Below are 178,354 nucleotides of genomic sequence, written 5' to 3'. Positions count from 1 at the left end.
TCGTCGAAGTCGATGTCGACATCGGGCATGGAGACGCGCTCGGGGTTGAGGAACCGCTCGAAGATCAGACCGTGCGGGATCGGGTCGAGGTCGGTAATGCCCAGGGCGTAGGCGACGATCGAGCCGGCCGCGGAGCCACGGCCGGGGCCCACCGCGATGCCGTTGTTCTTGGCCCACATGATGAAGTCGGCGACCACCAGGAAGTAGCCCGGGAACCCCATCTGGATGATGACGTCCAGCTCGTACTCGACCTGCTTCTGCCGGTCCTCGGGGACACCGCCCGGGAAGCGGCGCGCCATGCCCCGGCGGACCTCCTCCTTGAACCAGGAGACCTCGGTGTAGCCGTCCGGGATGTCGAACTTGGGCATGAGGTCGCGCTTCTCGAACATGCCCGTGGTGTCGACCATCTCGGCAATCAGCCTGGTGTTATCGCAGCCTTGGCGCCAGATTTCCGAGGATTCCACGGCGTACATCTCTTCCGTGGACTTCAGGTAGTAGCCGCCTCCGTCCAGCTTGAAACGGTTTGGGTCGGAGAGGTTCTTGCCGGTCTGGATGCACAGCAGGGCGTCGTGGGCGGCCGCCTCGTGCGCGTACGTGTAGTGCGAGTCGTTGGTCACCAGCGGCGGGATGCCAAGCTTCCTGCCCACTCGAAGCAGATCTTCTCGAACCCGCGTCTCGATCTCGATGCCATGGCTCATCAGCTCCAGGAAGTACCGGTCCTTGCCGAAGATGTCCTGGTAGTCAGCAGCCGCCTTGACAGCCTCATCAAACTGGCCGAGCCGCAGCCTGGTCTGAACCTCACCGGAGGGGCAGCCAGTCGCCCCAACTAGTCCCTCGGACCACTGGGAGATGGTCTCCTTGTCCATCCGGGGCCACTTCGTGAGCCAGCCCTCGGCGTAGGCGTCGGAGGAGAGCTTGAAGAGGTTGTGCAGGCCGGTCTTGTTCACCGACCACATCGTCATATGCGTGTACGAACCGCTGGCGGAGACGTCGTCCCGCTTCTGGTGCGGCTGACCCCACTGGATCTTGCGCTTGTTACGCCGGGACTCAGGAGCAACATACGGCTCGATCCCGATGATCGGGGTAACCCCGGCCTTCTTCGCGGAGTGGAAAAATTCGTACGCCCCGTGCAGGTTGCCGTGGTCGGACATGGCGATGTGCGTCATGCCCATCTCGTTGCAGGCGTTGAACATGTCCTTCAGCCGCGCGGCGCCGTCCAGCATCGAGTACTGGGTGTGGACGTGCAGGTGCGTGAACGGCGGCTTTGACACGGCTTCGGCCTCCAGGAGAGAGAGTTGGCTATAGAAGAGACAGTAGAGAAGAAAGGCTATCCCCAAGTGCTCGGTCACGAGCGGACCTTGGCCGCCGATCCGCGATGTACCGCACGACACCAATCTGCCAGCCCCACCCCGATCACGGTCCCTTCCCTGGTGCCTTACGAGGACAAGGCTGGCGCGTTCGCGTTCGGCAAGAAGATGCAGCCCAAGCTCTCCGGCTGGGCCCAGAAGGTCATCTCAGAGGGCGTTTCCGCCCGTTGTTTTATCCCGGAATCTGCTGTTTGGTCTTCGGTGTCGGGTCGCGCCAGGAGATGGGGTTCTCGCTGATGAGGCGGCGGGCCATGAGGTCTGCCATAGCGATATGGATCATGGCTTCGGAGCGGGCGGGGAGGGTTTCGTAGTCGCGGGCCAGTCGGCGGTTGAGCATGAGCCAGCCGTAGGTCCGCTCGACCACCCACCGCTTCGAGATCGGGGTAAACCCCCTGGTCCCGGGCTTGCGTTGACTGATTTCCATGTCGATGCCGAGACTGGCGGCGTGCTCAACGAGGTGTTGGCGGTAGCCGCCGTCGACCCACACCTTGCGGATGCGGGGATGTTCGGCGGCGACCTGGTCCACCAGCTGGGTGCCGGCGATGGAGTCCTGCACACTCGCCGCGGTGACCAGCACGGCAAGGAGAAGCCCGATCGTGTCGGTGACGATGCTCCGCTTCCTGCCGACGATCTTCTTCCCGGCATCGATGCCCTGACCCAAGACGAGCACGCTGGTGGAGGTCTTCACGCTCTGCGCGTCGATCACGCAGGCCGACGGTTCGGCCTCCCGTCCTTCCTTCTGCCGTAAGAGTTGCCTGAGCAGGCCATTGAGCTGGGCGAACACGCCTTCCTGCTGCCACCTGGCGAAGTAGCCGTAGACCGTGTTCCAGTGCGGGAAGTCGTGCGGAAGGTAGCGCCACTGCACCCCGGTACGGTCCACATACAAGATCGCGTCCATGATGTCGCGCAGGTCGCGTTCGGGCGGCCGGCCGAAGTCCAGGGCCCGGCCGCGGCGTTCGAAGCGCCAGGCCGCCAGGACCGGCTCGATCAACTCCCAGCGGGCATCGGACAGATCACTCGGATACGGGCGTCGCTTCGGCATGCTTCCGGCGTACTGCCGCGAACCAAGTGCGCCCAGTCGCACACCAACGGCGGTCGAAGCACACGGCCTCGAAGACCGGGCATCCTGGGATGAGACAGGACTGCGGCCTTTTCCGTCCCATCGGCAACCTCCCACGACTCACTGGCATCCACGGTCTCCACGACCTCGCCTGCACCGCCATCCACCGCTTAATAAATCACCTAATAAAGCGACGAGATAGATGAAAACGACCTCTAAAAGAGCGTTTTGTTCCACTGAGGTCGTTTGGTGATGCTTCGGGCGGCGAGTAGGTCTGTGCCTGCTGAGGTGAGAGTGCTCAATGCGGGCTGTGCGACAGGAGACATCGCACCTCTGTCCGTTTGATTCGAGTCGCTCCTGTCTGATCCCAATGCGACCCTGATTAACGCCATTTGCGCCCTGGGGACGCGCCATGCCCGACGGTACTACCGAAACATGCAGCGACATCGCCCATACCCCAGCGACCTCTCCGATGCCCGCTGGGAGTTGATCGGTCCCACGCTCACCGCCTGGCGGGCCGAACACAGAAGCAAGGGCTTGGAGATCGGACGCCCACCCGAGCACGACCTGCGGCGCATCATGGACGCCATCCTCTACGTCGACCGCACCGGGATCCCCTGGCGGTACCTGCCGCACGACTTCGCCCCCTGGGAGACGGTCTACGGCTACTTCGCCTCCTGGCAGAAGGAAGGCGTTTTCGACCAGCTCAACGGCCTGCTGCGGCGCCTGGTCCGGCAGACCGAAGGCCGGGAAGCAGAGCCAAGCGCCTGCGTGCTGGACGCACAGAGCATCAAGACCTCCGCCAACGTGCCCGCAGCTGGCCAAGGCATCGACGCGGGCAAGAAAATCGCAGGTCGCAAGCGCCACATCGGCGTCGACACCCTCGGCCTGCTGCTGGCTGTCTGGGTGACCGCGGCGAGCGTCTCCGACAACGCCGGCGGCATCCACCTGCTCACCCAGATCTCCGCCGCTACCCCTCGAGTGACCAAGGCGTGGGCCGACACCGGCTACCGAACGAAAGCCATCGACCACGGCGCCCGCCTCGGCATCGACGTCGAAGTCGTCCAACGCGACCCAGGCGTCAAAGGGTTCAACGTGATCCCCCGACGCTGGGTGGTCGAGCGGACCTTCGGCTGCCTAATGCACCACCGCCGACTCGCCCGCGACTACGAAACCCACCCCCACCGCTTCGAAGCCATAATCCACGTCGCGATGATCGACCTCATAAGCCGACCCCTGACCCGCGAATCCACCTGAACTGGCGCGATACCTGATCGACCTCGGAACCAGGGGTCTCTATCTACTGCCGCAAGCATTTGGCACGCAGCTCCAGCAGGTCTACGCAGTCACGGAGTTCAGGCTGCGGAAGGCCAGCGCGCTCGCGCATCACTGCGATGGCCTGAATGTGGCGGCCACCGGCGATCAGACCGTCCAACTCTGCTCGCGCCTCGACCGACAGCCTGCTCCACAACGAATTATCCACATTCACATTGAACCTGCGGAGCAGCCGTAGCCGCATGGCGCACCCTCGATTCCAAACACCCTACCGGGATAAAACCCTCTTTAAATAAGGTGCAATCGCCCCAAACTCCTGAACCGCACACCCTATGGATGTCCAGTTCAAGCTCGGCACGTCACAAGACGCCCGACAGAGCCGAATTACGCGACCGTCGACACACAGCATCGACCATCTGCGGGTGACAGTAGCTCTCCGGCCAGCCACCCCGCCTTGCAGCCTCGCTGGAACAGGCAGTGATTCCCGCCACTCTACCTCCGTCATGTCCGACCGTAGCAGGGGATGCGGTTCGGCCAGTCCGCCGCGTCCCCGAACCAGTGCGCGAGGGCCGCCACACGTCCGGGACGGCGAGTTGGACTCCATGGACGCGACCACGAAAGACTGCGGCAACAGGGCCTCCTGGGACCGCTCGGACGGGATCGCACCCCTGTGTCAACGATTCCTGAGTGTTCAGAGACTGGCGACCGAACTCTCTTGAAAATCACCTGCGGTGATACGCGTCAGCGCGGTTCACGCGGTCTGTTCGCGTGAGGTGATGGTGACGTCCATGCCGAGGGCGGCGAGTTGGGCGATCAGGCGTCGGGTCTGACGTTCTTTGCCGAGGCGGTTGGTGAAGTGATCGGGGCCGAGATCGCGGTATGGCACGAGGTCGTGGAGGATGTGCCAGGCGGCGACGAGGATGGAGTGTCCGACGGCGAGGGTCGCGCGCTTGGCTCCCCGGTGCGGGACCAGCCGCCGAAATTGCGCACCCAGGTAGGTCGTCTTGCTGTGGGCGGCGCTGGCGCCGGCGATGAACAGAGCGGTCTTGAGCCAGGTGTCGCCGTGGCGGGTGCGTCCGGACAGCCGTTTGCCGGCTGACTCCTTGTTTGCCCGGACACACTCCGGCCCAGGAGGCGAGGTGTCCGGCGGTGGCGAAACGGCTCATGTCGACACCGATCTCGGCGATCAGGACCTGGGCCAGAGTCAGGCTGATCCCGGGAATGGCGATCACCAGGTCGACCTGCTGCCGTAGGGGCTGCAGCTGGCGGTTAATCTCCTCGCTCAGGCAGGAGATCCGGTTGTCGGCCTCGTCGATGGCCCGCAGCATCGAAGCGACCATGAACGCATGGTGCTCGTTGAAGTCACCGGTCAGGGCGCGGGTCAGCAAGGGGACCTTGCTCTGCAGACTGCCCAGGGCGAGGGACGCCAGCACCTGCGCGTCCCGTTCGCCCGCCACCAAGGCATCCAGCATGGCCCGCGCCGAGCGGCCGGTGATGTCGGTGACGACCGAGGACAGCTTGATCCCGGTGTCCTCCAGCAACATCGCAAGGCGGTTCACGTCGCGGGCCCGGTCCCGGACCGTCTCGGTGCGATACCGGGTCAGGTCCCGCAGCTGACGGATGTCACGCGGCGGAACGAAAGAGGGGCGGACCAAGCCGTGTTCGACCAGCTTGCAGATCCACTGGCAGTCCTTCACGTCGGTCTTGCGGCCGGGAACGGTCTTGATGTGCCGGGCGTTGAGCAGCCACGGCTCGATCCCCTCAGTGGCCTCGAGCAGGTAGAACAGCGGTTTCCAGTACGACGCCGTCGCCTCCATGCCGATCCGGGCGATCCTGTTCTCCACCAGCCAGTCCCGCAGCTCCAGCAGGCCGTCGTTCATCGTGGAGAACGTACGGATCTCATAACGGGCGCGCCTGCCGGTGCCCGGAACCCGGATGCATACCTTGACATCTGCCTTGCCCAAGTCGGCGCCCCCGCACCGCTCCTCGATCACATCCATGCCCCACCCCGCCCTTCCTCGCGTGCACCAGTAGCGGTGCCCGCCCATCAGGGACCACAGGGTTCAAAGAAGGTCTCTTGCGTGCTCGCGGCAACATCACTGGACTCCTGCGTTCGGCCCCCGCGTCCGACTACCAAACGGGCTCAACGTTCGGCACCAAGCTCTATCGACGTCCTCCGGACGGGCACCAGCCCCGATTTTCCCGGCCACGGGGCGGGACCGACAGGGCCCAGGATGACTACCAAGAGGGCCGGCCCTCATGAACCGCTCCTGTCACGATCACCCGATCAGGAACCCTGTTCGACCAGACAAGCCCACTGATCGGTAAACAGAACTTCTGATCATCCTCCAGCGGGCCGACGAACGTGCGCTTGTCCCCCCACAGCCCAGTCACCATTCCCGCCCGGGCCAGATCCAGCACCGCGACGGGGTGTCTGCCGATCCACTGACGAACACGGCCTCCGCCTCACAGCGCCTCCACCCACTCGACGGGCTCACACGTGAGGTCCGAAACCGCCTCACCCACGGGCGCCCGCACATGGCCGCCGGGCGCGTCCTGCGGGGGTTCGGGGACGGTGGCGGCGCAAGGGATCGCGGCGGCGCACGCGGCGCAGGCATCCGCAAGGTGCCAGGTGAGGCCGCGGTCCGCCCGGATCAGCAGGAGTCGGAGCGGACCGGAACAGGGTGCCTGGCGCCCGTGCCACACACAGCCCCTTTCCCGACACTGACAGGTACGCAGGTACGCAGGCAGTCGGGACTCGACGACGTGGCCCGCAAGATGCCGGCGGACCTGCACGACCCCATCAGCACCCACGGCCACGAATGACTGCGGGCAGGCACTGCACGTCAGCACGGGCCGCCCCGCCGGACTGCTGATCGTGACGGTCCAGGCGCGTGCGGACAGGGCCATGGACATGGTTCCCTCCAAGCCGTGAGCAGTCAGCCGCCGACCCTGCGTCCGGGGGCTCCGGGCGCGGAACACCGTAGTGCAGACCCCTGCCCTATCGGCGCCAGTCCGTACCGACACAAATAGGGCAGAGGTCTGCACTGTCAGGGCAGGGGTCTGCACCGTCGGATGGATGCGTGACGATCATCCCGCCGCCGGAGCCCGACCCGACGGCACTCAGGCTCTCCCTCGCTCGCCTGCGTGCGCAGAGCGGGTGGAGCTATGACGAACTCGCCGCGCGCAGCGGTCTGTCCCGCCGGACTCTGATCGAGATCGAGCAGGGCCGCACGATCGGCACGCTGGCCACTTGGCACGCTCTCGCCCACACCTTCTCCATCCCGCTGGGCGAGCTCCTGGATCCACTATGCGCGGGGCACGAACCTCCGAAGTCCGACGCCTGAGCACAGCCACCCGTCGGCCACCCGAACGTGGTGGCACTCTCGTACGTGCGTCTTGGATTCGGATTCCTGTCGCCTTCTGGTCACCGCATCGGGCGGACCGGGCGGCGCGTACGTAAGACACGGGCGGATGCGTTGGCACTTTTTAACTCCGGCACCTGCCCAGGGTGCGGCCCTTTCCCTGCGCCCACGTGTCTGTGGCGCGGGCTTCGAGCTTCCGGAGAGATCTGTTCCATGCCCTTTTCCCCGACCGACGAACAGGCCGCCGCCCTGGAGGCATTCCGCAGCGGTGGCCATCTCGCCATCCAGGCAGGCGCGGGCACAGGCAAGACGTCCACGCTCGTCTTCCTCACGGAACAGATGCCGCTGCGGCGTGGGCGATACCTCGCCTTCAACCGGGCCATCGCCCTGGACGCCGCCGCTCGCTTTCCTTCGGCGGTCCAGTGCAAGACGGCTCACTCGCTGGCCTACGCCGCGCTCGGCCACCGCTTCCGCGGCCGCCTGAATGCTCCTAGGCGGCCTGGCTGGCGGGTCGGGCAGGACCTCGGCCTTAACGCCCCGGCCGGCATCGGCCGGGCGGGGCTGATGCCGGCCACGCTGTCCAACGCCACGCTGCGGACGGTGACTCGCTTTTGCCAGTCGGCCGACATGCAACTGGCCCACCATCACGTTCCGCGCCTGCGGGGCTTGGACGACGAGGAGCATGCGGAACTGGCCGAGCTGATCTTGCCGTACGCGGCGAAGGCGTGGGCCGATCTGCAGGACCCCTACGGCGGCGCGGTCCGTTTCGAGCACGACCATTACCTGAAGATGTGGGCCCTGACCGAGCCGGTCCTGCACGGCGACTTCCTCCTGCTGGACGAGGCTCAGGACACCAACCCGGTTCTCGAGCAGATCGTCTTGGCCCAGCAGGAGCGCACTCAGATCGTCATGGTCGGTGACTCGGCACAGGCCATCTACGGCTGGCGCGGCGCCCGGGATGTGATGGCGCGGTTCACCGGCCATCACCTCACGCTCACCCGCTCCTTCCGCTTCGGCCCCGCGCTCGCCACGGAGGCCAACCGCTGGCTCACACTCAGCAACGCTTCCATTCGGCTGACCGGGACACCCGACATTCGCACCACGATCGGATCCCGTGCCGGGCACTCGGATGCGGTCCTGTGCCGTACCAACATCGGCGCGATGACCGAGGTCCTCGCGCTCATCGCCGCCGGCATCGCAACGGCGCTGGTAGGAGGCGGTGACTCGCTGCGCGCCCTGGCATGGGCCGCCCGCGACCTCATCCAGGGACGCTGCGCCCAACACCCCGAACTCGTGCTGTTCACCACCTGGACGGCGCTGCGCGACTATGCCGAGCACGACCCCGCCGGCAGCGATCTGCAGCCCTTCGCCAACCTAGTCGACGAGCACGGGTCCGAGGCCATCCTGCAGGCCGTAAACCGACTCGTTCCGGAAGACGCGGCCGAGGTCACCGTCTCCACTGCCCACAAGGCCAAGGGCCGGGAATGGGCCCGGGTGCGCATCGCACCCGACTTCACGCCGCCCGCCGACACCGATGAGGTCGACGCCCAGGGCCATCCCGTCCCTCAGCCCGTCGATGAGGCAGAAGCCCGCCTTGCGTACGTCGCCGTTACCCGGGCCCGCCACCACCTGGACCCCATCGGCCTGGCCTGGATCAGCCAGCATCCCGACAACCCGGCCTGAACCCGAACACCCCGGTACTCGCCGCAGCGAGTTCTGGCACAACCTCCAAAAGGACCGAGCGTCGCTCAGTCGTCCCATAGCGCAAGACGCTTCGCTGGTTTGTCCGGAGGTTCCCCTATGATCGATCACAAGCTGGAAGCGCCCGGACCGTATGCCAAGTTGACCATTGTGGAGCCGTGAAGGCCCGCACTAAGGTCAGGGCTGTCAGTCTGCGGCAGTGCAGGATTGACCGCATTAGCCTGACCTAGTGACTGGGGCCAGAGCCCGTGACCCGGGCGGCAGCGCCCCAGTTGTGCAGTGCGGCCTGCCGCGATGGATACGACACTGAGCGCCTTCAGCGCTGGCGCAGAGCGCCGATTCCATGAAAGGTTTGCTACCGGTGGGTAAGTAGGCGGTCCTCAGTGAAGGGCTGGCTTCCTCGGGGCGAGGGTAGAGGTAACGGCATGGCTGTGGCGGCGCAGGGTCCGGCGGAAGTGATCTCCGGTGCGGCGCCTGGCACCCTGTTCCCTCGCGGCGCAGACTTGGGCGTGTTGAACATGTTCGGCGTCGATGCCGTAGTTGCCTATAGAGCAGACCGTCGGGAAATCGAACGGCGAGCCGCTGTGGGCGCAGCGGAGCTCTCCGATCGCCGGGCGCTTGACCTCTTGATGAACCTTCCTTTGGGAGTCGCGGTTCCTGTGGAATCGCTCAGCGAAGCGGAGCGACGCAGGTTGAGGCAGTTGCCACGAGGCTCTGTGTCACGCCCTGACGGTGTAGTCGTACGACAGGCAACCCAGCCGATCCAAATCGACCTGGCCGTCGTGCCTGGCCGAACCTGGACGGCGACCAAGGAGAGGGCGGAGTGGTTCACCCCATTCTGTGCTCGGGCCGTGTTGCTTGACGGGCCGCTACGGCGTCGAGAGGACGCCGCGATGGAGGCAGACTTTTACGGGATCGGTCTGCTGGTGACGACGGGTAACGACGTCGAGGTGGTAGTGCCCCCTCGCCCGTTCGTCCGGCGACGGTACACAGCAGCCAGTTGGCAGCTTGTTGAGAACGCATACCGGCAGCTTTCACCAAGTCGGTGACGCGAGGAGCTCATGGCGTTACGGGTAGCGTGGCCCAGGCTCTCAGCGGTGCAGGAACCTGGAAGCCGGCCTTGGCATTTGCGGACAACCCAAGACGTTGGTTCTCCAGTGCGTACTGATCGACGGCGGCAGCGCACCTATCCCGCCACCACGCCTTACGCTCCAGCCCCGGCTTGCGGTTAGCGATCTCAATCACCCAACTGCTCCACGAGCTGATGTTGTGATCCTCCGAATCGCGCCGGACCTCGCCGCTGGCATCGTAGAAGCGGTCCAGCCCCCGACCATCGCATACGTCGCAGGTACAGGTCATCGGTGGGTCATTCATGTAGATGCGGTCCAGCGACCGAGCTCCCTTGAAGCACATCAGGCTCGGCAGCAGCACTGAGGGATACTGAGGACCCCCCTGGTTCTCCTTGCTGACCTGCGGTTTTTCGCCTGGTGGGATGCTGTGCCGACGAGCGCTGTCGGCGCCAATCCCGGAGAACAGAGCACCGTGAGCCAGCGCGTCCAGCGCTGCCAGGTCGCTGCGTAGGACGGCTACGTCAGGCCGCTCGCTGACGACCCGACGCAAGTTCGCCGGCACGTCCTTCGCCTGCTCCATGGGATCAAACTGACGGATCGGTGTGAGCGCCTTCGGATGCGGAATGCGCTCACACGCGGCGATCAGCTGGCCGACGTACTCCTCGGTGAGCCAAACGGTGTCAATCGGCAGATGCACGATGGTGTCCGCCCGCTCGATGCGTTGCGACTGCTCCATCACGGCTTTGAGCGCCTTCGAGGCTCCGGGCGGGATGTATCCAGTCGGCGTAAGGGCAGCACTCACGCCACGGGCCTTCTGCATCTGCAACTCGGTGTCGACGGTGGCAAACAGATCATCGCCGTCGAGCAAGAAGGGCTCGTCCTGGGTCGCCGTGTGAGTTGTGTACGCCGCGATGTCGATCAGGAGCGGACCGTCGTAGCCAGACGCCCGAAGGTGAAAGGCACGCTCACCTGCCATCTCCCCTGTCATGACTATGCCGCCGAGGTCGCCGTTGAGCGGAGACCGCATCTGCGGGATGAAGTTCGCGTTCTCGTGCAGCAGTACACGCCCCTGCAGCAGAGGCGCAGCCGGCACCGACGCATCGAGAATCCGCAAAGCGGGCGTGCGGCCGGGGAACGGCGGGTTGGCCATTTTCACCTACCTGTTGGTGAGTCCAGCAACCCCATGGTCACCGGATAGAGGAAGGACACGAGTAGATCTCGGTGAACTCCCCGAGTTCCAGACCAGCAAGGTGAGCCGCCTGGGACAGGTCGAGGTGGTGCTGTTGCCTCAGCCGGGTCACGACCTCAGCAAGGTAATGCGGGGTCTCGCGTTCGAAGGGAACGGGCTCGTTGGTGCGGTAGCCCAGCCCGGACATCTCTACCATGAGCGAGCGGTATTGCCATTCGGAGAGAACGCCGAGCGACTTGGCTCGACGAGCCAAGGCTGCCATGGATACTCCCCACTTGGGCTTGAGCTCCATCAACCGCGCCAAGTCCAGGCCCGGTTGAAGATCAGCCAGGACTGTCTCGTGCGGCATGAGGAACTCGGCTGCAAATTGGTCTGCTTGCTGTTCTTGTGAGCGAGCATCCCCAGGCGTGGTGTGCATCACAGTGTGCCCGAGCTCATGAGCAAGGCTGAACCGGAATCGATCTCCAGGAGCTGTTGAGTTGAGTAGAAAAAGCGGTCGCTGACCTTGCGGCCAGTGACTGACGGCATCAAGATCGCGAGTTTGCAAGTCACGTACTACGAGCAGGGCACCCGCAGTCTCAAGTACCTCTACCACATTGGCAATTGGTCCCGACGGGAGTCCCCATTCAAGCCGCAGCGTCTCCGCAGCGTCAGCTGGCGTATCCAGGTCGTCGACGGCGATGTGCCGGAAGCCATGCTTATCACCCTCGTGGCCCGCACCCATGATGGCCTCTGCTTGAAGGCGCGTCACCGCCAAGGTCGCGTGCACGCGCCGAAGTGCCAACGCGCCCATGGAAGCGCGCTTTCGGTGATGCACGAGACCAACGCCCGCCCCGCCACTGTCAGTGGTGCGGCATAGCATCTGTGGTGTGTACCCAAGCGCAGACGCGAAGAGGGCGAGGCGATCGCCTTTCACGACGAGCCGCCCAGCTTCAGCCCGACTGACGTATCCCTGCGACACAGCTTCGCTGCCCGCGAGGCGTGTCATCTCGGCCGCCAGATCGGACTGTGTCCAGCCGCGGGACTCGCGGGCCAGCGTCAACATGGCAGGGTGCGCGACCAGGTCGTCGAAGCCCTCCATCTCACACACCTCCCCTGCCCCGGCATCGCGCCCCCCACACGGTACACCGCCACGGGCCATGCACAAAAACATACTCAAAAATATTCCACCTCTACCTAGGGCCAGACCAGCCAAGCGTGTGGTATTGCCTCTCATCTCTGACAATCCAACTCAGGCTGGAGACCGCGGCGTTGGTGCCTGGCGGTAGGCTCCGGCCGTGAAAGAGACCAGCTCGGGTGAGCGCCTCCACGTGGACTACCCGCCGGTTCCTAACGGGATGGACTACCTCGACAGCGTGGTGGACCACTTGTCTGGGGAGCCCAAGCCCCGCGACCTCAAGTACGCCGTTCTCCACCTTCAGGCCGCCGCTGAAGTTCTCCTCAAGGCCCGTCTACTCCAAGAGCATTGGAGTCTGGTCTTCAGGGACCCAGGGCGTGCTGACCGATCCCGGTTCGAGACGGGAGACTTCGAGAGTTGCGGTACAGCCGAGGCCATCACCCGGCTGCGCAACATCATCGGGATCGATCTTCCCAAGGGGCCCGTCGACGAGATCAATCAGCTCGCGAAGTGGCGTAACGCCCTGCAGCACTACGGGCTCACAGCGCCGGCCAGCGCTGTGGAGTCCCGCGCTGCGCGCATCCTGGACTTCCTCTTGCTGTTCATCAACGAGCACCTGCTACCGGGTCTCGGTGGAGAGGACGCGATGTACGCAGGGGAAGGCGAATACCACATCCGTGCTCGACTCACGGATATGCGTGCCGTCATCAAGGCTCGCTTGGATCGGATTCGCCCTCTCCTGGCAAGTGACGCCGAGCGGACGGTGAAGTGCCCCGAATGCGGCCAACTGGCAGTGGTGGTCGGCAGCCGCGGTCCCCTTCACTGCCGATTCTGCAGCGAGGTGTTCACCAGAGCTGTGAGCTTCGCCGAGTTCTATGTCGGAGTGGCCTTGGGTAAGGAGTGGGAGCCAGGGTACGAAGACCCTGCAACATGGCCCATTGAGCAATGCCCAACCTGCGGCGAGCCCGCTTTGGTCCTGGAAGCTGAGACGGGTGCAGCACCGGGAAGGCATACACCCTTGTGTTTCAGCTGCGGAACTGTGCTGGTCAACGACTGATGACGAAGACAAGCCGCGCCGTCACAGGGATACATGGTGTGCAAGGTGATGTTGCCGAAGTGGGCGGCGATCTCTGCAGGTCTCCACAGGCGGGTCGGGTCATCCTGCAGCATGGCGAGGATGCGGTGCCGTCGGCGCTGGGCTGGAGCGGTGCGGCAGTCGTCGTTGGAGGCCGTGGGCAGGGGCTGCTGTTCGGGGCCGGGTTCGCGCGGGATCGCGAAGCCGGCCGTCCTGTCCGAGCCGGGCATTGGGACCGTACGGCGCCGACCGGCCCGGCGCACGCGCGGCGCTCCGTGCAGGGAAGTGTTGGGCTCCGTACGGCTCAGGCCCGGCTGCGCCCCTCTACTTGCGAAGTCTGTCGTACCACCGGCGCTGCGGAGCGGACGGCTGCTGCGGTTTCACCGGCGCGGCAGATGACGCAGCGGCAATGACGTCGCCCAGTACGGCCGTACGGATCGCCGCCCAGTCACCGGCGCGCCACCAGTTGAACAACTGCACCGCGCTGACGACCGTCACCGGCAGGGAGGCCAGCGAGGCGACGTGTTCGGGCCGCGTGTAGACGTCCGCCGACCGTTCCGACGGGTGCAGCTTGTACTGGTGGTTGACGATCAGTACGCCCTCGGAGACCGGGACGGACGGCCGAAGCTGAGGCCAGGTATCCAGATGCTGCCGAAGTTGCCCGATGTAGCTCTCCTGCGCGGGCCCGGAGACCCCTTTGACCTCGACGAGACGCGCAGAGGTCCCCTCGGCACTGACGAGCAGGTCGGCGGACTTTGTGCCGCCGAGCTCCTCGTCCAAGTCGACGGCGCGCATCCCGGCCGCGGTCAGTACCTGCGCGACGGCCTTGGTTAGTTCGGTGCCGCTGCCGTATAGCAGGCCGTACCGCACGGGCTCCGCCTTCTCCTTGGCCTCCCGCAGCTCCTTCTCCAAACGCTGCTTCTCCTCGGCGTACCGCGCCTCCAGTTCCTCGAGCGACTGCCGGGCGCTCCGCTCGCCCGCCGTCTGAAGATCCGGGTCGACGAAGAATGGCGACCGGGCACGGCGCAGCGCCCCTGGTACGTACTCAGGCAGGGCCCGGTGCACCAGCCAGTCCAGCACGTTGTCCCATGGGGTGCCGTCCGGAATCACATACCAGCGCTGGTCGCCGGCGGGTGATGACCAGGCCGCGACCACCGGGTCTCCCAGGGCATCGACCAGGATGGGGTGCAGCTCACCCGCAGCCGGGTGGTCCTCGGAGCCGGACCCTGCGCCGTGTTCCAGATGCATGCCGCGGAGCTGCAGGCTCCACCACGGGTCATCCGCGGGGCGGGTGAGCAGCCGGATCGCGAGGTCCCTGTCGGCGCCGCTCAGGCCCGGCGCGATCGAGGGTCGCGTAGCGGCAGGCAGGCGGCGAGCGACCACGCTCGTGAACAGGTCGCTGAGGTGGACGGACGCGTCGGCGGAGCCGAACACATTGTGGGTCCGGTCCTCGTCAACTTGGCCAATCACCGTGAGTACGAGAGCGAGTTCGCCGCGCCGGCGGGCGCCGCCGAGGACCCGCTTCATCCCTTCGTCGCCCTGATTGTGGACGTGGCCCGGTGACAGAGCGGCAGCGCAGTCACTGCTCTCCATGCCCAGCCACCTCGGCTGAAGGCCGTGCCGCCGCCAGTCGAGAGCTTCGGGAATCCGCAGGGACGCGGGGCGGTCCGCCCGCAGCCGCAAGGCCTGATCGCGGTCGGATCCGGGCTCCGGCTGGCCGATGTGGACCGGCACGAGACCGGAGGCTGTGCTGCTCACCGCCGGAGGTTAGCACCCTGATGAGGGGCACCGGATTGGATACGACGGCGCCCGGTGGCACAGAGGGACATAATGCACGGCAGGAGCGGCGGGACTCGCTAGGAGGCCACCCGCCAACGCCTGTCAGCGGCGCCGACGGGAGAGTGCGCCAACCACGAACGGGGGGGGAGCCCATGGACGACGTTCGGGACCTGCTGGCCCAATACGGTCAGCTCACACGGCAGGACCGAGTCTCAGCGGAGACGATCGGACGGATGATCCAGTCGCTGCTGCACCAGTCCGTCCCCCGAACGCAAGCCATCCCGCACCTCATGCTCGGCGAGACGCTCTTCTTCATATTCGATGGCGGCCACTATCTCCTCACCTTCACTGACCCAGACCGACCACGGAAAGACTGGGCAGCCTATCTCCGCCGCGTCCATGGATACGTCACGGACGACTTGCGCACGATGCAGTCGCGTTGGGTCCACGTCCACTGGCACCAGGAGCACAGCACGCCCGATGAGCAGATGATCGCCGCAATGTCGGGGCTCGGCGTCCTGGTGGACCGCACGCATCTGGAAGCGGCCGCGACCGGACTGCTCCCGCTCGCTCAACTGGTGCACGACCTCTACAGCCGACGCCTGTCCCATGCACCGCTAGCCCAACTGCTGGCCAGCGAAACTGCGGCGCAGGCCTGGCACCTGAGCCCGCCCGCACGGCTGATCTCCCCGCCTGCCGTAGAGACCCGAACCTGGGCGGGAGTGGTGGCGGAGGTTCTCCTCATTGGGCAGCCTCAGCAGACCAGACCGACCGGACTGGCCTGGCTGAGCGACAACAAGCTGTTGATGACCTGCCAGGACGGCCTGCTAAGCATCGACCTCACCCGCGGGCACGCCCACTGGCACCTCCCACTGCCCGGCTGCTACGGCGCGCCGCTCGTATGCGACGACGGCGTCGTATGGGTGATGTGCGGCTCCGCGCTGGTGCGCTGGAATCACGGAGAACTGGACGCCGTCGCGGGGGGCTTCGAAGACGGTGCGGTCCTTCTGCCCGGACCGGACGGCGAACCCTGGATCCTGTCTGGATCCGGGGTCACCTTCGGATCTGATGACGGGACTCTCGCACTGACGCGCGCCGGTGAACGGACAGGTGAGCAGATGCGGTACCCGATCACCTTTGAGGCGGCGGTGCGCTCGGCCGTGTGGGTGGACCGACGCCGGTTCTTCCTCGCCGCCTCCGGGCACAGCGCAGTGATCAACCTGGCCCGCACCACCGACGCCGGGCAACGCGAGGAATGGATCCCCACCCCCGTGCACTTCCCCGCCCACGTGCTGCTCGCGGGCGCGGAAAGCGTACTGAGCGCGTCTTCCGACGGCAGCGGCAACACCGTCGCCGTGCATCGCACCGAGCTCACCGTCCGAGACAGCGAACCACTGGCAGAAGCCCGGCTCGGCGAAGTCTTGGGGCTCACCCAGCGACCCGGCGACGGGCCTGCCTACCTGCTCGCTTCTCTGCCCGACAACGACCACACCCACGTCCGGCCGATCCTGATGAGTCTCACCGGCTACCGCACTCCTGCGCCCAGGACATCCCCGGCCCGCGTCGCCCCCGCCGTCGGCTACGACGCGGTGAGCCAGTCAGCCCGGGGGGAGCGGCGGGACTACGGACTTGACAGACTGCCGCTGGCACGCGAGGGCCAAGCCGAGGTCTTCCGAGCCGTACACAAGGCGACCGACACCGTTGTGGCCTTCAAGCGGCGCACAAGCAAGGGCCAGAGGGCCGCACGGCGCATGAGCCGCGAGGTGGAGGCCGCACTACGATTCGGCGGCAACCCGCACGTCATGCCGATCCTCGACTTCAGCCCCGATCACGACTGGTTCGTCATGCCGCTCGCCGAGGCCACCGTCGAGGACAAGCGGACGGAACTGCAAGACCCCACCCAGCTGCGGACCCTTGTGAGCGCCGTTGCCGCTGGCCTGGCCGACGCACACCGCAGTAAATGGATTCACCGGGACATCAAACCGTCCAACATCCTCTTTCTCGACGGCCGCTGGACGGTCGCCGACTGGGGCATCGTGCGCCGCGCCCGCGGTGAGACCAGCACCGCCGGCCTCCTGACCCACGCCGGCATCGGCACCGAGGGCTTCGCCGCACCCGAACTGTCCGTCAACGGCCACAACATCACCCCCGCCAGTGACATCTACAGCCTAGGACAGCTCATCGGTTGGATCTTCACTGGTACGTGGCCCCAGGCGAACGTGCCCCTGCTGCCCCCGCCAGGTCCGTGGTACGGGGTCGTACGCCAGGCCACCCAACTCGACCCCGCCCAACGGCCCCAGGACGTCGACGCCTTCCTCGCCCTCGTCGAACGCATGACAGGCTCCCAGGACGAGTTCCCCTTCCAACGCGCCACCCGCCTCCTTGAGGACGCCAACGAGCGGGACGACACCACCGCAGCAGCCCAGCTCCTCACCCTCGCCGCCGACCAGCCCGACTCTTACGAGCTGTACCTGGACGTAGTCACCAAACTCGATGTCCGCGCGGCAGAGACGGCACTATTCGCCAACCCTCAGCAGACGACCGCCGTCCTGAATGCACTGACCGAACACTCATCTGCCTACTGGGCCGCCCAGACAGAGGCCACCCGAGCCATCTGGTGGCTTCTCAATGTTTCTCGCCTCGCCGCGCAAGAGGAGCAGTGGCGTCTGCTTGACGCCGCGGTCCAAGGGATGTGCGCCTGGGACGGCCGTTGGGACCGGTGGGACCCGCGCAACAGCATCCGGGACTGGCTGATCACCTTGACTGGGGACGCCGCCGCTACCGTCGCCTCCGCACTCCGCGCCCAGCCGGCAGGCGCCCACTTCTACCACGAAGTATTAGACGACCGTCGCGCCGACCTGGCCATCCGCAGCGCCATCCACGCAGCTCAGCGCACCTGAGCAGCGTGGCGCCTCACGCAAGCCCCCAAGCTATCCACAGGCCGAAACGCGGGCGGCAGCTCCCTCGTACGATGCTGCCGGAGTCTGTGGCCTGCGCCCGGTTGATCGGTAACTACTCGGCGATGACCATTGAGACCTCCGGACCAGCCGTTGCCGACCTGCTCCAGGTCGCCGGCCTCGATGCTCATTGCGTTCGTCCGCCGGGGAAGGCCGACCTCAAGCCGGGAGACGTCGTCATGGAGATCCATTACCAGGAGCAGCTCCGTGCCGTGCCCCTCCCCGGAGGCCTGCCGATGACTCCGGGCTGGACGTTGCAGATGGGCCGCTCCGAACTAGATCGCTACATGATCGAGCTTGTCCAGCCGGGCTCGTGGATTGCAAGCATGAAGCACCTGCTTTCCGCGCACCGGGTCGGGCAACCCTGGCCGCACTACCGCAACGAGCACGAGGGCTGGCTTTAGCCTTCATAGGCGAAGTCCAAGAACCCATGGTGAGGCGTACGCGACTCGCTCCAGAATTTGACGGGCCCTTCTGGCCTATCGCGGTGCCTGACATGAGTCAAGACCAGATGTTGCTTAGCGCGGGAAATCGCAACGAAGAACTCAGATATCGCTGCAGTGGCATCGCCCCAGAAGAGCTGCTCTTCGACCCCGAGCACAACGACCTTCTCGAACTCCAGGCCCTTGCACTTGTGGATGGTCAAGAACCGGATGGCGTCCATCTCCGAAAGGCGCCGGAGGGCTTGGACGGCATCTCCGTCAACGGCAAGCTCCCGGTCGAATGCATCAAGCGCCTGCTCGATCAGATCGTCGAGCCGGGTGCCCTGCTGGTACCCGGTTGACAACGCGGCCAACGTTGGCCGCGACACCAGCTGTAGGAACTCGTAGACAAGGGTCCTCCACGCCGCGGGCTCTGCCGCCTTAAACGTAGGGTCACGTACGACCGCTCGGGCCTCGCTGATCATCCGCTTCAACTGGCCGTCGAAGCGAGATGCCTCGTCGTCGGACGTGCTCGATCGGTTAGTGATCCTCATGAGTTCGGCGTACGCGTCGGGTTGCTTGCCGCCAGCGATCACCCGAATAAAGTTGAACACGAGCGCAGCTGCTGGTTCCGCGGTGAGGTCCTGGCTGTCTTGTTCGTTACGGAAGGGGATGCCGCGATCTGCGAGTTCACGGCCGAGGACGGCCGCGACCAGGTGCGGCTGCTGGCGTACGAGGATGGCGATCTCGCTTGGTGCCGTCCCTTCGTGGAGCCAGCTGTCAACGAGCTGCGCGACGGCTTGCGCCTCGTCCTGGCTGGTTTCGAAGGACAGCACTTCGATGACGCCCTCATCTCCGGTCAGCTCCTCGTCGGGGCTGACCGCTCCAGAGTCCATCTGAGCGATCATTCGGTTCTGCATCCGCCGCAGTCGGGGGGCGGAGCGGAAGTTCTGGTACAGCGGCAGTGGTTGGGCCGAAAAGTCGTCGGCGAAGGTTTGTAGCACTCCGTCCAGTGCGCCGGCCCAGGCCATGATTCGCTGCTTGGTGTCGCCGACTGCGGTCAGGACGGCCGTGCTCTCGCCGAATGCTGCCTTTATCAGTCGGTACTGCTGGCCGGTGCAGTCTTGAAACTCGTCGAGGAAGACGTGGCTGTACGTCTGGCGGATGCCTCCTCGGGCGTAGGTGTTGGTCTCGATGATCTCCAACGCCAGGGGGACGAGGTCGTTGAAGGTGATCTGCTCGCCCTGGATCCGGTTGGCAGGGTCGATCCGATATTCCGGGTTGAGCGCGTTGTATCCGGTCAGTGCGGGCCGGTAATTGTCGATCAAGCGCTTGGCGAAGGCATGGAAGGTGAAGCTGTCGAACCTGGCTGCGAGCCGCGTGCCAGAGCGACGGCGAACGCGCTCTCGCAAGTTGCGGGCGGCGTCGACCTTGAACGAAACCGCCAGGATCCTGCGCGGGTATGGGCACTGTCCAGTGCGCAATAGAAAGTCCGCCCGTTGGGCGAGCAGCTCCGTCTTCCCGGCTCCTGGTCCCGCGGAGACAACCGCGTTCCTGTCCGACGAGGTGACGGCCGACAACGCGTTGGGTTCGAGGACCAGACCGTCGACGGGGCGCCACTGGTTAGGGCGGATCATTCCGGCAGCTCCGCTAGTTTCGTGCGCACCTGCTCGACCAGCCGAACGAGCACGTCGGGGAGGTTCTTCAGCAACTGCTGGTCATTCAGGTCTGCGAGAGCGGACAGGTGGGCAGCGGGCTTGCTTCCGAGATCGAAAATGCTGTGGTAGTCAGCGAAGAGCGCGCTGATGTCCGCGGGGAGGCGGTCTTCGTTCGCGTGGCTCTTACCGAGTACAGCCACGATGGTGGTTTCGTCCGGCTCGGTAGGACTGACGCCGTAGGCGTCGGGGTAAGCCGCCATCAACATCAGGTCGAGGTCGACCGGGTGAGAGAAGAAGACCCCTTGCTCCTCCAGCGCTTCAACAGGGCTGCGCCCGTTGAAGCGAGCGTCTACCAGGGTTGGGAAATCGCAGTCATCATTCCACTTGGGGAGTTTGTCGATCTGCTCTTCTGTGTAGGTCTCCGGGCGAACTGCGTTGATCTGTTTCAGCGCGTAGCGCACCCGCCCCCAGCCGGCCTGGTAGCGGCCAGCGTCGAGGTCAAGTAGCGTCACGTGCGGGATCTGCAGTTCGTTGAGAAGGCGCCAGAAGTGATTCACGTGCCGACCGCCCAGGGGGACCACCGAAACGGATGCGTCGTCCTCCGTGAGCCCGAAGGCCGCTAGGACACGGGGCAAGACCACTTGCTCGCTGTCGCCTTCACCGAGCACGACCAGCCGGGAGAAGTACAGCTCGGGGTAGGCCTCCACTGCCTCCCGTACGTACTTAGCGGCTGCCTCCTGCTCCTCGGGCAGGACGATGCGGTGGATCGTCGTTTCCCGGGCAGTGTTCAACCTGAGGAAGCAGATTGTGCGGGGATCGACGCGACGCAGGAGGGTGGACGCATGCGTGGCGATGAGGGCCTGCATGTCTCCGTGCGCGCAGGCACCCCGTAGTTGGCGGATGATTCGACCGAGGTACTGCGGCGCGAGGCTGTTCTCGGGCTCCTCAAGCGCGATGACGGTGTGCACAGGCGGGCGCAGGCGGTCGGCGTCGATGGAGGGCTCCTCGCCGTTGAGAACGCGCCGGGTGAGGGACTGCCAGGCAAGCACGAGCGAGATGTACAGCAAGGACTTCTGTCCGTCACTCAGCCGCTCGTAAGGCAGTGGTGACCCGTTGGGCGTGGGCGAGAAGGTCACAGTGAGCAGGCGCAATACACTCTCTAGTTCGCCTCGCCCGAAAGCGATCGACGGCTCCCTGAAGTACGCGCCGCGGTGCAGCCCATGCCACTCGTCGGCTAGTCGAAGACCGATGCTCGCTACCGTGGCGTTCTCGCCCAGCGATGAGGTGATTTGAGCAGTAAGGCCGCTCAGCGTCTCGCGCTCGGCAGTCCAGTCAGTGGCCCGCAGAACCCGCCCGATGAGCGATGCCGTCGTGTACGAGACATGGTCGGCGGGGTCCCGACGAGCCGGAAGGTAGTGCACCTCAATGTGCCCACGGTCATACCGTGACATGTCTGATCGGCGAGTCGGCTCACCCGAATCATCCGACTCCAGCACGTACTCGATCTTCTCGTCGATGACACCGTCCGACGCCAGCGACGCAGTCAATCGGACACGGGTTCGCGGAACCCCGTCGGCGGTAGCGATTGCCATATGCGAGAAATTCGGTGGAACCGACGCATGATCCCCGTCGGCTCCTGCTTCCGGGAACTCGACATCCACCTCCAGCCACAACGTCGGATCCCCGGCTTGCAAATCGCCTGCGGATTGAACGGCGGGCACATGGAAATCCTCATGTCGGATCTTACGCTGAGCCTCCAGTGGGCTGAATAGCCGCGACAATGCCTCAAGTACAGTGGTTTTACCTGAGCCGTTGGGACCGAGGACATACGCCAGGTCATCAAGATCAATTTCCGTCGGTTCCGGACCAAAGGACTGGAAGTTACTCAGCCGCAACGTCGTAATCTTCATCGGCTCCGCTCCCCGTTAATTCACACATGTCATTTTACGCAAAAGCGACCACTGATGAGGGCTGGCGGCCTGATGCGTCGGCCTCGTCAGTCAGCCTCGGACGGGATCCACGCGGCGGGTACAAGTGCTTGTCCATCGCGCCGACGCCACCGATGCACGACGTGGTCACTGAAGGCCGGATCTTCAAGGTCTGCGTGCTCCATAACGATGACCTGCAGCTTCCCGTCGAGCCTGCGGAGCGTCCGGTGGATGGCGTTGAAGATGTTCAGAAGCAGGACCCGGTCATCACTCTCAAGCACTTCTTCGCCAACGTGATCGGGTGGGAAATACACCTGCGAAGGTTGGTCGAGAATGAGCACGCCTGGCACGGGGCTGGCGTTCTCGGCGAACCACTCGTGCAGGCTGAGGAGCGTGGCCACGTGGTACCCGAGATGGTTGTCGCCGCTGCCCATATCCCTCAGGGGCACCGGCCCCTCTACGGTGTCAGCCACCACGGTGAGGCGGTTGACATCGAGGCGAATGGGCGAGCTGGAGTGTTCCAGAGCGAGTTCGAGGGCCTTCTTCCTGATCTCCACGTTGATCAGTGACAGGAAGCTGGTCAGGCGGTCGCCTTGAACATCTTCGCTGAGAAGCGTCTCCAACTCGGCAATCCGCGTCCGAAGCTCTTCGGTTCGGTCTTCAATCCTAGGGCTGACAGCGAGTTGGGCCGCCGTGTCCAGATAGAGGCTGATACGGCCTTGCACTATGGCAGCACGTCGTACGTCGTCGGGCTCTTGGTCGAGGATCCGGGTCGCCGCGGTGACCTCGTTGATCTCTTCCTGATTGCGGGCGAGTTCCGAGCGGAGTTCCTGAAGCTGGCCCTCTTCGTGGCTGATCATCCGTTCGATGGCGGGCGTGTCGCTGCGGATGGCGTTCAGGTCACCTTGGAGATGGAGCAGGTCGGCGGTCAACGCCATGACGGTGGCATGGGCGGATCTGACCGGGCTGTCGCAGACCGGGCACTGTTCAGCAGTGGATGCCTCTGGATCGCGCTTCAGCAGGCCAAGGGTGGCCAGCCGTGCGCGCTGCTCGTTGGCTTGGTCGGTGAAGTCACTGTTCTCCGCCAGGGCGGCCTTGAGGTCGGCGATCCGGACCCGCGCTCTGCTGACCCGACCGCGCAGCTCGGCACGGTGGGCGCGCAGCTCGGTGAGAGGGTCGTCGGTCCCGTCTGGACCCGGCTGTGGGCCCCTTTGGAGGAGTGCCTCACGTAGGAGGCGCAGGATGCCTTCGGCGGTCGCCTCGTGGCCATGGGGAGGGTCCGCGAGACGGGCTTCGATGGCCTCGGTGAGCAGGGCCTGTGCCTGCCCGGTGGCAGGGGCGAGGTTACTCGCGGTGGCCAGCTTGGCTTCGTGGTCGAATAGATCCCGCCGGGCGAGGCGTAGTCGACTGCGGAGAAGTGCCTGCTCACGGTCCGTCGCGCCAAGGAAGTAGGGGATGACGCCCCGGATGGTGTTCGGCCTCCACTCTTCGCCTTGCGAGTGGAAGAGCACATCTTCGTTGGCGATCTCGTTCTGGGCCTGGAAGCAGAAGAACAGTGCATGTCGGACGGAGGGCGCGATGAGTGTTGCGCGGCCGACGGCGGGGACGCGGATATTGCGGTCGATGCCGCAGAAGTCGCTCAACAGACCCTTAGCGACGTCCCTCGGCGTGACGAAGCGAAGCTCGTTCAGAGGCGGCGGCAGCGAGCCGGGCGTCTGCGAGAGGATGCAGAGGACGGTGCTGACACCGCCCTTGGCTTCCGGGGCGCGGCGGGCGACAAAGAGCTGCTCTCCGGGCTTGACGAGGGTGATCGCGAATGTGCTGACGTATTCACGGACCTTGCCGGACTTCACTGGATAGCCGGCGCTGGCGAGGCAGTAGTCGATGATCGTCAACAGGGCGCTCTTCCCGCGGCGGGAGTCTCCGGTGACGATGTTGAGACTGCCCGGCTCGAAGGGCACGGTGTGCACCTGGCCCGGCTGCTTGCCGTAGATAGTGACCGCTTTGATCTGAAAGGTCACAGCTTGACTCCGAAGAGGGTCAGGACGGTGCCAAGACTGCCGGTGCTGGGAAGCCAGCGTCCGAGCATGAGGGCTGCCCGTTGGATGTCTACGGTCTGTGGTGTCCCACCACTAGGGGTCTTGGCCAGTGCGCGGGGCACGGGGATGAGGCCGGCGGCAGTGCAGTGCAAGACACGGGACTGAAGGGCGAACAGAAGACCTGGTCTAACCACGTCGGCGAGGAGCGCGGCGTTGCGAGACATCTCGACGCGCACATGCTCGTTCGCTTCGAGCCACCCCATCAGCCCAGTGCCAGTCGTTGCTGGCAGCGCTGCCCGGATGGCGGGCTGCAAAGCCATGACGCTGGCTGTCACAGCTACGGGAAGCGGGCATGCGGCGGCGTACTCCTTGTCGTAGCCCTGAACAGCGCGGGTGCACAGGACCCCGGTGAATGCAGGGTTATATAGGGCCCGTTCCTCACGGCTGAGCTGCATCAGCGGCCCCCGGTGGGCTCAAGGAGCTCCATGAGGCGCGCGGAGAAGTCCGGGTGCCATCCGACTTTCAGTTCGTCGGCGAGCATGTGATATGAGCCTTTGGTGACGAAGATTTCGTCACAATCTGCGCGAATCGGGAAGCGGGCCTGTCGATCGACCCAGCGGTAGATCAGCCTGGCTTCCTTCTTCTTCTCCTCCTCGGAAGCCTCGATCCCGAGGTCCTCCGCCATCTCGGCGAAACGCGACTGCCATTCCTCAACGAGCCTGCGCTCGTAGTTGCCAAGCTCACCCGCACGCAGCAAGTTCTCGGCGGACCAGCGGGACCGCTGGGTGAAGGCGCGGACGTAGTCCCTCACCGCGAGACCGATCCGCTCATCTCCGACACCAATCAGCGCGAGCTGGCGGACAAACTTCCTGTCGGCTGAGCGGGAGGCGTCGGAAGCCATGTCGGAGATGTCGGGGTCGATAGGCAGATTGTCGTAGCGGAACTGTCGCTGCAGGTCGGAGAGCCGCTCATCGAATTCGACGCCGGTGACCGGACTTCCTCCTGGGGTCTGCATCTGCTCGATCACACGGTCGTAGAACCAGCCTTCCAACCGGGCAAGGAAGGCCTTCGCCGCATCGTGGCCGACCGCGAAGGCCGCGAGGCCCTTCAACGCGTCTCGGACCTCGGTGATGTCCTGAGTGCCTCCAAGGACTTCGATGCGGGAGACCAAGGACTGCTGCAGCGGCCTATCCCCCAGATCCAGATCATCGAAGGCCTCGAAGCACTTTGGAAGGGACCCCTTCTTCGCCTTCGACGCCTTACGGGCCTCGCGGAGCAAGTGCAGAGCGCGGTCTTCATCGCGATGCTGGCTGCTTCGAGGCTGCAGGCAGAAGGCTGCACTGCCTTCAGGGAGCTCAGCTGTCGTCAGCAGGAACAGTTTCGTCTCAGTGAGCGCGATCCGGCTGGACTTGGCAGCCTCCGCCCAGATCCGCAACGTCTTCCAGAGGTCCTCGGACAGATCGGTCATGCGAACGCCCTCGGCGCGCTGCTTGAGCTGGACCAGGCTCCTATCCGGGCCCCGTTGGATTTCGATGTCGTCAGCTGCTTCGACCGCAACGTCCCAGTCCATGCCGCCGCTCATCCACTGCTCAATACAGATGTGCAGCGCCTTCGCGAACTGAAGAAGGTATCCGAGTGCCGACGCCGACGCCTCATACTGCTCACCCGTGTCTGTCATCGTCCACGCTCCCCCCAGACCGACCCGGCGATCATTCCACGGAGGTGAACGCCGCGCCCATAGAGATGCGCAAAGAGGAGCAGCGAAGTAAGGCGATGAGGACCACTTCCCCCTCCTGGGCACCCTCCGCATGTTGACCCCTCCTCGGGCTCCAGTTGCGGGGACCCAACCTGAACACACCCACTTGACAGGGAACACCACCGCCGCCCGTACCCGGTCCTTGCTCTCCGTCAGGCTCTTGTCCGGCAGCCCCACCAGCGTGAACGCCGCCACGCCGGGCTCCAGGTCGGCCTGGACCTCGACCACCACGCCCTCGACGCCCACCAGCGCCACCGAGCACGTCCGCGCGAACCCCATCTCACGCCACCCCCCGCGCGTGCTCGACCACGGGCGCCCCGCGCTGGGGCAGCAGCACGCCGACCACGTCGATGCGGACCCCGCCCGGCGGCGCTCCTCCGTGGACGTGGATCCAGTGTTCGGCGAGGCCGCGCAGGCGCTCCGCCTTCTCGCGGGTCACCCCGGCCATGGGGTGTTCGAAGAACCCCGCCCGCCGGGTCTTGACCTCGCAGACCACCAGGACGTCCCCGTCCCGCGCCACGATGTCGATCTCGCCCGACCTGCCGCAGCGCCAGTTGCGCTCCAGGATCGTGAGACCGGCTTCCGTCAGCCGCCGCGCGGCCAGCGTCTCGCCGTACCTGCCGAGTGCGCTGCGTGCCCGATTCGTGTTCATGTCGGCACCACCTCCGGCGCCAACCGTCACGCATCTCCCACCCAGAAGTGGATCTTGGTGGGTTCCTCAGCGATTGTGGACAACTCCGTCACTCACACGAGTGAGGCCACGTCACCCCCGAAGCCCGGGTCAGCCGCCCGGAAGCTCCAGGTCGGTCTTGTTCAGCTCCTCGATGTTCACGTCCTTGAACGTGAGTACGCGGACCTGTTTCACGAAGCGGGCGGGCCGGTACATGTCCCAGACCCAGGCGTCCGCCATGGACACCTCGAAGAACACCTCGCCCTGGACCGAGTGCACCTGCATCTCGTAGTCGTTGGTGAGGTAGAAGCGCCGCTCGGTCTCGATCACGTATTTGAACAGACCGACGACATCGCGGTACTCCCGGTAGAGCTTCAGCTCCATCTCGGTCTCGTACTTTTCGAGGTCCTCGGCGCTCATGGCATGTTCCCCTTCAGCCGTGCGATCCCACCATTGTGCGCCAGTACCGCGCGCCCCTAGACGATTTCCGTGTCAAGGGTGACGGGCCTGACGGGGGGACCTTCGTCGAGCAGCCTACGGAACAGCTCGGCGAGTCTGGTCGGATACACCGTCTCATGTGCCCGGGTCAGTTCCCGGCACGTCCACCAACGCGCTCCCACGACACTGCGCCGCTCCAGCTCGGTCAGGGCTCTGGCCTCGGGCATCACCTCAAACGTATGCGGCGTCCGGGCCAGGTAGTACCACTCGTCCTGGTCCCAGCGGCGGCCGGCGAACGGGAAGGAGCACATCCGCCGCCACAGCAGCGGGCCGAGTTCGACGTCCGTGATGCCCGTCTCCTCGGCGAGTTCCCGCAGCGCGGCCTGCTCACGGGTCTCGTCGCCCTCCAGTCCGCCGCCGGGCGTGAACCACCAGTCGTCGGCCGGGTCGTCCGGTTCATGGCCGTGCAGGAGCAGGATGCGGTCGTCGGGGTCCAGGAGAACGACCCTGGCCACCCTGCGCGGGGCGCTGTGGGCGCCCTCCGGCAGCGCCTCAGCGGCCACCGGCGGGCTCCGTACGGCCGCGGCCGCGGGAGCGGCCCAGCAGGCCGGCGATCGGGCCGTACGCGCCGCCGGCGAGGACCAGCACGGCACCGCCCACGATCATGAACTCGATGACACGCAGCGGACCCGGTTGGGAGAGGGCGCCGAGCGTCTCGAATCCGGTCGGCCGCTTGAGCAGGCCCTTCATGGGCCAGATGACGGAGTCCACACGGGCGCTCACGGCGCTGCGCGCCACCGTGCCCTTCGCCGCGTCCGTGAGGTGGGCGGTGGAGTCCAGGGAGCCCTGGCGCTCGTCACCGAGGAGGAAGAGCCGGCCCTTGGGGACGGTGACGGTCGGGAAGCCCTGGAGCTCGGCCAGACTGCCCGCCGGCAGATACGGCTCGTCGATCTGCTTGCCGTTGACGGTCAGCTTGCCGTTCGTGCAGCAGGCGACGGTGTCACCGCCGATCGCGACCACGCGCTTGACGACGTCCGCGTTGGTGACCCAGCTCGTGTCGTGGAAGACCACCACGTCACCCCGGCGCACCTCGCTGCCGTCGATGCGCTGGCCGAGGACCCGGTCCCCGGCGTCGATGGTCGGGGTCATCGAACCGGTGGGCACGGTGTACGGCCGGTAGACCACCGCTCCCCAGGCGAACCCGCCGAGGAACAGCACGATGCCCAGCGCGACGGCGATCCCGGACAAGCGATTTCCGAGCGTGCCGCCGGCCTGCGCCGTGCCGGTGCTGGTGCCTCCGCTGCGCGGGGCCGTACGTATCGTGCTCTCGCCACCCATGAGGCCGCACCCTACCCGGCGGTACCGGGCAGGGGCAGCCCTTCTTCCCCGCCCCTGGTCACAAGCTCCCCAAGGGTTTCACATGGGCCGGTCAGCACCGGCCGGCAGCGGCCGGGCTCGCTCCGGTCAGCGCTTGCCGGCGGCCGTCGGCCGCTTCTCGAACTTCGACTCGATCCGCTCGCCCCGCCGGCGGCGCCACACCGCGATCGGCAGGACGGCCGCGACGGCCACGCCCTCCGGGGCCACCGAGAGGGAGGCCGCGGCGGACGACTGCGTGTTGATGCCGCTCTGGTCGAAGGTGTCCGGGACGGGCAGGGTGCCCCAGCGGTTGATCGGCCAGGCCTTGACGATGGCGCGGCCGACGACGTCCTTGACCGGGACCATGCCGTGGTGCTTGTCGGACTGGTTGTAGCGCGAGTCGCGGGAGTTCTGGCGGTGGTCGCCCATCACCCAGATGTAGCCCTTGGGCACCTTCACCGTGAACTGGCCGCCCTGGTCGTCGACGCTGCACGGGGTGTTGCCCGGATACACATACGGCTCGTTCAGAGCATGGCCGTTGACCATGACCGGGCCGCTGTTCTTACAGGAGACGGTGTCGCCGCCGACACCGATGACCCGCTTGATGAGGTCCTTCTCCTCGGCGGACGGCATCAGGCCGATCCAGCTGAGGAACGTCTGGATCGCGTTCGGCTGGGCCGTGGGCTCGCCGGCCAGCCAGTCGTCCGGGTCGTGGAAGACGACGACCTCGCCGCGGTCCGGCTTGGAGCCGAACCACGGGGTGAGCTTGTCGACCAGGACCCGGTCACCCTGCTGGAGGGTGTTCTGCATCGAGTCCGACGGGATCGAGAACGCCTGCACCAGAAACGTCTTGATCAGCAGCGCCAGCACCAGCGCGATACCGATCAGGATCGGCAGCTCCTTCCAGAAGGAGCGGGGCTTCTTCGGTGCGGGCGCCGCCGAGTCGCCCGCACCCCCGTCCGTGTCCCCGCCGCCACCGCCGGGGTACGGGCCGTCCGCCGGACCGCCGTCCCCGGCCGGACCACCGTTATTCCCGGAGGTGGAACCACCGTCGACGGGGGGGACATTCTCCACGGGGCGCCCGCTGTGCTCCTCGCCGTCGTGTCCCGACCGTGCGCCAACCGCCACATCCCCCACGCCAACTCCTTACTCCGTGCCGCCGCCCGCGCCATCCCCGGCGCAGACCCACCACTCCCATAACGAGCGGGAGTTCCGCAGGGCTCGGGAGTTGGATGTATCCGTTCGGATCGTCGGAGGCAACCCTATGCGACAGGTGGGGAGCCGCGGTCGACCCCGACACGGAGTTCGAAACGCTTGCGAAGGTTTTAGGTTCGTTCAGCGAGGTCCAGTGCCCGAACGGCCAGCCGATCCACTTGGCCCGGCCCACCACCAGGCTCACCGGGACGGTGCCGCCGTAGTCGGTGTCCTGGTGCGCCCGGGAGTCGGCCGAGTTGCCGCGGTGGTCGCCCATCACCCACAGCCGCCCCTGCGGGACGGTGATGTCGAACTCGGTGGCGGACGGGACGTTCCCCGGATAGAGGTAGTCGCCCTCGGTCAGCGGTACGCCGTTGACGGTGACCCGGCCCTGCGCGTCGCAGCACTTGACGTGGTCGCCGCCGACACCGATGACCCGCTTGATGAGGTCCTTCTCGTTGGCGGAGGGCAGCAGACCGATGAAGGTGAGGCCTTCCTTGATCTGCTTGACGACGATCGGGTCGTTCGCCTTGGTGGTCTGCTCGCCGTCCAGCCAGCCGCCCGGGTCGTGGAAGACGACGACGTCACCGCGGTGCGGCTCGGAGCCGAACCACGGAGTGAACTTGTCGACCAGGACACGGTCGCCGATCCGGATCGTCTGCTCCATCGAACCCGAGGGGATCACGAAGGCCTGGACGAGGAAGGTCTTCAGCACGAGGGCTATCAGGACGGCCACACCGACCAGCAGCGGTATCTCCCGCATCGCGCCGCGCCGGCGCTTGCGCTTGACCTTGCGCTGCAGCTTGCGCCGCTCCGCGCGGGACCGGCCGCCGGACGGTCCGGAGGAGCGCCGGAGCCCGGTGGGCAGCAGGTTGGCGGTGGCGTCGCTGGGCACGCCGCGCGGTTTGCCGCGGTTACCCATGGGCCGCTCCCGCCCCCTTCGATCCCTGTGCCGCCGGCACGCGCGCGTAGGCGGCGGGACGGGTGAGGTGGGTCCAGTGCGCGTACGGCCAGACGATCCAGTCGGCCCGTCCGATCACGTCCCCGACGGGGATCATGCCGCCGCCGGGCGAGCCCAGATGGTCGCGGGAGTCGCTGGAGTCACTGCGGTGGTCACCCAGGACGAAGAGCGTGCCCTCGGGGACCTGGACGTAGAAGGGCACGGTGGACGGGGTGTCCCCGGGATAGAGGAACGCGGTCTCGTCGACCGGCCGGCCGTTCACCTTGATCCTCCCCTCCTTGTCGCAGCAGACCACACGGTCTCCTCCCACACCGACAACGCGTTTGATGTAGTCGGCGTCCCCGAAGTACCCGGTGCCGTCGAACACGACGACATCGCCTCGGCGCGGCTCGGCACCGAAACGGTACGCCAACTTATTTACGAGAACTCGGTCCCCGATCCTCAATCCCTGTTCCATGGATCCGCTGGGAATCTGGAATGGTTGCGCCACGAGAGTGTTCAGGACGAGCAAAAACGCCAGGCAGGCGAAGAGGGTCAGGGTGATCCAGCCGCCCGGCAGCCAGTCGGTGACCCGCGTCAGGAACGCGAAACGCGACCGGTCCTCCTTGGCCTCCGGTTCGGGGCTGGAGGAGCGGTCGCGCTCCGTCGGCTGTGCTTCGGTGTCCATCGGGGCCAGATGTTATCCGGCCTCGGTAAGGCACCTTGTTATCGGCTCGCTCGCCTACGGCTCACGAGCCTGGTGGCACGCGATCAGTTGTCGCGCTTCTCCTTGATCTTCGCGGCCTTGCCGCGCAGGTCGCGCAGGTAGTAGAGCTTGGCGCGACGCACGTCACCGCGGGTGACGAGCTCGATCTTCTCGACGATCGGGGTGTGCACCGGGAAGGTGCGCTCGACGCCGACGGAGAAGGAGACCTTGCGGACCGTGAAGGTCTCGCGGACACCGCTGCCCTGGCGGCGGATCACAACGCCCTTGAACTGCTGCACACGGGAGCGGTTGCCCTCGATGACGCGGACGTGGACGTTGACGGTGTCACCCGGGCGGAAGGCCGGGACGTCGCTGCGCAGCGACGCGGAGTCGACGGTGTCGAGCAGGTGAGACATTTTTCGTCTGCTTTCTTCGCTGATGCCACAGGTCATCAACGGGAACTAGATGTTCTTCGGAAGTGGGCCGTGCCGTCGGGGTGGGCGTCGTCTCCCCCTGTGGCAGGGGCGCACACCGGACGGTTCACAGCACAACAGCCGCCTATTCTTCCACGCCGGGGGCCCGGCGCCAAAATCGGCCGTGGGGCTCCCCCTCCGGGTCCGGTGCCCAGCCCAGGATGGAGAGCATCTCGCGGTCCTTCTTGTCGAACGCCTTGGGGTCGCAGCGCTCGATCAGGTCGGGCCGGTGCGCGGTCGTACGCTTCAGGGCCTCGTCACGGCGCCAGCGGGCGATCTTCCCGTGGTGGCCGCTGAGCAGCACCTCCGGGATCTCGCGCCCCCGCCACTCGGGCGGCTTGGTGTAGACGGGGCCTTCCAGGAGGCCGGCCATGGCGCCGGGCGCGAAGGAGTCGTCCCGGTGCGACTCGGCGTTGCCGAGGACGCCGGGCAGCAGCCTGGCCACGGCCTCGGTGACGACGAGTACGGCCGCCTCGCCGCCGGCCAGCACATAGTCGCCGATGGACACCTCGTGGACCGGCATCCGGGTGGCGTACTCGTCGATGACCCGCCGGTCGATGCCCTCGTAGCGGGCCGGTGTGAAGATCAGCCAGGGGCGCTCGGAGAGTTCGACCGCGAGTTCCTGGGTGAAGGGGCGGCCGCTGGGGGTGGGCACGATCAGCGCGGGGGCGTGCGCGCCGGTCTCGTAGCCGTCGGCGAGGACGGTGTCGAGGGCGTCCCCCCAGGGGTCGGTCTTCATGACCATGCCGGGACCGCCGCCGTACGGGGTGTCGTCGACCGTGTTGTGCCGGTCGTACGTCCAGGTCCGCAGATCGTGCACCCGCACGTCGAGCTGCCCACGCGCGCGTGCCTTGCCGACGAGCGAGACGTTCAGCGGTTCCAGGTACTCGGGGAAGATCGTGACGACGTCGAGGCGCATCAGGACTCGTCCCGGGAGGAGGCGCTGGGTCCATCAGCGGCTTCGTCGTGGAAGTCGTGGACCGCGTGGTCGTCGATCAGGCCCGGCGGGGGCGCGATGACGGCCTTCTGCTCCTCCAGGTCGATCTCGGTGACGATCTGCTCGACGAACGGGATCATCACCTCGCTGCCGTCGGGGCGCTCGACGATGAACAGGTCCTGGGAGGGCAGGTGCGAGATCTCGGTGATCCGGCCGACCTCGGTGCCGTCCTCGGTGACCACGTCCAGGTCGATCAGCTGGTGGTCGTAGTACTCGTCCTCGTCCTCGGGCAGTTCCTCCGGATCGACCTCGGCGATCAGGATGGTGTTGCGCAGGGCCTCGGCCCCGGTGCGGTCCTTGACGCCCTCGAAGCGCAGAAGCAGACGGCCGCTGTGCACCCGGCCCGTCTCGATGGTCAGCGGTCCCGTCGAGGCGGGATCGGTGGCGAGTACGGCGCCGGGCGCGAGCCTGAGCTCCGGCTCGTCGGTGCGTACCTCGACGGTGACCTCGCCCTTGATGCCGTGGGCGCGGCCGATCCGTGCGACTACCAGCTGCACTGTGCTTGCTCTCCTGTCATAGGACTCATACGACCCGCCATACGACTACGGGCCGGGGACGGCCCAGTGGGCCCTCCCCGGCCCGAGCCGGTTGCGATGAAGCGTCAGCGGACGTGATCCACGTCGACGAGGTCGACGCGGACTCCGCGACCGCCGATGGCGCCCACGACGGTACGCAGGGCGCGAGCGGTACGGCCATTGCGGCCGATCACCTTGCCGAGGTCGTCGGGGTGCACCCGGACCTCCAGCACGCGCCCGCGGCGCAGGTTGCGCGAGGCGACCTGCACATCGTCGGGGTTGTCGACGATGCCCTTCACGAGGTGCTCAAGCGCCTCTTCGAGCATGCTGCTCAGGCCTCGGTCGACTCGGACTCAGCCGCGGCCTCGTCCTTCTTCTCAGCCTTCTTCTTCTGGGTGATCGCCTCACCCTTGCCCTCGTCGTCACCGCCGAGCGCCTCGAACGTCGGGCGCGCGGCCTTCGGCGCGGCGACGAGCAGCGGCGCCGGGGCGGGCTCGCCCTTGAACTTCTGCCAGTCGCCGGTCTTCTTCAGGATGGCGAGCACGGGCTCGGTCGGCTGGGCGCCGACGCCGAGCCAGTAGGCGACGCGGTCGGCGTCGACCTCCATGACCGACGGGTTGTAGGTCGGGTGGTACTTGCCGATCTCCTCGATCGCACGGCCGTCACGGCGAGTGCGGGAGTCGGCGACGACGATGCGGTAGTGAGGCGAACGGATCTTGCCCAGACGCTTCAGCTTGATCTTGACTGCCACGGGAGTGGGTTCTCCTGGATTTGACGTGTTTGGGCACGGCGAGTCTGCCGCGTGGGGTTGCGGTACCCGAGTGCCCGATGGACGCGTCAGCCGGAGGAGAGAGGGGTCCTGTGCGGCTGTCGAGTACAGCTAGCCATTGTGCCACACCCTGCGGGCCGCTTTGGCCGACGACGAGGTGCGGGGCCCCGGGCATGCCGCAGCCGCACCCGGCGCGGAGGTGAGGTGCGTCGGGTGCGCTGCCCGCGGGGAGACCGGGGTGTGGCGATGAGCCATGGCTACGGCTGCCACGAGCAGCCGTCTGCTCAGCTCGCCGCCGCTCCCACGGCCTCCGGGATGCGGAACGGCTTGCCGCAGCCGCCGCACACGATGGGTGCCTGGGCCAGGACCGACGGCACCACCCGGACGTTGCGGCCGCAGTCGCACACCGCCTTGACCCGGACGCCGCCGCCGGACGAGCCGTGGCGGGCGGCCGGGCCGCGGAAGGTACGGGAGGTGTCGGCGGAGGTCGCCACCGTGTGGGCCTTGAGAGCGCGCTGCAGTCTCTCGATGGTCGGCCGGTAGCGGCGCTTGGCCTCGGGGTTGAGCGCGACCAGCGAGAAGCCGCTGCTGGGGTGCGGCTCGTCGGGGTGGTCCAGGCCCAGCTCCTCGGCGATCGCGAGGAATCTGCGGTTGTGGTAGCGGCCGGCCCGGGAGGTGTCGCGCACTCCACGCGCGGCGGCGATGCCGTGGACTGCCTCATGGAGCAGCCGTTCGAAGGAGAGCTCGTGTCCGCACGCGGACGACGACTCTCCGATCAGGGACTCTGGCGCGGCAAGGTCGGGCAGTTCGGGGTGGTACCGCTGAATGTCGGCCCACGCCTCTGCCAGCTCTGCGGCGAGAACAGGTGGTGTCTGTGTCGTGCTCACGTAATGAGAACGAGCGGGGGTGCCGCTGTGTTCCTATTCCGGGGCATCCCAAATAATTTGCACGTACCCGTCAGTTGGCACTGATGCGTGGAGACGAGTACGGGTGCGCTGATCTGCGGAGAAGCCTCACAGCTCGTACCAAGCCGGTGCGTAGTCTGACGTACGCCCCGACGCGTACTTCCGGCGTAGGGACCGCGGCGGCTGTGGTCGGCGGATGCGCAAGAGGCCTTTCGGTCGCTCTCGTGGCTTGGGACGCCCTGTCGTTCAGCGCCCGCGGCGGCCCCGACGTTACTCGGACCCCGTCGTCATCCGGCGCCGACCGCCTCCGGCGACCGGACCCCGGACGGTCACCGGGCCGGCCGACCATGGCCAGAACCGCCGTGTCGTGGGTCCGATGGTAGAGCCACAAGTTGCGGGGATGTGAAATCTCGCCACAGTCACATTCCACCTACAAGCCGGTACCCGCGACCTCTGGACGCCACCGCGAGCCCGGAGTTACCTGGCATACGTGGGAAGTGCGAGCGCACGACACGGGGACCACGGAATCGGTCAGTGCGTAACTCTCGGCGGATTGGGGCGCTTACCTATGACACCTACGCTCGTGCGGCATCACCCGTCTCACGCGGACTCCGCACCCCGCGTGAACCTGGGCGCACGCGCGCGTGACTGGTCAGAGATCCAGGAGCGGATGCTGGTCCCGCTCTACGAGACCGTCCACGAGCGACTCGAAGTGGGCCCCGCCACCCGGCTGCTCGGCCTGCGCTGCGGTTCCGGTCTCGCCCTGTTGATGGCGGCGGCCAGAGGGGCCGTGGTGACCGGTGTCGACTCCTCCCCCGAACGCCTCGCCCTCGCCCGTGAGCGCCTGCAGCCCGAGCCGGCCCTCGGGGCACGCGCGCGTGGCCGTGCCGCCCGGGTGGTCGAGGGCGGGCCGGCGGACGCGGCGGACGCGCAGGCACCGGCCTACAACCTGATCACTGCCTTCGACCCGATCGGCTGCCTGGCCGGCGACGCCGAAGGGCTCGGTGGACTGCTCACCGAGGCGACGCCGTCGGCGGAGCGCGGGGCGGCCGTGGTGCTGGTCGGCTGGGGGCCGCCGGAGCGCTGTGCGACCTCGTCCGTCCTGCGGGTGGCCGCGAAGTTGGCCGATCCTTTGCGCAGCGCGGGCAGTTGGCGGCCGGCGTGCCGCGACGACCTGGAGGAGGTCGCCCAGCGGGCCGGGCTGCGGATGGACGGGTCCGGTCGGGTCTCCTGCCCCTTCGGCTACGCCGACGCCGACAGCGCCGTACGCGGACTGCTGTCGACCGGGCTGTTCGACGCGGCGATCGCGGCGACCGACCAGGAGCAGGTCGACAAGGAGCTGACCGAGGCGCTCCATCCGCACCAGCGCCCCGACGGCACGGTGTGGATGCCGAACGTCTTCCGGTACCTGATCGCCCGCGTGCGCTGACGCTCTGCCGGTTCGCACCGCCGGTTCGCTCCGCCGGTTCGCTCCGCCGGTTCGCTCCGCCGGTTCGCTCCGCCGGTTCGCTCCGCTGGGCTGGCCGTCATTTGTCTGCGGCGCCGATGTGGCTGGTCGCGCCCGCGCGGCGGAGCCGCATACCGGTACAGCCCCGCGCCCCTTCGGGGCGCTCGGACTCGGGGCGGTCGGATTCGGGGCGCTCGGACTCGGGGTGGTCGGATTCGGGGCGGTCAGGTCTCGTCGAGGTCCTTGGTCAGGCGGGTGATCCCCGCGATCCGGTAGGCGTCCGCCTCCTCCAGTGTTTCGCGCTCGAGCAGGGCCTGGGCCAGTGCGTCCAGCTGGTCGCGGTGGTCGCGGAGTTGGCGGCGGGCCTCCTCGTAGCACTCGTCGACGATCCGGCGCATCTCGGTGTCGATCGCGTCCAGGGTCTGCGGCGCGGCGGCGAGTCCGTAGGCCTGCTGGGCGTCGTTCGGGAGCGCGGAGAGGCGGCCGACCTCCTCGCTCATGCCCCAGCGGGAGACCATCCCGCGCGCGATGTTGGTGACCTGCTCCAGGTCGCTCTCCGAACCGGTGGTGATCACGTCGTAGACGACCTGCTCGGCGGCCATTCCGCCGAGCGCGCCGATGATCCGGCCGCGCAGGTACTCCTCGGTGTACGCGTACTTGTCCGCGTCCGGCGTCGACAGGGTGACGCCGAGGGCGCGGCCGCGCGGCACGATGGTGATCTTGCGGACCGGGTCGGCGCCGGGCTGCAGCATGCCGAGCAGGGCGTGCCCGCTCTCGTGGTAGGCGGTGCGCCTGCGTTCCTCCTCGGGCATCACCAGTGGCCGTTCGGCGCCGAGCTGGACCTTTTCCAAGGCCTCCGAGAGGTCCGACTGGGTCACGCTGTCCTGCTGGCGCTTGACGGCGAGCAGAGCGGCCTCGTTGGCGAGGTTGGCCAGTTCGGCACCGGTCATGCCCGGGGTGGTACGGGCGACCTGGGCGAGGTCGACGTCCGGGGCGAGCGGGATCTCGCGGGTGTGGATCTCCAGGATGGCCTCGCGGCCGGTGCGGTCCGGGGGCGAGACCTGGACCACCCGGTCGAACCGGCCGGGGCGGGTGAGCGCGGGGTCGAGGATGTCGGCGCGGTTGGTGGCCGCGATGACGATGACGCCCTCGGAGCCGGAGAAGCCGTCCATCTCGGTGAGGATCTGGTTCAGGGTCTGCTCGCGCTCGTCGTGTCCGCCCATGGAGGCACCGCCGCCGCGGGCCCGGCCGATGGTGTCGATCTCGTCGATGAAGATGATGGAGGGGGCGACCTTGCGGGCCTCCGCGAACAGTTCGCGCACGCGTGACGCGCCGACGCCCACGATCATCTCGATGAACTCGGAGGCCGAGGCCGAGAAGAACGGCACCCCCGCCTCGCCGGCCACGGCCCGCGCGAGCAGGGTCTTGCCGGTGCCGGGCGGGCCGGCCAGCAGCACACCGCGCGGCATCTTGGCGCCCATCCGGCGGTAGGCGTCGGGATTCTTCAGGAAGTCGACGACGTCGTTGAGCTCGCCCTCGACCTCGTCGATGCCGGCCACGTCCTCGAAGGTGGTCCGCTGCTGTCCCGGCTCCAGTTCGACCGGCTTGGGCGGCGCCTTGCGGCCCAGCATGCCGCCCGCGCCGCCGAGACCCGCGCTCATCCGGCGGGCGATGAAGACCCACACCGCGACCAGGATGATGATCGGCGCCAGCGAGATCAGCAGGTTGGCGAGGAAACTGCGGTGCTGGACCACCGGAGCGGCGGTGACCGTGACGTTGTGCTTGGTCAGGTTCGCCCACAGGGCGTCGTCGGCGAAGGACGGCCGCTCGGTGTTGAACTTGGTGTAGTTCCCACCGCCCTCGGGGTTCTTCTGCTCCTTCTTGAGCTGCCCCTGGATCGAGTCGCCCTTGGCGTAGATCTTGTCGACGTTGCCGTCGTTGACCTGCTTGCTGAACTCGGTGTACGAGATCGTCGGCTCGTTGGCCTGGTCGAAGTACGACAGCACCAGGTTGGCCAGCAGGTAGACCACCAGAGCGGTCATGATCAACCGCCACCAGCCGCCGCGCATCCTCGGCCCGCCGGACGGCGGCTTCGGCGGCTCCTCGGGGGCACCCTCGGTACGCCAGGGCTGGTCGGGCGACTTGCGCGGCGGCGCGGGGTTGGTCATATGCGGAAGGTACGACACCGACCAACCCCTGGCACGCGCACAGGTGAACGCAGGTGAACTCGGCCCTTGAACTCCCATGAACTTCAGCCCATGAACTTCAGCCCATGAACTTCAGGCCATGAACTTCAGGCCATGGAACGTCAGCCCATGAACTTCTTGAACTCGTCCGGCAGCTCGAAGTCCTGGGCGCCCTGCTGCGGCACCCCGAAGGCGTTGCCGCCCTGAGCGGCCGCCTCGCGGCGCTGGGCATCCTCCAGCTCCTGCTGCTTGCGCTTCATCGGGTTGCCGGAGCGCTGCTTGCCCTTGGCCTTCTTCGGCTGCTTCTTGGCCCGGCCGGGGCCGCCGCCCATGCCCGGGATCCCCGGCATGCCCGGCATGCCGCCGCCCTGGGCCATGCGGGACATCATCTTGCGGGCCTCGAAGAACCGCTCGACGAGTCCCTTGACCGCGCTGACCTCGACACCGGAGCCCTTGGCGATACGGGCGCGGCGGGAGCCGTTGATGATCGTGGGGTCCTGGCGCTCGCCCGGGGTCATCGACTTGATGATCGCGGCGGTGCGGTCGACGTCCCGCTCGTCCAGGTTGTTGATCTGGTCCTTGATCTGGCCCATGCCGGGCAGCAGACCGAGCAGCTTGCTGATGCTGCCCATCTTCCTGACCTGCTCCATCTGGGCCAGGAAGTCGTCCAGGGTGAAGTCCTGGCCCTTCTTGGACGCCAGCTTGGAGGCCATCTTCTCGGCCTCTTCCTGGCTGAACGTCTTCTCCGCCTGCTCGATCAGGGTGAGCAGGTCACCCATGTCGAGGATGCGGGAAGCCATCCGGTCCGGGTGGAAGGCGTCGAAGTCGTCGAGCTTCTCGCCGTTCGAGGCGAACATGATCGGCTTGCCGGTGACCTGACGGATGGAGAGCGCGGCACCACCGCGGGCGTCACCGTCGAGCTTGGAGAGGACGACACCGTCGAAGCCGACGCCGTCGCGGAAGGCCTCGGCGGTGGTGACGGCGTCCTGGCCGATCATCGCGTCGACGACGAAGAGGATCTCGTCGGGGCTGACCGCGTCCCGGATGTCGGCCGCCTGCTGCATCAGCTCCTGGTCGATACCGAGCCGGCCGGCGGTGTCCACGATCACGATGTCGTGGACCTTGGACTTCGCGAAGTCGATGGAGTCCTTGGCGACCTTGACCGGGTCGCCGACGCCGTTGCCCGGCTCGGGCGCGTAGACGGCGGCACCGGCGCGCTCGGCGACCACGCTCAGCTGGTTGACGGCGTTGGGGCGCTGGAGGTCGGCGGCGACGAGCAGCGGGGAGTGGCCCTGCTCCTTGAGCCAGTGGGCGAGCTTGCCCGCGAGGGTGGTCTTACCGGCACCCTGGAGACCGGCCAGCATGATCACCGTGGGCGGCTGCTTGGCGAACCGCAGCCGGCGCGTCTCGCCGCCGAGGATCGTGACCAGCTCATCGTTGACGATCTTCAGGACCTGCTGGGCCGGGTTGAGCGCCTTGGAGACCTCGGCGCCGAGCGAGCGCTCCTTGACGTTCTTGATGAACGTGCGGACGACCGGGAGGGCCACGTCGGCTTCGAGAAGCGCGATGCGGATCTCGCGGGCCGTGGCGTCGATGTCCGCTTCGCTCAGACGCCCTTTGCCGCGCAGATTCTTGAAGGTCGCTGAAAGGCGATCGGAGAGAGTGTCGAACACGGCGGCGTCGGTCCTCGGAGTCGGGGGCGGTGAGCGTCTTCCAGGGTATCCGGCCGCGCAAGGAAGTGGTCCCCGCCTTGCACAACCGTCCGGTCAGGCCCTCAGCGTCTCCTCCAGCTTGCGCGCCACCGAGCTCGCCTCCTCCGCGGGCAGCGGCGCGTGGTCGGCGCCGGTCACGTAGAAGGCGTCGACGACGTTCGACCCGAGCGTACTGACATGCGCGCTGCGTACCCGTACCCCGGCGTCCTCCAGCGCCCGCCCGATCCGGAACAGCAGCCCGGGTGCGTCCTGGGCGCGTGCCTCGATCACCGTGGCGTGCCGGGAGGCCGCCGAGGCCACCGTCACGCGCGGCGGCGGGGCCACCCAGCCGCGGCGCCTCGGGTAGGCCGCGTCCCGCTCCGCGAGGCGTCCGGCGATGTCCAGGGAGCCGTCCAGGGCACGGACCAGGTCGGCGCGGAGGCGGGCCGCCTGGGGCAGCGAGCCGTACTCGGCGGCGACGCGCCAGTCCAGGAGCAGGACGGTGCCGTCGTCGACGTCGTCGGGCAGCTCGAGGGAGCGCAGCTCGGCGGTGCGGACGGCGAGGCGGTGCATGGCCAGGACGCCGGAGACGGCCGGGAGGACGCCGGGCTGGTCCGGTACGGCGATGATCAGTTCCACACCGAGCGGCTCGGGGTCGCCGGACGGCTCGTCCTCCGCCGCCGGTTCGGTCTGGGCCCGCAGCGACAGCACCGGGCCGCCGGTGCGGAAGGCCTCGATGGCCAGCCGCTCCTGTTCGGCCGTGGGCGCGCCGGGCTCGGGCTCGTCGGCGCTGTCCCCGGCGAGGACCGCCGAGACCCGCTTGACCAGGTCGGCGACGAGCGAGCCCCGCCAGGACGACCAGGCGGCCGGGCCGGTGGCCAGCGCGTCGGCCTCGGTGAGGGCGTGCAGCAGTTCCAGGGTGCCCTGGCTGCCGACCGCCTCGGCGACCAGCCGGACCGTGGCCGGGTCCTCCAGGTCGCGCCGGGTGGCGGTCTCGATGAGCAGCAGGTGGTGTCGTACGAGAGTCGACAGGACCGCCACGTCCGTGCGGTCGAAGCCGATCCTGGCCGCCACGTCCTTGGCGATGATCTCGCCGGCCACCGAGTGGTCCCCCGGCCAGCCCTTGCCGATGTCGTGCAGCAGCGCGGCGACCAGGAGCAGGTCGGGGCGGTGGACACGGCGGGCGAACTCGGAGGCGCGGACGGCGGTCTCGATGAGGTGCCGGTCGACGGTCCAGATGTGCACCGCGTTGCGCTGCGGCCGGCAGCGGACCCGCTCCCAGTCGGGCAGCAGCCGGGTGATCAGGCCCTCCGCCTCCAGCGCCTCCCAGACGTCGACGGTCGGGCGGCCGGAACCGAGGAGCGTGACCAGCTGCTCACGCGCCTCGGCGGGCCAGGGCGTGGGCAGGGGGCGCGCGGTGGCGGCCATGCGCCGGACGGCGTGCAGGGAGAGCGGGAGGCCGGCCTGCGCGGCGGCGGCCGCGGCGCGCAACGGGAGCACGGGGTCGCGTTCGGGGCGCGCGGCGCGGGCGAGCACCACCTCGCCGTCCTGCTCCACCACCCCTTCCGCGAGCGGGGAGCGCTCGGCGACCGGCTTGCCGCCGCCCAGCATGGCGCGCAGCCGCGGCCGCACGGCGCGCGAACGCAGCACGCGCCCCACTTCACGCCAGGTGACATCGCTGGCGTACGAGATGACCCGCGCGGACTCGTAGACCTGGCGCAGCAGGGTGTCGGCGTCGAGGAGGTCCAGCTCGGCCGCCACCTGGTCCTGCTCCTGGAGCGCGAGGCGGTCGGTCGCGCGCCCCGTCGTGAGGTGCAGGGCGTCACGGACGTCGAGCAGGCGCCGGCGGGCGTCGGCGAGGCCCTCGCGCGGGGCGTCGGCCAGCCAGGAGGCGGCGACGGCGCGCAGCGCGGTGGCGTCCCGCAGGCCGCCGCGTGCCTCCTTCAGGTCCGGCTCCAGGAGGTACTGCAGCTCGCCCTGGCGTTCGGCGCGCTCGACGCAGAGCTCCTGGAGTTCGGGCAGGCGCTTGGGCGCCTGGTTGCGCCAGTCGGCGAGGATCGCGGTGCGCAGTCCGGAGGTCAGGCCCAGGTCACCGGCGATGTGGCGGGCGTCGAGCAGGCCCAGCTGGACCTTGAGGTCCTCACCGGCGGTCTTGCGGGCCTCGGCGGGCGTGCGTACGGAGTGGTCGAGGGCCAGGCCCAGGTCCCAGACGGGGTACCAGAGCCGGTCGGCGACGGCGGCCACCGCGCCGGAGTCGGCGCCGTCGTGCAGCAGCAGGAGGTCCAGGTCGCTGCGTGGTGAGAGCTCGCCGCGGCCGTAGCCACCGACGGCGACCAGGGAGACGCCGCCCCTGATGCCCTCGGTGGCCGCCGCGAACAGGCCGGTCAGCCAGCCGTCCGTGAGTTCGGCGAGGGCGGTACGGCGCGACGGCCCGGACCGCGCCCCCTCGGTGAGGAGGCGCAGCCGGGCCGCCGCGTAGCCGCTGGGTCCCGTGTTCTCTGCGTCGTTCCGAACTTCCGTGCCCGTCACCCAGCGACTCCTGCCTGTATTCAGATGGTTCTGTTCTACAGTGCGTCCGGTCCGCGCTCACCCGTACGGACCCGAACGGCGGTCTCGACCGGGAGGGACCAGACCTTGCCGTCACCGATCTTGCCGGTGCGGGCGGCCTTGACGATGACGTCGATCAGCTGCTCGGCGTCCTCGTCCTCGGCCAGCACCTCGATGCGGATCTTGGGCACCAGGTCGACCGTGTACTCGGCACCACGGTAGACCTCGGTGTGGCCGCGCTGCCGACCGTAGCCGCTGGCCTCGGTGACCGTGAGGCCGTGGACGCCGAAGGCCTGCAGGGCTTCCTTGATCTCGTCGAGCCGGTGGGGCTTCACGACGGCGGTGATGAGCTTCATGCGTCCACCTTCTTGCTCGAGCCGGCCAGGGCCGCGGCGGAGACGGTGCCGACGACACCGCCGCCCGCCCCGCTGAAGTCGTATGCAGTCTCGGCGTGCTCCGCCTGGTCGATGCCGGAGACCTCGTCGTCCTCGGAGACCCGCATGCCGATGGTCTTGTCGAGGAGGAAGGCGAGGACCGCGGAGGCCACCAGGGAGTAGGCGAGGACCGCGCCGACACCGGCGAACTGCTTCCACAGCTGGGTGAAGGAGTGGTCGCCGTAGAAGACGCCGGTCGCGGCGGACTGGCCCTTGCCGGTGGCGAAGAAGCCGATGAGCAGGGAGCCGATGATGCCGCCGACCATGTGGACGCCGACGACGTCCAGGGAGTCGTCGTAGCCGAACTTGAACTTCAGTCCGACGGCCGCGGCACAGGCGACACCGGCGATGGCGCCGACGGCGATCGCGCCGAGCGGGGAGACCGCACCACCGGACGGGGTGATCGCGACCAGACCGGCGACCGCGCCGGAGGCGGCGCCCAGCGTGGTGAACGCGCCGTGGCGGATCTTCTCGTAGGCGAGCCAGGCCAGCATGGCGGCGGCGGTGGCGACCTGCGTGTTGACGAACATCAGCGCGCCGACGCCGTCGTCGTTGCCGAGCCACGAGCCCGCGTTGAAGCCGAACCAGCCGAACCACAGCAGACCGGCGCCGAGCATGACCAGCGGGAGGCTGTGCGGGCGCATCGGGTCCTTCTTGAAGCCGACCCGCTTGCCGATGACCAGGATCACGCCGAGGGCGCCGGCACCGGCGTTGATGTGGACCGCGGTACCACCGGCGAAGTCGATCACACCGAGCTTGTAGGCCCAGCCGTCGGCACCCCAGACCCAGTGGGCGACCGGGACGTAGACGATCGTGAGCCACAGGGCGACGAAGAGCGCCCAGGCCGAGAACTTGACGCGGTCCGCGATGGCGCCGCTTATCAGGGCCGGCGTGATGACCGCGAACATCATCTGGAAGACCATGAAGACGAAGATCGGGATCGTGTAGCCGTCCCAGAGCTCCGTCAGGCCGACGTTGCTCATGCCCAGCCAGTCGGAGTTGAAGCCGATGAAGCCGTTGCTGGAGCCGAAGGCAAGGGAGAAGCCGTAGAGGACCCACAGGATGGTGACGATCCCGATGCTGACGAAGCTCATCATCAGCATGTTCAGCGTGCTCTTGACGCGGACCATGCCTCCGTAGAAGAAGGCGAGTCCCGGCGTCATGAGCAGGACCAGGGCGGAACAGATGAGCATGAAGCCTGTGTTCGCGGAGGACAGCTTGGGTGCCTCCGCGGCAAGCATGATGGCTGGTGCCATCGGCGTCTCCTCGTCGATTGGTACGGCCCTGGGTGCGGGCGATGCCTGAGAGCGGTCCGGTCAAGCGGGGGGTGGGCCGGTTATGCGCCATGAGATTGGCGCAGCGCGGTTTCGGTCGTTGCCCCTCGTTGTTTCGCCGGAGTGACGAAGACGCCCTGCGTGTTACGCGTCGATGAACTGCGAGATGCCGGGCTGCGGGATCGTTATCGTGGCGCAACCTTCTCCCGGACGGAGAGAACCGGCCGCGGCGGCCTTCCGATGACCTGGCATGGGGGAGCCGAGTCGGGCAGTTCGGGAGGGCCGGCCGCGGCCGGGGTCTGGGGTGGGCCGGGGTTCAGACCGCCTCGGCGGTCTCCGGCAGGTCGACGGCGAGCTGTTCGGTGAGGTCGACGACCGCGGCGAGATCGCCGTGGTCACGGACGGCCGCGTCCACCGTCTTTCGAATACGAGTGTTCACGCGCTCCGAGCGGACCTTCTTGGCGATGCCCATGGCCTCGGAGGCCAGAACCGTGCTCTGCTCGGGCTCGCCCCGCAGCAGGTGCACGGTGGCCATGCCGATGAGGTTCAGTGCGTACGACCGCTGGTGCTCGGAGTCCTTGGCGAACAGCTCCACGGCCCGCTGCATCAGGGGCTCGGCCAGGGAGGCGTAGGTGGGGCTGCGGCCGGCGACGTAGGCCAGGTCGCGGAAGGAGTGGCTGTTCTCGCCGTAGAGCTCGGCCTCGGAGAAGAAGCGGATCCAGTCCGGGTCCGGCTCGTCCCACTCGTCGGCCTCGGCGAAGGTGTCCTCGGCCATCCGGACCGCGCGCTTGCACTTCCCGGGCTGGCCCATGTTGGCGTAGGCGCGGGCCTCCATCGCATACAGCATCGACTGGGTGCGCGGGCTCGCGCAGTCCCGGCTGCCGTACTGGGCGAGGTGGATCAGCTCCAGAGCGTCGTCGGGCCGGCCGAGGTGGATCATCTGGCGGCTCATGCTGGAGAGGATGTACGAGCCCAGCGGCTTGTCGCCGGCCTCCTTGGCCGCGTGCAGGGCGAGCACGAAGTACTTCTGGGCGGTGGGCTGGAGCCCGACGTCGTACGACATCCAGCCGGCCAGTTCGGCCAGTTCGGCGGCGACCTGGAAGAGCTTGCGGGTGGTGGTCTCGGGCTGGGGTTCCTGGAGCAGGTCGGTGACCTCGTGCAGCTGGCCGACGACCGCCTTGCGGCGCAGGCCGCCGCCGCACTGGGCGTCCCACTGACGGAACATCACCGTGGTGGACTCCAGGAGCTCGAGCTCGGGCCTGGAGAGGCGGCCCGGGCGCCGGGAGTCGGCCGCCGACTCGGAGGCCTGCGACAGGGCGGTGGGTGAGGGGACGAGCCAGCGCTGCATGGGCTCGATGAGGGACGGGCCCGCCGACAGGATCAGCGAGGTTCCGAGGAAGCCGCGCCGCGCCAGCATCAGGTCGCTGCGCGAGAACTCGCTGAGCAGGGCCACCGTCTGCGGGCCCGTCCAGGGCAGGTCGACGCCGGTCGCCGAGGGTGACTGGCGGGCGGCCCGCAGACCGAGGTCCTCGACCGAGACGACACAGCCGAAGCGCTCGGAGAACAGCTCGGAGAGGATCCTCGGGATCGGCTCGCGCGGGTTCTCCCCGTCGAGCCAGCGGCGCACCCTCGACGTGTCGGTCGAGATGTGGTTGGCCCCCAACTGGCGTGCCCTGCGGTTCACTTGCCGCGCCAGCTCGCCCTTGGACCAGCCACTGCGCACGAACCACGAGTTGAGCAGCTCATTGGGGCGCTTGTCCGTACTGGCCGCGGTCGTCCCGCTTCCGCCGTTGCCGCCCACTGGAACGCCCCCATCCCTGAGACCACTTGTTGCCGGATGCGCCAAGCCCTATCAGAATGCCGGTAAATACGGCCGCCCGCCCGCAGTTCTCACCCTTCGAACGGGATACCGAGTTGCCTCCGGCATACCCACGAGTGCATGTGCCCCCAGGCCTCGTGCACTCAAAGTAATCCTACGATCACTGCTCCAGCCATGGCGATCCCGGAAACGCCACCATTCGCCACCCCTTCGAATGAACTCACGATGGCCCCGGCGCGATTCACTTGACATAGGACGGCCGGGAGTAGGCGGAGCGGTGCACTCGGGGGCGCACAGTCCCAGGTGCACCACCGGTAGCACTTCCAGGCGCCGCCTTGACCTTGCGGGCACGAGGGAAGGCGGAGTCCTGGCGTCACGTTCCGTTTCCGTCTCGTTCCGTGTCGTAACCACCGGCGCGCCGGACCCGTTGGAGGGGGCATGGGCTTCACGATCGGCGGCATTCGCGAGATCCGCTCCGGTACACGCCGGCGCGGTCGTTCATCGGATTGCACCACCGTCGCCGAGTTCACCGGCCTATGGGGCTGGGACGTGGTCCCGGGGGCCCGGGCCGCGGCCGGCGCGTGCTCGTGCGGGCACACCGACTGTCCCGCGCCGGGAGCGCATCCGCTGGACTTCGCGCCCCAGGTGTCCGCCGGGGCCACGCTCGACGAAGTCACCAAGGCCTGGGGCGAGTTCCCGGGCGCGGCGGTGATGCTGCCGGTCGGCCGTGCGTTCGACGTGATCGAGGTCGCCGAACCCGCCGGGCGCCGCGCCCTGGTCCGCCTGGAGCGCATGGGGCTGCCGCTCGGCCCGGTGAGCGCCACCCCCGAGGGCCGCGCGCACTTCTTCGTCGCCCCCGGTGCCGCCGCCGAACTCCCCGAAGTGCTCTACCGCATGGGCTGGGACGACCCGACCTCCCTGGACCTGCGCGGTCTCGGCCCGGGTACGCACATCACCGCGCCGCCGTCCGACCGGGGCGGCCTGGGCCCGGTCCGCTGGCTGCGGCCGCCGGCCCTGGACTCGGCGACGAAGCCACCGGCGGCGAGGTTGCTGCTGGGGACACTGGCGTACGTGGCACACCGGTCGCGGGCCTGAGCGCTCCGCCGGCATTGCCGCGACGCGCCGTCGTTCACCACGGCGGCGTGGTGGCCGGTCGCGCCCACGCGGCGGACCCGCATATCGATACAGCCCCCGCCCCTTCGCCGCGCTGCCGACCAACAGCAGGCTTCACCCGACCCGCTTGGCCGCAGGGGGCTCCTCATACGCCGAAGCGCCCGTCCCCGGCTGCACCTTGGGGATCGGGCGCTTCTCACGAAGGCTCACGAAGGTTCTCGCGACAGCGGCGGGTGAATCCACCCGGCTGGGGTCAGTCACCGATAAGGGCATCCACGAACGCCTCCGGCTCGAACGGTGCCAGGTCGTCCGCACCCTCGCCGAGGCCGATGAGCTTGACGGGTACGCCGAGTTCGCGCTGGACCGCGATCACGATGCCGCCCTTGGCGGTGCCGTCCAGCTTGGTCAGCACGATGCCGGAGATGTCGACGACCTCGGCGAACACCCGGGCCTGGACCAGGCCGTTCTGGCCGGTGGTGGCGTCCAGGACGAGCAGCACCTCGTCCAGCGGGGCGTGCTTCTCGACGACCCGCTTGACCTTGCCGAGCTCGTCCATGAGCCCGGTCTTGGTATGAAGACGCCCGGCGGTGTCGATCAGTACGACATCCACCCCCATCTCCTTGCCCTCCTTCACCGCGTCGAAGGCGACGGAGGCGGGGTCGCCGCCCTCCGGCCCGCGCACGGTGTAGGCGCCCACCCGCTCACCCCAGGTCTGGAGCTGGTCGGCGGCGGCGGCGCGGAAGGTGTCGGCGGCGCCGAGGACGACCGTACGGCCGTCGGCGACGAGCACGCGCGCGAGCTTGCCGGTGGTGGTGGTCTTGCCGGTGCCGTTCACGCCGACGACCATCACGATGCCGGGCTTGCGGTCGGCAGGCTCGGTCTTCACCACGCGGTCGGCATCGGTGCCGACCAGCTTGAGCAGTTCCTCGCGCAGCAGGCCGCGCAGCTCCTCGGGCGTGCGGGTACCGAGCACCTTGACGCGCTCGCGCAGTTGTTCGACCAGCTCGGTGGTGGGCTGCACCCCGACGTCGGCGGTGAGCAGGATGTCCTCGATCTCCTCCCAGGTGTCGTCGTCGAGGTGCTCGCGCGAGAGCAGCGTGAGCAGCCCCTTGCCGAGCGCGTTCTGGGATCGGGAGAGCCGGGTGCGCAGCCGGACCAGACGGCCGGCCGTGGGTTCGGGGATCTCGATCTCGGGAGCCGGGGGCTCTTCGACGACGACGGGAGCCGAGCCGTCGGGAAGGTCGACCTCCTCTATCGTCCGGCGCGGTTCGTCGCGCGGCGTCTCGGCCTCGTCGCCGACGTGCGGCTCGGCCGGGGGCGCGGTGATGTCGGGTGCGGAGGGGGGCGGCGGGGGCAGCGACTTCTTGCGCCGGCTGCCGATGACCAGCCCGCCGAGCGCGCCGAGCACGACCACGGCGATGACTACAGCAAGGATGACGGTTTCCATAACCCGTCCAGTATCCATCCCTCCCCCGGGCACGACTTTGTTCCCTCGCGAGGGAGTTTCCGGACGATCCTCCGAATCACGATGCCCACTTTGGGGGTATTCGTCAGACTAAAGTACGATGACTGCTCATGAGCACCACCGCCCACCACGATGGCGCCCTCGAACATCTGGAAGAGTCGCTGGAGCAACACGGCCTCGAAACCCGGGGCCTCGAACCGGTCCCCGACTCCGAGCGCACCGCGACACCCCGCGGACTGCTCCCCACCTGGATCGCCGCCAACATCAGCGTCCTGCTGCTCACCGTGGGCGCGAGCCTGGCGGTCTCGTTCGGACTCAACTTCTGGCAGGCCCTGACGGTCGGCGCCACCGCGCCGATCGTGTCGTACGGCCTGGTCGGGCTGGTCGGCATCGCGGGCAAACGGGGTGGCGCACCGGGCATGGCCCTGTCCCGCGCGGTCTTCGGACAGCGCGGCAATCTGCTGCCCGGCGCGCTGATCTGGGTGGCACGCTGGGGCTGGGAGACGATCAACGCGGTGACCGGCGCCTATGCGCTGCTGACGGTCCTGGACATCCTCTTCGGGATCAGGAGCAACACCGCCCTGATCATCGTCACCCTGCTGCTCTTCGTGATCACCACGTTCGTGATCTCGGGCATGGGCATCAGGGCGGTGCAGCGCTGCAACCGGTGGGCGACCTGGCTGTTCGGCGCCTTCACCCTGCTGGTCCTCGGCCGCCTGATCGTGGTGACGGACTGGAGCAGGGTGCTCGGGCAGCCCGCCGGTCCCACGGCGGCGATGATCACCGGAGTCGGGCTGATCGCGGCGGGCGGGATGAGCTGGGCGCCGGCCTCGCCGGACTTCACGCGGTACCTGCCGGGTACGGCGTCCTCTGCGGCGATCGTACGCAACACGGTCGGCGGCGCCGTGATCGTCGTCCTCCCCATGGTCCTGATGGGTGCGGTGGTGGCGTCCGGCACTCCGGACCTGGCCAAGGCGAGCGACCCGGTCTCCTTCCTCGGCGAGATCCTCCCTCTGTGGCTCGCGGTCCCCTATCTGCTCATCGCCCTGGTCGGCATGCTCCTGATCAACGCGATGTCGATGTACTCGGCGGGCTTCACCGCGCAGACGCTCGGCTTCCGGCTCCCCCGCCACTGGGCGGTCTCCGTCAACGCGGCGATCTCGCTGGTCCTCGGCGGGGTGCTGATGCTGGCGGCGACCTCGTTCATGGGCTCGTTCATCGCCTTCCTGTCCCTGCTGGCGGTGGCGTTCTCGGCATGGGTGGGCGTGTTCGGGATCGACATGCTCCGGCGCCGGGAGTACGACGCCACGGCACTCCTCGACACCAGCCGCACCAGTGCCTACTGGTACCGGGCGGGCTTCTCCCCCGCCGCCGTCACGGCCTGGGCGCTCGGCCTGCTGGCCGGGTCCCTGTTCACCAGGTCCGACTGGTTCACCGGCCCGTTCGCGGCGGACAACCCGGTCGGCCGGTACGGGCTGGGCTGGATCGCGACGATCGTCGTCTCGGGGCTGCTGTACGCGGTGCTGCCGAAGCCGGCGGTGGTACCGGCGGCGGCCGGCGAGCGCACGCCTCTGGCTGTCTGACGTACCGTCAGCTAATGTCCCCGCACACCGCCCGGCCAAGGTGAAGGGGAACTCCCATGCCCGTCTCGGTCGTTCGCTTCAACCTCGTCGAGCCCGGGGCCGACTCCGCCTCCCTGGGCGCCCGTTACCGGGCGGCCGTGGAGATGGCCGGGTACGCCGACGAGCACGGGGTCACCACGGTCCAGACCGAGGAACACCACGGGGTCGACAACAACTGGCTGCCGTCGCCGTTCGCCTTCGCGGGCGCGGTGTTCGGGGCGACGCGGAACATCGCGGTGACCGTCTCGGCGGTGATCGGCCCGCTGCACGACCCGCTGCGACTGGCGGAGGACATCGCGGTCCTCGACCTGCTCAGCGGGGGGCGGCTGGTGACGGTGGCCGGGATCGGCTACCGGCCGGAGGAGTACGCCCTGTTCGACGTGGAGTGGAAGCGGCGGGGGCGGCTGCAGGACGAGGTGCTGGAGACGGTGCTCAAGGCGTGGACCGGGGAGGAGTTCGCGTACCGGGGCCGTACGGTACGGGTCACACCGCGTCCCTTCACCGATCCGCACCCGCTGCTGCTGGTCGGCGGCTCCTCCAAGGCCGCCGCCCGCCGGGCCGCCCGGCTCGGCCTGCCGTTCTTCCCCAGCGCGCATCTGCCGGAGCTGGAGGCGTACTACAAGGAGAAGCTCACCGAGTACGGCACGGAGGGCTGGACGATGATGCCGACGGCGGAGACGCCGCTGCTGCACATCGCCGAGGACCCGGACCGGGCATGGGCGCGGTACGGGCAGCACTTCCTGCACGAGGCCCGGACGTACGCGTCCTGGCAGTCGGGGGACATCCACTCGGCGGTGCGTTCGTCGGCCACGACGGTGGAGGAACTCCGCGCGGAGGGCGTCTACCGCATTCTCACGCCGGAGGAGTGCGTGGCGGCCGGCCTGGACAACCTCGTGCTGCACCCCCTGGCGGGCGGCATGCCGGTGGACGAGGGCTGGCGCAGCCTACGCCTCTTCGGAGAGGCCGTGCTTCCGGCACTGCCGGCGTAGGCGGAAGGGCGCTGTCCTCGTAGGCGGAGGACAGGGGTGCCGCGGATCGAGTGACAGGCGAACCATGAACCGTCGCCCCGCCCGGGCAGTGACCGGGCGGGGCGACGGAGGGTACGAGGAGAGGGGCAGCGGGGACTTGGCCCTTCTCCTCGAGTCGGGGGCCTCGTGACGAAGGTCAGCCCATCTCCTCCAGGGACTTGCCCTTCGTCTCCTTGACGTACTTGAGGACGAACGGGATGGAGAGGGCCGCGAAGACCGTGTAGATCACGTAGGTCGCGGAGAGGTTCCAGTCGGCCAGCGACGGGAAGCTCGCGGTGATGGCCCAGTTGGCGATCCACTGTGCGGAGGCGGCCACGCCCAGCGCGGCGGCGCGGATCCTGTTCGGGAACATCTCGCCGAGGAAGACCCAGACCACCACGCCCCAGGAAAGGGCGAAGAAGAGGACGAAGATGTGCGCGGCGACCAGCGCGGTCCAGCCCTGCGCGGCCGGGAGCTTGCCGTCGACCAGGTGGTAGGAGAAGGCCCAGGCCTCCAGGGCGAGGCCGACGACCATGCCGACCGAGCCGATGAGGGCCAGCGGCTTGCGGCCGATCCGGTCCACGAAGATCATCGCGATCACGGTGCCGATGATGTTGATGATCGACGTCGTGAAGGAGTAGAAGAACGAGTCCGTCGGGTCCACACCGACCGACTGCCACAGCGTCGAGGAGTAGTAGAACGCGACGTTGATGCCGACGAACTGCTGGAAGACCGAGAGACCGATACCGACCCAGACGATCGGCTTGAAGAAGAAGGAGCCGCCGAGCAGGTCCTTGAACGTCGACTTGTGCTCGCTCTTCATCGCGTGCTCGATCTCGGCGACGCGGGCGTCCAGGTCGATCTTGTCGCCCTCGACCTCTTCGAGGATCTCGCGGGCGCGGTCGCGCTTGCCGACGGAGAGCAGGAAGCGCGGGGACTCGGGGATGGCGAAGGAGAGCAGGCCGTACAGGACGGCCGGGATCACCATGACGCCCAGCATGACCTGCCAGGCCTCCAGGCCCATCAGCTTGCCGCGCTGATTGCCGCCGGCGGCGTTGAGCAGACCCCAGTTGACCAGCTGCGAGATGGCGATACCGACGACGATCGCGGCCTGCTGGAAGGAACCGAGGCGGCCTCGGTAGGCGGGCGGGGCGACCTCGGCGATGTAGGCGGGACCGATCACGGAGGCCATACCGATGGCGAAGCCGCCGATGATCCGCCAGAAGGCGAGGTCCCACAGGGCGAAGGGCAGCGCCGAACCGACGGCACTGATGGTGAACAGCACGGCGGCGATCTGCATGCAGCGGATACGGCCGATCCGGTCGGCTATCCGCCCGGCGGTCGCGGCACCGATGGCACAGCCGATCAGGGCGATGGCGATGACCTGGGCCAGGGCGGCGGATCCGATGTCATAGCGGCTCCGGATGGCCTCGACGGCACCGTTGATGACGGAGCTGTCGTAGCCGAAGAGGAACCCGCCCATCGCGGCGGCCGCCGCGATGAAGATGACATGCCCGAGATGATCGGGGTGAGCCGTCCCGGCTCCTGAATTGGGTGCCTGCGCAGTGCTGGTCACAAAAAACTCCTCGGGCCACCCGGCAGCGCTGCCGGGGGTGGGGGTGAGCCCTCTCAGATTCAAGTGGCGCACAACTTCACACCGCTCACACCTGAAGGTAAAAGCAACGTTGCAGAGACTATGCCTTCAAGTTTCGAAGTCAATACCAGGTGAGGTGTGAAGTTGCAGATACCACACACCGAAGATGCGTTCACTTCTTGAAGAAGACGCGAAGGTGACGTGCCCGAAGTGGCGCGGGGCTGTATCGATTCGCGGCTCCGCCACGGGGCGGGACCAGCCTCAACGGCGCCGCACCCGGAACCGTCGGCCAGGACCGAGCGTCAGCGCAACCGCTGGCTGATGACCTTCGACACACCGTCGCCCTGCATGGAGACGCCGTAGAGCGCGTCGGCGACCTCCATCGTGCGCTTCTGGTGCGTGATCACGATCAGCTGCGACGACTCCTGGAGCTCCTGCATGATCCGGATCAGCCGCTGGAGGTTGGTGTCGTCCAGGGCCGCCTCGACCTCGTCCATGACGTAGAACGGGCTGGGCCGCGCCTTGAAGATCGACACCAGCATCGCCACGGCGGTCAGCGAACGCTCGCCACCCGACAGCAGGGAGAGCCGCTTGACCTTCTTGCCCGGCGGCCGGGCCTCGACGTCCACGCCCGTGGTGAGCATGTTGTCGGGGTCGGTCAGGATCAGCCGTCCCTCGCCGCCCGGGAAGAGACGGCTGAAGACGCCCTCGAACTCGCGGGCCGTGTCCCGGAACGCCTCCGTGAAGACCTGCTCGACGCGTTCGTCGACCTCCTTCACCACTTGAAGCAGGTCGGCGCGGGTCTTCTTCAGGTCCTCCAGCTGCTCGCTGAGGAACTTGTGACGTTCCTCAAGAGCCGCGAACTCCTCCAGGGCGAGCGGGTTGACCTTGCCGAGCTGCTGGTAGGCCCGCTCGGCCGCCTTGAGGCGCCGTTCCTGTTCGGCCCGGTGGAAGGACTTGGGCTGGTTGCGCGGGTGCTCGGGGTCGTCCGGCAGCACCTCGCCCTCGGCGGGGGGCGAGGGCGGCACCGGCTGGTGCGGTCCGTACTCCTCGACGAGTCCGGTCGGTTCGACACCGAGCTCCTCCAGCGCCTTGGTCTCCAGCTGCTCGATCCGCAGCCGCTTCTCGGCGCCGAGTACCTCGCCCCGGTGAACTGAATCCGTGAGTTTGTCGAGTTCCGCCTTGAGGTCCCGGCCGGTGCTGCGGGCGGCGGTCAGCTCCTGCTCGCGCCGGGCCTTCGCGGCCTCGGCGGCGGACCGCTCCCGGTCGGCCCGGCCCACCGACACCTCGACATGCGCGAGCAGTTGACGGGCGCCGGCGGCGACGGCCTCCGCGACCGCGGCCTCGTGGCGCAGCCGGGCCCGGCGCTGTTCCGCACGCGCGCGTGCCTCGCGTTCCGCGCGGGCGGCGCGGTCGAGGGAGTCGGCGCGGCCGGCGAGGCCCTTCACCCGCTCCTCGTGGGTACGGACCTGGAGGCGGGCCTCCATCTCGGTCTGGCGGGCGTTGGCACCGTCGGCGGCGAGACGATCGCGCACCGAGGTGTCCGGCTCCTCCTCGACCGGCATCTCCTCGGCCACGGCGAGCCGCTCGGCCAGTACCTCGACCTCTTCCAGGGCCTTGTCGAGGGACTCCTGGGCGCGGGCGGCCGCCGCCGTGGAACGTTCCGCCTCACCGGCCGCGCCGCGCGCCTGTCCGGCGAGCCGGCCGAGCTGCTGGGCGACGGCCGACTTCTCCCGGTCGGCGGCGCGGCGGCGTTCGGCCAGCTCCTCGACCTGTGCGGTGCACGCCTTGCGGTGTTCCTGGGCGGCCTGCTGGGCCTCGGCCAGTGCCTCGCAGCGGACCGCCAGTTCCTCGAGTTCGGCGGCGGCCTCGTCGACGGAGGCCTGTACTTCGAGGAGGCTGGGGGCGCCCGCGGAGCCGCCGTGCGCGAAGTGCGCGCCGAGGAGGTCGCCTTCGGCGGTGACGGCGGTGAGGTGGGGCCGGCGGTAGACGAGTTCCTCGGCGGCTTCGAGGGTGTCGACCACGACGATGCCGTGCAGGAGGCGGCGGACGGCGGGCATCAGGTCGGCGGGGCCACGGACGAGTTCGGCGGCGGGGGTCCCGGAGGGGGGTGCCGGGGAAGGGGGCGCCGGGGAGGGGGGTGCCGGGAGGGGTCGTGGGTCGGGTGCGGACCCGTCGTGGCTCGGCGCGCCGTTCCCCGCGCCCCTTGGGGACGTCCAGCCCGCGTCGGCTCCCTCGGCAGCCCCCTCCAGGGCGGCGGGCGCCCATCGGTCGGCTGCCGCGCCGTCGTGGCTCGGCGCGCCGTTCCCCGCGACCCTTGGGGACGCGTCCGCTCGGGGCGCCTCGGACCGGGGCAGTTCAGGAGCGCCCGAGAGGAGCAGGGCTGCCCGGCCGCCGTCCTGTTTGCGGAGGAGGCGGATCGCGTCGGCCGCCGAGGTCGGGGTCGTCACCGCGACGGCGTCGGCCGCCGTACCGAAGGCCGCGGCCAGGGCGACCTCGTGGCCCGGAGTCACCGTCAGCAGTTCCGCCGCCGGGCCCAGGACTCCGGTGAGGCGGTCCCGGGCACCGAGCAGTATGCCGGTGCCGTCCTTGCGGCGCAGGCCGAGCGCCAGCGCCTCGCGGCGGGCCTGGGTGGCGGCGCGACTGCGCTCCGCCGCGGTGGTCGCCTCGCGGGCCGCCGTCAGGGCCGCCTCCGCCTCGGCGAGCCGCAGCCTGGCCTGCTCGTGCCGGCCGGCCAGTTCCTCGTCACCCGCGTCGAGGCCGTCGACCTCCGCCTTGAGCGCCTCGTACTCCTCCTGCGCCGAGACCGCCCGCTCCTGGGCCTCGTCACGGGCCGCGGCCAGCCGGTCGATCTCCGCCTGGGCCGAGCCGGCCCGCGAACGCGCCGCGTTGACCTGGCCGTTCAGCCGGGCCAGGCTCTCCCGGCGGTCGGCGATGGAACGGGCCACGTCCTTCAGGCGCCGTTCCTCCTGGGCCAGTTCGCGCTCCAGTTCGGCACGGTGCGCGACGGTGTCGTCGAGGGCGTGCTGGGCCGCCTCCAGGGCCGCCTCCAGCTCGGCCTCCTGCTCACGGATGCGGTGGGCCTCGCGCTCCATGTCCTCGGGGTCGCGGCCGCGCCGCTCCTCGGGGGGCGTGGAGGTGGCGCTCTTCACCCGGGCGTCGGCCAGCGAGATGGTGCCGCGGACACGTTCGGCGAGCTGGGAGAGTTCGTACCAGGTCTGCTGGGCGCGCTGCAGGCGCGGCGTGAGCCGGCGTACCTCGTCCTCCAGGAGCGCCTCGCGCTGGAGTGCCTTCTTCAGCTCCTGCTCGGCGGCTTCCTTGCGTTCCTTGAGGGCGGCCTCGTCGGCGATCTCGCTCTGCAGCGCCTGGCGCAGTCGTACGAGGTCGTCGGCGAGCAGGCGCAGGCGCGCGTCGCGCAGGTCCGCCTGGATGACGGCGGCCCGGCGGGCCACCGCCGCCTGGCGGCCCAGCGGCTTCAGCTGGCGCCGCAACTCGTCGGTCAGGTCCTGCACGCGCGCGAGGTTGGCCTGCATGGCGTCCAGCTTGCGGAGGGCCTTCTCCTTGCGCTTGCGGTGTTTCAGTACACCGGCCGCCTCTTCGATGAAGGCCCGGCGGCCCATCGGGTCGGCGTGCAGGACGGAGTCCAGCTGGCCCTGGCCGACGATGACGTGCATCTCGCGGCCGATGCCGGAGTCGGAGAGCAGTTCCTGGATGTCGAGGAGGCGACACGTGTCGCCGTTGATCTGGTACTCGCTGCCGCCGTTGCGGAACATGATCCGCGTGATGGTGACCTCGGCGTACTCGATGGGCAGCGCGCCGTCGGAGTTGTCGATGGTCAGGGACACCTCGGCGCGGCCCAGCGGCGGGCGGCCGGTGGTGCCGGCGAAGATGACGTCCTCCATCTTGCCGCCGCGCAGCGACTTGGCGCTGTGCTCACCCATGACCCAGGTGAGCGCGTCCACGACGTTGGACTTGCCCGAGCCGTTCGGACCGACGACACACGTGATCCCCGGCTCGAACCGGAGCGTGGTCGCCGAGGCGAACGACTTGAACCCGCGAAGGGTCAGGGCCTTGAGATGCACGCCGTCGGACTTTACCCGGCGGCGCTAGCGCACTCCACGACCCCTCGCAACCTCGCGGTTTCGCGCATGAACATGCAGGGCACACCAGACGTTAAAGAAGGTGAAAGGATGCGCGGGGCTGGAAGGTGCCGGGCGCGGGGGCGCGGGGGCAGGCCAGAGGGACGGGAAAGAAAAGAAGGGACGCCGGGGCGTCCCTTGCAGATCTTGACAACTTAGCGGTTGAAAGGGCTGCCCAACCGTTGCATGTGCTGTTGTGGAGCGATGCAGCGATCAGGTGAGCGCAGGCTCCGCCTGGTTTGCGTCGATGCTCTCCATGATCCTGTCGGGAGAAGCGGCAGCCGTCAGCGCGTCGTTCTCGGCCTGAATCCGTCCGAGCTCGGATTCGAGGTCCTGGACACGCTGCTGGAGCCGTCGCATCTCGGCGAGGAGTCGCGGGTCGGAGCCGCCGACGTAACCGAGAAGCGCCTTTGCCATGATGGATGGTCCTCCACACTGAGTGACCGACCGTAGCGGTGTGGGTCGTGAGGGATCGCACCCGCGGTGCTTGACACATCCGAGTGTTACTCGCCTGTTGCTCCATGCCAAACAGCTAAGGTGCGCGGGGCTTTCAGCGTCTCACCAAAAAGTTTGACGGTCAACACGATCACGCCCTGTATTGGCGGGCGAACCCGGGCGCGCGCGGCTCAGGACCGGCGGCGCTGCGTCTCCAGCGGGGCCCTCGGAGGGTGGCGATCATCCTTATGCGCGGAGCCTGCCACGACAAGCGATTATTGGCAACCACCAGGCCATTCCTGCTGTGGGCACATGCCGGTGGCAGTTCGCTCCGCTTCTGCCTGCGGGTCTTCGCACGACGGGTCAGCGGATGGCGAAGCCGTCGTAACCGCCGCGGGGTGTGTCCCAGATCTCGGTGACACCCTCCACCCGCCCGGGCGTGTCATCGCCCTGGAGCCAGTCGAGCAGGCCTTCGCAGCCCGTCCGGGAGCCCTCCGCGACCACCTGCACGCGACCGTCGCCCAGATTGAGAGCAAAACCACTCAGGCCGCCGATCTCCAGCGCCTTGGCCCGGGTGAACCAGCGGAAACCCACCCCCTGCACCCGTCCACGGACCCAGGCGACCAGTCGTACATCCTCGCTCATAGAGTGCAACCTAACCGGCCAATGTCACTCGGAGCACTTCCGCCCTCCCCGCCATGCGGTACCGTCCCCACCCAATGAATCTCATCTGAAACTCACTCGATCGAGTGAGTCTGGTTGACCAGAAGGAGTCATTGGCCACACCGGCCCCTGGTCGACGCCGACCGCGAGGACGAGGGAAGAAGGCAAGGACATGGGACGCCACCGACGCTCCGACGCCGGCCGCGCCGCCACGGGCCGCGCCACGGGGGGCACGGAGAACGTCGGCCCCTACACAGGCGGCCACGAGCCGCAGGACTCGTACGCGGGCCTCCGTTTCGGGACGGGCACCGCGGCCTACCTGCACCAGGAGGCCTACGCCGACGCCAACGCGCGCAGCTCCGCCTACCTGTACGCGAACGAAGAGGACTACGCCCGGGCCGACGACACGGCCGTCTTCTCCAGCGAGGAGTTCGCCCCGGTCATCGGCGGCTCCCCGGCGGGCGGCAGCGGGCACCGGCGCAGGAAGAAGGCCGCGCGGCCCATGCGCACGGGTCTGCTCGGCGTCTCGGCCGCCGTCGCCATCGGCACCGTCGCGGTGGCCACCGGTGTGGTGCCGGGCCTGGAGAACTACAAGCTCGGCGGCAACACCAGCACCACCGGCGGCGACCGGGTACAGGCCGACGGGGTTCCCAGCAACACGGCCGCCGAGCAGGGCGGCACCTCCGGCAGCGCCGAGAGCCGGGACTCCGGTTCCTCGACCAGCAGGGACACCCAGCGCTCCGGCTCGCCCACGGAGACGGCCGCCGCCTCCGCCCCGGCCTCCGCCTCCTCGTCGCCCGCGCCGACGAAGACGGCGTCCGAGAAGCCGGCGCCCAGCGCCACGCCGTCCAAGAAGGCGACGGCCACGCCCACCAGGTCGGCCACCAAGGCGCCGGTGAGGACCGCCGCGCCGGTCACCGTGTCCGAGGCGGCCGCCGCCGAGGCCGAGGTGCTCAAACTGGTGAACGAGGAGCGGGCCAAGGTCGGCTGCAGCGCGCTGTCCGTGAACTCGTCCCTGACCAAGCTGGCCGAGACGTTCAGCGAGGACATGGCCGCGCGGGACTTCTTCGACCACACCGACCCGGACGGCAAGACGCCGTGGGACCGGGCCGCGGCCGCCGGCATAGCCAACCTGGGCGGCGAGAACATAGCCCGGGGCCAGGCCACCGCCCAGGCCGTCATGGACGCCTGGATGAACAGCGAGGGCCACCGCGCCAACATACTGAACTGCGACTTCAAGACCCTCGGGGTCGGCGTGCACTTCGGTTCGGGCGGCCCCTGGTGGACGCAGGACTTCGGCTACTGACCCGTCCCGACCGCTCCAGGGTGCGCTAACCGACAGTTAGCGCACCCTGTTGGCTAGCGCTGTGCTCGCTTACGCTTGGCACATGACCATCAGCACTCAGGACCGTCCCGGGGAGGCGCATCCTCCGTACGACGCCTTCGCCCGGGGCTGTCCCTCGCGCACCACCTTGGAACATGTCATGGGCCGCTGGGGCGGGCTGACGCTGAGCGCGCTGCACGAGGGGTCGTTCCGGTTCAACGAGCTGCGCCGGCGCGTGGACGGCGTCAGCGAGAAGATGCTCTCCCAGACCCTCCAGGCGCTGGAGCGCGACGGCCTGGTGCATCGCGAGGCCCAGCCGACCAACCCGCCGCGGGTCGACTACGAACTCACCCCGCTCGGCCGCGAGGTCGCCGACCGCCTGCTGTCCGTCGTCCACTTCGTGGAGAGCCGGATGGACGAGGTGCTGGCCGCCCGCGAACGCTACGACGCGACGCGCGGCACCCGCTGACACTTCGGGCAGAAGTAGCTGGACCGGTTCATCCAGGGGCGCCTGCGCATCGGCGTGCCGCACCGCCGGCAGGGCAGCCCCTCCCTGCCGTACGCGTCCAGTGAGCGGTCGAAGTAACCCGACTCACCGTTGACGTTGACGTAGAGGCTGTCGAAGCTGGTGCCGCCGACGGCCAGGGCCGCGTTCATCACGTCCCGTACATGGCCGAGGAGTTCGGCGGTGCGCGGGCGGGTGAAACCGGCGGTGGGGCGCTCGTAGTGGAGACGGGCCCGCCAAAGGGCCTCGTCCGCGTAGATGTTGCCGACCCCGCTGATCAGCGACTGGTCGAGCAGCGCCCTCTTGATGGTGGACCGCTTCCGGCGCAGCGCCTGGTGGAAGGCTTCGTCGTCGAACAGCGGGTCGAGGGGGTCGCGGGCGATGTGCGCGATGACGTCCGGCAGCCCGTCGAGGGTGTTGTCGTGCAACGACAGGCCACCGAAGGTGCGTTGGTCGACGAACCGGAGTTCGGTGCCAAGGCCGTCGGCGAACCGCACGCGGATCCTGAGGTGCTTCTCGTCCGGTGTCTCGTGCGGCTGCACCAGCAACTGACCGCTCATGCCGAGGTGGGCGAGGATCGACTGGTTGGTGTCCTCCAGCGGCAGCCACAGGTACTTGCCGCGCCGGCTGGGGGTGCCGACGCGGTGGCCCTTGAGCCGGTGCGTGAAGTCGTCGGCGCCGGCCAGGTGCCGTCGTACGGCACGCGGGTGCAGCACTTCGGTCTCGGCCACGACACGATGGGCGACCCATCGCTCCAGGCCACGCCGTACGACCTCGACCTCGGGCAATTCGGGCATCGCGTCTCCCGTGCAGGACCCTGGACGATGCGAGCGCCCGGCCCTGGGAAGGGACCGGGCGCTCGGATCGTCGCGCTGTTCTTCAGGCGGAGGCGGCGGACGACGAGTCGTCGTCCTCCTCGGCCGCGGCGGCCTGCTCGGCTGCCGCTGCCGCCTTGGCTGCCTTGGCCCGCTCGTCCGCGGCGGCGCGGATGGCGCGCCAGGCGGACTCGGCGGCCTGCTGTTCCGCCTCCTTCTTGCTGCGGCCGGTGCCGGTGCCGTACGAGACGCCTCCGACGCGGGCGGCAGCAGTGAAGGTCTTCTCGTGATCGGGGCCGGTCTCCGTGACCAGGTACTCGGGCACGCCGAGGCCCTCCGTCGCGGTGAGCTCCTGGAGACTGGTCTTCCAGTCCAGGCCGGCTCCGAGGTTCGAGGACCTGTCGATCAGCGGGTCGAAGAGCCGGTGCACCAGCTCGGACGCCGAGTCGAGGCCCTGGTCGAGATAGACCGCGCCGATCACCGCTTCCAGGGTGTCGGCGAGGATGGACGCCTTGTCCCGGCCGCCCGTGCCCTCTTCACCGCGGCCGAGCCGGATGAAGGAACCCAGGTCGAGACCGCGACCCACTTCCGCGAGCGCACGCGAGTTCACCACCGCTGCCCGGAGCTTGGCCAGCTGGCCCTCGGGCAGGTCCGGGTGGGTCTTGTACAGCGTGTCCGTGACGACGAGGCCGAGGACGGAGTCACCGAGGAACTCCAGCCGCTCGTTCGTCGGCAGGCCGCCGTTCTCGTACGCGTAGGAACGGTGGGTCAGCGCACGCACCAGAAGGGCGGACTCGAGCTGGTAGCCGAGCCGCCCTTCCAGAAGCGTGTGGGACGAGGCCGTGTTGTCCGTTTTCTTCTTGGCGGTTGGGTCCGCCTTGGCGTCTTCCGCCTTCTTGGGACTGGACACAGTGCCTCTCACCTGGCCGCTCAGACTTCGAGGACCTGGCGCTTGTTGTAGGTGCCGCAAGACGGGCACGCGATGTGCTGCTGCTTGGGCTCGTGGCAGCGCTCGCACGCAACCAGGGTGGGGACCGCAGCCTTCCACTGCGACCGGCGGTGGCGCGTGTTGCTGCGCGACATCTTCCGCTTCGGAACAGCCACGGCTACTTCTCCTGCTTCTCGTCGACGCCCGCTTCCGCGTCAGCGCCGCTCATCTCGTCCTTCTCGCCGTCCTTCGTGGAACCGGCGAGTCCCTGCAAAGCCGCCCAACGGATGTCGACGGCGTCGTGGTGGTGGTCCGGGTCGTCCGCGAGGCGGGCTCCGCACTCGGAGCACAGCCCTGCACAGTCGTCCTGGCACACCGGCTGCATCGGCAGTGCGAGCACCACCGCATCACGCAGCACGGGTTCGAGGTCGAACAAGCCGTCCTCGATGAAGTACCTGTCCTCGTCGTCCTCGGCGTCGTCGCCCGGTTCCGCGATCACGCGGCCCCGGTCGTCGGCGTCAGGGTACGAGAACAGTTCCTGGAAGTCCGCTTCGAGCTCCTGCTCGACCGGCTCCAGACACCTTACGCACTCCCCCTCGGCCTGTGCACGGGCGGTGCCTGTGACGAGCACACCTTCCATCACCGACTCGAGCCGGAGGTCGAGCTCCACCGGGGCGCCTTCCGGCACTCCGATGACCCCCTTGATACCGAAGTCCTCGGGGGCGTCGATCGTGCGGGTCAGGCGCTGCAGCGCGCCAGGACGCCGCCCCAGCTCGTGTGTGTCGAACACGAACGGGTTGCGGTGGTCGAGGCGTGCGTGAGGAGCCATTCCTGCTTTCGATCTTCGAGTTCAGAGGAACGCCGTCCGGAAGACTTCTCCGGGCAGCGGTGATCGCGAACGTAGACGCGACCGAAGAGCCAGGATACTGGACCTTTCGCTGTCGGCCCAATCCGCTGGCCTTCGGCCCGTTGGCTACAGGCCCCGGCCCTGCTCGTACGCCCTCAGCTGCTCCGGCGTGATCATGCCGGTGTCGAAGAGGCTGGTCTCGTCCAGAGCGTACGACTGGTGCTGGACCGGCTGCTGCTGGGGGTCGTACACGGGCTGCTGACCGGTGTCGTAGCCCTGGTAGGCGTAGGGGTCGGCCTGCTGGTAGCCGTAGGGGTCCTGCTGGGCGTAGGCGGGCTGCTGCTGCGGGTAGCCGCCGTAGGGGTCCTGCTGCTGCGGGTAGCCGTACGGATCCTGCACCACGGGCTGCTGCACCGGCTGCTGGTCGTACTGCGGCTGCTGCTGGGCGGCGGCGGGCTGCTCGGCCGGTGCCGCCTGCGCGGCCTGGGCGTCCTGGTCGGCGAGGGCCGCGAGGTCGGCGAGGTAGTCGGCGTCGCTGGAGTGCTGGAAGGTCGTGTTGTCGTCGGCCAGGGCGCCGAGGGCGTCGGAGGCGATCCGGCCGTGCAGCTTGGCGCGGCCCTTGCCGACGGCCTCCAGGGTCTTGGCGAGGACCGCCTCGAAGGCGCCGAGCTTGACGTCGACGTAGGCGTCGGCGTCCCGGCGCAGGGTCTCGGGGTCGTGGCTGCGCTCGGGGGCGTCCTCGTCCTCGTAGCCCTGCTCGTCCAGGCCGGGGCCGGTGCCGAGGAGCTTCTCGCGGCCACGGCCGACCGACCCGAGGGTCTTGGTGAGGACGACCTCGAAGTTGGCGAGCTTGGAGTCGACGTAGTCGTCGGCGTCGGCGCGGACCTCCTCCGCCTCCCGGCGGGCCTCGCCGAGGATCCGGTCGGCCTCCGCCTGGGAGCGGCGGGCCACCTCGGTGTCGGAGATCAGCGAGCCGCGCTCGGCGTGCGCGGTCTCGATGATCCGCTCGGCCTCCATGCGCGCCTGCTCGACCATCTGTTCACGGTCGCCGATCAGCTCCTGGGCCTGGGCGAGGGAGCCGGGCAGCGCCTGGCGCAGCTCTTCGAGCATCGCGAGCAGGTCGGCCCGGTTGACCACGCACGACGCCGACATGGGCATGGCCCGGGCGCCGGAGACCGTGGCCACGATCTCGTCGAGCTTGTTCTGTACGTCCACCCTGCGCTCGCCACTCTCTACAGCTGTGTTGGAGACGGACGGGACGACTGTAGCCCCATCAGTCCCGGTGAATACGCTTGTTGAGGGCCTCGATAACGGCCGCCGGAACCAGGTGCGACACGTCCCCGCCCCATTGGGCGACCTCCTTGACCAGGGAGGACGAGAGGAAGCTGTAGGTGGGGTTGGTCGGCACGAAGAGCGTCTCCACGCCCGACAGACCGATGTTCATCTGGGCCATCTGCAGCTCGTAGTCGAAGTCGCTGACGGCTCGCAGGCCCTTGACGATGGCGGGGATCTCGCGCTGCTTGCAGAAGTCGACGAGGAGGCCGTGGAACGCCTCGACGCGGACGTTCCCGTAGTCGGCGGTGACCTGGCGGATCAGGTCGATCCGCTCGTCGATCTCGAACAGGCCCTTCTTGGACTTGTTGATCATCACTGCGACGTAGACCTCGTCGTAGAGACGGGACGCACGGGCAATGATGTCGAGGTGTCCGTTGGTGATCGGGTCGAATGACCCGGGACAGACGGCGCGGCGCACTAGTGATCCCTCGCTCTCCGGTCCGGTCATCGTGCGTCTTCGCACGTAGAGGCGGCGCGACCGTACCAAAACGTTCCCTCGCCGTAGCGACGGGACCGGAGGGCCTCGAAGCCGGTCGGCCAGTGGAAGTCGCCGCCTCTGGTGCTGCGCTCCACGGTGACGAGCGCCTCCGGCGCTAGCCAGCCCCCCGAGTGGAGTGTGAGGAGAATCTCCCGAAGATCGTCGTCGGAGACGGCGTACGGGGGGTCCAGGAAGACGAGGTCGTACGGCTGCGCGGGCGCCGGCGACTGGACGATCTGTTCCGCTTTGGCCGCCCGCACCTCGGCGCCGGGCAGGCCCAGGTTCTTCACGTTCTCCCGTACGACGCGGGCGGCTCTGGGGTCGGCCTCCACGAGGAGGGTGTGGCCGGCGCCCCGGGAGAGGGCCTCCAGGCCTACGGCTCCCGACCCGGCGTACAGGTCCAGGACGCGTTCGCCGTCCAGGGGGCCGCCGAGGAGGGACTGCCAGGTGGAGAAGAGGCCCTCGCGTGCGCGGTCGGAGGTGGGGCGGGTGCCTGTGCCGGGCGGCACCGAAAGGCGCCGTCCGCCTGCCTGGCCGGCGATCACGCGGGTCATTTCGAATCCTCGGTCCGGGGTGGTTACGGATTCAGTTTGGCAGGCGGTACGTCGTGGTTGCTCGCGCCCGCGCGGCGGTGGCCGCATATCGACACAGCCCCGCGCCCCTTCACGTGGGGCAGCCTCACCCCTTCTCCAGGTACTGCTCTCTCTCCTCGTCCAGGAGGGCGTCCAGGGCCGTTCGTAGCCCCGGGAGGTCGGCAAGCTCCGGGTCCCTCGCCACCAGCGCCGTCGCCTCTTCCCTCGCCTCCGCGATGATCTCCTCGTCCTCGATCACCGCCAGGACCCTCAGGCTGGAGCGGGCTCCGGACTGGGCCTGGCCCAGGACGTCGCCCTCTCTGCGCTGTTCGAGGTCGATGCGGGAGAGCTCGAAGCCGTCCAGCGTCGAGGCGACAGCCGTCAGGCGCTGGCGGGCCGGGCTCGCCTCGGGCATCTCCGTGACCAGGAGGCAGAGGCCGGCGGCGGAGCCGCGCCCGACCCGGCCGCGCAGCTGGTGCAGCTGGGAGACGCCGAAGCGGTCGGCGTCCATGATCACCATGGCGGTGGCGTTGGGGACGTTCACGCCGACCTCGATGACCGTGGTGGCGACCAGGACGTCCATGTCGCCGGCCGCGAAGCGGCGCATCACCGCGTCCTTGTCGTCCGGATGCATCCTGCCGTGCAGGACCTCCACCCGCAGGCCGCTGAGCGGGCCCTTGGCGAGGTGGTCGGCGACGTCCAGGACGGCCAGCGGAGGGCGCTTCTCGGCTTCGTCCTCGGCCGTCTTCCTCGCCTTCTTCGGGTCCTCCTCCTCGTCTCCGATGCGGGGGCAGACGACATACGCCTGGTGGCCGTTGCCGACTTCCTCGCGGACCCGCTCCCAGGCGCGGGCCAGGAAGTGGGGTTTGTCGGCGGCGGGGACGACATGCGTGGCGATCGGGGAGCGGCCGGCCGGCAGCTGGTCCAGGACCGAGGTCTCCAGGTCGCCGAAGACCGTCATGGCGACCGTGCGCGGGATGGGGGTCGCCGTCATGACGAGGAGGTGCGGGGGTTGGGTGCCCTTGCCGCGCAGGGCGTCACGCTGTTCCACGCCGAAGCGGTGCTGTTCGTCGACCACCACCAGGCCCAGGTCGTGGAACTGGACCTTGTCCTCGATCAGCGCGTGGGTGCCGATCACCAGACCGGCGTCCCCGGTGACGAGGTCGAGCATGGCCTGGCGGCGGGCGGCCGTGCCCATCGAGCCGGTGAGCAGGACGACCTTGGTGGCGTGCTCGGCGCCGCCCAGCATGCCGCCTTCCGCCAGCTCCCCCATCATCTCGGTGATCGAGCGGTGGTGCTGCTGGGCCAGCACCTCGGTGGGCGCGAGCATGGCCGCCTGGCCGCCCGCGTCGACCACCGCGAGCATGGCACGCAGCGCCACCAGGGTCTTTCCGCTGCCGACCTCGCCCTGCAGGAGGCGGTGCATCGGGTGTTCGGTGGCCAGGTCGTCGAAGATCTCCTTCGAGACCTTCTGCTGGCCGTCCGTGAGGGTGAACGGGAGACGGTCGTCGAAGGCCGTGAGGAGGCCGTCGGGGCTGGGTCTGCGGGCCACCGCGGGGAGTTGGGCGTCGGTGTGGCGGCGGCGGGCCAGGGCGACCTGGAGGACGAAGGCCTCGTCCCACTTGAGGCGGTCGCGGGCCTGCGCGATGTCCGCCTTGGTGTGCGGGCGGTGGATCTTGAGCAGGGCCTCGGGGAGGGAGACCAGACCGCGGCCCTCGCGGAGGGCCGGCGGAAGGGGGTCCAGGGCCTCCTGGACGCTCGGCAGCACCGTCTGGATCGCCTTGCCGATCTTCCAGGACTCCAGCTTGGCGGTGGCCGGGTAGAGCGGGATCAGGGCTCCGGCCCAGGTCTCCACCGATTCGGCCGGGTCCTCGCCGCGGAGCAGTTCGTAGGCCGGGTGGGCCAGTTGGAGGCGGCGGTTGAAGACCGAGGCCTTGCCGGCGAACATCGCGCGCGTGCCCGGCAGGAGTTCCTTGTGGGGCTTGTGCACGCCGTTGCCGAAGAAGACCAGTTGGAGCCGGCCGCTGCCGTCGGTGATCGTGACCTCCAGCCGCTGGCCCTTGCCGCGCGGTGCCTTGGAGGAGGCGAACGAGTGCAGGCGGGCGTCGGCCACCATGGCGACCACGGTCACGTGTTCGTCCATGGGCAGGTCGGCGAGGTGGGTGAGCTGGCCGCGCTCCTCGTATCTGCGGGGGTAGTGGTGCAGGAGATCGCCTACCGTGTGCAGGCCGAGATGCTCGGCCATCACCTTCGCGGTGGCTGGGCCGAGCACCTTCTTCAGTGGTTCTTCCAGTGCGGGCACGAGATCCATTGCACACCACGCCACTGACAATGCCGTATATGTCTCGGGAAACCCCTGGTCAGACGGCCGTTTTGAGTCATAGGATGGCGCGCTCCGGCCATCCTTCCGCGGTCACCACCCCACCAGGGACCGCCCGACCCCGCGCCGACCACGTCTTCCCCCCTCCGGCGTAGCGACGATGGACTCCCAGACCTCACAGTCATCTCAGGCATCACAGTCACCTCATACGTTCCAGGTCGACCTGCGTGGTCTGGTGGACCTGCTCTCCCACCACCTGTACTCCAGCCCCAAGGTCTACCTGCGCGAGCTGCTGCAGAACGCGGTGGACGCCATCACCGCCAGACGGGCCGAGCAGCCCGACGCCCCGGCGCGGGTGCGGCTGTACGCCGACGGCAGTGCCCTGCGGGTGGAGGACAGCGGCGTCGGGCTCACCGAGTCCGACGTGCACAGCCTGCTCGCGACCATCGGGCGCAGCTCCAAGCGGGCGGACGGGCTGCAGGAGGCCCGCTCGGACTTCCTGGGCCAGTTCGGCATCGGACTGCTGGCCTGCTTCGTGGTCGCCGAGCGGATCCGGGTGGTCAGCCGCAGTGCCCGCACCCCGGACGCGCCGCCCGTGGAGTGGACGGCCCGCGACGACGGGTCGTACACCGTGCGGACGTTGGCGCCCGAGGAGCGGCCCGAGCCCGGCACCACCGTGCATCTGGTGGCACGGGCGGGGGCGGCGGAGTGGCTGGACGAGCGACGGGTGCTCGCGCTGGCGCGGGACTTCGGTTCGCTGCTGCCCTACGACGTCCGGGTGGGCGACGAGGCGGTCACCGACCTGCCCGCGCCCTGGGACCGGCCGTACCCCTCCCCCGGCACCCGCCGGGTGGCGCTGGCCCGGCACTGTCAGGAGCTGTTCGGGTTCGCGCCGCTGGACTCGATCGCCCTCGACGTGCCGGTGGCCGGGATCCGGGGGGTGGCGTATGTGCTGCCGTCGGCGGTGAGTCCCGCCCAGCGGGCGACCCATCGCGTGCACCTCAAGGGCATGCTGCTCACCGAGCGGGCCGAACAGCTGCTGCCGGACTGGGCGTTCTTCGTGCGCTGTGTCCTGGACACGGACAGTCTGCGGCCGACCGCCTCGCGCGAGTCGCTGTACGAGGACGAGACGCTGGCCGCCGTACGGGAGGCGCTCGGCGAAAGGATTCGGTCCTGGCTGACCGGGCTGGCCGCCGGTGATCCGGAACGGCTTTCGGCGTTCCTGTCCGTGCACCACCTGGGTGTGAAGTCGCTGGCCCGGCACGACCAGGAGATGCTGCGCACGATGCTGCCGTGGCTCCCCTTCGAGACCACCGACGGGCAGCTGTCCCTGGAGGAGTTCGCGCAGCGCCACCCGGTGGTGCACTTCACGCGGACGGTCGAGGAGTACCGGCAGGTCGCGCCGATCGCCTCCGCCCAGGGCATCGGGGTGATCAACGGCGGTTACACGTACGACAGCGAGCTGGTCGAGGCGCTGCCGTCGGTGCGGCCCGGGACAGTGGTCGCGGAGCTGGACGCGGACACCGTGACCGCGCATCTGGATGCGGTGGATCCGGCGGAGGAGCTGGCGCTGGCGGGCTTCCTCGCGGCCGCGCGGGCGAAGCTGGACCCGCTGGGCTGTGATGTCGTCCTGCGCGCCTTCCACCCGCTCTCCGTGCCCGCGCTGCACCTGGACGACCGGGCCGCGCGGCACGAGCAGGCCCGCGCGCAGGCCGAGGAACAGGCCGACGACCTGTGGGCGGGCATCCTGGGCTCGCTGCGCGGCAGCGCACCCCGGGCACGTCTGGTGCTCAACCATCTCAACCCGCTGATCCGGCGGATCAGTTCCCTGACGGACCCGGAGCTGATCGGCACCGCGAGCGAATCGCTCTACGGGCAGGCGCTGCTGATGGCCCAGCGCCCGCTGCGGCCCGCCGACTCGGCGCTGATCAACCGCTCGTTCATCGGCCTCCTGGAGTGGGCCACTCATGGGGAGGGTGACCGCTGATGGCCGAAACCGGCGGGATCGCGGACTTCGACTCGCTGCGCCGCGCGATGGCCGAGAACTCCGAGGAGCCGGAGGGTCCCGCCCGCAACGCGCGCGCGGAGCAGCTGCTGGCCGAGGCCGAGAAGCTGAACATCCCGCTCGCCGTGATCGAGGCGCTCGGGCACCAGCTGAAGGTCTACAACTACAGCTCCGAGAAGGACAAAATGTTCGTCCCCTTCGCGCGGCTGCTGCGCCTGTGGGACGAGCGGCCCGGGGACTTCGACGAGTACGAGACGCATTCCCTGTACTGGGTCTTCAAGTGGATGTCGGCCGGCATGCTCGACCAGCCGCACGTCCCGCTCGCCTCGATCGAGAAGTGGCTGGGCGAGATGGAGCACCGCTACCGGCTCGCCGGGCACTCCGAGCGGGCGGTGCGCAGCGCCGAGTTCAGTGTCGCCGGGCACGTCGGTGACTTCACGCGCGCGGAGCGGGCGTACACGGCGTGGCTGGCGGCGGACCGGGACCGGATGGCCGACTGCCACGCGTGCGAGCTGCACGGGCAGGGCGCCTGGCAGCTGCGCAACGGCCGGGACGCCGAGGCCCTGGAGCTGTGGCGGCCGGTCCTGGAGGGCGAGTACAGCTGCGCCCACGAGCCGCACACGGTCCTCGCCTCCTCCCTGACCCCGCTGCTGCGGCTCGGCCGGGTCGACGAGGCCCGCGCCCACCATCTGCGCGGCTTCCGGCTGGTCCGTCCCATGGAGAGCATGCGCGGCGCGTACGCGGACCACGTGGAGTTCTGCGCGCTGACCGGCAATGAGGCGCGCGGTCTCGAACTGCTGGCGGAACGTCCCGCCTACTTCACGGACAGCGGGCAGCCGCGCAGCCGGATGGACTTCCTGGCGGTGGTGACGCTGCTGATGGAGCGGCTGACCGAGCTGGGCCTCGGTGCGCAGCGGGTGCCGGGCCCCGCCGGGCGGGCGTGGAGCGCCGGGGAACTCGCCGTGCACGCGCGTGCGGAGGCCCTGGAGCTGGCCGCGCGGTTCGACACGCGCAACGGCACCTCCTATGTCGGCGACCAGTTGCGCGAGCGCATGGCCCAGCGGCCGCTGGTGGACCGGCTGCCGCTGGGCGTGCGAGCGGTGCGGACGGCGCCCGCCGGGCCGGTCGCGCCGGTTGTGCGGGCGCCCGCGCCGGAGCGGCCGTCGCTGCCCGCGCTGCTCGCCGAGGCGCGCCGGCTGTCGGACGCGCTCCAGCCGCACGCCCTGGAGGCCTGGGCGGCGGTCGCGGAGGCCGCCGAGAGCACCGAGGTGGACACCTACGTCCGCGCGGAGATCGCCGACCACACGGCGATGGGCCGCGGCCCGGAGGGCGTCGAGCTGTTCGAGCGGGCGGCCGAGCTGTACGCGGAGGCCGGTGACGAGGGCGAGGCGATCGCGGCACGCGCGCGTGCGGCCTACGTCCGCGCGCTGTCCGGGGAACTGGACGAGGCGACGGCGGCGATCGGCGAGCCGTACGACCGGATCCTCGCGCTGTACGCCGACGACGCCACCGGCGTACGGCAGACGGCGTCCGTGCTGATGAGCCGGGCGCGGATCCTGATGCGGTGGGTGCACGAGCGGTCGGAGGGCGCCGCCGACGCCGAGCAGGCCGTACGGGAGCTGCTGGCGCTCGTCGGCGGGCGCGGTGGGTCCGATGTGCGGCTGGTGTCCCGGGCGGCCGAGGGGCGGGCGATGCTCGCCGAACTGGCCGAGCACGCCGGCGACGAGGAGCGGGCGGGCGAGCTGTTCCGGCAGGCGTCGGCGCAGTTCGTCGGCGCGGAGCTGCCGTGGTTCGCGGTGGAGTACGAGGTGCGGGTGGCCGCGCTCGCCCATGAGCAGGGCGACCAGGCCGAGGCGGAGCGGGCGCTGCGCGCGGCCCTGGAGCACGGCGGGCCGTATGTGGAGCCGGTCGGGCGGGCCCAGCTCCATCTCCAGCTGGCCGAGGTGCTCGGCGGCCGGGGCGCGGCCGAGGAGGCCGCCGAGCACGCCCTGGAGGCCGCGCACTGGGCCGACGAGGCCGGGGAGAGCGGCACCCTGGGCGCCTGGGCGCGGCACCAGCTGGGCGGCTTCCTGCTGCGGCAGGGGCGGTTCGCGGAGGCCGCCGAGGTGCTGGAGTCGGCGCTGGCCGACCTGAGCGCCGAGACGCACGGCGACGGCGCGGTCGTCCAGACCCAGTGGTGGCTCGGGGACTGTCTGAGCGAGCTCGGCGAGCACCACGCGGCGGCCGAACGGCGGCTGCAGGCGGCCGAGATCGCCCGGCACTGGCCCGAGCAGCACGACCACGCCACCCTCGCGCACCTGGCCGCGGAGTCGCTGGGCAACGCCGGGCTGGCCGCCGAGGCGGACCGGGCGTACACGCGCGCGGGCGAGTTGTGGCGGGCGATGGGCAATGTGCACTTCCTGGTCCGCTCGCTGCGGGCCCGCGCGTGGCTGGCGCTGCGTACGGAGGCCGGGATGGCGGGCGCGCGGCGGCTGATGGCGGCCGCGGTGGCGGAGTGCGAGGCGGCGCTGGCCGGGCTCCCCACGCCCGCCGACCCGGCGGCCCGGGAGCGGCTCACCGGCGAACTCGGCCACACCCACCGGCAGTTCGGGGATCTGCTGGCCCGGTCCGTGCCCGAGGACGCGGAGGACGCGGCGATCCAGGACGCGTTCGAGGCGGCGCTGGCCGAGATGACGGCCGCGATCGCCGTCTTCGCCGAGCTGGGCGAGGACGGGCTGCACAGCCGTACCGGCGCCGAACTCGCGGCGGGCTGGCTGGAGGCCGACCTGAGCCGGCCGGCCGACGCGGCGGCACGCGCGCGTGCCGTGCTGGACGCCTACGAGGGCGCCGACCCGGACGACGAGACGGTCCGGGCCCGGCGGGCGGAGGCACGGCAGCTGCTGGAGCCCACGGAGGTGTGAAGGGGCGTGCGCTGGGGGCTCACTCGACGCCGATGAGGAGCGGGGCCCCCTGCCGGCCGCCGTTGTAGACCACCGTGTCGACGGCGAGGTACGCCTCGCGCACCCGTGCCTCCAGGCGTTCGGTGACGCCCTCGGGCGCCTCGTCGCCGAGGACGAGGGTGACCAGCTCGCCGCCGGCCTGGAGCATGCGGTCGAGGACGGTCTCGGCGGTGGCCGTCACGTCCGAGCCGATCACCGCCACGTCACCGTCGATGAGGCCCAGCACGTCCCCGGCCTGGCAGATGCCGGCCATGGTCCAGGACTGCCGTTCCGCGACCACGACCTCGGCGTAGCGGGTGGCGCCGGCGGCCGAGGTCATCTGGACGACGTCCTCGTCGAAGCGGCGGTCGGGCTGGTGCACCGCGAGCGCGGCGATGCCCTGGACCGCCGAGCGGGTCGGGATGAGGGCGACCCGGATGCCCTCCGCGCGGACCTGCTCGGCCGCCGCGGCCGCCGTGTGCCGCAGGTCGGCGTCGTTGGGCAGCAGCATCACCTCGCGCGCGTGGGCCCGTCGTACGGCGTCCACCAGCTCCCCGCTGGCGGGCGGCTCCCCGGGGCGCGCGAGCACGGTGGTCGCGCCGGACTCGCCGTACAGCCCGACCAGCCCCTCCCCCGGCACGACGGCCACCACGGCCCGCTGCACCCGCTCGCGCGGCGGCTCCGCGCCGGTGTGCACGTCCCCCGCGCCGAAGTGCGTGATCCGGATCCGGTACGGCCGCCCCGCCTCGACGCCCGCCTCCACGGCGGCGCCGGCGTCGTCGACGTGCACATGGACGTTCCACAGGCCGTCGCCGCCGACCACCACCAGGGAGTCGCCGAGGACGTCGAGCCGGGCCCGCAGCCGGTCCACGGCGGCGTTCTCGGCCTCCAGGAGGTAGATCACCTCGAAGGCGGGACCCCCGGCCGACTCGCCGCACGCATCGGCGCGGGCGTCGGAAACGGCGTCCACGCGCGCGTGGACGACCGGAAGCGCTCCGTACGCGTGCACGTCGAAAGCGGTCGGCGTCTCCCCCGTGAACGCCTCCACCAGCGCCCCGAGCACCTCGACCAGACCCCGTCCCCCCGCGTCGACCACTCCGGCCCGCTCCAGCGCGGCCAGCTGTCCCGGGGTCTCCGCGAGCGCCTTGCAGGCGCCCTCGTAGGCGGCCCGAGCGATCACCCCTACGCCGCCCTCGGCCACGTCGGCGGCGTCGGCCGCTGCCGCCGCGACCGACAGCACGGTGCCCTCGACGGGATGGGCCACGGCTCCGCGGGCGGCGTCGGCGGCGTACCGCAGGGCGAGCCGCAGCCTCTCCCCGTCGATGTGAGTCGTCTCACCCTCGGTGACGACATGGGCCATGCCGCGCAGCAGCTGCGCCAGGATCGTGCCGGAGTTGCCGCGCGCGCCTATGAGGGCGCCGTGCGCCATCGCGCGGACGGCGTCGGCCAGGGTGGGGACGTCTTCGCCCAGTTCGTAGCCGGCGAAGACGGCCTCCACGGCGCCGGCGGCCGACTCCACCGTCAGATAGAGGTTCGTGCCCGTGTCACCGTCGGCCACCGGGTAGACGTTGATCGCGTCGATCTCCTCGCGCGCCCGGCCGATCGCCCCGAGCGCGAGACCGCACCAGGTGCGTACCGCGAGAGCATCGAAGAATGTCTGCGGCACCTGCGCCACCTGCGCCTCCTTGAGCTGGCCCGACGTGGTCGCAGCGTAGACCCCGGAAGGGTGACCGCCGGAAGTGGGCCGGGAGCCGGCCCCTGAGCTGCCATGCTAGTTTCGTCTAACCGTCGCGGCCGTTGTATGCTGCTCCGGTTGCCCGATCCGATCGGGCCATTACCCCTGGCAACGCCACTCAAGATCTCAGATACCTGGGTCTCGATCCCGGCACGCCGGGATTCAACCGTAAGTGCATCTGAAGTCTTTGGAGTGACCCGTGGCTGCCAACTGCGACGTCTGCGGCAAGGGGCCGGGCTTCGGCAACAACATCTCGCACTCGCACCGCCGTACGTCCCGTCGCTGGAACCCGAACATCCAGCGTGTGCGTACCGTGGTCGGCGGGACGCCGAAGCGCGTGAACGCCTGCACCTCGTGCATCAAGGCCGGCAAGGTCTCGCGCTGACGCACTGCTGCCAGCGCGCGGCAACAGCCGGTTCGCCGCACTGAGCCGGTCCACCTGAGGGTGGGCCGGCTTTTTGCCGTGCCCGAAAATCGGAACCCCGGCAAACCGGGCCCTGCCAAGCTGGGCGCATGCGCTTCGGCATCCTCGGCCCCCTGGACATACGCACCGACGACGGCACCCCCGTCGACCCCGGCGGCCCCCGCCCCCGCGCGCTGCTCACCCTGCTGCTGCTGGACGCCGGCCGCGCGGTCTCGGCGCAGCGTCTCACCGACGGCCTGTACGGCACCGAGCCGCCCGCCGGGGCCGCCAACGCCCTCCAGTCCCAGATCTCCCGGCTGCGCAGGCGACTGGCACCGCACACCGAGATCGAGGCCACCGCCACCGGATACCGGGTCGCCGTCGCCCCCGACACCGTGGACGTGCATCAGTTCGAAGCCTGGTCCGCGGCCGGACGCGCCGCCCTGCGGGCCGGCGACCACCAGAACGCGGCGGCCCGGCTCCGGGAGGCGCTCGCCCTGTGGCGTGGCCCCGCGCTGCCCGACCTCCCGGACGCGCACGCCGAGGCCGCGCGCCTCGAGGAGCTGCGGCTGGCCGCCGTACAGGACCGCGTCGAAGCGGATCTGACACTCGGCGGCGGGTCCGGGCTGGTGCCTGAGCTGCGTGCGCTGCTGGCCGCCCATCCGCTGAGCGAGCGGCTGTACGGGCAGCTGATGCGGGCCCTGCACGCGAGCGGGCGGCCCGCCGAGGCGCTCACGGTGTTCGACGAGGCCCGTCGCGCCCTCGCCGACCAGCTGGGCGCCGATCCCTCCCCTGAGCTGTCCGCGCTCCACCTGGAGCTGCTCAGGGGTGCGGAGCCCGAGCGGCCCAGGCTCCCGGTCCAGCTCACCCGGTTCGTCGGCCGCGAGCCCGAGCTCGCCCGGATCGCCGCCCTCCTGACCGGCGCCCGCCTGGTCACCCTCACCGGCCCCGGCGGCGCGGGCAAGACCCGGCTGGCACTCGAGGCGGCGACCAAGATCGAGGCCGCGCGCAGAAGCGAGCTCCCGCCCAAGAACGAAGCCGCGCGTGAAGGCGGCGGTGTCTGTTTCGTCGAGCTGGCGCCGCTGGGTGACGGCTCGCAGATCCCGTACGCCGTCCTCACCGCCCTCGGTGTCCGCGAGGGCCTGCGCAGCCCCGTCGCCGACACCACGGACCGGCTGCTGGCCGCCCTGGAGGAGCGTGAGCTGCTGCTCGTCCTCGACAACTGCGAGCACCTGGTCGACGCGGCCGCCTCGGTCGCCGCCCTGCTCCTCGCCTCCTGCCCGGGCGTGCGGATCCTCGCCACCAGCCGGGAGTCCCTGAACATCACCGGCGAGGTGCTGGTCCCGGTGCCCCCGCTGCCGGCGGGACCGGCGGAGCGGCTCTTCCTGGACCGGGCGCGCGCCGTGCGCCCCGGTTTCGACGGCCACGCGCGCGTGCCGCACATCTGCGCCGCCCTGGACGGGTTGCCGCTGGCCATCGAACTGGCGGCGGCCCGGCTGCGCACCCTCACCCCCGACGAACTCGCCGGCCGCCTGGACGACCGGTTCCGGCTCCTCTCGCGCGGCGACCGCTCCAAGGCGCCCCGGCACCGCACCCTGCGCGCGGTGGTCGAGTGGAGCTGGGAGCTGCTGGACGGGGAGGAGCGTGAGCTGGCGCGGCGGCTGACGGTGTTCTCCGGAGGGGCGACGCTGGCGGCGGTCGAGGCGGTGTGCGGGCTGCCGTATCCGGAGGACCTGCTGGCCTCGCTGGTGGAGAAGTCGTTCCTCGAGGTGTCCGAGGGCCGCTACCGGATGCTGGAGACGATCCGCGCGTTCGCCGCCGGGGACCTGCCCGACCCGCGCGGCCTGCGGGACGCGCACGCCGGCTACTTCCTGCGGCTGGCCGAGCAGGCCGAGCCGAAGCTCCGTGGCGGCGGTCAGCTGCCCTGGCTGGCACGGCTCTCCGCCGAGCACGGCAACCTGGACGCGGCCCTGCGCCATCTGGTGCGCCACGGCCCCGAGGACGCCCTGCGCCTGATGGCCGTCCTGTCCTGTTTCTGGCGGCTGCGCGGGCTGCACGGCGAACAGGTGACGTCCGCGCGCGCACTCCTGGCCGCCGTGGGGGACGCGCCACCGCCGGGGCTGACGGAGGAGTACGTGCTGTGCGCGGTCAACGTGCTCCTCGGCGACGGCGGCCACCCGGCCGGCCAGGACGACCACGCGGAGCTCGTCGCACGCGTGGACGCGCTGATGGCCACGTGCCCGGGCCCCTTGCGGCTGCCGTACATCCTCATGTTGTGGTCGGTCGCGGCCGGCCCCCGCCCGACGACCGACGGGAAGGCCCTGGCGCTGGCCGGCGACGACCCCTGGGCACGGGCCCTGCTCGACGTGGGCCTGGGTTTCCGGGACCTGCTCGCGGGCCGGCCACGGGAGGCCGAGGAGTGCTTCGCCCGGGGGCTGGACGGGTTCCGGGCCACGGGCGACCGCTGGGGGATGGCCAACTGCCTCGACCCGCTCGGCATGGCCGCCCACGCGCGCGGGGACTCGCGCCGCGCCCTGGAGCTGCTGGACGAGGGGCTGGCGTACATGCGCGAGCTCGCGGCCCCCGAGGAGACCGCCGACCTGCTGCGTACCCGGGGCACCGTGCTGCTGCACCAGGGCGACACGGCCGGCGCCGAGGCCCACTTCGAGCAGGCGCTGACCCTCGCCCGTGGTGCCGGGCTCCCCGACAAGGTGGCGGGCGCCCGGCGCGGTCTCGGCGACGCGGCACGGCTCTCCGGGGACACGGCACGCGCGCGCGTGCACTACGAGAACGCCCTCAGGGAGTGCGCCGCCAACTGGTTCAGCGTCGGCGAGACGGTCCGTATCCTCATCGGGTTCGGCCGCACGGCCGCCGCCGAGGGGGACACCGAGGAGGCCCGCGACTGGTTCCGGCAGGCCGCCGAACTCGCCGTCGAGGGTCCGGGCACCCTGGAACTCGCGGACGCGGCCGAGGCGTTGGCGTCCGTCGCCGAGTCGGCCGAGCGGGCCGCCGTGCTGCTGGGCGCGGGGACGGCCCTGCGCGGCGCCCGTGCCGAGACCGATCCGGACGTCGTACGCGTCGAACGGGACGTACGCGCGAAGCTGTCGCCCGAGGCCTACGAGCAGGCCTTCGACCAGGGCCTACGGCAACGGTCAGCGGCGGTCAGCGAACGGTAGGAGGACGGTCAGCGCCCCCGCCGAAGCTCATCGCATGACGAAGAACCCCACACCGAAGAACCTCGGCCACCTCAGCGTCCTGGTCTCCGGCGCCAGCATCGCCGGTCCCGCCCTCGCCCTGAACCTCGTCCGGCTCGGCGCCCGGGTCACCGTCGTCGAGAAGGCCCCGGAACTGCGCGGCGGCGGCTTCGCGGTCGACTTCCGCGGTCACGTGCACCGCACGGTCCTGACCTCCATGGGCATCTGGGACGAGGTCCACGCCCGCCAGACCCACATGGGCCGCCAGACCGTCGTGGACGCCGACGGCAGCCCGCGCGTGGACCTGCCCGCCGAGCTGATGAGCGGTGACGTGGAGATCTGCCGCGGCGACCTCGCCCAGCTCATGTACGAGCGCACCAGGGAGGACGTCGAGTACGTCTTCGGCGACTCGATCGCCTCCCTCGCCCAGGACGCCGACGGCGTCGACGTCACCTTCGAGCACGGCGCCCCCCGCCGCTTCGACCTGGTCGTCGGCGCGGACGGTCTGCACTCCAACACCCGCCGGCTGGTCTTCGGCGAAGAGTCCCGCTACCTGCGCTTCTTCGACCACTACGTGGCCGGCTTCGACATCCCCAACCACCTCGGCCTGGACCGTACCGGCCGGGTCTACAGCGAACCCGGCCGCGCGGCCGTCGTCGGCAACTGCGACGGCGACCCGGACCGCGCGGGCGCGTTGCTGGTCTTCCGGTCCGAGGAGCTGTCGTACGACCGCCGGGACGTCGCGGCGCAGAAGCGGATCGTCGCGGAACGTTTCGCCGGCCTGGGCTGGGAGGGTCCGGCCCTGCTCAAGGCCCTCGAGGAGGCCGACGACCTGTACTTCGACGCGATCGCCCAGATCCACGTCGACCGCCTGGTCGAGGGGCGGGTGGCACTGCTCGGGGACGCCGGGTACGGGGCGACCATGGGCGGGATGGGGACCGGTGTGGCGGTCGTCGGTGCCTATGTCCTCGCCGGTGAGCTCGCCCTCGCGGGCGGCGACCACCGCACCGCGTTCGCCGAGTACGAGACCCGGATCCGGGACTTCGCCAAGGGCTGCCAGAAGATCTCCGGCAACGCGGGCCCGTTCTTCGCCCCGCCCACCGAGCGGCGCATCCGCAGCCGGGACCGCATGTACCGGGTTCTCGCCTCCCGCCCGCTGGCCCGCTTCTTCAAGAAGATGACGGAGAAGGCGGCCACCGGCATCAAACTCCGGGAGTACCCCTACTGAGGGCCCCGGCCCAGGGCCCAGCCGTGATCCACCGGCCCGATCCCGGCACCGAGCGCGAACCCGGCCGCGATCGCCCCCGTGACGTACTCCTTGGCCGCCGCCACCGCCTCCGGCACGGGCTGCCCCTTCGCGAGCTGCGACGCGATCGCGGACGCGAGGGTGCAGCCCGTGCCGTGCGTGTGCCGGTTGTCGTGGCGGGGGGCGCGCAGCCGGAACTCGTCGGTGCCGTCCGTGAGCAGGTCCACGGCCTCACCCGGCAGATGCCCGCCCTTGATCAGCACCCACTTCGGCCCGTACGACAGCACGGCCGCCGCGGCCCGGCGCAGCTCCGCCTCCGACTCGACCTTCAGACCGGTGAGTTGGGCCACCTCGTCCAGGTTGGGGGTGGCCACGGTGGCCAGTGGGAGGAGCTTGGTGCGGACCGACTCCAGGGCGGAGGCGGCGAGCAGGGAGTCGCCGTGCTTGGAGACGCCCACCGGGTCGACGACCACGGGCGCCTCGGTGCCGGCGACCAACTCCGCGACTGTCTCGACGAGTTCGGCCGAGGCGAGCATCCCGGTCTTCACCGCGTCCACGCCGATGTCGTCGACCACGCTGCGGTACTGGGCCCGCACCGCCGCCACCGGCAGCTCCCAAGCGCCCTGCACACCGACGGAGTTCTGGGCGGTGACCGCCGTGATCACGCTCATGCCGTGCACGCCCAGCGCCAGCATCGTCTTCAGGTCGGCCTGGATCCCGGCCCCGCCACCGGAGTCGGAGCCCGCGACCGTCAGCACCCGCGGCAGGCTCATGACTCGATGTCCCCGAAGTGGTCCCAGCCGCCCGTGCTGGTCCAGGGCGCCCCGTCGACGGTCACCTGGGGCAGCGCGGACGGGTTGAGGACCTCGCCGATCACCTTCCAGCGGGCGGGCAGCTTCACGTCCGGCGGGAAGGTCGCCACGATGGCGTGGTCCTCGCCGCCGGTCAGCACCCACTGGATGGGGTCGACGCCGACGGCCTGCCCGATGTCGTTCATCTGGGACGGGACGTCGATCGCGCCGGAGCGGATGTCGATCCGCACCTTGCTGGCCTCCGCGATGTGTCCGAGGTCGGCGATCAGGCCGTCGCTGACGTCGCACATCGCGGTGGCGCCGAGGCCCGCGGCGGCCGGACCCGCGTGGTACGGCGGTTCGGGGCGGCGGTGCGCCTCCACGAAGGCGCGCGGCGAGCGGAAGCCGCGGGAGAGCACCGCGTAGCCGGCCGCGGACCAGCCCAGCCAGCCGGTGACGGCCACCAGGTCGCCGGGCTGGGCGCCGCCCCGGGTGACCGGCTCCTGGTTGCGCAGATCGCCGAGCGCGGTGATGGAGAGCATGATCGTGTCGCCGCGGACCACGTCGCCGCCGACCACCGAGGCGCCGGCCACCTGGCACTCGTCCCGGATGCCGTCCATCAGCTCGCTGGGCCAGGTCACCGGGAGTTCGGCGGGGACGACCAGGCCGAGCAGCAGCGCGGTCGGCACGGCGCCCATGGCGGCGATGTCCGCGAGGTTCTGCGCGGCCGCCTTGCGGCCCACGTCGTAGGCCGTGGACCAGTCGCGGCGGAAGTGCCGGCCCTCCAGCAGGATGTCGGTGCTCGCCACGACCCTGCGGTCGGGCGCGGCGACCACCGCGGCGTCGTCGCCGGGACCGATCCGGACCGCCGGAGTGGTGGTGAGACGGGAGGTGAGCTCCCTGATGAGCCCGAACTCCCCCAGCTCACCAACAGTGCCCTTCATTGCCCTTACGCCCCTTCTCTGCCTTGCCGTGCCCGCTCGCGCGTCATCGTCGTCCTGGTTACGGTCGAGGTGACCGTCAACTTCTGTCGTGGCTGCACCCTGGCGCGCAAGCCCCTGTCCGCGCAGGTCTCCCCGCGGTGAGCGGCGACGCGATACCGTGGCGTTCCTTTTCCCCACATGATCCTCGTGGCCGCCCTGGAGGTTCCGTGGTACAGGCGTACATCCTGATCCAGACGGAGGTCGGCAAAGCGTCGACCGTCGCCGAGGTCATCAGCAAGATCCCTGGAGTCATCCAGGCCGAGGATGTGACAGGACCGTACGACGTCATCGTGCGCGCACAAGCGGAGACGGTCGACGAACTCGGTCGGCTCGTGGTCGCCAGAGTCCAGCAAGTGGAGGGCATCACGCGTACTCTGACCTGCCCGGTCGTCCATCTGTAGCCCCCGTCTAGGCTTGGCCGGTGAACATTTTCCGTCACCGGCCATTCGGTCTGCCCGCGCTCGCTCTTGTGATGATCGCGGCGGCGGGCTGCTCATCAGCAGACGATGCCCCGTCGGCGGCGGTTCCCAGTCCGGGCGCGGCGGTCGCGAAGCTGTGCCGGAACCTCGACGAGGGGTTGCCGAAGAAGGTGGACGAGCTCGCCCGGCGTGACCCCGAGCCCGCCTCCACGCTGACGGCGGGCTGGGGGGACCCCGCGATCATACTGCGCTGCGGTGTGGAGCGGCCTGCGAAGATGGCCGACCCGGAGGCCGACGGGGTCGAGGTCGACGGGGTCGGATGGCTGCTGGAGCAGGAGGCCGGCAAATCGTTCCGGTTCACCACGACGTTGCGGAAGGCGTATGTCGAGGTGACGATCCCCGCGGGGCGGACCGGGGACGGCATGGCGCCGTTGGTGGGCTTGGCGCCTGCCATCAAGAAGGCGGTTCCGGAGGGGGTTGCCGACTAGGCGCCGTGCGTGGAGCCGGTGCGTCGAGTGCCGGTGCGTCGTGGCCGGCCGCGCCCGCGCGGCGGAGCCGCGTGTCGCACACGGCCCCGCGCCCCTTTCGGGGCGCTTCGGTGCGGGGCGTTTCCTAGCGAAGCCCGGTTGAACGGTTCAGCGCTGCCTGGATCAGGCGGTCGATCAGGTCCGGGTAGCCGACGCCCGTCGCCTGCCACATCTGGGGGTACATCGAGATCGGAGTGAAGCCGGGCATCGTGTTGATCTCGTTGATCACGAAATCGCCGTCCTCGGTGAGGAAGAAGTCCGCGCGGACCAGGCCCTCGCAGGACGCGGCCTCGAAGGCGTCCACCGCGAGCGCCTGGATCTCGGCGGTCTCCTCGGGCGTCAGCGGGGCCGGGACGATGCCGGGGGTGGAGTCGATGTACTTGGCCTCGAAGTCGTAGTACGCGTGCGTGTCGGCCGGCGGGATCTCGGCCGGGACCGAGGCGCGCGGGCCGTCCTCGAACTCCAGGACGCCGACCTCGATCTCACGGCCGCGCAGCGCCGCCTCGACCAGGATCTTCGGGTCGTGGGCCTGGGCGGTGACGATCGCCTCGTCCAGACCGGAGAGGTCGTCGACCTTGGTGATGCCGATCGACGAGCCGGCCCGCGCGGGCTTCACGAACAGCGGCCAGCCGTGCTCGCCGGCGAAGTCGACGATCCGCTTGCGGGCGGCGGACTCGTCCTGCTTCCACTCGCGGGGACGGACCACCAGGTACGGGCCGACCTTGAGCCCGAACGAGGTGAACACCCGCTTCATGTACTCCTTGTCCTGGCCGACGGCCGAGGCGAGCACGCCGGAGCCGACGTAGGGAACGCCGGAGAGCTCCAGGAGGCCCTGCAGGGTGCCGTCCTCGCCGTAGGGGCCGTGCAGCATCGGGAAGACGACGTCGACCTCGCCGAGCGCCTTGGGCACGGAGCCGGGCTCGCTGTAGACGACCTCGCGGTTGGCCGGGTCGACGGGGAGCAGCACGCCGCCCTCGGTGGACTCGGCCAGGTCGCCGACCTCGGGCGTACGGCGGTCGCTGATCGCCATGCGTTCGGGTTCGTCGGCCGTGAGCACCCAGCGGCCTTCCCTCGTGATGCCGATCGGCAGGACGTCGTACTTCGTCCGGTCGATGGCGCTCAGGACGGCTCCGGCGGTGACCATGGAGATCCCGTGCTCGGAGCTGCGACCGCCGAACACGACGGCCACACGCGGCTTGCGAGCGGGCTGCTCAGGGCTCTGGGGGAGGTTCTCGGTGCTCATATCGCGATGAGAGTACCCGGTGGTAGAGGCCCGATACAGCGTCGGCGGGGTGCGTTCGCTCAGCGTCGCTCGGGCTTCGCGCTGCGCGACATGAGCTCCTTGAGGGCGACCACCGGCGGCTTGCCCTCGTGCACGATGTCGACCACCGTCTCGGTGATCGGCATCTCCACGCCGTGCCGGCGGGCCAGATCCGCCACGGACTCGCAGGACTTGACGCCCTCGGCGGTCTGCCGGGTGACCGCGATGGTCTCCTCCAGGGTCATGCCCTTGCCGAGGTTGGTGCCGAAGGTGTGGTTGCGGGACAGCGGCGAGGAACAGGTCGCCACCAGGTCGCCGAGGCCGGCGAGGCCGGCGAAGGTCAGCGGGTCGGCGCCGAGCGCGACACCGAGGCGGGTGGTCTCGGCGAGGCCGCGGGTGATCAGCGAGCCCTTGGCGTTGTCGCCGAGCCCCATGCCGTCGGCGATGCCGACCGCGAGCCCGATGACGTTCTTGACCGCGCCGCCCAGTTCGCAGCCGATGACGTCGGTGTTGGTGTAGGGCCGGAAGTACGGCGTGTGACAGGCGGCCTGGAGGCGCTGGGCGACGGTGTCGTCGGTGCAGGCGACCACGGCGGCGGCCGGCATCCGGGCCGCGATCTCCCGGGCCAGGTTGGGGCCGGTGACGACCGCGATACGGTCCTGGCCGACCTTGGCGACGTCCGCGATGACCTCGCTCATCCGCATGGTGGTGCCGAGTTCGATGCCCTTCATGAGGGACACCAGGACGGTGCCGGGCGCGAGCAGCGGCGCCCAGTCGGCGAGGTTGGCGCGCATGGTCTGGGACGGCACCGACAGGACCGTGAAGTCGGCGTCGTCCGCGGCCTCGGCGGGGTCGGTCGTGGCCCGCAGGTTCTCGGGGAGTTCCACGCCGGGCAGGTAGTCGGGGTTGGTACGGCCGGAGTTGACGGCCTCGGCCACCTCCGCCCGCCGCGCCCACAGGGTGACGTCGCACCCGGCGTCGGCGAGCACCATCCCGAAGGCCGTACCCCACGAACCCGCGCTGAAGACCGCCGCCTTGGCAGGCTTGCTCACTTGCCGCTCTCCTCTTCCAGACCGCTCTGCGCACGCGTCCGGCGCCGCTGCTCGATCCGCACCTGGCGTGGATCGTAGGGGGTCTCGGGGGCCTTCTCGCCCCGGATCTCCTCCAGCTGGCGGGTGATGGCGGCCATGATGACCTCGGTCGCCTCCTTGAGGAGGTCCTGGGTCATGTCCTTGTCGTAGAAGCGCGAGAGGTCGACCGGCGGACCGGCGAGGACGTGGTGGGTCTTGCGGGGCAGCAGCTTGGGCTTCTTCGCGTACGGCGGCAGCAGTTCGTTGGCGCCCCACTGGGCGACCGGGATCACCGGGCACTTGGTCTGCAGGGCCACCCTGGCGGCACCGGTCTTGGCCGTCATGGGCCACTGGTCCGGGTCGCGGGTGATCGTTCCCTCAGGGTAGAAAGCCACGCACTCGCCGCGCTCCACGGCGTCGATCGCGGCCCGGAAGGCGCTGAGGGCGTCGGTGGACTCGCGGTAGACGGGGATCTGGCCGGTGCCCCGCATGGCGGCGCCGACGAATCCCTTCTTGAAAAGCCCGCTCTTCGCCAGGAATCGCGGAACGCGCCCGGTGTTGTACTGATAGTGCGCGTAGGCGAAGGGGTCGATGTGGGAATTGTGGTTCACCGCGGTGATAAATCCGCCCTCGGCCGGAATGTTCTCCATTCCGCGCCAGTCCCGCTTGATCAGGACCACCAGCGGCGGTTTGCAGAGCACCGCAGCGAAGCGGTACCAGAAGCCGATTCTCCGGCGGGGCACGCGCACACCTTCCTCTAGGACTTCTTCCCGGTCTCCGGGACTTCTTCTCCCGGAGAGGGGGCCGGGAGAAGTGTCGCCCCGGTCCGCCGGTCTGTCGAGGAACACCGTACGCCTCGCTGCCGCGCCTGCCTCGGGGCCCGGGTGACAATGAGGCAACGAGGGAGGGACGGTACGTCGGTGCAGTGGACCTTGGTGATACCCCTGAAGCCCCTGGCGCGAGCCAAGAGCAGGCTCGCGGACACCGCGACGGACGGTTTGCGTCCGGGACTGGCCCTCGCCTTCGCCCAGGACACGGTGGCCGCGGCGCTGGCCTGCCAGGCGGTGAAGGATGTGGCGGTCGTCACGGACGACACGCTGGCCGGGCGCGAGCTCTCGGCGCTGGGCGCGCGCATCGTCCCGGACACGCCGGGAAGCGGTCTGAACGCCGCTCTGCGGCACGGCGCGGCGGTCGTGCGCGCGGCGCGCCCGGAAAGCGCGGTGGCCGCGCTGAACGCCGATCTGCCGGCGCTCCGTCCGCTGGAATTGTCCCGGGTGCTCGACGCGGCCGCGGAATTCCCGCGCGCTTTTCTCCCGGACGCGGCGGCAATCGGCACCACCCTGCTGGCCGCGACTCCCGGCAATGAATTGGCGCCCGCATTCGGCCCGGATTCCCGCGCCCGGCACACCGCCTCGGGCGCCGCGGAACTGCGACTGGCCGGTGTGGAGTCGGTACGGCAGGACGTGGACACCGGCGCGGACCTGCGCACGGCACTGGCCCTGGGCGTGGGCCCGCGCACGGCGGCAGCGGCGGCGCGCCTGCTGATTCCGGACCAGTAGGCTGCCGTCATGCAGGCGACCGCGTACACGTACGACCCCGAGACCCGCGGCGGCCAGGTGCTCCTGGACGACGGGACCCCGGTGCCCTTCGACGGGGCGGCTTTCGACGCGGGTGGATTGCGCCTGCTCAGGCCGGGTCAGCGGGTGCGCATAGAGACGGAGGGCTCCGGCGAGGGCCTCCGGATCACCCTGGTGACCTTGCAGACTCTCTGAGGCGGGAAACGAGGCCGCACACGCCGAACACACCGCGGGCCGGACTCCCCCAGGAGTCCGGCCCGTCGCGTGAGTACCCCGAGGCCCCGCTGCCTAGCGCGCAGCCGTCTTCTTGGCGGTGGCCTTCCGCGCCGTCGACTTCTTGGCCGGCGCCTTCTTGGCGGTGACCTTCTTGGCCGGAGCCTTCTTCGCGGCCGTCTTCTTCGCCGTGGCGGTGGTCTTCTTGGCGGTGGTCTTGGCCGTGGTCTTCTTCGCGGCGGCGGCCGTGGTCTTCTTCGCCGTCGTCTTCTTCGCGGTGGTCTTCTTGGCCGCCGCGGTCGCCTTCTTGGCGGTGACCTTCTTCGCCGCGGCCTTCTTGACCGTCGCGGAAGCGCCGCCGGTCAGGCTGCCCTTGGGCGCCTTCTTGACCGCGACCTCGCCGCCGCGCGGCAGCTTCTTCGAGCCGCTCACCAGGTCCTTGAAGCCCTGACCGGCACGGAAGCGCGGCACCGAGGTCTTCTTGACCCGAACCCGCTCGCCCGTCTGGGGGTTGCGGGCGTAACGCGCCGGGCGGTCCACCTTCTCGAAGGACCCGAAGCCCGTGACCGAGACCCGGTCACCCGCGACGGTCGCGCGGACGATGGCGTCCAGGACCGCGTCGACGGCCTCGGCCGCCTGCTGGCGGCCGCCCATCTTGTCGGCAATCGCTTCTACGAGCTGCGCCTTGTTCACGTCTTCCCCTTCGGAGACATCGCCAGAACGAAAGTGTTCAAGCTTTTTCGCACGTTAGGCAGATATATACCGCAAATCAAACACGAAACGGGCTTATCACCCTTGTGCCGCAACGGACTCGGTCGTCCAGGACGGTTCAGTCGGCGTTCTCGTCAGGGAATCGACCCTCGTCGAGGTCCGCATTGAACCGTTCCAGCCGCCTTGCCGCTTCGGCGATGTCGTGCTTGGCCGCGGCCGTAATGACCAGCAGCTTCCGGGTCAGCGCCATCCGTACGCCCTCCGGGACTTGCAGTGCGCGCACTGTTGTGTGCGCTTCCTTCAGTTGGTCCGCGACCGCCGTATAGAGCTGGAGTTGGCCGTCGTGTTCCATGCACAGATTGTGCCATCTGGGGCGAGTTGTCGCCTGCGCAGGGGGCAACTGCCGCCTCAAATGGCCTTCCGGGCACTTGCGGAAGCCGCGGACACAGCACTCACGTACCCCCACAACATCCGTCCTAACGTGGGAAGTTGGCAAGACCTGCGACAACGCGAGCGTCCGTTCGGGTGCAGACATGGCTGTACCCCCAATCGTGGCGATCGGGGGTACAGACGGGGTGGCGCGGTGGCTGAAACCAGCCGTATTCAGATGTGGTCGATCAGGCCGGAAGCGGGCTCCGGATCAGGCCTGGAGCGTCCGCGGCTTGTACGAGGGCCGCTTGGCCTCGTACTCGGCGATGTCGGCCTCGTTCCGGAGGGTGATGGAGATGTCGTCCAGCCCGTTCAGCAGCCGCCAGCGGGAGTTCTCGTCCAGCTCGAAGGAGGCGGTGATGCCCTCGGCGCGCACCTCGCGGGCCTGGAGGTCGACGGTGATCTCGGCCTGCGGGTCGTTCTCCGTGAGCTCCTGGAGCGCGTCCACGATCTTCTGCTCCAGAACCACCGTGAGCAGGCCGTTCTTCAGCGAGTTGCCCCGGAAGATGTCCGCGAAGCGGGACGAGATGACGGTCTTGAAGCCGTAGTTCTGCAGCGCCCAGACGGCGTGCTCACGGGAGGATCCGGTGCCGAAGTCGGGGCCGGCGACCAGGACGGTCGCCCCCTGCCGCTCGGGCCGGTTGAGCACGAACTCGGGATCTTTCCGCCAGGCCTCGAACAGCCCGTCCTCGAAACCGTCCCTGGTGACCTTCTTGAGCCAGTGAGCAGGGATGATCTGGTCGGTGTCGACGTTGGAACGGCGCAGCGGGACGGCCCGGCCGGTGTGCGTGGTGAATGCTTCCATGGCTGATCAGACTCCAGCGGGCGTACGAACGTCGGCGTCGGACAGGTCGGCGGGCGAGGCCAGGTGGCCCAGGACGGCCGTGGCGGCCGCGACCTGCGGCGACACCAGGTGGGTGCGGCCGCCCTTGCCCTGCCGGCCCTCGAAGTTGCGGTTGGAGGTGGACGCGGAGCGCTCCCCCGGTGCCAGCTGGTCGGGGTTCATGCCCAGGCACATCGAGCAGCCCGCGTGCCGCCATTCGGCACCGGCGTCCTTGAAGACGACGTCCAGGCCCTCGGAGACGGCTTGCAGACCGACCCGCGCGGAGCCGGGGACGACCAGCATCCGTACGCCGTCGGCGACTTTGCGGCCCTCGACGATGGCGGCCGCGGCGCGCAGGTCCTCGATACGGCCGTTGGTGCACGAGCCTACGAAGACGGTGTCCACCTTGATGGAGCGCAGCAGCTGGCCGGCCTCCAACCCCATGTACTCCAGGGCCTTTTCGGCGGCGAGGCGCTCCGAAGCGTCTTCGTACGAAGCCGGGTCGGGGACCTGTGCCGAAAGCGGCGCACCCTGGCCGGGGTTGGTGCCCCAGGTGACGAACGGCGAGAGGGCGGCGGCGTCGATGTGCACCTCGGCGTCGAATTCCGCGTCGTCGTCCGTCTTCAGCGTCTTCCAGTACTCGACCGCCGCGTCCCAGTCGGCGCCCTCGGGGGCGTGGGCGCGGCCCTTGATGTACGCGAAGGTGGTCTCGTCCGGGGCGATCATGCCCGCGCGGGCGCCGGCCTCGATCGACATGTTGCAGATGGTCATGCGGGCCTCCATCGAGAGCTTCTCGATGGCGGAGCCGCGGTACTCCAGGATGTAGCCCTGGCCACCGCCGGTACCGATCCTGGCGATGATCGCCAGGATCAGGTCCTTGGCGGTGACGCCCTCGGGCAGCTCGCCGTCGACCGTGATGGCCATGGTCTTCGGGCGGGCCAGCGGCAGCGTCTGGGTGGCCAGCACGTGCTCCACCTGGGAGGTGCCGATACCGAACGCGAGCGCGCCGAAGGCGCCGTGCGTGGAGGTGTGGGAGTCGCCGCAGACGACGGTCGTGCCGGGCTGGGTCAGACCCAGCTGCGGGCCGACCACGTGCACGACACCCTGCTCGATGTCGCCCAGCGGGTGCAGCCGGACGCCGAACTCGGCGCAGTTCTTGCGCAGCGTCTCCAGCTGGGCCCGGGAGACCGGGTCCGCGATGGGCTTGTCGATGTCGAGGGTGGGGGTGTTGTGGTCCTCGGTCGCGATGGTGAGGTCGAGGCGGCGCACCTGCCGGCCGTTCTGACGCAGGCCGTCGAAGGCCTGCGGGCTGGTCACCTCGTGCAGCAGGTGCAGATCGATGAAGAGGAGGTCGGGCTCGCCCTCGGCGCGCCGGACGACGTGGTCGTCCCAGACCTTCTCCGCGAGTGTCCTACCCATCGCTTTCCCTCCGGCCGGCAGACGTGCACCGGCCCAACTAGAGATCTTGAGGTAGCGGCTGCCCGTTCTCCGGGCCCCTGAAGTCGTGGTTCCGGGCGTCCGCCGCCGGGCCCGTTGGTCTGCGGGCCACTGTCTGATTCCAGGGTGGCGCGTTCCACGGGAAATTGAACTTGCGTTTCACAGAGTGAGACGTGAGTATCGTTGCATGGACAACAGTAGCGGCGTCGGCGTTCTGGACAAGGCGGCCCTTGTCCTGAGCGCTCTGGAGTCCGGTCCGGCCACCCTCGCGGGTCTGGTCGGGGCAACCGGACTGGCACGGCCCACGGCCCACCGGCTGGCCGTGGCCCTGGAACACCACCGCATGGTGGCACGCGACATGCAGGGCCGTTTCATTCTCGGCCCCCGACTCGCGGAACTGGCCGCGGCGGCCGGCGAGGACCGCCTGCTCGCGACGGCGGGCCCGGTGCTCACGCACCTCCGGGACATCACCGGTGAGAGCGCGCAGCTCTATCGACGCCAGGGGGACATGCGGATCTGCGTGGCCGCGGCGGAACGCCTGTCCGGCCTTCGGGACACGGTCCCGGTCGGCTCGACGCTCACGATGAAAGCCGGGTCCTCGGCGCAGATCCTGATGGCCTGGGAGGAGCCGGAGCGGCTGCACCGCGGCCTCCAGGGCGCCCGTTTCACGGCGACGGCCCTGTCGGGTGTCCGCCGCCGCGGCTGGGCCCAGTCCATCGGCGAGCGTGAGCCGGGGGTCGCCTCGGTGTCGGCGCCGGTGCGCGGCCCTTCCAACCGGGTGGTGGCGGCCGTCTCCGTCTCCGGCCCGATCGAGCGCCTGACCCGCCACCCTGGTCGCATGCACGCCCAGGCCGTGATCGACGCGGCGGGCCGCCTCTCCGAGGCACTGCGCCGCACGGGCTGACCCTCCCGTGGGAAGAGGCCGGCCTCAACGCCGCGGCAGGTCTCTTCCGACGGAAGTGCGACCCCCTGGGGGCGCGAGGCTGTATCGATGTGCGGCTACCGCCGCGTGGGCGCGGCCGGCCACACACTGCCCGCACCCGCCCAGTGACCGCAGCCCCCACGGCGGAGCATGCGCCACCACCGGCCGCCGGCCGTCCGCGACGCCGTCGTGGCTGATCGCGCGGTTCCCCGCGCCCCTAAGGGGTTGCACCCCCGGAGCGGTGAGCGAACCGGTCCTTCGCGTACCGCCCGCGCTTCTCCACCGGCACCACCCCGCTCGCCGCGCCCAGCCCGAAGCGGGGCATGTCGAAGTAGATCGACTCGTACGAGCCTTCCGGTGCCACGTACGCCTCGTGCCACAGCCCCACGTGCCCGTGCAGCTTCCCCGCCCGCTCCTTGCGGTTCACGACGCCCCACACCTTGTGGTGGAACAGGTCGGGCGAGCTCGCGTACGCGTACAGCTTCTCCTTGGACTCCCAGTACTGGACGACGTAGTACGTCCGCGGCGAAGCCGTCAGCAGGATGCGCCCCAGCAGCCCCCGGCCGGGGTCCCGTTCGAGCTCCCGCAGCATGCGGAACATCGACAGCGCGACCGGGAGCCACTGGTGGAGCGCCCAGAAGTGGTTGATGCGCATGCCGATCAGCAGGACCACCGCGTCGCCCTCACGCGCCGCGGTCATCCGGCCCGGAATCGGTTTCGCGAACATGACGACGCCCCCCGGATCCTCATCGGATAGCAGCACTATCCTTCTTGGGTGCTTGGATAGTGGCACTTACCAAGAGGGGGCGCAAGGCATGCGGCTTGCCCAGCTGAGCGAGCGCAGCGGTGTGTCCGCCGCGACGATCAAGTACTACCTGCGCGAAGGGCTGTTGCCGCCGGGCCGCCAGGTCAACGCCACCACCGCCGAGTACGACGAGGAGCATCTGCGACGGCTGCGGCTGGTGCGGGCGATGATCCAGGTGGGACGGATCCCCGTCGCCACGGTCCGCGAGGTGCTCGGGCATGTCGACGACGGCTCACTGGGCCGCACGATCAGAGTGGGCGCCGCACTGTGGGCGCTGCCGCAGGTGCCCGAGCCGGACGCGGAGGACGAGTTCGTGCAGAGCGCGCACCGGGAGGTCGGGAAACTGCTGGACGTCCTCGGCTGGGAGAACGCCAAGCAGCTCACGACCATCTCCCCCGCGTACCGCCAGCTGGTCGTCGCGGTGGCCGCGTTCCGCCGGCTCGGGTACGACTGGGACGCCGAACTCCTCGTGTCACACGCGAAGTTGATGCACCAGGCGGCCATCACCGACTTGGACTTCCTGGAGACGCGTCCGTCGGAGGAGGAGAAGGTGGAGGCCGCGGTGGCCAGCGCGGTCCTGGTGGAGCCGATGCTCCAGGCGCTGCACCGGCTGGCCCAGGAGGAGGAGACGGCCCGCCGCTACGGCTTCGAGTGAGCGGGACGGCATACGGCGGTACGACGAAGGCCCCTCACCGAAGTGAGGGGCCTCGCGCTTCTCTCCTGTACCCCCGACCGGATTCGAACCGGCGCTACCGCCTTGAGAGGGCGGCGTGCTAGGCCGCTACACAACGGGGGCGTGGATCTTACGAGCGTTTAAAACTACACCGCCGCAGATCCGAGCTGGTCTACCTGGACTCGAACCAAGACTAACTGAACCAGAATCAGTCGTGCTGCCAATTACACCATAGACCAATGATGGTTTAGACCAGTTCGTACCCCCGACCGGATTCGAACCGGCGCTACCGCCTTGAGAGGGCGGCGTGCTAGGCCGCTACACAACGGGGGCCCTAGCGATCCTTCGATCACCGTACCCCCGACCGGATTCGAACCGGCGCTACTGCCTTGAGAGGGCAGCGTGCTAGGCCGCTACACAACGGGGGCTTGCGGATCTGATCCGCGCGTGCAGATGAGCTCTGCGAGCTGGCCTACCTGGACTCGAACCAAGACTAACTGAACCAGAATCAGTCGTGCTGCCAATTACACCATAGGCCACTGGAACGCAAGCCCCTGAGGGGATCTTGTTCTAGCTTCGCGCCTCCGGTTCCGGCCTTTCGGCCCGCTCCCCGGCGGCGCAGGAAGAACATTACCTGAAGGTGGACGGGGCTCCAAAACGGGTATCGGCGCGGAGGATCGCGGGCAGTTCGGCGAGGGAGCCGATCCGGTGACCGCCGGCCGGCGCGCTCCCGGTCCCGTGCCGGTCCAGCCAGACGGACAGCAGTCCGGCGTCCGCGGCACCGCGTCCGTCGATCTCCGGGTGGTCGCCGACGTACGCGACCTGGTGCGGAGCGAGTTCCAGCGCCGCGCAGGCGGCGAGGAAGGCACCGGCCTCGGGCTTGGAGACGCCCAGTTCGGCGGCGCAGAGGATCGCCTCGAAGCGGTCGTGGACACCGAGCGTGCGCAGCTTGTGGTCCTGGACGTGAAAGCTGGAGTTGGAGAGCACGGCGTGTCGGTGGCTGGCCGCGAGCGCGTCCAGGGCGGGCAGGACGTCCGGGAAGAGGGTCCAGGCGGCCTCGTAGTGGGTCCGGTACCGGCGGAACCAGGCGCCGGCCTCGTCGTCGGTGAGCTCCCTGTCCAGGAACACCCGTACCCGGTCCAGCCGCTGTCCCTCGAAGCTGATCTCGCCCGCCGCGAAGCGCGCCCACTGCTCGTCGGTGATCTCCCGCCACCGCACCAGCGCCGCTTCCGCGCTCTCCCGGCCGGTGAGCAGCCCCTCCGCCGCCAGATGCGCCCGCATGCCCTCGCGGTCGGCACTCGTGTAGTCGAAGAGGGTGTCGTCGACGTCCCACACCACGGCCCTGATCGTCATGGCACCGACGGTACCCGGCGGGCGCCGCCCGCCCGGAGCCGTCGTGCCGGTCGGGGTGCGGCCACGGGCAGAAGCGGACTCGGGTGCGCGTGAGGGGCGTTACCCGGAGACTCCGGGTAACGCCCCTCACGTACGCCTGCGGGTTACGCGGTCAGCTTCGCCAGGGCCGCGTCGATCCTGGCCAGCGTCTTCTCCTTGCCCAGGATCTCCAGGGACTCGAAGAGCGGCAGGCCGACCGTGCGGCCGGTGACCGCCACCCGGACCGGGGCCTGGGCCTTGCCGAGCTTGAGGCCGTGGGCCTCGCCGGCGGCCAGGACGGCCTCCTTCAGGGACTCCGGAGAGGTCCAGTCGGCCGACTCCAGCTTCTCGCGGGCCGTGACCAGCAGGGCGTCGCTGCCCTCCTTCATCGCCTTCGCCCAGCTGGCCTCGTCGGAGACCGGCTCGGGCAGGAACAGGAAGTCGACGTTGTCGGTGATCTCCGACAGGACCTTCAGACGGGTCTGGGCGTGCGGGGCGATCGCGTGCCACTTGGACTCGTCGAAGTCCTCCGGGGCCCAGGGGGCGACGGGGGCCTTCAGCCAGGGCGCGCAGCGCTCCGTGAAGTCCTTCACGTCCAGCAGACGGATGTGGTCGGCGTTGATCGCCTCGCACTTCTTCAGGTCGAAGCGGGCCGGGTTGGGGTTCACGTCGGAGATCTCGAAGGCGGCCACCATCTCCTCGATCGAGAAGATGTCCTGGTCCGCGGAGAACGACCAGCCGAGCAGCGAGAGGTAGTTCAGCAGGCCCTCGGGGAGGAAGCCGCGCTCGCGGTAGAGGTTGAGCGAGGACTCCGGGTCGCGCTTGGAGAGCTTCTTGTTGCCCTCGCCCATGACATAGGGGAGGTGACCGAAGGCCGGGATCCGCTGGGCGATGCCGAGCTCGGTCAGCGCCTTGTAGAGGGCGATCTGGCGCGGGGTGGAGGAGAGCAGGTCCTCGCCGCGCAGGACGTGGGTGATCTCCATCAGGGCGTCGTCGACCGGGTTGACGAGCGTGTAGAGCGGGGCGCCGTTCGCGCGGACGATGCCGTAGTCCGGGACGTTCTCCGGGGTGAAGGTCAGCTCGCCGCGGACCAGGTCCGTGAAGGTGATCGTCTCGTCGGGCATCCGGAAGCGGACGATCGGGGTGCGGCCCTGGGCCTTGTACTCCGCCACCTGCTCCTCGGTGAGGTCGCGGCAGTGGCCGTCGTACCCGGACGGCCGGCCGGCGGCGCGGGCGGCCTCGCGGCGGGTGTCCAGCTCCTCCTGGGAGCAGTAGCAGCGGTAGGCGTGGCCGGCGTCGAGCAGCTTCTGGGCGACGTCGGCGTAGATGTCCATGCGCTGCGACTGGCGGTACGGCGCGTGCGGGCCGCCGACCTCGGGGCCCTCGTCCCAGTCGAAGCCCAGCCAGCGCATCGCGTCGAGCAGCTGGCCGTAGGACTCCTCGGAGTCGCGGGCCGCGTCGGTGTCCTCGATGCGGAAGACGAGCGTGCCCTGGTGGTGCCGGGCGAACGCCCAGTTGAACAGGGCGGTGCGGACCAGGCCCACATGGGGGTTACCGGTGGGCGAGGGGCAGAACCGTACTCGGACGGCGGGGTCGGGTGCGCTAGCCACGCTTGACAACCTTGTTGGTGAGAGTGCCGATGCCTTCGATGGTGACGGCGACCTCGTCGCCGACGTTGAGGGGGCCGACCCCTGCCGGGGTGCCGGTGAGGATCACGTCGCCGGGGAGCAGCGTCATGGCCTCGGTGATGTTGACGATCAGGTCCGCGATGGGGTGGATCATCTCGCTCGTACTGCCGAGCTGGCGCTGTTCGCCGTCGACGGTGAGCTGGATCGTCAGGTCGGAGGCGGTGGAGAGGTCCATGTCCGTCTCCACCCAGGGGCCGAGCGGGCAGGCGGTGTCGAAGCCCTTGGCCCGGGCCCACTGCTTCTCGCGCTTCTGGACGTCGCGGGCGGTGACGTCGTTGGCGCAGGTGTAGCCGAAGATCGCGTCCTGGACGCGCTCGCGCGGGACCTCGCGGCACATACGGCCGATGACCACGGCCAGTTCGGCCTCGTGGTGGAGGTCCTGGGAGAACGGGGGGTACTGGATCTCGTCGCCGGGGCCGATCACCGAGGTGGACGGCTTGAAGAAGGCGAAGGGGGCGTCCGGGACCTCGTTGCCCAGCTCCTTCGCGTGCTCCGCGTAGTTGCGGCCGAAGGCGACGACCTTGTTGGGGAGCACCGGCGGCAGCAGCCGTACCTTGTTCAGCGGGACCTTCGTGCCGGAGAGCTCGAAGTCCGTGAACGGAATGCCCTTGATGATGTCGAGGACGAGTTCGTCCTGCTTGTCGCCCTCGACGGCGCCGAAGGCGACGTTCCCGTCGATGGAGAACCTGGCGATGCGCACGGGATCCTTGCGCCCCTCACTGAGCCGGCTGGAGTCTGACACCCCAGGCTAACGCGGTAAGGGGTGGCCGCCGTGAAAACAGCCCGGTGACCGGGTGAGTGGGTGAACGGCGGCCGTGACCCGTACCGGCGGCTACTCGGCTGCCGAGGTCGTGGCCGGGATCTCCATGAGGATGGTGCGCCGCGGGTTGGCCGTCTGGGCGGGGAGGTCGAGGGAGTGCTCGGGCAGTTCGGGGGTCTGCAGTTCCTCGGCGTCCTTGAGGTGGGCCAGGGTGGTACGCCGGGGGTTGGCTATGTTGCGGAACATCATCGTCGTCTTCACGGTTGTCGTGGACCCCGTCATGTGTCGGTTGGCAGAGACTTCCCTCTTGTAAAGCGCCAGGCTAAACATCGAATTCCCGGCGGAAGCCGCCAAGTAGCGGTGATCGGCGTGTGAGTTTGCTCACGAAGCCGAGGGCAAAACGGGCATTCCAGACCGGCAAGTCACCGCAACGAAACGGACATTGGCGAACTGAAGCTGTCATTCCGCTCCTGATCATGGCGACTGGGACACGTGTGACGCGCCTGCGACTGGCAGGGATACGTCCGTTATGTACGCGATCGACTTCGACATCTCGTAACGTGTCACTCACGCGCTGTCACGGAGGTCACAGCTCGGTCCACGGCCCTTGTTGGAGATCCTGCACTGTGCTGGAATTCCACGGACCGCCGCGGGATCCAGCCGGCGCGCAGGGGGCGCAACGCAGCGCCGGGTGGCGGCGAGACAGGGGGAGCCAGCGCCGGTCACACTCACGACCAACAGGGGGCGCGCATTCAGGGCGCTCCCCCCTATCAACGCCGACACCGTGTCTCTCCGTTCAGCGGAGGGGCGCCTGGTCCAGAGGTTGCGACGCTAGTGCAGGGACGTTTCAAGAGGGATGGCAGCGCTCCGGCAGAGCCGGAGGCGCACGGCGGGACCGACCGCGGTTCCTCGCCCCAGCACGCCCAGAACCCGGGCCCGGCCCCGGCCGGCGGTGGTGACGGTGGCGAGCGCCCCGGGCGCCCCGCCGTGTCGGCATCCTCGGGCCCCCAGCCGACCGCCACACCGACGCCCGCGGTCAAGCCCGCCAAGGGACCGTCCAACCCCGGCTCGCGGATAGCCCTGCGCAACTGGCGCATCTCCACGCGCCTGGTGTCGCTGCTCGCGCTCCCCGTGGTGGCGGCGACCTCGCTGGGCGCGGTGCGCATCAACCAGTCGCTCGACAGCATCCAGCAGCTCGACAACATCAAGCTGCTGACCGACATGACCAAGCAGGCCACCGAGCTGGCCGCCGCGCTCCAGGAGGAGCGCGACCAGTCGGCCGGTCCGCTGGCGCACGGTCAGTCGCCCACCAGCCCGGGGGTCAAGGGCTACGAGGACAAGACCGACCGCGCCCGCGACAACTTCCTCAACGCCTCCGAGGAAATCGACACCGCGAGCAAGAACGGTCAGCTCCAGGGCGTCCGCGACAGCCTCGTCGGTCTGGCCGGCCAGCTGGACGACCTGGCGAAGATCCGCAAGGACGCCTATCAGCAGAAGGAGAACTCGACCCAGACGGTCGAGGCCTACCACCGGCTGATCACCCAGCTGATCGACCTCTCGCAGGACATGGCGCAGGCCTCCAGCAACCCGGAGATGATCCAGCGCACCCGCGCCCTGGCGGCGTTCTCCACCGCCAAGGAGTACGCGTCGGTGCAGCGAGCGGTCATCGCCGCGGCCCTGCCCGCCAACAACACGAACTTCGGCAACCTCTCCGAGAACGACCGCCTGTACGGCGAGTCGGCCCAGGAGAGCGAGACCTCCGAACTGACGATCTTCCGGAAGATCTACGCGGGCAACGCGGCCGAGCTGCTCAAGCCGGTCGACGAGAACAACCCGACGATCGAGTCCGCCAACACCTACGCCAAGCGCGCGCTGGGCGCCCAGAACGGTCTGAACGAGCTGTCCAAGCGGTCGTACCTCGACTGGGTGGACGACAGCTCGACCAAGATCGACCAGATGAAGAAGATCGAGCACACGCTGCTCGAGGACATGGAGCAGAAGGCCCGCGAGCTGCGGTCCTCCTCCGAGCAGGAAGCGATCATCTCCGGTGCGCTGATCCTGCTGGTCCTCGGCGTGTCGCTGGTCGGCGCCTTCATCGTGGCGCGCTCCATGATCCGCTCGCTGCGCCGCCTCCAGGAGACCGCCACCAAGGTCGCCCAGGACCGGCTGCCCGAGCTGGTCAAGCAGCTGTCCGAGTCCGACCCGCAGGACGTCGACACGTCCGTGGAGTCGGTCGGTGTGCACTCCCGGGACGAGATCGGCCAGGTGGCCGCGGCCTTCGACGACGTGCACCGCGAGGCGGTCCGCCTCGCCGCCGAGCAGGCCCTGCTGCGGGGCAACGTCAACGCGATGTTCACCAACCTCTCGCGCCGCTCCCAGGGCCTCATCCAGCGCCAGCTCTCGCTCATCTCCGAGCTGGAGTCCCGCGAGGCCGACCCGGACCAGCTGTCCTCCCTCTTCAAGCTCGACCACCTCGCGACGCGTATGCGCCGTAACGGTGAGAACCTCCTCGTCCTCGCCGGTGAAGAGCCCGGCCGCCGCTGGACCCGCCCGGTCCCGCTGGTCGACGTGCTCCGCGCCGCCGCGTCCGAGGTGGAGCAGTACGAACGCATCGAGCTGGCCGCCGTTCCGACCACCGAAGTGGCCGGCCGTGTGGTCAACGACCTCGTGCACCTGCTCGCCGAGCTCCTCGAGAACGCCACCTCGTTCTCCTCGCCGCAGACCAAGGTCAAGGTCACCGGTCACGCGCTGCCCGACGGCCGCGTCCTGATCGAGATCCACGACACGGGTATCGGCCTCTCCCCCGAGGACCTCGCGGCGATCAACGAGCGGCTCGCCTCGCCGCCCACCGTGGACGTCTCGGTCTCCCGCCGCATGGGTCTGTTCGTGGTCGGCCGGCTGTCCCAGCGCCACGGCATCCGCATCCAGCTGCGTCCCTCCGACTCCGGTGGTACGACCGCGCTGGTCATGCTTCCCGTCGACGTCGCCCAGGGCGGCAAGAAGCCCGCTCCCGGCAAGCCCGGCGCCCCGGCGTCGTCCGGCGGTCCGGCCGCCGCGCAGGCGGCCGCCGGTGCGGCCGCGGCCCGCCGCGGCGGTCAGGGCGGTGCCGGCGGTTCGCTCGGTGCGGGTGCCCCCGCCCCGGCCCTCGGCGGCGGTGCCGCCGGTGCCCGCGGCGGCGCCCTCGGTTCCGGCGGCCCTTCCGGCGGCGGACTGCTCGGCGCCGGTGCTGCGCCCCGCGGCCAGGTCGGCGCGGGCCAGGGTCCCCGGGCCGCGCTGCCCGGCGCGGGCCCGAACGGCGGCCGTCCCGGCGCGCCGGGCGGTACCCGCGGCCAGCAGGGTCCGGCGGCTCCCCCGCAGGGCCGGCCCAACGGCGGCGGCGGTGCCTTCGGCGACCAGGACGCGTTCGGCAACCGGCAGGACCCCTTCGGCGGTCAGGACGCCTTCGGCAACCGGGGCCCGGTCCCGCCGCAGCGCTCCGCCTCCCCCTCCGACCAGGGCCGTCAGCCCCAGCTGCCGCCGCGCGGTGGCCCGCGGGCCGAGCTGCCCGGCGGCAACCCGCAGCAGGGCAGGCCCAGCTGGAGCGACGACAACGCCCAGCCGCCGCTCTCCCGTGCCTCGCTGGACACCCCGCGCGGCCACGACGAGCAGGACCCGTCGCACACCGCGCCGATGCCCCGCGTCGACGACCGGCAGGACCTGGGCGCCACCTCGCAGATGCCGGCGATCCCGCAGGGGCCGTCGTCCACCGGCTCGTACCCCCGCCCGGGGATGAACGGACCGCAGGACACGGGCTCCTTCCCCCGCCCCGGCGCGAACGGACCGCAGGACACCGGATCCTTCCCCCGCCCGAACGTGAACGGCCAGCAGGACACCGGCTCGTACCCCCGTCCCGGCGCGAACGGGCCGCAGGACACCGGATCCTTCCCGCGTCCCAACGTGAACGGCCAGCAGGACTCGGGGCAGTTCGTCCGCTCCGACGTCTTCGGCAGGCAGGCCGGCCCGCAGGGCGGCTCCCAGAACACCGGCCAGTACGCCGCCCCGCAGGGCTACGACAACGGCTCCACCGGCCAGTTCGCCGCTCCGTCCTACGACAGCGGCTCGACCGGCCAGCACGCCCTGCCCGGCCACCAGAACGGCTACGCGGCCAACGGCCAGAACGGCAACGGCCAGCACAACACGGGCCAGTTCGAGCGTCCGGGGACCAACGGCCGCGGTATGGACTTCGGCGCGGCACAGCGTCCGCCGGTCGCGCCGGCCCGTCAGGAGCCCGAGGCGCTGCCGCCGGCCAGCGGTCCCGGCGACGGTCGTACCCCGCTGTACGACACGCTGGAGACCAACTGGTTCCACGGCGGTCAGCAGGAACAGCAGCACTCGCAGGGCAACGGCCACGGAAACGGCTCGGCGCCGGTCCCGCCCGTTCCCGCCCAGCCGCCGGCCCCGGCCGCCGCGGCCCCCCAGCGTCCCGCGCAGGCAGCCTGGCGCACCTCCCCGAACGACGACCTCGTCCGGCAGGCGGAGCGTGTACGGCAGCCGGCGGCGGGCGGTGTCACCACCTCCGGTCTGCCGCGCCGGGTGCCCAGGGCGAACCTCGTCCCGGGCACGGCTCAGCAGCAACAGCACCACACCGGTCCGCAGGTCTCGCGTGCGCCTGATGACGTCCGCGGCCGGCTGACCAATCTCCGTCGGGGTATCGCGCAGGGACGGCAGGCCGGCACCGGCCCGCAGACCGGCAGCTTCCCGAGCCCCACTCACCAGCAGGAGCGTTAGTTGAGTCCGATGAGCCAGGCGGCACAGAACCTGAACTGGTTGATCACCAACTTCGTGGACAACACCCCAGGTGTGTCCCACACCGTCGTCGTATCCGCCGACGGTCTCCTTCTGGCGATGTCCGAAGGCTTCCCCCGTGACCGTGCCGACCAGCTGGCGGCCGTCGCGTCCGGACTCACCTCGCTGACGGCCGGGGCGTCCCGGATCTTCGAGGGCGGCGACGTCGCGCAGACGGTCGTCGAGATGGAGCGCGGCTTTCTCTTCCTGATGTCCGTCTCGGACGGGTCGTCCCTCGCGGTCCTGGCCCACCCCGAGTGCGACATCGGCCTCGTCGGCTACGAGATGGCGCTCCTGGTCGACCGCGCGGGCGCGGTGCTCACGCCCGACCTGCGCGCCGAACTGCAAGGCAGTCTGCTCCACTGACAGCCCGGATCCAACCCGCCTCACCAAATCACCGTCCGGCCGCCACAATCCCCCCACCGGCCACGTCCGACGGCACGACTGACCGACTTGCTGTCCCGCCCGGAGGAACGATGACCCCGCCCACCGCCTCTCATGATCCGTACGCGGAGCCGTACGGGGACGAGGGCGACCAGCCGCTGGTACGTCCTTACGCGATGACCGGCGGCCGGACCCGGCCGCGCTATCAGCTCGCCATCGAGGCGCTGATCAGCACGACGGCCGACCCGGCAGCGCTCATGGGGCTGCTCCCGGAGCACCAGCGCATCTGCCACCTGTGCCGTGAGGTGAAGTCGGTCGCCGAGGTCTCGGCGCTGCTCGCCATGCCGCTCGGTGTGGCCCGGATCCTGGTGGCCGACCTCGCCGAGGCCGGCCTGGTCGCCATCCACCAGCCGGGCGGCGACGAGAACAACGGTGGCGCACCTGACGTGACGCTGCTCGAAAGGGTGCTCAGTGGACTTCGCAAGCTCTGACGGAGGTCGGGCCACCACCTCCGCGAAGATCGTGGTGGCGGGCGGCTTCGGCGTCGGCAAGACCACGTTCGTGGGAGCGGTCTCCGAGATCAACCCGCTGCGCACGGAGGCCGTGATGACGTCCGCCTCGGCGGGCATCGACGACCTCACCCACACCGGGGACAAGACCACCACCACGGTGGCCATGGACTTCGGACGTATCACGCTCGACCAGGACCTGATCCTGTACCTGTTCGGCACGCCGGGCCAGGACCGCTTCTGGTTCATGTGGGACGACCTGGTACGCGGCGCCATCGGTGCCGTCGTGCTGGTGGACACCCGCCGTCTCGCCGACTGCTTCCCGGCGGTGGACTACTTCGAGAACAGCGGTCTGCCGTTCGTCATAGCGCTCAACGGCTTCGACGGACACCAGCCCTACACGCCCGAAGAGGTCCGCGAGGCACTGCAGATCGGCCCGGACGCGCCGATCATCACCACGGACGCCCGGCACCGCGCGGATGCCAAGAGTGCGCTGATCACGCTGGTGGAGCACGCCCTCATGGCACGGCTGCGGTAGCACCCAAGTCGTTCGTCATGTACGGCAGTTGTCGTACGGAAACCGGAGCCGACTGTGGCCTTTGACACGGTCGGCTCCGGTGTTCATAACGTTTCGGCAGAGGAATCCAGTGGTATCGCCACGCGTCGCGGTCGCGCGGTACCGCTGCGCTCACAACGGCCCCGCCTTTTGGCGGGGCTCGCTCTTTATGACCGTTTTATCTGGGCCTTACAAGACCGCACTCCATCGCTTTCCGCTGTTTGGAACTGCGGAGGCCCCCATGCTGGAATGCCTGAACTGCCCAATAGTCAAAGACGTACTGAGTAGTGGTCTGAGACACACCGGGCTCTGAGAGACTGCGGCACGACGATAGGTGCCCGCCGCCGAGAGGTTGTTGGTCGAGTGAGGCGAAGCAAGAACGGTCCCGAGCCGTCGGCACGGGGCAACTTCACCCCGCCGCCGCGCGCTGCGGCGCCCACCCCTGTGCCAGCCGCGGAACCACCGGCCGCGCCCGCGAAGAGCGGCGGCCGTTTCTCCCCGCGCAACTGGCGAGTGCCGACCAGGCTGAACGCGATTCTGCTCATACCCGTGGTCGTCGGTCTGGTCATGGGCGGCTTCCAGGTGAAGAACTCCATCGACACCTGGAACGAGGCCCGGGACGCGGAGAACACCGCGCGCCTGGTCCGCGCCTCCCTCAGCTACGCCGACGCCCTCTACAACGAGCGTGACACCACCGCGGCGCCGCTGCTCCTGAACAAGGACAAGGCCACCGTCACCGCGGCGCGCGCGGCGACCGACAAGGCCGCCGACGCCTTCGACGCGGCCGCGCAGAACATGCCGCAGAAGGCCGGCCTGGAGCGCCGCCTGAAGCTGTTCCGCGAGGCCGAGCCCAAACTCACGGCCCTCCGTGCCACGGCGTACACCACCAAGCTCACCGGTGTGCAGACCGAAGAGGGATACACCCAGGTCGCCCACCCGCTGATGGAGTTCGCCAACGAGCTCGGTCTGGGCACCGGAAACATCACCTCCTACGGCCGTACCGTCTACGCCATCTCGCTCACCAAGGCGGCCCTGTCCCTGGAGCGCTCGATCGGCATGCACCTGCTGATCAAGCCCGGCCCGGACGCCGGCAACCTGGCCAGCCAGCGGGTCGCCCTCTCGTCGTACGCCTATCTCGAAGGCATCGCCGTCGAGGAGTACATCGGCGGTGGCACCGAGGCGGACGCGCAGAAGCTGAACGACCTCCAGACGAAGATCAAGTCCGACGGCGCGGCCCTGGTCCAGCAGGCCAAGGCCAAGGACCCGAACTACGTGGCCCCGCCGACCAAGGACAACGCGATGGTCCAGGCGCTGGCGACGCTGCAGGACACCGACACCAGCACCCGCCAGGCGCTGGCCGCCCAGGGCGTCACCGCCGAGAACTGGTGGACGGTCAACACCCTCAAGTACCAGGCCTACCGCACGATCGAGTCGGACATGGCCGACAAGGCGGTGAGCGAGGCCTCCGACATCGCGGACAACGCGAAGACGGACGCGTTCATCACCGGTGCCGCGGTCGTGGTCGCCCTGCTCGCGGCGTTCATCCTGGCCGGCATGGTGGCCCGCCAGATGTCCCGCTCGATGCGCCAGCTGCGCAACGCCGCCTTCGGCATCGCCGAGCAGCGCCTGCCGATGCTGGTCGACCAGCTCTCCCGCACCGACCCCGGCCGGGTCGACACCCGGGTGGCGCCGATCCCGATCACCTCGACCGACGAGATCGGCGAAGTCGCCCGCGCGTTCGACCAGGTCCACCGCGAGGCCGTCCGGCTCGCCGCCGAGCAGGCCCTGCTGCGGGGCAACATCAACGCGATCTTCACCAACCTGTCGCGCCGCAACCAGTCGCTGATCGAGGGCCAGCTGACCCTGATCACCGACCTGGAGAACAACGAGGCCGACCCGGACCAGCTGGAGAACCTCTTCCGTCTGGACCACCTCGCGACCCGTATGCGCCGCAACGGCGAGAACCTCCTCGTCCTCGCCGGCGAGGAGCCCGGCCGCCGCTGGGACCAGCCGGTCCCGCTGGTCGACGTGCTCCGCGCCGCCTCCTCCGAGGTGGAGCAGTACGAGCGCATCGAGCTCTCCGGCGTCCCGGAGGCCGAGATCCACGGCCGCGCGGTCACCGACCTCGTGCACCTGCTCGCCGAGCTGCTGGAGAACGCGACGACGTTCTCCTCCCCGCAGACCAAGGTCCGCGTCACCGCGACCCGTCTCCCCGACGGCCGCATCATGATCGAGATCCACGACAAGGGCATCGGCCTCACCGCCGAGGACTTCGCGGACATCAACCACAAGCTGGCCAACCCGCCGACCGTGGACGCCGCGATCTCCCAGCGCATGGGCCTCTTCGTGGTCGGCCGGCTCTCCGACCGGCACGGCATCCGGGTCCAGCTGCGCCCCTCCGGCGAGCAGGCGGGCACCACCTCGCTGGTCATGCTGCCGGACGCCATCACCCACGGTGGCGGCGGCGAACAGCCCCTGGACCGCGAGGAGTTCACGGTCTCGCAGATCATCCCGGAGCAGCAGTTCCAGGCTGAGAACTTCAGCCAGCAGCCGCAGCTCCAGCCGATGCGTACGGCGGCCGAGCTGGGCTTCGACGACAGCCGCTACGTGGAGGTCCCCGACGACATCCGGGACCTGGACCCCGTCGGCCGCTCCCTGTTGCGTGAGGAGCGCCGTGCGGCCCTGGAGGCCCAGGCGCAGCCCGGGCAGGCCGCGCAGAACCCCCAGGAGACCGCGGAGATCCCGGCGTACGCCGACGAGTTCGACCGGGGCCGGCAGGGCTACGACAGCAACGGTACGGGCTTCCAGGAACAGCCCACGGGCTTCGACGCCGGGCAGCAGTACCAGGAGCAGCCGCAGGGCGCGTACGACGAGCAGTACTACGCGCCGAACGGCGGCCTGCCGCGGAACGACACGTTCTCGGCCGACCCCTTCGCCACCAGCGGCGGCTACCCGGAGCCCGCGTATCCGGAACCGGCCCAGGAGGAGCCCGCGGCCGCCCAGGCCGCCGCCTCCGAGTCGTTCCCGGCGTTCGGGGAGCAGCAGCCCTACCAGGACGACTGGCCGCAGCAGGGGCAGCAGCAGGACAGCTACCAGAACGGCTACCCGGCCCAGTACGCTCCCGAAGCGGAATCGGCGCAGGCCGGTGACGTGGACGAACGAAACCGCGTAGGCTTCGACCGTCCGGGAGCGACCCCTTCCGGGGGGCACCGGCTGACCGACGCCGGGCTCCCCCGCCGGGGATCCGGCGGCCCGAACGGCAACGGCCCGGCTCCCGCGCAGCACGCTCCGGCCGCGGCTTCGGCTCCGGCGGCTCCGCGAGCCTCGGCTCCGGAGTCCAACGGCGACGACAGCTGGCGTTCGGCGAACGACGAGCGCTGGCAGCAGGCCTCGCAGCTGCGCAAGCCCAAGGCGGGCGGGGTCACGTCCTCCGGCCTGCCGAGGCGGGTTCCCAAGGCCAACCTGGTCGAGGGAGCCGCCGAGAACACCCCTCAGGGAGGCCCACAGGTCTCCCGCGCCCCGGAGGACGTCCGGGGCAGGCTGAGCAACCTGCGCAGGGGCGTCCAGCGCGGACGCAACGCAGGCAGTGAAACGAACGGCCAGGCCACTAGGAATCAGCACAGTGGTCCTGACAGCACCTACAACCAGGAGCGTTAGTGTGAGCCCGATGAGCCAGGCGGCACAGAACCTGAACTGGTTGATCACCAACTTCGTGGACAACACCCCGGGGGTGTCCCACACGGTGGTGGTCTCCGCCGACGGACTCCTTCTGGCGATGTCCGAAGGCTTCCCCCGCGACCGCGCCGACCAGCTCGCGGCCGTCGCCTCCGGTCTGACGTCTCTGACGGCAGGCGCCTCCCGGATTTTCGAGGGCGGCAGCGTGAATCAGACGGTTGTGGAGATGGAGCGGGGATTCCTGTTCATCATGTCCGTTTCCGATGGGTCGTCCTTGGCCGTTCTGGCCCACCCGGAGGCCGACATCGGCCTGATTGGGTACGAGATGGCCCTTTTGGTGGACCGAGCAGGCACCGTTCTTACCCCGGATCTGCGTGCGGAACTCCAGGGAAGCCTTCTCAACTAACAGTCAGACGGTGCGTTTTAGCGTCCCGGGGCCGTAAGGTTTCGGGACGCGGCTCCACAGGGATGGGTGCCCGGCACGGTCGGAGGAGGAGAGAAAGTGGCAACACCCCCAAACGGTTCGAATAACGGCAACTGGTCGTACGGTCCTGCGCAGGGCCAGGGCGACGGTTCCGCGAACCGGTACAACTTCCCCTCCGCGCCTAGCCACCGGCAGCCGTACGCACCGCAGGGCCCCGGCCCGTCGCCGTACGACCAGCCGCCGGCGCCGCGCATCCAGCCGGTACAGCCGCAGCGTCGTCCCGAGCCGGCGCCGGCCTCGGGGTCGAACAACCCCTTGGTGCGTCCGTACGCCATGACCGGTGGCCGGACCCGCCCGCGGTACCAGCTCGCCATCGAGGCACTGGTGCACACCACCGCGCAGCCGCACCAGATGCAGGGCCAGCTGCCCGAGCATCAGCGGATCTGCAACCTCTGCCGGGAGATCAAGTCGGTGGCCGAAGTCTCGGCCCTCCTGTCGATCCCTCTCGGCGTGGCCAGGATCCTCGTCGCCGACTTGGCGGAGGCGGGCCTGGTCGCCATCCATCAGCCCGGCGGCGACGAGAACGCCGGTGGCCAGCCAGACGTGACACTGCTCGAAAGGGTGCTCAGTGGACTTCGCAAGCTCTAGCGGCGGTCCTTCCCGCTCCACCACCTCCGCGAAGATCGTGGTGGCGGGCGGCTTCGGCGTGGGCAAGACCACGTTCGTCGGTGCCGTCTCGGAGATCAACCCGCTGCGCACAGAGGCCGTGATGACGTCCGCGTCTGCCGGCATCGACGACCTCACCCACACCGGGGACAAGACGACCACCACGGTCGCCATGGACTTCGGCCGCATCACCCTGGACCAGGACCTGATCCTGTACCTGTTCGGCACGCCGGGCCAGGACCGCTTCTGGTTCATGTGGGACGACCTGGTACGCGGCGCCATCGGCGCCATCGTCCTCGTGGACACCCGCCGTCTCGCCGACTGCTTCCCCGCGGTCGACTACTTCGAGAACTCGGGTCTCCCCTTCGTCATCGCCCTCAACGGCTTCGACGGCAACCAGCCGTACAACCCGGAAGAGGTCCGCGAGGCGCTCCAGATCGGCCCCGACACCCCGATCATCACGACGGACGCCCGCCATCGCGCGGACGCCAAGTCGGCCCTGATCACCCTGGTCGAGCACGCCCTGATGGCCCGCCTGCGCTAGCGGTCGTCTCTCCGAGGGGCCCCTTCCACCCGGAACGGGGCCCTTTGTCGTACCCCCGTCGTGTGCCGCTTCGTCAGACGCGGCTGTTCGGGACCCTCTTCGCGGTGGTGCGCTCCTCGTACGCCCGGCGCGCGCCGGGCGCTCGGCGCTGCGGGCGCGCGCCCAGGCACGCGCCTGCAGCGCCGTAGGGGCCCCTGGTGCGGCCCGGCAGGGCCTCCGGGAGAGGAAGCCGGGCCCGGCGGTCGCAGGCCGCCCACGGGTCGCTCAGGGACGCGCCCGCCGCTTGGCGGGTCCGGCATCCGAGTCCGTGGCGCCACGGAACACGACCACGGCCCCGCCCTCCCGAAGGGGGAGCGGGGCCGTGTGTCGACGCTGCGGCGAGAGCTCAGTGCCAGCTGTGCGGGGCGCGGAAGCCGTTCTCGCGTTCCAGGCGGCGCCAGCCGGCCTTCGCGCGGCCTCGGTGGGTCTGCTCGGTGTCGGCGGTCGGCCGGGCGGCCGCGCGGGCCAGGAGGACCGCCGTTATGGCGGCGACTTCCTCCGGGTCTGCGTTGCCCTTCTCCACGCGAATGTCAGGGACGTTCATGGATTCAGTCTCCGTGAGAGAGGTTTCCGCAGGATTACTGCGGGGGGTTGCCGTGCTTACGGGACGGCAGGTCGGCGTGCTTGGTGTGCAGCATCGCCAGCGACTTGGCGAGCACCTCGCGGGTCTCGGCCGGGTCGATGACGTCGTCGACCAGGCCGCGCTCGGCCGCGTAGTAGGGGTGCATGAGCTCGGCCTTGTACTCCTTGACCATCTTCTGCCGCATGGCCTCGGGGTCCTCGGCGGAGGCGATCTGCCGACGGAAGATCACGTTGGCGGCACCTTCGGCGCCCATGACCGCGATCTCGTTCGTCGGCCAGGCGTACGTCAGGTCGGCACCGATCGACTGGGAGTCCATGACGATGTAGGCACCTCCGTACGCCTTGCGCAGGATCAGTGAGATCCGGGGCACGGTCGCGTTGCAGTAGGCGTAGAGGAGCTTCGCGCCGTGGCGGATGATCCCGCCGTGTTCCTGGTCGACGCCGGGGAGGAAGCCCGGTACGTCCAGGAAGGTGACGATCGGAACATTGAAAGCGTCACACATCTGGACAAAGCGCGCAGCTTTTTCGCTCGCCTCGATGTCCAGGACGCCCGCCAGCACCTGCGGCTGGTTGGCGATGATGCCCACGACCTGGCCGTCGATCCGGGCCAGCGCGCAGATGATGTTCCGCGCCCAGCGCTCGTGGACCTCCAGGTAGTCGCCGTCGTCGACGATCTCCTCGATCACCTTGGTCATGTCGTACGGCCGGTTGCCGTCGGCCGGGACCAGGTCCAGGAGGACGTCGCTGCGACGGTCCACCGGGTCCGTGCAGTCGACCCGGGGCGGGTTCTCGCGGTTGTTCTGCGGGAGGAGCGAGAGGAGGTAGCGGACCTCCGCGATGCAGGTCTCCTCGTCGTCGTACGCGAAGTGGCAGACACCGGAGGTCTCGGCGTGCACGTCGGCGCCGCCGAGGCCGTTCTGGGTGATCTCCTCGCCGGTGACCGCCTTGACGACGTCCGGTCCCGTGATGAACATCTGCGAGGTCTCGCGGACCATGAAGACGAAGTCGGTGAGGGCGGGGCTGTAGGCCGCGCCGCCCGCGCAGGGGCCGAGCATCACGGAGATCTGCGGGATGACACCGGACGCCTTGGTGTTGCGCTGGAAGATGCCGCCGTAGCCGGCGAGCGCGGAGACGCCCTCCTGGATACGGGCGCCGGCGCCGTCGTTCAGGGAGACCAGCGGGGCGCCGGCCGCGATGGCCATGTCCATGATCTTGTGGATCTTGGTGGCGTGGGCCTCGCCCAGCGCGCCGCCGAAGATCCGGAAGTCGTGGGCGTAGACGAAGACGGTACGGCCCTCGACCGTGCCCCAGCCGGTGATGACGCCGTCGGTGTAGGGCTTCTTGGCCTCCAGGCCGAAACCGACCGCGCGGTGCCGGCGCAGCTGCTCGACCTCCTGGAAGGAGTCCGGGTCCAGGAGCAGCTCGATGCGCTCCCGGGCCGTGAGCTTGCCCTTGGCATGCTGTGCCTCGGTCGCCTTCTCGCTGGGCCCCGCCACGGCCGCCGCACGGATCTCGTGCAGCTCGGCGACCCGCCCGCGCGCGTCCGTCGGCTCGCCGGTGGGCTCACCCGTCGTCTCTTCCAAAACGGTCATGTAGCGACCTTACGAAGGACACCAAGGATTACGAGACGTCGACTCCGTACAGTCTCCGACCCGTTTTCCTGGAACCACTGAACAGAACCAGAGCGACATGCAGCCGTTCCGACTGCTCAGGGGGCTGTGGCGTTGTAGGGGTGCCACAAAGGCGGGGCCTGAGACGCGCCTCACATTCATGGCCGGCCCATACCACCCCAGGAGTGAAAGGGCCCCCGGACGGCGGTCCCCCCGCCCCTCCGGCTCCACTCTCTTCCGAGCCTAACCGCACCCTCGCCACCCGCTCCCGTCGTGTCGCGATTCGGCCCGGACGGCATTACGGTGCGTAATGAACGCGACACGCGAACGGATGATGTTGAAGGTTGTACGGAATAGGGCTACGGTAGGCGCCGTTGAGTTCGTTGAACGTTAAACATCAACGGTCCGCGCCTTCGGCATCCACCGCTCCTAGGCCGCGACCCGTCCCCCTCAAGGAGCACGTCATGGGTATCTTCGGCCGCAAGAACGACGACACCGCCAGCGTCCCCGGCGCCGACACGGCCGCGCTGACCGGCGACTACACGATCGACCCGGCGCACACCACGCTCGGCTTCGTGGCCCGCCACGCGATGGTCACCAACGTCAAGGGCAGCTTCCAGCAGTTCGAGGGCTCGCTGCACCTGGACGGCTCGGACCCGGCGAAGTCCACCGCCACCCTCGACATCACGATGGAGAGCATCACCACGGGCAGCCCGGACCGTGACGGTCACCTGAAGTCGGCGGACTTCTTCAAGACGGACGAGTTCCCGACGATGACCTTCCGCTCCACCAAGGCGGAGGCCCTCGGCGGCGACGACTACCGCATCACCGGCGACCTCACGATCCTCGGTGTCTCCCGGCCGGTCACCATCGACCTGGAGTTCAACGGCGCCGCGAAGGACCCGTTCGGCAACGAGCGCGTCGGCTTCGAGGGCAAGGCCGAGATCAAGCGCTCCGACTGGGGCGTCACCTGGAACGCGGCGCTGGAGACCGGCGGCGTCCTGGTCTCCGACAAGATCAAGCTGAACTTCGACATCTCCGCGATCAAGAACGCGTGAGCCCGCGGCGCCGGACCGCCGGCCCCGATCACGCCCGCTGAGCGCCCGCCCTCGACTCCCCTGAGGGCGGGCGCTCGGCCGTGTCCGGATGTCCCGCGCGTGCCCTAGTAGTCGGTGGTCGGGTACCAGTCGCCGCGTCCCTGCGGGGTCAGATCGAGCAGGTGCCAGACGGGTGTCAGCAGGTCGATGCCGCGCTCCCGGGTGTCGTCGGCCATGCGCGGATGGGCGGAGTAGACGTGCCGGACGGTGCCGTCGCCGTCGCGGGTGAAGACGGAGACCGTGGAGTCCTGCTCGCCGTCCTCGTCCTCGCTGCCCAGGTCGTACTTGAACGTGTTGTCACCACAGCTGAGCAGCCGCAGCCGGTGCCAGCCGCGGTCGCGGGCGTACTGGCGGAGGACGGGCGGGTCGGCGGCCGCGGCGATGACGAAGTCCGCGTTCCGGGACACGTGGTGGGCGATGCCGTCGTAGCCGTCGATCCACATCGTGCACATCGGACAGGCGCTGGTCTGAAGCTTGCCGTACATGAAGTGATAGACGATCAGCGGGCGTTCGGGGCCGGAGAACAGCTCGCTCAACGCGACCTCACGGACCGGGGTGTCACCGGCGTCGAGGCCTGACGGCCCTTCGAGGAAGACGTAGTCGTCGACGGCCGGCCCCGGCGGGAGCGCCCGGCGCAGCGCCGCGACCTCCTCCCGGCGCCGCATCAGCTCGATCTCGGCCAGCCGCAGCTCCTCGCGGGCACCGGCGTACTCCCCGGACTCCCCGACCAGCCTCGTCTGCCGCGCCATCGCGTCCTCCTGGGGTGGGGTCCCCCGCCCAGACCCCCAAGTCTAGGCCGGTGACCCGACTCACTCACCTTCGTAGAGACGCGCCAGGCGGACCAGCACCACCCCCGAGGAGGCAGCACTGTCCTTCCTTCGCGCCTTCGGCGTTCGGGACGAGCATCTACCTGCCGTGCCTGAGGAGCGGTACGCCCTGTACCGCTCCTTGCTCGACCGGCGTGAATCGGCAGTGCAGGCGTCAACTGCACAGAAGTAGCCACCCACCGTCTCCTGACTAGGCCTCGCTCGGCCGTGCCCCGGGGCGTGCCGTCGTCCTTCTGCGGGGTACCGGCAGCAGCCACCACGCCGAGGCCACCGAGAGGACCGCGCCCACCGCGATGGCTGCCAGGCGGGTCGGCAGCAGGGATTCCGCGTTCTGGCCGAAGTAGCCGAGGAGCAGGGAGAGGGCCGTGGTCATGCCGGCCGCCCAGTACGCGTAGTTGAGAGGGCGCAGCCACAGGGCGACGGCCAGGACGGCGAACATCAGGGCCACGGCGGTGTGGCCGGTGACGCCCGCCTCCGCCACCGCCGTCGCCAGGAGTGTGCCCACGCATGCCCCGGCCAGCCGTTCGGCCCCCTTGCGCAGGACGTCGGTCCGGCCTCGGTTGCCGCTCGCCGCGACGTACGCGGTCAGGACGGCCCACGGCCAGTGGTCGTCGAAGAGGACACGGCCCAGCACGAAGGCGGTCGCGATGCCCGCCGCCATCTGCAGGGCCATGCGGGTGCTGGGGCGTGGGTTCAGACGCGAGCGGCTTGGGGGCGGGTCGGGGGTCGGGGCCGCGCGCCAGGGGCTGTAGCGGGCGCCGACTGCCTGCACCAGCCAGACCGAGCCGCAGGCCAGCACCCCGATCAGCGCCGACCAGCCCCAGGTCACCAGGCCGCTCTGCGCCGCCGCCGGCAGCGCGGGGCCGGGGACCACCAGCAGGGCCACCAGGGGAAGGGCGATCAGCGTGCCCGCCTTGGTGCCGGCCGGGCCGTACCGGCGGATCCAGATGGCCAGCGCCATCCCGGCCGTGTAGACGACCGCGCCCGCCGCGTAGTGCGAGGCGAGCAGCCGGCCGACGAAGACCGAGGCGGCGGCGGTCACGGGCAGCAGCACCAGCGCCATCAGCCGCCTGCGGGTGTCGGCGGTGCGCTGGGTGGCGGCGAGGGTCAGGGTGAGGGCGACCGCGAGGACCAGCACATCGGTGTGCAGCCCGGCGGCCCCCTCCAGCATCAGCGCGGCTCCCCAGCAGAGCAGCACGGCCGTCATCGTCAGCCCGGCTTCGTACGCGTTGCGTATGAGTTTGGCGGTCACTGGACCGAGAATACGGGCCAGGAAGGCCAGCAGGTAGTAAGTAATCGCGTACGATCTGGCCTATGGAGCACCTCGCCGAAGCCGCCCGCGTCCGTCGTGCCGTCCTCCGGTTCAACCGTCGGCTGCGGCAGGAGCGCGGGGACGGGAGCCTCAGTCCCAATCAGCTGTCGGTGCTCGGCCATCTGTACCGGCACGGGCGGTCCACGCCCGGCGAGGTCGCGGCCGCCGAGCGGCAGCGGCCGCAGTCGCTGACCCGGGTCTTCGCGGAGCTGGAGACGGAGGGGCTGGTCGGGCGGGCGCCGGACCCATCCGACCGCCGGCAGTCCCTGCTGAGCCTGACCGGGGCGGGGCGGCGCGCGCTGGAGGCCGACATGGACCAGCGGGACGCCTGGCTGGCCGAGGCGTTCGGGACGCTGAGCGAGACCGAGCGCGGGGTGCTGTCGCTCGCGGCCGCCGTGCTGGAGCGGCTGGTGGACGCGGAGTAGGTCAGAAACCGCCGCCGAAGTCCCCGCTGTCGCCGCCACCGCCGCCGAAGTCCCCGCCGCCACCGAAGTCGCCGAAGTCCCCGGGGTCGAAGTCCGCGCCCGACAGGTCGCCGCCCTGGTAGCCGCCGGTGCCGAAGTCGCCGTATCCGGTGCCGTAGTCGGCCGCGTAGGCGGGGGCGGACATCCAGCCGCCCAGGGCCGTGCCGATGAGCAGGCCGGGGAGGAGGCCGCCGCCGAAGTAGCCGCCCGCCCAGGGGCCGTAGGCCGGGCCCGCGTCCCAGTAGGGGCGGCGGCCGTGGTCGGTGTCGACCTCGCGGATCGCCGGGTCGCGGCCGTCGGCCAGCCGGGTGGCGTCGGCCGCGCAGACCGGGACCTCGCGGGGCGAGCCGCCGGCCGGGGTCCAGGTGGCGTCCGTGACCGAGGGGCCGTGCCGGGGGTCGAAGAAGCACGGCGGCCGGCGCTCCGGGAGCGGGCGGCCCTCGCGGCGGGCGGCGAGCTGCGCCAGCGAGAAACGGCCGTCCTCCAGCGCCTGGGTGACCGACCGCACGTCCTCCGGTCTCCGGGCGTCGGCCATGTACTGCTTCGCCTGGTCGTAGGCGTTCAGCGCGCGCTCGTAGTCCGCGCGCATGGCGTCGTCGGCCCGGGGCTCGGCCGGGTGGAAGTCGAGCCGGTCCAGTTCCTCACCGAAGGCGGTGATGTCCTCGTCCACGACCACCCGGAGCCGGTCCAGGGCGGCCCGCTGCTCCTCCTGGTGGCGCCTGCGGTTGCGGCGGACCAGGGTGTAGGCGCCCGCCCCGCCGGCCACGACCACCGCGCCGATCGCGATGAGCGCCGTACTGGAGACGCCGGAGCCGTCCGCGCTGCCGCCGCCCCAGGTCGAGGGCGCCTTGCCGCCGAGGTTGGTCAGGGCGCGGTTCGTGAAGTCGGTCAGCTGGGTGTTCGCGGTCTCGCCCTGGACGCTGGTGACCAGGTTCCGCACGGCCGTCCGGGGCAGCACCGAGGAGTCGGCGCGGGCGTCGAAGCGGTCGCCGAGCCGGACGGCGTACAGGCCGGTGACGCCGGTGGCGGTGCGCAGGTTCGTGAAGAGGTCCTGGGTGGGGTAGCCGGCCGGCAGGACCGCGATGAACAGGGGTTTGTTCGCGTCCTTGATCTGCCGGGCCAGCGTGTCGGCCTCGGCCGTGGAGAGCTGGGCGGCGGCCGCCGGGTCGACGTACACCGGGCTCCTGCGCAGGGCGTCGGCGATCGTCGAGACACCGGTGGCCGCCGTGGCCTGCGGAGCGAACGCCGTGAGGGCGATCACCAGCAGGGCCAGCAGCAGGCCTGGGAGGCTTCGGGTCCGGGTCCGCAGCACGGACTTCATGTTCCGCAATTTACCCGAAACCCCCCATAGCCTGTCATTTCTTATGCCGCTTCGTACGCCTCCGTCAGCTTCTCCAGCGCCGCCGCGTACCTGCCGGTCAGCAGCAGGTGGTCGGCGTCGGCGAAGGGCTTCGAGACGGCTGCCGTGATCGACTGTCCGATCTCAGCCTGCACCAGCAGTCGCGCCTTGGTGACCAGTTTCCGGCCGGCCGAGGCGGCACCCGTCCGCTCCGCGGCCTTCGCCGCGACGCCGAGCGCCCGCAGAGTGGCCTCGCCGCCCTTCGACGGCTTGGCCAGGGTCGTCAGACCCCAGCCGTACGGGTACTGCGGGTCGTACGACGCGTCGCCCACGTTGATCGGCAGCTGGGCCTCGGACTTCGGCCAGGTGACCGGGAGCTGGCCGGTGAAGGCCTTCTTCCCGTAGAGCACGTCGGCCACGCCGTCGCCCTCGGTGCCCGGCAGCCAGGACGCCACCAGGGCGTCGATCTCGCCGAGCCGGTCCCCGATCAGCTGCGGACGCCCGGAGACGATCAGCACCGCGCACTTCATGGCCGCGCACACCTTGTCCACGGCGGCCTGGTCGGCCGGGGTCAGCGCCAGGTCGTTGCCGTTGCCGACGTCTCCGACGCCCTCGGCGTACGGGGTCTCGCCGACGACGACCACACCCACGTCGTAGCCGCTCGTCGGCGCCGAGGCGTCCTTGGAGTAGGTGACGTCTCCCCCGGCGTTCTTCATGCCCTGGAGGATGGTGGTGCCCGTGGTGTGGGTGCCGGAGGCGCCCTGCCAGGTGATGGTCCAGCCGCCGGTCTGGTTGCCGAGGTCGTCGGCGTTGGACCCGGCCACGTACACCTTCTGCGACTTCTTCAGGGGCAGGACGCTGTCGTTCTTCAGCAGCACCTGGGACTCGGCGGCCGCCTGGCGGGCCACCGCCCGGTGCTTGGCGGAGCCGATCTTCGAGGCGCCGGAGGTGTCCGCGTACGGGTGCTCGAAGAGGCCCAGCCTGAACTTCTGGGTGAGGATGCGGGAGACCGCGTCGTCGATCCGCTGCTCGCTGACCCGGCCGGCGTTCACCTCGTCGGTCAGGGTCTTGGTGAAGTCCTGGTAGCTGTAGGGGACCATCATCATGTCGACGCCGGCGTTGACCGCCGTGCTGACGTGGGCCGCGTAGTCGCCGGGGAGCTGGTCGATGGCGTTCCAGTCGCTGATCACGAAGCCGTCGAAGCCCATCCGGCCCTTGAGCACGCCGTTGATCATGTCGGCGCGGGCGTGCATCTTCACCGGGCCCTGGCCGTCGCCGAGAATGTCGAGCGAGGAGTACGACGGCATGACCGTGCCGATGCCCCGGTCGACCGCGGTCTGGTACGGCGCCAGGTGGATCGCCTCCAGCTGCTGCCGGGTGACCTTGGTGACGCCCTGGTCGATGGTGTACGACCCGGTCGTGGAGGAGCCGTACTCGGTGCCGCCGTCGCCGACGAAGTGCTTGGCGGTGGCGAGGACCTTGTCGTCGTCCTTCAGGTCACGTCCGTCGGCCCGGCCCTGGAGGCCCTGGATCATGGTCTCCATGGACTTCACCAGGGCGGGGTCCTCGCCGAAGGACTCGTAGGAGCGGCCCCAGCGCTCGTCGCGGGTGACGCAGAGGCAGGGGGCGAAGTCCCAGGGGATGCCGGTCGCGCGGACCTCGGCGGCGGTCACCGCGCCGGTGTCCTCGGCGAGCCCGGGATCGCGGGTCGCGCCGATGCCGATGTTGTGCGGCATGATCGTGGCGCCGGCCAGGTTGTTGTGGCCGTGCACCGCGTCGACGCCGTAGATCAGCGGGATCTGGAACCTGGTCGCCTGCGCCCGGAGCTGGAAGCCGTCGATCATCTTCGCCCAGGCCGCGGCCGTGTTGGGCGTGGGCGTCGAGCCGCCACCGGAGAGCAGCGAGCCGAGGTCGTAGGCGGCGACGTCACCGCCGTTGCCCACGGCACCGCGCTCGGCCTGGGTCATCTGGCCGGCCTTCTCCGCCAGGGACATCCGGGAGAGCAGGTCCGCGACCCGCTTCTTCACGGGCAACTTGCTGTCCAGGTACGGCAGTCCGTGCGCGTCGATGACGACCTGCGGGGTCTCGGCGGGGGCCTTGGCGCCGGTGACGGTGAACTTCAGCGGGATGGTCTCGGCCGATTCGCCGGACCGGTCCTTCAGCGTGCGCACCTTGATGGTCTGCGTGGCCCCGGAGACCGTACCGGCCGGGAAGGTGAGGGTGCCGGAGACCGGGGTGTAGTCCTTGCCGGCGGCGGCGGTGCCGGTCGCGGCCGTCTCGTAGGCGACGGTCACGGGCTCGTCGAGGGGGGCGGAGCCGGTGGTGCCGAGGGAGACCTTCACCGCGGCGGTGCGGCCCTCCTGGACGGGGTAGACGGCCGCGTCCGTGGTGACGGAGGCGCGCAGCGCCTGGTCGGCCTTGCCGTACAACTCCACGTCGTCCATGGCGAACCGGCCCTTGAGCCCGACGGGGAGGGTGAGCGCGTAGCCCCACATCTGGGTCAGGCCGAGGACGTGGTCGATACCGCCGACGGGCTGGTAGTCCGTGCGGTAGACGAAGTCTCCGAAGGGGATCTCGATCTGCTTCCAGCCGGAGAAGTCGTCGGTGAAGGACGTCGTCCACAGCTCGGAGGCCTCGCCGTTGGCGCCGCCGTCCTTGATCTCGAAGTTGATCTTCTTGCCGTTGTCCTGGCCGTCCCACCAGAAGCGGATGCCCTTGTGGGCGGACCAGTCGTGGGCGGGCTCGGTGGCGGCGAAGTCGTGGGTGAAGCCGCCGTATCCGCTGATGTCGTACGTCCCGGAGAGCACCTTGGCGCCCTCGGGGGCGTCCGCCCGGTCGGCGAACTGGAGGGCGGGCGGGTCGTCGCTGTCGCCGCCCCAGGTGAAGATGCCCTCGGCGGGCTGGGAGGCGAAGGGGACCTCACCTTCGAAGCGGTCGACGGGGGTCGGTGCGGGGTCGTCGGCGGCGCGGGCCGCGGACAGGGGCATCAGGGCTGCGAGTAGGGCGGTGGAGACGAGCAGGGCGGTTCTTGGCATGGACCTTCCCTCGACTCTCTGGTTCACTCAGGGCTCTCACAGTTCACTCATGGCTTAGATCACGACGTGAGTTAACTAACGGCTCGCACCCCCGTCAAGACGTCCCGTCAGGAAGGGCGATGTGTCCATGAGATCCACCCCCCACACGGTCCGGCTGTTCTTGGCCGGACTGCTCACCGTGGCCGGCCTCAGCGCGGTCGTGCCGTCCGCGCACGCGGCCGGTGAGCAGGTCACCGCATACCTCACCACCACCGACGACTCCGGCGGGCGCCATGTCACCCGCGGGCTCCAGGCGCAGACACCGTTCGCCTTCCAGTCCGGGAGCGGCGGCAGCGGCGAGAACATCACCGTCGACGAGAACACCCGCTACCAGACCTTCACCGGCGGCGGCGCGTCCTTCACCGACACCGCGGCCTGGCTGATGAACAGCAGCGGCGCACTGTCCCAGGCCACCCGGGACGCCACCATGAAGAAGCTGTTCTCCCCCACCGACGGGATCGGGCTGTCGTTCCTGCGCAATCCGATGGGCGCCTCCGACCTGGCACGGTACGGGTACACGTACGACGACATACCCGCCGGCCAGACCGACCCGAACCTCAACAGCTTCTCCATCTCCCACGACCTCGCGGACGTCGTGCCGCTCACCAAGCAGGCGCTCCAGCTGAACCCCTCTCTGACTGTCATGGCCTCGCCATGGACGGCGCCGGCCTGGATGAAGGACAGCGGCTCGCTCAACGGGGGCTGGCTGAAGTCGGAGTACTACGGGGCCTACGCCTCGTACTTCGTGAAGTACCTCCAGGCCTACCAGGCGCAGGGCGTGAAGGTCTCCTACGTCACCCCGCAGAACGAGCCGACCTGCTGTTCCGGCTATCCGTCGATGAGCTGGAACGCGTCCGGACTGCAGTACTTCCTCAAGAACGACCTGCTGCCGCAGCTCCAGTCGGCCGGCCTGTCCACCAAGGTCCTCGCGCACGACTGGAACTGGGACGTATACGACTCCTACGCGGCCGCGAGCGTCGACGACGCGGCGATCCGCAACCACCCCAACTTCGGCGGGATCGCCTGGCACGGCTACGGCGGCGACATCAACAAGCAGACCACCGTGCACAACCAGTACCCCACGCTGGACGCCTTCGGCACCGAGCACTCCGGCGGCACCTGGATCGCCAACCAGCAGCGCGAGGACATGAACAACATCATCGACTACACCCGCAACTGGGCGAAGTCGGTGACCAAGTGGTCGCTGGCCGTGGACCAGAACATGGGCCCGCACAACGGCGGTTGCGGCACCTGCACCGGGCTGATCACCGTGCACAACGGAGACGGGGCGAGCGGGACCGTCGACTACACGGTCGAGTACTACACGATGGGGCACCTGACGAAGTTCGTCCGGCCCGGTGCGCAGCGGATCGCCTCCACCGCGTCCACCGCCGTGCCGAACGTGGCCTGGCGCAACCCGGACGGCTCCAAGGCGCTGATCGCCTACAACGACTCGTCCGCGGCGAAGACCGTCACCATCAACTGGGGCTCCCAGCACGCGACCTACTCACTGCCCGGCAAGACCTCGGCGACCTTCACCTGGTCCGGCACCCAGTCGGGCGGCGGCAGCCAGACCGGCGCCTTCGTCGGGCTCGCGAGCAAGTGCCTGGACGTGGCGGGCGGCTCAAGCACGAACGGTACGGCCGTGCAGCTCTACGACTGCAACGGCAGCACGGCCCAACAGTGGACCGTGCAGTCCGACGGATCGGTCCGCGCGCTCGGCAAGTGCCTCGACGTGACCTCGGCCTCCACGGCGGACGGGGCGAAGGTCCAGTTGTACGACTGCAACGGCACCGGGGCACAGCAGTGGTCGTACAACGCCTCGACGGGTGACGTGGTGAACGCGGCGGCGAACAAGTGCCTGGACGTAACGGGCAACTCGTCGGCGAACGGGGCACGGGCCCAGATCTGGACGTGCACGGGCGCCGCGAACCAGAAGTGGCACCTGCAGTAGGGCGGTACGCGGAACGAGCCGGGGGCTGTGAGCCCAGCCCCCGGCTTCGCCGCCGCTACTCCGCCGGCTCCACGCCCGCCCGCAGCAGGCCGTAGGTGTACGCGTCCTCCAGGGCCTGCCAGGAGGCGGCGATCACGTTCTCCCCGACGCCGACCGTGGACCATTCGCCGCTGCCGTCGGACGTGGAGATCAGCACGCGGGTGATGGACTCGGTGCCGTGCTTGCCCTCCAGGATGCGGACCTTGTAGTCGACCAGGTCGAGCTGGGCCAGCTGGGGGTAGATCTTCTCGAGGGCGACGCGCAGGGCGCGGTCGAGGGCGTTGACCGGGCCGTTGCCCTCCGCCGTGGCGACGATCCGCTCGCTCTTGGCCCAGAGCTTGACCGTGGCCTCGTTGGCGTGGGTGCCGTCGGGGCGGTCCTCGACGATGGCCCGCCAGGACTCGACACGGAAGTAGCTGCGCCGCTTGCCCTCCACCTCGGCGCGCAGGAGGAGCTCGAAGGAGGCGTCGGCCGCCTCGAAGGTGTAGCCCTTGAGTTCGTACTCCTTCACCCGCTCCACCACCCGGCCGACCAGTTCGCGGTCGCCGCCGAGGTCGATGCCGAGTTCCTTGCCCTTGAGCTCGACGGAGGCGCGGCCCGCCATGTCGGAGACGAGCATGCGCATGGTGTTGCCAACCAGCTCGGGGTCGATGTGCTGGTACAGGTCCGGGTCGACCTTGATCGCGGAGGCGTGCAGGCCGGCCTTGTGGGCGAAGGCCGAGACACCGACGTAGGGCTGGTGGGTGGAGGGGGTGAGGTTGACGACCTCGGCGATGGCGTGGGAGATCCTCGTCATCTCGCGCAGGCGGCCGTCCGGCAGCACCTTCTTGCCGTACTTGAGCTCCAGGGCGGCCACCACCGGGAAGAGGTTGGCGTTGCCGACGCGCTCGCCGTAGCCGTTGGCCGTGCACTGGACGTGGGTGGCGCCGGCGTCGACGGCGGCCAGCGTGTTGGCGACCGCGCAGCCGGTGTCGTCCTGGGCGTGGATGCCGAGCCGGGCGCCGGTGTCGGCGAGGACGGTGGAGACCACGGCGTTGACCTGGGCGGGGAGCATGCCGCCGTTGGTGTCGCAGAGGATGACCACGTCGGCGCCGGCCTCCGAGGCGGCCCGGACGACCGCCTTCGCGTACTCGGGGTTGGCGCGGTAGCCGTCGAAGAAGTGCTCGCAGTCGACGAAGACCCGGCGACCCTGGTCCTTCAGGAAGGACACCGTGTCGCGGACCATCTCCAGGTTCTCGTCGAGGGTGGTGCGCAGCGCCAGTTCGACATGGCGGTCGTGGGACTTGGCGACCAGCGTGATCACCGGGGCGCCGGACTCCAGCAGCGCCTTGACCTGCGGGTCGTCCGCCGCCTTGGCGCCGGCCCGGCGGGTGGCGCCGAAGGCGACCAGCTGGGCGTGCTTGAAGCCGATCTCCTGCCGGGCGCGGGCGAAGAACTCGGTGTCCCGGGGGTTGGCACCCGGCCAGCCGCCCTCGATGAAGCCCACGCCGAAGTCGTCCAGGTGCCGTGCGATGGCCAGCTTGTCCGCGACGGTGAGGTTGATGCCCTCGCGCTGCGCACCGTCGCGCAGCGTGGTGTCGAAGACGTGGAACGAGTCGTCCAGCTCGTTGGTTGCCGTCTCGGTCATGGTCACTAGGCTCCTGATGTCGAATCTCGGTCGTACCGGAATGACCGGCTCCACCGTCCCTCCATGGTCCCTCGCGCTGGCCTTCCGGCTGAAGGTGGGCCGGAAAACGAAAAAACCCCTCGCGGGTGCGAGAGGTCTGCGCGCGGGTCGAGGACGACGATGGCCACCCGTACCTGGTCGTACGTGATGGTCACTGCGGACCGGCGCGCCTGCTGCCAATAATCATGGCGAACGAGAGCACGAGGGGAATTCTGGCACAACCCGCCCCCGGCTCACCGACCGTCTCAGGATGCGGTCGTCACGGTGGATGGATCACGAGACCCCGTCCGCGCCGGATCCAGGTCCTTCGCCTCCCGCACGGTGACGGACCCGGTACGACGGGATGTCACGCGTCCGTGAGGAGGTCCGCTTCCAGGAACTCGCTTACATGGCCGAGCACCTGGGCCCGGTCCGTGCCGCGCAGGCCGATCGCCACGTGGATGGAGAAGCCGTCGAGCAGGGACCGCAGGCGCGCGGCGAAGCGGTCCGGGTCGACGGACCGGAACTCGCCCCGCGAGATGCCCTCCGCGAGCAGCGCCACCAGGTCGCGGTGCCAGGCGCCCTCGATGGCGGCCTGGCGGTCGCGGGCGGCCTCGTCGGCGTTCTGCGAGCGGTTCCAGACCTCCAGCCAGAGCGTCCAGTGCGGGTCGCGGTGGCCGACGGGGACGTACAGGTCGACATAGGCGTCGAGGCGCTCGCGGGCGGTGCCGCGGCGGGTGAGCAGCCGGCCGCGCTCGGCGCCCAGCCGGCCCTCGCTCCACTCCAGGGTCTGGAGGAGCAGTTCGTCCTTGGAGCGGAAGTAGTAGAGGAGATGGCCGCTGCTCATGCCGACCTCGTGGCCGAGCGCGGCCATGGTGAGTTTCTCCAGGCCGCGGTCGGCGATCATGTCCATGGCGGCGGCGAGCACGTCCTCGCGGGGCGGGGCCTGTCTGCGCCCACCGGCCATGTGCTGCTCCTCGTACTACTAGATCTTCGGCTGCTGTTGCGTGATGCAGTGGATGCCGCCACCGCCGGAGAAGATCGTACGGGCGTCCACCAGGGTCACCGTCCGCCCGGGGAAGAGACGGCGGAAGATCCCGGCGGCCGTCTCGTCACGCGGGTCGTCGAATCCGCAGAGCACGACCCCGCCGTTGCAGAGGTAGTGGTTGATGTAGGAGTAGTCGGCCCAGTGGCCGTCGGCCTCCAGGACGGTCGGGGCCGGGACCTCGACGACCTCCAGCGCCCGGCCGCGCGCATCCGTCTGGGACCTGAGCAGGCCGATGACCTCCCGGGTCACCTCGTGGTCGGGGTGCGCCGGGTCCGGCTGGTGGTGGGCGACGACCACGCCCGGGCGGGCGAAGGCGGCGACGATGTCGACGTGCCCGAGGGTGCCGAAGCCGTAGGGCGGATAGTCGCCGGTGAGGCCGCGGGGCAGCCAGATGGCCTTGCGGGTGCCGAGCATCCCGTGGATCTCCGCCTCGACCTCGTCGCGGCTCCAGCCGGGGTTGCGCTCGGGCCCGAGCTGCACGGTCTCGGTCAGCAGGACGGTCCCCTCGCCGTCGACGTGAATCGCACCGCCCTCGTTGACCAGCTTCGAGGCGTACGTCTTCGCGCCCGCGAGGTCCGAGACATGCCCGGCGATCTTCGCGTCGTGCTCCCAGCGGGCCCAGTGCTGGGCGCCCCAGCCGTTGAACGTCCAGTCCACGGCGGCCAGTTCACGCCCGTCGGTGAGGAAGGTGGGCCCGATGTCCCGCATCCAGGCGTCGTCCAGCTCGCGCTCGACGGTGTCGACACCCGGGCCGAGCAGCGCCTGGGCGTCCGCCGACTGACCGGGGCCGCAGACCACCGTCACCGGCTCGAAGCGCAGGATCGCGCGGGCCACCGAGGCCCAGGCCATCCGGGAGGCGCGCAGGTCGTCCGGGTCGTCGAAGGTGGGGTTGGGGCCCGGCCACGCCATCCAGGTGCGCTCGTGCGGGGTCCACTCCGCGGGCATCCGGAAGCCGTCGGAGGCGGGAGTGCTCAGGTGGGGGTCCATACGGGGCTCCATGCGGGGGTCCTTCACAGGCTGTGGCATTCAGAGGAAGTAGAGGCGGTTGAGGGAGACGGAGTCGGCGGGCTCCGAGCGCAGCGGCTCGCCGTCGAGGGTGACCAGGCCGGTGCGCTGGTCCACGTCGACCGCTCCGGTACGGGAGTTGAGCCGCAGGTCGGCGGGGCCGATGCCACGGGTGCCGCGGACCGCGACCCGGCGGCGCCGGGTGGGCATCGTGTCGTTGCCCTGGTCCAGGGCGGCCTGGGCGACGAAGGCCACCGAGATGTCGGCGGGGGTCGCCCCGTGGGCCCCGAACTGGGGTCCGAGGACCAGGGGTTCGCAGGTGTCGGTGGCCGCGTTCGGGTCGCCGGTCACGCCGTACGCCGGGAAGCCGGACTTGAGGACGAGCTGCGGCTTGGCCCCGAAGTACTCGGGCGACCACAGCACGATGTCGGCCAGCTTGCCGACCTCGATGGAGCCGACCTCGTGCGCGAGGCCGTGGGCGATCGCCGGGTTGATGGTCAGCTTGGCCATGTACCGCAGCACACGCTCGTTGTCGTGGCCGTCGTCCGGGGCGCCGAGCTCGGCCTTCATCTTGCCGGCCATCGCGAAGGTGCGGCGGACGGTCTCCCCGGCCCGGCCCATGCCCTGCGCGTCGGACGAGGTGATGCCGATCGCGCCCAGGTCGTGCAGCACGTCCTCGGCGCCCATGGTCCCGGCGCGGATGCGGTCCCGGGCCATGGCCGCGTCGCCGGGCAGGTCGGTCTTCAGGTCGTGGACGGAGACGATCATCCCGTAGTGCTCGGCGACCGCGTCCCGGCCGAAGGGCAGGGTGGGGTTGGTGGAGGAGCCGATGACGTTGGGGACGCCGGCCATCTTCAGGACGTTCGGTACGTGTCCGCCGCCGCAGCCCTCGATGTGGAAGGCGTGGATGGTGCGGCCCTCCAGCACCCTGAGGGTGTCCTCCACGGACAGGCACTCGTTCAGCCCGTCGCTGTGCAGGGCGACCTGGACGTCGTGCTCCTCGGCGACCCGCAGGGCGGTGTCCAGCGCCCGGGTGTGGGCGCCCATGTCCTCGTGGACCTTGAAACCGGAGGCGCCGCCCTCGGCGAGGGCCTCGACCAGGGGCGCCCGGTGCGAGGACGACCCCCGCCCGAGGAAGCCGATGTTGACCGGCCAGGCGTCGAAGGCGTTGAACGCGTGCTTCAGCGCCCAGGGCGAGTTCACGCCGACGCCCCACACCGGGCCGAACTCCTGCCCGATGATCGTGGTGACGCCGGAGGCCAGCGAGGCCTCCATGATGCGCGGCGACAGCAGATGGACGTGGGTGTCGACGGCCCCGGCGGTGGCGATCAGCCCCTCGCCGGAGACGATCGAGGTGCCGGTGCCGACCACGACGTCGACGCCGTCCAGGGTGTCGGGGTTGCCGGCCCGCCCGATCGCGCAGATCCGCCCCTCGCGGATGCCGATGGACACCTTCCGGATGCCCTGCACTGCGTCGATCACGACGACGTTGCTGATGACGACGTCACAGGTGTCGCGGACGGCGGCGGCCTTCAGGTGCAGTCCGTCGCGGGCGGTCTTGCCGAAGCCGGCCAGGAACTCGTCGCCGTAGCGCTGGGAGTCGTCCTCGACGCGGATCACCAGCCCCGAGTCCCCGAGCCGGACCCGGTCGCCGGCCCGGGGGCCGTGGGTGGCCGCGTACTCGTACGGGGTGAGGCGGCGGGCCTCGGCCGGGTGGCCTCCGGGACGGCTCATCGGTCTGCCTCCTGGTCGCGGATGTCGTGAACACCCAGGTAGCCGCAGGCGGCCGCGCGGCGCAGCGCCTCGTCGCGGGCGCCGGGCGCGTCCAGCGGCCCGTCGACCAGCCCGGCGAAGCCGATGGCGACCCGGGCGCCGCCGATCGGCACCAGGCCGACCTCCAGCGACTCCCCCGGCCCGAAGCGCACGGAGGACCCGGCGGGCACGGCGAGCCGCAGGCCGTATGCGGCGGCGCGGTCGAAGTCGAGACGCGGGTTGGCCTCGAAGAAGTGGAAGTGGGAGGTGACGGAGACGGGGACGGTCGCGGTGTTGGTCACGGACAGCCGCACGACCGCCGCCGGGTCCGTGTGCTCGGGTCCCGGCAGCAGCGCGCCCGGCCCCTCCTCGCCCAGGCCGCCGCCCCCGATCGGGTCGGTGACCACCGCGAGCCGTGAGCCGTCGTCGAAGACGGCCTCGACGTGCACCTCGGTGACGACGTCGGCGACGCCGGGCAGCACGTCGGCCGGCCCGAGGACCGCGCGGGCCGCCTCGACGGCCTCGGCGAGCCGCCTGCCGTCCCGGGCCGCCTCGCAGACGGTGTCCGCGATCAGCGCGGTGGCCTCCGGCACGTTGAGCCTGAGGCCCCGGGCGCGGCGGGCGCGGGCCAGCTCGGCGGCCCCGAAGAGCAGCAGCCGGTCACGTTCCGTGGGGGTCAGTCGCACGTCCCGGTACCTCCTTCACTTCGCACACTTAGAGCACCACTCTAAATGCCGCATTACGAGAAGGGAACCATTGACATCGACAGCCTGGTCGCCCACATTGAACGTCGCTCTAACTCTCAGCCGTACGTTTCAGGTGGCCGTCGAAGGAGACCAGCCATGCCGATAGAACAGCGCGGAGTCGACACCATCCCGGACGAGGAACGCACCAGCGGACCCAAGGACCTGGTCTCGATCCTGCTGGGCTCCAACCTCTGCCTCGGCGTGATCATCTTCGGCTGGCTGCCGCCGTCCTTCGGGCTGGGCTGGTGGGCGTCCGTGAGCGCGATCGTGGCGGGCACGGTGGTCGGCACGGTGTTCACCGCCCCGCTGGCCCTGGTCTCGCTGCGCACCGGCACCAACCTCTCCACCTCCTCCGGCGCGCAGTTCGGGGTGCGCGGGCGGCTGGTCGGCTCGGTGGTGGGCCTGCTGCTGGCCCTCGGCTACACCGCGCTGACCGTGTGGATCGGCGGCGACGTGATGGTGGGCGTGCTGAACCGGCTGTTCGGGCTGCCCGCGGACGGGGTGTCGTACGCCGTGGTCTACGGGGTGCTCGCGGCCGCGACGGTGGCCGGCGCGGTCTACGGCTATCGCGTCCTGCTCGCCATGTCCCGGGTGCTCGCCGTCGGCATGACCGCCCTGCTGCTCCTCGGGATCTTCGCGTACGCCCCGCACTTCGCCACCTCCCCGCTGCCGGACGCGGGCGGCTATCTGCTGGGCGGCTTCTGGCCGACCTGGTGTCTGGCGGCGGTCGCGGCGGGGCTGTCCGGGCCGGTCGCCTTCATCACCCTCCTCGGTGACTACACGCGCTACATCTCCCCCGCCCGCCACTCCTCGCGCCGGGTCCTGCACGGGACCTGGCTGGGCCTGGTCCTGGGCCTGCTGGTGCCGCAGCTGTTCGGCACGTTCACCGCGTACGCGGCCCGCTCGGCGACCGACTACGCGGGCCCGCTGGTGTCGGCCTCCCCCGCCTGGTACCTGGTCCCGCTCCTGCTCTCCGCCTCCGCGGGCTCGGTCGGCAACGCGGGCCTGATGCTGTACTCGATGGGCCTGGACCTGGACGCGATCCTGCCCCGCGCGTCCCGCGCCCGTGCCACCTACACCGTCGCGATCGTCGCCACGGCCTGCGTCTTCGTCGGCCACTACGCCTGGAACGCGCAGTCCGCGATGACGTCCTTCGTGCTCCTGCTGACGGCGATCGGCACCCCCTGGGCGGTCATCACCCTCATCGGCTTCCGCCGCTGCCGCGGGGTCTACGACGCGGACGCCCTCCAGGTCTTCAACCGCCGCTCGCACGGCGGGATCTACTGGTACCGGGCCGGCTGGAACCTCCGGGCCACGCTCTCCTGGACCCTGGGCGCCGGAGTCGGCCTGCTGGCGGTCTCGCTCCCGTCGTACGAGGGCCCGCTGCTGTCCCTGACGGGCGGGGTGGACTGTTCCTTCCTGCTGTCGGGCCTGGTGGGCGGTCTCGTGTATCTCGCACTCTCCGCCCGGCAGGCGCTCCCGAACGCAGCACTCGAGGTCGGGCAGGTACCGGCTCGTGCCGAGGAATCACTCACCTAGCTAGTTGACGAGCAGTACGGTCAGCATCGCCGGCCAGCACAGTGCGACAAACGCCGGAAGCACCACCATCACAAGCCCCGTCGGGGACGGGTGCAGCCACGTCGCCTCCGGCTCGACCGCCACTCGTCCTGTTGGATCCGCTCGTCGCTGTACGCCAGCAGGAATCCCAAGACGTCTGCTCCCTTCGTCACGAACCGCGCGGTCCCCGCGCTCCGGCTCGGGAGGCGGGGACCGGCTTCACGGACGAGCGGCGGGGTCAGCCGAGCTGGTGCATCCAGCCGTGCTTGTCCGGCGTCTTGCCGCGCTGGATGTCGAGAAGGGCCTCACGCAGCTTCATGGTCACCCCGCCCGGCTCGCCGTCCGACTGCCGCCACTCGGCGCCGCTGCGCTTGACCGTGCCGACCGGGGTGATCACGGCCGCCGTACCGCAGGCGAAGACCTCGGTGAGGGTGCCGTTCTCCGAGTCGCGCTGCCACTGCTCGATGGAGACCCGGGCCTCCTCGGACTCGTAGCCGAGGTCACGGGCGACGGTGAGGAGGGAGTCACGCGTGACTCCCTCCAGGATCGAACCGCTGAGGGTCGGCGTGACGATCTTGTCTCCGTAGACGAAGTACAGGTTCATGCCGCCGAGTTCCTCGACCCACTTGTGCTCGACCGCGTCGAGGTAGCAGACCTGGTCGCAGCCCTGGGCGGCGGCCTCGGCCTGGGCGAGCAGGGAGGCCGCGTAGTTGCCGCCGGTCTTGGCGTCCCCCATGCCGCCGGGGACGGCGCGGACCCGGTCCTCGGAGGCCCAGATGGAGACCGGCTTGACCCCGCCGGGGAAGTACGCGCCGGCCGGGGAGGCGATGACCAGGAAGAGGTACTCGTTGGCCGGCTTGACGCCCAGGCCGACCTCGGTGGCGATCATGAAGGGGCGCAGGTAGAGGGATTCCTCGCCGCCGTGGGCCGGGACCCAGTCCTTGTCCTGCTGGACGAGCAGGTCACAGGCCTCGATGAAGGTCTCCACCGGCAGCTCGGGCATGGCGAGCCGGCGGGCGGAGCGCTGGAAGCGCTTGGCGTTCTGGTCGGGGCGGAAGGTGGCGACCGAGCCGTCCGGCTGCCGGTAGGCCTTCAGTCCCTCGAAGATCTCCTGGGCGTAGTGCAGGACGTTGGTCGCCGGGTCGAGGGGGATCGGCGCGTACGGAACGAGCTGGCCGTCGTGCCAGCCACGGCCTTCGGTCCACTTGATCGTCACCATGTGGTCGGTGAAGTGGCGGCCGAATCCGGGGCTGGCCAGGATCGCCTCGCGCTCGGCGGCGGCGAGCGGGTGCGCGGACGGCTTGAGCTCGATCGTGGGCGTCGTCATCAGTGGTAGTCCTTCACCGGTTGTAGTGATGGGCCGCGCTCACACCCGTACGGCCGGTGTCCAGTCGTAGGACCAGCTGTCCTGCCGTAGGACGGCTGGCCCGTCGTAGGACGTCCGGGTATTCCCTCATAGCGCGGCTCCGCGTTCGATTATCGCGCGGGGGCCGGGATGAACGGAATCGGGGTGAATGCGGACCCGGGGTTGATGGTGGCACCCGGCGGCAGGCATGGGGAAGCCGCCGGGCGCGTGTGCGACCCGGCGGCTTCGAAGTCGATCGGCAGCGCGGCGGGTCAGCCGGCTACTCGTACGGCGAGCGCGTCGCCGATCTCCGAAGTGGTGCGGGCGGGCCTGCCCTGGCGCTCGGTGAGGTCGGCGGTGACGGCCTCCTCGATCCGGGCGGCCTCCGCGTCGTAGCCGAGGTGGCGCAGCAGCAGGGCGACGGACAGGACCGTGGCGGTGGGGTCGGCCTTGCCCTGGCCGGCGATGTCGGGCGCGGAGCCGTGGACCGGCTCGAACATCGAGGGGAACTCGCCGGACGGGTTGATGTTCCCGCTCGCGGCGACGCCGATGCCGCCGGAGACGGCCGCGGCGAGGTCGGTGATGATGTCGCCGAAGAGGTTGTCGGTGACGATGACATCGAACCGGCCCGGGTCGGTCACCAGGAAGATGGTGGCCGCGTCCACGTGGATGTAGTCCGTGGCGACCTCGGGGAACTCCTCGGCCACCTTGTTGAAGATGTTCGTCCACAGGTGCCCGGCGAAGGTCAGCACGTTGTTCTTGTGGACCAGCGTGAGCTTCTTGCGCGGGCGGGCCTGGGCGCGGGCGAAGGCGTCCCGGACGACCCGCTCGACACCGAACGCCGTGTTGACGGACACCTCGGTGGCGACCTCGTGCTCGGTGCCCTTGCGGATGGTGCCGCCGTTGCCGGTGTACGGGCCCTCGGTGCCCTCGCGGACCACGACGAAGTCGATCTGCGGCTCGCCCGCCAGCGGGGTCGCGACACCCGGGAGCAGCTTCGACGGACGCAGGTTGACGTGGTGGTCGAAGGCGAAGCGGAGCTTCAGCAGGAAGCCGCGCTCCAGGACACCGGAGGGGACACTGGGGTCGCCGATGGCGCCCAGCAGGATGACGTCGTGCTGCTTCAGCGCGTCGAGGTCGGCGTCGGTGAGGGTCTCACCGGTGGCGTGGTAACGCTGGGCACCGAAGTCGTACTCCTTGGTCTCCAGCTTCACGTCCTCCGGGAGGACGGCGGAGAGGACCTTGAGGCCTTCGGCCACGACTTCCTGCCCGATGCCGTCACCGGGGATCACTGCGAGATCGATGCTGCGAGACATGTCGGCACCCTACTCCTCGTCCCATGGGATGACACGATCTGTCCGCCATGCGGACGCCGCGCGTCGTTCCGTCGCCCTGCGTTCACCTGTACGTGTGACCGGTGTTGGCCTGCGCTGGGCAGGTTTCCCCGTATGACTGTGCCTTCCAGGGGGACACCCCCCGGACCCCCCGTCCCCGACTTCGGCATCCCGCCCCGGCTCGCCGCCCGGATGAGCATGGCCGAGCAGTACGAGTACCTGCGCAGCCGGCTGGTGAGCCGCCGGGCGCTGGTGACGGCGGGCGCGGTCGCGGGCACGATGGCGGGCAGCGGCCTGCTGGCGGGCTGCGCGAGGAAGACGGCGAACCCGGCGCCGGCCACCTCGGCGATCCACGGCGCGGCCGTCGTGCCGTTCGGCCGCCATCTCGCCTTCGGCGCCGACCCGAGGACGGCGATGCGGATCTCCTGGCAGGTGCCCTTCGCGGTGCGGAAGCCGTTCGTGCGGATCGGGACGCGCCCGGACGACCTGGGCCGGCGCGTCGCCGCGGAGATCCGGCAACTGCACACGCCCGGGGTGCAGGGGGTGCGCCCGGTGGTCGAGCAGTACTACGTCCACGCGGCCCTGGACGGCCTCACCCCCGGCACCACGTACTACTACGGCGTCGGCCACGACGGCTGGGACCCGGCCGCCCCCGGCCACCGCGCCACCATCACCCCCTTCCGCACCGCGCCCGCGAGTCCGGAGAAGTTCGTGTTCACGGCCTTCGGCGACCAGGGCGTCAGCCGGGCCGGAAAGGCGGCCGACAACGCGCTGCTGAAGCAGGACCCGGCCTTCCACCTGCACGCGGGCGACATCTGCTACGCGGACGGCAACGGCTCCGGCCGCACCTCGGACGGCTATGACGCCCGCGAGTGGGACCGGTTCCTGCGGCAGAACGACCCGGTGGCGCGGTCGGTCCCCTGGATGGTGACGACCGGCAACCACGACATGGAGGCCTGGTACTCCCCCGACGGCTACGGCGGCCAGTACGCCCGCTTCGCCCTCCCCGACAACGGCTTCGACCCGCACGGGGCGCCGGGCGTGTACTCCTTCACCTACGGCAACGTCGGCTTCGTGGCGCTGGACGCCAACGACGTGTCGTACGAGATCCCCGCCAACCTCGGCTACAGCGGCGGCCGGCAGACGAAGTGGCTGGAGAGGAAGCTGAAGGAGCTGCGGGCCGCGCCGGGCGTGGACTTCGTGGTCGTCTTCTTCCACCACTGCGCCTACTCGACGTCCGCGCACGCCTCCGACGGCGGGATCCGGGCGGCCTGGCTGCCGCTGTTCACCGAGTACCAGGTGGACCTGGTCGTCAACGGGCACAACCACGTCTACGAGCGCACGGACGCGGTGAAGGGCGGCGGGGTCGGCCGCGCGGTCCCGGTCGGCGGCTCGACCGACCCGACGCGGGACGGGATCGTGTACGTCACGGCGGGCGGTGGCGGGCGGGACCTGTACTCGTTCCCGTCCGGGGTCAAGGACAGCTACGAGGGGCACGTCACCCGGCACGGCGCGGTGCGCAGCTTCCACTGGACCGAGGGGCAGCACAACGTGGCGGAGACGGTGGAGTGGTCGCGGGTGCGGTACACCGGCTTCTCCTTCCTCAAGGTCGAGGCGGAGGCGGGCAGCACGGCGAGGCTGAGCGTGTCGGCGCTGGCGCAGAGCGGGGCGCGGATCGACCACTTCGAGATCCGGCGGGGCGGCTGACACCGGAGTACGTGCCGGAGCACACCCCGGAGTACGGCGCGGCTGTCCCGGCCGCGCCGTACTCCGTGCGGGTGCGGCTCCCGGTCAAGGGGTGTTGCACGTGTTACCGGCGTCTCCCGGGTGGGCTCAGTGGCCGGTCTCGCCGCCGTTGTCGCGGCGGTCGAGGGCGCGCTGGAGGGCGGCGGCGGCGTTCTTGCGCTCGGACTCGCTGGTGCGGGACACGTGGCGGACGCGGCGGCGGACGGTCGTCTCGGCCATGGGAATCGACTCCTTCGACATACATGGAGTACGGCAATGGGGGGGTTGCGAGACGCCGGAAGGGGCGGGGAGCGGTGCCGCAGGGGTTGCCTGCACGGGGCCCGGCTCACGACCGCCATTCGCTTGGTCGAGCGAGACGTTCGGCTTCTACAAACGTAAGGGAACGGCTCGCTTCTGTCTGCACAATTACTCGGACTTCCTACTATCTGAGACGGCGGACCGGGTCACACCGCCCTGAGCTGCCCCTTCGTGCGTTCGGGGGTCCCCCGGCCGAGCGAGCGCAGAATCCGGATCAGGGCCCGTACGGCGGGCGTGGCGGCCAGTTCCGCGGTCGTCGCGTAACCGACGCGGCGGTACGGCCGCCCCGGACCGAGGTCGGTGACCGCCACCGCGGGCGGGGCGGCGGTGAGCGAGAGCGCGGGCATGATCGCCATGCCGAGACCGCCGGCCACCATCGAGAGCACCGCCCCGTCGTCCTCGGCGGTGACGGTCGCCGCCGGAATCCAGTCCTGGGCGGCCCACCAGTCGCGGGTGTAGGAGCCGCAGTTCTCCTTCCAGTCGACGAGCGGGAGAGAGCGCGGCGCCGGATGCCCGACCGGGTGCACCAGGGAGTACGGCTCCTCCAGCAGCACCCCGCCGACCAGTCCGGCGGGCAGCTCCGAGATGTCGCCGAAGGTCGCGATCCCGAGGTCGGCCCGGCCCGCGGCCACCTCGCCCGCGGTGCCGGGCCCCAACTCCCGTACGACGGCCGCGGTGACCTCGACGGCCGGGTGCAGGGCGGCCAGCCGCTCCAGTGCGGCCGGCAGCAGATGCAGGGCCGCGCCGCGGAACGCCGCGACCCGCAGCGGGCCCGCGGCCTCGCCGCCGCCCGCGCCCCGCACGTCGGCCGCCATCACCGCCAGCATCCGCAGCACCCGGCGCGCATGGGCCGCAGCCCGCTCTCCGGCAGGGGTCGGCCGGGCACCGAACCGGCCGCGCTCGAACAGCACGGTGCCCAGCTTCCGTTCGATACCGCGGACCGCGTGGGAGACCGCGGACTGGGTGGTGCCGAGCCGGACGGCGGCGCTGGAGAAGCCGCCCTCGTCGGCCACGGCGACGAGGATGCGAAGCTCCTGCGGGGCCAGGTCGGCTGCGCTCACTCGGGGTCTCCCGCCTGCGGGTATGAGGCCGTCTCATGGATCGGCGTGTGCCATGAGCCCAACCCGCTGCCCGGGCCCGGCATTCCTGCCTACGGTCCCCTGCCATGACCGAGATCGCGCTCACCGTGCACCAGACCGCCCGCCCCACGGGCTTCCCGACGGCCGCCCACTTCCGTTTCGCCGAGTCCCCGGTCCCCGAACCGGGCCCCGGTACGGCCCTGGTGGCCGGCCTCTACTGGTCGGTGGATCCGTACCACCGCGAGATGATGGACGGCGACTTCGAACTGGACGCCCCGCTGGAGGGCCGCACGCTCGGCCGGGTCGTCGCCTCCCGCACCCCGTCCCTGCCGGAGGGGCAGCTCGTCGTGCACCGGCAGGGCTGGCGCACCCACGCGGTGGTCCGCCCCGAGGAGGTCCGGCGCGTCCCCGACCAGCCGGGCGTCCCGCTGTCGGCGTATCTGAGCGTGCTGGGCGGCACGGGGCTCACCGCCTACGTCGCGCTCACCCGGATCGCCCGGCTGCGCGAGGGTGAGGACCTGTTCGTCTCCGGCGCGGCCGGCGGGGTCGGCACGGCGGCCGGCCGCTTCGCCCGGCTGCTCGGCGCCGGCCGGCTGACCGGCAGCGCGGGAAGCCCGGAGAAGGTCGGGTACCTGACCGAAGAGGTCGGTTACGACGCGGCCTTCGACTACCGCACCGCCCCGGTCGCCGCTCTCCTCGCCGGGGCCGCCCCCGACGGCATCGACGTCTTCGTCGACAACGTCGGCGGCGCCCACCTCGGTGCGGCCGTCGGCGCGCTGCGCGAGCGGGGGCGGGTGGTACGGGTCGGCACGATCAGCCAGTACAACACCCCGGACGCGCCTGCGGTGGTGTTCGACCACGCCCGTGTGGTGGAGCGGAGCCTGCGCATCGAGGGCTTCCTGGTGCGCAACCACCAGGACGCGCAGGAGGAGCTGTACGACTTCGCCGTGCCGCATCTGCGCAGCGGTGCCCTGGTGGCGGACGAGACGGTGGTCGACGGGTTCGAGCGGATCGTGGAGGCGTTCCTGCTGATGCTGCACGGCGGCAACACCGGCAAGATCCTGGTCCGCGCCGTCTGATGCGGCGCCGTCCGGCGAGGTATGGGAACGGGCCGGGAAGCCTGCTCGTGGGTCAGGCTTCCCGGCCCGTGCTCGGGTGGGCTGTGGGTCAGCCCATGTGCGGGTAGGAGTAGTCGGTCGGGGCGACCAGGGTCTCCTTGATCGCGCGGGTCAGCGTCCAGCGCAGCAGGTTCTGCGGGGCGCCGGCCTTGTCGTTGGTGCCGGAGGCACGGCCGCCGCCGAAGGGCTGCTGGCCGACGACGGCGCCGGTCGACTTGTCGTTGATGTAGAAGTTGCCGGCCGCGTAGCGCAGCTTCTCCATGGTGTAAGCCGCCGCCGCGCGGTCGCCGGCGATGACCGAGCCGGTGAGCGCGTACTCGGACACCGACTCCATCTGGGTCAGCATCTCGTCGTAGCTGTCGTCCTCGTAGACGTGCACGGCGAGGAACGGGCCGAAGTACTCGGTGCGGAAGACCTCGTTGTCCGGGTCGGCGCACTCGACGACGGTCGGGCGGACGAAGTAGCCGACCGAGTCGTCGTAGGAGCCGCCCGCGACGATCGTGCAGGTCGGGTCCTCCTTGGCGCGGTCGATCGCGGCCTTGTTCTTGGCGAAGGCACGGTCGTCGATCACGGCGCCGATGAAGTTCGACAGGTCGGTGACGTCACCCATGGTGAGGTACTCGACCTCGGCGGCGAACTCCTCCTTGAAGCCGGAGTTCCAGATGGACGCCGGGATGTAGGCGCGGGAGGTCGCCGAGCACTTCTGGCCCTGGTACTCGAAGGCGCCGCGGGTCAGCGCGGTCTTGAGCACCGCGCGGTCGGCCGACGGGTGGGCGACCACGAAGTCCTTGCCGCCGGTCTCGCCGACCAGACGCGGGTAGGTGCGGTACTTCTCGATGTTGTTGCCGACCGTCTTCCACAGGTGCTGGAAGGTCTTGGTGGAGCCGGTGAAGTGGATGCCGGCGAGGTCGCGGTGCTCGAGGGCGACCTTGGAGACCTCGATGCCGTCACCGGTGACCAGGTTGATGACGCCCTTGGGCAGTCCGGCCTCCTCCAGCAGCTGCATCAGCAGGACGGCCGCGTGGGTCTGGGTCGGGGACGGCTTCCAGACCACCACGTTGCCCATGAGGGCGGGGGCGGTGGGCAGGTTGGCCGCGATCGCGCTGAAGTTGAACGGCGTGATCGCGTAGACGAAGCCCTCCAGCGGGCGGTGGTCCATCCGGTTCCACACCCCCGGGGAGTTGGCCGGGGGCTGCTCGGCGAGGATCTGCCGGGCGTAGTGGACGTTGAACCGCCAGAAGTCGACCAGTTCGCAGGGGCTGTCGATCTCGGCCTGCTGGGCGGTCTTGGACTGGCCGAGCATGGTGGAGGCCGCGATGGTCTCGCGCCAGGGGCCGGAGAGCAGCTCGGCGGCGCGCAGGATGATCGCGGCGCGGTCGTCGAAGGACATCGCGCGCCAGGCGGGCGCGGCGGCGAGGGCCGCGTCGACCGCGTCCTGGGCGTCCTGCTGGGTGGCGTGCCGGCCGGTGCCGATGACGGCCTTGTGGTTGTGCGGCTGCACGACCTGGAACTGCTCGCCGCCGCCGAGCCGCTTCTCGCCGCCGATGGTCATCGGCAGCTCGATGGGGTTCTCGGCCAGCTCCTTGAGCTTGGCCTCCAGGCGGGTGCGCTCGGGCGAGCCGGGGGCGTAGCCGTGCACCGGCTCGTTGACGGGGGTGGGGACCTGGGTCACAGCGTCCATGAGATCCGTAACTCCTTGTACGTGAGCGGGTGTTGCCGGGGGGCGGGCGGGAGAAGGGCGTGCGGCGGGCGGGAGGGGTACGCCTCAGCCCTTGCTGAGCATGGAGCGGAGGAAGAAGCGCAGGTTCGCCGGCTTCTCCGCGAGCCTCCGCATGAAGTAGCCGTACCAGTCGGTGCCGTAGGCGGTGTAGACGCGCATCCGGTGGCCCTCGGCGGCCAGCCGCAGGTGCTCGTCGCCGCGGATGCCGTACAGCATCTGGAACTCGTACTCGTCGGGCTTGCGCCCGGCGCGCCGGGCGAGTTCCTGGGCTATGGAGATGAGGCGGGGGTCGTGGGAGCCGACCATCGGGTACCCCTCGCCCTCCATCAGAGTCCCGAGGATCCGCACGTACGCCTTGTCGATCTCGTGCTTCTGCTGGTAGGCGACCTCGGCGGGCTCCTTGTAGGCGCCCTTGACCAGGCGGACCCGGCTGCCGGCCGCGGCGAGGCGGCGGGCGTCGGCCTCGGTACGGAAGAGGTAGGCCTGGATGACGCAGCCGGTCTGTGGGAAGTCCTTCCGCAGCTCCTCGTGGATGGCGAACATCGAGTCGAGGGTGGTGTGGTCCTCGGCGTCGAGGGTGACGGTGGTGCCGATGGCGGCGGCGGCCTCGACGACCGGGCGGACGTTCGCGAGGGCCAGCTCGTGGCCGCCCTCCAGCGCCTGTCCGAACATGGACAGCTTCACCGACATCTCGACGCGCTCGCCGAGGCCGAGCCCGCGCAGGCGGTCGACGAGCGCCAGGTAGGCGTCCCGGGCGGCGGTGGCCTGCTCCGGGGTGGTGATGTCCTCGCCGACGACATCCATGGTCAGCTCCAGGCCGCGGCCGGTGAGCTCCTCGATGATCGGGACGATGTCGTCGACCGACTCACCGGGGATGAAGCGGTCGACGACCTGCTTCGTCACCGGGGCCGCCGAAATGAGACGACGCATCCGGTCGCTGCGCGACGCGGCGAGAATCACGGGACCCAGCACGGGGCACCTCCACAACACATGCCAGAACGGCCGCGATCCGACGGTGTGGATACGGCACGGAGAACCACCGTGAAAGTTAGGGATCTCTCCGATCGTGAGCCATCGACAGCTGTCACGCATCCGTGCCGCAGATCTCAGACAGATGTATGAAGGCGTCCGGGAATTGCGGGAGAATGCCCGGGTGACGTCCGAATTCAAGGGTGACTACCAGGAGCTGGTCGACGAGATCTCCGAGCTGCTGGGCGTCCCGGCGACCCTGGAGAACCGCGACTTCGAGCTGATCGCCTTCGGGGCGTACGACAGTGAGGGCGACCTCGATCCGTCGGAGCTGGATCCGGTCCGGACCCGCTCGATCCTGACCCGGCGCTCCACCGCGGCGGTCCGCGCCTGGTTCGAGGGCTTCGGCATCACCCGGGCGACCGGGCCGGTCCGTATCCCGCCGACGCCGGAGGCGGGGGTGTACCGGGGAAGGATCTGTCTGCCGGTACGCCATCGGGGTGTCGTCCTCGGCTATGTCTGGCTCCTGGACGACGATCCGGGTCCGACGGACGCCCAGCTGGCCGCCGCCATGGGGGTGGCGGGGCGGATCGGCGCGCTGCTCGCGGACGAGGCGCAGGCGGGGGCGGGTCTTGGCCGGGAGCTGCGGGCGGTACTGGTCGCGGAGCCCGGCTGGCAACGGGACATGGCGGTGGCCGAGTTCCGTACCGCCCTCGGCGCCCGCGCGGACGGCCCGCACACGATGGTCTGTGTCGCCCCCTGGCCGTCCGCCGACCCGGACGACGCCCCGTCCCCGCGCACGGTCCCGCACGCCACCGCGCTGTGCACGCTGCCGTGGGGGGCGACGGGCCACAGCCTGGCGGTCCTGGTCCGGCTGCGCAGCACGGACGCGGTCACCCCCGCCCTGACGGCCGCCGCGCGGCTGCTCAAGGAGGCGGAGGAGGCCCGGCCGGCCCGGCCGGCGTCGGCGCACGGGGCCGGGGCGCGCACGGCCGCCGCCGTCGCCGCCGGGTTCACGGGCGCGGCGGCCCGGGGCTGTGCCGCGGGGGTGGGCGAGGCCCGGGCCGGCCTGGCCGAGCTGGGCACGGTCTGGCAGGAGGCCGCCGCGGCCACCCGCGCCGCGCTGGCCGAGCCCCGGTTCGGGCCGGTCGCCGAGTGGGCGCGGATCGGCCCGTACCGGCTGCTGACCGCGCTGCCGCCGGAGGCCTCGCACGACCCGGCGGTGGCCGTCCTGCTGACCCCGGCCCACCGGGAACTGGCCCGCAGCGCCGAGGCGTACCTGGACTGCGCGGGCCAGGCGGGCCGTACGGCCGCGGCCCTCGGCATCCACCGGCAGACCCTGTACTACCGCCTGTCCCGCGTGGAGCAGCTCACCGGTCTCGACCTGGACGACGGGGAGGACCGGCTGCTGCTGCACATGGCGCTCAAGAGGGCACGGCTGTAGTCGCCGCCCGCTCGCGGCCGCAGGTCAGGTCCGGGTCGCGGCCGCAGGTCAGGTCCGGGTCGCGGCCGCAGGTCAGGTCCGGGTCGCGGCCGCAGGTCAGGTCCGGGTCGCGGCTTCGACGATCTGGCGCAGGCCCTCGGTGAGCGCGTCGCCGTCGGGCGCGGTCTTCGGGTCGAAGGTCCACTGCGAGATGAGGCCGGACATCAGGGTCATGTAGAAGCGGCCCAGGGTGTCGGCGGTCTCGTCGGAGACCTCCTCCTCCGGTACGCCCATCAGCAGCGAGGTCAGCCCCCGGCCGCCCTCGCGCTGGGCGCGCGCCAACTGGTCGCGCACCTCCGGCAGTTGATCGCCCATCGTCACGATCTCCACACTGAGCCGCCACAGCGAGCCGGGCCCGCGCATGCTGTCGACGATGTTCGACCACACCTCACGGAACCGTTCCAGGGAGCCGGGCGCTCCGGTCAGCCCCCCGTCGCCGCCCTCGAAGGACATCTCCTCCACCAGCGCGATGTAGGCCTGCGCGAGCAGCGCGTCCTTGGAGCCGTAGTGGTAGCCGATCGAGGCGAGGTTGGTCCCCGACTCCTTGACGATGTCGCGCGCCGTCGTCCGCGCGAACCCCTTCTCCAGCAGGCAGCGCTTGGCGCCGCCCAGCAGATCCTCACGGTGTCCCATGCCGGCCACCCTACCCCGGGATCCATACAACCGTCCTATACGCATGACCTATACATCCGTTCTAGACAAGCGTTTAAGACGCCCGTACATTCCTTGGCATGACGAACCCGACGAGCACGACCACGAGCACACCTGAGACCAACTCCCTTGCCGGGCGCCGTGAATGGACCGCACTCGGCGTGCTGATGCTGCCGCTGCTCCTGGTCTCGATGGACGTCTCGGTCCTCTACTTCGCCCTCCCCGCGATCGGCGCCGACCTCCGCCCGAGCGGCACCCAGCAGCTGTGGATCCTGGACGTCTACGGCTTCGTCCTGGCCGGCCTGCTGATGACGATGGGCGCCCTGGGCGACCGCGTCGGCCGCCGGCGGCTGCTGCTGATCGGCGCCGCGGCCTTCGGCGGCGCCTCGCTGCTCGCCGCGTACGCCGACAGCGCCGGAACCCTGATCGCGGCCCGCGCGATCCTCGGCATCGGCGGCGCGACCCTGATGCCGTCCACGATGGCCCTGCTGCGCACGATGTTCACCGACCCCGGCCAGCGCGCGAAGGCGATCGGCCTGTGGTCCGGCGTGATGACCGGCGGGATCGCACTGGGCTCGGTGATGAGCGGGGTCCTCGTGGAGCACTTCTGGTGGGGCTCGGTCTTCCTGGTCAACCTGCCCGCGATGGTGATGCTGCTGGTGCTCGGCCCGATCCTGCTCCCCGAGTCCAGGAACCCCTCCCCCGGCCGCTTCGACTGGCTCAGCGTCCCGCTGTCGATGGCCGCCGTGCTCCCGGTGATCTACGGCCTGAAGGAGATCCCCTCCGAGGGCTGGCACCCGCTGTACGTCGTCTCGATCACCGTCGGCCTGCTCTTCGCCGCGCTCTTCGTCCACCGCCAGCGCACCGACGCCTCCCCGCTGGTCCCCCCGGCCCTGCTGAGGGGCCGTGGCTTCACCCCGGCGCTGGTCCTGAACCTCGTCGCCTCGCTCGCCATGATGGGCTCGGCGATCTTCACCACGCAGTACCTGCAGGCGGTGCTCGGCAAGAGCCCCCTGGAGGCGGCGCTGTGGAGTCTGCTGCCCTCGGTCTTCATCGGCGTCGCCGGTCCGGTCACGGCACAGCTGGTCCAGCGGGGCGTCGACCGGGGCTACGTCGTCGCCGGCGGCTTCACGGCCATGGCGGGCGGGTTCGTCCTGCTCGCCCTCGTCGGCACCGACTCGCTGTGGCTGGTGCTGACCGGAGCCGGAGTGCTGGCCTGCGGAATGGTCGCGATCATGTCCCAGCTGACCGACCTCGCGATGACCGGCGCACCGGTGGAACGGGCGGGGACGGCCTCCTCGCTGCTGGAGACCAGCACCGAGTTCGGCGGGGCGCTCGGCATGGCCGTGCTGGGGTCGATCGGTACGGCGGTCTACCGCCACGGGATGCCGGCCACGGCCCCGGCGGACGCCCGCGAGACGCTGGGCGGCGCGCTGGCCACGGCGGGCCGGCTGCCGGGGCCCGCGGGAGAGGCCCTGCTGCACACCGCACGGGAGGCGTTCACCAGCGGGATGCAGGGAGCGGCGATCGCCGGGGCGGTGCTGCTGGTGCCGGCCGCGGTGGGGGCGGCGGTGACGCTGCGGAGGAGGTGACCATGCGAAACGCCGGACGGGCTGGTTTCCCAGCCCGTCCGGCGTTTGAGGACGAGGCCGTTCAGGCCGAAAGCGGGGGCCCGGGGGCGGCAGCCCCCAGACGCCAGGTCAGACCAGGTTCACCGAACGAGCCGAGGTCGCCCCGATCTCCGCCTCGACCTCGGCCAGCACACCGGAGGTCACCGTGTCGTCGACGGTCAGCACCGCCAGTGCCTCGCCGCCCGCGATCGACCGGGCGACCTGCATGCCGGCGATGTTGATGCCCGCCTCGCCGAGGATGCGGCCGACGGTGCCGACGACACCCGGCCGGTCCTCGTAGCGCAGTACCAGCAGGTGGTCGGCGATCGCGAGGTCGACGTCGAAGTCGCCGACCGCGACGATCTTCTGGAGGTTCTTCGGGCCGGCCAGCGTGCCGGAGACCGAGACCTCCTCACCGCTGCCGAGGGTGCCGCGCACGGTGACGACGTTACGGTGGTCGGCCGACTCCGAGCTGGTGGTGAGGCGGACCTCGACACCGCGCTCCTGCGCGAACAGCGGGGCGTTGACGTAGGAGACGGTCTCGGCGACGACGTCCTCGAAGACACCCTTGAGCGCGGAGAGCTCCAGCACCTTCACGTCGTGCTGGGTGATCTCGCCGTAGACCTCGACGTCGAGGCGGACCGCGACCTCACCGGCGAGCGCGGTGAAGATGCGGCCGAGACGCTCGGCCAGCGGCAGGCCCGGCTTGACGTCCTCGGCGATGACCCCGCCCTGGACGTTCACCGCGTCCGGGACCAGTTCGCCGGCGAGGGCCAGGCGGACCGACCTGGCGACCGCGATGCCCGCCTTCTCCTGGGCCTCGTCGGTGGAGGCACCGAGGTGCGGGGTGCAGACGACCTGGTCCAGCTCGAAGAGCGGGGAGTCGGTGCACGGCTCCTTCGTGTACACGTCGAGGCCGGCGCCGGCGACCCGGCCCTCCTTGAGCGCCGCGTACAGCGCCACCTCGTCGACGATGCCACCGCGCGCCGCGTTGACGATCCGCACCGACGGCTTGACCTTGCGCAGCGCCTCGTCGCCGATCAGACCGACCGTCTCGGGGGTCTTCGGCAGGTGCACGGTGATGAAGTCGGAGACTTCGAGCAGCTCGTCCAGCGACAGCACCTTGACGCCCATCTGCGCGGCCCGGGCAGGCTGGACGTAGGGGTCGTACGCCACGACCTTCATGCCGAACGCGGACATCCGCTGGGCGACCAGGGCGCCGATGCGGCCGAGGCCGACGACACCGAGGGTCTTCTCGGCGAGCTCGACACCGGTGTACTTGCTGCGCTTCCACTCGCCGTTCTTCAGCGCCGAGTTGGCCTGCGGGATGTTGCGGGCGGTGGCGACCAGCAGACCGCAGGCCAGCTCGGCGGCGGTCACGATGTTGGAGGTCGGGGCGTTGACGACCATCACGCCGGCCTTGGTGGCTGCGGAGACGTCCACGTTGTCCAGGCCGACGCCGGCTCGTGCGACGACCTTCAGCTTCTTCGCCGCGGCGATGGCCTCGGCGTCGACCTTGGTGGCCGAGCGGATCAGGATCGCGTCCACGTCGGCGATGGCCGGGAGCAGCTCGTCCCGGTCTGCTCCGTTCGTGTGCCGGATCTCGAAGTCCGGGCCCAGCGCGTCGACGGTGGCGGGCGACAGCTCTTCAGCGATGAGTACGACAGGTTTCGAGCTCACGTGAGTCCTCACATGTCCAATGCGGACGGCCGTCCCGACGGCCGCTGGCGGTGGAGGGGCTTGCCGCGTGGAGACGCACGACGCTGTGGGCCTGACGCGTATGTAGTACGGCAGTGTAGTGGCGTGGTGGTGGTCGTCCTGCGCCTCTGCGGAAGGATCACCCGTCCGAGATTCGACGGGGCGGACAACAGGGCCGGGGCGTGTCGCCCCGGCCCTGTCACCTGGGGCTCACGCCTCTTCGTTCACCCACGACATCAGCTTGCGCAGCTGCTTGCCGGTGGTCTCCAGCAGGTGCTCGGAGTCCTGCTTCTTGTACTCGTTGTACTTCTTCAGACCGCCGTGGTACTCGTCCATCCAGTTACGGGCGAAGGTGCCGTCCTGGATCTCGGCGAGGACCTGCTTCATCTCGGCCTTGGTGGCGTCGGTGATGATCCGCGGGCCGGTGACGTAGTCGCCCCACTCGGCGGTCTCGGAGACCGACCAGCGCATCTTCTCCAGGCCACCCTCGTACATGAGGTCCACGATCAGCTTCAGCTCGTGCAGGCACTCGAAGTAGGCGATCTCCGGCTGGTAACCGGCCTCGACCAGGGTCTCGAAACCGGCCTTGACCAGCGCGGAGGTACCACCGCAGAGGACGGCCTGCTCACCGAACAGGTCGGTCTCGGTCTCCTCGGTGAAGGTCGTCTTGATGACGCCCGCGCGGGTGCCGCCGATGCCCTTCGCGTACGACAGAGCCAGCGCGAAGCCGTTGCCGGTGGCGTCCTGCTCGACGGCCACGATGCAGGGAACGCCGCGGCCCTCCTCGTACTGACGGCGCACCAGGTGGCCCGGGCCCTTCGGGGCGACCATGCAGACGTCGACGCCGGCCGGGGGCTTGATGAACCCGTAGCGGATGTTCAGGCCGTGGCCGAAGAACAGCGCGTCGCCGTCGTTCAGGTTCGGGGCGATGGACTCCTCGTAGACCTGGGCCTGGATCGGGTCCGGCACCAGGATCATGATGACGTCGGCCTCGGCGGCGGCCTCGGCCGGGGTCACCACGCGCAGGCCCTGCTCCTCGGCCTTCGCCTTGGACTTGGAGCCCTCGTGCAGACCGACACGGACGTCGACACCGGAGTCGCGCAGCGACAGCGCGTGGGCGTGGCCCTGGCTGCCGTAGCCGATGACCGCGACCTTGCGGCCCTGGATGATGGACAGGTCGGCGTCGGCGTCGTAGAACAGCTCGGCCACTTTGGGTTCTCTCCTTGGTGTGCGGATGGTGCGTACCACCGTATGACGGCGGTCGGAAGGGAAGTTTCGGGGTCTCGGCATACGGGCGGCCGGCAACCGTCGACCGTCCGTTTCCAGCCTTACGCAGATCGGTCGAGCGCGCGCAGCGACCGGTCGGTGATCGAACGGGCACCGCGGCCGATCGCGATCGTGCCGGACTGCACCAGCTCCTTGATGCCGAACGGCTCCAGCATCTTGAGCATGGCGGTCAGCTTCTCGCTGCTGCCGGTGGCCTCGACGGTGACGGCCTCCGGGGAGACGTCGACGGTCTTGGCGCGGAACAGCTGGACGATCTCGACGATCTGGGAGCGCGTCTCGTTGTCGGCGCGCACCTTCACCAGAACGAGTTCCCGCTGAACGGCCGAACCCGGCTCCAGTTCGACGATCTTGAGCACCTCGACGAGCTTGTTGAGCTGCTTGGTGACCTGCTCCAGCGGCAGGGCTTCGACACTCACCACGATCGTGATGCGGGAGATGTCGGGGTGCTCGGTGACGCCGACGGCCAGCGAGTCGATGTTGAAGCCCCGCCGGGAGAACAGCGCGGCGATCCGGGCCAGGATGCCCGGCTTGTTCTCCACCAGAACGGAGAGCGTGTGCTTGGACATGGTCTTTTACGTCTCTCTCGCTCAGTCGTCTTCGTTGTCGCCGAAGTCGGGGCGGACGTCCCGGGCGGCCATGATCTCGTCGTTGGAGGTGCCGGCGGCGACCATCGGCCACACCATCGCGTCCTCGTGGACGATGAAGTCGACGATGACCGGGCGGTCGTTGATGGAGTTGGCCTCTTCGATGACCTTGTCGAGGTCGTCCGGGGACTCGCAGCGGATCGCGTAGCAGCCCATGGCCTCCGACAGCTTCACGAAGTCGGGGACGCGGGTGCCGCGGGCGTCCGGGTTGACGTCGTCAGGACCGGAGTGCAGCACGGTGTTGGAGTACCGCTGGTTGTAGAAGAGGGTCTGCCACTGGCGGACCATCCCGAGGGCACCGTTGTTGATGATGGCGACCTTGATCGGGATGTTGTTCAGGGCGCAGGTGGTCAGTTCCTGGTTGGTCATCTGGAAGCAGCCGTCGCCGTCGATCGCCCAGACGGTCCGGCCGGGCTGCCCGGCCTTGGCGCCCATGGCGGCCGGGACCGCGTAGCCCATGGTTCCGGCGCCGCCGGAGTTCAGCCAGGTGGCGGGCTTCTCGTACTGCACGTAGTGCGCGGCCCACATCTGGTGCTGACCGACGCCCGCCGCGAAGATCGTGCCTTCGGGAGCGAGCTGCCCGACGCGCTCGATGACCTGCTGCGGGGAGAGCGACCCGTTGTCGGGCAGGTCGTAACCCAGCGGGTAGGTCTCGCGCCAGCGGTTGAGGTCCTTCCACCAGGCGGTGTAGTCGCCCTGGTGGCCCTCGCTGTGCTCCTTCTGCACCGCCTGGATCAGGTCGGCGATGACCTCGCGGGCGTCCCCGACGATCGGCACGTCGGCGGCGCGGTTCTTGCCGATCTCCGCGGGGTCGATGTCGGCGTGGACGATCTTGGCGTGCGGGGCGAAGCTGTCCAGCTTGCCGGTGACGCGGTCGTCGAATCGGGTGCCGAGGGCGACGATCAGGTCGGCCTTCTGCAGCGCGGTGACGGCGGTGACCGCACCGTGCATGCCCGGCATTCCCACGTGCAGCGGGTGGCTGTCGGGGAATGCGCCGAGCGCCATCAGGGTGGTGGTGACGGGCGCTCCGGTGAGTTCGGCGAGGACCTTCAGCTCGGCGGTGGCGCCGGCCTTGATGACACCGCCGCCGACGTAGAGGACGGGCCGCTTCGCGGAGGTGATCAGCTTGGCACCCTCGCGGATCTGCTTGGCGTGCGGCTTGGTCACCGGGCGGTAGCCCGGCAGGTCCATGACCGGCGGCCAGGAGAAGGTGGTCTTCGCCTGGAGGGCGTCCTTCGCGATGTCGACCAGCACCGGGCCGGGACGTCCGGTGGAGGCGATGTGGAACGCCTGGGCGATGATCCGGGGGATGTCCTCGGCCTTGGTGACCAGGAAGTTGTGCTTGGTGATCGGCATGGTGATACCGACGATGTCCGCCTCCTGGAAGGCGTCCGTGCCGATCGAGGAGGACGCGACCTGGCCGGTGATCGCCACGAGCGGCACCGAGTCCATGTGCGCGTCCGCGATCGGCGTCACCAGGTTGGTGGCACCCGGCCCCGAGGTGGCCATGCAGACGCCGACCTTCCCGGTGGCCTGCGCGTAGCCGGTGGCCGCGTGACCGGCGCCCTGCTCGTGCCGGCACAGGACGTGGCGCACCCGGGTGGAGTCCATCAGCGGGTCGTAGGCCGGCAGGATCGCGCCGCCGGGAATGCCGAATACCGTGTCAGCGCCGACCTCCTCGAGGGAGCGGATGAGGGACTTCGCACCCGTGACGTGCTCGACGGGCGCGGACTGCTGTCCTCCGGAACGGGGCCGCGGCTGCGGATGGTGGGCCCCCGGGGCCTGCTCGGTCATCGGCATTCTCTTCTCGATGCTGAGGGTTTTTGCGAGGTTCGTACGGATTTCTGCCGCCGTACGTCTGGTGCTGGTGCAACAAAAAACCCCTCGTGCCAAAAGGCAAGCGAGGGGAGCGCGCCGGTGTGGTCGCTGGGGTTTCCGGATCGTTCTCCGGTGGGTCCCAGCTCAGCCGACGCGCTGTCCAAGTACGAGAATTCGGGTGCGCATGGAACTGACCCTCCCTCTGACGCGCACCACGTGTCAAGTGGGTGGGACGGGAGTCTCATTATGTGAGCGAAGGGCACTGCCGCCTCCGAACACGGCGGTCACCCCACCGGCGACCGCGGGCACACCACCGGTGTACACCCCCGCGCCCCGCTCCATGGCTCGTTCGCCTCCGGCGGCGCCCGCGAACGCCGGCTCGGCCGGTGCGTGCGGCACCGGATAGTGGCCGGAACCGAGGGCCCGGCGCAGCCGGTACTCGTCCACCGGACCGGAGAAGGCCATGCCCATCCCGTGCGTGCACCCCATCGCGCGCAGCGCCGTGACCTGCTCGGGCAGGTCCACGCCCTCGGCCACCGACTGGAGCCCGAGATCGCCGGCGATCCGCAGCAGCCCGCTGGTGATCTTGTGCAGCCGGGGCGACTCGACGACTCCCTCGACCAGGCTGCGGTCGAGCTTGAGCATGTCGACGGGGAGCTTGCGCAGGGCGGTGATCGCCGCGTAGCCGCTGCCGAAGCCGTCCAGCGCGATCCGGACACCGTGCCGGCTGAGCGCGGTCAGGCGCCGCTCCAGCTCGTCCAGCGGAACCCTGGGGTCGGTGTCGGAGAGCTCCAGGACCAGCGCCCCCGAGGGCAGCGCGTGCCGGGTCAGCAGGGCCTCCACGGAGCCGAGCGGCGAGGACCGGTCGAGCAGCCGCCGGGCACACGTCCGGACGGCGACCGGCACCACGAGCCCGTTGGCGGCCCGCTCGGCGGCCTGTTCGACCGCCTCCTGGAGGATCCAGCGGTCCAGCTCGGCGGTCTTGTCGCTGTCCTCGGCCACCCGCAGGAACTCGGCGGGCGTGAACAGCACCCCCTGGGAGGAGCGCCAGCGCGCCTGTGCGGAGACCGAGTCGATCCGGCCGCTCTCCAGGCACACCACGGGCTGGTGCAGCAGCGCGAACTCGCCGTCGTGCAGCGCGGCCCGCAGCCGGGTGGCCAGTTCCGCCTTGCGTACGACGTCCTGCTGCATCTGCGGCCTGTACAGCTCGACGCGGCCCTTTCCGGCCGACTTGGCGCGGTACATCGCCAGGTCGGCGTTGCGCAGCAATTCCCCGGCGCCCAGACCCGGTTCGGCGAAGGCGACACCGATGGACGCGTTGACACGGACATCGTTGCCGTCAATGGCGTACGGCTGCGAGAGGGTCGTCCTGAGGCGGTCGGCGAGCTCCAGGATGTGCCGCTCCCGGGCACTGCGGTCACGGGTGCCGTCTCCGACGATCAGCGCCGCGAACTCGTCGCCGCCCAGCCGGGAGGCGGTGTCGCCGTGGCGGACCGCGTCCTGGAGCCGGCGCGCGGCCTGGACGAGCAGTTCGTCGCCGGCCTGGTGCCCGATGGTGTCGTTGACGGCCTTGAATCCGTCCAGGTCGATGAAGAGCACGGCCGTGTTCCGCAGGGCGGGGCCCCGGTCGGAGGAACGGCGGCCGGACAGGGCCTGCTGCACCCGCCGGGTGAACAGGGCGCGGTTGGGCAGGTCGGTGAGCGGGTCGTGCTCGGCGTTGTGCTGGAGCTGCGCCTGCAGCCGCACTCTCTCGGTCACGTCCCGGCTGTTGAAGATGAGGCCGCCGTGGTGCCGGTTGACGGTGGACTCGACGTTGAGCCAGCCGCCGTCACCGGACCGGAAACGGCACTCGATACGGGTGGTGGACTCCTCCAGGGGGCCGGTGGCGAGGAAGCGGCGCACCTCGTGCACCACGCAGCCCAGGTCCTCCGGGTGGATGAGGTTGCCCAGTTCGGAGCCGACCAGCTCCTCGGCGGGCCGTCCGTAGACCCCGGCGGCGGCCGGGGAGACGTACCGGAGGATGCCGTTGGGCGCGGCGATCATGATGACGTCGCTGGAGCCCTGCACCAGGGAGCGGAAGTGGTTCTCCTGATGCGCCAGTTCCTGGGTGAGGGTGATGTTGTCGAGCAGCATGATGCCCTGGCGGACCACGAGCGCGAGGACCACACAGCCGGCGGTGATCAGGACGACGTGGTCCGGACTGCGGCCGTTCAGCACGTTGTAGAGGATGCCCAGCGTGCACACGGCGGCGGCCAGGTACGGGGTGAGGGCGGCCAGCGAACCGGCCAGGGGGCGGCCCGCCGGGTACCGGACGTGTTCGCCGCCCGGGGCGGGCGCCTGCCTGGGCACCGTGGCCCGTCCGCCGGGCACGTGCTCGTGGACCACGCGGGTGTGCCCCTCGGGCTCCGCCGTCGGCCGTGGCGCGGCCCAGGGGGCGTACGCCAGCAGCAGCGAGCCGGCGAACCAGCCCGCGTCCAGCAGCTGGCCGGAGCGGTAACTGCTGTGCAGCAGCGGCGAGGTGAACAGGGCGTCGCACATCACGGTCAGGGCGAGAGCGCCGATCGCGGTGTTCACCGCGGTGCGGTTGCCCGGCGAGCGCCGGAAGTGGAGCGCGAGCACCATGCTGACCAGGGCGATGTCCAGCAGCGGGTAGGCCAGCGAGAGCGCGGTGTGCGCGACGCTGGGCCCGTCGAGCCGGGCGGCCTGGGCGAGCGCGAGGCTCCACGACAGAGTGAGCAGCGAGCCGCCGATCAGCCAGGCGTCCAGCCCCAGGCAGATCCACCCGGCCTTGGTCATCGGCCGCTTGGCCAGTACCAGCAGACCGACGATGGCGGGCGGCGCGAAGCACAGGAAGAACAGGTCGGCATAGCTGGGGCTGGGCACGGGCCGCTGGAGCACGACCTCGTACCACCCCCAGACCGCGTTGCCCAGGGCCGCCATCGCCGAGGAGAGGGCGAACAGCAGCCACGCGGGTCGAAAGCGGACCCGCGGGGAGCGCGCGTAGCAGAAGCACGACACGGCGGCGGTGCCGGCCGCCGCGGTCAGACCGAAGTCGCCCATGAACAGGGCGATTTGGTTCGAGCCCCAGTCGAACGCGGAACCGACGGCGTATCCCGCGCAGATCAGGGCCAGGACGAGTTGGCGGACCACGCCGGTCCCGCCGCCGGTGGCCGGCGGCCGGGAGTTCGGCCTTCCCGCCGGAGGCTGCGCCCGCAGCGCTCCGGGGAGGGCGGTCGGCACAGGCGTCGGCGCTGTCACCGGATGCTCCCGGTCCGCGCCACGCCCGGGTCCCTCCGGTCCCGGTGCGCTGGGTGAGCGTGCCTCTTGCGTCCGCTGTGGCTGCGGTGGTGGTGATGGCTGGTGTGGTGGCCGCGTCTGCGCGCAGCTGTGCGCCAGGGTCGCCGCCGGCGGCTCCGCCGCGTCGGATCGTTCGTCCATAGGCCGTGCATCGCCCGTCGCCCCCCTCACAAATCTGAAATGTCCATCCCCGGCGCCGAACGGTGCGCGGCGCAGCCCCTGTCGGGACGATACACCAGTCTCGTCACTCAGGGACATAGCTTCTCTACGCTCCGTGACGACCAGCGGCTATGCGCGTACCCACCGCGCCCGGAAGGTCGCGGACCGTACCCGAAGCGGATTACACGCGTGTTGCCGCGATGGTCAGTTGTCGGCGGATCCCGTCGTAAGGATCACGTTTCGCAACGGCTCCCGGTTCACGAAACGGTTCAACTGCTCGGTGACGACCCGCTTGGCACGGGGCAGGAAGGCCGAGGTGGGGCCGCCGACGTGGGGGCTGATCAGCAGGCCGGGCGCCTGCCACAAGGGATGTCCGGCCGGCAGCGGCTCGGGATCGGTGACGTCCAGGGCGGCGGTGAGACGGCCGCTCTCCAGTTCGGCGAGGAGCGCCTTGGTGTCCACCACGGGACCGCGCGCGATGTTCACGAGCAGTGCGCCGTCCTTCATCCGCGCGAGGAACTCCGCGTTGACCAGGCCACGCGTGGTGTCCGTGAGAGGCGTGGCGAGGATGACGACGTCGGCTTCCGGAAGCAGTTGCGGCAGTTCGGTGAGCGGATGCACGGGACCGCGCGCCGAGGCGCGCCCGGAGCGCGCGACGCGCGCCACCCGCGCAACCTCGAACGGCACGAGCCGGTCCTCGATGGCCGAGCCGATGGCGCCGTAACCGACGATGAGGACGTTCCTGTCGGCGAGGGCGGGGTGGAAACCGCTCTCCCAGTGCTCCCGCTGCTGGGCGCGCACGAACCCCGGGACACCGCGCAGGGACGCCAGGGTCAGGGTGAGCGCGAGCTCGGCGGTGCTCGCCTCGTGCACCCCGCGCGCGTTGCACAAGGGCACTCCGGGGACGATGCGGTCGAGGGCCGCGATCATGTCGTCGACACCGGCGGTGAGGGTCTGGATGAGGCGCAGGTTCCGCATCCCCGGCAGCGGCCGCGCCCGCACCTCCTGCGGCTTCATGTAGGGGACGACATACACGGCGCAGTCGGCGGGATCACCGGGAAAGTCCTGGTCCCCGTCCCAGAAGAGGTAATTGAGCCCGTCTGGGAGCCCCTGGAACTCCTTCAGCGGGATGGGGAGCCATGCGTCTTGGGTCATGTCAGGAGGCTATGTCAGGGACGTGGGGGCGCAGAGGTTAGGTTGGGTGGTCTAGAAGGAGGTTCACGGGCTGGTGGAGCGCAGGACGATCGGCGCGGGGGCGCTCGCGGTGGGGGCCGTCGGACTCGGGTGCATGCCGATGAGCTGGGCCTACAGCGGGTCGCGGCAGCGCGGTGACGAATCGGTGCGGGCGGTGCACCGGGCACTGGACCTGGGCGTGACGCTGCTGGACACCGCGGACATGTACGGCCCGTTCACCAATGAACTGCTGCTGGGGCGGGTGCTCAGGGAGCGGCGGGCCGAGGCCTTCGTGTCGACCAAGGTGGGCCTGCTCGTCGGCGACCAGCACATCGTGGCGAACGGCCGGCCCGGCTATGTGAAGCGCGCCTGCGACGCGTCCCTGCGGCGGCTGCAGACCGACGTCATCGACCTCTACCAACTGCACCGCGCCGATCCCGAGATACCCGTCGAGGAGACCTGGGGCGCGATGGCGGAGCTGGTGCAGGCGGGGAAGGTGCGCGCGCTGGGACTGTGCGCCCTGGGGGCGCGCGGGGGGCGCAGGTCCGGCGCGCGGCTGCATGACGCGACCCTGCGCCAGTTGCAGCGGGTACAGCAGGTGTTTCCGGTGAGCGCGGTGCAGGCGGAACTGTCGGTGTGGTCGCCGGAGGCGCTGGAGGCGCTGCTGCCGTGGTGCGAGGCACGGGGCGTGGGTTTCCTGGCGGCGATGCCGCTGGGCAACGGCTTCCTCACCGGCACGCTCACGCCGGGCGAGGGTTTCGAACCGGACGACGTGCGCGCGCGGCATCCTCGCTTCACGGCGGAGATGATGGCGGCCAACCAGCCGATCGTGGCGGGGCTGCGGAGGGTCGCCCGGCGGCACGGGGAGGAGGTCACCGCCGCTCAGGTGGCGCTGGCGTGGGTGCGGGACCGGGGGCGGCATGTGGTCCCGGTTCCCGGTACCAAGCAGTGCCGGTGGGCGACGGAGAACGCCCGGTCCGTGGACGTCCGGCTGACTGCGGAGGATCTGGCCGAGCTCTCCGGGCTGCCTGCTGCGCAGGGATCTTGGGATTAGCGATCGCCGTCCGTGATCCGCCGGTGGTTCGGTGCTGCGCCGTCGTGGCTGATCGCGCCCACGCGGCGGAGCCGCATATCGGCACAGTCCCGCGCCCCTGACGGGGCGCTGCACTACCGTCGGTCGCGAGGGCCGTCGGGCGTGGTGAAGGGACCGTGATCGTGCAACGTCAAGGCTTGACCGCCGTGTTGGCCGCGGCCGGGCTCCTGCTGGTGGCCGGGTGTTCCTCCGGCGGTGAGGGCGAGGGCGGGCCCACGCCGCCTTGGGCGATGAGTACGTCGGCGAGTGCTTCCTCGTCGGCCGGCGCGAGGGAGTCGGCCGCGCCCGCGAAGGGGTCGGTGAAGGTGCTGCGCACGGTCGCCGGAGGGCTCAAGTCGCCGTGGGGTCTCGCGCCGCTGCCGGACGGGTCCGGGCTGCTCGTCTCCGACCGTGACGACGGGACGATCAGCAAGATCGACGAGAAGACCGGGAAGAAGACCGAGCTGGGCACCGTCTCCGGGGTGTCCGCGGCCGGGGAGGGGGGTCTGCTGGGCATCGCCCTGTCCCCCGACTTCGCCTCGGACCACATGATCTACGCGTACTTCACCTCGGCCTCCGACAACCGCATCGTGCGCCTGCTCTGGGACCGGAGCAAGCCGGCCGGGGAGCAGCTGGGCGCCCCCGACACGATCTTCAAGGGCATCCCCAAGGGGTTCATCCACAACGGCGGGCGGATCGCCTTCGGCCCGGACGGCATGCTCTACGCGGGCACCGGGGAGAGCGGGCAGCGGGGTCTCGCCCAGGACAAGGACTCCCTGGGCGGCAAGATCCTGCGGCTCACCCCGGAGGGCGACCCGGCCCCCGGCAACCCGTTCCCCGGCTCCCCGGTGTACACCTACGGTCACCGCAATGTGCAGGGCCTGGCCTGGGACGACCACCAGCGGCTGTTCGCCTCGGAGTTCGGCCAGGACACCTGGGACGAGCTGAACGCCGTCAAGCCCGGCGGCGACTACGGCTGGCCGGACGCGGAGGGCCGGTCCTCGGACGCCAAGTACGTGAACCCGATCGCCCAGTGGCACACCGACGACGCCTCCCCCAGCGGCATCGCCTATGTCGACGGGGTGATCTGGATGGCCGGGCTCAAGGGCCGGCGGCTGTGGCGCATCCCGCTGAAGGGCACCGTCGCGGGCGCCGAACCCGAGGCCTTCCTCAAGGGCGAGTACGGCCGGCTGCGCACGGTCGTGGCGGCGGGCGGCGACAAGGTGTGGCTGGTGACCAGCAACACCGACGGACGTGGCCGGCCGAAGCCGGGCGACGACCGGATCCTGGAGCTTCAGGTGCGCTGACCGGCGGTGGCCGTGCGGTCGGTGTGGCCGGTGCGGTCGGTGTGGCCGGTGCGGTCGGTGTGATCCGGCGGGAACAGTTCCAGGCGGTGGGCCACCGCGGCGGCCTCCCCCCTCCCGGAGACGCCGAGCTTGCCCAGGATGTTGGAGACGTGGACGCTGGCGGTCTTCGGGGAGATGAAGAGCTCCTCGGCTATCTGACGGTTGGTACGGCCCGCCGAGACCAGCCGCAGGACGTCCCGCTCCCGGTTGGTGAGGCCGAGGCTCTCGGCAGGGTCCAGGGCCCGGCGCGGGGTGCCGGCGGTGAGGCTGAGGCGGGCCCGCTGGGCGAGCAGGGCGACGGCCTCGGCGAGCGGGCGGGCGCCCAGGTGGGCGGCGACCGCCCCGGCCAGCCGGAGCAGTTCCGTCGCGCGGTCGCGTCCGTCGTCGCCGGACGCCTCTTCGAGCAGGACCTGGGCGAGGCGACGGCGGACCCGGGCGAGGTCGTAGGGGCGGTCCAGGCGCTCGAAGTCGGTGACCACGTCGGACCAGAGCGCGGCGGTGTCGGTGCCCCGGGCGCGGTGCAGTTCGGCCCGGGTCCAGCGCTCGTACGCCAGCCACAGGGGCGCACCGGTGGTGAGCTTGCGGACGGCCTCGGTGAGCCGGCCGAGGAACTCGGCACGGCCGTCGGCCACCGCGGGCAGGGCGCGGGCGTCGGCCTCGGCAGCGGCGGCGGCCAGCAGCAGGGGCCAGCCGTAGCGCTGGGTGCCCGGCGGGAAGCCGCGGTCCAGGGCGCGGTCCAGCTCGGCGCGGGCGTCGAGGAGCCGGCCCTCCTCGGCCGCGACGCCGACGGCGATCCGGGCGACGGGCAGCAGCGCCTGGGGCATCGGGTCGTGGGTGCCGTAGTGCTCGTGCGCGATGGCGAGCTGACGGGCGGCCTCGGCGGCGTCGCCACGGGCGAGGGCGATCTTGGCGAGGCGCAGGGCGCCGGCGCCCCGGGGCTTGGCGCTGGCCGCGGAGCCGAGGGCGCCCGCCGCGGCTTCGGCGGCCTCGTCCCACTGGCCGAGCGCGTACAGCGAGTCGGAGAGGTTGCCCCAGATCCACACCTCGGAGTCCAGCAGGCCGTACCTGCGGGCGAAGACGAGGCCCTCCCGCAGGATGGGCACCGCCTCCCCGCTGCGGCCGACCGAGTCCAGCTCGGAGGGCAGGTTCACATAGGCGCGGCCCGCGACGTTGGCCGCGCCCTCCCGCAGGGCGGTCTCCTTGACCCGGCGCAGTTCCGCCATCCCGTTCTCGACGTCACCCGCGTCGACCATGAGGCAGCCCAGGGTGATGCGGGCGTTGAGCTCGATCCCACGGGCGCCCACCATCCGCGCGTACTCCACGGCCCGTTCAGCGGCGGCGAAGGCCTCGGGGCCGGGTTCGTGGAGCATGCACCAGTTGGCGACGTTGGCCAGCACGTCGGCGTGCACCTCCGAGGGCGGCAGGCCGCGCACCAGGTCCTGGGCGGTGCCGAGTTCCTGCCAGCCGTCGCCCCGGGCCAGGTCCTGGACCAGCCGGGAGCGCTGCACCCAGAACCAGGCCGCGCGCAGCGGGTCCCCCTCGTCCTCGACCATCCGCAGCGCCCTCTTGGTGATCTTCAGGGCGCGTTCGCGTTCCCCGCAGAAGCGGCCCGCGACCGCCGCCTCCGCCATCAGGTCGAGGTAGCGCAGCGGTGTGGTGGCCGGATCGCAGCCGCAGGGAGGGTAGACGTCGGTGTAGTCGACGGGGCGCAGGGCGGCGCGGATCTCCTCGGGAGTGGTGTCCCACAGCTCCATCGCCCGCTCCAGGAGCCGCAGTTGCTCGCTGTAGGCGTGCCGGCGGCGGGCCACGACGGAGGCGTGGAGGACGGCGGGCAGCGCCTTGGCCGGGTCGTGGGCCTGGTACCAGTAGCTGGCCAGGCGGGTCACGCGCGCGTCGGCCGGCACCAGCCCGGGGTCCGACTCCAGGGCCTCGGCGTAGCGCCGGTTGATCCGGGAGCGTTCGCCCGGGAGCAGGTCGTCGGCGACGGCCTCGCGGACCAGGGAGTGCCGGAAGCGGTAGCCGTCGCCGCCGGGCGTGGCGGTGAGGATGTTGGCGCCGACGGCCGCGCGCAGCGCCTCGATGAGGTCGTCCTCGGCGAGCTGGGCGACGGCGGCGAGGAGCCGGTACTCGACGGTGGAGCCGCCCTCGGCGACGATCCGGGCGACCCGCTGGGCGCTCTCGGACAGCGCCTCGACCCGCACGAGCAGCAGGTCGCGCAGGGAGTCGGTGAGCCCGGTGCAGCAGCCCTCGGCCCAGGCGACGGCGAGTTCCTCGACGAAGAAGGCGTTGCCGTCGGAACGCTCGAAGATCTCGTCGACCTGGGCGGGGTCGGGTTCGGCGGCGAGGATGCCGGCCATCTGGCGGCCGACCTCCTCCCGGTTGAACCGGGCCAGTTCGATACGGCGGACGGTGCGCAGCCGGTCGAGTTCGGCGAGGAGCGGGCGCATCGGGTGGCGGCGGTGGATGTCGTCGGAGCGGTAGGTGGCGAGGACGACGAGCCGGCCGGTGCGCAGGGTGCGCAGCAGATAGGAGAGGAGATGGCGGGTGGAGGCGTCGGCCCAGTGCAGGTCCTCCAGGGCGACGACCACCGTGCGCTCGGCGGCGAGCCGTTCCAGCAGCCGTGCGGTGAGCTCGAAGAGGCGGGCCATGCCCTGCTCGTCGTGGCGGCCGGCGGAGGCCTCGCCGAACTCCGGCAGCAGCCGGGCCAGTTCGTCCTCCTGCCCGGCGGCGGCCGCGGCCAGTTCGTCGGGCAGCGCGGCCCGCAGCGCGCGCAGCGCGGTGGAGAAGGGGGCGAACGGGAGTCCGTCGGCGCCGATCTCCACGCAGCCGCCGAGCGCGACGACCGCGCCCCGGCGGCAGGCGGCCGCGGCGAACTCCTCGACCAGCCGGGTCTTGCCGACCCCGGCCTCGCCGCCGAGCAGCAGCGCCTGCGGCTCGGCGGCCTCGGCACGGGCCAGCGCCTCGTTCAGCGTCCCCAGCTCGTCGCTGCGGCCTACGAACACGGGACTCACGGACCTGGTTTCCACAGGCCAGAGCATCGCATGCGTCTCGGAGTTGACGGCAGCGGTTTTCCACAACCCCGGTCCGCTTGTCATACGACCCGGCGGCGTGGCCTGCGGCGTGCGATCCGACGGCAGTCCCGCAGACCGGTGGCCGACCCCCGTACGGCCACCGGTCTCCGTGTCCTCGGCCGCGGTGTCCTCGGCCATGGTGTCCTCGGCCGCCGGGCGGGGGTCGGTGCCGCCCGGCCCCCTGTTCACACCGTGCCCGGGAGCCCGCGTCGGCCGCGGCGGACGGTATGGATCTCCTCCGGCACGGCGGCCTGGCGGGCTGCCTGCTCGCGGCGGGCGGCCCGGCGGGAGCGGACGGCCTCGCGGGCCAGGCGGGCGTCGGCGGCCTGGCGGTGCAGTTCGGCGGCGCGGACCTGGTGGAGCTCGAACTCGAACATGGTGTTCCCCTGGTGAGAGACGGTGGTTGGGCTTCGCTTCTCGCGATGCCTCCACCTTCGTCTCCCAGGGGGGTGCGCCACATCGGGAGAGTTCCGCATCTTCGGACGGCCGCCGGGCCCCGGACACGCATAAGGGGCCTCAGGCCGTCCGTAAGGTGCTTACGAACGTCCTAAGGCCCCTTCCGACCTGGGCTGTCTCAGCTGGTCGAGGGCAGCCCGAGGAGCGCGTCGGAGTACTTGAGGACGGCCAGCAGCAGGCCGATGACGCCGAGCGCGACACCCGCCCAGGCGACCGACTTGATCCACGGCGCCTGCGGCCTGCCGGGGGCACCGAAGGCGGGCCGGGCGAGCACCACGACGCCGGTGATCAGGGCCACCAGCGCGAACGCGCCGGCCCACAGCGCGGTGGTCTGCCAGGCATCGCCGTAGACCTCCTTGACCTGCTTGGCGACGCTCGCGCTCGACGAGGTCTGGAGCTGGCCGATGAGGGTCTCGCGGGCGGCGGCCACCGTACCGATCCAGCCACCGGTGAGGGAGACCAGGCCGAGCACGACGGAGACGACGGCGGCGGCGCCCTGGCCGACCCCGGACGGGCCCTCGGCCTCGTCCTCGGCCAGGCCTGCGGCAAGGTCGGCGTCGCCCTCCAGGTCCTCCGCGTCGAGGTCGGCGTCCGTGCCGTCGGCTGCCTCGGTCCCGGCGGCCGCCGCCTCCGGCTCGGCCCCGGTCGCGGACTCCGTCGCGTCGTCGGCGCTCTTGGTGACGCTCACCTTCTGCTCGTCGGTCGTGGCCTCGGCGCCCGTCTCGGCGCCGGTCTCGTCAGCTGTCTTGGTTCCCATGTCCGGCACCGTACGGATCCTGTCTGAGAGGCGTCTTAATGATCGTTCTGTACGGCACGCGCGCGTGCTTCACGCCATTCCGGGGCGAGGATCGACCACACCTCCAGGTCGTGCCGTAGGCCACCATAGGGGTGCGCCTGGCGGCGTACGCCATCGCGGGTCATCCCCAGCCGCCGGGCCACGTTCAGGCTGGGCTCGTTGCCCGAGGCGGCGACCCACTCGATCCGGTGGATGCCGCGCTGCTCGACCGCGAAGTCGATCAGCACCCGCATCGCGCGCGTGACGAGTCCGCGTCCGGTGCCGGCCGGCTCCAGCCAGCAGCCGACCTCGCAGTTCCCGGTCTCCGCGTCGAAGTTCAGGAAGAGCACCCCGCCGACGAGCGTGCCGTCGAGCCACAGGCCGTGCAGGGAGCCGGTGTCGGCGGCGCGCAGGTCGGCGTACCGCTGGAGCATCGCGCGCGCGGAGGGCACGTCCGTCTCCTTGGAGCCGAAGGAGATGAACTGTCCGATGAACTCCCGCCCGCGTTCCAGGTGGGCCAGGAACTCCTCGGCATGCCAGGGTTCCAGCGGACGCAGTTCGGCGCCGTCGTCACCCAGGGATATCGCGTACATCGTGCTTCTCCAGTTCCACCACGTCTTCGGCCGGCACGTCGAGCCTCTCATGCGCGGCGCGGCACTCTTGCGGCTCGATGCCGGTCCGGGGCGGGAACGTCAGTCGAACTGGTCCCCGAGAGCCATGACCATGACCCCCAGGATCATCAGCCACAGGGCTCTGCGGGTACGGCCCCGGGCCCCGAGCACCCCCGCGGCCACACACACGGCGGAGCCCACCGCATAGGCGGTCGGCACCAGCGCGGGCACGCCGCCGCCCAGTCTCATCAGGGAGGCGGTCAGACCCATCAGGGTCAGCAGGGCCCCGGTGGCGGTGGCGGTCCAGCGGGCCCGACGGACCTCCTCGTAGGGATCCTCGTCGTCGTCCGCGGCCTCCACCTCGGTCGTCTCCGGTTCGGTGTCGGATTCCGGGTGTCCGGTCATGGCGGGCGAGCGTAGTGCCCGCGCCTGAGAAAACCAGCTGCGAACGATGTCGACAACTGCTAGCTTCCGCTGGTCAGCCTTGAGCGGCCCCTCGCCGACGACCGAAGCGGGTGCATTGTTTGACGGTCCGAATGAGCTCCTACGCATCGCCTTCCACTACGAAGATCACAAGGAGCCCGTTCACCCATGTCCGACACCAGGACCGGGGGCGACCGCCTCACTGACCGCCTGACCCACCCCCGTTACCCGCTCAGCAACGCCTACGACCCCCGCTGGGTGGTCGACAACCAGATGGGGCCGAACGCCCTGTGGCTGCTGGAATGGCTGGCCCCCGCCCTCGGTCTGGACGCCCTGCGCCCCTGCGCGCGCGTGCTGGACCTCGGCTGCGGCCGGGCGATGACGTCGGTCTTCCTGGCCCGGGAGTTCCATGCCCAGGTCACCGCCGCCGACCTCTGGATCAAGGCCGACGACAACGCCCGGCGCATCGCGGAGGCCGGGTTCGCCGACCGGGTGCAGCCCGTGCACGCCGAGGCCCACGACCTGCCGTTCGCCGAGGGCGGCTTCGACGCGGTCGTGAGCATCGACGCCTACCAGTACTTCGGCACCGCCGACCTCTATCTCCCGACCGTCGCCCGTCTGTTGCGGCCCGGCGGCCGGATCGGTGTCGTCGTCCCGGCGCTGCGGGAGGAGCCCGCGGGGGTCGAACCGCCCGAGCACCTCAGGCCCTGGTGGGAGCCCGACTACTGGTGCTTCCACTCGGCCGACTGGTGGCGCCGGCACTGGACCCGCAGCGGCGCCGTCGAGGTCGAGGCCGCCGACTGGCAGCCGGACGGCTGGCGGGACTGGCTGCTGTGGTGCGAGGTGGTCGCCGAGGAGAGCCCTGAGGAGTTCCACCGCACGATGGCCCGCCAGGTCGCCGAGATGCTCCGGGCCGACGAGGGCCGCGCCCTGGGCTTCGTCCGCGTGGTCGCGCGCCGCAGGTAGGCGTACGGCCCGCCCCGCAGCTAGCCGTACGGCCCCGGAGGCATCGCCTCCGGGGCCGTACCGCGCACTGCTGCTCAGCCCTCGCTGACGCCCAGCCGCTCCAGGATCAGCTCCTTGACGCGGGCCGCGTCGGCCTGGCCGCGGGTCGCCTTCATGACCGCGCCGACCAGAGCGCCGGCCGCGGCCACCTTGCCGCCGCGGATCTTGTCGGCGACGCCCGGGTTGCCGGCGATGGCCTCGTCGACCGCCGTACCGAGCGCCGAGTCGTCGGAGACGACCTTCAGACCGCGCTTGTCGACGACCTCGTCCGGGGTGCCCTCGCCCGCGAGGACGCCCTCGATGACCTGACGGGCCAGCTTGTCGTTTAGATCACCGGAGTTGACCAGCGCGGTGACCCGGGCGACCTGCTCCGGGGTGATCGCCAGCTCGTCCAGTGCCCTGCCCGACTCGTTGGCGCTGCGCGCCAGTTCGCCCATCCACCACTTGCGGGCGGAGGCCGCGTCGGATCCGGCGTCGATGGTGGCGACGATCAGGTCCAGCGCGCCGGCGTTGATGATCGCCTGCATCTCCACCGCGGAGATGCCCCACTCGGTGAGCAGCCGGTTGCGGCGGGCAAGCGGCATCTCCGGCAGCGCGGCGCGGATCTCCTCGACCCACTCACGGGACGGGGCGACCGGGACCAGGTCCGGCTCCGGGAAGTACCGGTAGTCCTCGGCCTCCTCCTTCACGCGGCCCGAGGTCGTGGACCCGGTGTCCTCGTGGAAGTGCCGGGTCTCCTGGATGATCGTGCCGCCGCCGCTGAGCACGGCCGCGTGCCGCATGATCTCGAAGCGGGCCGCACGCTCCACGGACCGCAGCGAGTTCACGTTCTTCGTCTCGGAGCGGGTGCCGAACTTCTCGGTGCCGTTCGGGCGCAGCGACAGGTTCACGTCGCAGCGCATCTGGCCCATCTCCATGCGGGCTTCCGAGACGCCGAGCGCCTTGATGACCTCGCGCAGCTCACGGACGTACGCCCGCGCGACCTCGGGAGCACGCTCGCCGGCGCCCTCGATCGGCTTGGTGACGATCTCGATGAGCGGGATGCCCGCGCGGTTGTAGTCGAGCAGCGAGTGCGAGGCGCCGTGGATACGGCCGGTCGCGCCGCCCACGTGGGTGGACTTGCCGGTGTCCTCCTCCATGTGGGCGCGTTCGATCTGCACGCGGAAGGTCTCGCCGTCCTCCAGCTGCACGTCGAGGTAGCCGTTGAAGGCGATCGGCTCGTCGTACTGGGAGGTCTGGAAGTTCTTCGGCATGTCCGGATAGAAGTAGTTCTTCCGGGCGAAGCGGCACCACTCGGCGATCTCGCAGTTCAGCGCGAGACCGATCTTGATGGCCGACTCGATGCCGATCGCGTTGACGACCGGGAGCGCGCCGGGCATGCCGAGGCAGGTCGGGCAGGTCTGCGAGTTGGGCTCGGCGCCCAGCTCGGTCGAACAGCCGCAGAACATCTTGGTCTTGGTGCCGAGTTCGACATGGACCTCGAGGCCCATGACGGGGTCGTACGACGCCAGCGCGTCCTCGTACGACACCAGGTCGGTCGTGGTGGTCACGGTGAAACTTCCCTCTCAGCCCAGCAGGACGTCGTCGTCGCCCAGCCGCTTCAGCTCGCGGTAGAGGATGGCGAGGCCGGTGACGATCGCGACGGCGGACACGGTGGCGTCGATCAGCCGCAGCGTGTCGTGCTCGGCGCGGGCCTTCTTGATCTGCTTGGTGACACCGACCGCGCCGAACACGGTGGTGGCCATCGACAGGTACGTACCGGACTTCGACTTCTTGAAGCCCTTGGCCTTGGACAGTGCGTTGCTCACAGCGACGGTGCCTCCTCAAGCAGCGGGTGCCCCCACCTTTCCACGAAGGCGGCCTCGACAGCGGCTCCGACCTTGTAAAGGCGGTCGTCCTTCAGCGCCGGCGCGATGATCTGCAGGCCCACCGGGAGGTTGTCCTCCGGGGCGAGACCGCAGGGCAGCGACATGGCCGCGTTGCCCGCCAGGTTGGTCGGGATGGTGCACAGGTCGGCCAGGTACATCGCCATCGGGTCGTCGGCGCGCTCGCCGATCGCGAAGGCGGTGGTCGGGGTCGTGGGCGACACGATCACGTCGACCTGCTCGAAGGCCTTCTCGAAGTCACGCGTGATGAGCGTGCGGACCTTCTGCGCGGAGCCGTAGTACGCGTCGTAGTACCCGCTGCTCAGCGCGTAGGTGCCGAGCATGATGCGGCGCTTGACCTCCGGGCCGAAGCCCGCCTCACGGGTGAGGGAGGTGACCTCCTCGGCGGAGTGCGTGCCGTCGTCGCCGGTCCGCAGGCCGTAGCGCAGGCCGTCGAAGCGGGCGAGGTTGGAGGAGCACTCGGAGGGCGCGATCAGGTAGTACGCGGAGAGCGCCAGGTCGAAGGACGGGCAGTCCAGTTCGACGATCTCGGCGCCCAGTTCCTTCAGCAGCTCGACGGACTCGTCGAAGCGCTGGATGACACCGGGCTGGTAGCCCTCGCCGCGGAACTGCTTGACGACACCGACGCGCATGCCCTCGACGCTGCCGTTGCGGGCGGCCTCGACGACCGGCGGGACGGGCGCGTCGATGGAGGTGGAGTCCAGCGGGTCGTGCCCGGCGATGACCTCGTGGAGGAGGGCGGCGTCCAGGACCGTACGGGCACACGGGCCGCCCTGGTCCAGCGAGCTGGAGAACGCGACCATGCCGTACCGCGAGACCGCCCCGTACGTCGGCTTCACACCGACCGTGCCGGTCACGGAGGCCGGCTGGCGGATGGATCCGCCGGTGTCGGTGCCGATGGCGAGCGGCGCCTGGTAGGAGGCGAGGGCGGCGGAGGAACCGCCACCGGAGCCGCCGGGGATCTTGGTGAGGTCCCAGGGGTTGCCGGTGGGCCCGTACGCGCTGTTCTCGGTGGAGGACCCCATGGCGAACTCGTCCATGTTGGTCTTGCCGAGAATGACCACGTCGGCGGCCTTCAGCCGCTTGGTGAGGGTGGCGTCGTACGGCGGGATCCAGCCTTCGAGGATCTTCGAGCCGACGGTGGTCGGCACGCCCTCGGTGGTGAAGATGTCCTTGAGCGCGAGCGGGACGCCGGCGAGCGGCCCGAGCTTCTCGCCCCGGGCCTTCTTCTCGTCGACGGCACGCGCCTGGGCGAGCGCCCCCTCGCGGTCGACGTGCAGGAAGGCGTGCACCTTCTCGTCGACGGCCTCGATCCGGGCCAGGTGGGCCTCGGTGACCTCGACGGCCGTGAGCTCGCCGGAGGCGATCTTCGCGGCGGTCTCGGCGGCGGTGAGCCTGATGCAGTATTCGATCTTGTTGGCCGTCATGGCTGTCTAGTCCTCCCCCAGGATCTGCGGCACCTTGAAACGCTGCTGCTCCTGGGCCGGGGCGCCGGAGAGCGCCTGCGCGGGGGTGAGCGAGGGACGGACCTCGTCCGCGCGCATGACGTTCGTCAGCGGCAGCGGGTGTGAGGTCGGCGGTACGTCTTGGTCGGCGACCTCGCTGACGCGGGCGACCGCGCCGATGATGTCGTCCAGCTGTCCCGCGAAGTGGTCGAGTTCTTCGGGCTTCAGCTCCAGACGCGCCAGCCGGGCGAGGTGGGCGACCTCCTCGCGCGTGATGCCAGGCATGCAGCGTTCCTCTGGGGTGAGTGTGTGTGGTTTGGAGCCAATCCTATGGGGCGGGGCCCGGTGACCGTGCAACGGTTTCCCCGGGCCCCGGAATCACGGCGGCTCACCGGCTCAGTGACGCTGCTCCCAGGCCACGCTCTGCAGGTAGTGGTTGTCGTACAGCTCCTGCGCCTCCAGGAGGCTCTCCAGGGTGGCCTCGCCCAGCCGCAGGCGCTGGAGGTGGCGGAAGTACTCGAAGCGCTCCACGCCCGGGGTGATGACGATCAGGATGTCCGCGGTGCTGCCGGGGACGGCGGCGAAGGCGTGCGGCGCCCCGGGCGGAATGACGACCAGGTCGCCACGTTCGGCGGTGACGACGTCCTCGCCGGAGAGCAGGTCGGCGGCGCCGTCGAGCAGATAGAACATCTCGGCGGAGTTGCGGTGCAGATGCGGCACGGCGCCGTCGGCGCCCTCCCCCAGCGTGACCCGGACGGTGGAGAGCGCGCCGCCGGTGGCGCTGCTGTCGGCGAGCAGCCGGACCCGGGTCGGATCACCGCCGACCACCTCGGCGTCGGCCTCCCGCACGATCACGGACCCATCGAACTTCGGTACGAACAACGACATTCCCGAACCCCCTGTTGATAGACGTGTCGTTCAAGCGAGCCGATCAGACGAGGAACAGCAGCACCGCGCTGATCAGTACAACGATCGCGGTGGCGAAGTGGATCCCGTACGCGACCGCCTTCGTCCCGCCGTGGCGCAGCACTATCACCGTGTCGAAGAGCGGCACGAGTGCCACACAGAGCATGAACCAGGCCTCGGCACGGGCGCCGGCGAACGCGAGCAGGGCGAAGCCGACGACGCCGAAGGAGCCGTCCCGGAGGCCCTTGATGGCGAGGTAGGCGGAGGCGTCGCCGTTCGGGTCGGCGGGGACGCCGTAGCCGGCGGCGGACGCCTTGGGCTGGAGCAGGAACCTGGCCCCGATGAAGAGGATGAACAGGTCGAGTACGGCGGCGAGCGTGTAGGCGGTGATGGTCATGACGGCCCCCTCGGTGTTTTTCTAGCAGCGCTAGGACTGAAAGCGAAGCTAGCAGAGCGTCGGCAGATTGGCTAGCGATGCTAGAATCACCGGCATGTCGATTCAGACGCGCCGGGAGCGCGAGCGGGCAGAGCGGGAGCAGCTGATCGTCACGGCCGCACGGGAACTCGCGGAGGCGGAGGGCTGGGACGCGGTGACGACCCGGCGCCTGGCCGCCGAGATCGAGTACAGCCAGCCGGTCCTGTACAGCCACTTCAAGGGCAAGGACGCGATCATGGCGGCGGTGGCGGTCCAGGGCTGCGCGGAAATGGCGACGGAACTGCGGGCGGCACGCACGGCGGCGAAGGGCACGAGGCAGTCACTGGCGGCGGTGGCGGAGACGTACACGTCGTTCGCCCGCCGACGCCCCGCGCTGTACGACGTGATATTCACGCACACGGTGGACCTTCCGTTCGCGACCCCGGAGGCCCCGGAGGCGCTGCAGGCCGCGTTCGCCGAGCTGCTGCTGGCGGTGGAGCCGATCGCCGTGACCGGCGACGACCCCGCCCTCCTGACGGAGACGTTCTGGGCAGCCCTGCACGGCCTGGTCACCCTGATGCGCAGCGGCCGCCTGCCGGAGAGCGCCCACGAGACGAGGCTGGCACTGCTGATCGGCCATTTCAGCGCCCCGTAGGCCTTCGGCGGCCCGTAGACCTTCGGCGCCCCGTATACCTTCCGCGCCCCGTAGACCTTCCGCGCCCCGCAGGTTCGGCGCCCCGCAGATTCCGCGCCCCGCAGGGGCGCGGGGAACTGCGCGAGCAACCACGGACGCCCCGCACCCGCCCACGGCGCCCCACCCCCACGGCAGACGCCGGCCTCTCCACGAGCGATGAACGGGCGGGCGGGCGGCCGGAGATCTACTCGGCCGCCGGCAACGCAGCCCGCGGACGCTGCCACCCCCGCGACCCCCGCGCCAACAGCCACGCCGTCGCCTCCTCCGGCGGCATCGCCGCGGCGACCAGCCACCCCTGCACGGCGTCACACCCGAGGTCCCGCAGCCGCTCCCACGTCTCGTCGTCCTCCACGCCCTCCGCGACGACCAGCAGCCCCAGCGAATGCGCGAGGTCGACCGTGCAGCGCACGATCTCCGCGTCCTCGTTGTCCACGGCCAGCCGGGCCACGAAGGACCGGTCGATCTTCAGCTCGCTCACCGGCAGCCGTCGCAGGTGCACCAACGACGAGTAGCCCGTGCCGAAGTCGTCCAGCGACATCTTCACGCCGTGCCCGGTCAGCCCGGCGAGGGTGTCGGCGGCCCGCTGCGGGTCCTCCAGGAGCACATGCTCGGTTATCTCCAGCTGGAGCGCCCCCGCCGGGACCCCGTGCCGGGCCAGCCGCGCCGCCACCGAGCCCGCGAAGCCGGGGGTGTGGACGTCACGCGGCGACACGTTCACCGCCACCGGTACCCGCAGCCCCTGTGCCCGCCACCGGGCGACCTGGCCGAGCGCGGTCTCCAGGACGTACTCCGTCAGATGGGGCATCAGGCCCGAGGACTCGGCGATCGCTATGAACTCGTCCGGCGGTACCTTGCCGCGCTCCGGGTGCACCCACCGCACCAGCGCCTCAAGACCGGCCACCTGCCCGTCGAAGCGCACCTTCGGCTGGTAGTGCAACTGCACCTCGTGGGCGTCCAGGGCGCGGCGCAGATCGCCCAGCAGCCCCAGCCGGTCCGGGGTGTTGGAGTCCCGCTTGGACTCGTACACCTCGACGCCCGTACGGTCCCGCTTCGCCTGGTACATCGCCACGTCCGCCCGGCGCAGCATCCCCTCCGCGTCCAGCGCGTGGTCGGGGAAGACGGCGACGCCCGCGCTGGCCTCCAGGACCAGGGTGAGTCCGTCGAGGTCGAGCGGGGAGGAGAGGGCCGTGACCAGGCCGCGGGCGACACGGGTCGCGGACGTCGTGGAGTCGGCGACGGGCAGTAACACCGCGAACTCGTCGCCGCCGAGCCGGGCCGCCTCCGCACCGCGCGGCAGCGCGGCCCGCAGCCGGTCGGCTATCTGCAGCAGCAGCCGGTCACCGGCGAGATGACCGAGCGTGTCATTGACCGAACGGAACCGGTCGAGGTCGATCAGCATCAGGGCGGAGCGGGCGCCGATGCGTTCGGCGTCGTCGAGGGCGGTCCAGATCCGCTCAAGCAGCCACTGCCGGTTGGGCAGTCCGGTCAGCGGGTCGCGCAGCTGCTCCTCCGCGCGGGCCCGGGCTATCCACAGGGTGGAGTCGAGGGCGACCAGCGGGATGGAGAACAGCGGGAGCAGCAGCGGCTGGGCGACGGCGACCACGCAGATCAGCGGGGCGATGCCGAGCAGTGCGACGGCGACCAGGCCCTGGCGCATCAGGGCGGTGCGGGCGACGGTGGGCAGTCCGCCGCCGCGCGGTGCGTGCAGGTACCAGAGCAGGGCGCGGGTGACCGCGAGATACGCCACCGCGACGAGGACGACCTCGGGGGCGGTGGCGACGCTCCAGGTGGCGGGGTTCCAGGGCGACTCGACGGTCGGCACCCGCCCGAACGCGCCGAGCACCAGCGCGCCGGCACCGATGCCGAGGATGTCCACCGCACCGTGCAGGACACCCTGCCGCCAGCGGTGGCGCCTGGCTATCCCGACCAGGACGACGACGGTGAGGCTGACCATGCCGGCCGGCACCCAGCCGTAGAGCAGGAGCACGGCGAGGGTGAGGGCGGCGCCTGAGCCGGTGCCGCCCCACCAGCGGGCGCGGCCGAGCAGCACCAGGTGGCCGACGATGATGCCGGTGAGCACGGCCAGCGACCAGCCCACCGTGCCGGAGGGGAAGAGGGCGTGGTTGTCGGTGAAGGCGCGGTAGAAGCCGGCTCCGAGGGCGAACGCGGCGGCCCCGACGACTGCGGCGGGCAGCGCGGGCCAGGACAGGTGCCGTTCGTGCTCGTGGCCGGGCAGGTCGGGCGGCGGCTCGACCGCGGCCAGTGGCAGCGGGTCGCGCGCGTCCACGGAGGCGCTCAACCCCGGCATGCCGATGTGCCGATCACCCCGTACCGTCCACCGAGTCCCCCGCCACACGCTCGCCCGGCGGCGCAGCGTCAGCCGCGCTTCGGGGGCGGCGCTCTCGGTCGGTTCCATTCCCGTCCCTCTCACAGCCGGCGGTGCCCACGCCATGCGGTCCGTGCCCTGCCGGAGCACGGGAATGCCCCAACCGCAGCTGGGCACGGCAGGCGCACGCCTCAACAGTAGGCCGCAGAAGGCTTCCACGGGCAGCGGTCGTCTACGGTTGCCCGATTGCGCCCTGGCCACCCGTATGCATCTGGTATGCGCCGAACGGGTGGCCTTCAACCGCTACTCCTCGGTCGGAAGGGCGACTTCGGCCGCCGCGTCCGGTCCCTGCTCCAAAAGGACGACAAATCCGTCCTCGTTCAGAACCGGAACCTTCACCTGCATCGCCTTGTCGTACTTCGATCCGGGGTTGTCACCCACGACCACGAACGACGTCTTCTTCGATACCGAGCCGGTCACCTTGGCTCCGCGGCTCTGCAGGGCGTCCTTGGCGCCGTCCCGGGTGAAGTGCTCCAGGGTTCCGGTCACCACGACGGTGAGCCCTTCCAGCGGGCGCGGTCCCTCGTCCTCGCCGGTCGACTCGTCCTCCAGCGGGACTCCAGCGTTCTTCCACTTTCGGATGATCTCGCGGTGCCACTCCTCGGCGAACCACTCCTTGAGCGCCGTCGCGATGATGCCGCCGACGCCGTCGATGTTCGACAGCTCCTCCTCGCCGGCCTGCTCGATGCGCTCGATGGAGCGGAACTCGCGGGCCAGCGCCTGCGCGGCGACGGGTCCGACGTGCCGGATGGACAGACCGTTGAGGAAGCGGGCGAGCGGGCGGGTCTTCGCCTCCTCGATCTTCTGGAGCAGGGCGAGGGTGTTCTTCTTGGGCTCGCCCTTCTGGTTGGCGAAGACCGTGACGACCTTCTCCTCGCCGGTCTTGGGGTCGCGCTTGGGCAGGCCGCTGTCCTGGTCCAGGACGTAGGCCTTGATGGGCAGCAGCTTCTCGACGGTGAGGTCGAAGAGGTCGCCCTCGTCGGTCAGCGGCGGATCGGCCGGCTCCAACGGCCGGGTGAGGGCGGCCGCGGCCACCGAGCCGAAGTGCTCGATGTCCAGGCACTCGCGGCCCGCGAGGTAGGAGACGCGCTCTCGCAACTGGGCGGGGCAGGCCCGGGCGTTGGGGCAGCGGAGGTCGATGTCGCCCTCCTTCATGGCCCGCAGCGGTGTCCCGCACTCCGGGCACTCGGCCGGCATCACGAACTCCCGCTCGCTGCCGTCCCGCAGGTCGACGACCGGGCCGAGGATCTCCGGGATCACGTCACCGGCCTTGCGCAGCACCACGGTGTCGCCGATCAGCACGCCCTTGGCCTTGACGACCTCCTGGTTGTGCAGGGTCGCGAACTCCACCTCGCTGCCCGCCACCGTGACCGGCTCGACCTGCGCGTACGGCGTGACCCGGCCGGTGCGGCCGACGCCGACCTTGATGTCGATCAGCTTGGTGTTGACCTCCTCCGGCGCGTACTTGTAGGCGATCGCCCAGCGCGGCGCCCGCGCGGTGGAGCCGAGCCGCCCCTGGAGGCGGATCTCGTCGAGTTTGACGACCACTCCGTCGATCTCGTGCGCCACGGAGTGCCGGTTCTCGCCGTAGTAGGCGATGAACTCCCGTACGCCGTCCAGGTCGTCGACCACCCGGTTGTGCGGGGAGGTGGGCAGGCCCCAGGTCTTGAGCAGGTCGTAGGCCTGGGAGAGCCGGGTCATGCCTTCGAAGCCCGCCAGGGCGCCGATGCCGTGGACGACCATGTGCAGCGGGCGGGAGGCGGTGACCCGTGGGTCCTTCTGGCGCAGCGAACCGGCCGCCGCGTTGCGCGGGTTGGCGAACGGCTTGTCACCGGCCGCCACCAGCCGTTCGTTGAGCTCGGCGAACTTCTCCATCGGGAAGTAGACCTCGCCGCGGATCTCCACCAGGTCCGGCACCGTGTCGCCGTGCAGCCGGTCCGGGATCTCGGCGATCGTCCGGACGTTGGGCGTGATGTCCTCGCCGGTACGGCCGTCGCCGCGGGTCGCCGCGCGGGTGAGCCGGCCGTGCTCGTAGGTGAGGTTGACGGCGAGGCCGTCGACCTTCAGTTCGCACAGGTAGTGGTACTCCTGGTCGCCCAGTTCCTTGTGGATCCGCTCGGCCCAGGCGGCGAGGTCCTCGTCGTTGAACGTGTTGTCCAGCGACAGCATCCTCTCGCGGTGCTCGACCGCGGTGAACTCCGTCTGGTACGCCCCCGCGACCTTCTGGGTCGGCGAGTCCGGGGTGCGCAGCTCGGGGTACTGGTCCTCCAGTGCCTCGAGGGACTTCAGGAGCTTGTCGAACTCCGCGTCGCTGATGACCGGAGCGTCCTTCACGTAGTACCGGAAGCGGTGCTCCTCGATCTGCTCGGCGATCCGCGCGTGCTGTTCCCGTGCCTCGGCGGGTACCGCCGTCTCCGCCTGCTGCTTGTCGCCGGCCACCGTGTTCCTCCCGTTACTCTGGGTTGTCCGCGAGTGATCTCGCCGCCCGGACGCAGTGGGCGAGCGCCTGCCGGGCGTACGCGGGGGAAGCACCCGCGAGCCCGCACGCCGGGGTGACCGTCACGGCCTCCGCGAGAAGCCCTGGTTGCAGCCCCAGCCTGCGCCACAGCGTCCTGACACCCATGACGCTACCGGCAGGGTCTGACAATGCCGTGTCCGTGCCCGGCACGACACCGGCGAACAGCCGGGTACCGCCCTCCACGGCCTCGCCGATCGCGTCCTCGTCACGTTCGGTGAGGAGCGAGAAGTCGAAGGAGACGGCGGCGGCTCCGGCCCGGCGCAGCAGTGCGAAGGGGACGTCGGGGGCGCAGGAGTGGACGGCCACCGGGCCGTCGGCGTGGGCGCCCATGACGTCCCGCAGCGTCGACTCGACGAGCTGGCGGTCCACGGCCCGGTGGGTGCGGTAGCCGCTGGCCGACCTCACCCGACCGCTCAGCACGGCGGTCAGGGACGGCTCGTCGAGTTGCAGGACGAGCCGGGCGCCGGGGATCCGCCGGCGGACCTCGGCGAGGTGCAGGCGCAGGCCCTCGGCGAGGGAGGCGGCCAGGTCACGGCAGGCGCCGGGGTCGGAGAGGACCACCTCGCCGTTGCGCAGCTCCAGGGCGGCGGCCAGGGTCCAGGGGCCGACCGCCTGGACCTTGAGCGGACCCTCGTAGTCCTGGGTGAACTCCTCCAGCGCGTCCAGGTCCTCCCCCAGCCAGGAGACGGCCCGCTGGGTGTCCCGGCCCGGCCGGTCGCCGAGCCGCCAGCCGCTGGGCTCCACGCGGGCGTACAGCTCGACGAGCAGGCCTGCGGTACGGCCGATCATGTCGGCGCCGGGACCGCGGGCGGGCAGTTCGGGGAGGAAGGGGAAGTCCTCGAAGCTGCCGGTCGCGGTCCTGGCGGCCTCTCGGGCGTCGGTGCCGGGGAGTGAGCCGATGGCTGTCGCGGGGCCGAAGGAGGGGGTTGCGTTCACGTGGGAAGCCTAGGGTCGGTGGCCGACGGGGGGGTGCGACGGTTCTTCGTTCGGGTGCGGGTTTGTGGGGGCTGGTCGCGCAGTTCCCCGCGCCCCTTACGGGACGCCCGGCCACGGGGCGCCTGATCAGGCGCCGGGCCGAACTGTCACGTCGTTGATCTCCGCGTCCCGCGGGAGGTCCAGGGCGGTCAGGATCGTGGTCGCGACCGATTCCGGGTCGATCCACTTCGCCGGGTCGTAGTCCTTGCCCTCCTGCTGGTGGACCTTGGCCTGCATCGGGCTCGCCGTGCGACCGGGGTAGACCGAGGTGACCCGCACGCCGTTGCCGTGTTCCTCCTGGCGGAGGGCGTCGGCGAGGGCCTTCAGGCCGTGCTTGGAGGCCGCGTACGCCGACCAGCCCGCGCCGGCGTTGAGGCCGGCGCCCGAGTTGACGAACAGCACATGGCCCCGCGCGGCGCGCAGTTGGGGCAGGAAGTGGCGGGTCAGTTCGGCCGGCGCGACCAGGTTGACGTTCAGCTGGTGGCGCCAGGACTTCGGGGTCAGCTCGCCGATCTCGCCGAGGTCGACCACGCCCGCGATGTGCAGCAGCGAGTCGACCCGGTCCGGGAGCGACTGGTGCGAGAAGGCCCAGGAGAGCTTGTCCGGGTCCGCCAGGTCGCCCACCAGGGTGCGGGCACCGGGGAAGCCGGCGGCCAGTTCCTTCGCGCGGCCCGCGTCGCGCGCGTGCAGGACGAGGTCGTCCCCGCGCGCGTGCAGGCGGCGGGCCACGGCGGCGCCGATGCCGGATCCGGCACCGGTGATCACATGAGTTGCCATGGGAGCCATGCTCGCATCAGTCGACGGGCCGGTTCGCCTCCAGGTAGGTGAGCGCGTCGGCGGGTTCGGCGGCGAAGTGCATCAGCTCCGCCAGGGGGCGGGGCAGGAAGCCCTCCTCCTCCATCCGGTGGAACTGCTGCTCGATGCCGTCGTAGAAACCGGCGGTGTTCAGCAGGACGACCGGCTTGTCCGTACGGCCGTGCTTCTTCAGCTCCAGGATCTCGGTGGCCTCGTCCAGGGTGCCGGTGCCGCCGACCATGATCACCACGGCGTCGGCCTTCTCCAGCAGGAGCCGCTTGCGCTCCGCGAGGTCGGACGCGATCACCATCTCGTCGGCGCCGGGGCGGGCCTTGTTCGCGAGGAACTCGACGGAGACACCCACCAGCTTGCCGCCGGCTTCGTGGACGCCGTCCGCGACGACCTTCATGAGACCGGTGTCGGAGCCGCCCCAGACGAGGGTGTGGCCGCCTTTGCCGATCAGCTGCCCGAAGAGCCGGGCCGGCCGGGTGTAGCGCTCGTCCAGGTCGGCGGCGGAGAGGAAGACACAGATTCGCATGAGGTCAGGGTAGGCGGGAACAACCCGGCTCCCGCCGCTGTCATCCCTGTATGGCTTCTGGACACACGATCACCATCGAGAAGAGCGACCAGCGCGTGCGCGTGGTGCACGGCGATCTGATTCTGGCCGAAAGCGATCGGCCCCTCGTCCTGCGCGAGACCGGCTCCCCGGTGCGGTACTACATCCCCGCCGAGGACGTCCGGCTCGATCTCCTGACGCCCTCCGAGTCGCACACCGTGTGCCCCTTCAAGGGCACCGCCTCCTACTGGTCCCTGCCGGACGCGCCGGACCTGGTGTGGGCCTACCCCGACCCCAAGTCCGACGTCGCCCAGATCAAGGACCACCTCTGCTTCTACGACGTGGAGGTCACCGGCTGACGCCTGCCGTGTCCGCCGCCCGGACGGTCGACGCGATGGTCGCCGAGCCGACGACCCGTGTGTCGTCGTACAGGACGACCGCCTGGCCGGGTGCGACGCCCCGGACCGGCTCGGTGAACGTGACGCGCAGTTCCCCGTCGACGAGTTCGGCGCTGACCTCGGTCTCGCCGCCGTGGGCGCGGAGCTGGGCGGTGTAGAGGGCCGGGCCGGTGGGGGCGGTGCCGCACCAGCGGGGCCTGATCGCCGTCAGCGCGCTGACGTCCAGGGCGGCGGCCGGGCCGACCGTCACCGTGTTGTCGACCGGAGAGATGTCGAGGACGTAGCGCGGCTTGCCGTCGGCCGCCGGGGTGCCGATCCGCAGCCCCTTGCGCTGGCCGATGGTGAAGCCGAACGCGCCCTCGTGGGTGCCGACCTTGGCGCCCGACTCGTCGACGATGGCGCCCTCGGCCTTGCCGAGCCGCCGGGACAGGAAGCCCTGGGTGTCGCCGTCGGCGATGAAGCAGATGTCGTGCGAGTCGGGCTTCTTGGCCACCGCGAGGCCCCGGCGCTCTGCCTCGGCGCGGATCTCGTCCTTGGTCGTCAGGGTGTCGCCGAGCGGGAACAGCGCGTGCGCGAGCTGCTGCTCGTCCAGGACGCCGAGGACGTACGACTGGTCCTTCGCCATGTCGGAGGCCCGGTGCAGCTCGCGGGAGCCGTCGGGGAGCGTCACGATCTTCGCGTAGTGGCCGGTGCAGACCGCGTCGAAGCCCAGCGCGAGGGCCTTGTCCAGCAGGGCCGCGAACTTGATCTTCTCGTTGCAGCGCAGGCACGGGTTGGGGGTCCGCCCCGCCTCGTACTCGGCGACGAAGTCCTCGACGACGTCCTCGCGGAAGCGGTCGGCGAGGTCCCAGACGTAGAACGGGATGCCGATGACGTCGGCGGCGCGGCGGGCGTCGCGGCTGTCCTCGATGGTGCAACAGCCCCGCGCGCCGGTGCGGAAGGATTGGGGGTTCTCGGAGAGCGCGAGATGGACGCCGGTGACGTCGTGGCCCGCCTCGGCCGCGCGGGCGGCGGCGACGGCGGAGTCCACGCCGCCCGACATGGCGGCGAGGACGCGGAGGGGGCGGGTGCGCTGCGGGGTGTCAGTCATAGCCCCTCCAGGGTAAGGGGGCGCGGGAACCGGGGCCCGCGAGTATCCGTTGGGGATCACATGGGGGCGACGAGCGGTGACCGGGACCGGCGGATCGGACGGCGGGCGCTGCTGGTCGGCGGGGCGGCGGCGACCGCGGGCGCGGTGGCGCTGACCAGGGACGAGCTGACGCGGCTGTACTGGCGGCTGCCGGGGGTGCGCAAGGCGCGGGTGGCGGGCGCGGTGGACTTCAGGGGTGCGCGCTGGGTGGCCGCATCGCCCGCGAACTACCGGACGGCGAACCGGCCGGACGACTACCCGATCGACCGGGTGGTCATCCATGTCACCCAGGGCGGCTACGCGAGCGCGGTGAAGGTCTTCCAGGACCCGGCGCACGAGGCGGCGGCGCACTACATCGTGCGCAAGGACGGGCGGATCACCCAGCTGGTCCGCGAGCTGGACGTGGCGTTCCACGCGGGCAACCGGTCGTACAACGAGCGCAGTGTCGGCATCGAGCACGAGGGTTTCGTGGACCGCCCGGAGGACTTCACCGACGCGATGTACGCGGCGTCGGCGCGGCTGACGGCCGCGATATGCCGGCGGTACGGCATGTCCGTGGACCGGGAGCACGTGATCGGTCATGTGGAGGTGCCGGGGACGGACCACACCGACCCGGGCGAGCACTGGGACTGGAAGCGCTACATGGGTCTTGTACGGCGGGTCGGACAGGCCTGAGCCGGGGTTCCGCATGTGACTGAATCGTTATCCTGTGCTCGCTCTGCGCGCTGTCTGTGTCCGTTGCGTCCCCCGCCCCGGGCGCGAGCTGCGTCTGGTCAACTCCAGCTTTTCCCAGGGGAGTTGAGCATCACCGGCATCCACGGCCGCCGCACAGCCCGCCCGCCCTCCTCCTAACTTCGCCTCAGATTTCGCACAGTCCCCAGGTCGAACATCCCCGCCATGACCCACACCTCAGAGCCCTCCTTCGAGACGGGCGGCAGCGAAGAGCAGGACACCCGCGGCAGGCGCCGGCGCGCCAAGGGCGCGGAGCACTCCAGGGCCGAGCGCGTCACCGGGGCCGAGCACTCCAAGGACGCGACGGCCAAGCGCGGCAAGGGCGTTCACCGGCGGAAGTTCCTCGGCGGCATGGCCGGCGTCGGTCTGGGCGCGGTGGCCGCGGGCGGCGCGACCTTCGCCCTGCTGACCGACGCCGGCGGCAACAAGGCCGGCGCCGCGACCAACACCGCCACCCTCTCGGTCCCGGACCTCCTGGAGGGCACCACCTCCGACAGCACCACCACCTACACGCTCGAGGCGCAGACCGGCAGCGCCGAGGTGATCAGCGGTGTCACCAGCACCACCGCCGGCTACAACCAGTCCTTCCTCGGCCCGACCATGAAGTGGACCAAGGGCAACACGGTCCTCCTGAACATCACCAACAGCCTGGGCGAGGACACCACCGTCCACTTCCACGGCGCGCACGTCCCGGCCAAGATGGACGGCGGTCCCCAGGTCGCCTTCTCCGACGGGGAGACCTGGTCGCCGACCTTCGAGGTGCTCGACGAGCCCATGACGCTCTGGTACCACCCGCACGCCCTGGGCACCACGGCCAAGCAGGCGGTGCACGGCCTGGCCGGCATGATCATCGTCGACGACAGCGACAACACCACCAGCGCCGCGCTGCCCACCACCTACGGCACCGACGACATCCCGCTGATCTTCCAGTGCCTGGCCGTGGACGCCGACGGCGACATCAAGTACGACCTCACCGGCTACCTCGGCGGCGACCTGACCTACCCGCTGCTGGTCAACGGCACCAACGTCGACGACACCACGCTCACCTTCTCCGCGACCAAGACCCGGACCCGGTTCCGGCTGCTCAACGCCTCACCCTCGGACATCATCACCATCCAGCGCAGCGACGGCGGCACGATGTCGCAGATCGCCACCGACCAGGGCTATCTGTCCGCGGCTGCGGACGTGACCGAGATCCGGCTGGTGGCCGGCGCCCGCGCCGAGATGGTCATGGACCTCTCGGACGACGTCACCCTCCAGGCGGTCGTCACCACCGGCTGGGTCCGCGGCGGCAGCGGCACGTACGACTTCCTGACCGTCGCCGCCGGCGGCAGCGACACCCCGGACGACCTGCCCACCTCGCTGCGGACCATCGACCGGTACGACACCAGCGACTTCACCGCCCGGACCATCACCCTCGGCCAGTCCGGCACCACCATGACCATCAACGGATCGGCCGGCACGAGCATGAGCTCGATGGCCATGATCAGCACGACCCTCGGGTCGAAGGAGATCTGGACGATCAAGAACGGCACGCAGCTGGAGCACTCGTTCCATCTGCACGACGTGCCGTACCAGCTGATCTCCATCAACGGCGAGGATCCGACCGGCGTCGAACTCGGCTGGTACGACACCTACGAGGTGGTCGGCGGCGGCTCCATCGAGATCGCCATGGAGTTCACCGACTTCACCGACGACACGTACATGTACATGCTCCACTGCCATCTCCTGCAGCACGAGGACGAGGGCATGATGGCGTCCCTCATGGTCACCGAGAGCTAGCCCGAACCTGGCTCTCGGGACGGCTGCCGTCGGCGGTGGAAGCGCCGGCGGCAGCCGCTGGGGCCGTCTTCGTCGCCGGACCTCAGCTCAGCCCGGCGGCCCGGGCCCGCTCCACCGCCGGGCCGATCGCCTTGGCGACCGCCTCCACGTCGGCCTGGGTGGAGGTGTGGCCGAGCGAGAAGCGCAGGGTGCCGCGGGCCAGGTCCGGATCGGTCCCGGTGGCCAGCAGGACATGGCTCGGCTGGGCCACCCCGGCCGTGCACGCGGAGCCCGTCGAGCATTCGATGCCCTGGGCGTCGAGCAGCAGGAGCAGCGAGTCGCCCTCGCAGCCGGGGAAGGTGAAGTGCGCGTTGGCCGGCAGGCGGTCCACCGGGTCGCCGCCGAGGATCGCGTCCGGTACGGCCGTACGCACGGCGTCGACCAACTGGTCGCGCAGGGCGCCGATCTCGCGGACGAACCACTCGCGGCGCTCGACGGCGAGGTTCGTCGCGATCGCGAAGGAGGCGATCGCCGGGACGTCGAGGGTGCCGGAGCGGACGTGCCGCTCCTGGCCGCCGCCGTGCAGGACCGGCACGGGGGTGTACTCACGGCCGAGGAGCAGGGCGCCGATGCCGTACGGGCCGCCGACCTTGTGGCCGGAGACGGTCATCGCGGCGAGGCCGGAGGCGGCGAAGTCCACCAGGGTCTGGCCGACGGCCTGGACCGCGTCGGCGTGCAGGGGGATGTCGAACTCGCTTGCCACGTCGGCGAGTTCACGGACCGGCAGGACCGTGCCGATCTCGTTGTTGGCCCACATGACGGTGGCGAGGGCCACGTCGTCGGGGTTGCGGGCGATCGCCTCGCGCAGTGTCTCGGGGTGGACCCGGCCGTAGGAGTCGACGGGGAGGTACTCCACCGTCGCGCCCTCGTGTTCGCCGAGCCAGTCGACCGCGTCGAGGACCGCGTGGTGTTCGACGGGGCTGGACAGGACGCGGGTGCGGGCGGGGTCGGCGTCACGGCGGGCCCAGTAGAGGCCCTTGACCGCGAGGTTGTCGGCCTCGGTGCCGCCGGAGGTGAAGACGACCTCGCTGGGGCGGGCGCCGAGTGCTGCCGCGAGGGTTTCCCTGGATTCCTCGACCGTGCGGCGGGCCTTGCGGCCGGAGGCGTGCAGGGAGGACGCGTTGCCGGTGACGCCGAGGGTGGCGGCGAGGGCTTCTACCGCCTCCGGGAGCATGGGGGTCGTGGCGGCGTGGTCGAGGTAGGCCATGGTGGGTCGATTCTACGGGGGGCGGGGTGAGGGTCGCCCAGCGCCGTAGGGTCGATCGCCATGGGCGGGTGCGGGCCGCCGGTGGCCGGTCGCGCCCACGCGGCGGAGCCGCGCATGGGCACAGCCCCGCGCCCCTCGGGGGCGCGCTCCCCAGCCCTGCCTACAGGCTCCAGGACACCGTGTTCGAGATCTCCATCGCGATGGCGAGGACCGCCAGGTCCGCGACGCCCAGGGCCAGGCCCAGGTATGCGCGGCCCTTGCGCTGCGTGCCGCGCCACAGGGAGACCAGGGCCAGGACGATCGCGATCGGGCCCAGGAACAGGTTCAGGACGAGGAGGCCGAGGAGGCCGAGGATGAAGGACGCCACGGCCATGCCGTCGGCGTCGCGGGTGCGGGGTTCGGGGCGGGTGGCGGCCGGGGCGGTGAGGTGCAGCATGACTCAGCTCCTGGAAGTCGTGGTGGACGGTCAGTTGGCCGAGGTGCGGCGCCGGCGGGCGATGCGCTCGCGGAGTGCGAAGACGGCCAGCCAGACGGCGATCACGGCGGCGAGTCCTGCGGTGACGTCGAGCGGCGCGTGGGCCACGGTGCCCAGCACCACGCCGAGCAGCATGAGTGCGGCGACGAGGAACAGCATGGGATTCGATCCCCCCTCCGTTAAGTTTGGGTGAACGGTTGTAGTAACACTTGTTTACTGACTTTGAGTCTAGCAACTCCGACGGCTTTTCAATTCCGGAGAACAGTTGTTAACTGGATGACATGAGTCACACCCTCGGCATCCGACAGGCCCAGAAGCAGAAGACCCGCCAGGCCTTCCTGGACGCGGCGCTCGGGCTGCTGGAGGAGCAGAGTCTGAGCAGCCTGGGGCTGCGCGAGGTCACCCGGGCCGTCGGCGTCGCCCCGACCGCCTTCTACCGGCACTTCCGCTCCACCGCCGACCTGGGCGTCGCCCTCGTCGACGAGGCGCTCGGCAGCCTGCACCCCATGGTCCGCACGACCGTCTCCACGCCCGGCCCGGAGCGCATCACCCGCGCCGTGCTGCTGATCGCCGACCATGTGGCCGCGCACCCGGCGCACGTCCGGTTCATCGCCCGGGAGCGGCACGGCGGGGTGCAGCCGGTGCGCGAGGCCATCCGGGACCAACTGGCCCGGTTCGCCGAGGAGGTCAAGACCGAGCTGGCCAAGGACCCCGAGGCCGCCGGCTGGAACGACGACGACCTGCTGATGCTCGCCCACCTCTACGTGGACCAGATGCTCATGACCGCGTCCCTGTTCCTGGAGACCCTGGAGTCGCCGGAGCCCTCGGAGGCGGAGCGGCAGCGCGTCACCCAGGTCGCCGCCCGCCAGATGCGTCTGATCAGCCTCGGCCGGCAGCACTGGCTGGACTAGGGAC

Annotated in this window: 148 protein-coding genes, 5 tRNA genes and 2 pseudogenes; 47 read left to right on the top strand and 108 right to left on the bottom strand. The window is 70.1% G+C overall.

The annotated features are described in order from the left end of the window. Together dnaE and ACWDGI_RS35105 are read right to left on the bottom strand one after the other, a co-directional pair. On the bottom strand, window positions 1-1,271 hold a 1,271-nt coding region (gene dnaE / locus ACWDGI_RS35110), incomplete at its 3' end, for a DNA polymerase III subunit alpha (protein WP_450766089.1). Window positions 1,272-1,539: 268 nt separating this feature from the next. Beyond that, complete coding sequence (locus ACWDGI_RS35105; protein ID WP_450766075.1) at window positions 1,540-2,409, bottom strand: IS5 family transposase; 870 nt, start codon at window positions 2,407-2,409, stop codon at window positions 1,540-1,542. 453 nt (window positions 2,410-2,862) lie between these two features. Between ACWDGI_RS35105 and ACWDGI_RS35100 the strand changes: the two genes are divergently transcribed. Next, entirely contained in the window at window positions 2,863-3,684 is an 822-nt protein-coding gene (locus ACWDGI_RS35100; protein WP_450766073.1) for an IS5 family transposase, read from the top strand. Window positions 3,685-4,453: 769 nt separating this feature from the next. On the opposite strand, the pseudogene ACWDGI_RS35095 reads toward ACWDGI_RS35100, so the two are convergent. Continuing rightward, a pseudogene (locus ACWDGI_RS35095) lies at window positions 4,454-5,702 on the bottom strand (IS110 family transposase). Window positions 5,703-6,785: 1,083 nt separating this feature from the next. Between ACWDGI_RS35095 and ACWDGI_RS35090 the strand changes: the two are divergent. Next, window positions 6,786-7,049, top strand: a complete 264-nt coding sequence (locus ACWDGI_RS35090) for a helix-turn-helix transcriptional regulator (protein WP_450766071.1) — start codon at window positions 6,786-6,788, stop codon at window positions 7,047-7,049. 231 nt (window positions 7,050-7,280) lie between these two features. Further along, window positions 7,281-8,750: a UvrD-helicase domain-containing protein gene (locus ACWDGI_RS35085; RefSeq protein ID WP_450766069.1), complete on the top strand. Its 1,470-nt coding sequence runs from the start codon at window positions 7,281-7,283 to the stop codon at window positions 8,748-8,750. 1,077 nt (window positions 8,751-9,827) lie between these two features. On the opposite strand, the gene ACWDGI_RS35080 is transcribed toward ACWDGI_RS35085, so the two are convergent. Together ACWDGI_RS35080 and ACWDGI_RS35075 are read right to left on the bottom strand one after the other, a co-directional pair. After that, entirely contained in the window at window positions 9,828-10,988 is a 1,161-nt protein-coding gene (locus tag ACWDGI_RS35080) for a hypothetical protein (protein ID WP_450766067.1), read from the bottom strand. Between the two features lie 37 nt (window positions 10,989-11,025). Then, the gene (locus ACWDGI_RS35075) at window positions 11,026-12,108 is read right to left on the bottom strand and encodes an ImmA/IrrE family metallo-endopeptidase (protein WP_450766065.1); all 1,083 of its coding nucleotides are present in this window, start codon (window positions 12,106-12,108) and stop codon (window positions 11,026-11,028) included. A 196-nt stretch (window positions 12,109-12,304) separates the two neighbouring features. Here ACWDGI_RS35075 and ACWDGI_RS35070 point away from each other — a divergent pair, with 196 nt between their 5' ends. Next, window positions 12,305-13,201: a hypothetical protein gene (locus ACWDGI_RS35070; RefSeq protein ID WP_450766063.1), complete on the top strand. Its 897-nt coding sequence runs from the start codon at window positions 12,305-12,307 to the stop codon at window positions 13,199-13,201. Between the two features lie 342 nt (window positions 13,202-13,543). On the opposite strand, the gene ACWDGI_RS35065 is transcribed toward ACWDGI_RS35070, so the two are convergent. Then, entirely contained in the window at window positions 13,544-14,977 is a 1,434-nt protein-coding gene (locus ACWDGI_RS35065) for a hypothetical protein (protein WP_450766061.1), read from the bottom strand. Window positions 14,978-15,150: 173 nt separating this feature from the next. Here ACWDGI_RS35065 and ACWDGI_RS35060 point away from each other — a divergent pair, with 173 nt between their 5' ends. Beyond that, the gene (locus ACWDGI_RS35060) at window positions 15,151-17,898 is read left to right on the top strand and encodes a serine/threonine-protein kinase (protein ID WP_450766059.1); all 2,748 of its coding nucleotides are present in this window, start codon (window positions 15,151-15,153) and stop codon (window positions 17,896-17,898) included. Window positions 17,899-18,020: 122 nt separating this feature from the next. After that, complete coding sequence (locus ACWDGI_RS35055; protein ID WP_450766057.1) at window positions 18,021-18,359, top strand: hypothetical protein; 339 nt, start codon at window positions 18,021-18,023, stop codon at window positions 18,357-18,359. Here ACWDGI_RS35055 and ACWDGI_RS35050 read toward each other — a convergent pair. The 19 genes and pseudogenes from ACWDGI_RS35050 to ACWDGI_RS34960 form a co-directional block, all read right to left on the bottom strand. Further along, the gene (locus tag ACWDGI_RS35050) at window positions 18,356-20,014 is read right to left on the bottom strand and encodes a UvrD-helicase domain-containing protein (RefSeq protein WP_450766055.1); all 1,659 of its coding nucleotides are present in this window, start codon (window positions 20,012-20,014) and stop codon (window positions 18,356-18,358) included. The two genes, ACWDGI_RS35055 and ACWDGI_RS35050, sit on opposite strands and share 4 nt — an antisense overlap. Then, window positions 20,011-21,945, bottom strand: a complete 1,935-nt coding sequence (locus tag ACWDGI_RS35045; protein ID WP_450766053.1) for an ATP-dependent nuclease — start codon at window positions 21,943-21,945, stop codon at window positions 20,011-20,013. Before ACWDGI_RS35045 ends, ACWDGI_RS35050 begins: the two co-directional genes overlap by 4 nt. An 86-nt stretch (window positions 21,946-22,031) precedes the next feature. Next, the gene (locus ACWDGI_RS35040) at window positions 22,032-23,984 is read right to left on the bottom strand and encodes a DUF3732 domain-containing protein (RefSeq protein ID WP_450766051.1); all 1,953 of its coding nucleotides are present in this window, start codon (window positions 23,982-23,984) and stop codon (window positions 22,032-22,034) included. Continuing rightward, entirely contained in the window at window positions 23,981-24,457 is a 477-nt protein-coding gene (locus ACWDGI_RS35035) for a three component ABC system middle component (protein WP_450766049.1), read from the bottom strand. The genes ACWDGI_RS35040 and ACWDGI_RS35035 overlap by 4 nt, the downstream gene beginning before the upstream one ends. Further along, entirely contained in the window at window positions 24,457-25,680 is a 1,224-nt protein-coding gene (locus tag ACWDGI_RS35030) for an ABC-three component system protein (RefSeq protein ID WP_450766087.1), read from the bottom strand. The genes ACWDGI_RS35035 and ACWDGI_RS35030 overlap by 1 nt, the downstream gene beginning before the upstream one ends. 138 nt (window positions 25,681-25,818) lie before the next feature. Further along, window positions 25,819-26,037: pseudogene (locus tag ACWDGI_RS35025) on the bottom strand (magnesium chelatase domain-containing protein); the annotation flags it as partial. A gap of 1 nt (window position 26,038) precedes the next feature. Further along, a complete protein-coding gene (locus ACWDGI_RS35020) occupies window positions 26,039-26,410 on the bottom strand; it encodes a YraN family protein (RefSeq protein WP_450766048.1) in 372 nt (123 codons plus the stop codon). Window positions 26,411-26,539: 129 nt separating this feature from the next. Then, on the bottom strand, window positions 26,540-26,848 hold the full coding sequence (locus ACWDGI_RS35015) for a DUF2469 domain-containing protein (RefSeq protein WP_008745401.1): 309 nt from the start codon (window positions 26,846-26,848) through the stop codon (window positions 26,540-26,542). 56 nt (window positions 26,849-26,904) lie between these two features. Continuing rightward, window positions 26,905-27,429, bottom strand: coding sequence for an NUDIX hydrolase (locus tag ACWDGI_RS35010; RefSeq protein ID WP_450766046.1), 525 nt, complete (start codon window positions 27,427-27,429; stop codon window positions 26,905-26,907). Continuing rightward, window positions 27,419-28,204: a signal peptidase I gene (gene lepB / locus ACWDGI_RS35005; RefSeq protein ID WP_450766044.1), complete on the bottom strand. Its 786-nt coding sequence runs from the start codon at window positions 28,202-28,204 to the stop codon at window positions 27,419-27,421. The genes ACWDGI_RS35010 and lepB (ACWDGI_RS35005) overlap by 11 nt, the downstream gene beginning before the upstream one ends. 126 nt (window positions 28,205-28,330) lie before the next feature. After that, window positions 28,331-29,359 carry a signal peptidase I gene (gene lepB, locus ACWDGI_RS35000; protein ID WP_450766042.1) on the bottom strand — a complete coding sequence of 343 codons (1,029 nt, stop codon included), beginning with the start codon at window positions 29,357-29,359 and terminating at the stop codon, window positions 28,331-28,333. After that, on the bottom strand, window positions 29,250-30,338 hold the full coding sequence (gene lepB / locus ACWDGI_RS34995) for a signal peptidase I (RefSeq protein WP_450766040.1): 1,089 nt from the start codon (window positions 30,336-30,338) through the stop codon (window positions 29,250-29,252). Before lepB (ACWDGI_RS34995) ends, lepB (ACWDGI_RS35000) begins: the two co-directional genes overlap by 110 nt. Next, window positions 30,331-31,044: a signal peptidase I gene (gene lepB, locus ACWDGI_RS34990; RefSeq protein ID WP_450766038.1), complete on the bottom strand. Its 714-nt coding sequence runs from the start codon at window positions 31,042-31,044 to the stop codon at window positions 30,331-30,333. Before lepB (ACWDGI_RS34990) ends, lepB (ACWDGI_RS34995) begins: the two co-directional genes overlap by 8 nt. 83 nt (window positions 31,045-31,127) lie before the next feature. Next, entirely contained in the window at window positions 31,128-31,478 is a 351-nt protein-coding gene (gene rplS, locus ACWDGI_RS34985; RefSeq protein WP_351323547.1) for a 50S ribosomal protein L19, read from the bottom strand. A gap of 142 nt (window positions 31,479-31,620) precedes the next feature. After that, on the bottom strand, window positions 31,621-32,454 hold the full coding sequence (gene trmD / locus ACWDGI_RS34980) for a tRNA (guanosine(37)-N1)-methyltransferase TrmD (RefSeq protein ID WP_450766036.1): 834 nt from the start codon (window positions 32,452-32,454) through the stop codon (window positions 31,621-31,623). Continuing rightward, window positions 32,454-33,029: a ribosome maturation factor RimM gene (rimM, locus tag ACWDGI_RS34975; protein WP_450766034.1), complete on the bottom strand. Its 576-nt coding sequence runs from the start codon at window positions 33,027-33,029 to the stop codon at window positions 32,454-32,456. The genes trmD and rimM overlap by 1 nt, the downstream gene beginning before the upstream one ends. A 104-nt stretch (window positions 33,030-33,133) precedes the next feature. Then, window positions 33,134-33,373 (bottom strand): RNA-binding protein, encoded by a 240-nt coding sequence (locus tag ACWDGI_RS34970; RefSeq protein ID WP_003973401.1) that lies wholly within the window; start codon window positions 33,371-33,373, stop codon window positions 33,134-33,136. Between the two features lie 5 nt (window positions 33,374-33,378). Next, window positions 33,379-33,798 carry a 30S ribosomal protein S16 gene (gene rpsP, locus ACWDGI_RS34965; protein ID WP_360484878.1) on the bottom strand — a complete coding sequence of 140 codons (420 nt, stop codon included), beginning with the start codon at window positions 33,796-33,798 and terminating at the stop codon, window positions 33,379-33,381. A 302-nt stretch (window positions 33,799-34,100) separates the two neighbouring features. Then, complete coding sequence (locus ACWDGI_RS34960) at window positions 34,101-34,703, bottom strand: hypothetical protein (RefSeq protein ID WP_450766032.1); 603 nt, start codon at window positions 34,701-34,703, stop codon at window positions 34,101-34,103. A 586-nt stretch (window positions 34,704-35,289) separates the two neighbouring features. Between ACWDGI_RS34960 and ACWDGI_RS34955 the strand changes: the two genes are divergently transcribed. Beyond that, a complete protein-coding gene (locus ACWDGI_RS34955) occupies window positions 35,290-36,150 on the top strand; it encodes an SAM-dependent methyltransferase (RefSeq protein WP_450766030.1) in 861 nt (286 codons plus the stop codon). Window positions 36,151-36,392: 242 nt separating this feature from the next. Here the strand turns inward: ACWDGI_RS34955 and ftsH are convergent, their stop codons facing one another. From ftsH to nsdA, 6 genes are all read right to left on the bottom strand, one after another. Then, window positions 36,393-38,336: an ATP-dependent zinc metalloprotease FtsH gene (gene ftsH / locus ACWDGI_RS34950; protein WP_450766028.1), complete on the bottom strand. Its 1,944-nt coding sequence runs from the start codon at window positions 38,334-38,336 to the stop codon at window positions 36,393-36,395. 140 nt (window positions 38,337-38,476) lie between these two features. After that, window positions 38,477-40,027, bottom strand: coding sequence for a signal recognition particle protein (gene ffh / locus ACWDGI_RS34945; protein WP_450766026.1), 1,551 nt, complete (start codon window positions 40,025-40,027; stop codon window positions 38,477-38,479). A gap of 93 nt (window positions 40,028-40,120) precedes the next feature. Beyond that, complete coding sequence (locus ACWDGI_RS34940; protein WP_450766024.1) at window positions 40,121-42,574, bottom strand: [protein-PII] uridylyltransferase; 2,454 nt, start codon at window positions 42,572-42,574, stop codon at window positions 40,121-40,123. Window positions 42,575-42,609: 35 nt separating this feature from the next. Beyond that, window positions 42,610-42,948: a P-II family nitrogen regulator gene (locus tag ACWDGI_RS34935; protein WP_093498850.1), complete on the bottom strand. Its 339-nt coding sequence runs from the start codon at window positions 42,946-42,948 to the stop codon at window positions 42,610-42,612. Then, window positions 42,945-44,282: an ammonium transporter gene (locus ACWDGI_RS34930; protein WP_450766022.1), complete on the bottom strand. Its 1,338-nt coding sequence runs from the start codon at window positions 44,280-44,282 to the stop codon at window positions 42,945-42,947. The genes ACWDGI_RS34935 and ACWDGI_RS34930 overlap by 4 nt, the downstream gene beginning before the upstream one ends. Window positions 44,283-44,616: 334 nt before the next feature. Next, window positions 44,617-46,101, bottom strand: a complete 1,485-nt coding sequence (gene nsdA, locus ACWDGI_RS34925) for a transcriptional repressor NsdA (protein WP_450766020.1) — start codon at window positions 46,099-46,101, stop codon at window positions 44,617-44,619. Window positions 46,102-46,557: 456 nt separating this feature from the next. Between nsdA and ACWDGI_RS34920 the strand changes: the two genes are divergently transcribed. Next, window positions 46,558-47,214: a bifunctional DNA primase/polymerase gene (locus tag ACWDGI_RS34920; RefSeq protein ID WP_450766018.1), complete on the top strand. Its 657-nt coding sequence runs from the start codon at window positions 46,558-46,560 to the stop codon at window positions 47,212-47,214. Between the two features lie 271 nt (window positions 47,215-47,485). Here ACWDGI_RS34920 and ftsY read toward each other — a convergent pair whose 3' ends face one another. Next, window positions 47,486-48,679 carry a signal recognition particle-docking protein FtsY gene (gene ftsY, locus ACWDGI_RS34915; protein ID WP_450766016.1) on the bottom strand — a complete coding sequence of 398 codons (1,194 nt, stop codon included), beginning with the start codon at window positions 48,677-48,679 and terminating at the stop codon, window positions 47,486-47,488. Between the two features lie 128 nt (window positions 48,680-48,807). Here ftsY and ACWDGI_RS34910 point away from each other — a divergent pair, with 128 nt between their 5' ends. Both ACWDGI_RS34910 and ACWDGI_RS34905 read left to right on the top strand, forming a co-directional pair. Continuing rightward, entirely contained in the window at window positions 48,808-50,280 is a 1,473-nt protein-coding gene (locus ACWDGI_RS34910) for a cytosine permease (protein ID WP_450766014.1), read from the top strand. 56 nt (window positions 50,281-50,336) lie between these two features. Continuing rightward, window positions 50,337-51,308, top strand: coding sequence for an LLM class flavin-dependent oxidoreductase (locus ACWDGI_RS34905; RefSeq protein WP_450766012.1), 972 nt, complete (start codon window positions 50,337-50,339; stop codon window positions 51,306-51,308). Window positions 51,309-51,483: 175 nt separating this feature from the next. Here the strand turns inward: ACWDGI_RS34905 and ACWDGI_RS34900 are convergent, their stop codons facing one another. From ACWDGI_RS34900 to ACWDGI_RS34885, 4 genes are all read right to left on the bottom strand, one after another. Beyond that, window positions 51,484-52,902, bottom strand: coding sequence for a sugar porter family MFS transporter (locus tag ACWDGI_RS34900; protein ID WP_450766010.1), 1,419 nt, complete (start codon window positions 52,900-52,902; stop codon window positions 51,484-51,486). Window positions 52,903-53,222: 320 nt separating this feature from the next. Next, window positions 53,223-57,002 carry an AAA family ATPase gene (locus ACWDGI_RS34895; RefSeq protein WP_450766008.1) on the bottom strand — a complete coding sequence of 1,260 codons (3,780 nt, stop codon included), beginning with the start codon at window positions 57,000-57,002 and terminating at the stop codon, window positions 53,223-53,225. A 270-nt stretch (window positions 57,003-57,272) separates the two neighbouring features. Beyond that, window positions 57,273-57,476 carry a hypothetical protein gene (locus ACWDGI_RS34890; RefSeq protein WP_360484835.1) on the bottom strand — a complete coding sequence of 68 codons (204 nt, stop codon included), beginning with the start codon at window positions 57,474-57,476 and terminating at the stop codon, window positions 57,273-57,275. Between the two features lie 381 nt (window positions 57,477-57,857). Further along, complete coding sequence (locus ACWDGI_RS34885; RefSeq protein ID WP_089098517.1) at window positions 57,858-58,139, bottom strand: acylphosphatase; 282 nt, start codon at window positions 58,137-58,139, stop codon at window positions 57,858-57,860. 190 nt (window positions 58,140-58,329) lie between these two features. On the opposite strand from ACWDGI_RS34885, the gene ACWDGI_RS34880 reads away from it, so the two are divergent. Together ACWDGI_RS34880 and ACWDGI_RS34875 are read left to right on the top strand one after the other, a co-directional pair. Beyond that, window positions 58,330-59,463: a CAP domain-containing protein gene (locus ACWDGI_RS34880; protein ID WP_450766006.1), complete on the top strand. Its 1,134-nt coding sequence runs from the start codon at window positions 58,330-58,332 to the stop codon at window positions 59,461-59,463. 82 nt (window positions 59,464-59,545) lie between these two features. Next, window positions 59,546-59,950: a winged helix-turn-helix transcriptional regulator gene (locus ACWDGI_RS34875; RefSeq protein WP_450766004.1), complete on the top strand. Its 405-nt coding sequence runs from the start codon at window positions 59,546-59,548 to the stop codon at window positions 59,948-59,950. Here ACWDGI_RS34875 and mutM read toward each other — a convergent pair. From mutM to recG, 8 genes are all read right to left on the bottom strand, one after another. Further along, window positions 59,923-60,783 carry a bifunctional DNA-formamidopyrimidine glycosylase/DNA-(apurinic or apyrimidinic site) lyase gene (mutM, locus tag ACWDGI_RS34870; RefSeq protein ID WP_450766003.1) on the bottom strand — a complete coding sequence of 287 codons (861 nt, stop codon included), beginning with the start codon at window positions 60,781-60,783 and terminating at the stop codon, window positions 59,923-59,925. The two genes, ACWDGI_RS34875 and mutM, sit on opposite strands and share 28 nt — an antisense overlap. A gap of 82 nt (window positions 60,784-60,865) precedes the next feature. Then, on the bottom strand, window positions 60,866-61,723 hold the full coding sequence (rnc, locus tag ACWDGI_RS34865) for a ribonuclease III (protein WP_450766001.1): 858 nt from the start codon (window positions 61,721-61,723) through the stop codon (window positions 60,866-60,868). 8 nt (window positions 61,724-61,731) lie between these two features. Next, on the bottom strand, window positions 61,732-61,905 hold the full coding sequence (gene rpmF / locus ACWDGI_RS34860) for a 50S ribosomal protein L32 (protein WP_003951102.1): 174 nt from the start codon (window positions 61,903-61,905) through the stop codon (window positions 61,732-61,734). Window positions 61,906-61,907: 2 nt separating this feature from the next. After that, window positions 61,908-62,558: a YceD family protein gene (locus tag ACWDGI_RS34855; protein ID WP_365804029.1), complete on the bottom strand. Its 651-nt coding sequence runs from the start codon at window positions 62,556-62,558 to the stop codon at window positions 61,908-61,910. 144 nt (window positions 62,559-62,702) lie between these two features. Beyond that, a complete protein-coding gene (locus tag ACWDGI_RS34850) occupies window positions 62,703-63,791 on the bottom strand; it encodes an ATP synthase F0 subunit B (RefSeq protein ID WP_450765999.1) in 1,089 nt (362 codons plus the stop codon). A gap of 58 nt (window positions 63,792-63,849) precedes the next feature. Further along, window positions 63,850-64,329, bottom strand: coding sequence for a pantetheine-phosphate adenylyltransferase (gene coaD, locus ACWDGI_RS34845; RefSeq protein ID WP_450766085.1), 480 nt, complete (start codon window positions 64,327-64,329; stop codon window positions 63,850-63,852). Between the two features lie 26 nt (window positions 64,330-64,355). After that, window positions 64,356-64,943 carry a 16S rRNA (guanine(966)-N(2))-methyltransferase RsmD gene (rsmD, locus tag ACWDGI_RS34840; protein ID WP_450765997.1) on the bottom strand — a complete coding sequence of 196 codons (588 nt, stop codon included), beginning with the start codon at window positions 64,941-64,943 and terminating at the stop codon, window positions 64,356-64,358. A 124-nt stretch (window positions 64,944-65,067) separates the two neighbouring features. Next, window positions 65,068-67,272 (bottom strand): ATP-dependent DNA helicase RecG, encoded by a 2,205-nt coding sequence (gene recG / locus ACWDGI_RS34835; protein ID WP_450765995.1) that lies wholly within the window; start codon window positions 67,270-67,272, stop codon window positions 65,068-65,070. A 169-nt stretch (window positions 67,273-67,441) separates the two neighbouring features. Between recG and ACWDGI_RS34830 the strand changes: the two genes are divergently transcribed. Next, a complete protein-coding gene (locus ACWDGI_RS34830) occupies window positions 67,442-69,268 on the top strand; it encodes an HSP90 family protein (RefSeq protein ID WP_450765994.1) in 1,827 nt (608 codons plus the stop codon). After that, on the top strand, window positions 69,268-72,186 hold the full coding sequence (locus tag ACWDGI_RS34825) for a tetratricopeptide repeat protein (RefSeq protein WP_450765992.1): 2,919 nt from the start codon (window positions 69,268-69,270) through the stop codon (window positions 72,184-72,186). The genes ACWDGI_RS34830 and ACWDGI_RS34825 overlap by 1 nt, the downstream gene beginning before the upstream one ends. A 19-nt stretch (window positions 72,187-72,205) precedes the next feature. On the opposite strand, the gene ACWDGI_RS34820 is transcribed toward ACWDGI_RS34825, so the two are convergent. Next, entirely contained in the window at window positions 72,206-73,879 is a 1,674-nt protein-coding gene (locus ACWDGI_RS34820; RefSeq protein ID WP_450765990.1) for a DAK2 domain-containing protein, read from the bottom strand. A 259-nt stretch (window positions 73,880-74,138) separates the two neighbouring features. Here ACWDGI_RS34820 and rpmB point away from each other — a divergent pair, with 259 nt between their 5' ends. From rpmB to ACWDGI_RS34805, 3 genes are all read left to right on the top strand, one after another. Then, window positions 74,139-74,324 (top strand): 50S ribosomal protein L28, encoded by a 186-nt coding sequence (gene rpmB, locus ACWDGI_RS34815; protein ID WP_003993230.1) that lies wholly within the window; start codon window positions 74,139-74,141, stop codon window positions 74,322-74,324. Between the two features lie 128 nt (window positions 74,325-74,452). Next, window positions 74,453-77,518 (top strand): AfsR/SARP family transcriptional regulator, encoded by a 3,066-nt coding sequence (locus tag ACWDGI_RS34810; protein ID WP_450765988.1) that lies wholly within the window; start codon window positions 74,453-74,455, stop codon window positions 77,516-77,518. A gap of 34 nt (window positions 77,519-77,552) precedes the next feature. Beyond that, the gene (locus ACWDGI_RS34805; protein ID WP_450765986.1) at window positions 77,553-78,764 is read left to right on the top strand and encodes an FAD-dependent monooxygenase; all 1,212 of its coding nucleotides are present in this window, start codon (window positions 77,553-77,555) and stop codon (window positions 78,762-78,764) included. Here the strand turns inward: ACWDGI_RS34805 and thiD are convergent. Both thiD and ACWDGI_RS34795 read right to left on the bottom strand, forming a co-directional pair. Next, window positions 78,758-79,555 carry a bifunctional hydroxymethylpyrimidine kinase/phosphomethylpyrimidine kinase gene (gene thiD, locus ACWDGI_RS34800; RefSeq protein ID WP_450765984.1) on the bottom strand — a complete coding sequence of 266 codons (798 nt, stop codon included), beginning with the start codon at window positions 79,553-79,555 and terminating at the stop codon, window positions 78,758-78,760. The genes ACWDGI_RS34805 and thiD overlap by 7 nt on opposite strands. Beyond that, window positions 79,552-80,517, bottom strand: a complete 966-nt coding sequence (locus ACWDGI_RS34795; protein ID WP_450765982.1) for a thiamine-phosphate kinase — start codon at window positions 80,515-80,517, stop codon at window positions 79,552-79,554. Before ACWDGI_RS34795 ends, thiD begins: the two co-directional genes overlap by 4 nt. Before the next feature lie 206 nt (window positions 80,518-80,723). Here ACWDGI_RS34795 and ACWDGI_RS34790 point away from each other — a divergent pair, with 206 nt between their 5' ends. Together ACWDGI_RS34790 and ACWDGI_RS34785 are read left to right on the top strand one after the other, a co-directional pair. Further along, a complete protein-coding gene (locus ACWDGI_RS34790; protein WP_450765980.1) occupies window positions 80,724-80,957 on the top strand; it encodes an Lrp/AsnC family transcriptional regulator in 234 nt (77 codons plus the stop codon). Window positions 80,958-80,977: 20 nt separating this feature from the next. Then, complete coding sequence (locus ACWDGI_RS34785) at window positions 80,978-81,463, top strand: DUF3515 domain-containing protein (RefSeq protein ID WP_450765978.1); 486 nt, start codon at window positions 80,978-80,980, stop codon at window positions 81,461-81,463. 124 nt (window positions 81,464-81,587) lie between these two features. Here the strand turns inward: ACWDGI_RS34785 and ACWDGI_RS34780 are convergent, their stop codons facing one another. From ACWDGI_RS34780 to ACWDGI_RS34770, 3 genes are read right to left on the bottom strand one after another with little or no spacing between them, the layout of a single operon-like run. Then, window positions 81,588-82,745, bottom strand: coding sequence for a D-alanine--D-alanine ligase family protein (locus ACWDGI_RS34780; RefSeq protein WP_450765976.1), 1,158 nt, complete (start codon window positions 82,743-82,745; stop codon window positions 81,588-81,590). Window positions 82,746-82,804: 59 nt separating this feature from the next. Further along, on the bottom strand, window positions 82,805-83,815 hold the full coding sequence (locus ACWDGI_RS34775; RefSeq protein WP_450765974.1) for an NAD(P)H-dependent glycerol-3-phosphate dehydrogenase: 1,011 nt from the start codon (window positions 83,813-83,815) through the stop codon (window positions 82,805-82,807). Next, window positions 83,812-84,576, bottom strand: coding sequence for a lysophospholipid acyltransferase family protein (locus ACWDGI_RS34770; RefSeq protein ID WP_450765972.1), 765 nt, complete (start codon window positions 84,574-84,576; stop codon window positions 83,812-83,814). The genes ACWDGI_RS34775 and ACWDGI_RS34770 overlap by 4 nt, the downstream gene beginning before the upstream one ends. A gap of 177 nt (window positions 84,577-84,753) precedes the next feature. Between ACWDGI_RS34770 and cofC the strand changes: the two genes are divergently transcribed. Further along, entirely contained in the window at window positions 84,754-85,392 is a 639-nt protein-coding gene (gene cofC, locus ACWDGI_RS34765) for a 2-phospho-L-lactate guanylyltransferase (protein ID WP_450765970.1), read from the top strand. 9 nt (window positions 85,393-85,401) lie between these two features. Continuing rightward, the gene (locus tag ACWDGI_RS34760) at window positions 85,402-85,605 is read left to right on the top strand and encodes a hypothetical protein (RefSeq protein WP_450765968.1); all 204 of its coding nucleotides are present in this window, start codon (window positions 85,402-85,404) and stop codon (window positions 85,603-85,605) included. Between the two features lie 93 nt (window positions 85,606-85,698). Here the strand turns inward: ACWDGI_RS34760 and ACWDGI_RS34755 are convergent, their stop codons facing one another. The 4 genes from ACWDGI_RS34755 to leuC form a co-directional block, all read right to left on the bottom strand. Continuing rightward, window positions 85,699-86,316 (bottom strand): HU family DNA-binding protein, encoded by a 618-nt coding sequence (locus ACWDGI_RS34755; RefSeq protein ID WP_360484765.1) that lies wholly within the window; start codon window positions 86,314-86,316, stop codon window positions 85,699-85,701. Window positions 86,317-86,452: 136 nt separating this feature from the next. Beyond that, window positions 86,453-86,686, bottom strand: a complete 234-nt coding sequence (locus ACWDGI_RS34750) for an SCO5555 family protein (RefSeq protein ID WP_450765966.1) — start codon at window positions 86,684-86,686, stop codon at window positions 86,453-86,455. A 288-nt stretch (window positions 86,687-86,974) separates the two neighbouring features. Then, the gene (leuD, locus tag ACWDGI_RS34745) at window positions 86,975-87,568 is read right to left on the bottom strand and encodes a 3-isopropylmalate dehydratase small subunit (RefSeq protein ID WP_450765964.1); all 594 of its coding nucleotides are present in this window, start codon (window positions 87,566-87,568) and stop codon (window positions 86,975-86,977) included. Between the two features lie 6 nt (window positions 87,569-87,574). After that, window positions 87,575-89,005, bottom strand: a complete 1,431-nt coding sequence (gene leuC / locus ACWDGI_RS34740) for a 3-isopropylmalate dehydratase large subunit (RefSeq protein ID WP_450765962.1) — start codon at window positions 89,003-89,005, stop codon at window positions 87,575-87,577. 205 nt (window positions 89,006-89,210) lie between these two features. On the opposite strand from leuC, the gene ndgR reads away from it, so the two are divergent. Continuing rightward, a complete protein-coding gene (gene ndgR / locus ACWDGI_RS34735; RefSeq protein ID WP_003993203.1) occupies window positions 89,211-89,927 on the top strand; it encodes an IclR family transcriptional regulator NdgR in 717 nt (238 codons plus the stop codon). Window positions 89,928-90,162: 235 nt separating this feature from the next. Here ndgR and ACWDGI_RS34730 read toward each other — a convergent pair whose 3' ends face one another. Beyond that, the gene (locus ACWDGI_RS34730) at window positions 90,163-90,672 is read right to left on the bottom strand and encodes a DUF4188 domain-containing protein (protein ID WP_450765960.1); all 510 of its coding nucleotides are present in this window, start codon (window positions 90,670-90,672) and stop codon (window positions 90,163-90,165) included. An 88-nt stretch (window positions 90,673-90,760) separates the two neighbouring features. Here ACWDGI_RS34730 and ACWDGI_RS34725 point away from each other — a divergent pair, with 88 nt between their 5' ends. Continuing rightward, entirely contained in the window at window positions 90,761-91,405 is a 645-nt protein-coding gene (locus ACWDGI_RS34725; RefSeq protein ID WP_450765958.1) for a MerR family transcriptional regulator, read from the top strand. Window positions 91,406-91,473: 68 nt separating this feature from the next. On the opposite strand, the gene ACWDGI_RS34720 is transcribed toward ACWDGI_RS34725, so the two are convergent. The 9 genes from ACWDGI_RS34720 to ACWDGI_RS34680 form a co-directional block, all read right to left on the bottom strand. Beyond that, window positions 91,474-91,546, bottom strand: a tRNA-Glu gene (locus ACWDGI_RS34720). A gap of 44 nt (window positions 91,547-91,590) precedes the next feature. Beyond that, a tRNA-Gln gene (locus ACWDGI_RS34715) sits at window positions 91,591-91,662 on the bottom strand. A 21-nt stretch (window positions 91,663-91,683) separates the two neighbouring features. Continuing rightward, a tRNA-Glu gene (locus ACWDGI_RS34710) sits at window positions 91,684-91,756 on the bottom strand. Between the two features lie 22 nt (window positions 91,757-91,778). After that, a tRNA-Glu gene (locus ACWDGI_RS34705) sits at window positions 91,779-91,851 on the bottom strand. A gap of 39 nt (window positions 91,852-91,890) precedes the next feature. Then, window positions 91,891-91,962 (bottom strand) — tRNA-Gln (locus tag ACWDGI_RS34700). A gap of 91 nt (window positions 91,963-92,053) precedes the next feature. Further along, the gene (locus ACWDGI_RS34695; protein ID WP_450765956.1) at window positions 92,054-92,776 is read right to left on the bottom strand and encodes an HAD family hydrolase; all 723 of its coding nucleotides are present in this window, start codon (window positions 92,774-92,776) and stop codon (window positions 92,054-92,056) included. A 143-nt stretch (window positions 92,777-92,919) separates the two neighbouring features. Continuing rightward, a complete protein-coding gene (gene gltX, locus ACWDGI_RS34690) occupies window positions 92,920-94,404 on the bottom strand; it encodes a glutamate--tRNA ligase (protein ID WP_450765954.1) in 1,485 nt (494 codons plus the stop codon). After that, complete coding sequence (locus ACWDGI_RS34685; protein WP_450765952.1) at window positions 94,397-95,182, bottom strand: fumarylacetoacetate hydrolase family protein; 786 nt, start codon at window positions 95,180-95,182, stop codon at window positions 94,397-94,399. The genes gltX and ACWDGI_RS34685 overlap by 8 nt, the downstream gene beginning before the upstream one ends. A gap of 132 nt (window positions 95,183-95,314) precedes the next feature. Continuing rightward, complete coding sequence (locus tag ACWDGI_RS34680; protein ID WP_450766083.1) at window positions 95,315-95,503, bottom strand: hypothetical protein; 189 nt, start codon at window positions 95,501-95,503, stop codon at window positions 95,315-95,317. A 573-nt stretch (window positions 95,504-96,076) separates the two neighbouring features. On the opposite strand from ACWDGI_RS34680, the gene ACWDGI_RS34675 reads away from it, so the two are divergent. The 8 genes from ACWDGI_RS34675 (at window position 96,077) to ACWDGI_RS34640 (ending at window position 106,824) form a co-directional block, all read left to right on the top strand. Beyond that, window positions 96,077-100,009 (top strand): nitrate- and nitrite sensing domain-containing protein, encoded by a 3,933-nt coding sequence (locus tag ACWDGI_RS34675; RefSeq protein WP_450765950.1) that lies wholly within the window; start codon window positions 96,077-96,079, stop codon window positions 100,007-100,009. Window positions 100,010-100,018: 9 nt separating this feature from the next. Then, a complete protein-coding gene (locus tag ACWDGI_RS34670) occupies window positions 100,019-100,432 on the top strand; it encodes a roadblock/LC7 domain-containing protein (RefSeq protein WP_005479910.1) in 414 nt (137 codons plus the stop codon). Between the two features lie 110 nt (window positions 100,433-100,542). Continuing rightward, window positions 100,543-100,941, top strand: coding sequence for a DUF742 domain-containing protein (locus ACWDGI_RS34665; protein WP_019058642.1), 399 nt, complete (start codon window positions 100,543-100,545; stop codon window positions 100,939-100,941). Then, the gene (locus ACWDGI_RS34660; protein ID WP_046729249.1) at window positions 100,922-101,497 is read left to right on the top strand and encodes a GTP-binding protein; all 576 of its coding nucleotides are present in this window, start codon (window positions 100,922-100,924) and stop codon (window positions 101,495-101,497) included. Before ACWDGI_RS34665 ends, ACWDGI_RS34660 begins: the two co-directional genes overlap by 20 nt. Before the next feature lie 381 nt (window positions 101,498-101,878). Next, window positions 101,879-105,172, top strand: a complete 3,294-nt coding sequence (locus tag ACWDGI_RS34655; RefSeq protein ID WP_450765947.1) for a nitrate- and nitrite sensing domain-containing protein — start codon at window positions 101,879-101,881, stop codon at window positions 105,170-105,172. A gap of 10 nt (window positions 105,173-105,182) precedes the next feature. Further along, entirely contained in the window at window positions 105,183-105,596 is a 414-nt protein-coding gene (locus ACWDGI_RS34650; protein ID WP_005479603.1) for a roadblock/LC7 domain-containing protein, read from the top strand. A gap of 96 nt (window positions 105,597-105,692) precedes the next feature. Then, complete coding sequence (locus ACWDGI_RS34645; RefSeq protein ID WP_450765945.1) at window positions 105,693-106,262, top strand: DUF742 domain-containing protein; 570 nt, start codon at window positions 105,693-105,695, stop codon at window positions 106,260-106,262. Next, entirely contained in the window at window positions 106,243-106,824 is a 582-nt protein-coding gene (locus ACWDGI_RS34640) for a GTP-binding protein (protein ID WP_046729246.1), read from the top strand. The genes ACWDGI_RS34645 and ACWDGI_RS34640 overlap by 20 nt, the downstream gene beginning before the upstream one ends. A gap of 385 nt (window positions 106,825-107,209) precedes the next feature. Here the strand turns inward: ACWDGI_RS34640 and ACWDGI_RS34635 are convergent, their stop codons facing one another. Continuing rightward, window positions 107,210-107,407, bottom strand: a complete 198-nt coding sequence (locus ACWDGI_RS34635; protein WP_089098553.1) for an acyl-CoA carboxylase subunit epsilon — start codon at window positions 107,405-107,407, stop codon at window positions 107,210-107,212. Between the two features lie 34 nt (window positions 107,408-107,441). Beyond that, window positions 107,442-109,037 (bottom strand): acyl-CoA carboxylase subunit beta, encoded by a 1,596-nt coding sequence (locus tag ACWDGI_RS34630; RefSeq protein WP_450765943.1) that lies wholly within the window; start codon window positions 109,035-109,037, stop codon window positions 107,442-107,444. A gap of 482 nt (window positions 109,038-109,519) precedes the next feature. Here ACWDGI_RS34630 and ACWDGI_RS34625 point away from each other — a divergent pair, with 482 nt between their 5' ends. Further along, window positions 109,520-110,113, top strand: coding sequence for a YceI family protein (locus ACWDGI_RS34625; RefSeq protein ID WP_450765941.1), 594 nt, complete (start codon window positions 109,520-109,522; stop codon window positions 110,111-110,113). A 104-nt stretch (window positions 110,114-110,217) separates the two neighbouring features. Here ACWDGI_RS34625 and ACWDGI_RS34620 read toward each other — a convergent pair whose 3' ends face one another. Together ACWDGI_RS34620 and ACWDGI_RS34615 are read right to left on the bottom strand one after the other, a co-directional pair. Further along, window positions 110,218-110,901 (bottom strand): DUF899 family protein, encoded by a 684-nt coding sequence (locus tag ACWDGI_RS34620; RefSeq protein ID WP_450765939.1) that lies wholly within the window; start codon window positions 110,899-110,901, stop codon window positions 110,218-110,220. A 268-nt stretch (window positions 110,902-111,169) separates the two neighbouring features. Beyond that, window positions 111,170-112,231, bottom strand: a complete 1,062-nt coding sequence (locus ACWDGI_RS34615) for an FUSC family protein (protein ID WP_450765937.1) — start codon at window positions 112,229-112,231, stop codon at window positions 111,170-111,172. A 62-nt stretch (window positions 112,232-112,293) separates the two neighbouring features. On the opposite strand from ACWDGI_RS34615, the gene ACWDGI_RS34610 reads away from it, so the two are divergent. Beyond that, window positions 112,294-112,716, top strand: a complete 423-nt coding sequence (locus ACWDGI_RS34610) for a MarR family winged helix-turn-helix transcriptional regulator (protein ID WP_450765935.1) — start codon at window positions 112,294-112,296, stop codon at window positions 112,714-112,716. Between the two features lies 1 nt (window position 112,717). On the opposite strand, the gene ACWDGI_RS34605 is transcribed toward ACWDGI_RS34610, so the two are convergent. After that, the gene (locus ACWDGI_RS34605; protein WP_450765933.1) at window positions 112,718-114,076 is read right to left on the bottom strand and encodes a hypothetical protein; all 1,359 of its coding nucleotides are present in this window, start codon (window positions 114,074-114,076) and stop codon (window positions 112,718-112,720) included. A 41-nt stretch (window positions 114,077-114,117) separates the two neighbouring features. Next, on the bottom strand, window positions 114,118-117,129 hold the full coding sequence (locus tag ACWDGI_RS34600) for a glycoside hydrolase family 3 N-terminal domain-containing protein (RefSeq protein WP_450765931.1): 3,012 nt from the start codon (window positions 117,127-117,129) through the stop codon (window positions 114,118-114,120). A 127-nt stretch (window positions 117,130-117,256) separates the two neighbouring features. Between ACWDGI_RS34600 and ACWDGI_RS34595 the strand changes: the two genes are divergently transcribed. Continuing rightward, window positions 117,257-119,122, top strand: coding sequence for a ricin-type beta-trefoil lectin domain protein (locus tag ACWDGI_RS34595; RefSeq protein ID WP_450765929.1), 1,866 nt, complete (start codon window positions 117,257-117,259; stop codon window positions 119,120-119,122). A 55-nt stretch (window positions 119,123-119,177) separates the two neighbouring features. Here the strand turns inward: ACWDGI_RS34595 and cimA are convergent, their stop codons facing one another. From cimA to ureA, 5 genes are all read right to left on the bottom strand, one after another. Beyond that, the gene (gene cimA, locus ACWDGI_RS34590) at window positions 119,178-120,788 is read right to left on the bottom strand and encodes a citramalate synthase (RefSeq protein WP_450765927.1); all 1,611 of its coding nucleotides are present in this window, start codon (window positions 120,786-120,788) and stop codon (window positions 119,178-119,180) included. A gap of 385 nt (window positions 120,789-121,173) precedes the next feature. Beyond that, window positions 121,174-121,773: a TetR/AcrR family transcriptional regulator gene (locus ACWDGI_RS34585; protein ID WP_450765925.1), complete on the bottom strand. Its 600-nt coding sequence runs from the start codon at window positions 121,771-121,773 to the stop codon at window positions 121,174-121,176. 18 nt (window positions 121,774-121,791) lie between these two features. Then, complete coding sequence (locus ACWDGI_RS34580; protein ID WP_450766081.1) at window positions 121,792-122,829, bottom strand: agmatine deiminase family protein; 1,038 nt, start codon at window positions 122,827-122,829, stop codon at window positions 121,792-121,794. A 51-nt stretch (window positions 122,830-122,880) separates the two neighbouring features. Next, a complete protein-coding gene (locus ACWDGI_RS34575; protein ID WP_450765923.1) occupies window positions 122,881-124,593 on the bottom strand; it encodes an urease subunit alpha in 1,713 nt (570 codons plus the stop codon). Then, window positions 124,590-125,297, bottom strand: a complete 708-nt coding sequence (gene ureA / locus ACWDGI_RS34570; RefSeq protein ID WP_450765921.1) for an urease subunit gamma — start codon at window positions 125,295-125,297, stop codon at window positions 124,590-124,592. The genes ACWDGI_RS34575 and ureA overlap by 4 nt, the downstream gene beginning before the upstream one ends. Before the next feature lie 156 nt (window positions 125,298-125,453). On the opposite strand from ureA, the gene ACWDGI_RS34565 reads away from it, so the two are divergent. Beyond that, window positions 125,454-126,896 carry a cytosine permease gene (locus tag ACWDGI_RS34565; RefSeq protein ID WP_450765919.1) on the top strand — a complete coding sequence of 481 codons (1,443 nt, stop codon included), beginning with the start codon at window positions 125,454-125,456 and terminating at the stop codon, window positions 126,894-126,896. Window positions 126,897-127,152: 256 nt separating this feature from the next. Here ACWDGI_RS34565 and ACWDGI_RS34560 read toward each other — a convergent pair whose 3' ends face one another. Next, entirely contained in the window at window positions 127,153-128,241 is a 1,089-nt protein-coding gene (locus ACWDGI_RS34560) for a branched-chain amino acid aminotransferase (RefSeq protein WP_450765917.1), read from the bottom strand. A gap of 290 nt (window positions 128,242-128,531) precedes the next feature. Beyond that, window positions 128,532-129,575: a 3-isopropylmalate dehydrogenase gene (locus ACWDGI_RS34555; RefSeq protein ID WP_450765915.1), complete on the bottom strand. Its 1,044-nt coding sequence runs from the start codon at window positions 129,573-129,575 to the stop codon at window positions 128,532-128,534. 132 nt (window positions 129,576-129,707) lie between these two features. Here ACWDGI_RS34555 and ACWDGI_RS34550 point away from each other — a divergent pair, with 132 nt between their 5' ends. Next, a complete protein-coding gene (locus tag ACWDGI_RS34550; protein WP_450765913.1) occupies window positions 129,708-131,300 on the top strand; it encodes a purple acid phosphatase family protein in 1,593 nt (530 codons plus the stop codon). 126 nt (window positions 131,301-131,426) lie between these two features. Here the strand turns inward: ACWDGI_RS34550 and ACWDGI_RS34545 are convergent, their stop codons facing one another. Both ACWDGI_RS34545 and ACWDGI_RS34540 read right to left on the bottom strand, forming a co-directional pair. Continuing rightward, a complete protein-coding gene (locus ACWDGI_RS34545) occupies window positions 131,427-131,558 on the bottom strand; it encodes a hypothetical protein (RefSeq protein WP_089098576.1) in 132 nt (43 codons plus the stop codon). A gap of 224 nt (window positions 131,559-131,782) precedes the next feature. Beyond that, window positions 131,783-132,697, bottom strand: coding sequence for a LysR family transcriptional regulator (locus ACWDGI_RS34540; protein WP_450765911.1), 915 nt, complete (start codon window positions 132,695-132,697; stop codon window positions 131,783-131,785). Between the two features lie 104 nt (window positions 132,698-132,801). Here ACWDGI_RS34540 and ACWDGI_RS34535 point away from each other — a divergent pair, with 104 nt between their 5' ends. Further along, entirely contained in the window at window positions 132,802-133,794 is a 993-nt protein-coding gene (locus ACWDGI_RS34535) for a zinc-binding dehydrogenase (RefSeq protein WP_450765909.1), read from the top strand. Between the two features lie 88 nt (window positions 133,795-133,882). Here ACWDGI_RS34535 and pruA read toward each other — a convergent pair whose 3' ends face one another. Continuing rightward, a complete protein-coding gene (pruA, locus tag ACWDGI_RS34530) occupies window positions 133,883-135,514 on the bottom strand; it encodes an L-glutamate gamma-semialdehyde dehydrogenase (protein WP_450765907.1) in 1,632 nt (543 codons plus the stop codon). A gap of 84 nt (window positions 135,515-135,598) precedes the next feature. Further along, window positions 135,599-136,525 carry a proline dehydrogenase family protein gene (locus ACWDGI_RS34525; protein ID WP_450765905.1) on the bottom strand — a complete coding sequence of 309 codons (927 nt, stop codon included), beginning with the start codon at window positions 136,523-136,525 and terminating at the stop codon, window positions 135,599-135,601. 181 nt (window positions 136,526-136,706) lie between these two features. Here ACWDGI_RS34525 and ACWDGI_RS34520 point away from each other — a divergent pair, with 181 nt between their 5' ends. Beyond that, entirely contained in the window at window positions 136,707-137,966 is a 1,260-nt protein-coding gene (locus ACWDGI_RS34520) for a PucR family transcriptional regulator (protein ID WP_450765903.1), read from the top strand. A 96-nt stretch (window positions 137,967-138,062) separates the two neighbouring features. Here ACWDGI_RS34520 and ACWDGI_RS34515 read toward each other — a convergent pair whose 3' ends face one another. Further along, window positions 138,063-138,638 (bottom strand): TetR/AcrR family transcriptional regulator, encoded by a 576-nt coding sequence (locus ACWDGI_RS34515; RefSeq protein ID WP_450765901.1) that lies wholly within the window; start codon window positions 138,636-138,638, stop codon window positions 138,063-138,065. A 98-nt stretch (window positions 138,639-138,736) separates the two neighbouring features. Here ACWDGI_RS34515 and ACWDGI_RS34510 point away from each other — a divergent pair, with 98 nt between their 5' ends. Continuing rightward, window positions 138,737-140,248, top strand: coding sequence for an MFS transporter (locus tag ACWDGI_RS34510; protein ID WP_450765899.1), 1,512 nt, complete (start codon window positions 138,737-138,739; stop codon window positions 140,246-140,248). A 108-nt stretch (window positions 140,249-140,356) separates the two neighbouring features. On the opposite strand, the gene serA is transcribed toward ACWDGI_RS34510, so the two are convergent. From serA to ACWDGI_RS34480, 6 genes are all read right to left on the bottom strand, one after another. Further along, window positions 140,357-141,946, bottom strand: coding sequence for a phosphoglycerate dehydrogenase (serA, locus tag ACWDGI_RS34505; protein ID WP_450765897.1), 1,590 nt, complete (start codon window positions 141,944-141,946; stop codon window positions 140,357-140,359). A gap of 228 nt (window positions 141,947-142,174) precedes the next feature. After that, entirely contained in the window at window positions 142,175-143,173 is a 999-nt protein-coding gene (gene ilvC, locus ACWDGI_RS34500; protein WP_360484627.1) for a ketol-acid reductoisomerase, read from the bottom strand. A gap of 119 nt (window positions 143,174-143,292) precedes the next feature. Then, window positions 143,293-143,817 carry an acetolactate synthase small subunit gene (gene ilvN / locus ACWDGI_RS34495; RefSeq protein ID WP_123973946.1) on the bottom strand — a complete coding sequence of 175 codons (525 nt, stop codon included), beginning with the start codon at window positions 143,815-143,817 and terminating at the stop codon, window positions 143,293-143,295. 21 nt (window positions 143,818-143,838) lie between these two features. After that, entirely contained in the window at window positions 143,839-145,689 is a 1,851-nt protein-coding gene (locus ACWDGI_RS34490; protein ID WP_450765895.1) for an acetolactate synthase large subunit, read from the bottom strand. Window positions 145,690-145,932: 243 nt separating this feature from the next. Then, window positions 145,933-148,971 carry a putative bifunctional diguanylate cyclase/phosphodiesterase gene (locus tag ACWDGI_RS34485; RefSeq protein WP_450765893.1) on the bottom strand — a complete coding sequence of 1,013 codons (3,039 nt, stop codon included), beginning with the start codon at window positions 148,969-148,971 and terminating at the stop codon, window positions 145,933-145,935. A gap of 402 nt (window positions 148,972-149,373) precedes the next feature. Then, entirely contained in the window at window positions 149,374-150,324 is a 951-nt protein-coding gene (locus ACWDGI_RS34480; protein WP_450765891.1) for a 2-hydroxyacid dehydrogenase, read from the bottom strand. Window positions 150,325-150,397: 73 nt separating this feature from the next. Between ACWDGI_RS34480 and ACWDGI_RS34475 the strand changes: the two genes are divergently transcribed. Both ACWDGI_RS34475 and ACWDGI_RS34470 read left to right on the top strand, forming a co-directional pair. Continuing rightward, complete coding sequence (locus tag ACWDGI_RS34475; protein ID WP_450765889.1) at window positions 150,398-151,396, top strand: aldo/keto reductase; 999 nt, start codon at window positions 150,398-150,400, stop codon at window positions 151,394-151,396. A 176-nt stretch (window positions 151,397-151,572) separates the two neighbouring features. Next, window positions 151,573-152,721: a PQQ-dependent sugar dehydrogenase gene (locus ACWDGI_RS34470; protein ID WP_450765887.1), complete on the top strand. Its 1,149-nt coding sequence runs from the start codon at window positions 151,573-151,575 to the stop codon at window positions 152,719-152,721. Here ACWDGI_RS34470 and ACWDGI_RS34465 read toward each other — a convergent pair. The 5 genes from ACWDGI_RS34465 to ACWDGI_RS34445 form a co-directional block, all read right to left on the bottom strand. After that, window positions 152,709-155,798: a helix-turn-helix transcriptional regulator gene (locus ACWDGI_RS34465; RefSeq protein WP_450765885.1), complete on the bottom strand. Its 3,090-nt coding sequence runs from the start codon at window positions 155,796-155,798 to the stop codon at window positions 152,709-152,711. The genes ACWDGI_RS34470 and ACWDGI_RS34465 overlap by 13 nt on opposite strands. 218 nt (window positions 155,799-156,016) lie before the next feature. Continuing rightward, window positions 156,017-156,208 carry a hypothetical protein gene (locus ACWDGI_RS34460; RefSeq protein WP_450765883.1) on the bottom strand — a complete coding sequence of 64 codons (192 nt, stop codon included), beginning with the start codon at window positions 156,206-156,208 and terminating at the stop codon, window positions 156,017-156,019. A 197-nt stretch (window positions 156,209-156,405) separates the two neighbouring features. Then, window positions 156,406-157,044, bottom strand: a complete 639-nt coding sequence (locus ACWDGI_RS34455) for a hypothetical protein (RefSeq protein ID WP_450765881.1) — start codon at window positions 157,042-157,044, stop codon at window positions 156,406-156,408. A gap of 35 nt (window positions 157,045-157,079) precedes the next feature. After that, window positions 157,080-157,655 carry a GNAT family N-acetyltransferase gene (locus ACWDGI_RS34450; RefSeq protein WP_450765880.1) on the bottom strand — a complete coding sequence of 192 codons (576 nt, stop codon included), beginning with the start codon at window positions 157,653-157,655 and terminating at the stop codon, window positions 157,080-157,082. 99 nt (window positions 157,656-157,754) lie between these two features. Continuing rightward, window positions 157,755-158,078 carry a hypothetical protein gene (locus ACWDGI_RS34445; RefSeq protein WP_450765878.1) on the bottom strand — a complete coding sequence of 108 codons (324 nt, stop codon included), beginning with the start codon at window positions 158,076-158,078 and terminating at the stop codon, window positions 157,755-157,757. 186 nt (window positions 158,079-158,264) lie between these two features. Here ACWDGI_RS34445 and ACWDGI_RS34440 point away from each other — a divergent pair, with 186 nt between their 5' ends. After that, on the top strand, window positions 158,265-159,062 hold the full coding sequence (locus ACWDGI_RS34440; RefSeq protein ID WP_450765877.1) for an SAM-dependent methyltransferase: 798 nt from the start codon (window positions 158,265-158,267) through the stop codon (window positions 159,060-159,062). 74 nt (window positions 159,063-159,136) lie between these two features. On the opposite strand, the gene gatB is transcribed toward ACWDGI_RS34440, so the two are convergent. From gatB to ACWDGI_RS34410, 6 genes are all read right to left on the bottom strand, one after another. Beyond that, the gene (gene gatB / locus ACWDGI_RS34435; protein WP_450765875.1) at window positions 159,137-160,651 is read right to left on the bottom strand and encodes an Asp-tRNA(Asn)/Glu-tRNA(Gln) amidotransferase subunit GatB; all 1,515 of its coding nucleotides are present in this window, start codon (window positions 160,649-160,651) and stop codon (window positions 159,137-159,139) included. Between the two features lie 15 nt (window positions 160,652-160,666). Continuing rightward, on the bottom strand, window positions 160,667-160,909 hold the full coding sequence (locus ACWDGI_RS34430; protein ID WP_450765873.1) for a hypothetical protein: 243 nt from the start codon (window positions 160,907-160,909) through the stop codon (window positions 160,667-160,669). Beyond that, window positions 160,906-162,414 carry an Asp-tRNA(Asn)/Glu-tRNA(Gln) amidotransferase subunit GatA gene (gatA, locus tag ACWDGI_RS34425; RefSeq protein WP_351739587.1) on the bottom strand — a complete coding sequence of 503 codons (1,509 nt, stop codon included), beginning with the start codon at window positions 162,412-162,414 and terminating at the stop codon, window positions 160,906-160,908. The genes ACWDGI_RS34430 and gatA overlap by 4 nt, the downstream gene beginning before the upstream one ends. 6 nt (window positions 162,415-162,420) lie before the next feature. Next, window positions 162,421-162,717: an Asp-tRNA(Asn)/Glu-tRNA(Gln) amidotransferase subunit GatC gene (gene gatC, locus ACWDGI_RS34420; protein ID WP_018544665.1), complete on the bottom strand. Its 297-nt coding sequence runs from the start codon at window positions 162,715-162,717 to the stop codon at window positions 162,421-162,423. Window positions 162,718-162,828: 111 nt separating this feature from the next. Further along, window positions 162,829-163,320, bottom strand: a complete 492-nt coding sequence (locus ACWDGI_RS34415) for a cupin domain-containing protein (RefSeq protein ID WP_450765871.1) — start codon at window positions 163,318-163,320, stop codon at window positions 162,829-162,831. A gap of 43 nt (window positions 163,321-163,363) precedes the next feature. Then, entirely contained in the window at window positions 163,364-163,735 is a 372-nt protein-coding gene (locus ACWDGI_RS34410) for a DUF4267 domain-containing protein (RefSeq protein ID WP_450765869.1), read from the bottom strand. Between the two features lie 94 nt (window positions 163,736-163,829). On the opposite strand from ACWDGI_RS34410, the gene ACWDGI_RS34405 reads away from it, so the two are divergent. Next, window positions 163,830-164,408 carry a TetR/AcrR family transcriptional regulator gene (locus ACWDGI_RS34405; protein ID WP_450765867.1) on the top strand — a complete coding sequence of 193 codons (579 nt, stop codon included), beginning with the start codon at window positions 163,830-163,832 and terminating at the stop codon, window positions 164,406-164,408. Between the two features lie 223 nt (window positions 164,409-164,631). On the opposite strand, the gene ACWDGI_RS34400 is transcribed toward ACWDGI_RS34405, so the two are convergent. The 5 genes from ACWDGI_RS34400 to ACWDGI_RS34380 all read right to left on the bottom strand — a co-directional run bounded on the left by ACWDGI_RS34400 (window position 164,632) and on the right by ACWDGI_RS34380 (window position 171,659). After that, window positions 164,632-166,863: a putative bifunctional diguanylate cyclase/phosphodiesterase gene (locus ACWDGI_RS34400; RefSeq protein WP_450765865.1), complete on the bottom strand. Its 2,232-nt coding sequence runs from the start codon at window positions 166,861-166,863 to the stop codon at window positions 164,632-164,634. A gap of 213 nt (window positions 166,864-167,076) precedes the next feature. Continuing rightward, entirely contained in the window at window positions 167,077-169,272 is a 2,196-nt protein-coding gene (gene ligA, locus ACWDGI_RS34395) for an NAD-dependent DNA ligase LigA (protein WP_450765864.1), read from the bottom strand. Between the two features lie 13 nt (window positions 169,273-169,285). Then, entirely contained in the window at window positions 169,286-170,287 is a 1,002-nt protein-coding gene (locus ACWDGI_RS34390; RefSeq protein WP_450765862.1) for a methionine synthase, read from the bottom strand. A 126-nt stretch (window positions 170,288-170,413) separates the two neighbouring features. Further along, window positions 170,414-171,112 carry an SDR family oxidoreductase gene (locus ACWDGI_RS34385; RefSeq protein WP_450765860.1) on the bottom strand — a complete coding sequence of 233 codons (699 nt, stop codon included), beginning with the start codon at window positions 171,110-171,112 and terminating at the stop codon, window positions 170,414-170,416. A gap of 7 nt (window positions 171,113-171,119) precedes the next feature. Continuing rightward, complete coding sequence (locus ACWDGI_RS34380) at window positions 171,120-171,659, bottom strand: LOG family protein (RefSeq protein WP_450765858.1); 540 nt, start codon at window positions 171,657-171,659, stop codon at window positions 171,120-171,122. A 50-nt stretch (window positions 171,660-171,709) separates the two neighbouring features. On the opposite strand from ACWDGI_RS34380, the gene ACWDGI_RS34375 reads away from it, so the two are divergent. Next, window positions 171,710-172,036 carry a DUF427 domain-containing protein gene (locus ACWDGI_RS34375; protein WP_450765856.1) on the top strand — a complete coding sequence of 109 codons (327 nt, stop codon included), beginning with the start codon at window positions 171,710-171,712 and terminating at the stop codon, window positions 172,034-172,036. Here the strand turns inward: ACWDGI_RS34375 and mnmA are convergent. Next, window positions 172,026-173,165: a tRNA 2-thiouridine(34) synthase MnmA gene (gene mnmA, locus ACWDGI_RS34370; protein ID WP_450765854.1), complete on the bottom strand. Its 1,140-nt coding sequence runs from the start codon at window positions 173,163-173,165 to the stop codon at window positions 172,026-172,028. The genes ACWDGI_RS34375 and mnmA overlap by 11 nt on opposite strands. 60 nt (window positions 173,166-173,225) lie before the next feature. Between mnmA and ACWDGI_RS34365 the strand changes: the two genes are divergently transcribed. Further along, a complete protein-coding gene (locus ACWDGI_RS34365) occupies window positions 173,226-173,879 on the top strand; it encodes an N-acetylmuramoyl-L-alanine amidase (RefSeq protein ID WP_450765852.1) in 654 nt (217 codons plus the stop codon). Window positions 173,880-174,101: 222 nt separating this feature from the next. Next, complete coding sequence (locus ACWDGI_RS34360) at window positions 174,102-175,718, top strand: multicopper oxidase family protein (protein WP_450765850.1); 1,617 nt, start codon at window positions 174,102-174,104, stop codon at window positions 175,716-175,718. An 82-nt stretch (window positions 175,719-175,800) separates the two neighbouring features. On the opposite strand, the gene ACWDGI_RS34355 is transcribed toward ACWDGI_RS34360, so the two are convergent. The 3 genes from ACWDGI_RS34355 to ACWDGI_RS34345 all read right to left on the bottom strand — a co-directional run bounded on the left by ACWDGI_RS34355 (window position 175,801) and on the right by ACWDGI_RS34345 (window position 177,598). Then, the gene (locus ACWDGI_RS34355; RefSeq protein WP_450765848.1) at window positions 175,801-176,964 is read right to left on the bottom strand and encodes a cysteine desulfurase family protein; all 1,164 of its coding nucleotides are present in this window, start codon (window positions 176,962-176,964) and stop codon (window positions 175,801-175,803) included. Window positions 176,965-177,124: 160 nt separating this feature from the next. Beyond that, window positions 177,125-177,397, bottom strand: coding sequence for a DUF4190 domain-containing protein (locus ACWDGI_RS34350; RefSeq protein ID WP_450766079.1), 273 nt, complete (start codon window positions 177,395-177,397; stop codon window positions 177,125-177,127). 33 nt (window positions 177,398-177,430) lie between these two features. Continuing rightward, window positions 177,431-177,598: a hypothetical protein gene (locus ACWDGI_RS34345; protein ID WP_351323447.1), complete on the bottom strand. Its 168-nt coding sequence runs from the start codon at window positions 177,596-177,598 to the stop codon at window positions 177,431-177,433. 122 nt (window positions 177,599-177,720) lie between these two features. Here ACWDGI_RS34345 and ACWDGI_RS34340 point away from each other — a divergent pair, with 122 nt between their 5' ends. Next, a complete protein-coding gene (locus ACWDGI_RS34340; RefSeq protein ID WP_450765846.1) occupies window positions 177,721-178,350 on the top strand; it encodes a TetR family transcriptional regulator in 630 nt (209 codons plus the stop codon). The last annotated feature ends 4 nt before the right edge of the window (window positions 178,351-178,354 follow it).

This window comes from Streptomyces sp. NPDC001220, assembly GCF_053597895.1.
The sequence above is the reverse complement of the archived record's forward strand: the minus strand, read 5'-3'. Positions and strand labels throughout refer to the sequence as shown.

Bases quoted from the DNA above. Each gene is read 5' to 3' on its own strand.
- ACWDGI_RS34490 (WP_450765895.1), bottom strand. From the start codon at position 145,689: ATGACCGAGCAGGCCCCGGGGGCCCACCATCCGCAGCCGCGGCCCCGT.
- ACWDGI_RS35035 (WP_450766049.1), bottom strand. From the start codon at position 24,457: ATGCAGCTCAGCCGTGAGGAACGGGCCCTATATAACCCTGCATTCACC.
- ACWDGI_RS35020 (WP_450766048.1), bottom strand. From the start codon at position 26,410: ATGAACACGAATCGGGCACGCAGCGCACTCGGCAGGTACGGCGAGACG.
- ACWDGI_RS34600 (WP_450765931.1), bottom strand. From the start codon at position 117,129: ATGCCAAGAACCGCCCTGCTCGTCTCCACCGCCCTACTCGCAGCCCTG.
- ACWDGI_RS34760 (WP_450765968.1), top strand. From the start codon at position 85,402: ATGCAGGCGACCGCGTACACGTACGACCCCGAGACCCGCGGCGGCCAG.
- trmD (WP_450766036.1), bottom strand. From the start codon at position 32,454: ATGCGCCTCGACGTCGTCACGATCTTCCCCGAGTACCTGGAACCGCTG.
- ilvN (WP_123973946.1), bottom strand. From the start codon at position 143,817: ATGTCCAAGCACACGCTCTCCGTTCTGGTGGAGAACAAGCCGGGCATC.
- pruA (WP_450765907.1), bottom strand. From the start codon at position 135,514: ATGGACGCTGTGACCCAGGTCCCCACCCCCGTCAACGAGCCGGTGCAC.
- ACWDGI_RS34875 (WP_450766004.1), top strand. From the start codon at position 59,546: ATGACCATCAGCACTCAGGACCGTCCCGGGGAGGCGCATCCTCCGTAC.
- ACWDGI_RS34695 (WP_450765956.1), bottom strand. From the start codon at position 92,776: ATGACGATCAGGGCCGTGGTGTGGGACGTCGACGACACCCTCTTCGAC.
- thiD (WP_450765984.1), bottom strand. From the start codon at position 79,555: ATGAGCCTGCCGCGGGTGCTGACGGTCGCGGGCTCCGACTCCGGTGGC.
- ACWDGI_RS34340 (WP_450765846.1), top strand. From the start codon at position 177,721: ATGAGTCACACCCTCGGCATCCGACAGGCCCAGAAGCAGAAGACCCGC.
- cimA (WP_450765927.1), bottom strand. From the start codon at position 120,788: ATGACCGAGACGGCAACCAACGAGCTGGACGACTCGTTCCACGTCTTC.
- ACWDGI_RS34890 (WP_360484835.1), bottom strand. From the start codon at position 57,476: ATGGCAAAGGCGCTTCTCGGTTACGTCGGCGGCTCCGACCCGCGACTC.
- ACWDGI_RS34585 (WP_450765925.1), bottom strand. From the start codon at position 121,773: ATGGCCGGTGGGCGCAGACAGGCCCCGCCCCGCGAGGACGTGCTCGCC.
- ACWDGI_RS35015 (WP_008745401.1), bottom strand. From the start codon at position 26,848: ATGAGCGCCGAGGACCTCGAAAAGTACGAGACCGAGATGGAGCTGAAG.
- ACWDGI_RS34730 (WP_450765960.1), bottom strand. From the start codon at position 90,672: ATGTTCGCGAAACCGATTCCGGGCCGGATGACCGCGGCGCGTGAGGGC.
- ACWDGI_RS34725 (WP_450765958.1), top strand. From the start codon at position 90,761: ATGCGGCTTGCCCAGCTGAGCGAGCGCAGCGGTGTGTCCGCCGCGACG.
- ACWDGI_RS34830 (WP_450765994.1), top strand. From the start codon at position 67,442: ATGGACTCCCAGACCTCACAGTCATCTCAGGCATCACAGTCACCTCAT.
- ACWDGI_RS34555 (WP_450765915.1), bottom strand. From the start codon at position 129,575: ATGTCTCGCAGCATCGATCTCGCAGTGATCCCCGGTGACGGCATCGGG.
- ACWDGI_RS34440 (WP_450765877.1), top strand. From the start codon at position 158,265: ATGTCCGACACCAGGACCGGGGGCGACCGCCTCACTGACCGCCTGACC.
- ACWDGI_RS34410 (WP_450765869.1), bottom strand. From the start codon at position 163,735: ATGACCATCACCGCCTACACGCTCGCCGCCGTACTCGACCTGTTCATC.
- ACWDGI_RS34750 (WP_450765966.1), bottom strand. From the start codon at position 86,686: ATGGAACACGACGGCCAACTCCAGCTCTATACGGCGGTCGCGGACCAA.
- ACWDGI_RS34885 (WP_089098517.1), bottom strand. From the start codon at position 58,139: ATGAGCGAGGATGTACGACTGGTCGCCTGGGTCCGTGGACGGGTGCAG.
- ACWDGI_RS34360 (WP_450765850.1), top strand. From the start codon at position 174,102: ATGACCCACACCTCAGAGCCCTCCTTCGAGACGGGCGGCAGCGAAGAG.
- ACWDGI_RS35075 (WP_450766065.1), bottom strand. From the start codon at position 12,108: ATGGAGGGCTTCGACGACCTGGTCGCGCACCCTGCCATGTTGACGCTG.
- ACWDGI_RS34385 (WP_450765860.1), bottom strand. From the start codon at position 171,112: ATGGCTCCCATGGCAACTCATGTGATCACCGGTGCCGGATCCGGCATC.
- ftsH (WP_450766028.1), bottom strand. From the start codon at position 38,336: ATGACCAACCCCGCGCCGCCGCGCAAGTCGCCCGACCAGCCCTGGCGT.
- lepB (WP_450766040.1), bottom strand. From the start codon at position 30,338: ATGGGTAACCGCGGCAAACCGCGCGGCGTGCCCAGCGACGCCACCGCC.
- ACWDGI_RS34460 (WP_450765883.1), bottom strand. From the start codon at position 156,208: ATGTTCGAGTTCGAGCTCCACCAGGTCCGCGCCGCCGAACTGCACCGC.
- ACWDGI_RS34365 (WP_450765852.1), top strand. From the start codon at position 173,226: ATGGGGGCGACGAGCGGTGACCGGGACCGGCGGATCGGACGGCGGGCG.
- ACWDGI_RS35050 (WP_450766055.1), bottom strand. From the start codon at position 20,014: ATGATCCGCCCTAACCAGTGGCGCCCCGTCGACGGTCTGGTCCTCGAA.
- ACWDGI_RS35105 (WP_450766075.1), bottom strand. From the start codon at position 2,409: ATGCCGAAGCGACGCCCGTATCCGAGTGATCTGTCCGATGCCCGCTGG.
- ACWDGI_RS35080 (WP_450766067.1), bottom strand. From the start codon at position 10,988: ATGGCCAACCCGCCGTTCCCCGGCCGCACGCCCGCTTTGCGGATTCTC.
- ACWDGI_RS34635 (WP_089098553.1), bottom strand. From the start codon at position 107,407: ATGAACGTCCCTGACATTCGCGTGGAGAAGGGCAACGCAGACCCGGAG.
- ACWDGI_RS34880 (WP_450766006.1), top strand. From the start codon at position 58,330: ATGGGACGCCACCGACGCTCCGACGCCGGCCGCGCCGCCACGGGCCGC.
- ACWDGI_RS34405 (WP_450765867.1), top strand. From the start codon at position 163,830: ATGTCGATTCAGACGCGCCGGGAGCGCGAGCGGGCAGAGCGGGAGCAG.
- ACWDGI_RS34810 (WP_450765988.1), top strand. From the start codon at position 74,453: ATGCGCTTCGGCATCCTCGGCCCCCTGGACATACGCACCGACGACGGC.
- leuD (WP_450765964.1), bottom strand. From the start codon at position 87,568: ATGGAAGCATTCACCACGCACACCGGCCGGGCCGTCCCGCTGCGCCGT.
- ACWDGI_RS34825 (WP_450765992.1), top strand. From the start codon at position 69,268: ATGGCCGAAACCGGCGGGATCGCGGACTTCGACTCGCTGCGCCGCGCG.
- leuC (WP_450765962.1), bottom strand. From the start codon at position 89,005: ATGGGTAGGACACTCGCGGAGAAGGTCTGGGACGACCACGTCGTCCGG.
- ACWDGI_RS35055 (WP_450766057.1), top strand. From the start codon at position 18,021: ATGACCATTGAGACCTCCGGACCAGCCGTTGCCGACCTGCTCCAGGTC.
- ACWDGI_RS34920 (WP_450766018.1), top strand. From the start codon at position 46,558: ATGGGCTTCACGATCGGCGGCATTCGCGAGATCCGCTCCGGTACACGC.
- ACWDGI_RS34795 (WP_450765982.1), bottom strand. From the start codon at position 80,517: ATGAAGGGCACTGTTGGTGAGCTGGGGGAGTTCGGGCTCATCAGGGAG.
- ACWDGI_RS34545 (WP_089098576.1), bottom strand. From the start codon at position 131,558: ATGGCCGAGACGACCGTCCGCCGCCGCGTCCGCCACGTGTCCCGCACC.
- ACWDGI_RS35060 (WP_450766059.1), top strand. From the start codon at position 15,151: ATGGACGACGTTCGGGACCTGCTGGCCCAATACGGTCAGCTCACACGG.
- ACWDGI_RS34935 (WP_093498850.1), bottom strand. From the start codon at position 42,948: ATGAAGCTCATCACCGCCGTCGTGAAGCCCCACCGGCTCGACGAGATC.
- lepB (WP_450766038.1), bottom strand. From the start codon at position 31,044: ATGGACACCGAAGCACAGCCGACGGAGCGCGACCGCTCCTCCAGCCCC.
- ACWDGI_RS34610 (WP_450765935.1), top strand. From the start codon at position 112,294: ATGGAGCACCTCGCCGAAGCCGCCCGCGTCCGTCGTGCCGTCCTCCGG.
- ACWDGI_RS34970 (WP_003973401.1), bottom strand. From the start codon at position 33,373: ATGCTCGAAGAGGCGCTTGAGCACCTCGTGAAGGGCATCGTCGACAAC.
- gatC (WP_018544665.1), bottom strand. From the start codon at position 162,717: ATGCCTGGCATCACGCGCGAGGAGGTCGCCCACCTCGCCCGGCTGGCG.
- ACWDGI_RS34560 (WP_450765917.1), bottom strand. From the start codon at position 128,241: ATGACGACGCCCACGATCGAGCTCAAGCCGTCCGCGCACCCGCTCGCC.
- ACWDGI_RS34905 (WP_450766012.1), top strand. From the start codon at position 50,337: ATGCCCGTCTCGGTCGTTCGCTTCAACCTCGTCGAGCCCGGGGCCGAC.
- ACWDGI_RS34415 (WP_450765871.1), bottom strand. From the start codon at position 163,320: ATGTCGTTGTTCGTACCGAAGTTCGATGGGTCCGTGATCGTGCGGGAG.
- ACWDGI_RS35030 (WP_450766087.1), bottom strand. From the start codon at position 25,680: ATGACAGACACGGGTGAGCAGTATGAGGCGTCGGCGTCGGCACTCGGA.
- ACWDGI_RS34650 (WP_005479603.1), top strand. From the start codon at position 105,183: ATGAGCCAGGCGGCACAGAACCTGAACTGGTTGATCACCAACTTCGTG.
- ACWDGI_RS34380 (WP_450765858.1), bottom strand. From the start codon at position 171,659: ATGCGAATCTGTGTCTTCCTCTCCGCCGCCGACCTGGACGAGCGCTAC.
- ACWDGI_RS34780 (WP_450765976.1), bottom strand. From the start codon at position 82,745: ATGAGCACCGAGAACCTCCCCCAGAGCCCTGAGCAGCCCGCTCGCAAG.
- ACWDGI_RS35085 (WP_450766069.1), top strand. From the start codon at position 7,281: ATGCCCTTTTCCCCGACCGACGAACAGGCCGCCGCCCTGGAGGCATTC.
- ACWDGI_RS34400 (WP_450765865.1), bottom strand. From the start codon at position 166,863: ATGGAACCGACCGAGAGCGCCGCCCCCGAAGCGCGGCTGACGCTGCGC.
- ACWDGI_RS34955 (WP_450766030.1), top strand. From the start codon at position 35,290: ATGACACCTACGCTCGTGCGGCATCACCCGTCTCACGCGGACTCCGCA.
- ACWDGI_RS34630 (WP_450765943.1), bottom strand. From the start codon at position 109,037: ATGACCGTTTTGGAAGAGACGACGGGTGAGCCCACCGGCGAGCCGACG.
- ACWDGI_RS34510 (WP_450765899.1), top strand. From the start codon at position 138,737: ATGACGAACCCGACGAGCACGACCACGAGCACACCTGAGACCAACTCC.
- recG (WP_450765995.1), bottom strand. From the start codon at position 67,272: ATGGATCTCGTGCCCGCACTGGAAGAACCACTGAAGAAGGTGCTCGGC.
- mutM (WP_450766003.1), bottom strand. From the start codon at position 60,783: ATGCCCGAATTGCCCGAGGTCGAGGTCGTACGGCGTGGCCTGGAGCGA.
- ACWDGI_RS34565 (WP_450765919.1), top strand. From the start codon at position 125,454: ATGCCGATAGAACAGCGCGGAGTCGACACCATCCCGGACGAGGAACGC.
- ACWDGI_RS34595 (WP_450765929.1), top strand. From the start codon at position 117,257: ATGAGATCCACCCCCCACACGGTCCGGCTGTTCTTGGCCGGACTGCTC.
- ACWDGI_RS34575 (WP_450765923.1), bottom strand. From the start codon at position 124,593: ATGAGCCGTCCCGGAGGCCACCCGGCCGAGGCCCGCCGCCTCACCCCG.
- ACWDGI_RS34665 (WP_019058642.1), top strand. From the start codon at position 100,543: ATGACCCCGCCCACCGCCTCTCATGATCCGTACGCGGAGCCGTACGGG.
- ACWDGI_RS34465 (WP_450765885.1), bottom strand. From the start codon at position 155,798: ATGCTCTGGCCTGTGGAAACCAGGTCCGTGAGTCCCGTGTTCGTAGGC.
- ACWDGI_RS34480 (WP_450765891.1), bottom strand. From the start codon at position 150,324: ATGACCCAAGACGCATGGCTCCCCATCCCGCTGAAGGAGTTCCAGGGG.
- lepB (WP_450766044.1), bottom strand. From the start codon at position 28,204: ATGGGTGGCGAGAGCACGATACGTACGGCCCCGCGCAGCGGAGGCACC.
- mnmA (WP_450765854.1), bottom strand. From the start codon at position 173,165: ATGACTGACACCCCGCAGCGCACCCGCCCCCTCCGCGTCCTCGCCGCC.
- ACWDGI_RS34345 (WP_351323447.1), bottom strand. From the start codon at position 177,598: ATGCTGTTCCTCGTCGCCGCACTCATGCTGCTCGGCGTGGTGCTGGGC.
- ACWDGI_RS34855 (WP_365804029.1), bottom strand. From the start codon at position 62,558: ATGGCTCCTCACGCACGCCTCGACCACCGCAACCCGTTCGTGTTCGAC.
- gatA (WP_351739587.1), bottom strand. From the start codon at position 162,414: ATGACGGCCAACAAGATCGAATACTGCATCAGGCTCACCGCCGCCGAG.
- ACWDGI_RS34625 (WP_450765941.1), top strand. From the start codon at position 109,520: ATGGGTATCTTCGGCCGCAAGAACGACGACACCGCCAGCGTCCCCGGC.
- ACWDGI_RS34620 (WP_450765939.1), bottom strand. From the start codon at position 110,901: ATGGCGCGGCAGACGAGGCTGGTCGGGGAGTCCGGGGAGTACGCCGGT.
- ACWDGI_RS34535 (WP_450765909.1), top strand. From the start codon at position 132,802: ATGACCGAGATCGCGCTCACCGTGCACCAGACCGCCCGCCCCACGGGC.
- ndgR (WP_003993203.1), top strand. From the start codon at position 89,211: ATGGACAACAGTAGCGGCGTCGGCGTTCTGGACAAGGCGGCCCTTGTC.
- ACWDGI_RS34550 (WP_450765913.1), top strand. From the start codon at position 129,708: ATGACTGTGCCTTCCAGGGGGACACCCCCCGGACCCCCCGTCCCCGAC.
- rsmD (WP_450765997.1), bottom strand. From the start codon at position 64,943: ATGACCCGCGTGATCGCCGGCCAGGCAGGCGGACGGCGCCTTTCGGTG.
- ACWDGI_RS34605 (WP_450765933.1), bottom strand. From the start codon at position 114,076: ATGAAGTCCGTGCTGCGGACCCGGACCCGAAGCCTCCCAGGCCTGCTG.
- ACWDGI_RS34375 (WP_450765856.1), top strand. From the start codon at position 171,710: ATGGCTTCTGGACACACGATCACCATCGAGAAGAGCGACCAGCGCGTG.
- ACWDGI_RS34455 (WP_450765881.1), bottom strand. From the start codon at position 157,044: ATGGGAACCAAGACAGCTGACGAGACCGGCGCCGAGACGGGCGCCGAG.
- rplS (WP_351323547.1), bottom strand. From the start codon at position 31,478: ATGTCTCACCTGCTCGACACCGTCGACTCCGCGTCGCTGCGCAGCGAC.
- ACWDGI_RS34910 (WP_450766014.1), top strand. From the start codon at position 48,808: ATGAGCACCACCGCCCACCACGATGGCGCCCTCGAACATCTGGAAGAG.
- ACWDGI_RS35045 (WP_450766053.1), bottom strand. From the start codon at position 21,945: ATGAAGATTACGACGTTGCGGCTGAGTAACTTCCAGTCCTTTGGTCCG.
- ACWDGI_RS35100 (WP_450766073.1), top strand. From the start codon at position 2,863: ATGCAGCGACATCGCCCATACCCCAGCGACCTCTCCGATGCCCGCTGG.
- ACWDGI_RS34355 (WP_450765848.1), bottom strand. From the start codon at position 176,964: ATGGCCTACCTCGACCACGCCGCCACGACCCCCATGCTCCCGGAGGCG.
- ACWDGI_RS34445 (WP_450765878.1), bottom strand. From the start codon at position 158,078: ATGACCGGACACCCGGAATCCGACACCGAACCGGAGACGACCGAGGTG.
- ACWDGI_RS34805 (WP_450765986.1), top strand. From the start codon at position 77,553: ATGACGAAGAACCCCACACCGAAGAACCTCGGCCACCTCAGCGTCCTG.
- ACWDGI_RS34515 (WP_450765901.1), bottom strand. From the start codon at position 138,638: ATGGGACACCGTGAGGATCTGCTGGGCGGCGCCAAGCGCTGCCTGCTG.
- ACWDGI_RS34670 (WP_005479910.1), top strand. From the start codon at position 100,019: ATGAGCCAGGCGGCACAGAACCTGAACTGGTTGATCACCAACTTCGTG.
- ftsY (WP_450766016.1), bottom strand. From the start codon at position 48,679: ATGGAAACCGTCATCCTTGCTGTAGTCATCGCCGTGGTCGTGCTCGGC.
- ACWDGI_RS34450 (WP_450765880.1), bottom strand. From the start codon at position 157,655: ATGTACGCGATATCCCTGGGTGACGACGGCGCCGAACTGCGTCCGCTG.
- ACWDGI_RS34930 (WP_450766022.1), bottom strand. From the start codon at position 44,282: ATGGCACCAGCCATCATGCTTGCCGCGGAGGCACCCAAGCTGTCCTCC.